Below are 226782 nucleotides of genomic sequence, written 5' to 3'. Positions count from 1 at the left end.
CGCATCCTCTGGATGGGCAGACATTGGCGACGGCCGCTGCAGCCGCTCGACCGCATGCTACGGGCCTATCGTGCCCTGCGCGGCCGGTTCACGGGCCCGCCGAGTGTGGAAATCAGGGCGCTCCGCTCTGGCTTGTCCATCGGTGTTCAAGACCGCCGGGTTCGCCCGCTCTTCTGGCCGCCCGCGGGCGCCCTGTAGCGCAACCCGGAGTGACCACGGAAGCAGGGTTGCAGCGCGCCCGCAGGCCGATCATCGGAGGCCGATTCGTCGATGAAGCAGTGAAGCGCTTCATCGACGGGCCTCCGATTCTTGGGCCGCCCTAGGCGGCCCGGCCTGTACTCATCGGGCGCGCGTCACGCGCACCGTGTTCAGGCCGTCCGACAGGCTGAACTCGAACCGCCCGCCCGCGGGCAGGCCGCCCACCGGCACCGAGACGCTGCCGCCCTGCAGGTCTTGCGCGAGCGTGGCGCGACCGGTGCCCACATGCGTGACGCTGAGGTACGGATAGCGGGCGTGGTCCCAGGTCACGCGCAGGCTGCCGTTCTGCTCCAGCGCCTCCACGCTCGGGGTGGGCAGAGCGCTGACGCCGGTCGCGCCTTGGGAGGACGGCTTGGCGAGCGCACGGCTGGTGGCGTTCGATTGCGCCGGCATGATCTCCTGCCCGTCACGCAGGATAGTGACGCTGTAGATGGCGCCCGGGTGCGGCAGGGTGAAGGCGAAGTGCGACGCATCGGACTCGTGATCGAGCTCCTGCGTCGCGAACGGGTAGTCCACCACGCCGCTCGCCGAGGTGATGCGCAGGACGTAGGGTCCGGGCTGCGGCAGTTCGGCCTCGCCCACCAGCGACTTCATCGGCGACAGCTGGGCCCGGCCGGCCTCGATTCGCCCGCTGACCAGCAGCAGCTCCTGCGGGCCGGTCGCGACCGGGCTCACCACGGCCTGGGCAGTCGTGCGGTCCGCCGGCGTGAGGTGGACCTGCATGCGCCGGTAGTTGTAGTCGGAGAAAGTGTCACCACTGCAGTAGCTCATCATGTCGTAGCGGTCCGTGGGGCGGGGATCGACGAAGCCGCCGGTCTCCAGGTTGTACCCCCAGATGAAGCGGCCCGTCGTACCCAGGCGGCCGTTGGGGTAGGGGTAGGACGGGTCGGTGCCGGCCGGCCCGCCGCAGGGCGCGTGCGGCAGGCTGAGGTTGTGCCCCAGTTCGTGCGTGAGCGTCTGCAGCACGCCGAGCGAGTTGTTCGGCAGGTCGAAGCCGAGCGCGGCGTTGCCCGGCATGTAGCCCAGGCCGGCCAGGCCATAGGTGCGCTTGGGCATGAAGCCGTAGTAGTAGGTCTGGCGCGAGGCCTGCTCCATCAGCCGGAGGCTGGCCAGCTCGGACAGCACCTTGTTGAAGGCCGTGCTCCACGCCGACTCGGTGGTCGGCAGGCTGGTGATGGCCGTCGACACGTACGGCGCGCGCACGCGCACCGCGACGCTGGCCGCCGGCACGCGGGCCTGCACATAGCGGTCGACACCGGTAGCGACCTGGCCGGTGGTGCCGCCCAGCTGCACCGGCACGGCGACGAGGGTCAGTGCCGTGCCACCACCGACGCGCGGCGTGATGGTGGTCGGCGCCTGCCCGTTGGCCAGGCTCACCGTCATGCGGATGCCCGCCTGGACGGCGCTCGCCGGCACGAGGGCGGTGTAGGCATTGGTGGCCGTCGGCACCTCGGGCATCGCGCTCGGCAAGGTGCCCGCGGGGGCCGTCAGCTCGATCTGGCGGAGCAGTTGGCCGGTGGCGCTTTCCACACGCAACACGCCCGTGGGCTTGGGCTGTTGCGGCTGCGTCGTCGTGGCATGCACGCGAACCATGACGTTCTTGTTCGACACCAGGACGAGCTCGCGGTCGTCGCTCGGGAAGACGAACGATTGGGCGAGGTCGATGCGCGCGACGCGGGCTGCCGATGCGGGGGCCGGGGCGGGTGCGGGCGTCGGTGCGGGAGCCGGTGCCGGCGTCGGCGCAGGGGCTGGCGCGGGCGCCGGCGTCGGAGCGGGCGCGGGGGTTGGCGCCGGAGCGGGGGCGGGGCCCGGCGCCGGTGCGGGTGGCGGCGGCGGCGGAGGAGGCGTCGGCGCCGGCGGGGGTGAGGTCGTCGTCAAGACGTAGCAGGCCTTCATCGACCACGGCGCGGGGTTGCGACCGAAGAAAGCCGACGTGCACTGGCCGGCGCCGTTCACAGTCCGGACCACCCATCGGCCCGAGGCACCGTAACGGACCGACTGCGGGCCGCTGGTCGTGAAGGATTGGCCCTGATAGGCGATGCGGGTCCAGGTGTCGGCCGCTTCCACCTGGATGGGGTCGTCCACGGGAGCCTGGGCCTTCGGATCGACCACGGCCTGCTCACTGTTGCCGTCACCTCCGCCGCAGGCGGTCAGCGCGACCATGGCGCTCAGGGCGCCCACCAGTCGGAGGCGCTGGATGCGGGAGGTTGGGGTGAGCGGTGGCAACGGTAGCGGAAGCTGCGCGTTCCGGGTCGGGTCGTAGGTCATGTTCGCGGTGGGCCGTGATGGTCGATCGCGAATTAGCTCACGATCCCCTGCCATGCCGCAGCGGATTACCCCTCGTTCTCGCTACCGCCTGTAAGCAGCTTGCCGGGTCCCGCTCAGCTGCATCGAGGATAAGCGAGGTGCCTGGGTTGTGGATGATGCGTCGGCACGCCTTGTTCAAGGTCAAGCGGCTCGCAGGATATCGGCTTCGACTTCAGCGGCGGGCCGATCAACATCGAGAAACGCTCGTTACAAGCGGGGCCTGTTGTGACGCTGTCGGAGCCGTTGGATACGGGCCCTGCCGGAGCGCGTCGCAGGCCGCAAGCCTGCTCGGGCATTGTTCGGACGCAACCGTGGCGAGCAACGCGGCGGCGCCGCGCGCTTTACGGCTCAGAGGCGCTGCTGCGTCTCCGCGTCGAAGAGGGAGGCTCGGCTGGCGTCAATGCGCAGTCCCACGCGCTGGCCCACCATGGGCTCCTCACCGACCGGCATCGTCACGGACACATCCCGCCCTTGCAGCGAAACCCAGACCACGACATGCGAGCCCATCGGTTCGACGAGCGTGACCTGGCCTTGCCCGCTGGCCCCGACGCCAGCGTCGAGCGTGATGTGCTCCGGCCGGATGCCAAGCACCACGTCGCGCCCATTTGCGCGAGGGACGCTGAACCCGCAGCCCTCCATGGGGACCAGCAGCGGAAGTCGTTCAAAGAACGCCGCACCAGAAGCGTCCACCCGCAGCTCCCCTTCGATGAAGTTCATGCTCGGCGAGCCCAGGAACCCGGCCACGAACATGTTGGCCGGACGCGAGTAGACCGCTGATGGCGTGTCGATTTGCTGGATCTTGCCGCCCCGCATCACTGCGACTCGATGAGCCAGTGTCATGGCCTCGACCTGGTCATGGGTGACGTAGATCATCGTCGAGCCGATCTCCTGGTGCAGCTGCTTCAGTTCCCGCCGCAGCTCCGCCCTCAACTTGGCATCGAGGTTCGACAGCGGCTCGTCGAACAGGAACACCTTGGCTTCGCGGACGAGTGCTCGCCCGATCGCCACCCGTTGACGCTGTCCCCCGGAGAGCTGCGACGGCTTGCGGTCCAGAAGCTCGCTGAGGTGCAGCATGGCGGCAGCTCGCCCCACGCGTTGCGCGATCTCTCGCTTGGGCACGCCGTTGATGCGCAAGCCGAACGACATGTTGCGCTCAACGTTCATGGTGGGATAGAGCGCGTAGCTCTGGAACACCATGCCGATGGAGCGGTCCTTCGGGTCTGCCCACGTGACGTCCTGCCCCCCGATGTCGATGCGGCCGCTGTCCGCTTCCAGGAGACCGGCAATGGAGTGCAGCAGCGTGGACTTGCCGCAGCCCGATGGCCCGAGCAGCACGAGGAACTCGCCCTCGCGGACGTCCAGGTCGAGATTCTCAAGGATGGGCACCGAGCCCATCTTGACTTGCAGTGCTTGTACGGAAACTCGGGACATCGGGTTCAACCTTTCACGGCACCGGCCGCAATGCCTCGCACGAACCATCGGCCCGAAACGAGGTAGATGAGCAGCGGCACGAGCGAGGTGAGCACCGTGGCTGCCATGTTGACGTTGTAGAGGCGCTCGCCCGTGGTCGTGTTGATGACGTTGTTGAGTTGCACCGTCATGGGCAGGTTCTCGCTGCCGGCGAAGACCAGACCGAGGATGAAGTCGTTCCAGATGCCGGTCACCTGCATGATGACGGCCACGACGAGGATGGGCAGGGACATCGGCAGCATCAGCTGCAGGAAGATCCGCCAGAACCCCCCGCCATCGATGCGGGCCGCCTTGAAGAGTTCGTTGGGGATCGAGGCGTAGTAGTTGCGAAAGAGCAGCGTCATCACCGGCATGCCGAAGATGGTGTGGATCAGCACGATGCCTGGCAGCGTGCCGAAGAGCGACATGCTGGCAAACGCGCGCACGAGCGGAAACATGATGACCTGGTACGGCACGAACGCACCGATCAGCAGCACGGCGAACAACACGGTCCCGCCACGAGGCTTCCAGAATGACAGCGCATACCCGTTGAGTGCCCCCACGAAGATCGAGAGCACCGTGCTTGGCACGACGATGGCGAGTGAATTGAGGAAGCCGCCGCGGATGCCGTTGCATTGCAACCCGGTGCAGGCGGATGACCAGGCCACCGCCCAGGGCTCCAGAGTGATGCGGATCGGCAGCGAGAAGAGGTTGCCCAGACGGATTTCCTCCATGGGCTTGACCGAAGTGATGAGCATCACGTACAGCGGAAACAGGAAAAAGGCTGCGGCCGAGAGGAGGAATGCATAGATGCCAAGGCGGGCAGGCGTCCACACGGTGCGTCGGGGGCGCGCGGCCGGGCGCGTGACGGCGGATGGGTTCATCGTGCGTTCGTGCAGGCCGGAAGGTGTTGTGGCGCTCATCGGTGGCCTCCTTGGCGGGCGGCGCGCGAGCGGGCGTACATCCACGGCGCCAGCAGGGCGAGGACGGTCAGGAGCAGCACGGTGGAGGCGGCCGAGGCGAGGCCGATGTTCGAACGACCGAACAGGTGGTCCATGATGAATTTGCCGGGCACTTCGCTCGCAAGACCTGGGCCGCCCTGGGTCATGGCGATCACGACGTCGTAGACCTTGATGACGCTCACCGACAGCAACACCACGGCGGTGCCGATCGACGGGCCCAGTTGGGGCAGCACGATGCTCAGGTACACGCGCCACGTGGGGATGCCGTCGATGCGGGCGGCCTTCCACAGGCTGTCGTCGATGCCGCGCAGGCCGGCCAGCAACAGCGCCATGACCAGACCGGAGGCCTGCCACACGGCGGCGAGCGCGATCGCGTAGATCACCTTGTCCTGCGTGGCAATCCAGTCGAAGGTGAAACTCTCGAAGCCCAGGCTGCGCACGGTGGACTGGATGCCCAGCTCGGGGTTGAGCAGCCATTGCCAGATGAGACCGGTGGCGACGAACGACATCGCGTACGGGTAGAGGAAGATGGTGCGCAGCACGCCCTCACCCGCCACCTTCTGATCAATGAAAACCGCCAGCAGGAATCCGAGGACGAGGCAGGCAACGATGAACGCCAGGCCGAAGAGGGCCACGTTCTCCAGGGACAACAGCCATCGGTCCGAGGCGAAAAGCCGCAGGTACTGGCTCATGCCGACGAAGTCGTTCGACGGCAGCGTGCGCGAGCTGCTCACCGACACCCGTACCGACCAAAGCACGGTGCCGACGTAGGCGAAGAGCACGGTGACGACCATCGGCAGCATCGCGGCGTAGACCATGCCGTGACGCCGCCACAGGCCGCCGAGGCAGGCGGCGGAGTTCACCCCTTGACCGCCGCACTGAAAGCCTTAATTGCCTCGTCCGCCGACTGGCTCGTGTTCCAGTACGTCGTGACAACGTCCTGGAGTGCGCCGCCGACGTCGGGCGACACAAGCATCTCGGGGTTGGGCAGCTGGCGTGCCTTGTCCTTCATGATCTGCAAGCCGGCCTGCGCGCAGATGTCCATCGACTTGGCGTCGACATCCGTGCGGATCGGGATGGATCCCTTCCTGCTGTTGAAGGCCACTTGGGTGGTCGGGGAGGTGATCGTCGTGGCCAACAGCTGCTGCGCCTTGATCTGCGCCGCGTCGCTCGTCTTGGGAAAGACGAACACATCGCCGGCGACGATGTACGGTGACTTCGGACCGAACCCGGGGAAGCAGCCGAACTCCTTGCCGGCAGTCTGCTTGGCCGCCTGGAACTCGCCCTTGGCCCAGTCGCCCATGATCTGCAGGCCGGCCTTGCCGTTGATGACCAGGGAGGTGGCATCGTTCCAGTTGCGGTTCGGCGAGCCTGGGTCAACGTAGTTCTTCAGCCGCTTGAATGACGACACCACGTTCTTGAATGCCGGCGACGAGAGTGCCTTGGCGTCCCCCTGGTACACCTTGAGGAAAAGGTCCGCACCGCCGACGTGGGCGAGTAGCGCATCGAAGACGAGCTTTTCCTGCCAGGGCTGGCCGCCGAACGCGACGGGCGTGATCCCGGCGGCCTTGAGCTTGTCGAGGGCAGCGAAGAACTCGTCGATGTTCTGCGGCTCGCCCTTGATGCCCGCCTTGGCAAACGCCGCCTTGGAATAGAAGAACCAGCCCGACATGTGGATGTTCACGGGAACGGCATAAAAGTGGCCGTCAACCTTGATCGAGTTGAGGATCGGCGTGGGCAGGATCCGGTCCCAGTCGTTCTTCTTCGCCACCTCATCGACGTTGTTCAGCAGGCCGCCCTTGACGACGTCGATGAACTGCTGTGACGTGTTGAACTGGGCCGCGGTGGACGGGTTGCCGCCCACCATTCGATTGATTGCGGTGGCCCGCGCCGGTTCGCCGCCGGCGATGGCGTTGTCGACCCAGGTTCCGCCGGCGGCCTTGTACGCCGAGGCCAGCTCCTGCAGTGCGGCCGACTCACCGCCCGAGGTCCACCAGTGGATGACCTCTGCCCGATTGGGCTGGGCCTGCGCCGCGCCGATCGAGAGGGCAACGAGGCAGACGCCGGCCGCGAGCGAAGTGAAACGGTTCATGTCGGAAACTCCTGCAATGTGAGGCCTGGCCCCGGGGTGTGTATTTGCAATGACGCAGTCTCAGGCGCCGCGTCTGCGCCTTTCGAGGAACGCCTTCATCGCGAGTGCGCTGTCCTTTGGCGTGCGCCGCTGGGTCGCGTAGTCGACGTGCACGACGCCGAAGCGTTTTTCGTAGCCGTACGACCATTCGAAGTTGTCGAGCAGAGACCAGGCGAAATAGCCCTTGACCTGCACGCCGGACCGCATGGCTTGGTCCACCGCGGCGATGTGGCTGTTGAGGTAGCGAAGCCGCTGCTCGTCCCCCACCCGACCATCGACCACCTTGTCATCGCTGGCCATGCCGTTCTCTGTGATGTAGATGGGTGGCAGACCTGGATAGCGGTGCTTGAATTCAGTCAGGAGGTCGCGCAGTCCGGCCGGGTAGACGACCCAGCCCATTTGGGTGTGTTCCACGCCGTCCATCGGGACTTCGACATACCCGGCCGCCGCGTCCGCCTGAACCTGTGCGCGAAAGTAGTAGTTGATGCCGAGATAGTCCATGCGCGTAGCGATGGCCGCCATGTCGCCTGCCCGAACGGGGGCGGCGACGCCAGGCCAGAGCTCCTTGAGCTCGGCCGGATACGTGCCGAGCAGCAAGGGGTCCAGCACCCAGGTGTTCGCATGCGCATAGGCCAGCGTGGCGGCGTGGGCGTCCGCGGCCGAGTTGCTTTTCGGTACCACCGCATTGACATTGCTGACGAGGCCGATCGGGGCCTTGTCGTTGGCACGGATCGCGGCGGAGGCCACGCCATGGCCGAGCAGCAGGTGGTGCATCGCGTCGACGGCGTACTGCACGCACTTCATGCCCGGCGCGTGTCGGCCCGTCGCATGTCCCAGGTAGGCGGAACAGTAGGGCTCGTTCAGCGTGGTCCAGGCGTTCACACCGCCGGTCAGCTCGCGGCTCAGCAAGTCGGCGTACTCGGCGAAGCGAAAGGACGTGTCGCGGCTGAGCCATCCGCCACGGTCCTGCAGATGCTGTGGCAGGTCCCAGTGGTAGAGCGTGAGGAAGCGTTGGAGACCGCGGCGCTCCAACTGCTCGATGAGACGCTTGTAAAAGTCGAGGCCCCGGTGGTTCGGCGTGCCGTCGACATTCATCACGCGGGTCCACGACACCGAAAACCGATAGGCGTCGAAACCGAGGTCGACGAGCAGCTGCAGATCGGTTTCCCAGCGGTTGTAGTGATCGCACGCCACTTCGCCGCTGTCGCCGTTGTGCACAGTGCCGGGCACCAGGCAGAAGGCATCCCAGATGGAAGGGTGGCGGCCGTCTGCATGGACGGCGCCCTCGATCTGGTACGCCGCCGTCGCGGCGCCGAAGAGAAAGTCGCGGGACCACATTGCCGAAGCGGAGGGTGGGGCGATCGTGAGGAGGTCGGGGTTGAACAACAGGTCACCTTGAAAAGAAGCGAAACCGGTTGTTGATATGTATGAAACCGGTTCCAAAAGCATATTGAACCAGTGCTGCGGATGTCGTGTGTTCAGGGAAATCCCTTGGCTGTGAGTGTTTGCACGGGGCGGCGTTGAGCCCTGTCCAACGCCGGGGCCGCTGCGGACGTAGGATGGACAGGGCCTCGATCGATGTCTATGGCGCCTCGTGTCGTGGTCTCGGTCATGCGTTGCCGATGAGGCCTTCCTCGCGCGCCAGCCAAGGCCCCCGAGGTGACGCATGGCTTGCCGACGCTCCTGTCGCCTACCGAGATGACGGCGTATGCGGTCGCTCGAGAAGCAGGGCGCGAGCGCCGAGGCGGGACCCGAGCCTCTTCCGAGGCTGCGCACGTTAGCGCGCTGAGCGGCGCGGGTGCTCGCCGGCCGAACGCTGCCGATCAACGGGCAAGCCCCGCAGCTTCACGAACGCCAAACCCGCCATCACTGCGTCGTTCAACGCGTTGTGCGCATCTCGCGGCGGGATGTCCAGATCGGCCATGATGGTGGCGAAGCGCAGGTCGATCGTCTGGCCCCGGGCACTCGCCTGCAGTCGGCGAAACTTGTGGTCGTAGTACATGCCGGAGACCTCGATCTTGCGCTGCGGCAGTCGCACGCCGAGCAGCGGCCAGATCTCCCGGTTCAGCATCGCGACGTCGAACTCGAGGTAGTAGCCGACCAGCGGCCGGCTGCCGATGAAGTGGAGGAGCCGGTGCATCGCCTCGCGTGGCTCGATGCCCTGCGCCACGTCGCGTTCGCGCAGCAGGTGCACCCGCATGCTGTCGACCTTGAGTGCCCGTTCGGGCCGCACCAGCAGTTCAAGTCGCTCGCTCGTCAACAGGCGGTTGCCGACGATGCGCACGGCGCCGATGGAGATGATCTTGTCGTGCCGCACATCGAGGCCGGTGGTCTCGCAGTCGATCGCCACCCACTCGTCCGCGGGTGGGTCGTCGAACAGGAAGGCGAAGCGCTCGTCGGCCAGGTGGTACAGCATCCAGCGGCGGCGCAGGGCGCCGAGCCAGCGCTTCATCGCCTGCCCAGGCGTGACGCGCGATCCGCTCACGCCGCGTCCAGGTGAAACTGGTGGCGGACGATCGCCTTGAAGCGCTTGACCACGGCCAGCGCGTCCTTGAGAAGGTCGCGCTCCAGGCTGCTGAGCCGGTCGCCCCGCACGACGCCGGAGACCGTGCCGGTGCTGTCGAGTTCGGCAAGCCCGGCCTTCAGCTTCAGACCCATCAGGAAATGCAGGCTGTCGGACAAATCCCGGGCGAACTCGGCCGACAGGCGCCCCGCCACCACCAGCGCATCGATGCGCGCCTGCGTGCCCGTGGCCCGCACATGCTCACGCAAGGCCAGGCTGCGCACGCCATGCACGATCGGAAAGATGCCGGCCTTCTTGAGGTCGAGCGTGTGCTTGTCCTGCTCGCCGATCGACAGCAGGCGATTCCACCAGCCGCCGGACTCTTCCGGAAAGGAATCGATGGCGGTCGCGAAGCGGGCCAGCAGCGCATCGTCGGCCGCCACCAGCGCATCGGCCGTCGCGCGCACCTGGGCGAGCAGCGAGGCGTCACCCGCCACCGCATGCGCATCGATGAAGATGGCCAGCGCCATTAGGCCTTCCGGCGCCGGCCTCAGCAGCCAATGGCGCACGACGGTGCTGAAGTCGCTGGCGCGGCGTCGCCACGCCGGGTTGCTGACCATGATGCCGCCCGGGCAGTCGGGGTAGCCGAAGTCGCGCAGTGCCGCGGAGAAGCGTGCGCAGGCCTCGGCCACGTCCGCGTCGCCGGTTTGTGCGTCGTCCCGCAGGATCAGGCCGTTGTCCTGGTCCGTCTTGAGCAACTGCTCGCCGCGGCCCTCGCTGCCCATGACGAACAGGCAGCTCTCCGCCTGCAGCGCCGGTGGCGCGACCAGTTGCCAGGCTCGCTCGAACAGCTTGGCGTTGAGCGCCTGTACGAGCTGGCCGATCTGGCCGACCCGGGTGCCGCCGCGGTACAGCAGCGCAACGAAGCGATGAATGCGGGCGGCCTGGGCGGCCAGGGCGACGAGATCCTGCGCCTGCACGATCTGAACCGTGATGAGGTACGAGTGATTCGACAGAAAGCTCAGCAGGTCCAGCTGTTCAAGCAGCCCGACGACGCGCTCGCCCTCTGCCACCACCAGGCGGTGCACCTGATGCTGGATCATCAGCGCGAGCGCGTCGAACAGGGGCGCGTCGGGCGCGATGGAGACGAGCCGGAAGGTGGCCAGCTCACGCACCTGCAACCCGTCGAGGGACCGGCCGTCCAGCACGGCACGCTGCAGCCCGGTGTTGGTGAAGATCCCCAGGCGCGCGCCGTCGCGAACCAGCACGCCGCTCGTCCGCTCGGCGTGCATCACGCCGGCCACGGCCACGATGCTGGTGCCGCCGTCCACGATGTGCGCCGGGCGCAGGAAGGCATCGGCGACCTTCGAGCCGGTCAGCGCATGGATCTCCCGCTCCGCATGGCGCTGCGCCAGGGCACCGAGCTTGCGCGAGAGGTCGGAGAAGAGTAGAGCGCCGAAGGTCGCGTTGCGGGAGATGAGGGCGTTGACCGTGTCCTTGGCCAGCTCGTACGCGAGCACCTCCTCCTCGGCCACGAAGCGGCTGCTGGCCCGACCGGCCACGATGGAGCGGCCGTCGAAGCAATCACGCGGACCGTAGCTCGCCACCATCTCGCCCGCATCGAACTGCGACACCCGGCCCTTGATGATGACGAACAGGTGCGTGGCGGGGTCGCCCGCGTCGAGGATGGTCTGGCCCTCGCGAAAGTACGCGATGTCGACGCCATCCCGCACGAGCTGCTGCTCCTCGGCATCGAGGCCGTCGAACGGGGACGACGAGAAATCGAATGCCGTGGGCATGGCCACATCTTGCTGCACGGCGCCGATCGCGGCAACGCACCGCCGGCCCGCCGATCACCGGAAAAGTTGATCCAGATCAATCCAGGCTGCGTCGTCGCGCCGACGCTGTAAGGAATTTGCACGGTTCCGTGTTCGACGATCGCGGCGAGGCGTCGGCCAGCGCGGCTTTCGCTCAAGCGCAAGCCGCCCCGGCCACCGCCGATGCCATTCAGGAACCCTTGCCAAAGGAACCGACCATGCAACCCGATCTGACAACCCGCATCGCCAACGATCCGAGATACCGGGAACTCAAGACCCGACGCACCCGCTTCGGGTGGTGGCTGACGCTGTCGATGATGGTCGTGTACTACGGCTTCGTCCTGCTCGTGGCCTACAACAAGCCGTTCCTCTCGACGCGCCTCGGCGAGGGTGTCATGACGATCGGCATGCCGATCGGCCTGGCCATCATCGTCTTCACCATCGTCATCACCGGCGTGTACGTGCGCCGCGCGAACGGCGAGTACGACGCCCTCACCGAACAGATCGCCAAGGAGGCCCTGAAATGAGCGCCCGCATGATCATCCGATCGCTCTGCGCCATCGCGCTGCTGGGCGGTGCCGTTGCCGCCTGGGCGGCGGGTGCCGACCTCGGCCAGGCCGAGAAGCAACCCACGAACTGGACCGCGATCGCGATGTTCGCCGTGTTCGTCGTGGGCACGCTCTTCATCACCAAGTGGGCAGCGGCCAAGACCAAGTCCGCAGCCGACTTCTACACGGCCGGCGGCGGCATCACCGGCTTCCAGAACGGCCTGGCCATTGCGGGCGACTACATGTCGGCCGCGTCCTTCCTCGGAATCTCTGCGGCCGTGATGGTCGGTGGGTTCGACGGCCTCATCTACTCCATCGGCTTCCTGGTCGGCTGGCCGGTCGTGACCTTCCTGTTGGCCGAGCGGCTGCGCAACCTGGGCAAGTTCACCTTCGCCGACGTGGCCGCCTTCCGGTTCTCGCAGACGCCGGTGCGGGTGTTCGCGGCGTCGGGCACGCTGGTCGTGGTCGCGTTCTACCTCATCGCGCAGATGGTGGGCGCGGGGCAGCTCATCAAGCTGCTGTTCGGCCTGGAGTACTGGATTGCCGTCATCATCGTGGGCGCGTTGATGATGGTCTATGTGCTGTTCGGCGGCATGACCGCCACGACCTGGGTGCAGATCATCAAGGCCTGCCTGCTGCTGGCCGGCGCGAGCTTCATGGCCTTCATGGTGCTGTGGAACTTCGGCTTCAGCCCGGAGGCCATGTTCGCCAAGGCGGTCGAGGTGAAGACCGGCATCGCGACGGCGGCGGGCAAGCCGCCCACCGAGGCGGCGGCGCAGGGCTTTTCCATCATGGGGCCGGGCGGCTTCATCAAGGACCCCATCTCGGCCATCAGCTTCGGCATGGCGCTCATGTTCGGCACCGCCGGCCTGCCGCACATCCTGATGCGCTTCTTCACCGTGCCGAACGCCAAGGAGGCCCGCAAGTCGGTGCTGTGGGCAACCACCTGGATCGGCTACTTCTACGTGCTGACCTTCATCATCGGCTTCGGCGCGATCACCTTTGTGCTCACCAACCCCGAGTTCCTGGACGCCAAGGGCGGCTTGCTCGGCGGCGGGAACATGGCGGCCATCCACCTCGCCAAGGCGGTGGGCGGCAACGTGTTCCTGGGCTTCATCTCCGCTGTGGCCTTCGCGACCATCCTGGCCGTGGTAGCGGGCCTGACACTGTCCGGCGCGTCCGCCGTGTCGCACGACCTGTACTCCACCGTCATCAAGAAGGGCAAGGCCGACAGTGCGGAAGAGCTCAAGGTGTCGCGCCTCACCACCGTCGGCCTCGGCATCGTCGCCGTGGTGCTCGGCATCGCGTTCGAGAAGCAGAACATCGCCTTCATGGTCAGCCTGGCCTTCGCCATTGCGGCGTCCGCCAACTTCCCCGTGCTGCTGATGTCGGTGTTGTGGAAGGACTGCACCACCCGCGGTGCGGTGATCGGCGGCTTCCTCGGGCTGTTCTCGTCGGTGATCCTGACCCTGCTCTCGCCCGCGGTGTGGGAAGTGACGCTCGGCAACCCGGCCGGGTCTGCGCTGTTCCCTTACGCGTCACCGGCCCTCTTCTCGATGACCATCGGCTTCGTGGGCATCTGGCTGTTCTCGGTCCTCGACCGCAGCCCTCGGGCCGCGCAGGACCGTGCCGGCTTCCTCGCGCAGCAGGTGCGGTCGGAGACGGGCATCGGGGCCTCCGGCGCCTCGGGGCACTGAGCGGTCGATGATGGACGCTCGAGCCGACAGAACCGCCGGGCAGCCACAGGTGCTGCCCGTGGATGGCCTGTGCCGACCGCTCAGCTGTCCGATCTTGCGGCTTGCTTCGCAGCCGTCCTCAAGAGGAGACGGCCGCCCCGGCCGTGGCCGAGGGCTGCTGCTGTTCCCTCGGTGTCCCCGGGAAATACGGCACGAACCGCTTCAAGCTGTTGATCGGCTTCTCGATCAACGCCCATGACAGGACCGTGAGGATCAGGGTCACGGTGGTCATCATGAGGAGGTTGAGCGGCAGGTTGTGGCTCAGCGCCTGGCGACCCACGAGCCCGAGGAGCGCATTGACGAGGGTGCCGGCGAAGTTGTGATACAGGTAGAGACCGTAGCTGGTGACGCCCAGGAATCGGACAAAGCGATTCATGAGCAGCCGACCGATCGCGCCGGAGATCCCGGCCTTGGCGCGGGTAACGCACCAGACGCCGAAGAAGACGATGGCCAGGTGGCCGGTGAAGTCGAGCAGGGCGTGCTCGATGCCGAGGGCCATCATCGGGTAGGTCACGGCAGGCAGCCAGGCCAGCCGGGCCGAGAGCTTTTCCACGAAGCGGGCCGGCGCGCCGTCGAGGGCGAGCAGGCCCCCGATCGCGATCGCCTCCATGCTGATGATGGGCAGTTGGCCGACCTTCGTGATGTCGGGAAAGAACACCGCCAGCACGAGCCGGGTGCTGATGCTGCACAACACGAAGGCCACTGCAAAGCGTTCGAAGCTGCGGGTGAACAGCAGCGCCGCGATCGGCCAGAAGAGGTAGAACTGCTCCTCGACGGCCAGCGTCCACAGGTGCGACGCCGGACCGATCCATGCCTGCTCCAGGAACACGAGGATGTTGGCGGCGTAGAGCGCGAGCCACACGAAGTGCTCCCTGAAGGGCTCGACATCGAAGGCGGCCATCACGCCGATCGTCAGGTAGTAGATCGGAAAGATGCGCAGTGATCGACGAATGTAGAACGCTTTCAGGAAGTGTCGGCGCTCCGGGCCTGCACAACCGTTGCCCTTCATGAGGATCTCGGTGATGAGCAATCCTGAGAGCACGAAGAAGATGGCCACGCCGAGCCCGCCGATCGGCATCTTGAACGGCACGTGATACCACTTGTCGAACTTGGGCTGGATCGCGGAGTTGTAGAGCCAATGCTGGTAGATGACGAACAGCACGGCGAATGCGCGCAAGCCGTCGAACTGCAGGTACTTCCGGTCGTTGGCGTCAGGTCCGAGGAATGACACGAGGGCCTCCATTTCGAATGTGGTTTGCCGCGATGCCGACCCGCCATCGCGCATGGACGGTCGGCATTCATCGCACTCTGCAGGCGCGTTGTGGCGTGATGAGGGGTTGAGCGCACCGCCCGAGTGCAGGCGCGCGAAGCGCCGAAGACCGGCGCCGCCGCTCTTGGCCAATGGTGTGCCCGTGAGGGCGTTGTCGCGCGGTTCCCTCCCACCAAATCGTTTCGACTTGTGTCGTGTCGCTCCCTGCCTTCGGTTGCGTTCGATGACATGCCGACGCTGCGGGGTCCGCCTGCCCGCGCATCGGTCGCTGCTGAAGAGCCCGCCGCGCCATGCGGAGCGGACTCGCACCTGAAGCCACAATGCGCCTCGCCCGCGTCGGGCTTCAGGAGGGAGTGACATGGTGTCTTGCCGAGCAGCGCTCGCGTTATGGATTGCGCTGTGCTGCGCTTCTTTTCCAGCCGCCGCGCAATCCGCCGGCCTCCGCCAGGCCGTGGTGCTGCAGGCCGCTCCGGCGACGCGGATCTCCGCGTCGGCCTTGGCTGCGCTGTGCCCCAAGCTGCGCGTGCCCTGTTCGCCTGAGGACACGCAAGCCCATGTCGCCCGCGGGCAAGGCGATGGGCCGCTCTGGCTCATCGACGCGTCGAGGCCAATGCTGGTGGCACTGGACCGTGGCGCGCCGCTCGATGCGCAACGCGCGACGATATGGGACTTCGCCGAGCACGTGCACACCACGCCACCCACGGCAGACGGCGGCAGTGCACCGCCCCTGCAGATCCATCCGGCGCTGTACCCGGTGGGCCGCGCGGCCCATGCGATTGCGCTGGTGAGTGAAACGCGGGAGATGTACTCCGGCGGCGGCGCATCGTTCGGAACGGCGGACTTCGTCGTGCTCGATGCCGACCGCACGCTCGCGTACGCCGCGGTGCCCTTCTCGTGCAGCAAGATGGTCCGCGCCTGCTTCAGCGAACGCGACTACGCCCGTGGACACTGCCACGACGAATCCTCCGGCAGTCTGACGATCCGCTACCCCGAGGGCGAGGGCCGTTGGCGGTTCCATTGGCGGGAAACCGAATGGCCGGCGTTCGCGCCGAGATCGCGCGCCGCCACCGAACAGGTGGCCTTCCAGATCGCACCCGGCAACACCCGACGTCCGGCGTCGGTAAGCTTCTGCGGCGGGCCGTTCGAGTAATGTGCTTGCGCGGCATCCGGGCGCCGCGAGGGTCACTTCGGTATGCCGCACGTGCCAGCAACGTGCGGCGACGGCTGCTTCGGACCCCAATCGTGTGACGTATTGCTTCAGTTGGTGCTCGGCGGGCCGATAGCTCAGGGTATCCCCTTGGCTTCAGAAGACGCTCCATGAACAATCTCACGATCGGCAGGCGCTTGGCACTCGCGTTCGGACTGGTTCTGCTGTTGACCGCCGCCATCACGGCGCTCAGCGTGTGGCGCTTGCAAAGCACGGCCATGGCCACGGCCGCCATGATGAGCGAGCCGCTCGCCAAGGAACGCCTCATCGGCGACTGGTACCGGAACATCCAGACCGGCGTGCGCCGCACCACCGCGATCGTGAAGAGCACCGACCCGACGCTGGCCACCTTCTTCGCCGAGGAGTCGGCCGCGTCGTCCAAGGCGTCGGGCGAGTACCAGAAGTCGATCGAGGCACTCCTGCGGACCGAGGACGAACGGGCGATCTTCAAGAGCATCTCGGGCTACCGCAAGGTCTACCTGAGTTCGCGCGACGAGATCTCGAAGCTGAAGAAGGGCGGCGAGCTGGAGCCGGCTGACAAGGTCTTTGCCGACGTGTTCACGCCCGCGACCAGCGCCTACCTGGCCGATGTGCAGCGGCTGCTGGAGCACCAGCGAAAGAGCCTCGACCAAGCGGCGGCCGAGATCGCCGCCGCGACCGCGACCAGCCGTCAACTGCTGTTGGCGCTCGGGCTGATGGCCCTCGCGCTGGGCGGCCTGTTTGCGGTGGCCATCACGCGCAGCGTCACCCGGCCGCTCCACGTTGCGGTGACGGCAGCGCAACGCGTTGCCTCGGGCGACCTGAGCGAGCCCATCGACTCCAGCGCACGCGACGAGACCGGCGTGCTGTTGCGAGCCCTCAAGGACATGCAGTCCCGCCTGCAACTGGTGCTGCGCGACGTGCGGGACAACGCCGAAGGCGTCGCCACCGGCTCTGCCGAGGTGGCGTCCGGCAACGCCGACCTGAGCGCACGCACGGAGCAGCAGGCCAGCGCCTTGCAGCAGACCGCCGCCACCATGGAAGAGCTGGGCATCACCGTCTCCAACAACGCCGACAACGCGAGCCACGCGAACCAGCTGGCCCGCGAAGCCAGCGCACTGGCCGCGCAGGGCGGTGCCGTGGTCGGCCGCGTGGTCTCGACGATGAAGGACATCAATGCAGGCTCCCGCAAGATCGGCGACATCATCGGCACCATCGACGGGATCGCCTTCCAGACCAACATTCTTGCGCTGAACGCCGCCGTGGAAGCGGCGCGGGCGGGCGAGCAGGGACGCGGATTCGCCGTCGTCGCAAGCGAAGTTCGCTCGCTGGCCCAGCGCAGCGCGCAAGCCGCCAAGGAGATCAAGTCGCTGGTCGGCAGCAGCGTCGAGCAAGTGGAACTGGGCTCCGACCTCGTGGACCAGGCCGGCGCGCAAATGGAAGGCATCGTCACCGCCATCCAGCGGGTGAGCGACATCGTGGCCGAGATCAGCTCGGCGAGCACGGAGCAGCGAACCGGTGTGGCCCAGATCGGGCAGGCGGTCGAGCAGATGGATCAGGCGACGCAGCAGAATGCCGCGCTCGTGGAAGAAGGTGCGGCCGCTGCGGAAAGCCTCAGGCACCAGGCCGAGCGCTTGCTCCAGGCGGTCGCGGTGTTCAGGTTGCGCAGCGCCTGACCACGGACGCGGCTTGCCTCCCTCGAAAGGGCGCCTTGCCGCTCGGGAGTCGCGTCCCTAGACTGCCGCGTCGACAGAACTCCGGAGTGGCGATGCGGCAAGTGGCAGGCACGATGGTGATGTGGAGTGCGCTCGTCATGGCCGGCTGTGCATCTCACCGCACGGAGGCCATCGTTCACCCCGACGGGCTGTGGCTGACGGCGGCGCCGCATGTCGTGAGCGTACAGCCGCATCCGGACGTGAGGCCCGCCCGGGCCGTCCGCATCGATGCCCAACGGTCCTGGGCGCTCTACCGGGGCCAGCGCCTCGGCTTGCGAGTCGAGCGCCGCGCGGGCAGGAGCGACCTGTACCTGATCGACCCCGACCCGGAGGGACGACGTCCCGAGGCGGGCCTGTGGCGGGCCGGCGACTGGACCGTGCACCTGGCGTTCGAGGGCCAGCCTGCCGCACGCGACGTGGAGGCGACGTTCACCATGCGCATCGGACTGTCCCTCGGGCTGTGGCCTGTCGTGTTCGGCGCCCCGTTCGCACCTTGAAGCGCCCGCTGCGTTGACCACGCCACGGGGCGGCGCAGCAGTGCCGGCAGGCACTCGGCTTGCTGGGCGGCGTGACCGCCATCCAAGGAGGTTTCCGATGTCACCGTCCACTCCCATCCGACACGGCGGCTGCACCTGCGGCGCCGTTCGATTCGAGGCGCGGGGTCAGCCCATGCGTGTCGGCGTATGCCACTGCACCACTTGCCGCAAGGAGACGGGCAGCGTGCTGATGGCCTACGCGGTCTGGGACACGGACGACTTCGCGTCCTCCGGCGAGACACGCACCTGGGAAGGTCGGGACTTCTGCCCGCGCTGCGGCACCCGCCTGTTCGCCCTGCGCCTTGACGAACGCGAGGTGGAAATCAAGTTGGGTGCCTTCGATGAGGCACCGCTCGGCCTCGAGCCCACCGAGGAGCTGTGGGTCAAGCGGCGCGAGCCCTGGCTCGCCCCCATTGCCGGGGCGACGCAATACCGGGAGGACCCGCCCGCTTGAGCGCGTGCCGGGCCGGGCGAAGGCCCCTGCGCCGTTCGGCACCAGGGCGCACGCAGCGGGTAATACCTGACCTCGCGCGGCACGCGGCTTGCCGGCCACTGTCGTCTGCCACATGTCAGTCTTGCCATGCGTCTCATCCGCCTCTTCTATGTCAGCCGGCCGCGTCCCGGCATCACCGCGCCGGAAGTCCACCGCATCGTCGGCACGTCACAGGTGAACAATCGTCGCCGCGGGGTCACGGGGCTGCTGGTCTATGACGGCCAGGCGTTCGCGCAAATCCTGGAGGGCCAGGCGGACGCGCTGGAAGAGTTGATGGCCCGCATCGCAGCCGATGACCGCCACGGTGAGGTCCACATGCTGCAGCGCGAGTCGGACGTGCCGGAACGCCGTTTCGGCGCGTGGGCGATGCACCTGCTGGAGAGCCCGAGCACCGCGGACGATCTGCAGACGTTGCTGGCCGAACCCGATCCGGACCCGGCGCTGGTGCGATCGACCCTGGATCGCATTCATGCGGAGGTGGACTGGCACGCAGGATGAGGACAGGCCCCGGTGCCCGATCGGCAGGGCGCTCGGCCACGGGGCCGGCAGCCTGCGCGACGGGATCACCGTCGCGTCTTGCCGCGTCCGGACGAATGCCCGTCGAGCTGGGCCTGCAAGTAGGGTGCAGTGCGGCTGTCCACCGCCTGCGCGACCGCGCCCGGCACGCCCGCCGCCACGATGCGGCCGCCTTCCTGTCCTGCACCCGGGCCCACGTCGATCACCCAATCGCTGGCGGCCACGACGCTCATCTCGTGCTCCACGACCACCACCGTGTTCCCGGCATCCACGAGGCCTTGCAACTGGGCCATGAGCCGCGCCACGTCGGAGGAGTGCAAGCCCGTGGTGGGCTCGTCCAGCACGTACAACGTGTCGCCGCGCTGCGGGCGCTGCAGTTCGGTGGCGAGCTTGATGCGCTGCGCCTCGCCACCCGACAGCTCGGTGGCCGGCTGGCCCAGCCGGAGGTAGCCGAGGCCGATGTCGGCCAGCAGGGTGAGGGGCCGGTGCAGCGAGGGCTCGTCGGCGAAGAAGGCGCGGGCCTCGTCCACGGTCATGTGCAGCACGTCCGCCACGGTCTTGTCGCGCAGCGTGACCTTGAGCGTCTGTTCGTTGTAGCGCGCGCCGTGGCAGGCCGGGCAGGGCGCATACACGCTCGGCATGAACAGCAACTCCACGCTGACGAACCCCTCGCCCTCGCAGGTGGCGCACCGGCCCTTGGCCACGTTGAAGCTGAAGCGCCCGGCGTCGAAGCGCTTGGCCCGCGCCGCCGGCGTGGCGGCGAACAGGCGGCGCACGTGGTCGAAGAGGCCGGTGTAGGTGGCGAGGTTGGAGCGCGGCGTGCGGCCGATCGGCTTCTGGTCCACCGTCACGAGCCGCTTCAGCCGATCGGCCCCGCCGTGCAGCCGGCCGCCGGTCGGGACGGCCACCTCTGCCTCCGCGTCCTCATCGTCAGTGCCGACCGCAGCCGGCTGACCGAGGTGTTCGCCGACCAGCTCGACCAGCGCCTGGCTGACCAGGCTTGACTTGCCGGAACCCGAGACGCCAGTCACCGACGTGAAGGCGCCGAGCGGGAACGCCACGTCCAAGCCGCGCAGGTTGTTGCGCTCGATGCCCCGCAATTCGAGCCAGGCCCTGGGCGTTCGCGGCGGGCGCGGCGCACCGGCCGACTCCGCGAAGAGCGCACGCGCCGTCTGCGACGTGCTGACCTGCCGCAGCCCCTCGGGCGGCCCGCTGTAGAGGACCTCGCCGCCCAGCTCGCCGGCGGCCGGCCCGACGTCGACGATCCAGTCCGCCGCGCGCATCACGGCCAGGTCGTGTTCGACGACGAAGATGGAATTGCCCGAGCGCTTGAGTTGGGCCAGCGCCTGGAGCAAAGCCTCGTTGTCCGCGGGATGCAGCCCGGCCGAGGGTTCGTCCAGCACGTAGACCACCCCGAAGAGATTGGAGCGGATCTGCGTGGCCAGGCGCAGGCGCTGCAACTCGCCGGGCGAAAGGGTCGGCGTGCTTCGATCGAGCGACAGGTAGCCGAGGCCCAGTCCCTGCAAGGTGGCGATGCGAGAACACACGTCGGCCGCGATCCGCTGGGCCGCGATGCGTTTTTCCTCCGACAGGTGGGGCGTGCGGCGCACGTCGCTCGACGCCGCGTGCGCCGCACCGCCGGCTGCCACGCGGCGCGCCGTGTCAGCCTGCGCGGCGCGGCGGCTGAGCGTGCGCGTGTCGACAAGCGATTCGAACTCGCCGCGGGACGCGGGCGCCAGGCGCGCCGCCACCTCGTCCAGCGGCATCTGCGACAGGGCACCGATGTCGAGGCCGGCGAAGGTCACCGACAGCGCTTCCGGCTTCAGCCGCTTGCCCTTGCAGGCCGGGCAGGCGCTGCCGGCCATGTAGCGCGACACCCGTTTCTTCATCAGCGCGCTCTGCGTGGTGGCGAAGGTGTGCAGCACGTAGTTGCGCGCGCTGGTGAAGGTGCCCATGTAGCTCGGCTCGGCCTTGCGGCGCAGGGCGGCGCGGGTCTCGGCGGGCGTGAAGCCGGCGTACACCGGCACCGTGGGGGTCTCGTCGGTGAAGAGAATCCAGTCGCGGTCGCGGCGGGAGAGCTTGCGCCACGGCGTGTCAACGTCGTATCCGAGGGTCACGAGGATGTCGCGCAGGTTCTGGCCATGCCAAGCCGGCGGCCAGGCGGCGATCGCGCGCTCGCGAATGCTGAGCGAGTCGTCCGGCACCATGGTGGCCTCGGTCACCTCGAACACACGGCCCAAGCCATGGCAGTGCGGACAGGCGCCCTGCGGCGTGTTGGGCGAGAAGTCCTCGGCGTACAGCATGGGCTGGCGCGCCGGGTAGTGCCCCGCCCGGGAGTACATCAAGCGAAGCAGGCTCGACAAGGTGGTGACGCTGCCCACCGACGAGCGGGTGCTGGGCGTTCCGCGTTGCTGCTGCAAGGCCACCGCCGGCGGCAGGCCTTCGATGCTGTCCACCGCCGGAACCCCCACCTGGTCGATCAGGCGTCGGGCATACGGTGCCACCGATTCGAAGTACCGTCGTTGTGCTTCCGCGTAGAGCGTGCCGAACGCGAGGGACGACTTGCCCGACCCGGAAACGCCGGAGAACACCACCAGCGCATCGCGAGGGATGTCGACATCGACGTTGCGCAGGTTGTGCTCACGGGCGCCTCGCACGCGGATGAAGCGGTCGGTGGGAAAGGCTTCCGGCGGCGAACGTTCGGGCATGGTGAGGTGTCGGGCTCGGCTGAGGAGGTTTGCTTGGCGATAGAAGGATCAGCCATTCTCGTGCGACGCGGGCTGGGGAGTTGGCCGGTCCCGGCTTGGCCCTGCAATTCGAGCGGTCGGTGATGGACGGTGTGGCGCGGTCTCGGGAACGAGCGTTGCCCGCCAAGGAGCGGAGGTTGCAGGCGCGGATGTTCGAACACGGGCGTCGCGCAACCATCCGAAGCCGTCCGATCGGGAAGCCGGGAGCAAGGTCATGCCCAATGCAGCGAACCACCGGGCCGTGCAGGCCATCCGGGACAACGCCGTCCCATTCTCCGACGACGGTGGCGCGGACGCCTTGCTGCAAATGGTCGGCGATGCGCGCTTCGTGCTGCTGGGCGAGGCCTCGCACGGCACGCACGAGTTCTATGACGCACGCGCCCGCATCACCCGGCGGCTGATCACCGAGAAGGGATTCCAGGCGGTGGCCGTCGAAGGCGATTGGCCGGATGCGTACCGCGTGAACCGGCATGTCCGTGGCCTGGGAGGGGATCGTGATGCGGCGGCGGCGCTCTCGGGCTTCATGCGCTTCCCTCGCTGGATGTGGCGCAACCGGGTGGTGGCGGCGTTCATCGACGGCCTGCGCGAACTCAACGCCACGCGCGACCCTGCGCGGCAGGTCGGCTTCTACGGGCTCGACCTCTACAGCATGAACAGTTCCATGTCGGCCGTGCTGGACCACCTGCAGACGGAGGACCCGGAGACCGCCGGCTTCGTGCGCGAGCGCTACGCCTGCTTCGAACAGTTCGGCCCGGACCGGGAGGTGTACGGCGTGATGACCGGCATGCGGGGCCTGCAAAGCTGCGAGGCGGCGGTTCGCCAGGCCCTGCGCCAGGTGCTCGACCGCGCCGCGGCCGCACGGCGCGATGGCGGCACCGAACCCGCGGACGCCGAGTCGGAATTCAATGCGGCGCAGAACGCCTTGCTGGTCAAGAACGCGGAGGCCTACTACCGATCCATGTACCTCAGCGAGGAGTCGTCGTGGAACGTGCGGGACCGTCACATGGCCGAGTCGCTGGCGCTGCTCGACGAGCACCTGGCGCGCCAGCCCGGTGCAGGCGGCCAGCCGCCGAAGATCGTGGTGTGGGCCCACAACTCGCACCTCGGCGATGCGCGTGCGACCGAGATGGGAGAAGCTCGAGGCGAGCTGAACCTGGGCCAGCTGGTTCGGGAGCAGCATGGCGACGAGGCCTTCCTCGTCGGCTTCAGCACCCACGCCGGCACCGTGACCGCGGCCGACGACTGGGGTGCGGCGGCCCGGCGCATGGGCGTGCTCCCGTCACGACCCGAAAGCCACGAGGCGTTGATGCATGCCAGCGGCATCGAACGCTTCGTGCTCCCACTGCGAGGCCGGCCCGCCTGCCGGGATGCGCTGGCGGGCCCGCGGCTCGAACGGGCAATCGGTGTCATCTACCGCCCGGAGACCGAGCGCTGGAGTCACTACTTCTCGGCGCGGCTGTGCGACCAGTTCGATGCGCTGGTGCACTTCGACGAGACGCGCGCCGTCGAGGCGCTGGAAGCAGGCGGTGGGTCCATCGGCCCGGAGGCGCCCGAGACCTACCCGGAAGGCACGTGAGCGCGGCATGCCGGTGCTGTCGTCGCCGATCCTGGGGGAACCCGGCGCCCGCTGCCAGCTGCCAGCGGCATCCCGTTTGCCGTAGCACGGCATCAGGATGAACAGGAGAAGTCCACATGGCCAAGTACAGCCCTGAAGCTTCCGAGAAGGTCGAGGAAGTGATGCACGAGATGAAGGCCGGCAAGCTGAAAACAGGGTCCGGCAAGAAGGTCACGAGCCGCAAGCAAGCCGTAGCGATCGGCCTCGCCGAGGCCCGTGAAGCAGGTGCCAAGGCGCCGGCGCCGTCAAAAGGCAAGCGCTGATCGCAGCGCCCGCCACATCAGGAAAGCCAGACATGCCAGAGCCATCGTCGAACCCCTTGTCCCCGGACCCCGATGTGGTGCCCGAGCCCCTGGAACCGCAGGTGGAGCCGCCCATCGAACCGGACGCGACGCCGTCGCCGGCAGGCCCGGAGATCGATCAACCCGGCTCGCCGGAAGTCGGGCCGCTGGGCTCGCCGGGGCCGGAGGTGTCGCCCGGGACCACCGGCCTTCCCGAGGTGTGAAGCTGCGGCGGCGCGTCACCAGGATCGGCATCGCGCGACCCGGCGGTGCGCCGTGCGGGGCATTCGAGCCGGTTCACCGCCGGGCTGTCTTGAATCAGGGCCGGGTCACGGGCCCGAGGGTTCTGCGCTCGCGCCGGTCCGCGATGCGCGATGGTCGGCGGCGACCGAGCGGCCGCGCCGCTTGCGCGCCCAGATCACGACACCTGTCACGGCCAGCATGGGCACCAGGAGCCCCACCACCGTCATGAACAGGCGATAGGGCAGCCCGCCGACGGCGGCCATGTGCAGGCTCGTCAGCCACATGCGGATCGTGTCGCCGCTGGCGGCGCCGGTGGGCAGCCAGAGTTGCAGGAATTCACCGGTGTCGGCATCGAAGACGACCTGGGTGCTTCCCCAGCGGTCGCGGATGTCCCGGCTGCTCTGCACCTGGTAGCGGTAGTGGCCGCGAGGCCCGCAGCACGGATCGTGGACGAGCAGCGTCTCGTGCTGCACCCGGAAATCATGCTGCCTCGCCTGCTCGTCCATCAGGCGCCGTCCGATTCGCCGCGCATCGTGCCAGGTCAGCGCGGGTGGCACGCTGGTCTGCGACGCCGGTGCCAGTGCTTCGCGTCCCGGTTGGTTGGGAAATGCACCTCGCATGAGCGGGTCGTACACCTCGGCCCACAGGTTGAACGCCACACTGCTCCAGGCGATGACGACGAGGACGACCCACAGCCAGAGCCCGGCCGCGCGGTGAAGGTCGAAGTTCCAGCGGTAGGAGCCGCCGCTCCACCTGACCTGCCAGGCGTGACGCCACCGTGCAAGCCAGGTGCCGCGCCCGGCCGTCCGGGGCGGAAACGTCAACCAGGCACCGACGAAGCAGTCGATCGTCCACAGCAAGGCGACGATGCCGAACAGCTTTTCGCCGATCACACCCAAGGCGAGCGAGTAGTGCAGCCGATAGAGGAACGGCACCAGGTTGCGAACGCCCTGGCTCAGGTCTCCCCAACGGCGCTCGCCGAGGATGCGACCGGTGTAGGGGTCGACGAACACCTGGTCGTTGGGCAGCGGGCCCGCACCGGGCAGCGGGGCCAGGCGCAGGACCAGCGCGCGGCCGGGTCGCGCATCGAGCGGCACCATGGCCACCCGCGCCTCGGGATAGAGCGACTGCACCCGCTCCCCAATTTCCAGGGGGTCCAGCCGCTCGGCCGCAGGGCCGGGGGCCGCCGCCTCGAACAGTCCCGGGCTGGCCAGCGCGTCCAGCTCCTCCACCCACACCATCAGCGACCCGGTCAGTCCCGCCAGCACGAGAAAGGCGGCCAGGACGAGTCCGACCCATCGGTGCGCAGCCAACAAGGTCGACCGCATCAGGCCGGGGCGCATCAGCGGTCGCTCAGAAGCGATAGGCAAGCGTTGCCGTGGCTCGCCTGCTGTCACCGTACACACACCAGCCGCTGGAGCAGGCGATCGTTTCCTTGTCGGTCAGGTTGGTGACGTTCAGCCGCATCGTCCACGCACCGGTCACATAGCCCAGGAGGACGTCGTACGTCGTGAAGGCCGGCACCCCGGCCCGCGTGCCGTCCCAGTCGGTCGTGCTCCCGGTGTAGCGTGCGCCCAGTCCGATGTGCAGCCCCTGCACGCCGACGTTGTCCACCCGCGACCAGATCGCGGCCTGGTGGCGTGGCTGGTGGCTGACGGGTTGTCCCAGTTCGTCCGCGTTCTCGCTCCGGGTCACCCCGGCATCGGTGTAGGCGTATGACGCGATGACGTGAACGTCGCGGGCCACGCGACCTTTGCCTTCCAGCTCGAGCCCGCGGGAGCCGACCTCGCCCGTCTGAACCGACTTGGCAAGACCGACCCGGTTCTTCAGGACATTGCGCTGCACCAGGTCGAACAGGGCCGCCGAAGCCATGAAGCCGCCGCGCTCCCATCGCACGCCGAGTTCGAACTGCTCGCCTTCGGTGGGCTTGTAGCGAGCGTTCTCGATGTCGGTGCCGCTGACGGGTTCGAAGCTCTGGCTCCAGCTTGCGAAGGGGGCGAAGCCGGGCGCCAGTTCCCACACGACGCCAAGGCGCCCCGTGGTCGCGCCCGTCTTTTCCACCGCGCCGTTCAGTTCACTGCGCACCTCGTCCCGGCGCACGCCGGCCAGCGCCGTCAGGCCGCCGACCTTGACCTGGTCCTGCACGTACACGCCGATGCGGCGCTGACGGTCCTGGTCGTCCCACAGCGGAGCGAACGCGCCGGGCGCCGCCCCGTAGACGGGCTCGAACAGGTTCAACGGCCCCATTGAGGCAAGTTGCCAGACGCTGCCGATGTGGTGAAGCGAATAGTCGATGCCTGCCACCGCCTTGTGGCGGACCGAGGCGGTGTGGAAGTCGGCCTGGAGCCGCGTGTCGGTGCTGACGCCGCGGGTGGTTTCCAACTCGTCGAAGGCCCGCCGTTCGTAGACCCGGGGATCAGCCGTGCTCGGGCCGCGAAGGTTGCTGAAGCGCACGCGGTTCTCGCTGTCGATCCAACGAAGGCCGTGATGCACGCTGAGGTTCTCGGTGAACCGATGCTGGGCCAGCCAGCCGAGCGACGTCTGGCGCCCGTCCTGGCGATCGAAGTCGGGCTCGCCGACGAAACGGTTGCTCGGCAATTGCCCGGAAGGGCTCGGCTGCAGAGAACCCTCGACCGGGACACCCCAGATGTAGGCGGTGCGTCGTTCGGCATAGTGCGCCATCAGGGTGACGGACGTGGCCGCATCCGGGGCCCAGCGCAAGGAAGGCGCGACGTAGCGCGAGTCGTTCGGGATGTGATCGACCGAGGTATCCCCATCCCGAGCGCGCAGCACCAGTCGGCCCGACACGCCGTCCGAGGCCGCGCCACCCAGGTCGGCCGCCACGGCGCGGTGGGCGTGGTTGCCCCCTTCCACGAGCACTTCGTTGACATGATCCGCATGGGGCTGTTTCGTGACCACGTTCAGCACGCCCCCCGGCGCCGCGGCCCCGAAGAGGACGGACGCCGCACCCTTCAGCAACTCCACCCGCTCCAGTCCGTACGGCTCCTGCTTCCCGGTGGCCCACCCGGAGCCGCCCAGTTTGAGCCCGTCGCGGTACACGCCTCCGTTGCCGTCTTGAATGCGAAAGCCGCGGCTGTAGAGGACATCGAACGAGTTGGCATATCCCGGGTCCACCACGACGCCCGGCGTGTAGGCGAGGGCCTCCGTCACGCTCGTGGCCTTCTGGTCGGTCATCTGTTCGGCGCTGACGACGGCGATGGACTGCGGAGTTTCGAGCAAGGGCGTGTCCGTCTTGGTGCCGGAGCCGCTGCGCGTGGCCACGTAGCCGCGGACGGGGCCCCTCGCGGATTCGAGCGGTGCCTCGGCTTTGACGGTCACCGGGGGCAGCGTTGCCGTCACGTCGGCCCGGTCCGCTGCCTCCACCATGAAGGTTCGGTCGTCCACGGCTTTGAGCACGAGGCCGCTGCCCTGCAGCAGCCGTTCCATCGCGTCACGGGCACCGAAGCTGCCCTTGAGTGCGGGCGCAAGCTTGTCCCTCGCCACCGGCGCCGCGAAGACCACCTGAACGCCGGCCAGGCGAGCGAGCTGGTTGAGCGATTGGTCCAGTGCCTGGGCGGGCAGATCGACCGCAAGGGGCGCCTGGGCGTTCGCAGTCAACGCGAAGACCAGCGCGCCGGCCGCCAAGGCGAGCCGATGGCGACGCGCGCGACGCGGGCGGGCGGGGGTAGACGTGGTGCACGGCATGGGACGGGGCTCCGGGAGTGAGGGTTCCAGGGATGACGAATGGCCCATGCCGTCCCCCTACCTCCGCGTCGAAATAAATCGCGCTCGCTTCAGCGCGACCTGACGTCGACACTGCCGTCCGGCCGATGATCCACCGCAACGGGCAGGATGCGCGGCAGCAGATCCAGCAGGCGATCCGCCTCCGCCGTGTCGAACACGCCACTCACATGAAGCTGGCTTGCGGGCCCCGACTCGAGGCGGATCGGGCCCGTCCGGTAGCGCTGCAACTGGGTCAGCGCCTCCCGCAGCGGCGTGTCGCGGAAGACGAGTTGCCCCTGGGCCCAACCGCCGGCCGTGTCGTCCTGCGCGTCGAAGACGGCAGCGACGGGCGGCCCCATGGACCGGCGACCCACTTCCAACCGCTCACCGCGTTGCAGCACGGTCGGCGCACCCTCGGACTGGCCGCCGTGCCACACATGGACGATGCCGCGCCAGACGGTGACGTGCGTGGCGTCGCCAGCGTCGCCCGCATGCCGGTCGACATCGAACCGGGTCCCGACCACCTGCACACGTGTCGTGCCGGCCGCCACCGAAAACCGTTGCGCGGAATGGGCCACGTCGAACCTCGCGCGTCCCTGCGCCAGTTCCGCGTTCCGGCTCCGCACGTGCCACGACATCTTCAAGCGCGTGGCCGAGTCGAGCGTGAGCCGGCTGCCGTCCCGCAGGAGGACCTCTCGGCGCTCACCCACCGCGGTCGCGTGCGTCTCCTCATGCCAGGCCGGGTCGAGCCACAGGGCGCTGGCGATGACCATCAGCACCGCGCCGGCCACCGCAACCCCGGCACGTCTGGCGGTGCGTCGGGGAGGCTTTGCGGGGGGCATCGGGAACATGCGTTTCAGGCGCTCTCGCTCATCGTCGAGCATGTCGTCCAGCGACGCGGGCGCTGGTCCCCGCTCGTGGACAGCGGCGTCGAGAGGCGGCGTCGAAGGCTTGCGCTTCATGGTCGCGCGAGTGCCTCGCGGCACGAGGTGGTGCCGAGCCGCAGGTGCTTCTCCACGGTCTTGAGGGAGATGCCGAGGTGCGCGGCGACCTCGGTCTGCGTCATCTGGTGGACCTTGTGCAGCACGAACACATCCCTGCAACGGGGCGGCAAGGCCTCGATGGCGTGCGCGAGCCGGTGCAGTTGCTGGCGCGCCTGGAGCAGGCGGGCGGGGTCCGCGGTGTCATCGCGCCCGTCCGACATCGCCTCCGGGTCGTCAGCAGACTGAACCCAGCGGGCCCGGCTGGCCTCGACGCGATGCCGATCGATCGCCCGGCGAAGCGTGATGCTGCGCAGGAACGCGAGCGGTGTGTGAACCGGCTGGGGCGGCGGGCTCTCGATCAGTTGCACGCAGACATCGTGCACGACGTCTGCGGCGGCGGAGCCATCAGCGCCCCAGCGACGGGCGTGGCGGCGCACTTGCGCGACGAGCACGTCGTAGTGGCGCACGAGTGCGCCGAGCAGTGGCGAGGGCGGGGCATCCGAGAGCGCGCGCATGTTGCAGAGTGGGTCCGCCGGGAACTGCGAAAGACCCGGCCCGAACGTCTCGACCAATTGAGAATCGTTCGCATTCTACAAGGATGCGCGGCTCCGGGGTATCAACGTCCGACTCGGGCAGACCTGCCACTGGATGCGACGCTTGGAAAACACGCCGCAATGGCGATCCGCGCCTTCGGCGCCGCAACGAAAGGACGTGCGCTGCTGCGCCGCCGCCGGCCGATCACCGTTGCGCACGGCGGCGAAGGGCCGCCTGGCCGCCGATCACGAGGCCGAGCGCCAGGGCGCCGTAGGCAAGGGTCAACGACTTCCGGGAGAGGCGCTTCTCGAATCCCGGCGTCAGGCGGTCGGGCACCAGCTTGAAGTCGACCACAGCGGCCACCGCCGTGGTGACGGCCGCATCGGTCAGCACGCCGACCGCCGTGGGCCGCGCACGCCGAGCCTGCAGGAGCTCGAACAGCGCGCCCCAGAAGAACGCCGACGCATGGTGCAGCGCCTGCCCCACCGCCGTGTGCTTCCAATCGGCCTTGTCGACCTGCGCGGCCGATTCGCCCCAGACGATGTGGCTGGTGGCATTGAGCGGCGCGTAGGGCGAGCCGTTCTCGCGGCGCCCGAGCAGCATCAGGGCGGCCGTCGAGAGCAGGCCCGAGGCCACGCTTTCCATCGCCCACGCGCTGCCCGAAGCGCGCCCGACCACGAGGCGCTTCGCATCCGCCGCCGCGTGGCGCGCACGCGCTGCCAGTTCCTTGCGGGCGTGCGGACCGTCGAGCCCGGTCAGGCTTCCCGACGTGCTGTGACGTGCAGCGGGACGGGTCTCAGGGGCGAGGGTTTCCATGGCCATCTCCAGGTGTGATTCGGTGTGCATCCAGGGCAAGGGCCGTTCCGCCTCGATGCTGCGCTGCACGCGCCATCGCGCCGACGGATGCCGCCCTGGAGTGCTCGCGTCGAACGGTCTCAAGGCCGCTCGGCCGGGATCGCCGGTCCGTCCCGATGAGCAAACCGGCACGGACCGTTTCGGCAGCCGTTGCAAGACTCGGGCACGGCCGTTGCCACCCACTATGGCTCCGCCAACTTTTCATGCTGCCATGGACGCTTCACTTGGTACTCCAACTTCGTCGCATGCACCGGCCCTGGCGCCTCAGGCTGCTGAACTGGACGCCCGTCTGGGCAGCGCCTCCCTGCACGTGAGAGTCCACATGACTCCCGCGGGCCTGCTGGCGGTCGGCGGCATGGTGAGTGGCATCCTCCTGTCGGTGGCCGCGCTGGTCTGGACGGCCACGTCAGTGAGGCGACGCCATCCGATCGCCAGTGCATGGAGGCGACGTTGAGTCGTCTGCCGTGACGCGCGCCATCCTGCTGCTGCTCTTGACGGCGCTCGCCGTTGCGGTGGCACTTCGACTGACGGGATGGCGGTTGCCCGACCGTCACAACCCGTGGGCGCCGCTGGTGTTGTCGGAGCCGCCCAACTGGCTCACCCGGCACAAGCTGGCCCGCCTCGACGAACGGCCATTCACCTGCCGCGAGGTGCTCGCCGCGGCGGCGCTGCGCACGACGCCCTTGCCCGACCGGGACACCGGCGCGGGGGGCTCGACCGCCTGCGGTTTCCGCAATGCCGTCACCGTCAGCCGAACAGCGTTCGCGGTGAATGCGTCCTTTGCGTTGAGTTGCCGAAGCGCGGTGGCGCTCGCCTTGTGGGAACGGCATGTGGTGGCGCCCGAGGCGCTTCGCCTGCTGGGAAGCCCGGTGCACCGGCTCGACCATTTCGGCAGCTATGCCTGCCGCAACGTCTACGGGCGGAGCAGCGGGCGCCCGAGCCAGCACGCCACCGCCGACGCGCTCGACGTGTCCGGCTTCTTGCTGAAGGACGGCCGGCGCATCACGGTGGCGCGCGACTGGGAGGACCAGGGGCCGGAGGGCGCCTTCCTGCGCGCCGTGCACCGAGGCGCCTGCCGCTTCTTCGACGGCGTGCTGGGCCCCGAGTACAACGCCGCGCATGCCGATCACCTGCACCTGGACCGCGGGCCGTACCGCGTGTGCCGTTGACGAGGCGCTCATGATGACGTCCCGTTGTGCTTCGCGACACACCGCATCTCCCCCGCGGGACATGTTCCTCCCGACGACGGTGCCAGATGCCGTCGAGGGCCATTGCCGGACAATCGCCAGGTGCCACTGGCCTCACCACGCCCTGTGCCGACAGCGGCGCGAACGGGGCCTCGGGGAACGGTCCGCACTGCAACGACTCCACTCGACTCAAGGAGCACTCCGATGACGCTGACTTCGCTTGCACAGGGACATGGCTTTCGTTCGGTGACGCGCATGGCGGCGCTCGTGGCCGTGGCGATCGGCAGCAGCGCGGCGTCTGCCGCCCCGGCGCCGCTGGTGGGCGCGGGCAGTGGCAAGTGCCTGGATGTGCACCAGGGCTACAACTTCGCCGTGCAGCTCTACACCTGCAACGGAGGCGCCAACCAGCGATGGGAGTTCAATGCCGCCGGTGAGCTGCGCACACTGAACGGCACTCGCTGCCTGGACGCTCGCGGCCAGGGAGCGGCGGCCGGCACCGCGCTCGTGGCGAACGTGTGCAATGGCGCCGCGAGCCAGAAGTGGCGGCGCGGCAGCAACGGCGCCATCGTCGGGTTGCCGTCGAACCTCTGCGTGGATGTGAAATCGGCCTCTACCGCGAACCTGGCCGCGGTCCAGCTCTGGACCTGCCACGGCGGCGCCAATCAGGTCTGGACGGGGGGCGGGTCCACTACCGACCTGCAGCCCCCGAGCGTGCCGGCCAACCTGCGTGTTACCAACCTGGCCTGCCGCTCGGCCACGCTGTCCTGGTCGGCGTCGACGGACAACGTCGGCGTGGCGTTCTACGACCTCTACCACGACGGCCAGCTGATGACGACCGTGAGCGGCGGCACGCTGTCCACCTCGCTCACCATGGCTCCGGGCGTGCGCTGGGGGCTGTACGTGAATGCACGCGACGCGGCGGGGAACGTGTCGCAGGCCAGTGCCAGCCTGTATGTCGACGTGCCGCAATGCAGCGTCGACACGCAGGCCCCCACCCCGCCCACGGGCCTCTCCGGCACCGTCAGCGGCACGGCGGCCACGCTGCGGTGGACGGCGTCCACCGACAACGTCGCCGTCACCGCCTACGACATCTTCCGCAATGACGCGCGAGTGGGCAGCACCAGCGGCACCGCCTACACCGACAGCGGGCTGGTGCCGAACACCACCTATCGCTACCAAGTGGCCGCGCGCGATGCACAAGGCAATGTCTCCACCCGCAGCACGTCGCTCAGCCTGACGACCGCCGGGACGTGCAGCAGCGCCGTGTGCGCGGTACAGCAAGCGGCCACGGAGACGGACCTCCCCTGGGGGCTCGTCACCCTGCCGGACGGCAACGTCATCTACAGCCGCCGGGACGCGTTCGACCTCGTGCGGCTCAACCCGACGACCGGTCAGAAAACAGTGATCGGTCGCGTGCCCAACGTGCAGGGGACGGACGGCGAGGGCGGGGTCATGGGGCTCGAGGTGACGCCGGGCTTCCCCGGCAGCGATCCGTGGATCTACATCCTGCACACCTCGCCCACCGACAACCGCGTGGTTCGCATCCAGTACCGCAACGGCGCGCTCGACCTCGCCACCCATCAGGTATTGCTGACCGGCATCGGCCGCAACAAGTACCACAACGGAGGACGCCTGCGCTTCGGCCCGGACGGCAAGCTGTATGTCGCAACCGGCGATGCGCAGAACACCGCCTATGCCCAAGACATCAACAAACTCGCCGGCAAGATCCTGCGCATGAACCCGGACGGCTCACGGCCGTCCGACAACCCGTTCAGCAACCACGTGTGGAGCTACGGCCACCGCAATCCGCAGGGACTCGCGTTCGATTCGCAGGGCCGGCTGTGGGAGCAGGAATTCGGCAACGCCTCCCAGGACGAGACCAACCTGATCGAGAAGGGCGGCAACTACGGCTGGCCCAACTGCGAAGGCACGCAATCGCGGGGCGGCAGCGGGTGCGCCACGCCGGGCTACATCGCACCGAAGCGGACCTACGCCACGTATGACGCGTCATGCAGCGGCATCGCGATCGTGCGCGACGTGCTGTACGTCGCCTGCTTGCGCGGCGAGCGGGTGTACCGGCACGTGATCAGCGGCACCACCCTCACCAACTCGCAGGAGCTGTTCCGGGGCACGTATGGACGCTTGCGCACCGTGGAACCCTCACGCGACGGGGGCCTGTGGCTGACGACCACCAATCTGGGCGACAAGGACAGCACGGCGAACAACAGCAACGAGAAGATCCTGAAGATCGTGCTGGGGAACTGACCCGGGCCGCCGCCGCGGGCATTGCGCAGCGGTGGCGGCGCCGGACATCCATGTGTCGGCGCTGGTTTCGGCGGGATGCGCGCGCTCCCACGTCGACGCGCCGGCGCATCGCATCGGAAGGTCGGCGCGCACGGGAGGCCCGGTGGGCCACCGGGTGCGCGCGTCGGCCGGGGCCGGTCTCGGCTTGTCGAAGCGAATCGACGGCGAGCGCGCTGCAGTACGCTTGGCGCCCATGCAACCCCTCCTGGACGCCATCTCCTCCGCAGCTTTGCCCACTGACGCGCAGCGCATCTTCCATGGCCGCGGGGGGCTGCACCCCGGTTGCGAGCACTGGGTGCTCGATGCCTACCCACCCGTCTGGGTGCTGACGAGCTTCCAGCCCGCGACGGAGGACGAACTCGCCGCCATTGGCGCGGCGCTGGCGCAGCGCTGGGCGCAACTGGCACCGGGGCAAGCCCTGAACTGGGTCTACCAGTGCCGCCACGAAGGCCGGAGCCTCACCCGCGTGATGGCGGGCAGCGTGCCGGACCCGCACTGGGTCAGCGAGGACGGCGCTTCCTTCAAGGTGAACGTCGGCAGTGGCCAGAACCACGGCCTGTTCCTCGACATGGCCCGCGGCCGGCGCTGGGTCCGCGAGCACGTCGCCGCCCATCCCGGCGTTCGGGTGCTCAACCTCTTTGCCTACACCTGCGCCTTCTCGGTGGTGGCCCTGCAGGCTGGTGCCCGGCAGGTCATCAACCTGGACATGAGCCAGGGTGCGCTCGGCATCGGGCAGCACAACCACCGCTACAACGGCCTGACCGGCGCCAGCTTCATGGCCCACGACCTGTTCAAGTCGTGGGGCAAGGTCACGCGCAGCGGCCCGTACGGGCTCGTCATCGTCGACCCGCCGAGCTACCAGAAGGGCAGCTTCGTCGCGACCAAGGACTACGCCCGGCTGCTGCGCCGGCTCTTCGACCTGATGCTGCCGGGCGGACATGCGCTGCTGTGCCTCAACGCCCCGGAGCTCGGCACTGACTTCCTGAAAGACCAGGTGCGTGAGCTCGCGCCCGAGCTCGAGTTCGTCGAGCGGGTGGACAACCCGCCCGTGTTCGCCGACGTGTCGGACGAGCGGTCGCTGAAGGTGCTGGTGTATCGCGCGCCGCCGCTTGCCTGACGCCGGACCGGCAAAGCCGGGCACATGCCGCGAGGGCCGGCCCGACTTGCAGGGGCGTCAGCGGCGCGCCTTCGGGCTCGTGGCCATGCCCTGAGTGGCCGCCCAGGCCCCCACGTCATCGCGCCGGATCGCGGCGGCCATCAGGCCGGGAAACGCATCCGGCGTGCAGGCGAACGAGGGCACGCCGAGTGCAGCCAGCTTCGCTGCCAGGGCGTGGTCGTAGGCGGGAGCCCCCTCGTCGCTCAGGGCGAGCAGGGTGATGAACTGCACGCCGCTGTCGACGAGGGCGGCCGCCCGCCGCAGCAGGTTGTCCTCGACGCCGCCTTCGTACAGGTCGGAGATCAGCACGAAGATCGTGTTGCGCGGTTCGCGGATGAGCGACTGGCAGTAGCCGACGGCGCCGTTGATGTCGGTGCCGCCGCCCAGTTGCACGCCGAAGAGCAGCTCCACCGGGTCATCGAGCTCTTCCGTCATGTCGACGACCGCGGTGTCGAACAGCACGAGGCGGGTCGCCACGGCGGGCAGCGACGCCATGACCGCACCAAAGATGCTGGCATACACGACGGAGTTGGCCATCGAGCCGCTCTGGTCGATGCAAAGTACCACTTCGCGCTGGGGTCGCCTGGACTTGCGGCCGTAGCCATGCAGTGTCTCCGGCACGATGGTGCGGTACTCCGGCTGCCAGTGCCGCAGGTTGGCCCGGATGGTCCGGTGCCAATCGATCTCCGCATGACGTGGCCGTCGGTTGCGCTGACTGCGGTCGAGTGCTCCGCTCACCGCCGATCGCAGCGGCTCCTCCAGACGTTTCATCAGATCGTCCACCACCTGGCGCACCACGCGGCGCGCCGTGTCCTTGGTCCCGGCGGGAATCACCTGCGACAAGGCCATCAGGTTCGCGACCAGGTGGACGTCGGGCTGCACGGTCTGCAGCATCTCGGGCTGCAGCAGCATCTCCCGCATGTCCAGGCGCTGCAGCGCGTCCCGCTGCATCACCTGCACCACCGAACTGGGGAAGTAGCGGCGGATGTCGCCCAGCCAGCGCGCCACGCCGGGGGCGGACCCGCCACGACCGCCCCGCCGGTCCCGCCCGGCCAGGCTGCCCGGTCCGGAGAGGTCGTAGAGGGCCGCGAGGGCCTGGTCCATCTCGGCCGCCGGCCCGGACAGGCCGCCGCAGGCGGCTTCAGCCTCGCTGCCGAGGGCCAGGCGCCATCGCCGCAGCCGTTCGATGTCGTCGTTCATCCTGGCACTCCGAGAAGTTGGCGCAGCAGCGCAAGGGGCAGCACGGCGAGCGTGTCGTCCCAATCGGATTCGGCTGCCGAAGCCGTCGTCCCGGCGGACGCGCCACGTGCGGCGCGTTGGCCGAGGTCGCGTCGCTCGCCGGGCCCGAATGCCGAGAAGGTGCGGCGGACCAGGGGCAGCACGCGCACGAAGTGATCGTCGCTCAAGCCGGCAAGCCAGCCGTCGACCAACTGCCACACCGCCGGGTCGTGCAGCAACACGACGGCATTGCGGTTCACGAAGCCGTCGAGCCAGGCGGCGGCCTTCCCCGGATCGTTGCCCGCCGAGAGGTGAAGCGAAAGTGCGGCGGCGGTCTGGTCGGGTTGCCATTGGCCGCTGTCGCACAGCAAGCGGGCGGCTACTCCCTGCAGCAGTTCATGGGCGCCGGCGGTCTGCGCGAGCTGTCCGAGCGCACGGCGCCAGGTGGCGGTCTGGGCCTCGCCGTCGCGCAGACCGATCGCCGCGTGCGCCGCCAGCAGCCGGCTGCGCAGCGCCTCGGCCGCGTCATCGTCCACTGCCGAACACGCGAGGGGCAGGCCGATGGCGGCACGAACGATCAGGCCGTCCAGCACATGGCCCACCAGCGCGGCGTCCGTCTGCCGCACGTTGCCGTAGCGGAAGACGTTGGCCAGCGGGGGCAGGGCGCCCAGCAGCTGCGGCGTGTCGCCGGTGAGGGCGGCGCGGTCCTCGAGCGCGCGTGTCGCGGTTTCGACGGCGTCGCCAAGGTCTGCCAGCAGCGCACGGTCCACGAGGGCGGACAACTCCGAAAGCGATTCACTGTGCGCGCAGCGGTCGGCCACGCGTGCCGTCGCGGCCAGTGCGAGGGTTTGGCCCCACTGGCTGCACTCGATCAGGCGCAGGGTGAATTCCGGTTGCCATTGCAGGGTCCACACCTCGTGGAAGGTGCCCCGGGCGGATTGGCCCACCTTCGCCACGGTCCCCCAGGGCACGTCCAGCAGACCGAGCCGGTGAAGCAGGTGACTGCGGGCCAGGTCGTTGGTGTTGCGCAGGTCGAGGTCGAGAGTCTTTTGCAGCGCCTCGGGCTTGAGGCGCAGTGACTTCTGCGCGCGTTCGACATCGCGTTGCAGCGGCACGGTGGGCACGTCGGGCGGCACGCTGCCCAGGCGGTCACCGATGACGAGGGCCTCGTCGATGAAGCGCAGTGCGGACTCGTCACCCATCGTGAGCACGGTGCGGGATGCCTCGTGCAGTTCCTGGAGGCCGGGTGCCGTTCGGTCGCGCAGCGCCGCAAGGGCCTCGGCCAGCCGGGTCGCCTCGATCAGGTGGGCGGAGGAGCAGTCGAGGTCGCGCTCCCGCATCAGCCGGGCCACACGGGCGAGCCAGCCGACGGCGCGTTCTCCGGGGCGCCCGTGGGTGGACCACAGGTGCTCGTACCAGCCGGGTGACTGGATGCCCGCCCCGTAGCCGCTGGCCCGGGCCAGGTGACGGTAGGTCCAGGGCACCCAGGTGGTCAGGACCTTCACCTTGGGCAACCCTTTCAGCAGCGCCGCATCCGTCCGGGCCGGCACGGTCGCCCGGAGGCCGCCCAGGTGCCATGCGCCGCACACGACCGCGATGCGTTCGAACCCGTCCTTGACGGTGGCTCGCACGCACTGGCGCATGTGCGCCTCACGCAGCGCCTCTTCGCGTGCCTTCGGATCGTCCTCTCCACGCTCTCCCAAATCGGAGCGCAGGCTGGTCATGGCTTCGGCAATGGCGGCGAACAGCTCTTCGCCGTCGCCCCGCTCCTCGACCATGTAGTTCCACCAGGCCTCGCCGTCTGCATGGCCGGCGGCCCGCGCGAGCCAGGTCAGCGGATCGTCCGGTGGCGGTGTGCCGGCCTCGGACGCATCCTCGGCCGGCGCGTCGGCATCCGCCTGCGCATCCGCCTGCGCATCCGCCTGCGCATCCGCCGCCGCCGCGCGCGCCGCCTGCGTCAGCGCCAGGCCGTGGGTCACCGGCAGGTCGATGAAGCGCACCGGCACGCCCGCGGACGCCGCCCAGCGCAGTGCCTGCCATTCCGGCGAGAACTCGGCGTACGGGTGATAGACGGCCAGGCCCGGTTCGTCGGGGCAGTGGCTCAGCAGTGCCACCGGCGGCTGCATGCCTTCTGACAGCACGAACTGCAAGAGGCCGTCCGCCTCCGGCGGTCCTTCGATCAGCACACAGTCCGGCCGCAAGGCCTCGAAGGCGTGCAGCAGGCTGCGGGCGCTGCCCGGCCCGTGGTGCCGGATGCCGAACCAGTGGATCGGGTTCGCGGTCATGTGCGCGCGTCAGTCCAGGTCACGGAAGGCGCGGTACAGGTCCTTCCAGTCCGTGCGTTCCTTCACCACTGTCTCGAGGTACTCGTTCCAGACCAGCTGGTCCTGCACCGGGTCCTTCACCACCGCACCGATGAGGCCGGACGCCATGTCATGCGGGCGCAGCACGCCGTCGCCGAAGTGACCGGCGAGCGCCATGCCGCTGTTGATCACCGAGATCGCCTCGGCGGTCGACAAGGTGGAAGAAGGCGACTTCACCTGCGTCTTGCCGTCCTCCGTCTTGCCGTTGCGCAGCTCGCGGAAGATCTGCACGATGCGGCGCACTTCCTTCAGCGCCGGCGGCTCGGCCGGCAGCTGCAGCGAGCGGCCCATCTCGGCGACCCGCTTCACCACGATGGCGACCTCGTCCGCTTCGCTGGCGGGCACGGGCAGCACCACCGTGTTGAAGCGGCGCTTGAGGGCGGCCGACAGCTCGTTCACCCCCTTGTCGCGGTTGTTGGCCGTGGCAATGACGCTGAAGCCGCGCACGGCCTGCACCTCGCTCCCCAGCTCCGGAATGGGAAGGGTCTTCTCCGACAGCACCGTGATCAGGCTGTCCTGCACGTCGGCGGGAATGCGGGTCAGCTCCTCCACGCGGGCGATGCGGCCCGTTCGCATGGCCTGCATCAGCGGGCTGGGCACCAGCGCTTTCTCCGAGGGTCCGTTGGCCAGCAGCTGCGCGTAGTTCCAGCCGTACCGAAGCTGCTCCTCGCTGGTGCCGGCCGTGCCCTGGATCAGCAGGGTGGAGTTGCCGCTGATGGCCGCGGCCAGGTGCTCGGACACCCACGACTTGGCCGTGCCCGGCACGCCGTAGAGCAGCAGCGCCCGATCGGTGGCGAGGGTGGCCACGGCGATCTCCATCAGCCGAGGGTTGCCAATGTACTTGGGACTCACCTCGAAGCCGCTGTCGAGCTTGCCACCCATCAGGTAGCGCACCACGGCCCAGGGTGAGAGGGCCCAGTTTTCCGGACGGCTGCGAGAGTCGTCGCGGCGCAGGGCCTCGAGTTCCTCGGCGAACTGCTGCTCGGCGTGCTGGCGCATCACGGGGGTGGGGGAGGTGGTCATGGAATCCTCGTTGATCAGTGCATCAAAGCGTTTGGAGGGCACGGCGCAGGAAGATCACCTGGGCGACGACGTTGAGCGTTTCAGCTTCGCCGGGCGTCTCGTCGGACGTTCGTGGCAAGTCGGCCAGGGCAGCCAGTGTCTCGGGGTGAAGGGCGCAACAGAGGTCGATCAGCAGGCTCCGGGCGCGGTAGTCGTTGGCCAGCAGGCCGGCCTGGAGTCGCGGGCGCAGGGCAGTCGCCAGCACGCTGGAGAGGGTGGGCGACAGGGCATCGCCAACCGGCCACGCGGCGAGCACCTCCGCCAGCACGTCGACCAGGGCGACGTTCGATGCCTTCAGCTGGCGAAGCCAGTGCGCCTCCCGCGCCGGGGCCGGCAGGAGTGCGAGGACCGCCCCCGGTCCGTCGCGCCACAACCGGGCGGGCCAGTTCGCAAGGAAGGCCTCGCACCACTCCGGCGGCGCCGTGGCATTCAGCACATCGCGCCACCCGCGCAACAGGGCCTCGCTCCAATCGGTGTCGTCCGCCCAGTTGCGCAGTTCGGCGGCCGTGAGGCCGGTGTGCCGGTTCCACCACGACAGGGGCACCTGGCGCACCAGCTGATACAGCCACCAGGCCCGTTCGCCGAGCGACTCGTGCGTCGGACGGTTGGCATCCACCTGATCGTCCTTCCAATCAGAGGCAGCACCCTGCGGAGCGTCCACGGTCCAGCGGCTGCCGAGCAGACCCCGCTTGCGGCCGATCAAGGCCTCGAGGCGCGCCGCCGCCCGCCGGGGATGGGCCGCATCGGGAAGGCGCAGGAGCATGCCGAGTGCCACCTGCCGCACCTCTCGGCTGCGGTCGGCCCGGAGCTGGTCGAGCAACGGTTCGTCTTCCAGGGTCAGGGACGAAGCGAGCACGCCCGTGAGCTCGGCCCGTTCCCTGGCCGCGAGCTCCGGCAGGGCAGCAGCCAGGCGTGCGCGCGCGGCCGCGGGGTCGGCACGCCGTTCGGCCAGCAGGAAGGCGCGGCGCTGGTCGAGTGAACCGTCGGTCCAGGCAGCGTCCTCGCTGGGGTCTCCGGCCACGCCCGCAGCGAAACGCCAGCCGTCGTGCTGGCTGGCGAGCCAGGCGCCTCGTTCGCCCAGCACGGGCGCGAGTCGCGGACGAAGCGCCACCGATCGGCGCGCGGCATCCAGCGCCTGCGGGAGCAGCGAAGGCGGGAGGCGCAGGCCGGCGCGCGCCAGCGCCAGGCAGAACTCGTGCTGCAAGCGCGCCGGGCCGTCCTCGAACAACCAGCCGGCCGGGCCGAGCCATGCGCCGGCGATCAGGGGTGGGAGCGTGTCGATGGGTGCTGGCGCGGGCAAGGGCGATGCCCACGGGAAACCACGACTTCCCGCAAGGCCGCAGACCGCGAGCACCGCGGCCGACCGCAGCACCGAGGCGGCGGCGTCCGGCGTCGCGGCTTCCGTGATGAGCCGGCCGACCTCACCGGTCCAGCGGGGCAGTGGCGCGGTCTGGCGATCGGTCCCGATCATGGCGACCGGCAGCAGGGTCGACCACGGCGTGGTGCGGCTCATGCCGGCCTCCTCGACCAGAGCGGTGGGTCGTCACCGGCCCAGGCCGTCAGGGGCGTGAGGGTCTGACCATCCCATTCACCCATCACGCTCACCGGGTGCCCACCACTGACGGCGAGCAGCGACCAGGCGTCGGCATCCATGAGCCGCAGGCTGAGGGCTCGGCCGTCGGTCACGGCGTACAGGTGATCGCCATCGCGCAAGATGACGGCGGCGTGGAGGACGAGGGGATGCAAGGCGTTCCAGGGGCAGGCGGCGACGCGGGTTGCGATGCCGCGCCATTCGCCCGCGTTGTCCGTGGCGGGCCACCGGGCCGCGCCCGCGGGGCCGACGGTGTCGGGCGTGGCGACGCGCAGGGCCGCGGCTCCGGGGTAGAAGGTCAACACCGCGTCCACCGCGGTACCTGGCGTCCACGCGGTCTCGAAGCCCTGGCCGGCGAATGCATGTTCGAGGACCCATGCGCGTCGGCCGAGGCGCTCGCCGTGCAGCCACACGCGCCGCTCGGTGAGCTTCGCGTCGCGCAGTTCGGTGGTAACGCCAAGCACCGTCCAGCGATCGTCCACGGCTTCGCCGACCGCCAGCACGTCGGCCTTCTCGAACGGCCAGCCGGCCATGGTGCGCAGGTCGGCCTGCACGTGGGCCGGCAGTGTCTCGCGGCGCTGAAGCGCTTCGCAGGCGAGTTGCAGCAGGCCTAGCCGGTGCAGCGTCCGCTCGGGCCAGTCGGGCGAGGCGCCCAGGCCGTCGGCTGAGTCGCGCAGGCGCTGGCCGAGGCCGGGCGCCTGGGCATCGACCATGCGCGCTGCCATCGTTCGCCATGCGCTGGTGTCGGTGGCATCGCCCGCGCCCAGGCCCTGGGCCATGCGGTCCGCGAGCCAGCGCTGCAGTTCGGCGGCCGCCGTGGTGAGGCGCGCCCAGCGCTGCGTCTCGCGTGCCAGTGCCGCGGCGGGATCGACCGGGGCGGCGGCCTTCTCGGCCACCTTCTGGTCCTTCTTCTGAGCCTTGTCGGCGCGCGATGCAAGCCATTCGGACACCCACGCGGGTGGCGTGGTGGACGTCAGGGCCGATCGATCCTGCGCCCGGATGAGCATCAGGGCCAGGCCATGCTTGCAGGGAAACTTGCGGCTGGGGCAGGAGCATTTGAACGCGGGACCGGACAGGTCGACCTGCGTCTGATACGGCCGAGCGCCACTGCCCTGGCATTCGCCCCAGACCGACGATGCGTCGCTCCCCAGCAACGGCCATTGGCCGGTGCTCGTCAGGCCGCGTGCGGACTTGGCCGAGGCGGCGTCCGGCGCGAGCGCCAACACTTCATCGATGGTCAGCACCATGCTGGCCCTCCCCGTCATTTTCTGTTCTGGCGGGAGTCTAAGGGAGGATGGTGTCGGTCTCGCGGGTGGCGCGCGCCGGGCGGATCCGGTCTCGAAGGGGCGGCATGTCGCCGCCCCTCCACGGCGTGTGGCGCCGCGCTACCGAGCGGCAGCGCGGCACAGCCGGTCGATCACTTCACCCCGCAGCTCGCATACTTGCCGCCGGCGTAGCAGACCTGCTTCACGTTGACGAGTTCGGCGTTGGACAGCGCGAAGGTGCTCTTGTTGCAGTCCGAGCGGAACACCGCCTCCTTGAAGTTCGTCAGCTTGGCGCGGTTCACCGTGACGTGGACCGGGTAGCACTTGCCGCCGTTCTCGCGGAAGAGCTTGCTGGCGCCGTTGACGACGATGTTTTCCACGTTGAACGTGGTCGGTGCGTTCAGCTGGAAGAACTTGTCCTCGGCGCTGGCGCCGGTGAGGTTGCGCAGGGTCACCCGGGCGGCCGCCTTGACGGTGAGGGCGTCTTCGCCGACGTCGGTCCAGGTGACGTTGTCGACCGTCGCGTCGCCGTGGATGTGGACGCCATCGGCGCCGTTGTTGCCGATGATCACGTTCTTCAGCACGCCACCCTTCTCGACCCGGAAGACGGGCGGCTGGCCTTCGCCCTGGCCGCCATCGCCGAAGGAGGGGTTGAAGGTCTTGCAGCCGCCGTCGAAGGTCTCGCCCGGCTGCACCACGCGCGTCTCGCTCAAGCTCACCGAGCCGGTGGACCGGCAGCTGGCGCCAGTGGCGCTGCCCGTGGTCGGGGGCGGTTCCTCGCCACCCGGCTCTTCGCCGCCGGGGCCTTCGCCGCCGCCATCGGGCGGCGTCGTGCCGGCCGCATAGACCTCGAATTCGGCGATGCGCGGGACGGCGCTGGCTTCGTCGATGAACAGGTCCAGCTTGCTCGAGCTCACCGCGTCGAAGCTGATCACCTTCTGGGGCCCGAGCGTCGTGCCGGACGCGAGGAGTCGGCCGCTGCCGTTGTCGACCAGGCGCCAGCGCCGCACGGTCGAACTGATCTCGTCGACGAGCACGGTCCCCACGCTGGCGGAAAAGCCCTTCACCGAAATTCGCTGGCCGCTCGCCGAGGCGGGCTGCCAGTACGTGTCGCCATTGGCGTCCACCACGCGTCCGTAGCTCGTGCCGCCGCCCTTGCTCGACCCGTCGGCGGCCGTGGCGAGGTTGACCCCGGACGTGACAACCGCCAGGGCCGCCGCGCTCACGCCCGCGCCGTCGACGTTGGTCACCTTCTGCGCGTCGCTTGCGCTTTCCACCGTTCCGTCGCTGCCGCCGCCGCCACATGCGGCCAGCGTGGCCACACAGACGACCGTCATGGCCAGATGGCGAATTCCGTTCATTGCTTGCTTCATCGGTTTCCTCCTTGGATGCGGAATGCCCGTCGCCGGGCGCGTTCCGGTGGGAGGTCGTCAGGTCTTTTCGAGGTCGTACAACCTTGAGCCCTCGAACGACCTCATCACCGTGGGTGCCGACCGGAATGGCCGGGAGCCGCATTGAAGCTGCCGGGCTACAGGCGGTCAAACGTCGTCATCTGTACTTCGATCAGCAAATCGTCAATGCGTCGCTGTAGCGTCTGGATTGGTTGTACGACGACGGACATGCGCAAAACCGAAGCAGATGACACAGGGTTTGCGATGAGGCCAACTCCCTAATTTGAAGTCGTTTGCAGCCCAATCCCTGCAGGGCTCAGGGTCTCGGCGGGCCCCACCCCGCGGTGGTGCGGACCGTCCGCGTTCAGGCGCCGGCGCTGGCGCCCGAGGGCAGCTTGCGCCGGTACTCCGTGGGAGTCTCGCCCGTCCATTGGCCGAAGGCACGGGTGAAGCTCTTCTCGTTGCGAAAGCCGACCGCCAGCGTGATCTGCTTGATCGACCGACGGGTGCGTGTGAGCAGGTCGATCGCGGTGTCGCGCCGCACCTGGTCCTTCAGTGACTGCAGCGAGACGCCCTCGTCCTTGAGTTGCCGGTGCAGCGTGCGCACCGACATGTTGAGGGCGCAGGCGAGCGTGTCGGCGGTCTGGTGCATCGGCAGCAGTTCCCGCACCCGCTGCACGAGCAGCCGGTCACGGCGGTACTGCAACACCGTCAGCGGCAGCGCCCGGCGCAGCATCGCGCGCAGCGCCGCTTCGTCGCGCCGGATGGGCAGCCGCAGGTAGCGGGGCTCGAAGCTGATGCTCGTCACCGCTGCGTCGAATCGCACGGGGCCGGGAAACATGAGGGCGTAGGCCGCGTGGTGCGGCGGAGGGACATGCGCGAACGAGGCATCGAGCAAGGGGATGGCCGAATCGGTGGCCCAGCAGGCGTAGCCCAGCACGTAGCGGAGGAGGGTGAGCAGGCAGAACTCGCGCATGCGCGGGTCGATGCCGCGGCACTCCTCGATGGTCAGCTCGGCGCGCTGCGCCGAGACCTGCAGGCGGAGCTGCACGTCGTCGACGAGCAGCCGGTGATGCCGGCACCAGCGCTTGAGCGCAACCCCGAGGTCGGGCGCACCGAGCGACGCGCGGCACAACATGCCGTAGCTGCCCCAGGGCAGTCGCCGGCTGAACCAGCCAAGGGCCTCGTCGTCCAGCTGCCGCATGGCCGCTTCCGAAAAGACCTCCATCTGGGCGGCGGTGATGCGGGCGTCGGAGCGCTGCAGCTGGCGCGGCGTGATCCGTGCCCGGGAGAGCGCGTCGCGCGGGTCCTCGCCATGCTTGTCGAAGGCCAGCACCATCGCGCGGATGAAGGCCATCGGGGTGGCGGCGATCGAGGTTTGGGCCATGCGCCGAAGTCTGCCTGCGCGTGGCACGATCTGCAACCAATCTGGCACACCCCGCGCCGCGGACGCTCTACCCTTGCGGCTCCGGCGACGCGGCGCTGCACGGCATCAGGGTGAACCCTCGAGCCCCCTTGTCACCGCTGCAGACGACGCGATGATCGTGCGGTTGTCGATGACCTTGGCGAACCCACAGGAGGCGAGATGAGCGAACCCATCAACGCGAGGCAGGACCGTTCCATCGCGCCGCGCGACGGCATGTCCCACGTGGCCGGTGCGGCGGAACCCGCGCTGTCCGGCGTCACGATCTTCGGTCTGCTCGAGGCGGCCGTGGCGCAGTGGCCCGAGCGACCGGCCGTCGTCTTTCGTGAGCAGGGCGTGCGATGGACGTGGTCGGCGTTCCAGCGGGAGTGCGATCGCTTCGCGGCCGGTTTGCTGGCGCTCGGCCTGAAACGCGAGGACCGGCTCGGCATCTGGTCGCCCAACCGGGCCGAATGGCTCATCGCGCAGTTCGCGACGGCGCGCATCGGCGTGATCCTGGTCAACATCAATCCGGCCTACCGCCTGGGCGAACTCGAATACGCACTCAACGCCTCCGGTTGCCGCGCGATCATCGCGGCCGAGCGTCTGCGCACCTCCAACTACCTGGAGATGCTGCAGACGCTGGCGCCGGAACTCGAGCGCTGCGAGCCGGGCCAGCTGCAGGCCCGGCGCCTTCCGCAGTTGCAGTTCGTCATCCGGCTCGGGCAGGAGCGCACGCCTGGCATGTTGAACTACGACGATGTCCTGCGCGCGGGCGATGGCGGATTTGACGTGCAGGGGCTCGCCGCCATCAGCGGCGCGCTCGATTGCCGCGACGCCATCAACATCCAGTTCACCAGCGGCACCACCGGGAACCCGAAGGGCGCCACGCTCACGCACCACAACGTCGTCAACAATGGCCGTTTCGTCGCCAGGGCCATGGAGCTGACCGAGCGCGATTCGCTGTGCATCCCGGTGCCGCTGTACCACTGCTTCGGCATGGTGCTCGCGGTGCTGGCCTGCGTGTCGACCGGCTCCCAGATGGTCTTCCCGGGCGAGGTCTTCGACCCCGGTGCGACGCTCGCCGCGGTGCAGGCGGAACGTTGCACCGCATTGCACGGCGTGCCCACCATGTTCATCGCCGAACTGGACCACCCCGACTTCGCGAGCTTCGACCTCACGACCCTGCGCACGGGCATCATGGCGGGCGCCCCTTGCCCCATTGAAACGATGAAGCGGGTGATCTCGCAGATGCACATGCGCGAGGTCACCATCGCCTACGGCATGACCGAGACCAGCCCGGTCTCGTTCCAGAGCTCGACGCAGGATCCGCTGGAGCGGCGGGTGTCGACGGTCGGGCGCGTCCAGCCCCACATCGAGGCCAAGGTGGTCGACATCGGCGGCGCCGTGCTGCCGGTCGGCCAACCCGGTGAACTCTGGGTGCGCGGCTATTCGGTGATGCGCGGCTACTGGGGCGACGAGCAGCGCACCCGCGAAGCGGTCGTCGACGGCTGGATGCGCACCGGCGACCTCGCCACGATCGACGCCGAGGGCTACTGCAACATCGTCGGCCGCCTGAAGGACATGCTGATCCGCGGGGGCGAGAACATCTACCCGCGCGAGATCGAGGAGTACCTGTTCCGGCATCCGAAGGTGCAGTCCGCCCAGGTGTTCGGCGTGCCCGATGCCAAGTATGGCGAGGAGGTCTGCGCCTGGATCGTGGTCAAGCCGGGCGAGCAGGTCACCGAAGACGAGATCCGCAGCTTCTGCAAGGAGCAGATCGCTCACTACAAGGTGCCGCGCTACATCCGCTTCGTGCCCGAGATGCCGATGACGATCACCGGCAAGGTCCAGAAGTTCGTCATGCGCGACCAGATGATCAAGGAGCTACAGGTCGAGCCCTCGCGCACCGCCTGAGTTCAAGCGCCACCTGCCGCGGCGTCCGCGCCGCGGGAATGCCCTGCCTTGTTCCGCCATCCCATCCCTTGCGCCCGCTGCCGCGGCCCTTCTTCCGGTTTTCCACTGAGGTATTGCCGATGAACACCAGACGCTCCGCCACCGCCGCTTTCGTGGCCCTCGCCCTTGCCAGCGCGCTGCCCGCCCAGGCGCAGGTCAGCGCCGACGTCGTGAAGGTGGGCCTGCTCATCGACATGAGCGGCTCCTACTCCGACCTGGCGGGACCGGGCTCGGTCATCGCCGGTCGGATGGCAATCGAGGACTTCGGCGGCAAGGTGCTCGGCAAGCCGATCGAACTCGTCGTCGCCGACAGCCAGAACAAGGCCGACATCGCCTCCACCAAGGCGCGCGAATGGTTCGACACCGGCAATGTGGATGCGGTGCTCGACCTCGTGCCCACCAACGTCGCGCTGGCCGTGATGGAGGTGGCCGCGCAGAAGAACAAGATCGCCGTGGTCGTCGGCTCGGCCTCCACGCCCATCACCAACGAGAAGTGCACGGCTACCAGCATGCACTGGATGTACGACACCTATTCCAGTTCCATCGGCGTGGGCCGGGCGCTTGCCAAGAAAGGCAACGACACCTGGTTCTTCGTCACCGCCGACTACGCCTTCGGCAAGGCCCTCGAGAAGGACGTCAGCGACGTGGTGGCCGCGGCCGGGGGCAAGGTGGTGGGCGCCGTCCGGCACCCGCTTAACGCGCAGGACTTCTCCTCCGTCCTGCTGCAGGCGCAGGGCTCGAAGGCGAAGGTGGTGGGGCTTGCCAACGCCGGCGGTGATGCCGTCAACGCCATCAAGCAGGCGAGCGAGTTCGGCCTGACGCGCAACCAGATCGTGGCGCCGCTCCTGCTCTTCATCTCGGACGTGCACAGCCTCGGCTTGCCCGCGGCACAGGGCCTGTTCCTCACCGAAGGCTTCTACTGGGACCGCAACGAGCAGACGCGAGCCTGGTCCAGACGCTTCTTCGAGAAGCACAAGCGCATGCCCACCATGGCCCAGGCGGGTGTCTATTCGGCCGTGACGCACTACCTGAAGTCGGTCAAGGCGGCCGGCACCGATGGCACCGACGCCGTCCTGAGGAAGATGCGCGACACGCCCGTGCAGGACGTCGTGATTCCCGACGGGAAGATCCGCGAGGACGGTCGCCTGGTGCACGACATGCTCCTGCTGCAGGTGAAGAAGCCCGCCGAGTCGAAAGCGCCCTGGGACTACTACCACGTGCGCGACGTGATTCCCGCCGACCAGGCCTTCCGGCCGCTGGCGCAGTCCGCCTGTCCGCTCGTCAAGAAGTGAGGCGCCCGCGCCGGCCGTCCATCCATCGCAAAGGACTTTCCATGACTCAGCTTCCCGGACTCAACTTCAACCTCGGAGAGACCATCGAGATGCTGCGCGACACCGTGCGCAGCTTTGCCGCGGAGGAGATCGCGCCACGCGCCGCCAGCATCGACCAGGACAACCTCTTCCCCGCCGACCTGTGGAAGAAGCTGGGCGACCTTGGGCTGCACGGCATGACGGTCAGCGAGGCGTACGGCGGCACGCAGCTCGGCTACCTCGCCCACATGATCGCCCTTGAAGAGGTGTCGCGCGCCTCGGCGGCCGTGGGCCTGTCGTACGGCGCGCATTCCAACCTCTGCATCAACCAGATCCACCGCAACGGCAGCGAGGCGCAGAAACAACGCTACCTGCCGCGCCTGGTGAGTGGCGACCATGTGGGCGCGCTGGCGATGAGCGAGCCGAATGCGGGCTCGGACGTCGTCAGCATGAAGCTGCGGGCCGACCAGCGCGGCGACCGCTATGTTCTCAACGGCTCCAAGATGTGGATCACCAATGGGGGCGATGCCGACACGCTGGTGGTGTATGCCAAGACCGATCCGACGCAGGGTGGCAAGGGCATCACCTCCTTCATCATCGAGAAGGGCTTCAAGGGCCTGTCGTTCGGCACCAAGCTCGACAAGCTCGGCATGCGCGGCTCCAACACCTACCCCGTCTTCTTCGAGGACTGCGAGGTCCCCGAGGAGAACGCGCTGGGCGGCGTGGGGCAGGGCGTGAAAGTGTTGATGAGCGGCCTCGACTACGAACGCGCCGTGCTGTCCGGCGGCCCGCTCGGGATCATGGCGGCCTGCATGGACGTGGTGCTGCCCTACGTGCACGAGCGAAAGCAGTTCGGCCAGAGCATCGGCGAGTTCCAGCTGATGCAGGGCAAGCTGGCCGACCTGTACACCACCTGGCAGGCCTGCCGTGCCTACGTCTACGCCGTGGGCCAGGCCTGCGACCGGGGCGACCACGCGCGCACGCTGCGCAAGGACGCCGCCGGTGCCATTCTCTATGCCGCCGAGAAGGCGACGTGGATGGCCGGCGAGGCCATCCAGGTGCTGGGCGGCAACGGCTACATCAACGACTACCCGACCGGGCGGCTCTGGCGCGACGCCAAGCTCTACGAGATCGGCGCCGGCACGAGCGAGATCCGCCGCATGCTGATCGGCCGCGAACTCTATGGCGAGACGGCGTGAGCCGGTTCGCCCGGCCGGCGCCTTTCCCCTGGCCCACGGCCGTTCATCGCCGCACGGACCCCGACCCGATCGCCACACGACGTAATCTCGAGGCACTGGCCTCATGCCCTCGGCCCCGGAGCCCCCCATGCAGATCCTGAAGACGTCCGTCAACCCGCGCTCGGAGGAATTCCGGGCCAATGCCGCCGCCATGCGCACGCTCGTCGACGACCTCCGCGCGAAGGCGGCGCAGGTGGAAGAGGGCGGTGGCGCCGCGGCCCGCGACAAGCATGTCTCGCGCGGCAAGCTGCTGCCGCGCGACCGCGTCACCCAGCTGCTGGACCCGGGCTCGCCCTTCCTCGAGATCGGCCAGCTCGCCGCCCATGGCCTGTACGACGGCGAGGCGCCCGGCGCCGGCATGATCGCCGGGGTCGGCCGCATCCAGGGGGTCGACTGCATGGTGGTTGCCAACGACGCCACGGTGAAGGGAGGCACCTACTTCCCGATGACGGTGAAGAAACACCTGCGGGCGCAGGAGATCGCCGAGCAGAACCACTTGCCCTGCATCTACCTGGTCGACTCCGGCGGCGCGTTCCTGCCCAGGCAGGACGAGGTGTTCGCCGACCGCGACCACTTCGGCCGCATCTTCTACAACCAGGCCAACCTCAGCGCCAAGGGCATTCCGCAGGTGGCCGTGGTGATGGGCTCATGCACCGCGGGCGGCGCCTACGTGCCGGCGATGAGCGACGAGACGGTGATCGTGCGCAACCAGGGCACCATCTTCCTCGGCGGGCCGCCGCTCGTGAAGGCGGCGACCGGTGAAGTGGTGACCAGCGAGGACCTGGGCGGCGGCGACGTGCACACCCGCATCTCGGGCGTTGCCGACCACCTCGCCGAGAACGACGCGCATGCGCTGCTCATCGCGCGGCGCATCGTGGCGAACTTCAACCGCCGCCGGCCTGACACCGTCACGCTCGACGCGAGCGAGGAGCCGCTGTACGACCCGCAGGAGATCCACGGCATCATCCCGCACGACACGCGCAAGCCCTATGACGTGCGGGAAGTCATCGCGCGCATCGTCGACGGCTCGCGCTTCGACGAGTTCAAGGCCCGCTATGGCGCGACGCTGGTCACGGGTTTCGCGCGCGTGTTCGGCATGCCGGTCGGCATCGTCGCCAACAACGGCATCCTGTTCGGCGAGTCCGCCATGAAGGGCGCGCACTTCATCGAGCTGTGCTCGCAACGCGGCATCCCCCTCGTGTTCCTCCAGAACATCACCGGTTTCATGGTGGGCCGCAAGTACGAGAACGATGGCATTGCCAAGCACGGTGCCAAGATGGTGACCGCGGTCGCCACCACCCAGGTGCCCAAGGTCACGATGCTGATCGGCGGCAGCTTCGGTGCCGGCAACTACGGCATGTGCGGTCGGGCGTACTCGCCGCGCTTCCTGTGGATGTGGCCGAACGCGCGCATCAGCGTCATGGGCGGGGAGCAGGCCGCGGGCGTGCTGGCGACGGTGCGCCGCGAGGGAGTCGAAGCCCGGGGCCAGGCCTGGAGCGCCGAGGAGGAGGAAGCGTTCAAGGCACCCATCCGCGCGCAGTACGAAACGCAGGGCCACCCCTACTACGCCACGGCGCGCCTGTGGGATGACGGCGTCGTCGACCCGGCGCAGGCGCGGCGCGTGCTCGGCCTCTCGCTCGCCGCGGCACTCAATGCGCCCATCCCGCCGACGAAGTTCGGCATCTTCCGCATGTGAGCCGCCCATGAACGACGCGACCCTGAGAATCGAGCACCGTGCGCAAGCCGCCTGGGTGTGGATGGCCCGGCCGCAGGTGCACAACGCCTTCGACGAGGCGCTGATCGCCGCGCTCACCGAGGCGTTCACCACGCTCGACCGCGACCCGGCCGTGCGGGTGATCGTGCTGGCCGGGGACGGCCGCAGCTTCTCCGCAGGCGCCGACCTCAACTGGATGCGGCGCCAAGGCGAGGCGCCAGCGGAAGCCAACCTGGCCGATGCGCGCAAGCTGGCCACCTTGTTCCGCACGGTCGCCACCTGCGCCACGCCGACGCTGGCCCGCGTGCATGGCGCGGCCCTGGGCGGCGGCATGGGGCTCGCGGCCGCCTGCGACATCTGCATCGCCTCGACGCAGGCGGTGTTCGCCACCACCGAGGTGCGCCTGGGCATCATTCCGTCCGCGATCGGTCCCTATGTCGTGCGGGCGATCGGCGAGCGCCAGGCGCATCGCTACTTCCAGACCGCCGAGCGCATCAGTGGTGCGCGTGCCCTCACGCTCGGCCTCGCCCACGAAGTGGTCGAGCCCGAGGCGCTCGACGCCAAGGTCCAGGAGGTGGTCGATGCGCTGCTCGCCGGTGGCCCGGCGGCGCAGGCCGCCGCCACCGACCTCATCCGCGCCGTGGCGCATCGGCCGGTCGACGATGCCGTGCTCGAGGACACGGCCCGTCGCATCGCCCTGCTTCGCGCCACCCCCGAAGCGAAGGAGGGCCTGGGCGCCTTCCTCGACAAGCGCCCGCCCACCTGGACGCCGGCCAAGGCCTGAAGGAGACACTGCATGTTCAAGAAGATCCTGATCGCCAACCGCGGTGAGATCGCCTGTCGCGTCATCAAGACCGCGCGCAGCCTGGGCATCGCCACGGTGGCCGTCCATTCCGAGGCCGATGCCAACGCCCGCCACGTGCGCATGGCCGACGAGGCCGTGCTCATCGGGCCCGCCGCGGCGCGGCAGTCGTACCTGGTCGGCGAGCGCATCATCGAGGCCGCGCGCGCCACCGGGGCGCAGGCCATCCACCCGGGCTACGGCTTCCTTTCGGAGAACGAGGCCTTCGCCGAAGCCTGCGCCCGGGCCGGCCTCGTGTTCATCGGCCCGCCCGCCTCGGCCATCCGCGCAATGGGCCTCAAGTCGGCCGCCAAGGCGCTGATGGAGGAGGCCGGCGTGCCGCTCACCCCGGGTTATCACGGTGCCAACCAGGACGCCGATTTCCTCGCCGGGCAGGCCGACGTCATCGGCTATCCGGTGCTGATCAAGGCGAGTGCCGGTGGTGGGGGCAAGGGCATGCGGCGGGTGGACGCGCCGGCCGACTTCCGGGCCGCGCTCGAGTCCTGCAAGCGGGAGGCGCGCAACGCCTTCGGTGACGACGACGTGCTGCTCGAGAAGTACATCCTCGAGCCGCGCCACATCGAGATCCAGGTCTTCGGCGACACGCACGGGAACTGCGTGTACCTGTTCGAGCGCGACTGCTCGGTGCAGCGGCGGCACCAGAAGGTGATCGAGGAGGCGCCGGCCCCTGGCATGACGCCCGAGCGCCGCGCCTCCATGGGCCGCGCCGCGGTCGAGGCCGCCCGGGCGGTCGGCTACGTGGGGGCCGGGACGGTCGAGTTCATCGCCACCCAGGAGGGCGGCTTCTACTTCATGGAGATGAACACGCGGCTGCAGGTGGAGCACCCGGTCACGGAGATGATCACCGGCCTGGACCTCGTCGAATGGCAGCTGCGCGTGGCCAGCGGTGAGCCGCTGCCCCTGCGGCAGGAGCAGCTCGACATCAACGGCCATGCGATGGAGGCGCGCATCTACGCCGAAGACCCGGACCGGGGTTTCCTGCCGTCGACGGGTCGCCTGGTGCACCTGTCGCCGCCCACCGAATCGGACCACGTTCGGGTGGACACCGGCGTGGAGCAGGGCGACGAGATCACGCCCTACTACGACCCGATGATCGCCAAGCTGATCGTCTGGGGCACGGACCGCCACCAGGCGCTCGCGCGCATGCGCCAGGCGCTCGCGCAGTACCGGGTGGTCGGCGTGTCGAGCAACGTCGACTTCCTGGCGCGGCTGGTGGCCGTGCCCTCGTTCGCCAACGCCCGGCTCGATACCGGCCTCATCGAGCGAGAACACGATCGCCTGTTTCCCCCGCCGGGCGAGGTGCCGACCGACGTCTGGCTGCTGGCCACCCTGGGCGAGTTGCTGCGCGAGGCGCGTCGGGCCGAACAGCAGGCGGCGCAGTCTCCGGATCCTGACTCACCCTGGCGGGCAGTCGATGGCTGGCGGCTGAACGGCCGCTCCGGACGACAGCTGGTCCTGCGCCTCGGAGAGCAGGCGCAAACGGTGGACATCCAGTTCGAGGCCGGAGCCCATCGGCTGTCGGTCGGGCCGGTGCAGGTGCTGGCACGCGGCACCTTGGGGCTGGACAGCGAACTGCTGGCCCAACTCGGCGAACGCCGCTTGCGCGCCGCGGTGGTGGCGAGCGGGGAGCGGCGGCACGTTTTCTTCGCAGGGCGCTCCTGGCCGCTGGTGCTGGTGGACACGCTGCATGTGGGCGGCGCCGGCGACGACCACGACGGCGGCATGCGCGCACCGATGCCGGGCAAGGTGATCGCCCTGTCGGTGGCGCCGGGCGCTACGGTGGAAAAGGGCGACCCGCTGCTCGTGCTCGAAGCGATGAAGATGGAGCACACCATCAGCGCGCCGCGCAAAGGCGTGGTGAAGGGCTTCCACTTCGCGCCGGGCGACCAGGTGTCGGACGGCGCCGAGCTGGTGGACTTCGAAGGGGGCGCGTGATGGCTGCGGTTCGTCTCGTCGAAGTAGGCCCGCGCGACGGCCTGCAGAACGAGCCGCGCAACGTGCCGACGGCGGTCAAGCTGGAGCTGATCGACCGCCTCGGCGCGGCGGGTCTGCGCGACATCGAGGTCACCTCGTTCGTGTCGCCCCGGTGGGTGCCGCAGATGGCCGACCAGCTGGAGGTGATGCGGGGCCTTCAGCGTCGTGCGGGGGTGAACTACCCGGTGCTGACGCCCAACCTCAAGGGCTTCGAGGCCGCCGTGGCTGCGGGCGCGACGGAGGTGGCGGTGTTCGCCTCGGCCTCGGAAGGCTTCTCTCGGAAGAACATCAACTGCTCGATCGACGAATCGATCGACCGCTTCATGCCGGTGGTCGAAGCGGCGGCGCGCTCGGGCGTGCGGGTGCGCGGCTACGTCTCCTGCACCACCGAGTGCCCGTACGACGGGCCGACCCCGCCGGCCCGGGCCGCCCGCGTGGCCGGGCGCCTCCATGCCCTGGGCTGCTACGAGATCTCGGTCGCCGACACCCTCGGAACCGCGACACCGGCGGCCGTGCTGCGCATGCTCGAGGCCGTGTCCGCCGTCGTGCCGGTCGAGCGGCTGGCAGGGCATTTCCATGACACCTACGGCATGGCCATCGCCAACGTCCATGCGTCCTGCGAGGCCGGACTGCGCGTCTTCGACAGCGCGGTGGCAGGCCTCGGCGGCTGCCCGTACGCCAAGGGCGCCACGGGCAACGTCGCCACCGAAGACGTGGTCTACCTGTTGCACGGCATGGGGGTGGACACCGGCGTCGACCTGGACCGGCTGGTGGACTGCGGCCAGTGGATCTCGACGACCCTGGGGCGCACGAACGGTTCGCGGGTCGGCCGGGCCTTGATCGCCAAACGAGGCTGAAACCGCCGTCGTCGCCGCTGCCCCGTTGGCAGCGGTCTGCGGGTCAACCGCGCCGGCGCTCCGGCGCTCGCCCAGGCGTCCCTCAGCCGCCGGGCGCGGTTCGGCGCACCGGTGGGCCCGCTCGCACGTCGGCGAGCAAGCGCTCGATGACCTCCAGTTCTGCGGGCTTGACCAGGTGGTGGTCGAAACCGGCGGCCGCCGTGCGGGCCTGATCCGACGGTTGACCCCAGCCCGTCATGGCGACGAGGAGCACGGGGCGCCCGACCGCTTGCGCGCGCAGACGGGTGGCGGTCTCGACACCGTCCATGCCCGGCATGCCGAGGTCCATGAACACGGTCTCCGGCCAGTCCTGCGCCGCCATGGAAAGCGCCTGCGGTCCGTCGTGGGCCACCCTCACGCGGTGGCCCGTCATCTCCAGCAGCGCCGCCAGCGATTCCGCCGCATCGACGTTGTCGTCGACCACCAGCACGTTGCCCGGTCGGTCGGCCTGTCGGGTCGCAGCTCCTTCGGGCGAGCCCACGTCGTGTGGCGTGCTCTCGGCCGGCGCCAGAGGAAGCCTGACGGTGAAGGTGCTGCCGAATCCGGCGCCCGGGCTCGCCACCGAGACGCTGCCGCCATGCTGGGCCACCAGGCTCTTCACCAGGGACAGGCCGATGCCGAGGCCGCCCCCCGCGCGCGTCTGGTGGGCTCTCACCTGGGAGAAGAGGTCGAAGACGCGGCCGAGTTCGGCCGCCGGAATGCCGATGCCGGCGTCCTGCACCTGGATGAGTGCCGTGTCGCCGTCTCGGCGCAGGCTCACCCGCACCTGGCCGGGACCATCGGAGTACTTGGCGGCGTTGGACAGCAGGTTGCTCAGGACCTGCACGAGTCGGTCGGCATCGCCGATGACGTAGAGGCCAGCGGCCGCAATGTCCAGCACCACCGTCTGCTGCTGGCCTTCGAGCAGCACACGCGTCAGCTCCAGGCTGGCGGCGAGCACCGACTGCAGCATCACCGGTTCGGCGCGAAGGTCGATCTTGCCGGCGTTGATGCGGGCGACATCCAGCAGGTCGTCCACCAGGCGAACGAGGTGGCTCAGCTGCCGGTCCATCATGTCCATGGTGCGGAGCTGCAGCGGCTCACCGCGGGATGCCAGGCGCGCGATCTGCAAGCCGTTGCGCAAGGGGGCGAGTGGATTGCGCAGCTCGTGGGCGAGGGTGGCGAGGAACTCGTCCTTGCGCCGATCGGCTTCGCGCAGCGCGGTCTCGGCACGGGCCCGCTCGAGTGCCGCCCAGGTCCGATCGGCTGTCTCCTGCAACAGGGCGACCTCGTGCGGCGCCCACTCGCGCGTGTCGTGGTCGGCCACTGCGAGGGCCGCGACGAGGCGCTGGCTCTTCACCAGCGGCATGCACACGAGCGACCGGATCTGAAGCGCCGCGAAGCGAGCCGAATCGTCGGGCTGGAGTCGGTGGTCGGTGGTCACGTCGGCCGTCACGATGGGTTGCCCGAGGCGCAGGTGCGCGTTGAGCGGCCAGTCGCCGATGCGGTAGGACCCGGCGATGCTGGCGGTGGGCGCGGCGGCGAAGTCGCTCAGGATCCGTGCGGCGTCGTTCGCCTCGTCGAAGTGGACGTAGAAGCAGCGCGGGACGCCCAGATGGGCCGCCAGCAATGCGGCGGTCTGGCGCTCGATCGATTCGGTGTCCGCCAGCGGGCGCAGGGCGTCACTGAGGGCGACGATGAAGGCGTGCCGCCAGTCGCTGGCGCGCAGGGCATCTTCTCGGGCCTTGTCGCCCGTGATGTCCTGGAACAGGACCGCGACGCGGTCGGGCCGCTGCCCGGCCGGGAAGACATAGAAGCTGAACCATTTGCCGAGCGGTGCGGCGTGCTGGCGATGTCGCTCCCCTTGGCCCGTGCTGGCCACGCGGCCCCAGATGTCGAGCCAATGGGGTTCGAACGAGGGGTCGATCTCCAGCAGCCGGCGGCCGGTGTAGTCCGAGCCCGTCATGCGGATGGCTGCCGCGTTCGCACCCAGGTACCGCAGGTCCACCGCGCGACCGGTGTCGTCCCGGATGACGTCGGCCAGGAGAAAGCCCTCGTCGAGCGATTCGAACAGGGTCCGATACTGCGCCTCGCTTTCCAGCAGTCGGTGGGTGGCGCGGGCGCGTTCCAGGGCCTCCCAGCAGCGTGCGACCACCAGGCGAACCAGGTCGACTTCCTCGGTGGTCCACTCCCGTGGCGTGGCGCTGTGCACCGCCATGGCCGCCGTGAGCCGCCCCTCCTTGTGCAGCGGCACGCAGATGACGGCAGCGATGGAGGTGGCCGCATAGGCGGGCTGATCCTGCACCGACAGCCGTGGATCGGTGCTCGCATCGGTGACCACGTAGGCCTGGTTGGCAAGCATGTGCCGCTCGCATGCAACGCCGAAGCCGCGCACCGGCCAGCGCCCCACGATGCTCGGCACGCGGACCGCATGGTCCCCGATGATGTTGAAGACCGATTCGTTGTCCACTTCGGCGTAGGCCGATCGGTCGACGCCGAGGTACTGCACGAGCAGACGTGCGGTGGCGCCCACCAGTTCGGCCGCGTCGGACAGGCCTTGCGTCTGGTCGAACAGGCTCCAGAGGAAGCGCTGATCCTCGTCTGCCCGCTTCTGATCGGTGACGTCGCTGACCTGGACGACCACACCGATCACCTGGCCGCTGCGAGCGCGGTGGGGGATGTAGGCCGCGAGGGCGTAGCGCGTGCGACCGTCATGCAGCCGAACGACGTTTTCATGGCTGACGGACTCGCCTCCGAGGGCGCGGACGAAGTACGGCCGGGCCGTCTGCCACGTGGCCTCACCCACGACCTCGGCCACGGTGCGACCGACGAATGGCGTGGCTTCGCCAAACCAGGCGCGGTAGGCCCGGTTGACGAGCAGGTAGCGTCCGTCGCGGTCCAGATAGGACATCAGGCCCGGTACCGAGTCGACGATGAGCTGCAGCCGCGAGATGCTCTCGTCCGACGGCTCGGGCTCCTCCGGCCTATCCCGTGGCGCCTCCGGCTCGAGGTTCGGTGCGTCGGTCGGCGCGTCAGGCGGGGGTGGGGCCAAGAGGGATCTCCGGAGGGGCGGGTACGACGAGCACCGTGGGATGAGCCCATGGGTGAGCGCGGACGGGATTGTCGCTTGACGGCCGGAGCCGCGCCGTGGCCGGGCCTTCGGCTCGCACCTCGCCCGTGTTGTCCTACAGGGCTGCGGGCTGCGGGAGGACGGCTTGCGGCGGCCCGGGGGTGTAAAAAAGGATTCGCCCTGCCGATCGTGTCGATCCCGGCGGCGCTGCCAGGAGATTGCCATGAACGACCACCGCTCCAGCCCGGACCCCGCCGTGCACGACGAGGACCTCGCCGAACAAGCCCTCGCCGGCCACGGCGTGCCGTCCCAGGACCCCGATCCCGCGGCGCAACAGGCAATCTCGCCGGAGGAGGCCGAGCGCGAGGGCAAGTCCGTTCTTGCGGGCGGCGGCTTTGTGGGGGGCGCAGCTGTCGGCGCATCCATCGGTGCTGCTGTGGGCGGCCCCATCGGTGTGCTGGTCGGTGGCACGCTGGGTGCCGTGGCCGGAACCATGGGAGCGGCCGCCGCCGGGGCGGAACTCAACCCCTCGGCGGTGCAAGCCGCTGATGCCGAGGCCTACGCCGCTTCGGTGCAGCGTCGGGTTGACGCGGCCGAGCGGGACTGATCGGTCGTGCAGACAATCCTGTGCGGTCGGGCATGCACCTGAGGCGCCGCCAAGGCAGGGACACTCAGGTTCGCTCCTCGTCCCGGTTCCGGATGAAGTCGCGCATCAGGCGGACGCAGACCGGCGCGTGCGTCTCGAGCAGGAAATGCGGGCCGTCCAGCACATGGGCCTCCATGCGGGGCAGGTCGGCGAGCCACGACAGCGTCTCTTCGAGCGCGAAGAAGGGATCGTGGCGACCCCACAGCATCAGGGCCGGTGGCTGTGACCGCTGGAGGCATTCGGCGATCTGCGTGAATCGGGCGACATGGTTTAGGTAGTCCAGCACCAGCGCGCGCTGCGTCGCGAGGCGCCCGGGCATCGACATCACGCGCCAGTCGTCCTCCCACCGGCGCGGGCTGATGCGACCGGTGATGTCCTCCGGCACGCCATCCACGTACTGCGCCCGCGTGCCCTCGGCCGTGAGGTGCGCTGTGGCCGCAGCCTCCCGCTCAGGTGACGGATCTGCCCAATACGCGCGCGTGGCCGCCCAGGCCGGCCCCAGGCCGCTCTCGTGAGCATTGGCGTTCTGGATGATGAGCCCGCGAATTCGTGCCGGTGCTCGGGTGAGCAGGTGGCACCCGACCGCCGCGCCGAAGTCATGCAGGTACAGGAAGAAGGCATGGACGCCGAGCGCGGCGAGCAGGCGTTCGATGCCGTCGGCATAGCGGGCGAACGAGGGTACCGTCAGCGGCTCGGACGAACCGAATCCGGGCAGGTCCAGTGCAATGACGAAGCAATCTCGCGCCAGCGGCGCAATGACCCGGTGGAAGGTGGCCGACGAACTCGGAAAGCCGTGCAGCAGCAAGAGTGCAGGCTTCGTCCGATCGCCCGCAAGCGCCACCGCCATGCGTGCGTCGTCGAACCCGAAGCTGAGCGTTTGATGTCGAGGCATGGCGCATCCTCCTGTCGGCCCTGACCAACGGCCCCTTGCTGATGCAGCGGCGCCTCGTCAATCTACGGCCTGCTGTGCCTGGCGCCAAGCCCGCGGCGACATGCCCATCTGCGCCGTGAAGGCACGCGACAGCGCAGCCTCGCTGCCGTAGCCGACCTCCACGGCCGCCAGCTTGAGGGCGCGACCGTTGCGCAGCAGTTTCTGGGCGAGGCCGATGCGCCAGCGTTGCAGGTAGGTGCCCGGCGTGCAGCCCACCGTCTCGCGGAAAGTGGTGGCAAACACCGTCCGGGACATGCCGGCCCGGGCAGCGAGGCTTTCCAAGGACCAGGGCTGATCCGGCTCGTCGTGGATGGCGACGATGGCGCGGCGCAGCCGCTCGTCCGAGAGGCCCGCCATCATTCCGGACTTGACGTGGCCCTGGGCCATCAGTTCGCGCAGCACCTGGATCAGCACGAGCTCGAACAGGCGGTCGAGCGCCGCCTGCCGCCCGCAGTGCTGCGCCTCCGCCTCCGCAAAAAGCAGCGACAACAGGGTGGCGCAGCTGGGCAACTCGTCGAGGGCCAGGCACACCACCTCCGGCAAGGCGCTCGCGATGGGGTGCGCTTCGCCACCTTCGAAGGCAACCTGGGCACAGAGGAAGTCGGCGCCGCGCTGCGCGTCGGTCACGAAGCGGTGCGTGAGCGGACGCGGGTACATCAGCAGGCTCGGCCGGTCGATGTGCAGCGTGGTCAGTTGATGGTGCACCGTCACTTCACCCGCGCGGATGAGGTGGAGTTGCCCGAGGCCCGGCGAGGCGTCGAGGGTGTTGACGCCGCAGAGGGGACCCGTCTGGAAGGTGCGGGCGGCCACGTTGAAGTGCTTCAGGAGCGCGGCGAGTCGGTCGGGCATGCTGAACGATTGGTTAAGTTGTCAGTACGAATGGGTGCGTATCGTACGGCAGTCCGGCGGAAACTTCGTTTTGTCGGCGCTGTAGACCTTTCTCTGGAAGCGAAAGCGCCGGTCAAGCCAACCCTCCAATCCACCTCTTTTGAATCGGGAGCTCGTCATGAACCGCAACACCCTCCGCCGCCTCGCCCTGCCGCTCGCCACCCTCGCTTCCGCTGCCGTCGTGGCCACCTCGCCGGCCGGTGCCGCCGCGCCGAAGCCCACCGTGATCCTGGTGCACGGCGCCTTTGCCGACGCGGCCAGCTGGAACGGCGTGATCGCTCAGTTGCAGGGCAAGGGCTACCCGGTCGTGGCGGCTGCGAACCCGCTTCGCACCGTGGCCAGCGACGCCGCCTACGTGGGCTCGGTCATCGACCGTGTGAAAGGTCCGGTGGTGCTCGTGGGCCATTCCTACGGCGGGGTGGTGATCACGAACGCCGCGGTCGGCCGCGCGCAGGTGAAGGCGCTGGTCTACGTGGCCGCGTTCGCGCCGGAGGCCGGGGAGTCGGCGCTCGACCTGGCGGGCAAGTTCCCGGGCGGCACGCTCGGCGAAGCGCTCGACGCCCCGGCCGCATTGCCCGAAGGAGGCGTGGAACTCTCCATCCAGCAGGACAAGTTCTGGCAGCAGTTCGCGGCGGATGTCAGTGAGTCGCAAGCTCGGCTGATGGCCGCGGGTCAGCGCCCGATCGCCGAGGCCGCACTGAAGGACCCCACGAAGGTCGTCGCCTGGAAGCAGCTTCCTTCGTACTTCGTCTACGGCACGGCCGACAAGAACATTCCGGCCCGCGCGCTCGGGTACATGGCCGAGCGCGCCGCATCGCGCAAGACGGTGGTGGTCGACGGCGCCTCGCACGTCGTCATGACGTCCCGGCCGGAAACCGTTGTCGCCTTGATCGAGGAGGCGGCCGCCGGCCGGTGACGGTGTCGTGCGCGTGGCGTCGGGCTTCGACGCCACGGCTCGCTCACTGCATCACGACTTCCAGCACGATGAACTGGGTGGACTGCGTCTCGGCGGTGAAGTTGTTGTCGGCCACGAGCACGAGGGTGCGGTTGCCGTTGGGCAGGGTCTTGCCCCAGGCGAGGCCTTCGATGTTGTCCAGCTTGACGCCCTGGTAGGTGATGGGCATCTCCAGCAGCAGCCGGCGGGTCATCGGCGTGAAGGTTGCGCCGACGAGCCGGTCGACCTTCGAGACGTCCGTCGTGCCGGCCTCGATGCTCGTCAGCACCAGGCGGATGGTGTTGCCCACGCCGGAAGCGAAGGCCCGTTCCACGGCAATGAACTGGCGCTCGCCGACGGCCATCATCTCGGACAAGCCGTTGTCCGGGCCGAAGGGCGCACCCGGCGCGGCGTCGACCGGAATCGGAGGCAAGGCGTAGGCGTACTGGCCCTTGGGCTGGCCGGAGGCCGGGTCGAAGGCGGTCACCCGCACGACGCTGCCGGCCTGCAGGGAGGTGAGCGGTCCGTCCTGGATGAGGGCATCTTCGTTGGCCGCGAAGACGGTGCCGCCCGGCGCCACGGCCAGGGCCTCGAACAGCTTGTTGCTGCGTGCGCCGGCGCTGGCGTTGTCCACGTACTGGTACATGGCAGGCATGGCGAACTGGCGCACGAAGCTGCCGTCCGCCTTCATCTCGCGCACGAAGGGCTGGTAGCGGTTCGCCTCGGCGGCGGCCCAGTTGCCCTCGGACGACCAGTACAGGTTGCCGTTCGGCGCGACCCGGATCGACTCCGGATCGACGGTGCGGGCGGTGGCGGGGAAGGGCGTGCCGTCCTCGCGCAGCATGTTGCGCTGCTGCTGCACCTTGACCGTGACCGTGCCGGCCGTGTCGTGATCGATGGCCAGGTTGTAGAAGCGGGGCGTGCCACGCTCGCCGCCGCGATCATCGGCAATGGCCCAGAAGCTGCCGTCGGCCGCACGGTCCAGCCCCGAAATGCCCCCGAACTCGACGCCCTCGAACAGGGTGCCGGTGGGAATCGACGTGCTGCCGACGAGCTTGAGCGAGGCGATCTGCGCAGGCGCCGCGGCAACGTCGTCGTCGCTGCCGCCGCAGGCGACCAGCAGGGCGGCAACGACAAGCGGCGCGAAGCGCAGGGAAGGGGCGAGGATCATGGGAACTTCGTCTGCAGGAAATGGGAAGGTGTGCAGGCTAGTCAGTCGACATGTCGCGCGCGTGACGACGCGGGCTGTCTCGCTTGCGACGCGCGGCAGCGGAGAGGTGTCCCCCTAGGTTCGCTTCGCCACGCCGAAAGGCATTGAATGCAGCAGCGACAGCGCCTATGGTTCGTCACCCCTCCATCCGGCATCCTGCTGGCGCGGTGGGCACTGCGCGCCCGGTCCGGGCATGGCGAGGCAGCTCCCACGACCCGGAACGGAGGAAGACATGGCCATCCCCTTGCTGGCGCCGGTGGCGCCCATTCCCGATTCGCGGGCGCGTGCGGCGATCAAGCGCATGCTGCGGCGCTCGGGCCTCGGCGATGCTGCGCGTGCCTGGCGCCGCTCGTTGCGCCAAGCCGGGCGGCATGCAGGTCGGGTGGACGAAACGCTGGTGCAGGCCTACCTGGCTGAGCATCCCGTGCGCCGCCTGCACATCGGCTGCGGCCCGCACCTGCTCGACGGTTGGCTGAACGCGGACTACGAGCCGAGAGCGCGCAGCGTGCTGTGCCTGGATGCGACGTGCCGGTTCCCGCTGCCGTCGAACAGTTTCGACACGGTGTTCAGCGAGCACATGATCGAACACGTTCCGCATGCCGGCGGGGCCGTGATGCTGAGCGAGGTCTTCCGTGTACTGCGGCCCGGCGGCCGCGTGCGCATCACGACGCCGGACTTCGCGTTCCTGGTGCGCCTGTATGCCACTTCGGCCGAGCCTTCGCCGCTGCAGCGCGCGTACATCGAATGGGCGTGTGCGACCTTCGTGCCGAACGCCCCGCAGGCCGATGCGCTCTTCGTCATCAACAACTACGTGAGGGACTGGGGGCACCAGTTCATCTACGACGAGCGCTGCCTGCGGGCCGCCCTGCTCGACGCCGGTTTCGCGGAGGTGCAGGCGCTGCCTCTCAATGAGAGCACCGACCCGGCCTTGCGTGGCGTCGAGAACCTCGACCGCATGCCGGAGGGCTTTCTGGCGCTGGAATCGCTCACGCTGGAGGCCCGCAAGCCGGAAGACTGAAGACGGACCCACGCCCTGACGCACCGACGCACCGACGCGTCGAAGCGTCGATGAGTCGGTGCGTCGGCTGTGTCAGTACGCGAGCCGCAGCACCGAGGCTGCACCCTGCGGCCGCGGCGTGACGATGAAGACACTGCCGTGGTCGCCCGCGGCGAACTTCAGGTCGGCGGGGCCACCCAGTGCCGCCATGACGGCGGGCAGCGTGTCGGAATGGCCGATGACGACGACGGTTCCGTCCGGCGTCGTCCGCAGGGCCTGTACCAGTGCGGCCGTGTCCGGCTTGGCGATGAGGGTGACCGGCGCCGCGCTGCGGTCCGCCAGTGGCTGCGCGGTTTGCTGCGTTCGCAACACGTCCGTCACGTAGATGCGGCTCACGCCCGCCTGCGACAGCAACTGGGCCAGGCGCTCGGCCCGCTGTCGCCCGGCCTCGGACAGGGGCGTGCTGGGAGGCAGCTGCATCTGCTGGCCCTCCAGTTCCGCGTGCCGGACGAGGACGACGGTGGGCTGGGCGGCGGCCGCGCTGCAGAGGGCGACGGCGGTGATGGCGACGAGGCGCCCGAGGGATGCTGATGCCATGGCGGTCTCCCTGTTCGGTGGTGCAGCGGACATCGTGCGCCTCTTTGCAAGGCGTGCGTCTCCCTCGATCGAGGGAGACCCGACCGGTGCCACGCTGTCCGCGCAGCCGTTGCGGCGAAGGCGGTTCGGGCAGGCAGTTGCACCTGATCTCGCCCGGCGCAGGCGTGCGAAACCGCACGCTTCGGTCTTTTTCTTCGCCTCGTGTTTGCCCGTAGCGGTTGTGAAACGCAGGACAGCGACAATGCCGCACCACGACGCCTGCCATGACGACCCTGCCCGCAGCCACCGCCGACTTCTCCTCCGACGCGCAGGGCGCCCGCCCGTCATGGCGCAGCCGGTTCGCCGCATTGGCACACCGCGCGCTCGGGCGTCCTGCTGAGCCGGTCAACCAGGTCGCACCAAGAGCGGTACCGCATCCGGCGCCCGCGACCGTCAAGGTGCCGCGCGCCCCGGCCGTGGCGCCCGCCATGCGGTCGGTTCCGGTTCCACTTGCCGCGCTCACCCAGGCGCTCGACCGCCACCCCATGGCGCGCAGTCGCATGCGGCACCTGGCCTTGGTGGAGTCGTCCTGCATCCTGAATCCCGCCGACCCGTTCGCCAAGCTGCCGCCTCGCGCCATGGAGGTGGCGCTGCGCCAGCTCGACGTGATGCTCGGCCGCCATCCTGAGCTGCACGTGCTTCGGCTCCAACTCGAACGCCAGTTGCAGGCGCACCGCACGCGCATCAAGGCCGCATTGGCCGCCGAGGACCGGCGTTGGCGGCCCGAAGCCGGAGACAGCCTGTTCTTCGAGTCGGCCTTCGCGTCGGATTCGCAGCTTGGCGGCCCATGGGGCTCCACCGGTTTCATGGAGACGCTTCCCCTCGAGCGTGCGGCCGACCGGGCCCGGGGCGGCTGAACCGGGCCACTGGCCAGGCCTCGAACCCTTCGCGCCTGCCGCGTCGCGCACCCCGGGACCGGTTGGGGTGTGACTTTAACGATTCGTCTGCAGTCACCGCAGGCGCTAAGTTAACGGCGGGTACTGCAAGCGCCACGTCAATGAGAAGCGGCCCCGAGGGGCCGTCTTCTGTGACTTGCTGCCAACGCGAATGCTGCGTATCCAGACGGCTGCGTTCGCCTGAAAGCGATCCATTAGTTCGGCGGCTAGGAGCGGGAAGGAAACGTTGGCAATACGGACTCGGCGAGTTCTTCGAGCACCTCCCTTACAGGCCGCCGTGACGACTTCATGTTCAGTGCAACGTGATTGACACCGCTCGCCCGCAGGCGTTGGAGGTACTCTACCAACGCCTTGCGACCTGCGGCCATGCCGGAGTGAATCGGCTGCACCGGAGCGTTCGCATCGTCGAGCAGGTCGAAGAAGAGCCCCTGGGCAAACGGCTTGAACGTGCCCGGCGATTGGACTTCCACAGCCGCGCGCCAGGCTTCTGCGATAAGCTGGGTCTTGCGCTGATCCACAAAGTAGTACATCCAGCCGTCCGCGTGTTTGGCAAGCCATGGCAGCTCCTGCCGGCTTCTACCGACGACGATCGTGGGGAGCGAGCCGACGACGGGCTTGGGCAAGATGTCCAGATCGCCTGAGAACGTGCCGAACCGCTTGAAACCTCCCACCGGAAACCGCTGCTCCGAGGCGAGCCGAACCATGGCCAAGGCCTCCTGGAAGCGATCACCTCGGACCTCGTAGTCCGCCCCCACGCCGAAGAGCGGGTACTCGGACGGTCGGTCCCCTGACGCGACACCCAGCAGCATGCGTCCGCCGGACAGGGCGTCGATGGAGGCGGCCTGCTTTGCCACGTTCACCGGGTGCCGAAGCGCAATCACAGAGGCCGCCGTGCCGATCGCGATGTTCTTCGTGTTCGCTGCCAGGAAGCCCAGGTACACGTGCGGGTCGAACACCTGCGCCGTGTCGCCGAAGCTCGGATCGTACGTCGGCACATCCCGCGCCCAGAGCGCGGCGAAGCCGAGATCGTCCGCCAGCCGGGTGACTTCCGCGTGGTCGCGCATCGTGGGCGCCGGCGTGTTGGGATACGCCTCCAAGGGCAGGATGAAGCCGACCGTCAGCGCATTGGGCGCGAAGGTTCTTCTGAATCCTGGATGCCGCGTGAACGGCTGAGACGAATCTTGAACTGTCATGTTGGCCTCGTTGCTGAAGCGGCAGCCGCTGAGCGATGTCACCTATCGTGGGGGCAAGGAGGAGGAAAGCCGCTCCTGCGGCCTCCTCGCCCGACGAGATGATCAATTCGCCTTCTTCACTTCCTGGCGACGAACATCCGCGTACTCTGTGGGCACCCAGCTGTAGCCGACGGCCTCACGTCGCACATGGCCGATGCCGGGGAACGGGTGGTGGGCCGCAGCGACCAGCCAAGCGTTGTCCGCAGCCTGGGCCAGGATGTCCTTGCGCGACTGAACCGCCGCCTTCGGATCCACGTCCACTTCGATGGTCACTTCGGGATGGGGAAGCTGAACGGCATGGAAGTGCACGATGTCGCCCCAGATCAGCAGGGTGTCCTTTTGCGATTGCAGCAGGAACGACGTGTGGCCCGGCGTGTGACCGTGCGAACCCACGGCGCGCACTCCGGGGAACACCTGCTGGTCTGCGGTGAACTCCTTGAAGCGACCCGCGGCGGCGTAGGGCTTGATCGCCTTCTGCGCCATGTTCACGAACACGGCCTGGTCCTTCGGCAGCTTCGCGGCGCTGGCATCACTCAGCCAGAAGGCCGCGTCCTTCTTCTCGGCCCACACCGTGGCATTCGGGAACGCTGCGGTGCCGTCGGGGTTGGTCACACCGCAGGCATGGTCGGGGTGCATGTGCGTCAGCAGCACCGCCTGCACGTCCGCCGGCTTGTAGCCAGCGGCCTCGATGTTCTTGACCATCTGGCCCATCGTCGGGCCGAAGCAGTCCGACGATCCCGAGTCGACAAGGATCAACTTGTCGCCCATCTGAACCAGGAAAGCGTTCACGGCCGTCTGGATGGGCTGCACCTTGGCTTGGAACTCCCGGGCGATCAGGGCTTGGATCTCGCCCTGTGTGCGGCCCGTCAAACCCTTGGGGTCGAGGCCGACGTAGCCGTCGTACACGGCGGTGACCAGGTAGTCGCCCACGGAATGACGGTAGAAGCCGGGAACCTGCTGCGGCTCAGCGGCCCAAGCCTGAGGGGTCGCGGACAGAAGGGACAACAGCAGCGCCGGAACGATCCTGCGGGTGGCCTTGAAAGCACCAGACGAAAACATGAGAAGCATCCTGTGTGGAGAGGCGAAATTGCCAGACTTAAATCTAGATGTCGCCTTGCTTGCTGGCGATGCGCCCACAGGGAATGCACTGGACCGGAATTTCGAAACAGTGCGGCCAACAAAAAAGGCGGTGGGGGTCCATCGCCTTGTCGACACCGCGCCGCGAAGCGGGTTCAGTTGATCTTGATCACCACCTTGCCGAACGGACCGCGGGCCAGGTGCTCGTAGGCCAGCTTTGCATCCTTGAAGTCGTACGCGCGGTCCACAACCGGTCGGATCTTGTGTTCGTTGAGGAACACGTTCATTCGATCGAAGGACGTGCGCGGGGCCACGGCAATGCCGCGGATGCTCGTCTGCCGGAAGATCAGAGGCATGAGGTCGAGCTTCGATGTCTGCCCGGTCATGAATCCGATCTGGGCCACGATGCCGCCCACCTTGGTGGCCAGCACCGACTGGTTGATGCCGTCGCCGCCTGCCACGTCGAGCGTCACGTCGGCGCCCTTGCCGTCGGTCAGCTTCAGCACCTCCTGCTCCCACGTGGGCGTCGTGCGGTAGTTGATGCCGGCCCAGGCGCCGAGATTCTTCACCGCGTCGAGGTTCTCGTCTCGGCTGGACGTGACGATCACCTTGGCCCCCATGGCGGTGGCCAGCTGGATCGCGAAGATCGAGACACCGCCCGTGCCCTGGACCAGCACGAACTGACCCGGCTGAACGTTGGCCACGTCCACCAGCGAATACCAGGCGGTGAGCGCAGCAATCGGGAGCGTCGAGGCCTCTACATCCGACATGTTGTCCGGCGCACCTACGGCGCTGTCCTGGTGGATCAGCATGTACTCGGCCAGCCCGCCCGGAAGGGGCGAACCGAAACAGTAGGCGGGCTCGTCAGGCTTCGGCGTGCCTTCGATCCAGCGCGAGTACAGATGCGAGTTGACCCGGTCCCCCACCTTGAAGCGTGTGACACCATCACCCACCTCGACCACGGAGCCGGCAGCGTCGCTCACGGGAATGAGCGGTTTGGGCACGAGGTGCGGTTCATAGATGCCGTCGACGATGGCCTTGTCGCGGAAGTTCAGCGACACGGCGCCCACCTTGACCAGCAGTTCACCCGGGCCGGGCTTCGGCGTGGGGGTCTCCCCGAGTTCGAGGTTGTCGAGACCGAAGTCTTTGAGTAGCCAAGCTTTCATGAATGTCTCCAGCAGTGAGCGAGCCAGCACCCGGGAGCCGGATGCACAACTGGAATTTTGCGAGTCGCACGCCGGCGGACAAATGCCCGGGCGGAGACAACACTGTTATGTCGGCTCGAAACAATGACGTGTGCGGACCGAGTGCCCGCCGCCTACACTTTCCCAGCGGCAAGGGCCGAGCTCACCTAGGTACCGATGGAACTCCTGCAATCGATGGAAGTGTTCGTGAAGCTGGCCGAGGTCGGGAGCTACACCAAGGCGGCAGACGCCATGCAGATGAGCCGACCGCAGGCCACGCTGGTCATCCAGGAACTGGAGCGACAGATTGGGGCGAGGCTGTTGCACCGCACGACCCGGAAGGTGACGCTCACCTCCGAAGGAGAAGCCTTCTACGACCGTGCGAAGGACATCCTGGGCAGCGTCGCCACCGCCACCGCCATGTTCGGCAGCGCCGGCGGGCCCGTGCGCGGCCGGCTCCGGATCGACCTGCCATCGGTGTTCGGGCAACTGCCGTTCTTCGAGTCGCTGAACGATTTTGCCGCGCTGTACCCCGAGATCGAGCTGGGTCTTGGCGTGACGGACCGGCTCGTCGACCTGGTGGCCGAAGGCATCGACTGCGCCATCCGCATCGGTGATCTGACCAACTCGACGCTGGTGGCTCGCCGCATCGGTGCCGTCAAGATGGTCACCTGCGCCGCGCCCGCGTACCTGGAGCGGATGGGTACGCCCGAATCGCTCGCCGACCTCAACGCGCACCGGGGTGTGAAGTTCATGTCCGGGGAGAGCCGGCGGCCACTGCCGTGGCTGTTCAAAGACGCGGGCCAAGAGACCAGTGTGAATGCCATCGGACGGGTCAGCATCAACGAATCGCACGCGTATGTGCAGTGCGGCGTCGCGGGGTTCGGGATCGTTCAGCTGCCGGGGTTCATGGTCGATCGCGAGCTTGCTTCCGGTGCGCTCGTGGAGGTTTTACAGGAGTTCCGACCGAGCGCTCGACCTGTTTCACTGCTCTACCCGAGTCGAACCCACGTCGCGCCGCAAGTCAACGTGTTCGCCGCTTGGATTCGGACCAGCTTTCCCAAATTGCGGCCGGAGTGGATCGAGAACTGAGACGGGCCGGATGGCCGGTTTCGCTGTGCATAGCGGACGTGCCGCCGAAGGTTCCGTTCGGTTGTCCACCGAGTGTCTCGTCGCGAGCCCTCCGATAATCTCGGGCCATACGAACCGTTGCCGAGCAACATGAACCGAATCCCTTGTTTTGATTCAGCGCTCCTCGAGGCGGTTTGCAGGGTTCTCGCTGATACGTCGGAAGGTCTGACCGGACCGGAAATCGGCGCAATCCTCGCCGATATGGCCGTGGCAGACACGCACCCTGCCGCGACGAAGTGGAAGAGGCTCTTCAATGCTTTAGCTTGCGTGCAACACCAGCATCAACTGGGAAACCATGTGATCATGTTCATCAACCGGGCAATGGCTCCGGCGAAGTATGTTCGCGCTCCCGAGATGTTTCAGTGGCGCCAAGACAACTTGAATGTCGCCCTGTCTTTGGCTGGGTTCGGCGTGAATGAACGAGGCCAAGTCATCACGACGACTCGTGAAATGACAGTCGCAGGGGCGGTCGCACGGGCGAAGCGTCTCCAATCCAAGCTTGAGGGGCGTGGAACTCACGCTCAGGTCTTCGTCTACTGTCGGGCCGAGCTGCTGACCGACAACTACTTTCACGCCGTCCTGGAGGCGGTCAAGGGGGTGGCGGAACGCATTCGGCAGATGTCTGGACTCGCGTCGGACGGAGCGGAGCTCGTCAACCAAAGTTTTTCGACAAAGACGCCCATCCTTGCCATCAGCAGCCTCAAGACAGAGACCGAGCTCAGTGAGCAAAAGGGCTTCAGCAACCTGTTGATCGGCTTATTCGGCGCGATTCGCAACCCCATTGCGCACGCCCCCAAGGTCTCTTGGCCAATGCCCGAGCAAGACGCGCTCGACATCTTCGCGCTCGTGTCGTTTGTGCATCGCAAGCTCGACGTCGCCGTCAAGCTCTGACGTTGGCGACGCGATGCGCTGGGCCCAGCGGCATCATCGAAAGACCGTCTTCAAAATCGCGACAAAGTGCAGCTCGTAGCGAAACAGTCGGACGAAGTGCAAAGCGATGGGAAACCAGGCCGCAGACCGAGCAACTGACTCTCCGGTTGAAGTGCAAAGCCATCACTAACGGGAACTGCGAGGAAATGGTCAAAGTCACAGGGGAGTCGCGCACGCGACCTCCCACCCGCCCGAGCTTCTGCTAAGGTCGATCGGCCTGGACCTGCGGGCCTCGGCCAGGCCGGCATCCGTGCCGCCGCGCGCCTTCTCTTTGAACAGGAGTTTCCCCGATGGCAGCCATCTGGCAACAGGACATCAGCGTCGAACGTGTCCGCAAGTCCAACGAAGCCACCGCCGCTTCGCACCTCGGCATCGAGTTCCTCGAAGTCGGCGACGACTACCTCAAGGGCCGGGTGCCGGTGGACGAGCGCACGCGCCAGCCGGCTGGCATCCTGCACGGTGGCGTGTCGGTCGTGCTGGCCGAAACGCTGGGTTCCGTCGGTGCGGCGTACGCGGCACCGGCCGGCAGCCGGGTGGTCGGGCTCGACATCAATGCGAACCACATCCGTGCTGTCGCCAACGGCTGGGTCACCGGCACGGCCCGCCCCATCCACGTGGGTCGCACGACCCAGGTGTGGCAGATCGAGATGACCAACGACCAGGGGCAGGTCACCTGCGTGTCGCGCCTCACCATGGCCGTGCTCACGCCGCAGGCGCGCTGAGCCCTGCCTGCACGCGGCCGCCTCACCGTGCCGACCGACTGACGCATCCGCCATGGCGCCCGCACCCGGTTCACCGGCACCCGCCGATGCGTGGCAGGTCGGCAGTGCCTACGAGGCGTTCGTCGGCCGCTGGAGCCGTCGCGTGGCGCCTGACTTCATCGAGTGGCTGGCCCTGCCGGGCGGGCTGCGGTGGCTGGACATCGGCTGCGGTACCGGCGCCTTGTCCCGGGCGATCCTTGACGGCGCCGAACCGCGCGCGCTCGTCGGCGTGGATCCCTCGGCCGGCTTCCTTGCCGCTGCAGCACACGGCCTGCCGCCCGAGGTGATGCTGTGCCGGGCCGGTGCCGAGGCCTTGCCCTTGTCCGACGCCTCGGTCGATGTGGTGGTGTCGGGGCTGGTGCTGAACTTCCTGCCCGATCTGCCTCGGGCCCTCGCCGAGATGCACCGGGTGCTGGTGCCGGGCGGCCAGCTCGCTGCCTACGTGTGGGACTACGCGCAAGGCATGGCCCTGCTTCGCCATTTCTGGGCCGCCGCGACATCGCTCGACCCGCGCGCCAAGGCGCTCGACGAGGGCGTGCGGTTTCCCCTGTGCCGCCCGCCCGCCCTGCTCGCCGCGCTGACGACGGCAGGATGGCGTGATGTCGAGGTGATGCCGCTCGACGTGGCCACGCCGTTCGAGACCTTCGAAGCCTGTTGGACACCGTTTCTCGGCGGGCAGGGCCCCGCGCCGACGTACGTCGCATCGCTCACGGCAGACGCCCGCGTGGAACTGGCCGCGGCCTTGCGCGCCCGCCTGCCGATTGCCGCGGACGGCAGCGTGCCACTCACGGCGCGCGCCTGGGCGGTGCGCGCGCGACGCCCCGACTGACGGGTGTCGACACCGTGCCGCGACACGCGGCGCGGGATGAGCACTTCCTCACGGGAGTGCGGCTTTTTGCGCCGGTGTCGATGAGGCACCACAGCGACGGCATCGACCCCATCGCGACGTTGCCGGCGTGAGCACGAATGGCTAGCCTTCCGCGCTCAACAACAACGGGGAGGAATCACCATGAAACGCACCTTCGCTGCCGCGGCAGCACTCCTGGCCTTGTCCGGCTGCGCCAGCATTTTCAATGGCAGCACCCAGTCGATCGTCATCCGCAGCGTGCCGGAAGGCGCGACCGCCTCGGTGACGAACCGGGCCGGCATCAAGGTCCATACCGGCACGACGCCGGTCACCTTGACGCTCGCCCGCGGTGCCGGCTACTTCAAGCCGGAGATCTACAAGATCGAACTGGCGATGGAAGGCTACGCGCCGCAGGAGCTGACCGTCACCGGAACGCTCAGCGGTTGGTACATCGGCAACGTGCTCTTCGGCGGCCTGATCGGCATGCTGGCGGTGGACCCGGTCACCGGCGCCATGTACGTCTTCCCGGACAGCGTCAGCGCGTCGCTGCAGCCGCAAGGCGGGGCCACCACCGGTGCCGCGCCTTCGCTCACCATCGTCTCCACGGAGAGCCTGACGCCCGAGCAGCTGAAGCAGGCGCGGGCCATCGAGCCCACGGCCACGCCGCGCTGAGGCGCGCCGGCGCTACGACACCTCGCCGGGGTCGAAGAAGCGGGCGGTTCCTCGGCCCCTTGTCTTGGCGAGGTACATGGCGGCGTCGGCATGCTGGATGAGCGTGTCGGCGTCGCGACCATCGTCAGGTGAGAACGCGATCCCGATGCTGGTGCCGCTGTTCACCACGTGCTCGCCGAGCTGGAAGGGCGACGCGAAGGCCTGTAGCACCTTCGCCGCAATCAGTCCGGCGGCTTCGCGCGAGCAGGCGGGACCGAGCGCCATGGCGAACTCGTCGCCTCCCTGGCGCGCGACGAGGTCGGTCTGCCGCACGCAGCCCTGCAGCCGCCGACCCACCTCCTGCAGCAGCAGGTCTCCCGTCGCATGGCCGAGGGTGTCGTTCACGGCCTTGAAGTGATCCAGGTCCAGGAACATGACGGCGATGTGGCTGTCCTCCGCCTGGGCGTCGACCAGCATGGCCTGCAACTGGGCATGGAAGTGCGCCCGGTTGGGCAACCCGGTCAGGCTGTCGTAGGTGGCGAGGTAGCGCATGCGCTCATCGGCCTGCTTGCGCTCGGTGACATCGCGAAAGCTCCAGATGCGCCCGATGGTGTGGCCGTCCATGCGCTGCGGGGCGGAGCGCAGTTCGAGCGTGCGGCCGTCGATGCAGTCGATCTCGAAGGCCGCCTCGCGGTCGAAGGCGTCGTCACGGTGCAGGCCCTGGATGCGGCGGATGAATCCGGAGCGGTCGACCACCTGCCGGGCCAGCAGCCCGAGGAGCTGCCCGCCGCTGGCCGTGCGCACCAGCGAGGCATCCAGCCGCCACAGCTCGCTGAAGCGCTGGTTGCTGTCCACGACGTTCTCTTCGAGGTCGATGGCGATGATGCCGTCCAGGCTGGAGTCGAGCGTGGCCCGCACCAGCGACAGCGTGCGCTGGAGTGCATCCTGCGTGCGTTGCAGGCGGGCCGTTCGCTCGCCCACCAGCTGCTCCAGCGTGCCGTTCGCCTTGAACAGGTCGTAGGCATTCTCTTCGGCCTCGGCGCGTCCCTCGGCGGACTGCATGAGCACGCTGTTCGTCTTCTCCAGACGGCGGATCCGCTCGCGCAGCTCGCGCACGGTGCGGTGGAGATCGACTTCGTCGTCCATGTCAGTGCCCGATGGCCACGCCCGTGAGCGACAGGTTCACGTGCATGGCGTTGAACTGCTCGCCGTAGGTGCTGAAGCCCACCGCATGGTGGTCGCGCATCAGGACGCCGACCTGGTCGATGAGCCCTTCGCGGCGCATCTCGTGGTACCGGAACACGCAGTCGCAGGCGATGAGCAGTGCGGGTGCGCCGATCTCCGCACGGACGGCGGCCAACTGCGCGGCCAGGGTCTCGACGTAGTCGGTGGCCCTGGCCAGCGACAGCACCACGCCGACGTCGACGGCGCAGGCGAAGGTCAGGCTGTGGTCCGGGTTGGCCCAGCCGATCGAGCGCGGGTAGTACTGCCCGCGCCGCACCACGCCCACCGGATAGCGGGCGAAGGTATTGAAGTCGAGCTGGTCGAGCGGGATGCCGGTCAGGCGTGCGTATTCGCGCGCCGCGAGGTCGCCGTTGATCTCCTGCACGGTGCGGGTGCGGGGATCCGCCCCGGTGATCACCATCTTGATGTCGGTCGGCTCGTAGTTCTGCGTCTTGAAGACCTTGAACCGGCGGGTGGTGCGCACGAGCATCAGCACCGCATGGTCGACATGGAACGCCCCGTCGTGGAAGACGCGCGTCTCCCGGCCGACATCGAGGCCGTCGCCCGCCGAGCCGCCGAACATCGGAATGTCGCCCAGGCCGGAATGCAGCCCGTGGGCCACCCGCTCCTCGCGCAGCGCGGTGCCATCGATCATCAGGAAGCCGAAGGTGTTCTCGCCGGTGGGGAGCGGTCCGCTGCGGGCCAGTTCGCCGACGAGCCGGGAGGTGGTCGTGGCGCCGGTTGCGGGGCTGAATTCCTCGAGTGCCGCGAACGTGCCCACGGCCACCTGGAAGTCCGGCCCGGCCAGTGAGAACCCGCAGAGCGAGGCCGAGGCGTAGCCCTGCGGCCCGATCTCGGCGGCGGTGGTGGTGCCGATCACCGTGATGCCGGGGAACGCCTCGCGCATCGCGGCGGCGATGCGATCGAGGGCGTAGGCCGTGGCGCAGAAGAAGACGACGACGGCTGCATCCGGACGGCCGACCTGGGCGCGGAACTCCGCGACGGCCCGCTCCGGGTCAGGGTGGCTTGACGCGCCGCGCAGCAGGGCAGGGGTGGAGGATGGCGGATTCATGGCGATGGACACCGGACTTGCTAACGCCAAGCATCGGCGGACGGCGCGCAAACTGGAGCGCGCCAAGCCCGCGCGGGCTGAATCTGTCAGATCGTGCGCGACGTTCCGCCCTGCGGTGACGCGCCGACCGGCGGCAGACCCTGGATGTGACTGTGCCTGGAATCGGGCGTCATGGGTATCGGCCGGTCGGGGGATGCCGTGGCCGGGGTGCCGAAGCGCCCAGTGAGGGCGGGGCGGTGTGGGGGAGCCGCGCGGGCGCCGGGCGGCCGCCGGGGCCGGCCGTGCCCGGTGGTCACCTGGCGGAGTCCGGGCTCATCGAGCGCAGCGGGCGCTGCGGATGGCGGGTCAGGCGCACGTGCCGGCCTGATGGATTCTCCGAACAGGCCCGCCGACGAGGCGGCGGGCATTGGGCGTTCGGACCCGCCGGGACGTCAGTGCGTCGCTGGCGCCGGCAAGCCCGCCAGGTCCTGCGCGGCGTGCCCGGTCCGGGCGACCTGCAGTTCCTGCGCGTGCCACTCATGCCATTGCACCGTGCGGCCCGCCGCCGTGGCACGTGCCTTGTAGCGCGCCAGGGCGTCGGCGGCGTCCCGGGCCGGGGCGTCCGGCGCAGGTTCTGCAGGGGCCCGCTCGTTCCACAGGGGCGTGCGCCCTGCGAGGCGCTGGCGGGTCTCCCACGCCCGCTGCCGGGCCTCGGCATCGGCCGGCAGGCGAGCCGCCGACGGTGACGCCGGCAGTTCGTCGTAGCGCGGTGTGCGACCGATCCGCTGCATCCGTTCCACATGGGCCGCATGCAATGCGCGTGTGTCGTCCGGGGCCGCGGCGGAAGCGGCGAGCGGCAGGAAGACTGCACTGAGGGAGGCGACGGCGAGCGTGGCCGAGAAGAGGGCGGTGCGGGAGAGGCGGGTCATGGTGGGTTCCAGGTGAGGTGCGAAAGGCATGGGCTCAATTTAGGACGGACCCGCAGGTGGATAAAGATGCCTCGGGGGAACGCTTTGTTGTTGCGGCGGCAACAGCGGCGGCCGGTCGTCGCAAGGCAGAGGGTTCTGCCCAATCCTTCGCGGAGTCGCCGCGCGCGAGTTGCCCGGCAGTGGCCGGGAAGCATTGGCCGCATGCTGTAATCCTGCGAATCCTCAACCCGCCCAGATCGTCATGCCGGCTTTGTCCGCCCCGCCTCGCGGCGTGTCCTTCGTCCTGGCGGCGGCCTCGGTGCTCGCGGGTTGCGCGCAGCCACCGGCGGCGCCGATCCGTGACCATGCGCCCGAGTCCGGGCCCTACGCCGCCCGGCTGCTGGTGCGCGGCGGCCTGCAGCCCAAGGACACCTACGGGCTCTACCTGTTCGACGGGGCGCAGCAATGTGTCGCAGCCCGGCGCCTGTCCGTCGGCAACTCCGAATCGACCGCGCCCTCCACCCTGCTGCGGGCCGAGCGCCTGGCCACGGTGCAGTCCTTCATCCTCACGGCCGAACGCAAGACCTGCGGAACCGTGCTCTCGTTCCTGCCGCGCACCGGCCGCACCTACGTGCTCACCGTGCGCAACGACGGCAAGAGTTGCTGGACCGAGCTCTACGACGCCACCGACCCCGACAACATGAACCTCGAGCTGACGGTGCGTCGACGCGACGGCGGTGGCCAGTTCTGCCGGCCGCTCGCGGCTTCGGTCGGAATCCCGGCGGCAGACGCCGCCACCGCACCGCCCGCTGCCGGGAGTGCCACGCCATGAAGATGCCTGCATTCGCTCCCGACGCCCTGGCGCGGCAAGTCGCGACACTGGCCCTGGCGTTCGGGAGCCTCTCGTCGGCCCAGGCGCTGACACCTGCCGAGGTCTTCGCCAAGGTCTCGCCCAGCGTGTGGCACGTGCGCACCTACGACCGCGATGGCCTGCGCCACCGGCAAGGCAGTGCGGTGGTGGTGGATGAACGCACCGCGGTGACGAACTGCCACGTGCTCTTCTGGGCGTCGCGCATCGTGCTGTCGCATGGCAAGACCTCCGTCGAGGCGACGCTGCGGCTGTCCGACCCGGAGCGCGACATCTGCGAGCTGCATGCGCCGCAACTGAAGGCCCCGTCGGTGAGCCTGGCGAGCATGCAGGCCCTGGCCGTCGGGCAGCCGGCCTACGCCGTCGGCTCGCCGCTCGGCCTGGAGCTGACCCTGAGTTCCGGCCTGGTGTCGAGCCTGCGCAATGACGACGCCGGTCGCCTGCGCACGATCCAGACCACCGCGCCGATCTCGTCCGGGTCCAGCGGTGGCGGCTTGTTCGACGAGCAGGGCCGCCTCATCGGCATCACGTCGGCCACCGCCCGCGAGGAGTCGGCGCAGAACCTCAACTTCGCCATCCCGGCCTCGTACTGGCTGGAGCTGCCCGAGCGACACACGGCTGCGGCAAAGGCCGTGGCCGACGGCAAGCCCAGTCCGCTGGCCAAGGCGCTGGTGCCGCGCGGCCCGTCGATCACCTTCAAGCCGGCGATGACGGTGCCGGCCAATCCCGCCCGCTCGGCGTTCGGCTTCTCGGACCGCGTGCCGTTCCTGAATGAAGCGGGCCAGGCGCGCTTCCGGCAGGAGTTCCTCAAGGCACCGTATCCACGAGCCTTCGCGCTCTCGGACAACGGCGCAAGCGCCGTGGCTTCGGGCGTGTCGAAGGCTGAACCCGACGTGCCGGCCGACCCGCAGGAGCGGGCGCTTGTCGCTTGCGAGCGTGCGGCCGGCAAGCCGTGCGTCATCTATGCGCTGGACGGCGAAGTGGTGTTCCAGCCGCCGCCGGCGCGGCCGGCCGGCTCCTGAGTCCGGGGCCGGTCAGACCCGGGCCGCGAACTTCTCGACCGCGCGCGTCGGGCCGGCCACGATGAGCAGGTCCCCGGCGCGCACCACCGTGTCCTCGCGGGCATAGATGAAGTCCTCGTGCCGGCGCTTGATGCCGACCACCGTCACGCCGTGCTTGGTGCGCACGGCCGAGTCCTTCAGGGCCCGCCCGTGCGTTTCCGAAGGCGATCGCGTCTTGGCAATCGCGAAGCCGTCCTCGAACTCGATGAAGTCGATCATCTTGCCGGTGACGAGGTGGGCCACCCGTTCGCCCATGTCGGACTCGGGGTAGACCACGTGGTGTGCGCCGACGCGCTCGGCGATGCGCCCGTGCTGCGGGTTGTTGGCCTTGGCCCAGATGTCCTTCACGCCCAGCTGGCTCAGGTTGAGGATGGTGAGCACGCTGGCCTCGAGGTTCTGGCCGATGGCGACGACCGCTCGCTTGAAGTCGCCGACGCCGAGCTGGCGCAGGGTTTCGATGTCGGTGGTGTCGGCCTGCACCACGTGGCCGAGCAGGCTCGCGTGCGCCTGGACGAACTCGGGCCGCACGTCGATGGCCAGCACGTCGTGACCGAGCTGGGCGAGTGCGGTCGCCACGCCCGAACCGAATCGCCCGAGGCCGATGACGACCACGCCGTCTGAATTCGTTTTACCCAACAATTGGCTTCTCCTCGGGGAATCGGTAAGGCCGGCGAGCGTGGTTGGTGGCGATGGCGGCGGCCAGCGTCACGACGCCCACCCGGCCGAGGAACATCAACACGATGAGCACCCACTGCCCCGCCTGCGGCATCTGCACCGTGGTGCCGGGCGACAACCCGACGGTCGAGAAGGCCGCGATGACCTCGAACAGCACCAGCTCATAGGGCAGGGCGACCATGGGGACGAGGGCGAGCGTGGCCAGCACCACGGTGCCGGCGCCCAGCACGAGGATGGTGAGGGCTTGTCGCTGCGCCGACGTGGAGATGCGGCGCCCGCGGAACTCCACGTCCTGGTGGCCGCGGATCTCGCTCCACACGATCAGCAGCAGCACGAAGAAGGTGGTCACCTTGACGCCCCCGGCGGTGCCGGCGCTGCCGCCGCCGATGAACATCAGCAGGTAGTGCAGGTTGAGCGACTCGACGGTGAAGGCGCCGACATCGACGATGTTGAAGCCGGCGGTCCGGGCGGATACCGAGACGAAGAGTGCAGCAAGGACCTGTCGCGGCGCGTCGAGCGCGCCGAAAGTGGCGGCGTTGCCGGCTTCTGCCCAGAGGAAGGCCAGGGTGCCACCGACGATCAGGGCGCCCGAACCCCAGAGCGTGAGCGTCGTGTGGATGGAGGCGACGCCGCTGCGCCGGCGCATGGCCAGCACCTCGTGCAGGACGGGGAAGCCGAGGCCGCCGATGATGATGCACAACATCAATGGCACGAGTACCCAGGCGTCGGCCGAGAAGCGGGTCATGCTGTCGGGCCAGGTGGAGAAACCGGCGTTGTTGAAGGCCGAGACCGAGTGGAAGAGGCCTTGCCAGAGGGCCTCCCGCCACGGCATGTCGTAGCCCGCCTTGAAGCGCCCGGCCAGCAGCAGGGCCCCGATGAGCTCGACCGTCACCGTGACCACCAGCACCAGGCGGGCCACGCTGCGCACGTCGCCGAGCGCCAGCGAGTGCGTCTCGGCTTGCAGCATGAGGCGCGATCGAAGCCGCAGCTGCCGGTTGACCAACAGGCCCAGCATGGTGGCCGAGGTCATCATGCCGAAGCCGCCCAACTGGAAGAGGCCCATGATCACCGCCTGTCCGAGGCCGGACCAGTACGTGCCCGTGTCCACCAGCACCAGCCCTGTCACGCAGACGGCCGAGGTGGCGGTGAACAGCGCCGTGAAGAATGGCGTGGCAAGGCCTTCGGCCTGTGAGGCAGGCAGCATCAGCAGGCCCGTCCCGAGCAGGATGACCGTCAGGAAGGCGATGACGAGCGCGACGGCGGGGTGCGAGAGGCGAGCGCTCAAGTGGGGCGGCGGGCGATTGCGGGGCCGGCCACTTTACTCCGCCCCCGACGCCCCCGCGGGGTCGGATCGGGGTGCCCCCCGGAGGTGAGGGCCCTCGTCGGGACGGCGGGCCAACCCGTCCGTTGTTGCAAGAACTGTTTCAGAGTATGTGCGAAGCCTCGGATTCCGCGGGTTACCGTTAACCTGCGCGCCTCACTCCGCAAAGGATCGCTTTTCGATGAAAGCTACCTTGCGCTCGGCGGTTTTTTGGCGCAGGCGGAGCGAGTCTTGCCGAGTTCGTCTCGCTCGCCTCGACGACCCAGGCGCCTCGTGCGCCGCGGCGTCGGGGGCGAACGGGGCCCCTTTGTCCATGCCGCCTCTACCCACAGAATGAACACACTGCTTTCTCCCCTGCGCCTCTCCCTGCTGGCCGTCGCCTGCGGCGCCGCCACACCCGCTCTGGCCAAGGACTGGCCGTCGGGCTTTTCCAAGTGCGCTGACGAAGGCGAAGTCTGCGAGGTCGGCGCCCAGCCGCGTCAAGTGTCGTTCGGCGTCAAGGACAAATGGGTCGTGAAGACGTTGACGGGCAACGTCCGGTGCACCGCCTCCAACTTCGGCGGCACGGATCCGAACCCCGGCCGCGCCGAGAAATGTGCGGTGAGCAAGACGGCCGCTCCGGCTCCTGCTCCTGCGCCGGCTCCCGCCCCTGCCCCTGCCCCTGCGCCAGCTCCCGCGCCCGCCCCGGCTCCGGCTCCCGCGCCTGCGCCTGCGCCGGCTCCCGCCCCGGCCCCCGCACCCGCACCCGCACCCGCACCCGCACCCGCCGCCCATTCCGGCGGTTTTGCCGGCAAGGTGACCGGTGGCGGCAGTGCCACGGCGGTGACCGTGTCGACCGCAGCCCAGATGCAGGCCGCCATCAACGCCTACTCGGGCACGGGCGGCCTGGTGCTGCGCTACACCGGCAAGTTCGACTACGCCGCGATCACCGATACCTGCGCCCAATGGCAGAAGCCGGCCGGCACCGTCGTCGAGATCAAGAACAAGGGCAACATCACCATCGAAGGCGTGAACGGTTCGGCCGCCAACTTCGGCCTGGCCATCAAGGGTGGCTCCACCAACGTCATCATCCGCAACATGACGATCGGCCTGCTCCCCGGCTCCATCGATGCCATCGGCATCGAAGGCCAGAGCGGCAAGTACCCCGGTTATGTCTGGGTCGACCACAACACGCTCTTCAGCAGCACCAAGGAGTGCTCGGGTGCGGGCGACCTGGAGTTCGACGGCCTCATCGACAGCAAGGCCGGCGCGCACCACATCACCTACTCGTACAACCACATCCATGACCACCAGAAGGTCGGCCTGATCGGCTCCAGCGACAGCGACGCCAGCGACCGCTTCATCACCTTCCACCACAACGTCTACCAGAACGTGAAGTCGCGCCTGCCCCTGCAGCGCGGCGGCTACACCCACCTGTACAACAACCTGTACAGCGGCGTGGACACCTCGGGCGCCAACATCCGCATGGGCGGCTTCTCGCTCATCGAAGGCAACTACTTCGAGAACGCGCAGAACCCGGTCACCTCGCGTGACAGCGACGCCATCGGCTACTGGGAACTGCGCAACAACAACATCCAGAGCCCGGCCGACTTCGCGCGCTTCGGCATCACCTGGGTGAAGAGCGGCTCCTCGCCCTCGCGTGATGCCACCGATTGGGTCACGACCGGCAACTTCCCCATCGGCATCCCCTACACCTACTCGGTGCAGGACCCGAGCTGCGTGAAGCAGAAGCTGCCGGCAGTGGCCGGCGCGGGCAAGGGCCTGGCGCAACTCAGCTGCAACTGATGGGTTGACCTCCCGTTCCGGGTGGCGCGGGTGAGGTTCGAAGGCCCCTGCCTTCGGCTGAACCGTCGCCATCGGAACGTGGAAACGGGGCGCGAGGCGAATGCCATCGCGCCCTTTTTATTGGCGACGCGCGCCCCGCGGCGGACCGTCCCATGCCGCTCACGACGGCACAATCACACCCCCGCCGCTCGACCTGCAGCCCTGCAGCTTCGCCCCGATGTCCCGACGCTTCATGGCGGATGTGCTCGCCAATTCGCACAACCGCGTCATCCTCGACCGCTGGCCCGCGCTCGACCTGCCCGATGGATGGCTCGTTGCCGGCTGCCTGTTCCAGACCGTGTGGAACCTGCGATGCGCTCGCCCGCCCGGGGCGGGCATCAAGGACTACGACATCTTCTATTTCGACCCGGCCGACCTGACCGGGGCGGGGGAGCGAGCCGTCCAGGCGCGTGCGGATGCGGTGCTGGGCGACCTGGGCATCACGGTCGAAGTGGCGAATCAGGCCCGCGTGCACCTCTGGTACCCCGACTTCTTCGGCGAGCCCTATCCCGCGCTCGAGTGCTCGCGCGACGGCATCGACCGCTTCCTTGTGGCCTGCACTTGCGTGGGCGTCCGGCCCGATGGCGAGGTGTATGCGCCGTGGGGGCTGGACGACCTTTATGCGGGACGGCTGCGGGCGAACCCGCTCACGCCCTACAGCGGGCTGTATGAGCGGAAGGTGCTGTCGTACCGGGAGCGGTGGCCGTGGTTGTCGGATGAGAACACCGTCGACGAGTGAGTCGCCTGCGGCGGAAGCCCTCCGGCCTTCGTAGCCTCGTCGTGAGATCGCAGGCGCGTCGTCACGCGTGGCGTGGTGAACTTGAATCGAACGGTGTCTTGGTGGCACCGCCGCGCCGGGACTCGGCCCGGCAGCCGAGTAACTTTCTGGCGCGCCAGAAAGTCACGAAAGAACGCTTGAACACCAGCTTCAGCTTATTCGTATCGTTGGTAATGTGAAGGTCTTACGCTCGGTGAACGCCGAGGACTTGAGCAGGCCAGGACGTCTCTCCAAGTCTGCTTGATCAGAAGCTCTTGTGTTCGGGCGCTCAATCGCCAACACCGCCCCGCGCCGCACCAGCCGGGCCCTCGTGCCAAGGCCGTGCCGCCGAGCCCAGCAAGCGCAGCGAAGCGCCCCTCAAGCCACCCGCGAGCCCGGGTCTCCCGGGCGACCCGGGGCGCCCCTTGGGGGCAGGAGCGAAGCGACAGGGGGGCCAACATCCTTCGCGGTGAACGCCGAGGACTTGAAGAGGCCAGGACGTCTCTCCACGTCTGCTTGATCACAAGCGCTTGTGTTCAGGCGCTCAGGCGCCACCACCGCTCCGCGGCGCGTAAGCCGGCCCTCGTGCCAAGGCCGTGCCCCGATGCTAGCAAGCGAAGCGACGCGCCCCTCCAGCCACACGCGAGTCCGGGTTTCCCGGACGACCCGTGGCGCCCCGTGGGGGCAGGAGCGCCAGCGACTGGGGGGCTAGAACAGTCCTCCGAGGAACCGGCTGGGTGCGAGCGCGAAGAGGCCGGCGATCAGGCCGCCGGCGCAGGTCATCTGCATGGCGAGGCGGTGGCCGGCGATGTTGCGTTGGCTGACGAGCCAGAGGCCGCGGCCGATGCCGGCGAAGGTGGCGAGGGTGAGCAGGTGGATGGCGGTGTAGCCGGCGATGTTGGGCAGGCTGAAGTCGCGGATGAAGAGGCTGGAGAGGGCGGTGCCGAGCATCAAGGTGACCCAGGCGTGGCCCGCGCTGCGGTGCAGGCGCGAGCCCTTGCGGGCGGCGAGCGCGAAGGGGGCCAGGGCCAAGGCGCTCAGGGCGAACACGAGGTGCACGAGGACGGCCGGGGCCAGGGCAGAGAGGGAAGCGGTTGTCATGGTGGCGATCTCCTGAAGGCGATGCGCCATCCTCGGCAACCTGCGCCCGGTACGCCACGTCGCTGCGACGAACGGCACGCGTGCGACGTGAACGGACGATGGGGCCGGCGAAATGCAGCGGCGTGCGTTGGCGCTCGCCATGCGACGGCGTCGCTGACCGCAAGTCCGCGCCCCTCAGGGATCGCGATCCGGCCGCCCCAAAGGAAAAAGCCCCCGGGCCTTTCGGTCCGGGGGCCTGAGGGCAAGAGAACGCTCAGAGGTTGGAGGCCACCTGCCGGCCGGTGCCCGGCACGACGCAGGTGTACGTCACCGCGTTGCCACTCGTGAGCGCCGTGGCGCGCAGCTGGGCGTCGGTGGCCGTGGCGCCAGCCGGCGTCTTGAAGACGCCGCTTGCGGCCTCGTAGACGTAGCCGACATGGCGGCCGCCCGACAGCGTGTGGGCCACCAGGTCGCACTCCTTGGCGGTGCCGCCGAGGATCTTCGAGGTGAACGACGCCGCTGCGCGTGCCTTCAGCAGGTCGACACGCGGGCCCGCCGTCAGTGACGTCGCCTGGCCGTAGGTGACCTGCTGGCCGACCACGGGGGCGAGGTCGGTGTCGTAGGCGAGCAGGAACTGCTCGACGTCACGCTGCATCGGCACCGCCTCGGCATCGTTGTACGGGAAGCCCATCTTGCCGAAGCTGCTGCCCATCAGCGCCAGCGCGGGCAGGTCGGTCAGCGTGCCCTTGTGCATGCGCTCGTACTGGATCTTCGGGTCGTTGAACTGGAAGAGGTTGACGAAGCGGAACAAGGTGTCGAACGCGCCGGTGTGGGTGTAGCCGTAGCCGCGGATCTGTTTGCCCTGGAACGGCGCGCCGGGGATGCGGACGGTGGTCAGCTCCTTGGTGCCGAACATGCCGACCTTGGTGTACAGGTCGCGCAACTGCGGGATCTTCAGGATCTGCGTCTCGCCCTCGAAACTCGATTCACCCCCGGTGCCGAAGCGGCCGTTCGCGGCGTCGAGGCGGTGGCAGCCTTCGCAGGTGAAGGAGGACTTGCCGAGGCCGAGCAGGTCCGCCTGGGACTGGGCGCCCGGCAGGCCGTCGAAGGGACGCACGGTGCCGTCCGGGTTCTTCGGGCCGAAATAGATGTCGCGGCCACGCTGCTGCGAGGGCGTCAGGCTGTTGTCGATGGCCCGGATCGGGTTCGGCGGCAGTTGCACCTGCAGCTGGAACTTGGCGAACTTGTCCATGATGTCGATGTCGGCCTGTGTCGGGCCGGTCGGCGGAGTCTGCTTGCCCAGCAGGCCGCCGAGCGCGACGATGAAGTTCTTGAAGTTCAGCACTTCGTTGTCCCCGTAGGCGGCACGCTTCTGCGTGTTGTCCTGCGAGCCGATGTAGCCGTCCACGCCGAAGAAGCCGTTGGAGCGGTCGCCACGCCAGTGCATCGCACCGGAGTTGGTGAGGCCGATCAGGGTCTGGGTCGTCATCGGGCCCTTCATCGGGTGGAAGTCGTCCGGGACGTTGGTGCCGTTGAGCTGGTTGATCTTGAACACGATCTGGCCGATGAAGGCCGGCAGGTTGATCGGGATCGGGCTCTTCTCGACCTTGGCGTTCGGGTCGCCCAGGTCCCACGCCAGTTCGTCCTTGTCGCCGAACGTGTGGCAGGCCGAGCAGGCCGACTCACCATTCGCCGAGGTCAGGTTGGCGTCGTAGAGCATCGGGCGGCCGACCACGATGTCGGCGGGCTCGGGGTTCGGCATCGCGAGCTTGGCGACTTCCTTGCGCTGGGCCAGGTCGATCACCTTCACCGCGTTGTCGAAGCGGGTCGTGACGTACATGCGGTTGTGCACTTCGTCGAGGACCACGCCGCTCGGGCCACCGCCGCTGACGGTGATGTACCGGGCGCTCTGGGTGCGCGGGTTGAAGGTGTCGGCCTCGAGCGAGGCGGTGTCGAAGACGCCGATCTTGCTGGAGCCGAAGGCCGTCACGTACAGCGTCTTGCCGTCACGGGTCACCGCCATGTCGAGCGGGGTCGACAGGCTGTGGTCCTTGGTCGTGGGATCGAAGCCGGCGTGGCTGGCGAGCTTGGTGTAATCGATGTGCTTGTTCAGGTGCCGCGGCGTCGCCGTGGTGCCCTGCACGACGGTGATGCGCGTCTTGGCGATCTGGCCCTGCACCGTGCTGCCACCGAACTCACCCGAGCCTTCGAACCGGATGTGGTTCATGGACTCGTTGTTGGACACGTACAGCTTGCCGCTCACCGGGTTGGTCACCATGTTGAACAAGGTGGTGCCCACGTGCGGGATGGCGGCGCGTTCCGTCAACTGGTTGGCATCGACCGCGAACACGTCCAGGTCGGGCATCTCGAAGTTGACGGCCTTGCTCCAGTCGCGGCCGAGGGTGTCGAGCCACTTCTTGCGGTCGTTGTCGTACTTGACGATCAGGCCGACCTCCGGGGCCGGCTTGCCCTCGTAGTTGATGGCCGGTCCGGGCAGGCCGCCCGGCATCCACTGGCCCTTGCGCAGGCAGGGCAGGCGCGAGAAGTTCGGGCAGATGTAGTCGGAGTGCACGACCGTCGTCTGGTTGCCCGACTTGAACGCCGCCACGTACACGGTGTTCTTGTCCGGGCTCACCGCAAGGGCGCGCGGCGTGTCGGCAAAGAAGCTCATGATCTTGGCCGGGGTGCCGCCCACGGCGGTGCCGAGTGCCGCCGGGTCGAACACCCAAACGTCGGCGCGGCCGACACCGGGGGTGGTGAGCTTCGGGTCGCCGGCACCTGGCACACCCGCCACCGACGGGTCGGTGCGGTGCTGGCCGCGGTGGGCGGTGGTGACGAACGCCCGTTGCTGCGTTCCGGCGAAGACGATGTCGCGCGGCTGGTCACCCACCAGCAGGGTGCGGGTGACGCGGGGCACGCCATCCAGCGCGACGATGCTCACGCTGTCGGAGACGTGGTTCACCACCCAGACCTCGCCGCTGTTGCGCACCGCCACCGAGACGGGCTCGACGCCGACGGGCACACGGTGCGAGAAGGTCAGGCCGGTGGCGCCGACGTTGAAGATCTCGAGGGTGTTGTTGGGTGTGTTCACGGCGAAGAGTTGCTTGCCGTCGGCCGACATGGCGACGGGCCGCACCGGGCCGCTGTCGAAGGTGATGGCAGCACCGGCCTGGCTGGACGCCAGGAGCAGTGCCGGGACGGCGAGCCGGGCGGGGAGCCCTCTCAACCAGTTGCTGATCTTGCCGTTTAAGGCCATGGGTCGCTCCTTTGAGTAATGCGGGCGTTCCGTACGTGCCGGTCAGGCAGCCACCCCGCTTTGACATTGGGAGTGGCACGGTACTGCCCGGCTCGGGTGGAAAGCAACGTCCAAAAGGATGGGCGGGTGAACACCAAGAGGGGCCTGAAAAACGAGCCCGCTACGAGGTGAGCCGCACGCTTCTGACGCGAGGCGCGGGCCTGCGTTGCGCCATGCATCTCCGGGTTGATGCGGATGCCGGCCCGCCGCGCGAGCCGGGTTCGGCGCGTCGAAGCTGTGCGGCTTTCCGCACAGGGCGACGCTGCCGTCACCGATCGATTGCGCCGTGCGGCGGGCGGGGGGCGCGCCGTGTGATGATGCGGCCCGCGCCTGGGCGCCTCCCATCCCGACATGCTTGCCTTCTTCCGACTGACCCTCCGCCGTGCGCGTCAGGAGCGCATGGCCCAAGTGGCCGGCAGCCTGACCTTCACCACCGTGCTCTCGCTGGTGCCGCTGCTCACCGTGTGCCTCGCGGTGTTCACGCGATTCCCGGTGTTCTCGCGGTTCGAGCGGGCCCTGGAGGAGCACCTTCTGCGCAGCCTGCTGCCGGCGGACTTGTCACGCACGGTATTGCAGCACCTGCGCCAGTTCGCCGACAACGCGAACGGGTTGACCCTCGTCGGCACGCTGCTCCTGCTGGGCGCGGCGCTCGCCTTGCTGCTCACCATCGAGAACGCGCTCAACCAGATCTGGGGTGTGCGCCGCGGGCGGCCGCTGCTGAAACGGGTGGGCCTGTATGCGGTGATGCTGGCCGTCGGGCCGCTGCTGCTCGGAGCCGCCCTGTGGGGCATGTCGTACCTTTTCGGAGCCTCGCTCGGACTGGTCGACGCACTGCCGCCCGAGGCGCGCTTTGCCCTGACGCTCGGGCCGCTGGCGCTGGCCGCCGTCGGGCTGTCGGCCTTGTTCCGCTTCGTGCCGAACGCGCCGGTGCGCTGGCACGAGGCCATCGCCGGCGGGGTGCTCGCCAGCCTGGCGCTCGAGGGGGGCAAGCGGTTGTTCACTGCCTATGTGCTCAAGTTCCCCACCTACAAGGCGGTCTACGGTGCCTTCGCCAGTCTGCCGGTGTTCCTGCTGTGGCTCTACTTCTCGTGGCTTGTCACGCTGGTCGGCGCCCTGATCGCAGCGAGCCTGGGCGGCGCTGGCGCCAAGACCGAGGGCGCTCGTCCGCGGCGGGCGCGACGCTGACTGTCAGCCCGGAAGATTGCTTCGTGCGGGAAGGTCCAGCCGGGCCTCCAGCCCGCCCCCCGGGCGGTTGGCCAACTCGAAACGCCCGCCCAGTGCCCGAGCCAGCTCGTCGACGATCGCCAGCCCGAGGCCCGTACCGCCGGTGTCCCGGTGCCGTGAGGATTCCAGCCGGGTGAAAGGGGCGCGCATCCTCGCCAGTTCGTGATCGGGGATGCCCGGCCCGTGGTCGCTCACCGTGATCCGCACGCCGTCGTCCCGACGGGACAGGGCGACTGCTGCCGAGCCGCCGAAGCGCACCGCGTTGTCCACCAGATTGCCGAGCAGCCGGCGCAACGCGAGCGGGCGGGTCAGCACCGGTTCGATCGGCTGGGCATGCAGGCTGACGGCATGGCCCATGTCGATGTGGTCGCACACCAGTGCATCGAGCAAGGCGGGCAGGTCCACCCGACACGTGGGCTCCGCACCGGCCTGCGCGCTGCGTGCGTGGGCCAGGCCTTCCTCGACGAGTGCCTGCATGTGGGCCAGGTCGGCCTGGAGCTTGTCGCGCAGGTCGCTGTCGTCGAGCAGTTCGGCGCGCAGTCGCATGCGGGTGAGCGGAGTCTTGAGGTCGTGCGACACCGCCGCGAGGATCAGGGCGCGCTCGGCGTCGTGCGCGCGGATGCGCTGCTGCATGGCATTGAAGGAGGCGGCCGCCCGGGCCACCTCCGACGGCCCGTCTTCCGGCAGCACCGGTGCCGCGTCGCCCGGACGCAAGGCATCGGCCGCGCTGGCCAGGCGAGTGAGGGGCCGCGTGGCACTGCGCACCGCGACCCAACCCACCGCGCCGAAGACGGCGAACTGCAGCGCCACGATGCCGGCCATCAGGGGCGTGACGCCGGCCTCCAGCGGCCACAGCGCCACGCTGAGCGGTGTGCCGTCGGCCAACTGCAGTTCCAGCCAGCGGACCTCGGCGCCTTCATCCCGGCGCACGCGCAGGGCACGGTTGCCGTCCAGCGAGGTCTGCACGGCCGCGACCAGGCGCGCTGCGGCCGTTGAGCGGTCGTCCGTGCTCGCCGGCGCGGGCGCGAGGGCATAGCGGTAGTTGGGCCGGGACAGCACGGGCAGCCAGGCCGCGCGCTCCGACGGCGGCAGGCCGTCCAGCACCTTCACCGCCGAAGCGAGGTCCGGCCCGAGGTAGTCGATCATGGCCGTGCGCGCCAGCATGGCGCGACCTCCGGCCAGCCATCCAAGCGTCAGCAGGTGGGCCACGGCGAGCGTGAGCATCAGCAGCAGACTGACCCGGGCAGCCAGGCTGGGCGGCCACAAGCGCAGGGACGCAGCGCGCATCACGCCGGTTCGTCCGTGGGTGCTGTCGACCGCAGGGTCACCTGCGGCGCCACGGCGGTCGACAGCACGTAACCCTCGTTGCGGACCGTCTTGATGTAGCGCGGCTCCCGAACGTCGTCACGCAGGCGCCTGCGCAGCCTGCTGACCAGCAGGTCGATGGAACGGTCGAAGGGGTCGGCATCACGGCCCTGGGTCAGGTGCAGCAGGTGATCGCGGCTGAGGATCCGCTGGGGGTGCTCGAGCAGCACGCGCAGCAGGCGGTACTCGGCCCCGGTCAGCGCCACCACCGTTCCGGCGGCGTCGAGCAGGTGCCGGCCGACCGTGTCGAGGCGCCACGCGCCGAAGGCCAGGGTGGCGGCGGCGCTGGCGGGCTCGCGGCCCGGCGGCAGCGCCCGGGTGCGCCGCAGCACGGCCTTGATGCGGGCCAGCAGTTCGCGGGGCGAGAACGGCTTGGACAGGTAGTCGTCGGCGCCCATCTCGAGGCCGAGGATGCGGTCGGTCTCCTCGCCGCGCGCGGTGAGCATCAGCACGGGAAGGTGGGCGGCGCCCCGGGCGCGCAGGTCGCGGCACAGGGCCAGTCCGTCCTCGCCCGGCAGCATCACGTCGAGCACGACCAGGTCCACCGCCGTCCGCGACAGGACGGCTCGCATCTGCCGTCCGTCGGCGGCCGCGCTCACACGCAGGCCGGAGCGTTCGAGGTAGTCGCGCAGCAGCGTTCGGATCTCGGCGTCGTCGTCGACGACGAGGATGTGATCGGGCGATTCCATGGTGCGACCTTAACCCGCAGTGAAGCCCGCAGGGGGGCGCCGGGCCGACGGGTTTGTATTCGAACTTGTCTGGCCCGGCTGCCGACACAGCCGCACGCGAGACGCCCCGTGTCGAACACATGCGGGATACCTGCGCCTGCTCGAATGACCGCCTGCACTCCACCGTTTGAAGGAAGCCCCGCCATGACTCGCATCCTCTCCCGCCCCGAGCCCTTGAACGGGCGCTTGATCCTGGGCCTCGCCCTGGCCGTGATCGCGGTGGCCGCCGCCGCGGCGGCAACCCAGGACGGACTCACCGACGCCTGGCGCGTGGCCATCCGCAGCACGGCCCGCACCTCGCTCCTGCTGTTCCTGCTGGCATTCGTCGCCGCCGCCTGGCATGCGCGATGGCCGGGCGGCCTGAGCCGCCAGCTGGCCGCACACCGGCGCGAGTTGGGCCTCGCGTTCGCCGCCTCCCACGCGGTGCACGCCTGCGCGCTGGCCGGGCTGGCCGCCAGCGACCCCGTGACCTTCGCCTCGCTGGTGAACCGGGGCATGTGGATCGCCGGCGGCATCGGCTACGCCTTCATCGTCGCGATGTCGGTCAGCACGGTGGCGGCGGTCCGCGATCACATGGGCGAGCGCGCGTGGCGGGTGCTTCACCTCGCCGGCACGTACTACCTCTGGATCGGCTTCGTCAACGCGCTCGCACGGCGGGCCGGGGATGACCCGGGGTACTGGCTGGGCGTCGCCGTGCTGGTGCTGGCGATGGTGCTGCGCTGGCTGCCACCTGCCCCGGGCGCGATGCGTCGCGCCGGCCGGTGAGCCAGGGCATGCGCCGGCCGACGGCCATCGGTGACGATGGTCGGCGCCTCGCCGCGGCGCGAGGTCAGGGCGCGAACGAGCGGCGCAGGCGCGTCGCGCAAGCGGAAGAGACGGCGCCGAAAGCGTGAGCGGCCGACCGCCACAGCTGGGCCCCCGTCCAGCGCAGCGGGTGGGACCGGGCGTGCTGCAGTTCCGCGGCGAGGGCGTCGTTGCTGCGCACGCTGCGTTCGAGATTGCGGCGACCCTGCTCGATGTCGTGCAGCATGTCGGCGAAGCAGGTGCGCGCGTCGTGGGCGACGATGTTGCGCTGCCAGGCGTCCACCGTGAGGAGCGACTCCACCCGGGTCGGGCGCAACTGGCCGGTCTTGCGTTCGGCGTCGTTGAAGTCGAACACCAGGCCGAACTGCTCGCAGAAGCGGTTGCGTCGAACGTGGTTCTCACCGATGGCCAGACCCTCTTCCAGGTCGGCGCAACGGACCTCGGCCTGCGGCCAGCGCCGGGCCCAGGACACGATCTCGTTCATCAGGTAGGTGCCGATCCGGTGGCCTTCGAGGCCGGGCAGGTCGAGGAAGATGGGCTCGGTGGCCAGCGCCGTGCTGCCGAGGGTGACGACGGCCCGGCCGTCGGCCGTCTGGACGCAGTGGGCGGCGAAGCAGCCGTTGCCGCTGCCGAACGTGTGGCCGGGGAGGATCCGCTCGTAGTGAAGCTGGATGGAGAACTCGCGCAGCGTGCCGTCCAGGCCGCCGCGGTGGGCGGCCTCCTGCCGTTCTACCAGGACCCAGGCAATGGCCGGCGCGTCCGGGTCGGTTCGGTCCCGGACGTCCAGCACGCAAAGTCGCGGCGTGAGGCCGTGGAGAGGAAGCCGGTCACTCGGCGGCGAGGCGATGGGCATGGTGCGCAAGGGGTTCGGAGACCCAAGCGTGAAGCAATACGCGAACCAGCGGCCCGCCCGCGCGCGCTTGCCCGGTGCAGCCCATCCGGCCGGGGACCGGAGTGACAGATTGCGGCAGGAACTGCCCAGGGCGGTCGTTCGGCGGGGGCCCAGGGCCGTCGCTCGCGACCCGGGTCGGCCCGGCCCCTCCCGCGAACGGGGAGGGGCCGACACGCCGTGCCATGGCATCGGTTCCAGGCCGATCGCCCCCAGCGGGCACGGCGCCTCATTCGTGGCTGAGGCGAGCGTCCTTCGGGTGGCTGATGACGTAGCGGGCCGTCACGCGCGTCGATGCAGCGGGCGCGAGCTCCAGCGACCAGGCGGCCACGCCCGGCTGCGAACGCCATGCGAGTTCGGCCGGTTGCGGCGCGAAGGTCGTCGTCACGCGAACCTGCTCGTCCACTGCCACCGGAGCCGCTTCAAGCACCTGCACGCGCACCGGCGTGGCGTGCCGGTTCTCCAGCCGGTATGCGCGCGCCACCGTGCGCTCGGTGCGCGACCCGGTGAGGCCGGCGCTGCTCGTGGTGTCGGTCTCGGGTTCGACCTCCACCCGCACGCGTTCGTCCCGCCCGAAGGCCAGCTCCAGTCGGGCGAGGTCCGGGGTGGTCCAGCGCGAGCTGCCGACGAAGGCGCCGTCCCGGTAGAGCTGCAGCGCGCCATCCGGCCACACGCCGGGTGGCACCGGCACGCTGGCCACGAGGTAGGCGCTCGCGTCCTGGCGCGGACTCGTGCGCACGAACTGCTCGGCCCGGGTCTGATGTTCGCCGATCGCGAGCGCCACACGTTGGCCGCTCGATGGCACGTCGATGGCTTGTGGCACCGTGAACTCGGTGGCGAAGGCGTTGTCCTGGACCGTGACATCGAAGCTGGGTGGCGCCTCCTGCAGCTCGCTGCCCGCACGGTCGAGTGCGGCGACGGGCGCTGCGGCCCGAGGCGCGGCCGCTGCGAAGACGCGCGATTCTTCCGGCAACCGGATCCCCACCCGCCATGGCGAGGGCAGCGGGCCCGCCGTGGCGGCCCTCGGTTGCCCGGTCGACAGCAGCAGCTTCACGCCGCGCCAGTCTTCCCCGGTGGATTGAGCGACGAGGGCCTGGCGCTCGATGCGAACCTGGCCGCTTCGGCTGTCGAGCATCGCGCGGTAGGCCGGTTGCCAGCTCGGGCCATTGACCTGGTAGATCAGGTTCACGGTGGCCTCGGCCGCAGCGGCGAGCGTCACGCTGACGTGGAGCACCTCCTTGCCGGCCTGGGCACGCCCGCGCTGCGCTTGCAGCGCGCTGAGGCGGGCGTTCAGGTCCGCTTGCTCGCGTTCGAGCTGGCGCCGCTTCAGCAGGGCTTGCTGACCCGTGCGTTGCAGCGCCTCCGCGACCGCGGCGATCTGCTTCGGGTCGAGCGTGGGCCGGCGGCCCGCCGCATCCGTGGTGGATGCGTCCTTGAGGTAGCCCGTGACGAGGTCCAGCGCGTCCGCTTCGGCCCCGAGGGCATCCCGCTGGGCTTCCAGCCGGCGAATGCTGGCGTCGAGTTCGCCGGACGCGCACTCCGGTGCAAGCGCGCGTGCCACCGTGGTCACCGACAGCTCACCGATGCGGACGGACGCGGGCGCGGCGACCTGAAGGCTGCGCGCATCGAGGCCTGCCGGCAGGCAATGGAACGTCACCGAGCGGGCGCCCTGGGAGACCCGGGCCTCGCGCTCGATCGTGGCGGCCCCGGGGTAGACCTTCACCCCGGTGATGCGCGACGTGGCGGCCGAGGCCGTCGGTGTCTGGGCGTGAGCCGGCGCCATGAGCGCGGCCAGGCAGAGCCATGTGGCCGCGCAGAGCGACGGGCGGTGAGTCAGCGGCATGAAGGCGGCCGGAAGTTCTGGAGCCGCCTTTATACCGAACCCTCATTCGCCGGCTCGGCACCTCAGCCAGCGGTAGCCGTAGGGGCCGAGCGCCACCTCGAACCGGCCGTCGTCTCCCAGCTCGACACGGTGGCCCTCCAGCAGGTCCTGAACGCCCCGGATGCCGGACTCGGGCTCCACCAGCTGCAGCGTCACGCGCTTGGGCGAGGGCCCGAAGTTGTGCACGGCGTAGACGGCGACCCCTTCGTGGTGGCAGCCGTGCGCCAGCACCGCCGGGTCCCCGGTGTCCAGGAAGCTGCAGTCGCCGAGGCCGAAGGTGGCGTACTCCTTGCGGCGCCGGATGAGCCGCTCGAGCCAGTTGAGCAGCGAGTCGGCATCGTGGCGCTGCTGCTCCACGTTCACGTGCTGGTACGCGTATTCGCCTTCGCTGATCACGGGCAGGGCCAGCGCCTCGGCCGGGCCGGTCGAGAAGCCGGCATTGGCCAGCGCGTTCCACTGCATCGGGGTGCGCACGGCCTCCCGGTCAGGCAGGCTCAGGTCGTCGCCCATGCCGATCTCGTCGCCGTAGCGCATCACCGGCGTGCCGGGCAAGGTCAGCATGAGGCTGTGCGCCATCTCCAGGCGGCGGCGGTCATTGCCCAGCATCGGCGCCAGGCGCCGGCGCAACCCGCGGTCGTAGAGCTGCATGTCGGGGTCGGGGCCGAAGGCCTTGAAGACCTCCTGGCGCTCGCCCTCCTTCAGGCGACCGAGGTCCAGCTCGTCGTGGCTGCGCAGGAAGTTGTTCCACTGGCAGCCCGCCGGCAGCGGCGGCAGCTGCTCCCAGGCCTGGCGCACGGGCGTGCCGTCCTGCCGTGCCAGCGCCAGGAACAGGTGCTGGTTGACCCAGAAGTTGAAGGACATGTGGATCTTGTCGCCGTCACCGAAGTACGGTGGCACTTCCTCCGGCGGCAGGTTCGCCTCGGCCATCAGGCAGATGTCGCCGCACAAGGTCTGCACGTGATGGCGCAGCTCGCGCAGGTAGTCGTGCGGATCGGCCTGGCCCTCGATCGGCAGGTTCTTGTGCTCGATGAGGAAAGGGAGGGCGTCGATGCGGAACCCGGTCACGCCGAGCTCCATCCAGAAGCCCGTGATCTTCTCGATCTCGCGCCGAACCGCCGGGTTGCCGATGTTGAGCTCGGCCTGATGATCGTAGAAGCGGTGGAAGTAATAGGCCTTGGCCTCCCGGTCCCAGGTCCACGTGGTGTTCTGCTCCCCCGGGAATACCGTGCCCTCGGCCGCATCGGCCGGCTTGGTGTCGGACCAGACGTAGAAGTCCCGGAACGGCGAGGAGGGATCGCTGCGCGCGGCCTGGAACCAGGGGTGGTCGATCGAGGTGTGGTTGACGACCAGGTCGATCATCACCCGGATGCCCTTGTCGCGCGCACAGCGCGAGAACACCACGAAGTCGCCGAGCGTGCCCAAACGCGGGTCGACGTTGTAGTAGTCGGTGATGTCGTAGCCGTTGTCCCGCCAGGGCGAAGGGTGGAAGGGCTGCAGCCACACGCAATCGACATTGAGGCCGGCCAGGTACTGGAGCTTGTCGGTGAGACCGATGAAGTCGCCGATGCCGTCGCCGTTACCGTCCGCGAAGGTCTTGACGTCGAGGCAGTACAGCAGCGCATTCTTGTACCAGTGTTCAGCCATGGGGACTCCTGTAGGGCACGCCGTGCCGGGTTGCGGCCAGCCTGTTGGCACGTGGCATGCCCACGCCTGGAACCATGCTCCGCCGCCGTGTCGCCGCCTCGGGTCGGCCCTAGCTGGGGCCGGCGACAGCTCGCCGAAGTTGCCATGTCTTTCTAGACTGCCGCGAGCCAGAGAACCGACCGGAGTCACCATGAGCCTAGCCCTCGATACCTCGCACCGCATGCGCGCCCAGACGCCGCCTCCCACCCCCAAGCCGACGTCGACGCCCACGCCCACGCCCACGCCAACCCAGGCGGCGAATCCTGCCAAGCCGCCGGTCGATCCGGTGGAGCCGGCCCGCCAGGCGGTCGTCAAGCGCCTGGACCAGAACGGCTGGTTCAACGACACCACCCATGACGAGCTGCGCGAGATCAACAGCGAGGTGCACAAGCTTGCACCCTCCGACCGCAATGCCCTGGTCTCCAAGCTGAGCGACGACGAGCTCAAGACGTGGGCCGGTGAAGTCGGCAGCCATGGCGTGCTCGGCACGGGCGGACTCGAGCGCGACGAACGCAAGGCGCTCTTCGACGACCTCGCCAAGGGGCTCGACGGCCAGCAGCTGGCGCGCGTGTCCAAGGCGTTCAACGGCGAAGTGGAGGCCAAGGAGCTGGGTGATGCGATCGCCGCTCAGTCGACGCCGCAAGCGCGCCGCGAATTCGTCCAGGCCATGGCGGGACGCGTGGAGAACGACCCGCAGGCCGCGGTACAGGTCGCCAAGGCGATCGGCGGCCTGAAGGGCCATGGCGCCGAGGTCGACGCGGCGCTGGGCGCGCTGTCGGACAGCCAGCTGAGCGCCGTCATCAAGGCCGCCAAGCAGGAGTGGAGCCACACCAGCGTCACCCCCATGGGAGGCGGCAGCCTGACGGTCACCTACGACGTCGCACCGCTCACCTCCATGCTCGACGCGGTGGCCACGGGCCGCAACGCCGACGCCAAGGCGAAGGTCTTCGAGTACGCCGCCAAGGAACTCAAGGCCATCTCCGAGACGAACAGCGGCCTCGGCATTGCGGTGATCAAGAAGGGCGCCGAGGAAGCCATCACCCAGTCGCTGTCCGGCCTCGTCACCAGCGACACCAACGGCGTGATGCGTTCACTGGAGTCGAACTTCCGCGAGGGCCGGGGCATCACGACCTTCAGCGAGCAGATGATCCGCCAGGGACGCAACGGCGAACTCAAGGTGATCATCGAGCAGCTGCGCCTCGGCAACGATGGCAAGGGCGATCCGGTGAAGCGCTTCGAGGCCACCGAAGGCGCGGGCAACGAGCGCAACGCCCAGACCCTGGGCTACTTCGTCGGGTCGATCTACTCCGGCGTGAGCGCCATCAACCGCAACATCGACAAGCAGGCCGGCATGGTGAAGGCCATCTTCGGCGCCTCGCTGTCGGGCGGCAAGGACGTGGCCGGCATGTGGCTGAGCAGCGGGGCGAAGGGCGCCGTGGGCGTGCTGGTGGCCACTGCCGGCGCGGTGGGCATCGTGGCCACCGATCAGATCGCGCGCGACATGAAGGCCGGCAACAAGGATCTGCGCGAGGGCTTGTCCGAACTGGCCTTCCCCCGCGACGCGCAGGGCCGGAAGTACGAGGGCGAGGAAGCCGAGACGGCGTACGATGCGGCAGTGTCCCGCGTCATCACCGCCAACAGCCCCTGACCTTGCGACCGGTTGCCCGCCTTCTTGCCTCGCCTGCACGCGCCTTCACGCTGGCCATGAGTGTTGCTGCCTCCATGCTCTCCGGCTGCGACAGCCCGCGTCCCGCCGAGCCGCCGCCCGTGATGCCCGAGGCGGTTCCGGCGCGGGTGCCCGGCGACATCAGCTCCGAACGGCTGTCGCTGGTGGTCGACGAGGTGCAGGAGGCGCTGAAACCCCGCTTCGGCGTGCTCGATCCCGCCACGTTCCGCGTGCCGGCCGGCCTCGGCTGGCCGGCGATCGAGCGCTTCTATGGCGCCGCGCTCGCCGGCCGCATGGAGCCGGTGAAGGACGTGTACCGCGAAGGGCGGCGGCACCGCCTCGGCGTCTGGTCGGCCAACGGCCGGCCCGGCCAGGACATGCTGGCCGTGGCTTACGTCGAGACGCCCGTCTCCGGGCAGGTGCCCGGCCATGGCGTGCTGGTGCTGCTCACGCCACGCCGGCCCTGAAGCCCGGCGTCGACGGTCAAGCCGCCATCCGGGCGCATTCGTCCGCGCAGGCGCGGCAGGCCGTGGCACAGGCCTGGCAATGGTCCGCCTCGTGCTTGCCGCATTCGTCGCCGCAGGCCCGGCAAACGTCAGCGCAGACCTTGCACAGGGCGCCCGCGAAGGTGCTGCCTCGGGCCATGAAGCCCGCCGCCATGCGGCACAGGGCGGCGCAGTCGATGTCGAGGGCGATGCAGCGCGCCATCATCTTGACGTCCTGTTCCTGAAGGCAGGCCGCGGCGCAACGGTCGCAGGCATCGGCGCAGGCGTTGCAAGCGTCGATGCAGGCTTGGTGGGTGGAGGTCGTGGCCATGGATGTCCTTTCGGTGAAGACGGGATGGAATGGCAGGGCGTTCGGCCTGAAGCGCGTCCGCGCGGCTCGGGCCACGCGGGTCGGGATCAGCTTTGGCGCGACAGATCCGGCATGCCGGGGCGCACTTCGTCGTCTCCGTCGGCGAGGGTGACCGTCCGGGCCCCGGCGGGGTCGGCGCTGCCGTTGCGGAGGTCCGGGGCGGTCCGGGTGCCCAGTTCCGAGGCGTCCCCTTCGAACAGGGGGCCATCCGGCTCGACGCTGTGCGCCGCGGTGCGGGCAACCTTGGAGAGCCAGCGGGCGGTGAGGCCGACCGCGGCAAGCGTGAGAGTGAGGCGCATGAGGGACATGGTGGCTCCGTAGGTGAATGACAGGGGCGGCAGGATGCCGGCCGTGGCGTTTGGGCGCCCCCGCAGTGAGGCAAGCGACAGACCCGGGGCCGCCGGCCGGGCGATTCGTTCCATTCGGCGCAACGGCTTGTTGCGACAGGGGGCCTTTTTCCGAGCGCCCGGGTTTCCTACAGTGACGTTCAACCTCCGTCACCTTGTCTGCGCCCCGCCATGAAGGACCTGTTCCAACCCCAGAACCGCCTGTTCGCGCTGACCGTGCTGGTCGCGGCGCTCAGCGCCCTGGTCACGACCTTGCCGGACGCACTCCGGAACTGAACGGGCCGGCCGGCCCGGCTTGATCCTCCGCAACACTTGCCCCGATCGGTCGAACCGTTCGGGACCGGCACGCTCCACCGATGTCCATGGGAGCGAACGGTCGCTCCCGCCACCGGAGGAATGCAGAAGGCGGGATTCAAGCCCATTCCCCTGGGCCACTGACTGCCGGGTCGGACCAGCACCCGGGCGCCCGCATTGCGAGCGGGGCCATGCACGCTGCGGCGTGCGCGCCTACCATCGGCCCATGGGGAGCCTCTGGCACCCCGCCGCTGGAGTTGCCATGGCCGTGAGCGTCTTCGACCTGTTCAAGATCGGCATCGGTCCGTCGAGTTCGCACACCGTCGGGCCGATGCGGGCCGCCCGCATGTTCATGCATGCGCTCGCCGACTGCGGGCGGCTGTCCGACACGGCTCGCATGCAGGTCGCCCTGTACGGCTCGCTCGGCGCCACCGGCCGGGGCCACGGCACGGACAAGGCCGTCCTCCTCGGCCTGTGCGGCCACGAGCCGGACCGTGTGGACGTCGACCGCATCCCCGTGCTGCTCGACGCCATCCGGGCACGAGGCTCCGTGGGCGCCGACGGCGGCCCCACCATCCCCTTCCACGAGCGCGACGACCTGATCTTCCATCGCCGGGAAGTCCTGCCCTTCCACACCAACGGCATGCGCTTCACCGCCACGGACGCCGCGGGCCAGCCGGTCTGCGAGCGCACCTACTACTCGGTCGGCGGCGGGTTCGTCGTCAGCGAGCAGGTGGCGGCAGACGGGAGCCGGCAGAAGGCCATCGCGCCGGACACCACCGTGCTGCCGCTGCCCTTCCACAGTGGCGACGAACTGCTGGCGCTGACCGCCGCGCAGGGCTGCAGCATCGCGGAGGTGATGCGCCGCAACGAACGCCATTGGCGGCCGGACGACGCCACCCGCAGCGGGCTGCTGAAGATCTGGGCCACCATGCAGGCCTGCGTCGACCGGGGCTGCCGGACCGAGGGCGTCCTGCCCGGCGGCTTTCGTGTGCGCCGACGCGCGGCAGGCCTGGCCGCCGCCCTGCGCCAGGCCGCGCCCCCGGCGGTGGACCCGCTGATCGTCATGGAATGGGTGAACCTCTATGCGCTGGCGGTGAACGAGGAGAACGCCGCCGGCGGCCGGGTCGTCACCGCGCCCACCAACGGCGCGGCCGGGATCGTCCCGGCCGTACTGCACTACTACCGCGACTTCGTCCCCGGCGCGTGCGACGACGGCGTGGTGGACTTCCTGCTCACCGCCGCGGCCATCGGCATCCTCTACAAGGAGAACGCCTCCATCTCCGGCGCCGAGGTGGGCTGCCAGGGCGAAGTGGGTGTGGCCTGCTCGATGGCCGCCGCCGGCTTGTGCGCGTTGCTCGGCGGCTCGCCAGCCCAGGTCGAGAACGCGGCCGAGATCGGCATGGAACACCACCTCGGCCTGACCTGCGACCCGGTCGGCGGACTGGTGCAGATCCCGTGCATCGAACGCAATGCCGTGGCGGCCGTCAAGGCCATCAACGCCGCACGCATGGCCCTGCGCGGCGACGGCACCCACCACGTCAGCCTCGACAAGGTCATCAAGACCATGCGGGAAACCGGTGCCGACATGATGAGCAAGTACAAGGAGACTGCCCGCGGCGGGCTGGCGGTGAACATCGTGGAGTGCTGAGGGAGCAGGGTGAGGGCCATGGGCTGGCCTGAGGCCTTGGCCGATGGACTGCATCCCGCAGCCACCGACGCCGATGAACGAGTGGCCTCCGCGCGAAGCCCCGGGTGCGCCGGGATTCCGGATGGCCTGGCTCAGAGCCGGATCAGGCGCGCCACGTGGCCGGCCTCTCGGGCGGCGCTGTCGGCGTAGAGGTTCCACGCGCCTGGTCCCTGTGCGCGCAGGTGCGGGCTGGTCCAGGTCTCGTGCGCATCGGGCGACTCGATGCGGGTGCTCAAGGTGCGGGCGTCGATGAGCAGGAGACTGAACTGTGTCGGGGCGCGCGCGGCGCGGTGTTGAGCCTCCGTCTGCACACGCAACGCGTAGAGGTCGTCGCCGAGCCACGTGCCTGCTTCTGCCGTGAGAGGGGCGCCAGCGGCATCGCGGGGCACGGCCACCTGCTGGCCCTCGATCCAGGGCGCTGCGCCGCCGTGGTTCCAGCGCATCCACAGGATGGCCCGTCGGCGGTCGTGCTCGCTGCGGTCGATGGCCAGCAGGCCGGACCGCAGGCTCACCTGGATGAAGTCCTGATCCGCGTGGCGGATGTCGCAGCCGGCCTCCCGCCACGACTCGAACCCTGCCGCGGCAAGCCAGGGGACCAGGCGCTCGAGCAGGGCGCCTTCCCCGGATGCGTCGGCGGCGTCGAGCGCCTCGAGGAGGGCATGGGCTTCGAGTGCGGTCTCACAGGGCGCGTTCATGGGGCCACATCATGGACCCGGGCAGGCGCCGATGGTGTCAGAACCACCCTTTGACCCCGTCGACCCAGCCGGACACGGTGTTCGCGACCGCGTCCCGGGCCCCGGAAATCTGGGCCCCGTAGGCCACTCCGACGCCGACCACCAGGCCGGCGGCGGCGCCGACGACCGTGCCCACCCCGGGCACCACCGAACCGACCAGTGCGCCGGTGCCCATGGCCGCGGCCACCGAGGTCACCGCCACGCCGGTGTCGGCGACCACGTTGCCGATGGCCTGGGAGTCGCCCTTGGCAAGCCCGTCGCGGTTCTCGTAGGCAGAGACGCCAGCACCGATGGCCGCACCCACCACCGAGGCGCCGCCCACCCGCGTGGCGAGTGATCGGGCGCTTGCGCCGAAGGCGATGCTCGTCTCTGCGGCGGCCTGCGGTGCGACCCGGGCCGCCGTGGTCGTGGCGATCCGCTGCACGCCCGCGCCGGCCGCACGGTCGATCATGGGGGTGACGACCCGTTCGCCGGCGGCAGCGAGCGCGCCAGTGCCCGCGCCGAACACCGTGTGCCCCGCCAGGTCGCGCAGGTCCCTTCCGGTCAGTTGGCCGTCGCTTCCCACCCGCACCGTGGTGATCGCCGCTGCGCCCAGCGCCCCGTAGAGCCCGCCCTGGCGCGCCGTCGGCAGTTCGATGGTGGGCAGCGGCTGAAGCGAGCCGCGCGGGACGCCATATTCCTTGCCGAGGGTCCGCATCGTGCGTTCCGGAGTGCCCGCGTGCTCGGCGTTGTACGCGCCGCCCGCGGCTCTCGCGTCGAAGGCATCGGCGTCACCGCCCGCCTGCACATGCTGCTGGCGGAGCGACTCGACGTGTGCATCCCGAAGCGCATCGCGGTCGGTCATGATCTGGCGGAAATCCTGGATGGAGTAAGCCCGGTCACCGATGATGAAGCGACGGCCCGTCTCGTCGCCGCCAATCTGCTGCGAAAGCACGTCGAGCTTTTCGGGCGTGACCAGCTTGTCGAAGTGCGGTCCCGTGGCCACCATGTGGAAGCTGAGGGCGCGGGGATCGGCCTCGGTGCCACGTGCCAGCCAATCGGCCTGGCGGGCCAGCTGCGTCGACTTGCCCGATTCCTCTGCCGCCCGGGTCTTGTCGACCTCCTGGGACAGGGTGCCCGGATTGGACTTCGCGCTGCGAAGGTTGAGCACCTGGTCTTCAGTGCGGTAGTACACATCGGCGTCGACCTTCGGGACGTCGGGTGCCGGCAGTCCGGTTCGACCGGTGCCGCCGTTCTGCCGCGGGTCGTAGGCCACGCGCGTGCCGTCGGCCAGTGGCGCGCGGTCCAGCACATCGGCCGTGGCATGGAGCTGGGCCAGCGCCCCGGAAAAGACACCATCGTTCTTCTGGGTGGCGAGCGTGTAGACCGCCTGGCGGAAGTCCTCGTTGAGGTGAGGGTCCAGCCGTCCGTCGAGCACCGCGTTGCCCAGCCGCTCGAGCACCATCCTGACCTGATGCGATTGTTCGGGCGACAGGTCGGTCCGCTCGGTGGCGGTTCGCACATTGGTTGCGGCGGCCGCGATGGCCTGGGCCTTCACGCCGGCGTTCGCCGGTGCGGTCTTCTCCGCCAGCGCCCAGCCCAGTTCAGCACGACGCACCGGGTCTCGAACGCCTTGCGCAGCGTCGCGCGCCGCCTGCGCGGCGGTCGCCGCAGCGGCGGTGCTGCTTGCGTCGCTGTCGTCGGGGCGGGGTGGGCGCGCGGTACGCGCAGCCAGGCGGTCGATCGTTTCCATCGTCAGTGCACCTTGCGAGCTTCGGGTCGTGCAAGGTTAGGCACTGCGCCAGGGCCTGACACCTGTCGCCGACCCCAGCTGGGGTCGACCCCAGGCCCTGCTGCGGATGTCGCCGTTCACCACTGCAGGGCAAGCCGCCGGCGGCGATCCGGCCTGCCCGAGAACGGCCCGTCGGCGGCGGCCCTCGGGCTCAGTGCCGGGTGACGACGATCGGTTCACCCCGGGTGATGATCATCGTGTGCTCGTACTGCGCGGACAGGTTGCCCTTGACCCCGGCCAGCGTCCACCCATCCGACGTTTCGTTCACCACCCGGCTGCGCGTGGACAGGAAGGGCTCGATCGTGATGACCATGCCTTCGGCCAGCAGGCGCTTGTCGGTCGGGTCGAAGTAGCCGGCGATGTGCTCGGGCGCTTCGTGCAGCGCGCGTCCGACGCCATGGCTTCCCAGGTTCTCGATGACCTTGAAGCCGTAGGTCTTCGCCGTGCGCTCGATGGCCGCGCCGATGCCGCTGATGGGCCGGCCGGCACGCGCCTGCTTCATCGCCTGGTCGAGGGCGGTGCGGGTTGCATGGCAGAGGCGGGTCTTCTGCGGGGTGGTGGGCGGCACGACGATGGTGCCGCCGGTGTCGGCGAAGTAGCCGCCGAGTTCAGCCGAAACGTCGACGTTGAGGACGTCGCCCGCACGGATGACGCGATCGCCCGGAATGCCGTGGGCCGCCTCCTCGTTGATGCTGATGCAGGTGGCGCCGGGGAAGTCGTAGGTCAGCTGCGGGGCGGAGCGTGCGCCTTGCCGTTCAAGCAGCCGTGCGCCGAGCGCGTCGAGTTCGCGGGTCGTCATGCCGGGCTCGGCCGCGTCCAGCATCTCCTGCAGCACGGCCGACACGATGCGCCCGATGCGTTTGAGGGCGGCGACGTCGTCTTCGGTCTCGATGGTCATGGAAGGTCCTGTATGAAGCCAGCAGCCTACCCGAATGGTGCAGGCCCTGTGGCCGGCGTGGCGGTCAGGCGCAGACGTCCGTTCTCGAGCCGGCTCAGGCAGGGCGCCGTGCGATGTGGTCGAGGGCGGGGGCGACGCCTGTGGCGCGCGTCCGGTTCTCCGATCGGGCCGCGCCCATCGCGGCCTTGCGGCCGCCTGCGACCGCGTCCCGTCCGGGGGACGCGCCGAACATGCGGTGGTAGTCCCGGGTGAAGTGCGGAACGCTGGCGTAGCCCACGTCGAATGCCGCATGGCGCGCGGGCCGACCTTCCTGTCGCATCAGGCGGCGCGCTTCGACCAGGCGCAGCTGCTTTTGAAACTGGCCGGGTGTGAGCGACGTCATCGCCTTGAAGTGCCGATGGAACGCAGTCAGGCTCATGTGCGCGGCCTCGGCCAGCGCCTGCACGGGCAGCGGTTCGCGGTAGCGCTCGCGCAGCAGGCGGATGGCCGCGCCCACGCGGGCCGCGCAGGCGTCCGGTGCCGCCAGTCCCCGCAGCGCGGGGCCGTGCGGACCGACCATCAACCAGTAGTGAAGCTCGCGCGAGATGCCGGCGTGCAGGAGCGGGATGGCTTCGGGGCGGTCGAGCAATCGAACCAGTCGGGCGACGCAGTCGAGCACCGCGGCCTGTGCGTCCTCGACGAACAGCCGTCCGTCCACCGAGGAGGCAGGCGTCTGCGGATGGAGGCCGGTGACCACCTCGCGCAGCAGGCCGGCATCGAGTTCGATGGCCACGGCGACGTACGGCTCCGCCGGGCTTGCGCGCGCGATCCGACCCGTCACCGCGATGTCGGCCGTGACCAGCACCGAGTCCCCCGCTTGCACGGTGCGCGCCTGATGGCCGACGGTCATGTGCTTCTCGCCCTGGAGCACCAGGCACACGAGCGGCTGGTAGACGGAATGCATGGCGCCGCTCGGACGCCAGGCGCGCATCATCCGCAGCCCGGGAACCGGCGTGCGCACCAATCCGTCCGCATCCGCGTGAGCGGCGGCAAAGGCGATGACGGCGTCGACGAGGGCTTGCATGGTGAAGGAAAAGGTTAGCAGAGGCCACGGTGCGCGACGTGCCATCGGCAGGATCCGGCAAGTCCCAGGCAGTCCGCGGCAACTGCATGAGCGCAAGGCTTCCTAAGCTCGGATCCATGCCTCACTCTCCAAGGAGATCACGATGAACCCCTTTCGCAACCCTTCCCTGTCGCGCCGCAGGATGCTCGCCGCTTCAGCGATGGCGCCCGCCCTGGTGGCCGGCAATTCCCGCGCCGCGCCAGCGGCCTCCTCGGCGACCGCGCCCGGCGGGGCGGATGGGCGAGTCGCCATCGTGACCGGCTCCTCGCGCGGCATCGGCGCGGCAACGGCCCGACGCCTGGCCCGCGACGGACACGCGGTCGCAGTCAACTACCTCGTCAATGCCGAGCTCGCCGCCGGCGTGGTGCGCGACATCGAACGTGCCGGAGGTCGGGCGATCGCCGTCCAGGCCGACGTCAGCGACCGGCAAGCGGTGCAGCGGCTGTTCGATGCCACCGAGCGCGCATTTGGTGGCGTCGACGTGGTGGTGAGCAATGCCGGCATCATGCGCCTGGCGCCGCTGCGGGACATGACGGACAGCGACTTCGAGCGCATGCTGGACGTCAACCAGAAGGGCAGCTTCTTCGTGCTGCGCGAAGGGGCGCGACGGGTGCGCGATGGCGGCCGCATCATCGCGCTGTCGTCGAGCATCACCCAGCTGCGCTCGGCCACCTATGGCCCCTACGCTGCGACCAAGGGTGCCCAGGACCTCTATGCCAGTGTGCTCGCCAAGGAGCTCGAAGGGCGCCGGATCTCCGTGAACGCCGTTGCGCCGGGGCTGGTCAACACCACGCTCTTCACGGACGGGAAGACGCCTCAGCAGATTGCGGGCTTCGTGCAGCGCACGCCGCACAAGCGGCTCGGCGAGCCCGCCGACATTGCCGACGTGATCGGCACCCTGTGCAGTGCGGACGGTGGCTGGATCAATGGACAGACCGTCTATGCGAACGGGGGCGTGGTCTGAGGGCCACGTTGCCTGCTTGGCCCGCATGAGGAGGCGAGCCTGTCGCGCATGAGCTCGCCAACGCGCCGACGTGCGCGCCGGGCCGAGCGTCATGCAGGCGCCCGGCCCGGGTCAGGCCTCAGCGGGCCGTGACCGTGCAGGTGCGTCCGGCCCAGCGGAGGTTGGACACCGTCGGCAGGCTGCCGTTGAAGTTGCCGTTGAAGCCGACGCTCACCGAGCCTTTCGCCGGCACGGTGGCGTTGTAGGACGCGGGCGAGGCGCTGGCGCTGGTGCCGCTCGCCGTCACCGTGCCGTTCCACGCGTTGCTGATGGTGACCGGGCTGCTGTAGTTCCAGCTGAGCTGCCAGCCGTTGATGGGCGCCGTGCCGTTGTTGGTCAGCACCACGTTGGCGGTGAAGCCGTTGTTCCAGCTGTTGGCGGTCTGGTAGCTCACGCTGCAGGCCGCGGCCGAGGTGGCGCCGGCCTGGGTGACCGTCACGGCGGCCGGCGTCAGGCCGGTGCCGGCGATGCGGAACTGGGCCGAGAGGTCGGTGGACGGCGCCGCGGCCGGCCCGGCGAAGACGACGTTCTGCGCGACGTTCCAGTTGGCCGGCGTGAACGTGAGGGTGGCGCCCGAACGAACGACCAGTGCGGTCGAGCCGGAGGCGCGGGCCACGCTCACCGAGACGTTGGCGGTCGGTGCACGAGTGAGCTTCACGGCCACCGACGCGGTGCCGCCGGCGGGGATGGCCACGCTCGTGCGGTCAGGCTGAACGGCAGGCTGTGTCGGGGCGCCGCCACCACAGTCGGTGGTGCAAAGCGGCGACTGGATCTTCGCGAGCTCCGTCTGCTTGGCCTGGACCACGGTGGTCCAGTCGTCCGCCAGCAGTCCACCCGTGTCACCGGAGTTCGGGTTCCAGCTCCAGAACGTCCACTGGATGTTGGGATTGCGCTGCAGGTAGCCGACGAGGGTGCTGAACCACGTGCGGTCGGAGGCGGTTCCGAGCTTGGAGCCGAATTCGCCGAGGAGGACGGGGGCGATGTTCTCCCGTGCCAGGTAGCCCCAGTGCGTGTCCCACACCGATTCCAGGTTGGCCGGGTAGTTGGGCGCCTGGAACCAGGTCTGACCGTAGACGGAGGAAGGGTAGTCGTGCGCCGAGTACACGAGCCTGTTCGGCACGTTGAGGGTTACGGGCGCCGTGCGGGCGCCCGCCAGATGGCCGCCCCACCAGTACGTGTCGCCGTTGTAGGCGTCCACGCCCTCGACGACGATGAGCCAGTTCGGGTTTTCGGCCAGGATGGCGTTGCCGGCCCGTTGGGCGGCGAGGCGCCAGTCACGGGCCGTGTCACCGCAACCCCAGCATGCCGCCCCGTGCGGCTCGTTGTGCAGGTCGGCGCCGATGACGTTCGGGTTCGCCTTGTAGCGCCGGGCGAGCGCCACCCAGTCGCTGATCCACTTCGACTCGGGCACCTCGTTGGTGTACCAGAGTTCGGACTGGGCGGCGGCCGTCGGGCGGTGGCGGTCGAGCAGGATGCGCAGGCCGATCTGGGTTGCGTACGCGATGACCTTGTCCATGACCTGGATGGAGCTCAAGCCTTGCAGGTCCGGGTTCTGCGCATAGTCGATGCCGTTGGGCATCGCCGTGAACACGTCGTTGCTGTAGGGCAGGCGGATGGTGTTGTAGCCGAGGGCCTTGATCTGGTCGAGCATGCCCTTGTACGAGCGCTGCCACAGGCCGTGCACCGTGTGATTGCCGGTCTCGAAGCCGAACCAGTTGACGCCGGCCATGCGCACCGGCTGGTTGTCCGCATCGAGGATGCGGGCGCCGCTGGTGTGCCAGGGGCCGCGCCCCGCCGCATCGGCCGGCGAAACGGACGCGACCGCGGCCAGGCACAGCGTGGCGATGGCGACGGGCTTGGTGAGGAACGACAGCTGCATGGTGAGTCTCCGTGTGGGTTGGGCTGTTGGGTCGCCCGATCGGAATGACTCTAGGCCGGGCGCGACCGCTCGGCAATCCCGAGCACCGCAGAAGCCCTGCCGCCGGCGCGGTAGCGTATCGGCGCGAAAGCGGATGAAAGCGCGTGTGTCGCATGCCGTGGCCGCAACACGCCGTCGTCCTACAGGTTGGACGCCGCCCTTGTTCTACGCTCGGCTCGACACATCGCTGAGGAGCCCCGCATGGAAACCATGAACCACGAATTCCACGAACTGTTCGAGCAACTCGGCCTGCCTTCGTCCGAGTCGGACATCCGTGCCTTCATCGAAAGCCACCGTCCGCTGCCTGGCGACGTCAAGGTGACCGAGGCGCCGTTCTGGACGGACTCCCAAGCCGGCTTGCTGAAGGAACTGCTGCTCGACGATGCCGATTGGGCGGTGGTCGTGGACCAGCTCAACGTTGCCCTGCATTGAGCGGCTGGACCCGAGGTGCCCGGATGCGGCGGCCTCAGCGCTGCAGCGCCCGCACCATGGCACGAACGGCCCGGATCTGCGGCGCCTCGTGCGTGACCTGGGTCCCGGCCCAGGGCGTGCGGCTGGTGTAGCCCCAGAAGTCCCAGCAGGCCCGTGGGTTCAGCCGGTACGGCAGGGGCAGCCCCGTGTCGTGCGGCATCACCTGCGGGTAGAGCACGATCAGGCGACTGGACGCCGCCCATGCGTTGAAGCCCGCGCGCTCGACGAAGCTCCGCCCGACCGTACCGCCCGATCCGTCGTCGGAAAGGCTGGCCTGCCGGCAGCCGTGGAAGACGACATGGACACGGCAACCCGCCGACCGACCGGCGCGGCATGAGGCAGGGACGTACACGAAGCCTTCATTCGCGAGCCCCGTCCACGCCAGGCCCCTCAGGTAGGGACGCTGGTCGAAGGCAAGGAGCTCGCCGGCCGCGGGCGTCTTGTGCACGGTCCCGGGAAGCAGCCAGCCGAGCAACTGACCGGCCGCATCGAAGTCGCAGTCGTTGATGAAGGGCGGGGCGGACACCCCGCACGCACCGGCGCCGGGCGCGTCGTCGACGGGCAAGCCGTGGCCCGCTTCCGGCCGGTGCTCGAGGTGTACATGCGCCGCCGGCGTGCCCATCCCCTCCACATAGAAGTCGCGAAGTGCCTTCACGTTCGCGGCGGGCACCGTGTCGTCGACGCCACCCGAGAACAGCCACACACGCTGCCGCTTGAGCGCGTCCAGCGGATCGATGCGTCCGAGCGAAGCCTTGCCCCGGGCGCGCAACGCCGAGCGCGTGGCCAGCACCGACGGTGTGGTGGCGGCGCACCGATCGCCGGTGCAGGCGCAGCGTGTCATCGCCTCGGCGAGATCACCCATCGCGCAGTCGTAGGGGCCGCCCGCGATCACGCCGACGCCTCGCACGTCCTTGCCATGCACGACGGCGAACTGCGCCGCGGCATAGCCGCCGGAGGAGAGGCCGGAGAGGGTAATCTCCCGCGCGGCGCCCAGCGCCGGCAGCGCGGGCGGTGCGGCTGCCGCGGAGAAGGCAGCGACAAGCCCGAGGACGACAAGGGCCCGGTGCGCCCAGCCCGCCGCCCCGGGAACGCTTGGCGGCGCCCTGCGCTGGCGTCCGCGCGGTCGCGGTGCGTGATCGATGCCGCGAAGTGCTTGCATGGCGGTTCCCCTTGAGGCCGGGGACGATCCTGCCATCAGGCTCTGCCGCGCGCCATCCCCCTCGGAGGGAGGGGCGCCGGACGGCATCAGGCAAAATCCCGCCGATGAACGAGATTGCCATGTCGGCGGAACCCGCCGAATCGGCCCGCTTCGAGGACCTGTTCAGAGACCCCGAATTCCCCCAGGACCACCCCCTCGCCTTCGCCCTGGCCCGCAAGCAGGACGCGATCGAGGCCTTGCGCGGCCTTTTTTCCGGCCCTGCGGCGCTGGTTCGCCTGCGGGTGTGGTGCTTCCTCAGCCTGGCCGCCGTGCCGCAGGGGCGCCTGACGCGGGACGACGTCAACCAGTTGTTCCATGCCGTGCTGCCCGATGCGCTGGAGACCGCGCTCAAGCGCCTGCGCGACCTGGGCCTGCTGGTGTGGGACGGATCTGCCCTGGACTATCACCTCTCGACGCTGGCCCACCAGACCCATGCCCTGCTCGCGCCGCTGACCACGGCGCCGCAGGATGACGACGAATTGTCCGGCCTGCTCGCGCAGGTGGCCGGGGCCCAGCAGCTCGGCGTGGTCGACGCCAACCAGTTGCAGCACCTGCACGCCCAGCTGGCCCGGCTCCATGACGAGTTCGCCGACGCGATCGCCAGCGGCTCGGAAGCGCGCCTGCGCCAGGCGCAGCCTCGCTTCGACCGCGCGCTGGCGCTGGTCGACAAGGCCGGCCAAGCCCTGTCGGCCATCATCCGGGACCAGCACGACAACGCCCGCCTCGAGCGGGCCGCCCGCGCACTGGGCCAGGATCAGGCGCGGCTGCTCTCGATGGCGAGCCAGTTCACACGCGCCCTTCAGCAGGCCGACCGACAACGCGTGACGCTCGGCAGCACCGGCCTCACCACCTCCGACGTGCGGCACTGGCTGCGCCACCATCCTGCGCTGCACGAGCTGTTGGGCGATGCGCTGTCGACGGGCGTGCGGCCGGTGTTCGTGAGCCCGCACGACCTTGTCGACGTGGCCGAGTCCGAACTCGAACGAGACCGGCCCGACCCCGATCGCCCGACCGGCCTGCCGCCGGCCAGTGCGGCGGCCGAGGGGTCGCTCGACATCCTGAGCCTGCCGCCGGAGCTCGGCCACCTCATCAACCTCTTCGGCCGCTGGAGCGAACGCCCGGCCGATGCCGAACAGGCGCCGACCCTGTCCGAGGCCGTGCTGGGCCGCCGTTTCGCCCATGCCGCGTACCGCATGCAGCTCATGCCGCTGCTCGGCGACGCGCAGGCCGCGACCTTGAAGAGCCAGACCGGCGACCTGGCGCGTGCGGCCTGGCAGCTGTCGCTCACGCCGGCACTCATCAAGACGCAGGACCATGAGGTGGCCCTCATCAGCGAAGGCCACTTCCGCCCGCGCATTCCCACTGAATCCGAGCCCCGTTCCGAATGAGCACTCCTCTTGACGACGCCGCCTTGCTGGCGGCCGAACTGCTGGCGCGCCGCTGGCTTCCTCGGCAGCATCCCAAGGTGCGGCGTGCCCTCATCGACGCCGACCTGTGGTCCGCCGTGCAGGAGCGCCTGGGCCAGGTGGGCCTGCGCCTCATCGACAACGTGCATGCCGACCATGTGGCCGTCGCCCTGCTGCGTCCCGCGGAGGCGGCCGTGTTCGGCGAGGCGGGACTCGACAGCCACAACAACATCGACTTGCCGCGTGACGCCGTGTCGCTGCTGGTCGTGCTGTGGTCGCTCATCATCCTGCCCAAGCGAGAGCGCCAGGCCGCGCGCGCACCCAGCGCCGAGGGCGACGGGCAGAACGAGATGTTCCGCACCGACCGTCCCATGCCGAGGGCGGCGAGCGTGAGCGGCACCGTGTCGTACCGCTCGCTGCTGGCCGACTTCGGCGCCCAGCTTGGGCGCAAGACCCGCATGGACACCAACCTGCGGCGCCTGGCGAACCACGGCTTCATCGTCATGCGGGGCGACGACATCAGCGAAGGCCCGCTGCTCGACCTGCTGCTCGACTACGACACCCTCGCACCTCGGATCCTCGATGGCGCGCTCGGCGACCTGCTGGCCTCGGCGCGCGCGCGCGTGCCCTCGGACGAGAGCGTGCCCGACGATGCGGTTGCGCAGACGCCCGACGCACCCGACCTGGAGGTCGACGCCGACCTCCCGCCCCACGACAGCCCTGCCGACTGAACCATGTTCCACCTGCAAAGCCTCGAACTCCTGCACTGGGACTATTGCCAGCGCCTGACCCTGCCGCTCGACGGTGCCATCGTCACCGTGGCCGGCCCCAACGGGTCCGGCAAGACCACCTTGCTCGATGCCATGCGCACCTTGCTCGGGCTGGACTGCTCGGGCGGGCGCAACTACAAGACCTACGCACGGCATGCCAACGCCGACAGCGCCTGGCTGCGCGCCACCGTGGACAACCGTCCGCGCACGCGCCAGTCCGGCAGCCGCCCGTTCGCCCGCTGCCTGCTCTACAGCGACACGGTGACCCTGGCCTGCCGCATCGACCGCAATGGCGGCGACTGGCAGCGGCGCTACCTGATGGTGGAGGGCGATGTCGGGATCGAGGCCCTGGTGGCCCGCGGCGACAAGGACTGGCTCGGCATCGAGCACTGGCGCAAACGCCTCGAGGGTGCCGGCCTCAGCCGCGCCATCGCCCGCGTGCTGGCGCTGGAGCAGGGCCAGACCGACCGCCTCTGCGAGTACTCGCCGAAGGAACTGCTGCGCCTGGTGTTCGACGTCTTCGGCGACCAGGACGTGCTGGACCGCTACGAAGAAGCCCGCAGCCACCAGCGGCAGCTGTCCCAGGAAGTGGAGGCCGCCGAACGCGAACTCGTGCACGGCAAGGCGCAGCGCGCCGAACTGGAGGCACGCGTCAACCTGTACCAGCAGTACCAGCTCAAGTTGAAGGAACGGGAGTCGCTGGCGACCGAGGTGTTCCCCGTCCTCACGTGGGCCGAGGAACGCCAGCAGCTCACCGGCCGGTTGCGTGACCTGCACCGGCAGCGCCGTGAGGCCGCAGGCGAGGCGCGGCAGCGCGCCGAGCTGAGGACCCAGCTGCACGCCCTGCACGAAGCCCAGCAAGCGGCGGCCGTGAGGGTCGACACCCTCAACGACGAACGCGCCGCAGCCAAGCGTTCGCTCGATGCCGCACGCGATGCGGAGCGGCCCCTGGAAGAGCTCGTCAAGCGGGTGCAGGAGCTGGAGGCGCTGGCCGCCATCGAGACCGATGTCGCGCAACTCGGCGCCCGGCTGGAAGCGTTGGAGTCGCGCCGCCAGGCCCTGGCCGCCGACTGGCAACGCCTGAGCGACCAGCGGGTGGAGGCCGAGCGTGCACTGGCCGGCCTGCAGGGCCAGCGGCAGGCGCCGCCGCCGGCGGACGTGATGCGCTTCAAGCGCACCCTGGCGGAGGCCGGCATCCCTCACCACGTGATGGCCGACGTGGTCGAGATCACCGATGAGCGCTGGCGCGGCGCCGCCGAAGGCGTATTGCGCGGCGCCCGCTGGGTGGTCGTGCTGCAACGGGCGGCCGACGAGTCACGCGCACTCGCGATTGCAGAGCGCGAGCGGTACCGTCATTACGTCGTGGCCGAGGCCGAAACGGCGGCAGCCAATCCCCCGGCCCAAAGCCTGCTCGCCGTGATGCGCTTCAGCGCCCCGGTGCCGGGCTGGCTGTTGCGCCAGCTGACCCACATCCAGCGCGTCGACAGCACCGAGCACGGCGTTCGCCAGGGCGGTGAGTGGATCACGCCCCAGGCCTACCACCGCGATGGCCGCGGCGGTCGCAGCGTGTTCGTGGACCCGGGCGACTACCAGTTCGGCGCGGCCGCCGTGAGCGCCCGCAAGACCTCCATCGAGCAGCGCTTGAGCCAGCTCGACGACCGCCTCACGGCCGTCGCCCAGGAGCAGCAGGGCGTGCAGCGGCAGTTGAAGGACGCGCAGCAGGCGGCCAAGGGCCACAAGGCCGCTCAGGAGCTGGCCGATCGCAGTGGCGAGTTCGCCGAAGCGCGGCAGACCCTGCCGGCCCTGAGCCGGACGCGGGCCGATGCGGGCGCCCGCTGGCAGCGGCTCGACGCCGACTACAACGACGCCGTGCGCGAGCAGGTGCACACCCGCACGGCGTACGAGCAGGCGCAGCACCGGCTGCAGGTGGGGGACCAGCGCGCCGAGCAGCAGCACCGCGACTGGTCGGCGCGTCTGTCGGAACTGCGCACGCGCACGGCAGCCTCGCGCCAGCAACGGGCTCGCTTTCCTGCGCGCTGGATCCGTCCCGAGCAGGTGGCGGCGTTGCGCGGCCGTTTCGGCTCGGCCACCCAGGCGCGGCTGCGCAGCGAGGCGGTGGAGGCGGAGCTCGCCCAGGGGCATTGGGAAACCGACGCGAGCGTCGAAGAGAAGCTCACCCTGATGAACGCCGCGGTGCTCACGCAGGACGAGCAGCTGGCCCAGCGCAAGGCCAGCAACGAGGCCGCCCGCATCGCGGTCGACAACGCCCGCGCCCGCTACATCGACGTGCTCAAGGCGACCGTGCGGCGCTACCGCAAGAACATCATCGAGCTCGGCCAGCTGGCGGGCGTGGTGGTGAGCGCCGACCTGCCGCACCTCGACGCCGACGACGCCGTGCTGCGCCAGGCCGAGCTCAAGGTGAACTTCAACTTCGACGGCAAGGGCGAGATCGGCCTCAACGACGGTGAGGCCTCCGGCGGCCAGCAGGTCATCAAGTCACTCATCCTGCTCGTGGGCCTGATGAAGGACGACGAGACCCCGGGCGGCTTCGTCTTCATCGACGAGCCTTTTGCCCACCTGGACGTGCGCAACATCCAGCTCGTCGGCCACTTCCTCAAGTCGACCCGCGCCCAGTACGTGCTGACCACGCCCATCACGCACAACGTGGAGGTGTTCGAGCCGGCGGACATCACGCTGGTCACCGCCAAGAAGGTCAAGGGCGAGCGCTGGGCACCGCCCATCGGGGTGCTGCAGCGGCGCGCCGAGCCGGAAGTGCGACGCTGAAGCCCGCGCGTCGCCGCAGTCCATCGTGGCGACTGCAAGCGGCGCGTTGCGGGTTCACCAGCTGAGCTGCGCGGGGCAGGTGCAGCATGTCGCAGCGCCCGGCGCGCTGGCGCCCGGCCTGCGACGAGGTCGGCCTTTGCATGCCGGTGCGCTGACTCGCGACGTCCCGGAATCGCGCCGCTCATAATCCCGCAATGAAACTCTTCGTCGCTGTTCATTGGGAAGGCACGCAAGCGAGCGCTGCCGCCGTGGCGTTCGATGCCTGGGATGCCGCGGAGGCGACGAAGACCTTCCGCACTCGCATCGCCCATGTCGACACGGTGGAGCGCGGACAACCGGACCTGCGCGCGCTCCACTGCGTGATGCAGTTGCTCGTGGAGCACCGCCTGGCGCCTGAACTGCTGCTCATCGAAGGCTTCGTCCATCTCGATGCCGAGGACAGCCCCGGCGTGGGCCAGCACCTGTTCCAGACATTGGGCGGCAGGGTGCCCGTCGTCGGCATTTCGAAGAAGGGCCTCGTCGGTCTCCCGGCGCAGTGCGAGGTCGTGCGCGAGGACGAGGCCCCGCCCTTGTTCGTCACGTGTGCGGGTCTCGACATCGGTGCAGCCAAGGCGCGGGTGCGCTCCATGCACGGCAGGAAGCGGGTTCCCACGCTGATGAAGCTGGCGGCGCGCCTGGCGAAGAACCCCGACTGACCGCGGTCGGCGTCATCGCGCCGTGCAAGCTCGGCCCTTTTCCGGCACCTGGCACCCGATCGGGGCGACGAGCGGGCCCGACATGCCGGCACGGCGCCGGGGCGCGCCCGCAAACGTGAACTGCCGCTTGCCGAAGTCGCGGTGATCCCGATAATGGTCGGGCACTAACCGCTGCGCAGGCGGGAGAACTCCTGCGCACGACGAGGGAGGACGGCATGGCTGAAGACGCAAAGTCCCAGGGATGGTGGCACACGCTGCCCGGCGTCCTGACGGCCCTGGCCGCCGGGGTGACGGCAACTTCGGGGCTCATCGCCGCGCTGTATCAGGCCGGCATGGTGGGCAAGAAGGATCAGGCCACGGCCATCGTCGCTGCCGTGCCTGTGGAGCACAAGGCCGGCGCCGCCCCACCTCCCGCGGTGGCCCCCAGCGCGCCCGCTCCTGCGCCCGCAGTCGAGCGCCCCATCGAGATGCCGGATGGAACCTCGGTGACGATGCACAGCGGCACCGGGCAGAAGTTTCGGTACACGATCGTCAGTGCGCAGCGGGCGCCCGAGTCGCCGCAGAAGCAGCTCCTCCGCTTCCGGGTCCGCGTGTGGACGAACGCCCCCGGCGGCGTGGTGTTCTGGGGCGACTCGTTCCGGCTGAAGATCGGCGAGCTGTCGTTGAAGCCCGTCAATCAGCTCAACGAACTGGCGGCGCAGGACGAAACGAAGGAAGAGAACGTCGAGTTCGAGATCGACGCCTCGGTCCAGGAGGCCGTGCTCGCCATCAATGTCGGTGGCGTGACCTTCGACGGCAACACCAAGGAACTGCGGCTCAAGTTCGTTTAGGAGTGTGGGCGGCAGAGAGAACGACGCACCATGGGCGAGGCGCTGCCGGCGGCTGACTGGAAACTGCCCGCTGCTCTCTACAATCCCGAGATGGTCGAACCCGCCATCCGCCTGCTGCTGAGCGACGACCACCCGCTGGTGCGTGATGGCCTGCGGGCGCGCCTTTCGACGGTGCCGGGCGTCGAGGTGGTGGGGGAGGCCGGCTCGGCCGCCGAGGCGCAGCAGCAGGTGCTGCTGGCGTCGCCCACGCTCGTGCTGATGGATGTCGGCATGCGGGACATGAACGGCATCGACCTGGCAGCGCTGCTGTTGTCGGAGCACCCGGGCCTGCTGGTGCTGATGCTCAGCATGTACGACAACCCCGAGTACGTGCAGCGTGCCTTGCAGGCCGGTGCCCGCGGGTACGTGCTGAAGGACGCGCCGGCCAGCGAGATCGTTGCGGCGATCCAGGCCGTGGCGGCCGGCGGGACGTTCCTCAGTCCGGCGGTGTCGCGTCGCCTCTTTCGCAACCAGGCGCCGCGACCCGTGCTCTCGCTGCGCGAGAGCCAGATCCTCTCAGGCCTGGCCAAGGGCCTGTCGAGCAAGCAGCTCGCGCGGGATCTCGACTTGAGCGTGCGGACCGTCGAGGCGCACCGGCAGAACATCAAGCGAAAGCTTGGGCTCGAAGGGCAGGCCGAACTGATCAAGTACGCGGTCGAGCACGCATCGGGGCCGGGCGGGCTCGACTGAACCTCGAGCACCGGGCGGCGAGCGGGCCGGGGAAGCGGCTCGCGCGGCCGCCTGAACTCAAGCAGCGGTCGGCGCGGTCAACGGCTGGCCCTGCAACGCCATGGCGAGATCTTCCCCTTGCCAGACCGCGATGCCCTGCGCGGCGGCGTAAGGGCGGGCGTTGTCGCTCAAGGCCCCCAGGCCGATCAGGAATGCGCCCGAGGCGTCGTGCTTGTCGCGTGCCGTTTGCAAGGCCTTCAGTGCCTCCAGCCCGATGCGGGCGGACTTCCAGCGGCGGGCGCTCACCAGCACATGGCGCCCCGCCCGCTCCAGCTCGAAGTCGAAGGCTTCCGCGTTGACGCGGGTGACGGCGTAGCCGTCCCGGCGAAAGGCCTGCTCGAGCAGCGACGCAAACGCCGGCCAGGGCATCGCCGAGACGGCCTGCACCGTGGCGGCCACGCGCGCGGCGCTCGGCCGTTTCCATTGGCGCACGGCCGCCATGACGCCGATGACCAGAAAGGGCAGTCCGGAGGCTGCGCCGACGAGCTTGAACTCCGCCGGCAGCAGGGCGAGGCACACGAGTCCGAGCGCCAGGCCGATGGCGGTGCTGATCCACCACGACGAACGCAGCAGGATGGCGAAGAGCGAGTTCTTCGCCATGGTGTACTTGAACGGAATCTTCATGGGGCACGCGGCTGTGGCGGAACGGGGAATTGTCGTTCAGCCGGACGGGCCGCGTACGCCGCGCCGGACGCGGAGCGCGCCAAGGGCGCGCCCCGGTGAATGCGCGCTGCCCGGGCCCGGGCCAGCCCGCCGCGGGCGCGCCTGCGTCAGCCGTTCAGGCCGGCATCAAGGGCCCGGCGTTGCGCCCGCTGCGCCCGCGCCGACTGGCCGTGGCCACGCCTCCCACACCGAGCAGCATGAGCGCCCAGGTGCCCGGCTCGGGGATGGCGGCCACGACGTTCGCCTGCGTGCCGGCGAATAGCGTTCCGTAGAGGCGGCCGGCGCCCGGGTTGGTGATGGTGAGGGACAACCGGCCGTCCTCGCCGATGTCGTAGTCGAAGATGCCGCCCTGAAGCGGGCCGCCGGCGCCGCCGATCACGGCGTTGAGATAGCCGCCCACGCGGCCCCACGTGTCGCGGTAGCTCAGCGAGGCGAAGGAGTGGTCGGCCATCACCTCGGCCGCCCCGACCGTCGACAGCGGTACCGCCGTGTCCTCGATGGCGAGATCGAAGGTGCCCGCAATGGTGAACGAGCTGTACGGGTCCAGGGAGAAACCGCGGCTCCAGCTGGCCCGCGACTGGCCATCCAGGCGACCATCCACGCCGGTGAGCTCGGTGGACATGTAGCTCATGTACAGGTGCGAATGCCCGAACGCGTCCGGAGACATGCCTGACCACAGCGTGGCGATGCTCTCGCCGAGGCTGAGCGGGTGGCCCTGGTAGACGTGCACGCTGGGTGCCGACATGTAGGGACTGTAGGTGTGGGTCACGGCGCCGGTGACGGGGTCCACCGCGGTGCCGTCCAGGGTGCGCGTGCGCACGGTGGTGGCGAAGCCGGTTCCTCCGGAGCCGGGTGAGCTCCACTCGCCCGGCAAGGAGTGGGGGCCGTCCGCGGCGGTGTTCGTGCGCAGCGGCGGCAGCCAGCCGTCGAGGTGGAAGCCGGCGGCGTAGTGGCTGGCCTGTGCGGTGGCCGAAAGGCCGGCGAGAAGGCCGGCGACGAGGATGGATGCGCTGCGCATGGGGTGTGCTCCCTGGGGTGGTGGATCGCGTGGCGGTGCACGCCACCGGTTCAATCTAGGCGGTGGTGGCCCGCTTCGCGCCCCCCGGATCGGGGGCCGCTTCGGAGGGGGCTCATCGGGAGGAACCCTTAGGTGTTGCCGCGCGGTCCGCTGCGTGGTGCGACCAATGCGCCACGCCTTCCTGCCGCGCAGACTGCCGGGTCTCATCCTGCGGGGACGTCCCGCGCTCCAGGAGTCATCCCATGCCCTTCGTCCGTCGCCACTTGCCGTGGCTGCTGGTCTCCGTCCTCGGCGCCTTCGCCCTGGCCGTCGTCGCGCTGGGTCGCGGCGAGGCCGTGAGCGCGCTCTGGGTCGTGGTGGCCGCGGTCTGCGTCTACCTCATCGCCTACCGCTACTACAGCCTGTTCCTGGCCCAACGGGTGCTGGGCCTTGACCCGACCCGCCGCACGCCGGCGTGGACGCACAACGACGGGCTGGACTACGTGCCGACCAACAAGTACGTGCTGTACGGCCACCACTTCGCGGCCATCGCCGGCGCCGGTCCGCTGGTCGGTCCCGTGCTCGCCGCCCAGATGGGCTACCTGCCCGGGCTGCTGTGGCTGCTGGCCGGCGTGGTGTTCGCCGGGGCGGTGCAGGACTTCATCGTCCTCTTCATCTCGACGCGTCGCGACGGCCGCTCGCTGGGCGACCTCGTCAAGCAGGAGATGGGCACGGTGCCGGGACTGATCGCGCTGTTCGGTGCGTTCATGATCATGATCATCATCCTCGCAGTGCTGGCGCTCATCGTCGTCAAGGCGCTGGCCGACTCGCCCTGGGGCACCTTCACGGTGGGCGCGACCATTCCGGTCGCGCTGTTCATGGGCGTGTACCTGCGGTTCATCCGGCCGGGCCGCATCGGAGAGGTTTCGCTGATCGGCTTCGTGCTGCTGATGCTGTCGATCTTCGGCGGCCAGTGGGTGCACGAGAACCCCGCGCTCGCACCGCTCTTCACCTTCGACGGCAAGGCGCTCACCTGGATGCTGATCGGCTACGGCTTCGTGGCCTCGGTGCTGCCGGTGTGGTTGCTGCTCGCGCCGCGCGACTACCTGTCGACCTTCCTGAAGATCGGCACCATCGTCGCACTCGCGATCGGCATCCTGATCGTCGCGCCGGACCTGCAGATGCCGGCCTTCACCCAATTCGCGCAGGGCAACGGCCCGGTGTGGTCGGGTGACCTGTTCCCCTTCCTCTTCATCACCATCGCCTGCGGCGCGGTGTCCGGCTTCCATGCCCTCATCTCCTCGGGCACCACGCCCAAGATGCTGGAGAACGAGACCCACGCGCGCTTCATCGGCTACGGCGGCATGCTGGCCGAGTCGTTCGTCGCGGTGATGGCCCTGGTGGCGGCCTCGTGCATCGAGCCGGGCATCTACTTCGCGATGAACAGCCCCGCTGCGCTGGTGGGCAGTACGCCGGAGTCGGTGGCGCAGACGCTGTCGACCTGGGGCTTCGTGATCACGCCGGACGTGCTGGTGCAGACCGCCAAGGACGTGGGCGAGAACACCATCCTCGCGCGCGCCGGTGGCGCGCCGACCCTGGCGGTCGGCATGGCGCACATCCTCCACCAGGCGATCGGTGGCAAGGCGATGATGGCCTTCTGGTACCACTTCGCGATCCTGTTCGAGGCGCTGTTCATCCTCACGGCCGTGGATGCCGGCACCCGCGCGGGCCGCTTCATGCTGCAGGACCTGCTGGGCAGCTTCGTGCCGGCCTTCAAGCGCACCGACTCGCTGGTGGCCAACCTCACCGCAACCGGCCTGTGCGTGGCGGCCTGGGGCTACTTCCTCTACCAGGGCGTGGTCGACCCGCTGGGCGGCATCAACACCCTGTGGCCGCTGTTCGGCATCTCCAACCAGATGCTGGCGGCCGTGGCCCTGATGCTCGGCACCGTGGTGCTCTTCCGCATGAAGCGCGGCCACTTCGCCTGGGTCACGATGCTGCCCGCCGCCTGGCTGCTGGCTTGCACCTTGACCGCCGGCTGGCAGAAGATCTTCTCGGCCGATCCGCGGGTGGGCTTCCTGGCGCACGCCGACAAGTACGCCGATGCGCTCGCGCAAGGGACGCTGCTCGCCCCGGCGAAGACGCCGCTGGCCATGTCGCGCATCGTCTTCAACGACCGGCTGGACGCGGCCCTGTGCGTGCTCTTCATCGCGGTCGTGCTGAGCGTGCTCTTCTACAGCGTCAAGGCCGTCATGGCCGCACGCCGCCTGGAGCGCCCGAGCACCGCGGAGACGCCGTACCACGCCATGCCGGAGGGCGCGCAGTGAAGGGACCGGCCCGCGCGGCGGGCTGGACGGGGGAGGTGCAGCAAGCGGGCCGCTACCTCGCCCAGTCGTTCCGGCTGATGGTGGGCGTGCCCGACTATGGCGCCTACGTGCGCCACATGGCGGCCACCCACCCGGACCAGGCACCCATGGACTACGAAGCCTTCTTCCGCGAGCGCCAGCAGGCGCGCTACGGGTCGCGCACCGGCCGCTGCTGCTGAGGCAGCGGCGCGACAATGGGCCATGCGCCTCCAGTCCAAGCTGCTCCTGCTCGCGGCCTTGCCGCTGCTGCTGTCGCTCGCCCTGATCGCCACGGGCGTGCGGCACCAGGAACGCTCGCTCGCCGAACGCGAGCGGGCGCTGGTGGAGCAGGCTTACATGGCGGCGCGCGAAGCCGAGCTGCGCCACTACGTCGATCTGGCGCGCAGCATCCTCACCCCGCTCTACGACGAGGGGGAGGACACGCCGGCCCGGCGCGATCAGGCGCTGCGGCTGCTGGCCTCGCTCGACTATGGCGACGACGGCTATTTCTTCGTCTACGACCTGAACGGCCGCTCGCTGATGCACCCCCGCCAGCCCGAACTGGTCGGCACCGACCTCTGGGACCTGCGCGATGACCAGGGCGTGCCCACCATCCAGCACCTGGTGGCCAAGGCCCGTGCGGGCGGCGGTTTCATCAAGTACCAGTGGCGCAAGCCCTCCACGGGACAGCGGGTGCAGAAGATGGGCTATGTGATCGCCCTGCCCAAATGGGGCTGGATGATCGGCACGGGGCTCTACCTGGACGACATCGAGCAGACCTTGCGCACGCTCGACCAGCAGGTGAGCCGGCACATCGAGACGACCCTCCTCTGGATCGCGGGCATCGCGGCGGTGGGCGTCGCCCTCATCAGCGCGAGCGGCCTGTGGCTCAACATCAGCGAGCACAAGGTGGCCGATGCCAAGCTGCGACTCATGGCGCGCCAGGTCGTGCGCTCGCAGGAGGACGAGCGGGCCCACCTGGCGCGCGAACTGCACGACGGCACGAGCCAGACGCTCGTGTCCACCAAGCTGCTGATCGAGTCGGTCGTGGACGCGATGGAACGCAGCCGCAGCGCCGTCCCCGGCGCGCTTGGCACTGCGTTGGCACGCATCAACGATTCACTCGTCGAGGTCCGGCGCCTGTCGCACCGCTTGCGTCCGGCGATGCTCGACACCCTCGGCCTGCCCGCGGCGCTGGAGCAGCTGGGCCGTGAGGTCAGCGAAGCGGGCGGCGCACAGGTCATCGTGCAGGCGCTGGCACTGGACGACGGCGAGCGCCTGCCGGCCGAGGTGGCCACCGTGCTGTTCCGGGTGACCCAGGAGGCGCTGACCAACATCGGCAAGCACGCGGGCGCACGCCAGGTGCGCATTGCGCTGCAGGAGGACGCCGAAGGCCTTCGCCTCAGCGTCGCCGATGACGGCCGCGGCTTCGATCTGCAGGCCGTGCAACTCGACCCGCGCCGGGGCATCGGCCTGCGCAACATGCGCGAGCGGCTTGAGGCGATCGGCGGCAGCCTGCAGCTGCATTCCTCGCCCGGAGCAGGCACGATCGTCGAGGCGGTCTTGCCGGCAGAAGCGCTGCAGCGCCTGCGGGAGCCCTGAGCCAGGCCCTCGCCTCGGTCAGCGCTCTATCAAGCGCGCTGGCCGCGATGTTGGCCAGGGACAGTGGGCCGGGCAGGGCCGCGTCAACCGCCGCGGGCGTGCCGCAGCACCGCGCGCACCAGCTCATCGCTGTCGATGGGCTTGGTGAGCCGGTCCACCATGCCGGCGGCGAGGCACTGCTCCCGGTCCTCCTCCAGGGCGTGCGCCGTCTGGCCGACGATGGGCAGGGCCGGGTCGAGCAGCCGCATGCGGCGGGCGGTTTCGTAGCCGTCGATGCCGGGCATCATCACATCGAGCAGCACCAGGTCGTACGGCGCGTCGCCTTGCGCCCGCACCCGGTCCAGTGCGGCAAGGCCGTCGTCCACCACGTCGGCCGTCGCCCCCTCCATCGACAGCAGGCCCTCGATCACGATCTGGTTCACCGGGTTGTCCTCGGCCACCAGCACGCGCACGCCGCGCAATCGCGCGCGGGCCGGGTCCGACGCCGAAGCGGGAGGCGCGGGCGGGGTGGCTCCGGCGGCGAGCATCGGCGTGTTCGCGGCGGTGTGCGAAGCGGCTGGTGGATCGCGATGCGGCAGCGGGCGCGCGACGGGTTCGGTTGAAGGCGATGGTACGGCGCCGCCCGGTGCGCCGTCGCCGGGCAAGTTCCCGGACGCCGGCGTGGGGGTGCCACACGCGACGAGCGGCATCCGAACGGTGAACGTGGCTCCCGCTCCCAGGCGACTCTCGACACGAATGAACCCGTTCATCAGCTCGACCAGCCGCTTCGTGATGGTGAGCCCGAGGCCGGTTCCGCCGTAGCGCCGGGTGGTGGACCGGTCGGCCTGTTCGAACGGGGTGAAGAGCCGGGCGAGCTGCTCGGGTGACATGCCCACACCGGTGTCGGCCACCCGGACGCGAAGGTCGCGTCCGGCGCGGTCGACCGTGACCGTCACCTCGCCCTGCGCGGTGAACTTCACCGCATTGGACAGCAGGTTGAGCACCACCTGGCCGAGGCGCAGCGGGTCGAGGACCGCCCGCTCCGGCAGTTCGTCGTCGATGTGCAACTTCAGGGACAGTCCCTTGTCGCGGGCCGCGTCCCGCACCAGGTCGAGCGCATGCTCGAACACCGGCCGCAGTGCCGTCGGCGTGGCATCGAGGACGAGCTTGCCCGCCTCGATCTTGGACATGTCGAGCACGTCGTTCAGAATGCCCTGCAGCAGCTTTCCTGCCTGCAGAATGCTGGAGAACATGCTGCGCGTCTCGGTCGTGGCCGTCGGATCCCGGTGGCCGATCTGGGCGAAGCCCAGGACACCGTTGAGCGGTGTGCGGATCTCGTGACTCATGTTCGCAAGGAACAGCGACTTGGACCGGTTGGCCGCTTCTGCCTGCTGCTTGGCCGCCTCCAACTCGCGCAATGCATGCTCGCGCGTCACCCCTGCGCGGTACTGCTGTCCGAGAAGCAGCCCGCCACTCGCCGCAAGCACCAGCCAGAACAGCGACGCAATCGTCACCTCCCGGTACCAGGGCGCCAGCACGTCGGCCCTGGACAGGCCGACGAGGATGTAGGCCGGGTAGTCGCCGACGCGCCGGTACATCAGCCGTCGGGGATGACCGTCGATCGAGCTGTGGGCATCGAAGACGCCGTTGTCCGCGTTGGCAGCCAGGGCCTTCAACGTCTCCGGTGCCGTGAGGCGCTTGGGCCGTTCGTCCTGCAGCAAGGGGGCATCGGGAATGCGCAGCAGCACCTCGCGTTGGGGATTGAAGAGCGTGATCACCCCGTGCTCGCCGATCTTCAGCGACCGCAGCATGCCGGTCAGGGATTCCATCTCCATGGTGACGTAGACCACACCCGCTGGCGTGCCGGCGGCATCCTGGAACTGGCGCGCGATCGGCAACACCCAGCGCTCGCTCAGGCGCGAGCGCAAGGGCAGCCCGACGACCAGGCCGGGCCGGGCGCTGGCCTCGATGAAGAACTGGCGCTGCGTGATGTCGAGCGGGCGAAGGGGGTCCACGCGAACACCGTAGCGCACGCGCCCGGCTCGGTCGGACGCGCGAATGTCCGGCGCCTCCGGCAGCCGCTGCTGGAGCGCCCTCAGCGATTCGCTGAACACGGCCGGCTCCGGCTTGGCCTGACGACTCAGGCGCGCGTAGTTTTCGCCCGCCGATTGCAGCACCAGGTCGGCGGCTTGCAAGCGGGTGAACAGGTAGCGCTCGAGGTTGAAGGTGAGGTTCTGCAGCGCGTCGTCAGTGGCCGACTCGTAGCGGGCATGGCTTTGAGACAGCGAGTAGGCCAGGAACCCGCCCACGGCCATGAGCACCAGCGCCGCTGCCACCGTCAGGCTGCGAAAGGAACGCCGCCAGTCCACCACGCCATCGCCCACCGGATCTCCGCACCACGGGCAGTCGGCCCGAGGGACAGTTATACGTGCTGCGTATCGGGCTGCACAGTGAAAAATCGTGCGAATCCCGCGCTGAACGGATTTCGGCCGCCCGGTCGGATGCAGCCGTCGGGTTGCGCACAGCGCTCGCGCCACGCGACGCGGAAGGCCTTGTCCTCAGTCAGTCACCCACCGATTCGCCGGGCTGGTAGACATCGACAAGCACGTTCAATGCGCCGAAGGCGCCGTTGCTGCCCGCGAAGTGCGTGGCGCCTCGCGAATCCACCGCGACCACTGGCTGTCGCCCGAGCACCGCGGCGCGGTGTCCCTCGAGAACCAGCGCGGTCAATTCGCTGATGCCCAGTGCCGGGGTGTGCCGATGCTGCAAGCCCAGGCCGTAGAGGCGGCCCCAGCGTCGGTCGACCTGGAGACGCGGTTCGACCGCGGCGCCCTGTACGAGGCCGAGTCCGCGCTGCACCCGTGTGCCGGCGACGGTAAAGGCGGCGATGGCGTCGTCTGCGCTGTCGCCCTCGCCCACGGCGTGGTAGTGCGGTCCGGCCGCCGCGGCCATCGCGCGCTCCAACATCACCACCTCGGCGTGGCGTGCGGCGAGCCTGAGCCAGGCCGTGAAAGCGGGATCGGCCACCACGGACCCCATCCGCGACTGGTCCCGACCGATGACCAGCACGGCCGTCGCGTCGCGTGCGCGAGCCGGGTCCAGGGCGGTCTGCCCGTGCAGGTGCACGCTGGTGGAGCCGGCCCAGCCGGCCCGCACGATCGCCTGCTGGTACTGCGTTGCCAGCGCCTGGGTTTCCGCCAGGTCGGACCATGCGGCGGCGACGATGACGAGCTTGCCCAGGCGCTGGCGCGACGCCCGGCGCACGAACTCGCGGATCACGGGACCGTCCAGGTCGTCGGCAACGTCGCCCGAGAGCATGAGGGTTGCGCCCGGGGCAGCTCGCAGCCGCAGCGGCGCTCGCGGCAGGCCGTCAAAGCGCACCGGGCGCCCGCCGAGCCACGGCGTGCGGGAAGACAGGTCGAATGCCAGGCCGCGCGCGGGCGGCAGCACGTGGGTCACGACGCGGCGCGCGCTCAAGGCCGCCCGGGGTCCGACCCAGGCATGGCGCGCACGTGCGGTGACGAGGTCCACGACCAGGCCCGAGGACACGCCGCCCACGCCCGTCAACCATCGATCGCCCACGATGGAGACGCCGGTGTCGTAGTCCAGGCCGAGCCCCAGCAGGCCGCCCTGCCCGAGCACGTCGGCCGTCTGCGCCGAGGCGTTGATCATGCGGCCCAGCCGCCCTCGCGAATGGGTGTGCTCGTCGATGACCACCTGCCGCGAGCCGAAACGCAAGCCGCGGTGGCCGGAAGGACGCCCGTACCAGAGATCGATGGACCCTTTCTCGAGCGCATTGGTGCTGTCGCCCGCGTCCGTGTAGCCCGCGTTCATCACACGCGACTGGATAGCGGCGCCCGCGCTCGTCCCGCCGAACACCACGCCGCGATCGGCCGCTTCCGACAGGGCCGCCTCGGCGGGCGACCCGGCGAGGATCCGCATCGCGTAACCCTGGTCCCCGCCGGTGAAGAAGATGCCGTCGACCGCCGGGGCGCGCAAGGCCGACACGATGGCCGGCGCGTGAGCGTCGGCGGCGACGAAGAGGGGCACCGAGCTGACATGGCAGCCGCCGGGGTGGGCCGCGCGGTCGAGTACCTTGTCGCACGCCGCCTGCAGGGCGGCAACGTCCTCGGCAAGGATGATCGGGTCCTCCGGCAGCACCGGATCGTCGGCGAAGGCCGCCGGCACCATCACCATGTGCACCGCCGGCCCTCGGGTCTGCCGCGCCACGTCGAGGGCGTAGGTCTCCAGGGCCTTGTCGTAGCCGCCGCCGATGGCGTGCAGGGCGCGCGCCGGTCGAGCCCGTTCCCGATCGCCATCGTGCGATGCGGCAGGCAGCGCGATGCCCAGCAGGCCGGCCAGCAGCAGCGAGCGGCGGAGAAGAAGCATGTGCATGGCCGGCCTCAGGAAAAGGGGTGGCCGACTGTGCGGTTCACGCCGCGCCCGGTCCATCCCTAGGAGCGTGGGCGGCAGAGAGAAGGGCTCGCGCCGGAGCGAGTCGCGGTGGCAGACGAGGCGCCGGCGAGGCCGTGTGGCGAGCCACACAACGAGTCGGCAACGAAGGATGCCCCCGCGAATCGCCCCGGCCCGAAGGGCCAACGCGAGCCCTTCTCTCTGCCGCCCACGCTCCTAGCTCGTGACGCCGCGGCCGCGGTCCGGATGGAGGCACACTCACGGCCTGGTTGTCACGATCTGCCCATGCCCGATATCACTTTCCATTTGTCCGACGGTTCAGAGGTCGGCTTCGAGGCGCCCGAGGGCGTCACCCTGATGCAGGCCGCCACCGGCTACGGTGTCGACGGCATCCTCGCCGAATGCGGCGGTGGCGCGTCGTGCGGCACGTGCCATGTCTACGTGGACCCGGAGTGGGCGGCACGCTTGCCCGCACCCTCCGCGCGCGAGGACGAGACGCTCGGTTTCACCGCGGCCGAGCGACTCCCGACCAGCCGGCTCGCCTGCCAGGTGATGCTGTCGCCCGACCATCAAGGCCTGAGCGTGACGGTGCCTGCCGAACAGCGCTGAGCGGCGGTCCGCCAGGGGAACGCCAGGCGGGGGATCGGCCCTGCCACGTCGGGGTGGCAGGTGCCAATTCGATCACGCGGACCGGTTCAAGCACCGATCCGGTGCGTCGATAACAACGGACCCGCGCCGCTCCAGCGGCGTCCGTTCGTCCCGGTCCCGGCCCGCTGCCGGACCTTCCTTCCGAGGTGCTCCCCTGTGCTGAAGTCCCACACCCGCTCCCTTGGCGCCCGGCTCGGCCTCGCCTTTGCCGCCGTGCTCGTCCTGTGCATCGGCAGCGCGCTCGTCGCCGTGTCGCAGATGAAGACCATCTACGCGGGCACGGTCACCGTGACCGATCGCTGGCTCGCCGGCCTGCAGCAGACCAACGACATCCGTCACTACCTGCACAGCACGCGCCGTGCGCAGCTTCGCCTCACCGCGACCAGCCCGTTGGCGGACGTGGGCGTGCGTGAACGCGACATCGCCGGCCACGCAGTTCACATCGCCGAGCTGCTCAAGGGCTACACCGACCACGTCGCTTCGCCTGAAGAAGGTGCGCTGCTCGACGCCGTGAAGGCGCGGGTCGGCGTGATCGGCGAGGCCAACGTGGCGCTGCTCGGCTTCATGAAGGCCAGCGAAAGCCGCGACCCGCAGGCGCTCTTCGACCTCAACGAGAAAGTGGCCAAGGACATGATCGCGGGCGAAAAGGCCCTGGCCGACCTGATCAAGTTCAACGAGGAAGGCGCCAAGCAGGCCAAGGCCGATGCACTGGGTGCCTATGAACGCGCGTTGGCCGTCACGCTCGCGGCCGTGGCCTTGGCGCTGTTGTCGGGTGTCCTGCTCGCCGTTCTGATCACCCGCAGCATCACGCGGCCGGTCCTGACGGTGGTGCGCGCGGTGGAATCCGTCGGCAATGGCGACCTGTCGGTGCGCATCACGGTCGACCGCGATGATGAACTCGGCCAGCTGCAAGCCGGGCTGTCGAAGATGGTGGGCTCGCTCGCCACGCTGGTTGGCCAGATCCGCCAGTCGGTGGACGGCATCGGCACCTCCAGCAGCGAAATCGCCACCGGCAACCGCGACCTGTCCGAGCGCACCGAGCAGGCTGCCGCGAACCTTCAGCAGACCGCATCGTCCATGAGCCAGTTGACCGGCACGGTGCGCCAGTCGGCCGAATCGGCACGCACCGCCTGCGAACTGGCCGGCTCTGCGGCCAGCGCGGCCACCAAGGGTGGCGAGGTCGTTGCAAGCGTGGTGACGAACATGGAAGCCATCACCGCCAGCTCCCGCCAGATCGGCGAGATCATCGGGGTGATCGACGGCATCGCGTTCCAGACCAACATCCTCGCGCTGAACGCCGCGGTGGAAGCGGCGCGCGCCGGCGAGCAGGGCCGCGGCTTCGCCGTGGTGGCGGCCGAGGTGCGCACCCTGGCCCAGCGCTCGGCCCAGGCGGCCAAGGAGATCAAGCAGCTGATCAGCCGCTCGGTGGAACAGGTCGAGTCGGGCTCGGTGCTGGTGCGCGAGGCCGGCGTGACGATGGACGACATCGTGAACTCGGTGCAGCGCGTGTCGCAGGTGATCGGCGAGATCACGGCGGCCACCAGCGAGCAGAGCGAGGGCCTTGGCCAGATCAACCAGGCCGTCGTCCAGCTCGACCGCATGACGCAGCAGAATGCCGCCCTGGTGGAGCAGTCCAGCGCCGCGGCCGAAAGCATGAAGGCGCAGGCCGACGGCTTGCGCGAGGGCGTGCAGGTGTTCCGCCTCGGCTGAGCGCAGGCCAGTCCGTCGCCATGAAAAAAGGCCCGCGCCGAGAGGTGCGGGCCTTCGTCCGTTCAGGCGATCAACGGCGCAGTTCGGGGGCGGCTTCCAGCGCCTTGACGAGCTTGTTCATCGCATCCAGGCTGGACGGTCGCGTTCTTCGCAAAGCGTCGGGCTTGGATGTTCAGAGGCAACTGTGCCGTTGCGGGCGATCGCCTTGGCGGCCACTGAACTGACTGGCCGTCCACCGCCCGGGCGGCGTCGCCTCAAAGCGAAGTCTCGGGCGCCACGATCCAGAGCAGGTCGGACAGCAGGCGCCGCCAGGCGGTCGTGTCCGGTTCGTCCTCCAGCACGACGATGCGGTCGCCCTCGCGCCGCTCCCAGGTGAGCCGGCTGCCGTTCCAGCGAACCCGATGGCTGCGCTCGTCGGCGGCGCGATCGATCAATCCCTCGAGGCTGCGGGCGAGGCTCTCGCTTTCGACGACGAACACCAGTTCGGTGTTCAGCCAGGCCGAGCGCAGGTCTGCATTCGGCGAGCCCACGACAACGGTGCGGCCGTCGATGATGAACGCCTTGGCATGCAGGCTGGTGCGCGAACTGAAGGGTCCGGAGCCGCCCGTTCCCGGCGGGCCGCTGCGGCCGGACAGCGGACGAAGTTCGTGAAGCACGACGCCGGCCCGCGCAAGTTCGGTGCGGTAGTGGGCGTAGCCGGCGTGCGCGGCCACCACGTCGGTGGCGGCCAGCGAGTTGGTCAGCACGCTGAGCGTCACCCCGCGGCGCACCAGGCCGGCCAGCTGCTCCACACCATCGCGCCCCGGCACGAAGTACGCCGAGACGATGGTCACCCGTTCGCGTGCCGACATCACGAGGGCGCGCAGCGACGGGGCCATGCGCACGCCATCACGGGCGGCGGCGTCGCGGCCGCCTGCCTTCTCCGGCAGGTCCCAGAGCGCGCGGGCCGGGCCCCATTCGAACGCCAGCGTGCCGTCGAACAAGGCCCGTGCCATGGCCTCGCCCTCGTCGCTCGCGCGAGGCTCTGGGAGCGGCGCGACCGGGTGCGAATCCGTCACGGCGGCGAAGGTCTCGACGGGCACCGCCCAGGCGCTGTTCCAGTAGGCGTCGAAGCTGGCCGACGCCTCCTTGACGACCGGCCCGATGGCCAGCACGTCCAGGTCGAGGAAGGCGGTTTCCGAGGTCTGCCCGAAGTAGGCATTGCCGATGTTGCGGCCGCCGACGATCGCTGCCGCGTTGTCGGCCACCATGATCTTGTTGTGCATGCGGCGGTTCAGCCGGTCGGAGCGCAACAGCAGTTCGGTGCCGCGACGCAGGCCCATGCGTGCGCGGATGCGGAAGGGGTTGAACACCCGCACCTCGATGCCGGGATGGGCGGCGAACTCAGCGAGTGCCGCATCTCGCGTTCCGGTGTGCACGTCGTCCACCAGCAGGCGAACCCGGACGCCGCGGTCGGCTGCCTGCGCCACCAGCGCGAGCAGGCCGCGGCTGGAACTGTCGTCGGCCAGGATGTAGTACTGCAGGTCGAGGGTGGCGCTGGCCGAGAGCGCCAGTGCCTCGCGGGCGGCCAGCGCCTCCGCACCGCGCACGAGCAGGCGCAGGCCGGAACCGCCTTGGCGGGGGGCGGCCTGGCCGGCGACGGCGGCGCCGAGCGGCGTGCCCTCGGGCCGCTGCAGTGCATGGGTGAAGGGCTGGGGCGTCTCCGGCAACCCGGCGCAGGCGGACAGCAGCGCCGCGGTCAGCGCCAGCAGCAGGATGCGCAGGGTGCGCGGGGTGGCAAGGAGGCGAAGGGACGGGAACATGGGGTGCAGGTGGCGTCGCCCCGATCCTAGGACCTTTGCAGGCCGCCAAGCCCAGGGCGAGCCCCCGGACCTCAGCCCTGCGATGCAGCCGCCCGCAGCAGCGCGTCGTTGAAGCGCTTGGGGTCGATGTTGGTGCCGCACACCACGAGGCCGACGCGCTGGCCGTCCAGGCGCTCGCGCAGCGGGCCGAGCAGCGCCGCAGTGGCCGCGGCCGCGGCGGGTTCGGCGACGAGCTTCATGTCCCGGAAAAGGTGGGCCATCGATCGGCAGAGGGCGTCGTCGTCGACCCGGACGATCTCGTCGACGAAGCGCTGGCAGACGCCAAGGCTGTAGGGCAGGGCGTAGGGGGCGCCCAGGCTGTCGGCGATGGTGTCCACCCGGTCGAGCCGCACCGGTTCGCCGGCTTGGAAGCTGCGGTACATGGCGTCGGCGCCCACCGGTTCGACGCCGTAGACCCGGCACGCGGGGTTGAGCTGCTTGACGGCGGCCGAGATGCCGGCGCACAGGCCGCCGCCACCCACCGGCACCACGACCGCATCGAGTCCGGGCACCTGTTGCATGAACTCCAGGCCGACGGTGGCGGTGCCCTCGGCGATGCGCGGGCCGTCGAAGGGATGCACCATCGTCCGTTGCTCGGTCTCCACCAGGCGTTGGGCGAGCGCGAACGCGTCGTGCACGGTGTCCGTCAGTCGCACCACGCCGCCTTCGGCCTCGCAGGCGGCCACCCGCGCCGGGTTGGCGGTGCGGGGCATGCAGACGGTGGCCGTGGTGCCGGCCACGCGGGCGGCGTGTGCGGTCGCGATGGCGTGGTTGCCGGCACTGGCCGCCACGACGCCACGCGACAGCGTGGCGGCATCCAGTGCGGCAAGGCTGTTGAGGGCGCCGCGCAACTTGAAGCTGCCGGTGCGCTGGAACAGCTCCAGCTTCAGCCACACCTCGGTCGATGGCGAGAGCGCGCGTTCGACCTCGCCGGTCTGCCAGCGCCACACGGGCGTCTCCAGGACGCGGCCATTGAGCCGGTCAGCGGTGCGGCGGATCTGGTCGAGGGTGGGATAGGGCGTTTCCGCCGACGTGGCGGCTGCGTTGGTGTTCATCAGGAATGTTCCATTCGGGCTTCGCGAAAACGGCTCGAGCGTCCGGACGCGGGGCGTCTGCGGGCGGGACGAGGGCGATGAGGCGGTGCGGGACCGTCGAGCACCGGCCGAAGCCGCAGCTCAACGATCCAGGCGAATTCGAATGGACGTGCCGATGGCGCGCACGCCGCGGCCGACCGGCGTGCGGGGCGCGGCGGTGACGTCGACGTGGGAGCGGCTGAGGGTCATCACGCAACGATGATAGCGCGGTCGGACCAGCGGTGCGCCCTCCCCGGGCGAGACGCCGCCTGGCGGTCAGCGCCTCACTTCTTCTTGCAGCACAGCGGCCAGACGCTCTGCGGGTCGGTGGAGGTGCAGCGGCAGAGGTTCGGCGGCTCGCCGAGCAGATTGCCTCCGCCGGTGTGGGCCGGCCCTTCGCCCTCGGGCACGTTGTCCGGCCCCCAGGCGTCGGTGGGCGTGCCGGTGCGCGGTGAATTGCTGGCGAGGTTGTCCTCGGCATGCAGGAAGGCGCAGGCGCATGACGTCCGGATGTTGGCGATCGTCGAGCGCTCACTGCGCATGTTCTGCTGCGCGATCTGAACGCTCTCCTCGTTGTACACCTTGGTGACCACCGCCACGTGGCCGTGGATCGGGCTCGAGCCGCAGCTGCCCGCGCCGAAAACGAACAGGTCGCCCGGCACGGGGGTTCCCTGTCCGGGCCTGAAGCGCTTGACGCCACGCGGCAGCGGCCAGTCGCAGAGGTTCTTGGCCGACGGCATGATGAGCCACTTGTTGAACTTGAAGCCGAAGTAGCGTTGCGCGAGTTCGAAGCACTGGTAGCCGAACCCGCTGTTGGTCATGATGCGGTTGCCGTACGGGTTGGTGGTGTACGTGTCCTTGCCATCCGTGCTGAAGATCGGGTTGCCGTAGCAGTGTTCCTTGTTGAAGATCGGAAACCCGCTGCTGTCCTCGAAGTCGTCGAAGCGGCCCTTGTTGCCGTCGATGTAGGCGGAGGGCGGGGCGCCACAGGCGAAGGCATGGGCGTCGATCGGCAACCACATCATCATGAGCGCAAGCAAGGCGCACAGGGCGGCGACGGCGGGTGAGGCATGCAGGGCGCGGGGTCCTGCGGAATGGCTTGGCATGTCTTCCTCCAGCTCGATGGGATCGCGCCAGTGGTGCGAATGCCGTGCCAGCGGCTGCACCGGGTGACGGCCTGCGCCGGCTGGGCGAGGAACGTGAATCAGGGATCCCCGGTGTGCGGCCGGCCGCACGTCTCAACGGCCGAAGGCGCGAGCCGTCCCGCGCGCCATGTCCTGCATCACGCCGGTCACGCCGGACACGCCGGCCGTCAGCGCGGTGGCGAAGCGCCCGGTGGCAGTGAGGATCACCGCGCCGACGACGATGAAGAGAAAGAGCGCGATCAGGTCGAACGGCCGGTGCACGTCGATCGTGGCGCCGGTCGAGCCGGGCGCGGCCTCCTGGATGACCTTGAAGCACAACAGGACGATGGCCAGCGTGATCTTGGCCACCAGGTCGAACATGATGACGCCCATGAAGAACTTGAGCCAGCCGTCGAACAGGAAGGACAGCTGCCGGTACAGCAGGAACGGGATGGTGAACCAGCCGAAGGCATAGGCGACCATGAAGCACCACTGCATCCAGGTCTCCACGATGGTGGCGATGATGCCCAGCGTGATGATGGCCACGAAGCCGAGCATGGCCGTACCGATGGCCAGCAGGCCGGCGCCGTTGGCGCAGCCGAGCAGGCCCTCGCAGTTCGGACGCAAGGTCAGCTGCAGCAGCATGCTGAAGATGGACTCCGCGAGCGTCGCCTTTCCGGTTGCGCCGCCGATCGTGCCGGCCAACGCGTCCCCGATGAAGCGCCCCGCCTCGGCGATGCCGGGAATCAGGGTTCGGTAGGCGGTGAGAAAGAGGTACACGTAGAAGATCGTGAACATCAGCTCCAGGATCTCCATCAGGTCGAAACCGCGCATGGCGAAGCCCGAGAACTTCCAGACGAACAGGATGGTGGCCAGCGAGGCGAACAGCACGTTGACGATGCGCGAGATCTGCGCGCTGCCGAGCGCCGTGCCGATGCTGGCGTTCATGGTGTCGCTCACGTTGCGCAGCGACACGAAGATGTCGTGAAGGAAGGGAATGTCCGGCACCTCCTGGGCGTGGGCCGGCCCCGCCAGGAGGCACAGCCCGGCCGCCGTGAGGAGCAGCTGGAGCCGGCGGTCAGTCATTGCTGGAACGCAGGCGGCTCACCGCGTTGTAGCCGGTGCGGAACCCCTTGTTGCGCTTGAGCGAACGCAATGCGGCGTCGCGGTAGGCCCGCGCCATGCCGGCGCCCGCGCCGCCAAGGGCCTGGCCGAAGCTCAGTCCGCCGGAGGTCTGCGGCGTGGAGCCGCCCTGATTGCCGCCGCGGTTTCCCCCGCGGTTGCCTCCGCGGTTGCCACCGCTGTTGCGGCCACGGTTGCCCGTCCGGCCGCCGCGGTTGGCGCTGGTCGACGAATTGCCCGACTTGGCCCGGATGCCTTGTGCCGCACCGGCCACGCCTGTCGTCACGATGGACACCGGCACCGCGACGATCTTCACCGCGGCGGCGGCGGCCTTGCCGAAGTTCAGCCCGCCCGCTGCGGCGCCGGCCACCACCGCGTTGGAGAAGCGACCGGTTGCCAGCAAGGTGAAGATGCCGACGCCCGCGAACAGCATGAGACCCAGCACGTCCGCCAGGTCCTTGATGGGGGACTGGGGGGCGACCGTGAACGCGCCGGACGCCACTGCCGACACCGTCGTGCCCTGGTACGTGAGGATCGCCACCGCCACCAGCGCCAGGTTCACCCGCGCCAGGATGATGTACACCACGACGCCGAAGAAGAAGCGCAGCCAGCCCTCGAACAGGAAGGCCAGGCGCTTGTAGAGGAGGAAGGGCAGCATCACCGGTCCGACCGCCAGCGCGATGGCGTAGATCCAGAAGCCCCAGATGTCCACGAGCATGATGGCCACGCACAGCACGGCGATCACGATCGACATCGCCAGCGCCGCCACCATCTTGATGATCGACCCCTTGATGCAGTCGAAAGGGTTGAACATGCTGGCGTCGCAGTCGGGCATCAGCGACAGGCCGTACTTGCTGAACATCGACACGAGCGCGGTCGGCAGCGACACCGCCTCGGGCGAGTCGAACGAGATGCCGGCAATGCCTGCGAGGATGGCCTGTCCCACGTAGAGCGTGGCGTCGAAAATGGCGGGCACCACGCTCGTGAATCCGGCGATCATCACCCACACCAGCATGATGTGGACGGCGGTGTGGACCATGTCGTCCAGCTGGAATCCCCGCAGCGCCCAGCCCGTGCACTTGATGACGAAGAGCGCGAGCGCCATCGCGGTGAAGAGGGTTCCGGCCACCGTCATCAGCGCGTCGCCCTTGACCACGTCTGTCACCCGGTCGACGATCGCCTTTTCGTACTCCGTGACTTGTTGGAACGCGTCGCCCAGGCCCGCGTGGGCGGCGCCCGCAGCCGCCACCAGACCCAGTCCGACGGCCAGGGGAATCACCAGCGCGCGCTTGCTTGACATGCGTCGTCCTCAGAGGGCGGCCACGGCGGCGCCGGCCACGGTCGCAGCGGCTTGAGCCGCCTTCTGCACCACTTCGCCGACGCCCCCGCCGGCCGCAGAATTCACGATCGCGGAGGCGAACTTGCCGGTCGAGTAGAGCGTCGCGATGCCGACGATCATGAACACGAACATGCCCATGAGGTCGAAGAATCCGTTGACGGTGACGCTGACCTCCGGCACCGTGGTGGACCCGTGAGCGACGCCGAACATGATCTCCAGGCCCAGGAGGACGAGCGCCAGGTTGACCTTCGCCACGATCACATAGACGATGATCCCGAAGAAGAACTTCAGCCATCCGTCGAACAGGAAGGACAGTCGCTCGAAGAGCAGGAAGGGAATCGTGACCCAGCCGATCGCGAAGGCGATCTGGAAGCCCCAGAGCGTCCACAGCTCGACCAGCGTGGCGATGATGCCGAGGATGATCACGACGACGTAGGCCGCCAGCGTGGCCGGGATCGACAGGAACTCCCGGCCCAGGCAGCCGAGGTTGTCGCAGCCGGCGTTGAAGTCGCCCTGGATGGCCATCGTGAAGATCGCCTCGGCCATGCTCACCGAACCGTCGCGTCCGCTGATGCCGGTGCCAAGGACCTCGGCCACGTAGCGACCGCCCTCGAACATCGGCGGGAAGATGGCCTTGTAGCTGGTCAGCAGCACGTAGACGAAGAAGATCGTCATCATCAGCGTGAGCAGCTCCATCATGTCGAAGCCGCGCAGCGCGAAGCCGGCGAAGCGCCACACGAAGAGCCCGAGCGCCAGCCCGCTGAAGAGCACGTTGACGACCAGCTCGACCTGGGCCGTTCCGAGGGCGTTGCCCACGGCCGTGGTGATCTGGTCGGACACCCGTTCGAAGGCGAGGAAGATCTCGTGCAGCGCCGGAATGGGCGCCGCCTGGGCCGGGCCGGCCCAGGCGCACAGCAGCGCGGCCGATGCCGCACCGATCAGCAGGCGACGTGACGTCATGGGGCGATCGACCTTTCGAGCGAACTCGTCATCTGCCGGACCGCGGCACCGGTCTGCTGCAGCTGCACCTGCGCCCGTGCGCCATGCCGCAGCGCGGCGGCACGGACCTGTTCCTCGCGGGCCAGCGCCTCGAGCGCCGCGAGGTACAACTCGCACCGGCTGATCTCCACGGCGCGCCGGGCGGGGTCGCCCGGCTGGTCGCGCAGTGCAAGCAGCCGGAGCTGGATCTCCCTGACGAGGGCATCGCGGTCGGCAGAGGCGGCGGTCTGTGCACTCGCCCCGCTGCATGCGAGCGCCGCCCCGGCCAGGGCCAGCGGCAGCGCGATCCACCGAAGCCGGCGCGGGCTCACCGCAGCAGCCCCGGCGCCTGGGTGTCGCGCACCAGGCCCGCGCCGCCAAAGCGTTCGGGCCCGGCCAGGCGGGCCAGCGACGCCTGCTGGGATGATTGCAGCGCGGCCAGTTCGCTTCGCAGTCCCGCGAGTTGCGAGGCGGCCGAACGCGCATCGGCCACGTCGATCGCCGCGCCGCGCGCGACGACAGACGTCAGCCCGGCCAGCCGCTGCGCCATCGCGGCGCCGGCTTCGCGAACCTGGAGCAGGTCGTGACTCTGCCGTTCGGCACGGGCGCGCAGTTGGTCGAATGCCTCGCGGATGCCCTGATGCGATGTTGTCGCGTGGGGCGATGACGTGAGGGCCTCGACGCGCCGCAACAGCAAGCCGGCTTCGGCCGGGCGCGCCAGTGCCAGCAGCGGATCGATGGCCAATGCGCTGGCCTGGGGGCCCAGGGTGTTGGCCAGGTCCGCCAAGGGCCCGGCGGCAGGTGCTCCCGCCGCTGCGGGCCTGCCGCCCCCGGCGCCACCCCGAAGGCCCCGGCCGAGCAGGGCGGCGGCCGGGTCAACGTCGGGCACCTGCCGTTGTGCGGCCACCAGCGCGGCGAAATGGCGGGCGATGCGGGCGTCGGCGGTGGCGTCCAGCGTGGCGGTCGTGGGCATTCCGGCGGCGGACGGCTCCAGGCGCGACAAGCCGTTGGCGGGCGCTCCCGTGACCTCGGCGATGTACGCCTCCAGCAGGGCCAGGACCTCGGCCCACCCCTGCGGGTTGGCGGCGATCGCCGACTGCGGCACGGCGTCGATCTCGGCCAGCACCTCGTCCAGTTCGTCGCCAGCGGCCGGCATGGCAAGCGCGGCCAGGGCAAGGGTCGCGGCGGCGATCGCCCGAGGGATGCGCAACGGGCTCACTTCAGAATTCCTTCCTCGCGGAAGCGCTGCAGCGTCAGCCGCATGCCGCGTTCGTAACCGTGTTCCTCGATGAGCGCCGTGCGGATGGCGGCCTCGCGCGGATGCGAGGTGTTCATCACGTACTGCTCCGGCTCGACAGTCAGGTTGACCACCTTGGCGATGCCGATCTCGGGCTGGACGATGAAGGCCTGCCGCTTGGGCACGAGGCCGCGGATGGCCTCGCACTCGCCCTGCTGCAAAAAAGGGAAGGTCTCGAGGTAGAGGTCGTCGTCCATCTTCGGGTCCGCCATGAACACGAAGGTGCTGGCGGCGCTGCGCACCGCGGCCCAGTTGTCGGTGCGCAGCAGTTCTTCGGGGGACTGCGTCCAGAGCTGGACGCCTGCGCCCCATTTGCCCCAGGTGCGAACCTTGGACACGAGATACTCGGCGAACACCTTCAGGCGCAGTGCATGGTGGCATTCGTCGACGTGGAGTTCCTTCGGGATGCCGCGCCGCCGCGGGTCCTCGAAGGCCCGGGTGATGCGGTAGAACAGTTCCAGCAGCAGGGGCCCCATGGCATCGGCGTCGTCCCGCACCGCCTGCAGGTTGTAGACGGCCACCCGTTTGTCCAGGCCACCGGCACCGTCCTCGACCGCCGCAAAGAGCGGGGCATAGCGGCCGGACATCTGCGGGTCGTTGCCGCGGGTCCAGCGGGTGAACTTCTGGGCCAGCTGCATGGGCATGTGCGCCACCAGCGAATCGAGGGTGCGCATCTCGGGCGGCAGCAGCAAGGTCTTGCGAATGGCGCTGTCGAGGTACTCCTGCTCGTTGTGCGCGAGCTGCTGCAGGCCGGGGTCGTCGTTGGCTCGCATCATCTCGACCAGCAGTTCGGTCATGTGCACGATGAACCCGATGTCGCCGTCGCCCTGGTAGTTGACGAAGGGGTTGAGGCCGTGGCGGCCGTCGGCGGTGACGCGGAAGATGCCGCCGTCCGCCCCGAAGGCCTGGGCGAGGGTTTCGGTGCCCGGGTCGATGTCGATGGCCCGGATGACGCCGCCGTACTTCAGGAAGTGCGTGGCCAGGGTGTTCTTGAAGAAGGTCTTGCCGCTGCGGATCGGCCCGATGCCGACGAGCATCGCGCGCCCGCCGATGAAGTTGCTGAAGAAGAAGGGGCGGCCATCGCGGCTCTCCATCACGTACTGGGCCTCCTCGCCGCCGAGGTCCTCGACGTGCGGTTGGCCGAGGGCGCTCTGGTAGACGAGCGCGGCCGCGGCGCTCTGGGTGCCGTTCAGGATCATGTCCCGCATGCTCTTGTGCTGCCCGCCAGGTTGCAGCGTCTGGTACGCGTAGGGCAGGTCCACGCCTTCCCACACGATCGACAGACCGACGTTGGAGCACGCACGGTCGAGCGACAGCACGGTCTCGCGCAGGCGGGCCGGATCCTGGTGGAAGGCGGCGACGAAGCTGTGCCCGTGGCCCCAGACCTCGTCGAGGGCCTCGGCCTCGCCCAGCTCCTCGATCTTCTGCGCGATGGCCGGCTTCATGGTCAGGCGCTTCTCGTGCAGCGAGCGCTCGCGGCCCTGCAGCACGTCCCAGGGGCTGAGTGCGCTGCGCTCGAGTTCCGTCTGCTTGCCGCGAAAGAGCATCGAGCGTCGGAACTCATTGAACGGCGTGAAGCGGTGCATCAGCACGTAGTTGCCGCGCAGCCGGGCAGGGGAGTCCTCGCCGTTGCCCCACAGGCCTTCGCGCACCGGGCTGCCGAGCCGGCTGACCGCACCGATCTTCACGTACTGGTACTCCGCGTCCTCGATCTTCAGCACGTCGAGGTTCGCCACGCGCAGGTGGCGCACGTCGCCGCTCGTGAGGAAGTGATCCCAGTTGGTGGCAGGCGGCGTCTCGAGCTGCGCGGTGTCGAGCCGGCGCGGCTGGAAGGTCGCGAGGAAGCGGGCGTGTGCCCAGATCTCCTCGATCTCCAGCGGCTCGGCCGACATCATCCCGGACCACTTCGCGGCCACCACCGAGAGCGCGTCGCGCAATGCCCATGACTGCCGTTCCAGCTGGTCGGCGATGAACATCAGCGCGTTGTCGCGCGACAGCGCCTGCTTGACGACACGCCGACTGGCGCCGCTGACCGCCGACATCGCGATGTGCTTGAGCATGCCGGCGATGTCGAGGCGGTTGGTGTTCTCGGGCGGGTGGATCTCGAAGTAGTGGATCAGGCGCGAGTTGCAGAGGTTGCGCTGGTTGAGGAACTCCGCCCGACGTTGCGACATCAGGTCACTGATCGGGTGGTCGCGCCGGGCGAGTGTCACCTGCGCGCCTTCGAAGTGCGTGTAGTACTGGGTGACCGAGATGTCCTTCGAGAGCTTGCCGTAGATGACGCGCGCGACCTGCATCAGCCCCTGGTGGTCGATCGGCGCCATGCCGTCGGGGTCGCGGCCCGACAGCTCGATGGCGCCGAGCAGGGACCCCGTCTTCGTCAGCACGAAGCCGTTGTAGACCCCGTAGCAGCTGTGCAGGTCGAGGACCGAGCCGATCTTCTCGCGCGCGCCCATGTGCAAGCTCCGGTGGGGCGTCAGACCGTGACGGTGCCGCCGAACTGGGTGACCCAGAAGGCGGCGTTCATGATGGCGAGCCCGGCCACCACCACCCGCAGCAGCGGGCCGAAGATGCCGTCCTTCGGCGCGAACACCCAGGTGCAGAACGCCGCGATGATGGAGATCACCACCACTGACTTGCCGAAGGGGCCGGTCATGAACGCGGTGAAGGAGTTGAGGAAGGCGGTGACCTTGCCGAAGTCCTGGGCCTGCGCGGAGGCGCTGGCAAAGGCGAGCATCAGCGCGGCGAAGGCTGGGGCGCGGCGGGTACGGGTCAGGGTTCGCATGGACGGGCTCCTTGGGATGAGGGGGTGGGTCGAGGGGCTCACTGCCGGGAGGGCAGCACCGTGACGGAACGGGGCGCGCGGGGCGCGGTGGTCCAGCGCACCGGCCGCCCGAGCGAGCGCTGCCACGCGATCAGGGCGCGCGGGTCGTCGTTGTAAATCGCGAAGAGCACGCCGAACAGCAGCGTGCCGATGGCCAGGCCGAAGAGCACCGGAATCTGCGTGACCATCGCGAAGCTGAAGACCGCGGCGCCGACGAACTGCTTGCTGGGGATGCCCCAGATCGTGTTCTCGCGGGCGAAGATCTTGACTTCCTGGAGGCTCTGCTCGGTGTTCTGGGCCATGGTGGGCAATGCGGGCGTTGAGTCGGACGGCGTGGCATTCGCCAGAGCTGTGCCAGGCCGCTGTCTCCCCGACCGACGGCCGACAAGACCTTGATTTGCTTGGCGAAACCGGCGGACGCGCGGCGCCCGGTCGGTGCGGCGGTGGGCGGACCCCCGTGCAGGAATCCGCACAAGGGCGACCCGCGCGTGCGGGTCGCCGGACGGGGTTCACCGCGTGTTCAGCCGCGCGGCCGCCTGCATCAGTTGCAGCCGGTTGCGCACACCGAAGCGCTTGCGAAGCTGCCGCATGTGGTAGTCCACGTTGTGCAGGCTGAGGCCCAGGAAGGCGGCGATGCCCTTGTCGCCCAGGCCGGTGGCCAGGCAGCGAAGGATGGATGTCTGCACCGGCGTGAGCTGATCGGTCACGGGCGCCGGCTCGTCGTCGACCGCGCAGTGCAACTGGTATTCGTGCACCGCGAGGGCGATCGTCCAGGCTTGTTCCAGCACCCCGTCGTCGAGCCAGCGGCTGCCCTTGCGACGCGACAGCAGGCCGACCATGTGGCGCTCGTAGAGGCGAAACCCCGGGAGGCCGAACAACACGCCGCTGTGCATGCCGGTGCGACGCAGTTCGGCCACGAAGTGGGCGACGCGGGCGCGAGGTGCGTCGAGTGGCGCGCGGCGCTCCAGTTCGTCGACGTGCCAGACGCAGGGCAGGCTCGAGCGGGTGGCCTCGTGAAGCCGGGCGTCGACTTCGAAGAAGCCCTCTTCCACATACCGGCGCGCCCACGAGGGGTCCGTCCAGGTCGTGCAGTACGACAGCGGCTCGGGCTGGCTGCGCTGCAGGGACACCTGGCAGTAGCCCAGCCATTGGAAGCCGATCTCGGCGAGCAGGCTGCGCACCAGCCGTTCACGCGCACCCGGGCCGTCGGCATGCATCAGCTGGCGCAGCAGCGTGGGCAGGGGCATGACTCGATCATCCGGGGGTGAAGGGACCTGCGGGACCGGCTTCGGCGGGGCGTCGTACAGACGGACGTCCGTGCGCAAGGGTCGCCGCGGCATCGGCGGCGGAAGCAGCCGGCATTCCGGCCGGGTCGGGGTGTCGATGGTCATGGTGGCCTCCCTGTGTTGAATCGAACACGGCTCCTCCCCACCGCGTTGCACCCGTCGTGGGGGCGCGTGCGGGTGATCGCGGCGCGGGGCCGCGATCGGTCAAACCATTCCGGCCATGCAACGCAGGCGGACGTAGCGGGCAATCTCCTCCAGCACGCTGGCCAGGCTCTCGCGCAGGTCGTCGAAGTGACCGTTCGGCTCGCGCGTCGCCTCGTTCATGTAGAGCGCGCGGTTCACCTCGACCTGCAGGCTGTGCCGGCCGGCGGACGGATCGCCTGCCATGCGCACCAGCTCCTGGCCGCTGTACGGATCGTTCACGGCGACCCGATACCCGTGGGCGCCGATGGCCCTGCGGACCACCTCCACGAACTCCGGGTCGCAGCTGGTGCCGTGACGGTCGCCCAGCACGAAGTCGGCGAGCGGGGTGGCGGACTCCACGCCCAGGCGTGCGTACGCGTCGTGCGGCATCGAATGCAGGTTGAGGTGCCAGCACGCACCGTGCCGCTGGACCGCGCGCGACAGCGCGCCGGAGAGCGCAGCGTGGTAACGCGCCCAGTAGTGCTGGATGCGGTGCTGTACTTCCTCGACGCTCAGGCGCCGGTCGTAGATGGCGGCCTCGGCGCGGACGTTGCGCCAGATGAGGCCGAAGCCCAGCTGCGACTTGCGGCTCGGGTTCAGCGGCCGAGGCCACGGCGTGTGCAGCAGTGTCGGGTCCAGGTCGTCCAGCGGTCGGTTCGCATCGATGTACGTGCGCGGAAAGTGCGCGAGCACGAGTGTCGCGCCCACCTCCGGTGCGTGGCCCCACAGGCGGTCGACGTGGGTGTCTTCGGCCATGCGAAGTTCGGCTCGCGGGATCGCGTGGCGGAAGTCGTCCGGGTAGTGCACGCCGCTGTGGGGCGAGTCGCACACCAGCGGCAGCTCCAGCCCCTCGCGTCCCTCGAGGACGGAGATGCAGTCCATGGTCATGTCGGTCGCGATGCAGGTGCGCTCACAAGGTGATGTTGGCGACCTGCACGGTCTTGCGGAACTGCGCCAGCCAGTCGGCGATCAGGCGCTGGAATTCCTCGGGCGAGCTGGGCGAGGGGGTGCCGGCCACGGCCTCCACCTTCTGCAGGAAGGCCGGGGTGCGCATCGCCTGGAGCGACGCCTCGTTGAGGCGGGCAACGACCTCGCGCGGCGTGCCGGCCGGCGCCACGAGGCCGAACCAGAGCGGCTGGCTGACGGCCTCGAAGCCGAGCTCCTTGAAGGTGGGCACGTCGGGCAGGCCGGGCACCCGGCGGACGTCGCGCACGGCCAGCGCACGCAGGCGCCCGCTCTTGATGTGCGGCAGCAGCGAGGGGATGTTGTCGCTCGCCACCTGCACCTGTCCGCCGAACAGGTCGTTCAGGATGCCGCCGCTGCCGCGGTACGGCACGTGCAGGAACTTCACGCCGGCCAGGTGGGCGAACTGCTCGAGCAGCACGTGGCCGGCCGAGCCGGCGCCGGGGCTCGCGAAGGACACGGTGTCCGGCGCGCCCTTGGCCTGCTGGATCAGGTCCTTCAGGCTCTTGATCGGGGAGTTGGCCAACACGACCGTCGCACTGGGCAGCGTCACGATGGTCGTGACGGGGGCGAAGTCCTTCAGCGGGTCATAGCGCAACGCCTTGTTGACGGCCGGGTTCGACACCAGGGTGCTGACCGACGCGAGACCGAGCACATGGCCATCCGGCTTGGCCCGGGCGACCGCTTCGGCGCCGATGGCGCCGCCGCTGCCCGAGCGGTTCTCCACGATCACCGGCTGACCCAGCAGCTTGGCCAGTTCGTCGCCGAGCGCGCGCGAGAAGTAGTCGGTGTTGCTGCCGGCGGCGAACGGGTCGACGATGGTGATCGCCCGTTCGGGGAAGGCGGCGGGCGTGGCCGCGCGTGTGGCGCCACTGACGCCGAGCATTCCGAATGCGGAGGTGGAAAGAACGACCTGGCGGCGGCTGATGGACATCACGGACTCGCTTTCTGGTAAGGGTTCCAAAACGACAGCGCGGACTGTGCGCGCGCCCTGCACAGGCGTCCATCGACGAACTGTCACAAAGCCATGTCGTGATGTAATACCTACGTGCGCATCCTTTCGCCGTCGCTGATCGAGCTCCATGCCTTCGTCGCGGTTGCCGAGACCGGGACGTTCTCGCGCGCGGCCGAGCGGCTGTCCGTGACGCAAGGCGCCATCAGTCGCGCCGTGCTGCGGCTGGAGGCCCGCCTCGGCATCGTGCTGCTGGAGCGAGGCCCCAACGGGGCGCAGCCGACGCCCGAGGGGCGCGTGTACTACGAGCAGGTCCACCCCGCGCTGGCCGTGCTCGAAGCCGCGGTGCCGGCCCGACGCCATGACCGTTCCCTGCGCTCGCTGCGGCTGGCGGCGATCTCCTCGCTCAACATGCGCTGGCTCGTGCCCCGCATGGCGTCGCTGCACGCGGCTCACCCCGACCTGGACATCGTCTTCAAGCCGTACTGGAAGGACGACGACTTCCGCCGGGAAGACGTCGACTGCTGGATCCAGACGCGGCTCACCTCCACCAGCCGCTGGCCTTCCCATGTGCAGGCGACGTACATCATCGGGCGGGAGATCGTTCCGGTGTGCCACCCGAGCGTGGCCGAGCGCGTGCGCGAGCCCGCGGACGTGCTGCGTTTTCCGCTGCTGCACCACACCAACTACCCGGACAACTGGGCGCTGTGGTGCGACACCCATCGGGTCAACCTGACGGGCACCCGCATGGGCCCCGGCTTCGACCTGGCCGCAGGCCTCATCGAGGCGGCCGCGGCCAACCTCGGCATCGCGGTGGTCCAGCGCTGCCTGATCGAGCACGACCTGGCCCAGGGGCGCATCGCGGTGCCCCTGGACCTGCCCATCTCCACCAACCGCGGCTACTACCTGTGCGTGCCGAAGGCCCGGACCGAAACGCCGCAGCTCGCGGCCTTTCGCGACTGGCTGCTCATGCAGGCCCGGAGCTGAGGGGCAGCGGCTCCTCTTCGATTCCGGAGGGCGCCTCAGCCGCGGCCGTCGCCCCGTCGAGTGCCCGGGCATAGGCGTCCAGGCCGTGGCGGGCCACGGCGTCGGCCAGGGTTGGCGACTCGGCGGCATGCTGCAGCATCGCGGCGATCACCATGGACAGGTCCGGCCGCATCTTCGTGCGCTTCTGCACCTCGGCGCGGACCCGCGTCACCGTGGCAAGGGTCAGGTCGTCGATCGGGATCCAGCGCTCGGCCTGCCGGGGCGCACGCGCCTTGGGCGGCTGGGCCGTCTTCTTGCGCGCGCGGCGGCGCGGTTCCTGAGAGGGCGTCGTGCCGTTCACGCCATTCGCTGCTTCAGTCATCTCGAGGGCTCCTGTTCGGTCGTCATGCGTGGAAGATGCCCGCCCAAAAGAAGCAAGGCGCTGACTGGATGTCAGCGCCTTGCGATCGGCACACCGGCCTCCGAACGGACTACTGTCCGCGGAGATTGCCGCCGGGTGTCGATGTCAGGCAGGCACACCGTCAATTGCTAAAAAGCATGACGATGGCTTGCCCCCTATGCTTACTTCGTGCCAGGGTCGCGCTGCTCCTTCTGTGCGATGGTGGCAGGCCAGCCCAGCCCCGCTCCGATGAAGAGGACGAACAGGCCGACTCCGCCCAAAAGGGATGGGACGACGCGGTCAAACGCGAGGTCGAAGCCCGCCGCGAAGATCGGCTGGCAAGCCGACATCGGGGTGGTCTTGCTGACCGGAGCGCGAAGTGCGAGAAAGTACCAGAGCTGCGGCAGGAAGCCGAGGACTGCAACGAGCGCGAGCCACGGCAGGTGGCCGGGGGCTACCTGATCGAAGTCGAACTCCACTTTCTCGAACGGGCCGATGGGCACGATCCACAGCGCTGCGGTAACGGGCGTTCCCAGCAGTGACTGATAGAACATTGTCACGTACGAGTTCTCCTTGCGGAGTTGGGCCCGGCGACCGAAGTGCTGGTTGAGCGCGGTGCAGATGGAGGCACCGCACACGATGACGGTACCTGTCAGGAACAGCGGAAGGTCGTCCACGTCCGTGTCCAGCAGCAGCAGGCCAAGCCCGCAGAGCGTGGCAGCGGTGGAGAGGAGGACCCACATCAGCTTGCTGATGTGTTCGCTGAACAGCGGCGCCAGCATCAGTGCGAACATCGGCCAAGTGGCTTGGCCGATGGCAGCGAGCTGGGCTCCGGTCAGGTACTCGGTGCTCACGAACACACCGATGGTGGTTCCGAGCATCAACACACCGCGAAGCAGTTGTTCCCCGGGCTTGATCGGCTTGAAGCGGGACAAGATGCCCCACTTCGCGCCGGCCGGCTTGGGCACGTACCAGAGCACGAGCCCGACGCTGATCAACAGCGCACCGGTGTACCTCAGAGACAGCAGGAGTTCAGTTGAGTAACCGACCTCCCGCAACTGCTTGATCGAGCATTGCAGAAGCGCCGTTCCGATGGCTGCTGCAATGGCGTAGCCCGCGGGTCCGGAGAACCACGGCTCGGACTTAGGCTGGACCGACATGCGTCGATCACCACCTTTCTTCTCGTTGTGTGGGACGGTGTGTGCAGCCGGACGCCGCGCGCAGAGGCGCGGCGTCCGGACGGTTCGTCAGATGAACGGGTTGGACGGCAGAAGCTGAAGCTTCTGCTGTGTCTCCCGATGCCAGACGAAGGGCAGGACCTGGTTGTGCCGGGTCTGCCAGGCGAGCTTTCGGGCCGCTTGCCGGAACCGCTCGCGCGGCAACCAGTTGACGACCTGTTCGCCCTCGAAGATGACCCGGTCCAGGTTGTCTTCGGACAGCGGCACGATCTGGTAACCCAGCGCGCGCAGCATGTCGGGGATTCCGTTGACCGTGGCATTCAGGCCGGCCTGAGCCTGGAAGCCGAGCTTCCAAGCCAGCTCCAGCATGGCCGGGCGCATGGCGGGGTAGACCCCGCGCACGCCCTTGCCGACTGCGGCGCGAGCCGCCACGGCGACCGGGTAGACCAGGTCGAGCGGCGGGCTGGCGACGAGCTTGAGCGGGTCGACCTCGAGACGCTTGTCGAGCATCTTGAGGTTGTCGGCCCGCTTGAGCGCGACGGTGACAACGGGCTTGAACTCGTCCGGCAGGTACGGGTTGACGAATGCTCCTGCGAGCACGTACGTGTCGAACGGGTAGTACTCCAGGTTCGCCGGGTTGATGCGAGCGCGCCGGTAGGCGTGCTGCGTGACCTTCAGAACCTGGTTGCGGAGGGCCTCGTCCGCGATGCGGAGTTCGCCCTTGAACGCCTCCGTCTCGAGCAGTCGGACCTGGAGGGTCCGCTGCGGCAGGACAGTGCTACGCACTGGCCTCACTTCCCTTCGTTGGAGGATCCCCATCCCGGCATGGGCCGGAACGGATGCGTCGGTCGACGCCCATCGGGCATAGGGCGGATGCCGATCTTGTCAAGGTGGCCCGCCCTGTGCGGATTCGCGCACAGCGGTCGGGGCCGCGCGCGATCCTTCGCACGGCGGCTCGGCGAGAGCGCCGGCAGCTGCCGGGAACGGGACGCGCCTCACAACCCGGAAGATGGGCCGCCTCTCCCCCTCGGGCAGCCCGAATGCAGTGGAGGTCGCCGCACGGTGCAGAGCGCCACGGTAACCATGTGCCGCACGCGATGGCACGGTGGTTGCGCTGCATCGCGCACCCCGTCATGGAGAGATGCGCGATGAACGTGATGAGCCTGCTCGCCCGTGCCCTGCAGTCCTTTGCCCACCCGCCGCCGCAGGCGCGGGCCGCCGTGCGCTGGCTCGTACTGGCCGCCCTGTCCGCCCTGGTCCTCCTCACGCTGCTGCCGGAGCGTTCTGTCGCTCAGCCGGCCGGGACGCAGCCCGTGCCGGTCAACCCGCTCAAGGTGGGCACCCTCGTCGAGTTCGATACCCGGGCGCAGACCGTCGGCGATGCCTTCAGCTCGATGCTGGAGCCCGTGCGGTACCGGGTCACTGACCGCACGGTGGATCCGATGGTCAGTGCGGAAGTGCTGCGGCGACGTGTGCCGCCGATCGCCGCACGCGCGGGCGTCATGCCGATCGAGCAGGCGCTCCTGCTGCTGATCGGCGATGACCACCGCCTGGTTGTCGACCATGCGCATCGCCTCGTGGCGATCGAGCGCCATGCCCCCGAACCCGTCAAGGAGCCGTGATGTACCGCTTTGCCTCATTGCACCGGGAGACCCGTTGCCGTCCGTCGTCGCGCGCCGTGTCCGTCGGCCTCGGCTTGCTGCTGGCCTTCTCGCTGTCGGCCTGCGCGGCCTGGCCCTGGGCCGAGCCTCCGCCGGCGAGGCCGAAGTCGTCCCGGGTCGTCGAGCGTGACCTCAGCGCTGGCGCGACGGACGCGGCAGGCTCGTCCATCCGCTGACGGCCGGAGGGCGTGTCACGGTGGATGGCCTTCCCGATCTTGCGTTGACCGAACGGCTGCTGGAGCCCGACGGGCCCCGGGCCGACCCGCGCCTGCCGAACCTGATGACCCTCTACCTGCGCGAGGTTCGTCGCTTCGGCCGGTTGCCGGCGGAACGCGAGTTCGAGCTGCTCGAGCGCATGGCGCAAGGCCACCAGGGTGCGCGGGAGGCGTTCATCTGCCACCACCTGGGCCTCGTCATCGCCATGGCCCGGCACTTCGGCAACCGGGGTCTCGAACTGCTCGATCTCATCGAAGAGGGCAACCTCGGCATGCTGGTGGCGCTCGGCAAGTTCGAGGCGGAGCGTGGCCTTCGGTTCTCCACCTATGCGGCCTGGTGGATCCGGTACTACCTGCAGACGGCCATCGCCACCCAGGTGCCGATCGTCCGGCCTCCGCTGCGGGTGCAGCAGCGCGCCGGGCGCGAGGCCTGGCAGCACTGGGTGGACAGCCACGAGGGACCGGACAGTGCGCCGCCGGAGTCGGCGGCGCCGCTGGTGACACCGGTGCCGCTCGACGACGCGCATGCCGACGGGCACACCACCGAGGCGGGCCTGCAGCAGCCGGACGTCTTCGACGAGGTCTCGGAGCGCCACGACGGGCCGCGCCTCGCCGCGTTGCTCCGCCAGCTCGTCGAGCAACTGCCACCGCGCCAGCGCGACGTCATCGTCGCGAGGTTCGGGTTGGACGGTCAGGACGAGTGCACGCTGCAGCAGCTGAGCGCCCGGGGCGGGGTCACCCGCGAACGGATTCGCCAGGTTCAGGTGGCAGCGCTCGACGCCTTGCGCGCCGCGCTGGAGGATGCCGGCGTGACGCGCGACGCCGCGCTGGCCTGACGGGCCGGGCCGGCCCGCAGGCTCACTGCATCATCGAGCAGGCGGTGTCGGCCGGCACGGCAAAGCTCACCGGCACCTCGCCGCGGAAGGTGGCGGGGTCGACGCTGAAGCGTGTCAGCTTGTCGTACAGGGTCTTGCGCGGAACGCTCAGCACCTCGGAGGCGCGGGTGACCGAGCCGCCGCACATGCGCAGGCATTGCTCGATGACCATGCGTTCGAAGGTCGCCACCAGCTGCGGCAGCGATTGCTGGGGCGCGGCCTCGGTGAGCCCGGTGTGCTCGGGCATGCCGAGCACATGGCGTTCGACGGCATTGCGAAGCTCCCGCACGTTGCCGGGCCAGTCGCGCGCCATGAGCCGGCACACGAAGTCGGGCGCCAGCTCGCCGTGGGCGAATCCATGATGGCGCGCTGCCTCCCGGGCGAAGGCCTCGGCCAGCAGCGGGATGTCGCCTCGGCGTTCGCGCAGCGGCGGCATCTCGAGCTCGATAACGTTGATGCGGTAGTACAGGTCCATGCGGAAGCGACCGGCGCGAGCCAGGGCGAGCAGGTCGTCCTTGGTGGCCGCGACGATGCGGCAGCTGAGCCGGATCGGTTCGTTGCCCCCGACCCGTTCGATGGTGCGTTGCTGCAGGGCGCGCAGCAACTTGACCTGCATCGACATCGGCATGCTTTCGATCTCGTCGAGGAACACGGTGCCGCCGGCCGCGTACTCCAGCTTGCCGATGCGCCGCTTGTTGGCGCCGGTGAACGCGCCGGCCTCGTGGCCGAAGAGTTCGCTCTCGAAGATGTTCTCCGGAATGGCGCCGCAGTTGATGGCGACGAAGCGCTTGTTCATGCGCGGCCCGAAGTCGTGGAGGCAGCGGGCCACCACCTCCTTGCCGCAGCCGGTCTCGGCCTTGACGAGCACGTCGGTGTCGATGCGCGCGAGGCGCAGCAGGGTCTGGCGCAGGCGGGCCACGGCCGGGTGGTTGCCGCGCAGCACCGACTGGATGGACGGCACGTCCTCGCCGGCGCGATGATCGTCCGCGTCCTCGATGTCACCGCGTGCCGCCAGGGTCGACTCGCGCGTGCGCAGCGCCTGCCTGCAGGCGAGCAGCAGGCGAGGCAGGCGTTCGCGTGTGAGCACGTCGCTCGCGCCACGGTGCACGGCCTCGACCGCCAGGGCCGCGTCGTTGCGTGCGCACAGGGCGATGAGCCCGAGCTGCGGGTCGGTCGCACGGCATTGGCTCAGCAGTTCCATGCCTTCGTGCACACCGGGCACGTCGAGGTCGGTGACCACGGCGCCTGCCATGCCGCAGGCCACGGCGGCCAGCACGTCCTCGGCGCTGTGGACCACATGAACATCGAGACCCCCCTCGCGCAGATGAGCCGCGAGTTCGGTGCGTTGCTGGCTGTCGAGGTGGAGAAGGATGACTTTCATGTGAAAGAGCGTACTGCCGATGCCTGCGCGGCACATCTACGAAAGCTCGTAGCGGGTTTGCCGGAATGCAGGTCGGGCAAAGCCTTGATCCACCGGGCGTGGCGCTCGCCCCCTTGGCGAATCGCGATCGCAACCTATACGCAAGGCAGCTGTATCCATCTGAAAGCGGCGGCCCTCCCCCTGGCCGATCAACGACACGAGGAGAACGAAGATGAGCGCGCAAGAACTGAGGGCGTGTCTGCAGGCGCTTCGGGCCCTGCGGGCCGACGAGGCGTCGGCGTCGCAAGCGCGGGCTGACATCGTCGAGCATGTGGTGCTGTGGGGCTTCGCCAGCCTGGTGGCCGACGGCAATGGTGGCCATGCCGACCTTGCCCGGGAAATCCTGGACGGCCTGGCGGCAGACCCGGTCGCCCGCTTCGGGGCCGACGATTGCATCACGCTGATGCGGAACCAGCGCGTGTGAAGCAGGCCTTGCCTCAGGGCCCGGGTGCACTACACCTTCGCCGCCGGCGTGATGGCGGCTCGCTCCCCTGGGGCACCGGTCATCGTGCCGGAGTCACCACGGCACGCTGCGGTGCGGGCGTGAGCCGGCTCGCAGCGCAAGGACGGTCGGCATGTCGCACCGCATCGGGTCCGCCGCCAGTGGGAAGGGCGGGTCCGGAAAGCCGCAGGGGATGATTCCCCTGCGGCTCTTTTCTTGGTCGTCCGAGCGGCGCTCGCGCCGGAAAAAGAAGAAAGGGACACAGCGACGAATCGCTGTGCCCCTTTCCCGGAGTACCCCGTCAGCATCGCCGACGGAGCCGTCATCCCCTCGTGTCACGACCTGTCGAGCGCGCGCCTACGCGGGGTAGGTCACACGTCCGAGCAGGGTGTTGCAGTTGAACGCAACGTCGAAGAACTCCGCGTTGCCGACGTGGCCCTTGCGGCGCCACGCCTTATCATTCACCTCGCCGTTCTCGAACATGCCGAGGACGCCGAGGATCGTGATCTCGTGCGTCACGACGACCAACGTCTTCGTGACCGAACGGGCCACAGCCGACAGGAAGCCGCCCGCGCGGTAGCCGCAGTCCACGAGGCTTTCGCCGCCGCGGTAGCGGTAGGTGGCGTCGGTAAAGGCCTGGGCGATGGACGGATCCTCGCGCAGGGCCTCCTCTCGAAGCGTCCCTTCCAGTTCACCCGCGTCACGCTCGCGCAGCTCCTCGTGCAGCTTGGCTGTCCCGAGGTCCAGGCCGAAGCCCGGCATGGCCGCCACGAACTTGGCCAGCGTCTGCTGCGTGCGCGGCAGGTCGCTGGTCAGCAGCATCAGTTGCTCCGACGAGGTGATGCCGGTGTCGCGCAGGTGCCGAGCGAGCCGCTCGCCCCCTGCGGTGCACTGGCGCACGCCTTCGTCGGTGAGACCCACCCGGTTGTGTCCGCTGATGACGGGTCCCTTGGAGAACTCCGTGCGGCCACCGACCTTGTACGGCAAGTGCTTCTCGACGTTGTCCGGCGTCTGCCCGTGCCGGATCAGGATGATCCGGCGCTCGCCGGCTCTGCGATTTTCTTCTTCGTTGACCGTCTTCACGAGCGATCAACTCCTCTCTTTCGATGGAATCGAGCTTCTCTTGCTGGACAGTCGGGGATGACGATGTCTGCGGGAAGCACCCGCAGGCGCAGCGGGTCTAGGCCGCGTCGGACGAATGTCAAGTGGCGATGGCCGCCAAAGAAAGAAGCCCCGGACTGCGCTTGCGCACAATCCGGGGCTCCCGGTTCCGAGCCGACCCGGCGGTGTCACCACCGTCGGGTCAGGTCAGTCGGTCACCGTGGTGCGTCAGCTCTGGAAGAGCTGGCGCGCCGCGTCCGGCCGATCGGTGCCCGCGTCGTACAGGTGCAGCGGCACCGCGTCGTCCGCCCACTGGCGGATGATGCGGTCCACGAAGCCCCATTCCAGCGTCACTTCGCTGGCCGGTGTCCAGAGCGCCGATCGCCCCGCGTACGCCTCCTGAAGGATGCGAGCGTGAGGGTGCGGGTCCTGTCCTCCGGCCGCGTGCAGCTGGATCTCGAGGGGCCGTCGGTCGGCGGCCTTCGGCGTCATCGTGGCGAGGCCGATGCGGTCGCTGCACCGCTTCCCCGCCTCGATGAACCACGGCACGCCTTGCCAGCGCGGCGTATCCACCCACAGCCGGATGCCGAAATAGGTTTCGGCCTGGCTATGGGGAGGAACGCCCAACTCGCCGAGGTACCCGACCTTGCCGTTTGCGGCGCGGTACTGGCCCCGGACGGTGTTGCCGATGCGAACGTGCCGAAGCACCTCCAGGCGAGCCTCCGCCCACGGCTGCCCCGGCTCCATCGCCAACGTGCACACCACCTTCATGAGGTGGCAGAACACGTCCTTGAGAAGTCCGGTGCGGTCGAAGTAAGGTGCCCGCTTGTCGATGCCACGGCCCTCGAGCGTGCTGACGCTCACACCGCTCACACTGAGCCGGTTCCAGAGCGCTGAACTCGGCGGGGTGGGGTGCTCGCCACGTGCGAGCGACCACAGCGACTGCTTGGCGAGGTAGTGGTCGTTGAACACGACCCGGTCCTCGCCCAGGAGCCGCCGAAGCCGATGCTGCAACGCAAGGCTGCTGACCTCGTCGTCACCGACCGGCTTCTCGACCACGACGATCGAGTTGCCGTGCGCGAGTCCCTCGTACATGAGGCCCTTCGCGATGTCGGCGATCACTGTCTGGCCCGCCGCCAGGTAGAAGATCACCCGTCGGCTTGCCGTCCAGCCGAGCCGGTCCCGAAGGACCGCGTAGTCGCTCAGCTTCTTCAGGTCCATGACGACGTGTTCCTCGTCGCCCCGGAGCTGGTCCGGGGTGACGGGGTTGCGGTCCACGGTGAAGATGCGGGTGTCGGTCGGCAGCAGGCGACGGTCGACCGCCTGCCTGGCGCCCTCCAGCACCTGCCCTTCGATGTAGTCTCCGCGCCCCATGAACACGACGTCGCATCCCTTCGGTTGCAACGCGGACGCGTCCACCGTGATGCACTGCTGTTCTGACAAGGCAATCGCCTCTTTCCTGGTCGGGCGATGCGGTCGGTCCGCATCGCTGTCTTCCATGAACTGGCTGCCCACAGACATCTCGGAACGCTGCAGGGCAGCGCACCCAGGTGGATGTCTGCCGAGCAGCGGGCGGGGTATAGGCCTGTCGCGCGCACTGTCAACCGCGGCTTGACGGCAGTGCCGTGTGCCCTATAGCCAGCGGGTCTGCCACGCAGGCCCACTGGGCCCGCGCCGGCGGATGAGGGAATCCGCTCGAATCGACAGGAAAGAAGGTGATGGACCGATGACAGGAGAACGTCCTGCATCGAGCCGGTCGCGCCTCACGGCACGGCTGGTGGCACTTGGCTCGCTCATGCTCGTGGTCGGCGGCGCTGCGGCGCAGGCCGGCAACACGGTGCTGGTGGCGGACATGGGGACGGCGCTCGGCGAGGTCAACGCCTTGCAGGGTCTCGTCCTGCGGCTGAACTTCGTGTTCTGGCCGACGGCAATCTTCGGAACGCTGGGCCTTCGTATCGCAGCAGCCCGGGGACGGAGCCACGGCATCCGGCTTCGGCCGGAGCCCGGTGCCGGCCCGTGGCACGGCCTGCGTTTCGCCATCGGATACGGGGCCACCGGTCTCGTGTTCGCCGGCACGACCTTGCTCAAGGAAGGTGGCAAGGCGCTGGGCACGGCCACGCTCTTCAGCAATGGGGGCGGGTTCGTGACCACGCTGCTGTCGCTTCGCTTCGGGCAAGGCACGCGCCGCGAACGTCTGCAGGATCTTGTACCGGCGGTCATCGGCATCACGGGCATGTACGTGGCAGTGGCCACGGGCGTGCCGATCGGCGAGTTCATGAACCTGCCGGTCGGACTGCTCGTCGGCGGCTGCGTGCTGCTCGGTGTGCTGGTGCTCGTGCAGCGCAAGACGTCGGATCGGGAGAGTGCCGCCAAGGGCAAGCTCTCGGCGTCGGCGAAGGTGCTGCTCTCGCTCAAGATCTCGACGGTGTTCGCACTGGCGGGGGGCGTGGTGAGCGCACTGCTGTACCTGGCGATGGTGCCTTCGCACGGCTGGATCATGCCGGACGCGGGCGCCTGGCGCGTCGGTGCAATGCTCGCGGTCTGCTACGCCGCGTCCCAGCTGCTTCTGCAGGCGGGACACGGATTCGGCAATCCGGGCATCACCGGTCCGATGATGTTCTGGGCGGTACCCATCGGCTACCTGCTCGATGAACTGCGGGGCGTCGACGGGTTCACACCGGAGCACCTCACGGGCACGGCGCTCATCGGCGTCGCGGCCGTGGTGTCGGTGGTCCTGACAATCCGGCGCAACAAGGCCAGGGACAAGGCGGCTGCTGGCCGCTGATCCCCGGCCGGTCCCTCCAGAGCGCGGCAGCATCCAGCTGCCGCGCTCTTCCTTTTCCGGCCCTGACAAGGCCGATGTCGGCCGCGTGCGGCCCGCCGCACGCGCCACGGCGACAGTGCGGAAAGCCGCACAGCCGGGTCTCGCCTCGGGGCGCGCTCGCTCTTCGCTAAGGTCCTGTGCGCATTCATTTTTTCTCGGGCGGCCGGCGGAACACAGGTCATGGCACCCACGTTGCGTTCGAGCGTGTCGAACCGCAACCTGCGAAAGCCGACGATGTCCTTGTTCGACAAACCCGGAGCCGCCATGGCCGCCAAGCTGGCAAGCAAGCTGGGCGCGGCGTCCGCGCGGCCGCGCAAGGCGGCTCCGCCGCGAGCGCCCGGCCCCGTCGAGGACGGCCTCGTGCCGGAGTCCGTGATCCAGAAAGTCAGGGCCCATTCGCGGCTCGACCTCCTGGCCGAGACCACGGCCGACCGCGCGCGGTGGTTCATCGCCTTCCTGCTGCTCGGCGGCATCACCTTCTTCGCCTGCCTCGGTTGGTATGTCGCCGACAGCCGCTTCGCCGACAACGTGCGCGTCGCCTGGGTCAAGCTCGATCCTTCGGGTGCCTACACCGTCGAGTTCGCCGACCAGGTGCGGCCCGTGGAGTTCTTCCAGACCACGCTCGAGTCGAAGCTCAGCGAGTTCGTCGAGAAGCGCTTCCGCAAGAGCGTGGCCACCATCACCAACGACTACCGGTTCGTCGGCTTCTTCCTGTCGCCCAAGCTGACCGCGCAGTTCCTGGGCGCCGACGACTTCAATGCCGCGCGCGTTGCGGCCGAACTCACCGAGTGCAAGACCCGTTGCCTCGAACGCGACGTGCGGGTGCGCGTGGTGCAGCACCGCACGCAGACGCCGCTGCGCATTCCCGATCGCGGCAACTCGACTCTCTACGAGACGCTCGTCTTCACCACCTTCACCGAGCGCAAGCCCGATGGGCAGGTGGTCGACCGGCGCAACGCCATCGTGCAGATCGGCTGGCGGATCAAGGGCAAGGACGAGATCGCCGCGAACAAGAACGCGCTCGTGGCGAACCCGCTCGGCCTCGAGATCCTCTCGCTTGACCTCAAGGAAGACCCGACCCCGGTGCCGCGGGACGAACGGTCCGGCACGTCCGCCGGCTGACGCTGGCCCCCCATGGAGCCCCTGACCCCGATGAAAACCCACCTGACCTCGACCGCCTTCATGCCCTCCGCGCGGGGCGCGCTGCCGCGACAGCTCGCCTTGACCTGGTTCGCCAGCTTCGCGTTGACGGCCGCGGCCCAGCAGACTCCCTTCGACCTCCCCCCGCGCGCTCCCGCGCCGGTCGTGGAAGCCGCACCCGTGGCGACGGAGACCGCGCCCGCACCGGTGCCACGCACCCTGCCGGCACGCGAGGCCGGGGTGGATGACGGGCCGTCGCCGGCTGCACGGCGGGCCGCAGTAGCCCGGATCCAGGCTCGGGCGGCCAACCGCCCCAGCACCAGCGAGCCGGCGCTCAGCTGCCGCACCGTGCACTGGCGGCCGGGCGACATCATCCGGCTGCATGCCCAGCCCTACAAACAGATCCACGTGGCGTTGCCCGAGAGCGGCATCGACGTGATCATGGGTGACAAGGAGCTGTGGGCCCTCGACTGGATCAACAACCGCATCTTCATCAAGCCGACCAGTCGGTCGAGCGAAGGGCGGGCCACGACCATCTCGGCCATCGGCCAGAGCGGCAACGCCTATGAGTTCCTCGTGAGCCGCGTGCCGGAAGGCGCGGAGCTCGCCCACTGCGTCTACATCGTGGCCGATGCAGGCCTCATCTCGCGTGCCAACTGGAGCAAGGCGGAGTCGCTGGGAACGGACGGCTCCGGCGCGATGGTCCGCGAACTCTCCACCCTGCGCGAGCGCAATGCGGAGCTCGAACGGCAGAACCGCGAAGGCCTGAAGGCCTACCGCAAGAAGCTCAACAGCAACTACGCCTGGGAGTCGGGCGCGTTCACCCGCTGGAACGGCGGCGAAGTCGAATCGGTCTATGACGACGGGCGCTTCACCTATGTGCGCGTGAAGGACGGTGCGCAGGGCCTGCTGTCCATCATGGCCGAGATCGACGGTCGGGCCACCTTGCTGGAGTACAGCTACGACGCGCCCACCCGCACGTACCAGATCAGCGGCATCTTCCCCAAGTTCACCATGCGTTCGGGTGAACAGACGATGAGCGTGCTGCGCAAAGCCGAGGGGGTCACGTCATGAATGCACCCGATCAGCCCTCCAGCCGGACGGACACCGAGCCGGCGTCGTTCAGTGATACGGTGACGCCGGCCACCGGCCCGGCCCCGGGGGACGAGCAGTCCTCACAGCACGGCAAGCGCGCGCTGGTGGTGGCGGTGCTGCTGGGTGGTCTGGTCGTGGGCGGCCTGCTGGTCGATGCATTTCGCACGCCGGCCCAACCGGCGAAGGCGGTGGACACGCAGGCCAAGCCGGCACCGGCCCAGGACGCCTTCGTCGATTTCGAGGCCAAGCAGCGCATGGAGGCGGCGCGCCTCGAAGCCGAGCGTCAGCGACGCGCCGCGCTCGACGCGCAACGCGGGGTCAAGCCGCGGGAAGAGCCGGTCGACGGCACGCCTCGCCCGAAGTCGCCCGAGCAGGAGCTTCGCGACGCGGCTCGCCTGGACGACCTGAAGCGTGCGCTGGCGGCCATCAAGTCGCAGGACATGGTGATCGACCGTGCCCGAGGCGAGGCGGCCGCTGCACCGAACGCAGCGGCCTCTGCCAGCGCAGGGCGTGGCGAGGCCACGCTCTCCCGCCTGCGCCATGCCATCGACCGCGTGAAGGGCGGAGGCGGAGGCGCCTCGACGGCCCCCGATCCGGTCGGGACCGGCGGCGGCGTCGGGGGTGGGTCCGTGTCGGCGGAGGGCGCGGGTGGCGGTGGTCGCTGGCTCGGTGCCTCGGCCACGGGCTTCGCCCGTGACATCCCGGGGGCCCAGGCGGCCAGCACGGTCGTCGGGCAATCGGCCACGCGCCGCCGTGAACGGGGCGAGCCGCCACGCGAGGGCGAGTACCTCGTGCCGGTCGGAACGGTGATGGCCGCGGTGCTCGACATGGAGGTCAACTCCGACTGGGAGGGGCGCTGGCGCGCGATGATCGCGCGCGACATCTATGACATCAACCAGGATGTCATCCTGATCCCCAAGGGCACGCGGGTGCTCGGCACGTCGGTGCGGCCCAAGCCGGTCAACGAGGCGATCAACGAACGCATGGCCCTGGCGGCGCAGTGGCTGGTCCTGCCCAACGGCGCCCGCATCGACCTGACGCGGAGCTCGATGCTGGATGCGGGCGGTGTGGCTGCCATCGACGGCGACGTCAACCGCCACTTCCTCGCCACCCTGGGCGGCGTAGTGGCGTACGGCGTGATCGGCGGCTGGGGCGCGGCAGAGGCCGTCAAGCGCACGGACAGCAACACCGCGGTGGCCGCTGCGAGCGTCATCGGCGGTGGGCGGACCGCGGGCGCGGAGATCGCACTCGGGCTTGCCGACATCGGCAAGCGGGTGGCCTCGCGCTACCTCAATCTCGTGCCGACGATCACGATCCAGCCGGGCACGCCGATGAACGTCTTCCTGGACGACGAGATGGTGCTGCAGGCCTGGGCGCCCATCGACGAGTTCGCCCCGGCCGTGACCCGGCCTTGAGGACGGCGACATGGACGAGCCCATGCCCGCCCCCTGGCTGCAACGCCTGCGGCAGTGGTGCCAGCGCATCGCGGACGGCGACTATGAGCACGCCCAGCTGCGCCTGACCTTGCTGCCCTACGTGACGGCCTGCTCGCCGCTCATCGGCATGAGCGTGTTCGCGCCGCCCTGGTTGGCCTGGGCCATGGCACTGCCGGCCATGCTGGCGCTGTATCACGTGGCCGCGGCCCTGGAGGACGACCTGTTCCAGGTCAATGCAGCCCGAGGTTTCGGCGCCTATGTGCTGCCGCTCAACCTGCTCCTGCTGCTGTGGTGCGCTGCGCTCAGCCTCGCCGGGCGGGCGGGCGAGATCGCGACAACCGCCTTTCCCTACACCGCGGTGCTGTGCGTCATGGTGGCGCCGACGGTGCGTCGGGATCGCGGCCGCCTGTCACGCCGCTGGCCCTTGCGCTGGACCTTCGTCGCGGTGGCGGCGGCCGCGATCACCGTTCATGGGCTGAGGGCACTGGCTGGAGGTGCGGCATGAGGTCCGGTCGGCTGCTGCTCGCGCTGGCGTGCTCGGGGTTCGTGGACCATGCCGCGGCGGCGATGTACCGCTGTCCCTCGGGACAAATCGGTCGCCCGCCCGTCGTGACCAACCTGCTGGCGGAGGCGGATGCGCGTGCGCGCGCCTGCGAACCGGTCGCCGTGCGCGCGTCCCCGCTCGACGTGGTGACCGCACCGCCGTCACGGCAGGCCACGCCCGCCGCCGTGCGGCCTGACGCGCCCCGCTTGACGCCCGTGGCGCACCGCGTCGACCCGGCCGACCAGCGCGTGCGGGACACGCAGCGTCGGGCGATTCTGGAGGCCGAGTTGCGCACAGAGGAAGAAGCACTCGGCCGGGCACGGCAGTCGGGCGGGGGCGAAGAGGTCGAACGCCGCGCTGCCCGACACCAAGAGAACGTCGAGGCGCTGCGGCGCGAACTCGGCCGCCTGCGCTGACATGGCAAGCGTCGACCCGCAAAGCGTGCAGGCGCAGAACGCGGTGCGGCTGCAGTGGGAGCTGGTGCGCCACTATCTGCTGCCCATCTCGCCCTTCTTCGCGCTCGAGGGCGTGACCGGCATCTTCGTGAACCGCTTCGACAGCGTCTACATCATGCGGCACGGGGAGTTCCAGCGGGTGGACGCTCGCTGGCAGAACGAGTTCCACTTCGTCACGGCCATCGAGCAGATCGCCAACGCGCTGGGCCAGGAAGTTCATCCGATCGAGCGCCCGCTGCTCGATGCGCGGCTCGACGATGGTTCACGGATCAACGCCGTGCTCGCGCCGACCGGCGTGGCGGGCAGCAACATGACCGTGCGGCTGTTTCCCAAGCTGCGCTACACCGCCGAGGCGCTGATGAAAGCCGGGTCGTTCGACGCGTCGATGTTCGAATACCTGCGGCTGGCGATGCTCAACCGTTTCAACATCCTGGTGTCGGGCGGCACGGGCAGCGGCAAGACGACGCTGCTCAACGCCGTGTCGAACTTCATTCCGCGCGACGACCGGATCATCAGCATCGAGGACACCGCCGAGCTGCAGATCGACAGCGACCACTGGGTGGCGCTGGAAGCGCCGCACCGCTTCGTCAAGGACGTGGAGCCGCTCACGATGAGCCGCCTCGTGAAGAACGCGCTGCGCATGGAACCGCAGCGCCTGATCGTCGGCGAAGTGCGCGACGGCGCCGCGGCCGAAGCGCTGCTCACCGCGGCCAACACCGGCCACTCCGGCATCCTGTCCACCATCCATGCGAACAGTGCCCTGGACACCATCGACCGCTTGACCAATCTCGCGGCGGCCGGCTTCGCGGCGATTCCCTACGAGCATGTGCAGCGACAGGTGCGCAACAACCTCGACGTCATCGTGCACGCCCAGAAGACGCCGCACCATGGGCGCCGCGTCGTGGAGATCGCCGAACTGGACGACGGCGAGTTCAGGGTGCTGTGGCAGTGGGACTACGCGACGGGACGCCACGAGGCGGTCCGGGCACCCTCGATGCGCCGCATGCACTACACGCGCCCGGCGTGAGCCCGGCAAAGGAGACCGCATGGACGAGATGACCCAGGCCGCCGGCCGTTTCGTGATCGCCGCGATGCGCTGGTCCACCCCCTGGTGGTGGGTGTGTGCCGCGGCGGCGGCCACGACGCTTGCGCTGCTCAACGTGCTGCCGTTGCGCGTCCCCCCGGCGCGCGAGGAGGAGTACGGACTGATGGACGTGCTCAAGATCGGTCTGCGCAACGTCGCGGTGATCGGCCTCGTGGTGCTGTGCCTCGTCTACTGGCCCGCGATGTACTTCGGCACGCTGGCGACCCTGGGCAACTCGTCCGATCAGGGGCATCAGTGGTTCGTCGACTATGTGTCGCGGCAGGCGTGGCGCTGGGGCTGGCTGATCCCGCTCGGCATCATCGCCGGGCTAGCCTGGCGGGTGGCGTCCGCACGCTACATCACCCCCTGGCTGTCGCGGCAGTGGCAGCGGCTGCTGGTTCGTCAGGAGGACCACAAGCAGAGCGACATGCGGGTCGAGGTGGGCAAGCTCAAGGCGAGGGACTTCCCGCCGCGCCAGCACTACCGCGACGGGCAGGTCTTCATCGGCCTTGATGCGGAGGGGCAGCCGACCTACCTCGACGCCAAGACCTTTCGCGCGACGCACATGCAGGTGGTCGGCCCCACCCGCTTCGGCAAGGGCGTCGTGCTCGGCGTGATGATCGAGCAGGCCATCCGGCAGGGCCACGGGGTGGTGTACATCGACCCGAAGGCGGATGCCTTCCTGCCCTACATCATGGCCGAGGCCTGCGAGCGGGCGGGACGCCGTTTCATCTACATCGACCTCGCCAGCGAGGACACGCGCTGGGCGCCGTTCGAGGGCGGGACGGAACGTGACCGGCGGGCCCGCATCGTCAATTGCTTCGGGCTGAACAACACGGGGGACGGTTCGGACTTCTACAAGTCGAAGGAGCGCGCCATCCTCGACACCATCATGCCGAAGTCGGGCACGAGCATCGCAGGGTTGAAGGCCGCACTGGAGCAACGGGGCGAGGACGGCAAGCCGCTCAAGGAGAGCGCCAACCGGCTGTACGACGGCCTGGTGGAGTTCGGCGTGATGCCCTCGCTGAACCCCAAGAAGGGCGGCGGCAACAAGGTGGCCGAGGCGCTGAAGTCGGGAGCGAGCATCTATGTGCGCGGCTCGCTGGACGACGCCACCTTGAAGCGGGCGACCCAGGTGTTCATCACCGAGGTGATCCAGGAGGCGCGGCGGCTGGGCCCCGAGCGGCCGCACCACCTCACGCTGGCGGTCGACGAACTGAAGTTCATGATCTCCCAGGAGATCAGCGACGCGCTCGCCACCATCGCAGGCTTCAACGTCAACATGGTGCTGCTGCACCAGTCGATCCGCGATCTTCGGGGCCCGGAGGATCGGACCTTGAACGTGGACGCGCTGGAGTCGGGCGTCATCGTCAACTGCCAGATCAAGTTGCTGTACCGCGCCTCCGACCCCGAGACGGCGGAATGGGCGAGTCTGCTGTCGGGCACGAAGATCGTGCGCACGACCAAGTCGCAGACGGTGGAACACAACCGGTTCGGCGGCGAGGCGTACACCGCCTCGCGCATGCTGTACGACCTGGAGGTGCCCATCATCACGCAGAACGAGATGCTCAGCCTGTCGCCGCGGGTGGGCGTGCTGTTCGCTCCCGACCGGCTGGCCTCCGTGGTCTTCACCTGCTTCGTGCCGGCCGATACCAAGCGCGTGCTGTACCAACGGCCACAGGACAAGCTGGCGGCACCCTCTGCGGTCGCAGCCGGCGCGGCCTCCGGTGCTGGGGCTCGCACGCCCTCTGTCGCGCTTGATGCAGCAGCGGTTGCGCCCACGGCAACACCTGGCGCTCTCATTCCGTCGCCGTCGGTTCGTGATGAGGACGCCGCCCCCGGGCGCGTCGCCTCGACCGGTGCGGTGCCCGCGCAAGAGGGCGTGGCACAAGTCGTCGCCCCCGCGGCCTTCAGGGAGCGGGCCGACGCCGAGATCGTGGGAATCTTGCCGGATGCGATGCCTTCAACGGCCAACCGGGCGGCACCGCCGGCGTCGGGAGGGCCGCGGTCCCACCCCGGTGAACCGCCCGCGTCCATGAAGCCCGTCGAGATGCGATCGACGGGCGCATTGACTCAAACCGTTGCGCCGCCGGCGCGGCCGGAACCGTCACTGCCACCGCAAGCGTCGTCGACGCCGACCTTTGAGCCAGCGGCACCGCCACCGACGGGGCGGACGGCCTCGGCCGAAACGGCGGACCGGCCGCAAGGACGGCCGTCGCCTGCCCAGCCGGCTCCGCCGCAGCGGTCCCCTCGACCGCCTTCGGGGCCGACGCCCCAGGCGGCAAAGGCTGCGGGGTCGTCGCCAGGGGCGGCTCGGCCGACGCAGTCGAGCGAGCCGCTCCGTTCCACGACGCCCCCACCGGCCGGACCTGAACAGCGCGTCGCGCAGCAGACAGTACCCTCGCGGGCCGGCGCAGCGCAAGCAAAGCAAGGTGCCGCCAAGCCGCCCCAGCCGCCAAAGGGCACGCCCCAGCGAGCCGGCCCGGAGCCTGCCAAGGCACCGGACCGTGGTCGTTCGACGCACGATGGGGCCGGCCGGCAAGGGGCGTCGCATCCGACTGCACAGGCGAAGGCGCCGCCGATCGGCGTCACCCCACGTGCCAAGGCCGAATCCGCGCCGGCGGCTGCCGCCTCGGTTGCGAGTCCGATCGCCTCGGCGAAGGAACCGCGCGTCGCGTCGAATGGCGAGGGTCCTGGAGCGACTGCAGGGCCGGGCAAGAACCCGGGACGGGAGATCGCCGCAGCCGGAGCTGCCGAGGGACGAGACGCCCGCCCGGACGCTCACCCCGCGCCCTGATGCCGGCCGCAGGCCCGGTCAGCCCCGCCGCTTCGCGGTGGACCTGGCGGGTTTGCCCAGCCGCTTGAGAGCCGGACCCAGGGCTTGCCGGGTCTTGAAGTACTCGGCCCAGGGATCGGCCGTCAGGAAGGAAAGGTGCTCGCGTGCCGTGGCAACGGTCCAGTGGGCACCGCTCTTCAGGGACGGCAGGTCCTCCCAGGTCACGGGCATGGACACGCCCAGGCCGGGCCGCGCCCGCGCACTGAACGCGACCGCCGTGGTGGCGCCGTGGCCGTTGCGCAAATAGTCGACGAAGATCTTGCCCACCCGGTTGGCCGGACCGCTCTTGGCGACGAAGCGGTCGGGGATCTGGTCGGCCAGGTGCTGCACGACGGCTTGCGAGAAGTCCTTGACCGTGTCCCAGTCCTGGCGCGGGGCGATGGGCACCACGACGTGCAGGCCCTTGCCGCCGCTCGTCTTGAGCCAGGCGCGCAGGCCGAGTTCCTCGAGCAGCGCGCGCGTGAGCACCGCGGCGTCCTGGATCATCGACCAGCCGACCCCTTCGCCGGGGTCGATGTCGAACACGATGCGGTCGGGCTTGTCGATGTGGCGCGCCATCGTGTTCCAGGTGTGGAACTCGATGACGTTCATCTGCGCCGCGCTGGCCAGGCCCTCGGCCGTACCCACTTCCATCAGCGCCTCGTGGCCGGGCCACAGGGCGGGGTCGAGTTGCTGCACGGCGGTCAGCTTGAGCTTGCCGGTGTGCTTCTGGAAAAAGAGCTCGCCTGCGATGCCGGATGGTCCGCGGACGAAGGAGCAGGGCCGGCCCTTCAGGTGGGGCAGCATCCAGTCCGCCACGCTTTCGTAGTAGCGAACGAGGTCGAGCTTGGTGGTGCCCGTGCTCGGGTCGATCACGCGGTCCGGGTTGGACACCCGGATGCCGTCCGACGATCGGGCGCGTTTGACGGGCGCGGCCGCGCTGCGCGCCGCAGGAGGCTCGGCCTTGGCGGCCCGCGCACTGCGAGGCGCGGGATCCACCGCCCGTTCGCGGGTGATCTGGCGGGCCGGCTTGTCGGTGCGCAGCGAGACGAACACGGCATGCCGGATCTGGCCGTCGGGGGTCCACTCGCCAAAGCTCACCTCCGCGATGCGGGTCGGCTTGACCCAGCGCTCGCTGCCGGCCGTGCGGCGGCTCCAACGGCCCTGCTTGGGCGACTTGCCGCCATCGAAGGGGCACGCTTCCGTGGTGAGGGGATGGAGCGTCTTCCAGAGCTCGCGGGTGGTGGCGGTGTCCCAGCCGGTGCCGACGCTACCGACGGGCAGCAGGCGTCCGGTTTCATCGTGCACACCCAGCAGCAGGCTGCCCACTTCGCCGTCGACACCCCGCCGGGCCGTGTAGCCGGCGATCACGAACTCCTGGCGCAGTTGGCACTTGAGTTTGAGCCAGCTGTTGCTGCGTCGGGACTCATAGGGCGCGTCGGCCCGCTTGGCGATCACGCCTTCGAGCTTCATCTGGCAGGCGGACTGCAGGATGCTGGCCGGGTCGGCGTCGAAGTTGGCGCTGAAACGGACCCGTTCGTCGCCGCGGGCATCAACCAGTTGCGCCAGGGTTTCACGGCGCTGGCGCAGGGGCACCTCGCGCAGGTCGCGCCCCTCGAGGAAGGGCAGGTCGAACAGGAAGTAGACGATGCGATCGGTGCGCGACCGGTCGAAGGAGTTCTGCAGGGCGTTGAAGTCGGGCACGCCTTCGTCGTTCAGCACGACCAGCTCGCCGTCCAGCCAGCCGGAGCGCAGGCCCAGCCCGCGCAGCGACTTGGCCAGCTGCGGCAGCTTGGCGGTCCAGTCGTGGCCGCCGCGCGTGATGAGGCGCGGTTCGCCGTCCTCGATCCGGGTCATGACGCGGTAGCCGTCGTACTTGACTTCGAACAGCCATTCGCCGGTGGGCGGCACGCCGGTGGCCAGCGTGGCGAGCTGCGGCGACAGGGTGTCGGGCAGCGCGGCGGCCGGCGGCAGTTCCGCCGTCTTGCTGCGCGCTGTCGCGGTTCTCTGGGTGGCCTTGCCAGCCTTGGGCTCAGCCTTCGCCTTCGCGGTCTTCGTCGATTTGGAAGCGCGGGCAGTCCGCGGGCTCGGCTCCGGCGCGTCGATCCGTGAGGCACTGATCACGCTGTCCGGCCAGGCTGTCACCACGTCGAATTCGTCGTGCGGCCGGGCATGATCGTCCCGCTTCTTGAAGAGGAGCCACGTCTCCTGCCGTTCGCCCGGCTTCTGGATGCGGATCAGCTCCCAGGCGCCCGAGAGCTTCTCGCCCTCGAGTTCGAACACCAACTTGCCGGCGGCCAGGCCTTCCTGGGGATCGCCGATGGCGCGCCAGGTGCCCCGGTCCCAGACGATGACCTGGCCGGCGCCGTACTGCCCCGGCGGAATGGTCCCCTCGAAGTCGGCATAGGACAACGGGTGGTCTTCGGTGCGCACCGCCATGCGCTTGTCCTTGGGGTCGAAGGACGGGCCCTTCGGAACCGCCCAGGAGAGCAGCACGCCGTCCAGCTCGAGGCGGAAGTCGTAGTGCAGTCGGGTGGCGGCATGTTTCTGGATGACGAAGGACAGGGCCTTGCCCGCGCGAGCCCGAACACCCCGGGGTTCGGGCGTCTTGTCGAAGTCGCGCTTGGACCAGTACTTCGCGAGGCGATCGGTTTGGGTGCCAGGCATGAGATGTCAGGCCCGCTTGCGCGCCGCGGGCGTCTTCTTCGCGGCGGGCTTGCGCGCCGCTGTTGACGACTTGGCCTTGGGCGCGGCGGCCTCGGCTTTCGGCTCGTTGGCGGCGCGGTGCCGGCCGCCGAGGCTTTGCTTGAGCAGGGCGGTGAGGTCGACCACGTTCGTGGTGCTGGTCGATACGCCTTCTTCCAGCGGCGTCACCTTCTCGATCTTGCCAGCGTTCACCCGCTGCTCCACCAATGTCTGCACCGCGGCGGTGAAGCGGTCTTCGTAGCGCTCCGCCTGCCAGGTGTCGGTCATGTCGGCCACCAGCTGCTCGGCCATCTTCAGCTCGCCCTCCTTGAGGTTGGCGGCCGACTTGCCGGCGGCCGGCAGCTTGAGGTCGGTGATGTCGCGGATCTCGCTCGCCCAACGCAGCGTGTTCAGCATGAGCGCGGGGCCGGAGGGGATCAACGCGGCCAGGTGTTCCTTCGTGTGCATCACCACGCGGGCAATGCCGATCACCCCTTGGGCGAGCATGGCCTCACGCAGCAGCGCGTACACCTTCTCGCCCTTCGCGATGGGCTCCAGGTAGTACGGGCGCTCCAGGTGCACGAAGGGGATCTCGACCGCCTGAACGAAGGTTTCGATCTCGATCGTCTGCATGGTCTTGGGGTAGGCCGCCTTGATCTCGTCGTCGCTCAGGATGACGTAGTCGCCATCGGGCTGCTTCACGCCCTTGACGATCTGCGCCTTGTCGATTTCCTTGCCGGTGCGCTTGTTCACGCGCTTGTAGCCCACCGGGTCCATGGAGCGTTTGTCGAGCCAGTCGAAATCGATGCCGGTCTCCGACGTTGCGGGGTACAGCGCTACGGGCACGTGGACCAGCCCGAAGCTGATGGCGCCCTTCCAGATGACTCTCGGCATCACGGTTCTCCTTCGACCAGGAGACCATCGTGCCCACCGGCGCGGGCACTGTCCGTAGGACGGTTCAGCGAACCGGCGTCGGACGGTGCAGCGGGCTGGATTCCAGGCTGAAGCGGCCGTCGGGTCCCAGGGCGCTCGGCTGGCCGAGCCGCTCGCTCAGGTGCACCGCGTCGAACGGGGCGTGCACCTTGATGTCGTTGTCGAAGTAGCAGTAGACGTCGCGGGGAACGTGGTGGGGCGGCTCGCCGGGGACCGTCAACCGCGCGTCGGACACCTGTCCACCCGATTCCCAGGCGCGGATGCGCTCGGCCCACCGATCGAGCCCGGCGTCGGTGTAGCCGCTCGCGTACAACTCCTCGGCCCCGTGCAGGCGCACGTAGACGAAGTCGGCGGTGAGGTCTTCCCGGTCAGGCCAGCGGCCGGCGGTGTCGGCCACCACGAGGCCGATGCGATGGCGACGCAGCAGGGCGATGAAGTCCGGGTCGACGAAGCTGTCGTGACGCACCTCGATGGCGTGGCGCAAGGGGCGTTGCCGACCGTCGCCAAGCGCCGTGCGGCCGGCGACGCGGGCATCGTGCTGCGCCGCGAGGTGGCCCGCCGCCCGCGTGTCGGCCGGCAGCAGGCGGAAGAACGCCTCGAAGCGGGCGGGGTCGAACCGCATGGTGGGCGGGAACTGCCACAGCAGCGGGCCGAGCTTGTCGCGCAGGTCGAGCAGGCCGGACGCGAAGAAGTTCGCGAGCGCGTCGTCGATGCCCTTCAGCCGCAGGATGTGGGTGATGTAGCGGGGTCCCTTCACGCTGAAGACGAAGCCGGGCGGAGTGGCATCCCGCCAGGCGGCCCAGCTCTCCGGGGGCAGCAGCGAATAGAACGAGCCGTTGATCTCCACCGAGGGGAACATCCGCGAGGCAAAGGCCAGCTCCTGGTGCTGGGGCAGCCCCTTCGGATAGAACACTCCGCGCCACGGGTCGTAGCGCCAGCCCGAGATGCCGATGCGGACGGTCACGCCGGTGTGCGCTCCTCGAGCCAGCGCGCCAGCTCTTCGGAGCCGCCGATGTGGGTGCCGTTGACGTATACCTGCGGCACCGTGGCCTTGCCGGCGATCGCGCTGAGGGCCTTGGACCGGATGGACGCCTCCAGCGGCACATCGACGAAGGGCATCTTCGCGTCGTTCAGCAACTGCTTGGCCTTGGCACAGAAGGGGCAGCCTTCACGCGACAGCATCGCGACGGCATCGGGCGCGCGGGCGGCCGGATCGAGGTGGCGCAACATCGTGTCGGCGTCCGACACCTCGAACGGGTCGCCTTCCTTGTCGGGTTCGACGAACATCTTCTCGATCGTGCCGTTGCGCACGAGCATCGAGTAGCGCCACGAGCGCTGGCCGAAGTTCAGGTCGCTCTTGTCAACCAGCATTCCCATGGCGCCGGTGAATGCGCCGTTGCCGTCCGGCAGCATGAGGATGCTGTCGCAGTGCTGGTTGCGGCCCCACTCTTCCATGACGAACGGGTCGTTCACCGAGACACAGGCGATGGTGTCGATGCCGTGGGCACGGAAGACCGGGGCCAGCTCGTCGTAGCGGGGCAGGTGGGTGGACGAGCAGGTGGGCGTGAACGCGCCGGGCAGCGAGAACACGACGACGTTCTTGCCGTCAAAGACCTCGCGGCTCTCGACGACGGCCCAGTCGCCGCCGCGGCGAACGCGAAACGAGACTTCGGGGACGCGATCGCCTTCGCGGCGGTGCGTGGTCGGGACGGGCATGGCGGCTCCTTCGGTCAACACGTGGATTGCCGAAGCATCGCGCCAGCGATGCGCCACGTGTGTAGGACCGCGCCGCGTCTGCGGCCCGGGCGCCTGCCGCTACTTCTCCGCAACCGCCTTGAGGTTGGCAAGGCCTCGCTCGAAATCTTTGCCGACCACTGCGTCCACGCTGGTGAACAGGCTCATCAGCTTGCCGACGAAGAGGTTGGGGCCGTGCATGGCCCAGGTGACCGTGGTGCCGTCACCCTGGCCTTCGAGCTGGAATTCGGTGGTGTTGTGCGCCTCGAAGGGCTCCAGGAAATCGAGTTGCATCACGACGCGGGACGGCAGCGTGGCCGAGGTGATCTCCATGCGCCCCTTGCCCACCTTCTCGTTGCCGTCCCATGCGTAGGCCGCACCCGGTCCTGCCGGCGGGCCGCTGTGCTGCCGGTGCATGGCCGGATCCAGGCGTTCCCAAGGGGACCACTGCGCCCACTGGTGGAAGTCGTTCACCAGCGCGAAGACCTTCTCGGGCGGCGCCTTGATCGTGATGGCGCGCTCGACCCGGAAGGTGTCTGGCTGGAAGGCCGCCAGCCCGAGGACGACCGCGACGCCGAGGACGAGCCCGGCGCCGATGAACTTGTACATGTGATGCTCCCCGTGTCCCCTCTCGTGGGAGGGGCGTGAATGCTACCTGCATCACGAGGAGGGCCGCAAGCCGTCAGGCGCTGGCGGAGGTGACACCGTCGGATGCCGCTGCACTGGCGGCCATCGGACGCACGCCCACGGCGGCGGCCAACGCGCCCAGGCCGCCGGCTGCCGCGCCGATGAGCATGGCCAGGCGGTAGCCTTCGTTGAGCGCGAAGTCGGCCTCGGCACCACCGGTCTCGAGACCGGCCGTGCGCGCGGCAGCGATGCTCGCCAGCGCCGCCAGCCCGAGCGCCCCGCCCATCATGAAGGCGGTGTTCACGACACCGGACGCGAGGCCCGAGTCACCGGGGGCGACCTCGCTCATGGCGGCCAGCAAAATCGGGTTGAGCGCCATGCCGGTGCCCAGGCCCAGCAACAACATGCCCGGCAATACGTGCACCCAGAAATCGCCGGCCACCGGGGCGCGGGAAAAGAGGGCCAGCCCGATCGCGGCCAGCAGCAAGCCGAGGGCGAGCGGGCCGCGGATGCCGAAGCGCATGACCATGCGGGCGGACAGACCCAGCGAGAAGGCCGCCATGATGAGGTTCGCCGGCAGGAACGCGAGACCGACCTCGAGGGGCGTGTACTTCAGTACCCGCTGCAGGTAGAGCGCCGAGATGAAGAACCAGGCGAACATGGACGCTGCCCACAGCACCCCTGCGATGTTGGCCGTGGCGACATTGCGCAGACGGAACAGGCTGAGCGGGACCAGCGGCGCCACCACGCGTCGCTCGATGACGAGGAAGGCTGCGAACAGCGCGGCGGCCACGCCGAGCAGGCCGAGCGTGCGGGCGGACGTCCAGCCCGCCTGATTGCCCTCGACGATCGCATACACCGCGATGAGCAGCGACGTGGTGATGGTGATGGCGCCGCCCACGTCGAGGCGGGCCGGGGCGCCAGCCACCGGTTCGCCCGCAGGGAGCAGCCGCGCGCAGGCGATATAGACCGCCAGGCCGATCGGCAGGTTGACGAGGAACACCCAATGCCAGTCGAGGGCGTGGGTGAGAAAGCCGCCCAGCAGCACGCCGAGGCTGCCTCCACCCGCACAGACAAAGCCATAGACGCCCATGGCGCGGGCCCGCTCACCCTCCTCGGTGAACAGGTTCATGATGAGCGACAGTGCCACGGCCGACACCACCGCGCCGCCCAGCCCCTGGATGGCTCGCGCCACGATCAGCACGGACTGCGTGCCGGCGACGCCGCATGCCAGCGAGGCCACGGTGAAGAGCGCAAGGCCCACGAGGAACATGCGCCGCTGCCCGTACAGGTCGCCCAGGCGGCCGCCGAGGAGCAGAAAGCCTCCGTACGTCAACATGTAGGCATTGACCACCCACACGAGCGAGGTCTCCGAGAACGCAAGGTCGTCGCGAATGGAGGGCAGGGCGACGTTGACGACCGTGCTGTCGAGCACGATCATCAGTTCGCCCAGGCACAGCAGGACGAGCGCGACCCAGCGCTGCCGGTTGGCGGACGCGGCGTTCACGGCTCAGGCGGGGGTGGCGCAGCCGGTCTCGGTGCCGGTCGGCACGCCGTCGGCGATGGGTGCACCGTTGATGAGCCACGAGGTGCCGAAGCGGTCTTCAACCATGCCGAAGGCCTCCGCCCAGAAGGTCTTGTCCATCGGCATCACCACTTTGCCTCCGGCGCCCAGCGTGTCGAAGCTGCGGCGGGCCTCATCGACCGTCGGGTAGGTGAGCGCGAGCGAGATGCCGCGTCGGCCGGCGAACGGTTGACCGGCACTGTCCGAGCCCATCAGCATGCGGCCGTCGAGCTCGATGCAGATGTGCATGGTCTGCCCAGCGAACTCAGGGCCGATGCCCATGTCCTCGCACCCGGGCGTGTCCCCGAACTTCATCTCGGAGAGCACCTTGCCGCCCAGCGCGTCTGCATAGAAGCGCATGGCTTCCGAACAGTTGCCGTCGAAGGTGAGGTAAGGATCGAGTTGGGGCATGGCGGACTCCTTGAAGTGGAGCGCACAGCTTAGCACTCGTTGATCCTAAATAACAACTAGAAAGAATGTCATCAGGACGTCATGGGTTTGGCGCGCCCGAACGGTGCATGCGCAAAGGCCCCGGGGCGCTGGTGCGCCGCCGGGGCCTCTGAGGCCGCGAAAGAGGTCGGTTCAGGCGATGCGCGAGAAGCGGGCCGTCGATCCCGGCGCCCTGACGTACTTGTCGAAGACCATGGCGACGGCACGAACGAAGTTCCAGCCGTCGGGACTGACCTGGATGGCTCGCGGCTCGAGCGTCACGAGGCCCATGTCGACGAAGGCTTGCATCTGGGTGAGTTCGGCGGCGAAGCGTTCGGCAAACACCACGCCATGCGCCCGTTCGATCTCTGCGTGCTCCAGCCGGCCACGGCACATGAGCGCCATGATGGCGTCGCGCCGCATCAGGTCGTCGGCATCCAGCCACAGCCCCTTGATGACCGGCAGTTCGGCGCGGTCCACCGCCTCGTGGTACTCGGCCAGGGTCTTGGCATTCTGGGAATAGGTGGGGCCGATGCGGCCGATGGCGGAGACGCCGAGGCCCACCAGGTCGCAGTCCGGGCGGGTGCTGTAGCCCTGGAAGTTGCGGTGCAGCCGGCCTTCGCGCTTGGCGACGGCCAGGCTGTCGGTGCTCAGGGCGAAGTGGTCCATGCCGATGGCGTCGTAGCCTTGCTCGCCGAACGACTCGATGGCCGAGCGCAGCATCTGCAGGCGGGACGCGGCATCGGGCAGTTCGTCGGCATTGATGCGCCGCTGCGGCTTGAAGCGCTCGGGCAGGTGCGCGTAGGCGTAGAGGGCGATCCGGTCGGGGCGCAGCGCGGACACCTGGGCGATGGTGCGGGCAAACGACTCCGCCGTCTGCTTGGGCAGGCCATAGATCAGGTCGACGTTGGTCGAAACGAAACCGAGTTCGCGGGCGCTGACGATGAGGGCCTCGACCGATTCGTACGACTGCACGCGGTGCACGGCCTGCTGCACGTCCGGGTCGAAGTCCTGCACACCGAAGCTCAGCCGGTTGAAGCCGAGCCGGCGCAGGTGGGCCAGCCGGCCCGGGTCGGCCGTGCGCGGATCCACCTCGATCGAGACTTCGGCGTCGTCGGTGTAGTCGAAGGCTTCCGCGAGCATGCCCATCAGGCGGGTCAGCTCTTCATCGGACAGGAAGGTCGGGGTGCCGCCGCCGAAGTGCATCTGCGTGACCGGCTGGCGTCCGCCGAGGGCCTTGTGGTACAGGCCGATCTCGGTGCCGAGCGCGTCGAGGTAGGGCGTGGCCCGCTCGTGGTGCTTCGTGATCACCTTGTTGCAGGCGCAGTAGTAGCACACCGATTCGCAGAACGGGATGTGCACGTACACCGACAGGGGCGCCGGCTTGCGCTCGTGCAAGGCGCGCAGCAGGTCGGTTTGCCCGAAGCCGTCGCCGAAGCGGTCCGCGGTGGGGTAGGAGGTGTAACGGGGCCCTTGTGTATCGAGCCGGGCGGGCAGGGGCAGTGCAGCAGACATGTGTGCACTGTGGACTGACGGCGCTGTCGCCGTTTTGATCTGGCGCAAGGTCCCGGCCGGGGCGGGCCCGAACAATCACGTTACCCCTTTCGCGTCAAAGCTGTCCATGATCCCGATCATCTCCCCCGAACCCAGCACCAGCGCCGCGGTGTGCTCGACCTGCAGCCTGCGTGACCTCTGCTTGCCACTGGGCCTGACCGTGGACGAGCTGGAGCACGCCGACCTGATGGTGGCCAACCGCCAGTCGGTGCCGCGGGGGCAGGCCCTGTTCCACCACGGCGACACGTTTCAGTCGGTGTTCGCGGTGCGCACGGGCTTCTTCAAGACACGCACCCTGGGCCCCGACGGCCACGAGCTGGTGACCGGCTTTCGCATGGCCGGCGACCTGATCGGCCTGGAAGGGCTGGGCGATGACCGGCATGTCGGTGATGCACTGGCGCTCGAAGACTCCCAGGTGTGCGTCATCCCGTACAGCCAGCTGATGGAACTGCTGCGCACGCTGCCTTCGCTGCAGCGCCAGTTCCACCGTCTGCTCGGGCGCGAGATCGCCCGCGACCTGGCCGTCCGCCTGCCGGGGCGCATGCGCGCCGAGACGCGCGTCGCGGCCTTTCTGATGGACCTGGCCGAGCGTCTGCAGGCGCGCGGCTTCTCCGGCTCCTCGCTCGTGCTGCGCATGACGCGCGCCGAGATCGGCAGCTTCCTCGGCCTCACGCTCGAAACGGTGAGCCGGGCCTTCTCGGCCTTGCAGGGGCGCAACTGGATCGAGGTTCACCAACGCGATGTGCGCCTGGCCGATCCGGGGGCGCTGCGCCAACTGGTCCAGGCGGAACTGGCGTGTTGAGCGACGCCGTCCTGCTGCCCGGGTTGCAGCCCGGCGAACGCGCCGCGCTCGACGACGAGGTGGCGCTGGCGGGGCACACCCGCTGGATCGAGTTGCCCGATGGCCGCCGCGAGGCGGATTCGGTGTTCGCCGTCCATGGCATGCACTGCGCTGCCTGCGCCTCCATCATCGAGTCGACCCTGCGCCGCCTGCCGGGGGTGGCGCAGGCGGATGTGCACGCGGCCAGCCGGCGAGCCCGCGTGCGCTGGGATCCGGCCCGCGTCGGGGCGGCGGACCTGGTCGAGGCCCTGCGCCGCGCCGGCTACGACGCACGGCCCGCCCAGCACGAGGACGCCCGGCTCGCGCGCCGGCGCGAGGGGCGCCAGTCCCTGTGGCGGCTCTTCGTGGCCGGCTTCTGCATGATGCAGGTGATGATGCTGACGACGCCGATGTACCTGGCGGCGCCGGGCGAGATTCCGCCCGATCAGCTCACGCTGCTGCGCTGGAGCGCCTGGGTGCTCAGCCTGCCGGTGATGCTGTTCTCGGCGGGCCCCTTCTTCAGCGGTGCGTGGCGCTCGCTGCGCGCCGGGCGCATCGGCATGGACGTGCCGGTGGCGCTCGGCATGGCGATCACGTTCGTGGCCGGTACGGCAGCGACGCTGGATCCGGCCGGTCCGTTCGGCTCGGAGCTCTACCTCGACTCCTTCACCATGTTCGTGGCGTTCCTGCTGGGAGGCCGCTGGCTGGAGCAGCGCGCCCGCGACCGCACCATCGACGCCATCGAATCCCTGTTGCATCGCCTGCCTGACAGTGTCGAGCGCCTGGACGAAGCGGGTGGGTCGACGCTGGTGCCGGTGGCCCGTCTGCAGGTCGGTGACCGCGTGCGGGTGGCCGCTGGCCAGGCGTTCCCCGGCGACGGCGTGGTGCTCGAAGGTCACACCCTGGTCGACGAGGCGCTGCTGACCGGCGAATCCCGTCCGGTCGACCGCCTGCAGGGCGATGCGGTGATGGGCGGCAGCGCCAACGTGGCGTCGCCCGTGGTCGTGCGCCTGGACCGGCTCGGCGAGGACACCCGCCACGGCCAGATCGTGCGCTTGCTGGAACGCGCCCTGACCGAGCGCCCGGCCACGCTGCGGCTCGCCGATCGGGTCGCCGGCCCCTTCCTGCTGGCGGTGCTGCTCCTGGCGGCCGCTGCGGCGGCGGCCTGGAGCGCGGTGGATCCGGCGCGTGCCGTCTCCGTGGCGGTGGCGGTGCTGATCGTCACCTGCCCGTGCGCGCTGTCCCTGGCGGCGCCCGCCGCCTGGCTGGCCGCGGCCGGTGCGCTGGCTCGCCGTGGTGTGCTCGTGCAGCGGCTGGAGGCGCTCGAGGTGCTCGCCTCCACGGATACCGCCTGCCTGGACAAGACCGGCACGCTCACCCGAGACAAGCTGACGTTGGCCGAGGTCGTGCCGTCCCCCGGGGCGGAGGCCGGCGCATTGCTGGACCGGGCGGCCTCGCTGGCGGCGCTGTCGCGGCACCCGCTGTCACGGTCATTGGCGGGCGCCCTGTCGCCCGCCACGCTTGCGTGGTCGGACGTCCACGAGGTGGCCGGCCGAGGGCTGGAAGCGGTCGACGCCGACGGGCGCCGGTGGCGCCTTGGCGCACCGGACTGGGTGGGCGTGGCAGCCCTGGACAACCGCCCGCAGGTGGCCTGCGCCCCGGTCGACGGGCCCATGCACGAGCATGTGCGCTTCGCGTTCGACGAGGTGCTGCGGGACGACGCGGCGTCGGCCATGGCCGCCTTGCGCGGTCAGGGACTCGCGGTGCGCATGCTGTCGGGTGACGCGCAAGCGAGCGCCCTGCGCGTGGCCGAACGCATCGGCATCGACGATGTGCGCGGTGGCGCGACCCCCGACGACAAGCTGGCCGAGATTTCCCGGCTTCAAGCCGCGGGGCACCGCGTGCTGATGGTGGGCGACGGTCTCAACGACGGGCCGGTGCTGGCGCGCGCCGATGTCTCCTTCGCGCTCGCCCATGGCAGCGCCATCGCGCAGCAGCGGGCCGATTTCATCGTGCTCGGCAGCCGGGTGGGCGAGGTGCCGGCGGCGCGGGCCCTGTCCCGCCGCATGGTGCGGGTGATGCGCCAGAACCTGGCCTGGGCCGCTCTCTACAACGCGGCCTGCGTGCCGCTGGCGCTGGCCGGCATGTTGCCGCCCTGGGCCGCGGGCGCCGGCATGGCGCTCAGTTCGCTGGCGGTCGTGCTGAACGCCTTGCGCCTGGCTCGCTGAAAGGAACCGAGCGATGGAAAGCCTCTACCTCCTCCTGCCGGTGTCGGTGTTGCTCGTCCTCGCGCTCATCGGCTTGTTCGCCTGGGCGCTGGAAGGCGGTCAGTTCGAAGACCTCGAACGCGAGGGAAGGCGTGCGCTGGATCTCGAACAGTCCGAGCGGGAAAGCACGGGGTTTGATCTCGGTCAACCTGGTTCTCCCCCGGGTTTTCGACAATAAGACATTACGCGAAATAAGGACATTCGTTCATGAAACAAGCGATTGCGGCCGGCCCCATGCCGACCTACAACGACCGGGTCGTGCGCAACTTCGCCCTCGCAGCCGTGCTGTGGGGTGTGGTGGGCATGCTCGTCGGGGTCCTGATCGCCGCGCAGCTCACCTGGCCGGCCCTCAACCTCGACACCTCGTGGCTGAGCTACGGGCGGCTGCGCCCGCTGCACACCAATGCGGTGATCTTCGCCTTCGGCGGCTGCGCCCTGTTCTCGACCAGCTACTACGTCGTGCAGCGCACGTGCCAGGCGCCACTGTGGGGCGGCTGGCTCGCTGACTTCACCTTCTGGGGCTGGCAGCTCGTCATCGTGGCCGCGGCCATCTCGCTGCCCATGGGCTACACCCAGGGCAAGGAGTACGCCGAACTCGAGTGGCCGATCGACCTGCTGATCGCAGCCGTGTGGGTGTCCTACGCCATCGTCTTCTTCGGCACCATCGGCATGCGCAAGGTGCGCCACATCTATGTGGCGAACTGGTTCTTCGGCGGCTTCATCCTCGCCGTCGCGCTGCTGCACATCGTGAACTCGGCCGCCATCCCCGTCAGCTTCACCAAGAGCTACTCCGCCTACGCCGGCGTGCAGGACGCCATGGTGCAGTGGTGGTACGGCCACAATGCCGTCGGCTTCTTCCTCACGGCCGGCTTCCTCGGGATGATGTACTACTTCATCCCCAAGCAGGCCGAGCGGCCGGTGTATTCCTACCGCCTCTCGATCGTGCACTTCTGGGCGCTGATCTTCACCTACATGTGGGCGGGTCCGCACCACCTTCACTACACCGCGCTGCCCGACTGGGCGCAGAGCGTGGGCATGGTGTTCTCGCTGATCCTGCTGGCCCCGAGCTGGGGCGGGATGATCAACGGCATGATGACGTTGAGCGGTGCATGGCACAAGCTGCGTGACGACCCGATCCTGAAGTTCCTGATCGTGGCGCTGTCGTTCTACGGCATGGCGACGTTCGAGGGCCCGATGATGTCCATCAAGACGGTCAACGCGCTCAGCCACTACACCGACTGGACGGTGGGCCACGTGCACGCCGGCGCCCTGGGATGGGTGGGCCTCATCTCCATGGGTTCGCTGTACCACCTGATCCCGCGCATGTACGGCAAGACCCGCATGCACAGCGTGCCGGCCATCGAGCTGCACTTCTGGGTGTCGACCATCGGCATCGTGCTGTACATCGCGGCGATGTGGATTGCCGGCGTGATGCAGGGCCTGATGTGGCGCGCGGTGAACCCGGACGGCACGTTGGTCTACACCTTCGTCGAGAGCGTCAAGGCGACCTTCCCGTTCTATGTGATCCGCCTCTGCGGCGGCCTGCTGTACCTCGGCGGCATGCTGATCATGGCCTGGAACGTGTGGATGACGGCCCGCCGCCCTGTGGTGGCCCGAGTGCCCGTCGGCGCCGCCGCGGCCGCTGCCTGACGCCAAGCCCCTTTCCGGAATCGAATCATGGCTTCAACCCACAAAGACTCTGGCTTCTCCCACGAGAAGATCGAGACCAACAACCTGCTGATGATCATCCTCATCGTGTTGGTGGTCTCGGTCGGCGGCATCGTTGAAATCGTGCCGCTCTTCTTCCAGCGCTCGACCACCGAGGCGGCTCCGGGCGTCAAGCCCTACACGCCGCTTCAGCTGGCCGGTCGCGACGTCTACCTGCGCGAAGGCTGCTACAACTGCCACTCGCAGATGATCCGGCCCTTCCGTGCGGAGACGCTGCGCTACGGCCACTTCTCCACCGCGGGGGAGTTCGTCTACGACCATCCGTTCCAGTGGGGCAGCAAGCGCACGGGTCCCGACCTGCATCGCGTCGGTGGCAAGTACAGCGATGACTGGCATCGCCTGCACCTGATCAACCCGCGTGACCTGGTGCCCGAGTCCAACATGCCGGCCTATCCGTGGCTCGAGAGCGCGAAGCTCGACCCGGCCGACCTCGCGCCCAAGATGACGGCCCTGCGCCGCGTGGGTGTGCCGTACACCGATGCCGAGATCGCCACCGCTGGCGATGCCGTGCGCGACAAGACGGAGCTCGATGCCGTCGTCGCCTACCTGCAGGTGCTGGGCACCGCTCTCAAATAGGACTGGACATGATTGACGTCAACGACCTGAGGAGCGCGGTGACCGTGCTGTCGTTCCTGTGTTTTGCCGGCATCGTCGCCTGGGTTTGGACTCGCAGCCGCCGCGACGAACTTGAAGAATGCGGTCAGATCCCGTTTCTCGCGGGTGAAATGGAAGAGCGGTCATGAGCGACTTCGTCAACAGTGGATGGTCCTGGTTCGTCGGCGGCGTCACGGCGCTGTCGATGGTCTGGTGCCTGTGGCTCCTCCTCGTCGCCAGCCGCCGCAAGGTGATGGGCGATGACAACAGCACCGGTCACGTCTGGGACGACGACATCATCGAACTCAACAACCCGCTGCCGCGTTGGTGGATGGTGCTGTTCGTGGTCACGGTGTTCGGTGGTGCGGCCTACCTGGCGCTTTACCCGGGCCTCGGCAGCCACGGCGGCCAGCTGGGCTGGACGAGCGAGCGCGAGTACCAGGAAGAACAGGCCAAGGCCCGCCGCGACATGGCGGCCCAGTACGCGCCCTTCGCCGGCCAGCCGGCGAACGTGGTGGCCAGCAACGCCGCCGCCATGGGCATCGGCCAGCGCCTGTTCCTGAACAACTGCGCCGCCTGCCATGGCTCGGACGCCCGCGGCTCCAAGGGCTTCCCCAACCTGACCGATGCGGACTGGCTCTACGGCGGTTCGCCGGAAACGATCGAGGAAACCATCCGCAAGGGTCGCCAGGGTGCCATGCCGGCCATCGGTGCCGCGGTGGGCTCGGGCACGGACGTGGCCAACCTGGCCAACTACGTGCTGAGCCTGTCGGGCAGCCCGCATGACTGGACCAAGGCGATGAATGGCAAGGACAAGTTCGGTGTCTGCGCAGGCTGCCACGGTGCCGGCGGCAAGGGCAACCCCGCGCTCGGCGCCCCGAACCTCACCGACAAGGTCTGGCTGCACGGCTGGGGCGAGCAGGCCATCGTCACCATGATCAACCAAGGCAAGACGAACGTCATGCCGGCGCACGAGAGCCGCCTCACCGACGAGCAGATCAAGGTGCTGAGCGCCTACGTGTGGAGCTTGTCGAACAGCTCGGCGGCGAGCGGGAAGTGACATGAAACCGACCGGCTCGCGCGTCATTCCGATTGTTCCTGAGAAGGACAGCGAACCGCGGACGGTCTGGCTGTACGAGAAGCAGGAGAAGATTCACCCCCGCTCGGTGAGCGGGCGCTTCGCCCGCTGGCGCTGGGTGATGGTGTGGTTGACGCAGCTCGTGTTCTACGGGCTGCCCTGGCTCACCTGGAACGATCGCCCGGCGGTGCTCTTCGACCTGGCCTCGCGTCGCTTCTACATCTTCGGCCTCGTCCTGCACCCGCAGGACTTCATCTACCTGACCGGCCTGTTGGTGCTCAGCGCCTACGGGCTCTTCCTCTTCACGGCGGTGGCCGGCCGCCTGTGGTGCGGCTTCACCTGCCCGCAGACGGTCTACACCGAGATCTTCATGTGGGTCGAACGGCGCTTCGAAGGCGACCGGGTCGCCCGCATGCGGCTCGACGCAGCGCCCTGGTCGTTCAACAAGCTGTGGCGCAAGACGGGCAAGCAGGCGGCGTGGATCGCCATCGGCCTGTGGACCGGCATCACCTTCGTCGGCTACTTCACCCCGGTGCGGGTGCTGATGGCCGAGGTGATGACGCTCGGGCTCGGCCCGTGGGAGTGGTTCTGGGTGCTCTTCTACGGCTTCGCGACCTACGGCAACGCCGGCTACCTGCGCGAGCAGGTGTGCATGTACATGTGCCCGTATGCGCGGTTCCAGAGCGCCATGTTCGACCGCGACACGATGATCGTCTCCTACGATCCGCAGCGCGGCGAGGCCCGCGGGTCCCGTCCCCGCAAGGCGGACCCGAAGGCCCTGGGCCTCGGCGATTGCGTGGACTGCGGGCTGTGCGTGCAGGTCTGCCCCGTGGGCATCGACATCCGGGAGGGACTGCAGTACGAGTGCATCAGCTGTGCCGCCTGTGTGGACGTGTGCGACGGCGTGATGGACAAGATGAACTACCCGCGCGGGCTCATCCGCTTCGCCACCCAGAACGGCCTGGCCAACCGGTGGAGTCGCAACGCGATCCTGCGCCGTGTCTTCAGGCCGCGCGTGCTGATCTACGGTGGGGTGCTGCTGTTGATCGCGATCGCATTCGTGGCGAGCATGGTCATGCGCAGCCCGTTCAAGGTGGACGTGGTCCGTGACCGCGGATCACTCGCACGGCTGGTGGGCGACGGCAACATCGAGAACGTGTACCGCCTGCAGGTGATGAACACGACCGAGCGTGCGCAGCGCTACCGGGTGAGCGTGGAAGGCATGGATGGCGCCATGATCAGCTCGCAGCCCGAGTTCCAGCTTGACTCCGCCCAGGCGCAGTGGCTCCCGGTGAGCGTGCAGGTGCCCTATGCCGCCGCCATGCAGGCCGGCCCGGGCGCCCATCCGGTACGCTTCCGCATCGAGCGCGTCCGGGATGCAGGGGACGACAAGGCGGCCGTCGTTCTCGAGAAGTCCACCTTCGTGGTGCCGCGCTGAACCGTTGAGGAACCTGCCATGACCCCGAAGACCGAACCGCATCCGAGCCAACCGTGGTGGCGTTACCCCATCGTCTGGTTGATGGTGGGCCTGCCGCTGGTGTCCGTCGTCGCCGGATTCGCCATGCTCAAGCTGGCGGTGAGCGGCGCCGACCTGCTGGTGATGGAAGCCCCCCGGGCGTCCACCAGCACCGGTGGGGCGGCTCCCGCCTTGAAGGCGAGGAACCACGCCGCCACGGGGGTTCAATGATCCGCCTCGCCGTGCAGATCCTGTGGCCGGCGTTCCTGATGGCCGGGGTGTTCGAGATGCTGCTGTTCGCGGTGGTCGACCCCTCCGACCTGCACTGGTTCGGCGGCCCGCCGATGGACTGGCCCCGCGAGGCGGTGTACACGGTCACCTTCGTCCTGTGCTGGCTCTGCACGTCGACGGCCAGTGCGCTGACAGTCCTGCTCACGGGCGGCCTGCGCCACCTGGAGCGGCAGGGCGACCGCTTCTGACACCATGGCCGCCGTCGACCTGGTCCTCGTGACCGGCGCGGCCCTGATGGGCCTGGCCGGAGTGGCTCACTGCGCCGCGATGTGCGGCGGGCTGAGCGCCTCGGTGATCGGCCGTTGCGGCGGGGCCCGCGCCGCGCGCGCCGCATGGTCCTTCCATGGCGGGCGCGTGCTGGCCTACGCCGCGGGGGGTGCCGTGGCGGCGTCGAGCGTCGGCCTGCTGCGCGAATGGAGTGCCCTGAGTCCGGCCTTGCGGCCGCTGTGGACGCTCGCACAGGCAGCTGCCCTGGCGCTCGGGCTGTGGCTGCTTGTCACCGGGCGTCAGCCGCGGTGGATGAGCGCCGGACGCGGGCCCGCGCTGCCCGCACCGCTGGCCGCCGAGGGCTGGCGCCCGATGGCCGGTCCGGTGCGCGCCGGTGCCGCGGGCGCGGCCTGGGTCGCCTGGCCCTGCGGCCTGTTGCAATCGGCCCTGGTCACCTCCACCCAGGCATCCTCCGCCGCCATGGGCGCGCTCACGATGGCGGTGTTCGCCCTTGTGTCATCGGCCGGTTTGTGGGGCGCACACCGCGTCCTGGGCCGCATCGACACCACGTGGGCGGTGCGCCTGGCCGGCGTGGTGCTGGTCGGGGCAGCCGGTTGGGCGCTGGGCCACGGCCTGTGGCAGCGGGTCGCGGCGTTCTGCTGATCGGCCTCCGCCGGTCTGACCGGTGCCGCAAGGCCGGCGTGGTGACCTCGCCCTGTTGCCTCGCGTGCGCGAGTGAGATCCCGCCCCCTCCACCCCGGTAGAAGCATCGGGAAAGGGTTCGCCCGCCGCGTGAAGCCGACCCGGGGGGCGCACATCCGCCGGCGAACGTCACGTCCGGGGAACGGACGCGGCAAGACGGCAAGGCCGGGTGTGCGTCGCCGGCGGTCGGACCGCCGCCAGGCGGGCAGGGGATGGGATGAGCAAGGGGGTTCCGGGACTCCCGGACGTCACCGCACCTCGCGAGCCGCGAGCCGCGGACCGCGGCGCGGGTCGCGCTCAGGCCATGGCGTTCACGAGGGCGGCCTGGAGCAACCAGCCGTGGTGCTCCACGGGGCTCATGGGCATGGGCGCGCCTTCCAGGTGCCCGATGGCGCCGGCCAGCGCATGAAGCGGCCGGGCGCTGTCGGCCACGTGGTCCAGTACGGGGCGGTCGGCGGCCACCTCGACCCGGCGCGCAAGCCCGGGGGGAAGGCCCTCGGCCATGACGGCGTCGTACAGGCGGCCGAGCAGCCCGACCGTTTCATTGAACGCGGCAGCGTCGCCGACAGGCAGGCTCTCCGGGTGCACATGCACGACCGTCGCCCCCAGGGCGCGGGCGGCGTCTGCCATGGCGATGGCCGCGGGTTGCGACTCGGACGGTGCCAGCAGGGCGATGTTCTTGCCACGCAGTGGACGCTGGGGGCTGCCTGCCAGGGCGGCGCGTCGCAGCTCCATGGCCGTGCCCAGCAACGCCACGACGTCGCCCATCGACACGGCGTCGGCGGCGTTCTTGGCGTGGTGCAGCAGGGTGGTGTTCATGTCGAATGCGAATGCAAATGCGCGTGGGGAGTCAGCGTAGGGCGTTGGCGCCACGACGCCTTGACCGGAATCAAACGGCGCATTCGCAAAGCCCCTTGTCACAGACGGTTCACTTGACGTTACCGAACGCGACGTGCTGTTCGTCGGCGATTGACGGGTGTTGCCTAACCTTCACTCATTCGCTTGATCCACGACAGAACTTCGGAGTCCACCATGAGCCACCTCGCCACCGCCGCCGTTTCGACCCCGCGCATGCCCTTCGCCACGATGCCGGTTGCGGAGCGCGCGGTTGCAGCGTGCCCGGCCGATCGCATCGCCGCCGGCCTGCGTCTGGTGCGTGACTCCCTGCCGCTGACCCGCCGCGTGCTCCAGGCCGGCGAGAGCGTCTACGAAGCGGGCGACCGCTTCCAGTGCCTGCACATCGTGCACGCCGGCGTCTTCAAGCTGGTCAACGGCTCGTCCGACGGCCGTGAACAGGTGGTCGGCCTGCAGTTCAAGGGCGACTGGCTCGGCTTCGACGGCATCGCCTCCGGCCGTCACGCCGGTGGCGCCATCGCCATGGACACGAGCGAAGTCTGGTCGGTCCGTTACGACGACCTGCTGCGCGTGTCGATGCAGCAGCCGGAACTGATGCGCCTGATGCACTCGGCCATGAGCCGCGAGATTGCACGCGATCGCAGCGCACTGCTGTCGATCTGCACCCTGCCGGCCGACGCCCGCGTCGCCGAATTCCTGCAGCAGTGGACGAGCTCGCTGGCCGACCGCGGCCTGCGCACCGACCAGATCACCCTGCGCATGACCCGTGCCGAGATCGGCAACTACCTGGGCATGAAGCTCGAGACCGTGAGCCGTGCCCTGTCCCGCCTGGCACGCGAGGGCTACATCGAGTTCTGCGGCACCGGCCGCCGCGACATCCGCATTCCCGACGTCGAGGCCCTCGGCCACGCCGCCGGCCTGCGCGCCGCAACGCTTCAGTGAGCGGGATCGGGGCTCAGCGCGCGGGCGATCGCCTGGCGCAGTTCCTCGCGTGAATACGGTTTGGCCAGCAGCTCCCACGAAGGCGGAGCGCTGTCACTGGTGTCGAGCAGCTCTTCGGAGAAGCCGGACACCAGCAGCACCTTGAGCTCGGGCTGGCGCACCTGCGCCTCGCGGGCGAGCTCGGTGCCCCGGATGCCGGGGCCGAGGGCAATGTCGGAGAGCAGCAGCTCGAAGCCCGCCTCCGGCGTGAGCCGCAGCAAGGCCTGCTCCCCGGTGGCGCAAGGGGTCACCTTGCAGCCGAAGCCGTTCAGGAAGCGCACCGCGACCGCGCGCACCTCCGGCTCATCTTCCACCAGCAGCACGCTCAAGCCCTGCGGGATGGTGTCGGCCACCATCGGCGCCTCCTGCTCGGCGACGGCCTCGGTGTCGAACGGGAGGAAGAGGGTGACGGTGGTGCCCAGGCCCGCCTCGCTGTCCAGCGTGACGGCACCGCGGGACTGGCGTACGAAGCCGTACACCGTGCTCAGTCCGAGACCGGTGCCGCGCCCGGCTTCCTTGGTGGTGAAGAAGGGTTCGAACGCCCGGTCCTTGACCGAGTCCGGCATGCCGGCCCCGGTGTCACCGATGGCGATCGAGATGTAGCCCTGGGGCGCGTCGTCGTCGATCTCGAACGGCCCGGTGACGACCGTGGGCAGGGCATCGACGACACGGGCACGGAAGCTCAGCCTGCCGCCGGCCGGCATGGCGTCCCGGGCGTTGATGGCGATGTTGAGCAGGGCCGACTCGAGTTGGCTGGCGTCGGCCTGGCATGGCGGCAGGTCCGGCGGGCAGTCGACGTCGATGCGGATGCGCTGGTCCAGGGTCCGCCGGAGCATATCGGCAAGGGACCGCAGCATGGCCTGCACATCGACCTGGCTCGGGCTCAGGACCTGGCGGCGCGAGAACGCGAGCAACTTGCCGGTGAGGTCTGCGCCGCGGCGGCTGGCCCGGGTGGCGGCGGCGACCAAGTGGCGGGCGTGGTCGTCCTCGGCCACGGCGGGCATTTCCTCCAGCACCTGCAGGTTGCCCTGGATGACCGTGAGCAGGTTGTTGAAGTCGTGAGCGATCCCGCCGGTGAGCTGGCCCACGCTTTCGAGCCGCTGCGAATGCCGCAGCGATTCTTCGGTCAGCACCCGTTGCAGTGTGGCGGCGAGCAGGTTGGAGATCGACTCCAGAAAGCGGACCTCGTCATCGCCGAAGCGCTGGATCTGGCGGGAGCGCACTTGCAGCAGGCCGACATCGCGACCCCGGTCTGACAAGGGCACCGCCAGCGTGCTGCTGAGCCCGGCGGCGAAGTGCGACGCCGGAACGGGAAAGCCGGGTGCGTTGCGATAGTCGTGGACGACCAGGGGCTCGCTGCCCCGTGCGAAGGCGTAGCCGGGCATGGTGTCCGGGCGGTTCGGGACCCGGGTCCCTACAGCCTCGTCCGGCAGCAAGCCGACGCCGGCCGCGACCGTGAACTCCGCGCCGTCGTGGGCCAGGACGAAGAGGATCGCGGTGTCCACCTGCAGCGCCTCGGCGGCTTCCGCGGGAATGCGCTGCAGCAGCACCTGCGGATCACGGGTGTCGACCGCCAAGCGGCCGATGCGCGCCACGGACTCGCTGTAGCGAGCGCGCAGCAGTGCCTGCTTGACCCGTGGGTAGTCGCCGATGCCGCGGATGGCCGCGACCGTGTACGGGAGGCCCAGGCCCTGCAGCGGGCTGAGCGCGATCTCGACCATCACCTCCGAGCCGTCTCGTCGCTTGGCCGACAGGTCCATCTGCGTGCCCATGGGGCGCGGTCGAGGCGTCTTCGCATACCCATGGCGATAGCCCGCGTGCCGCGGCCGGATGCTGTCGGGCACCAGGTCCTCGACGGACATGCCGACAAGCTCGCCGGCGTCATAGCCCAGGAGCACGTCCGCCGCCGGGTTGCTAAGGCGGATCAGGCCGTCGCCGTCCACCAGCAGCAGGGCGTCCGGATAGGCCGCGAACAACGAACGGTAGAGGTTGGGCTCGTCGGCTGGGGGAACGTGTCGGTTCATGCGGCCTCCACCGCCGGGACCAGCACGTAGCCGGCACCCCGCACGGACTTGATGAGCTGCGGTTGATCGGGGTCCGCCTCGATCTTGCGGCGCAGCCGGCCGACCTGGACGTCGATGGTGCGGTCGAACGGGCCGGAGGAGCGGCCCCGGGTGTGCTCCAGCAGGAAGTCGCGCGACAACACCCGGCCCGCATGGTGGACCAGCACGCAGAGCAGGTCGAACTCGCCCGTCGTGAGGGGCACCGAGTGGCCGTCGGCTGCGCGCAGGTCGCGGGCGCCTTCGTCCAGCACCCAGCCGGCGAAGCGCCAGCGGTCTGCGGCCGGGGCGGCGCCGGGTGGCGTCACGGGAGCCGGCGCCGGAGCCGGCACCGGGATGGCGACCGGGGGCGCGGCCGCGGGCTCGATGCGGCGAAGCACCGCCTTGATCCGGGCGACCAGCTCGCGCAGGTCGAACGGCTTGGTCATGTAGTCGTCCGCACCCACTTCAAGTCCCACCACCTTGTCGATGGCGTCGCCGCGGCCCGTGACGATCACCAGGCCACAGCGCCAGTGCTCGCGAAGCTGGCGGGCGATGGCGAAACCGTCCTCGCCGGGCAGGCCCAGGTCCAGCAGCACCAGCGCCGGCGGGTCGGTGAGCATCAGCTGGAGGAGGTCGCGCCCCGTATGCACTTGCGTCACCCGGAAGCCGTGCCCTTGCAGGTAGCCGGCCAGCAACTGGGTGATGTCTTTTTCGTCGTCGAGGACGGCCAGGTGTTGGGGAGTCAAGGGCTTGCGGTGCGAACGTGGAACACGAAGCCCCAAGCGTACATCGTTTGCCGAATCGCCCCGCGTCCGGGGCGTGACAGCGTGATCACTTGCGGGTGACACAGCGGCTGAAGATTCAGATACAGTCTTATCTGGATCGGTTCAGAAGATGTTCCGATCGCCCGCCCTGACGGGGCGCGAGGGCCGCCTGCCGCCATGCGGGCCGCGCGGCTCGACGCGTCCCCGGGTCGGCCCTTGCCGCGCCCGCAGCCCCTGACTTTCCGCCGCAGCCATGACGCACTACCACCGCCAGATCGTCTACCAGATCTTCCCCGAGCGATTCGCCATCGGCCAACCGCACGACAGCCGATCCAAGCTCGCCCAGGCGCCCTACCAGCGGCAGCGTGCCGTGCGCCGGGCGTGGGATGAACCGGTGCTGGGCTCGGGCGCGCCCGACCCGGGCGACGTGTTCTACGGCGGCGACCTGCAAGGGGTGATCGACCGCCTGTCCTACCTCTCGGAACTGGGCGCCACGACGCTCTACTTCACACCCCTCTTCGAGGCGCCCTCCAACCACAAGTACGACGCGCTGAGCTTCGATCGCATCGACCCGATGTTCGGCGACGAAGCGGTGTTCCGCCAGCTGCTCGAGGGCGCGCGGGGCCAGGGCATCGGCGTGGTGCTCGATGCGGCGCTCAACCACGTGAGCGACCGCCACCCCTGGTTCCTCGCCGCGCGCCGCGGCGAGCACCCGTACCGCGACTGGTTCACCTTCGTCGACCGCGACACCGGCGTCGAGCTGACCACGGACGATCCCGCCGAGCTGGAGGCGGCCAGCTACCTGTGTTGGTGGGGCTACCGCCACATGGCGGAACTCAAGCTGGACGCGCCGGAACTGCAGGACATCCTCTACCGGCGCGACGGCAGTGTGCTGCAGCGTTTCCTCGACATGGGGATCCAGGGCTGGCGCTTCGACACCGCCCAGGACATCGGCCTGCCGTTCGTGCGGCGCATGCGCGCCACCTTGCATCCGCTGCACCCGCGGGCGGAGCTGCTCGGCGAGCTGATGAACCATCCGGGCGACTGGATCGGCGAGGACCGCTTCACCGGGGTGATGAACTACTACCAGCGGGCTGCCGTGCTCGGCTGGTTGTCCGGTGACGTGGGCGCGCGGCAGTCCAACGCCGCGTTGTGGGACGGCTATGTCGGCTGCGGCCACGCCGGTTCGCTGTCGTCCTGGAACATGCTGGCAAGCCACGACACCCCGCGGCTCAAGCACATGCTGCCGGACTGGACGGATCGTCAGTTGGCGCTCACCGCGCAGTTCACGCTGCCGGGGATTCCGGTCATCTACTACGGGGAAGAGAACGGCATGGAGGGGGCCGCGGATCCGGATTGCCGGCGACCCATGGAATGGCGCGAAGACCGTTGGGACATGGCCACGCGCGACTTCTACCGCCGCTTGATCGACCTTCGCCAAGCACATCCGGCGCTGTGGCAGGGGAAGCTGACCGTGCTGGGTGACCGCCTGGACGGCACGGATGCCCTGGTGTTCCTGCGCCACACCGGGCAGCCCGGCGAGTCGGCCCTCGTCGTGTTGAACCGCTCGGGCCAGCCGTTCAAGGCGTCGCTGCTGCTGCCCGACCCGCACCTCTACAGCGGCCTGTGCCTGCGGGACGCCGTGGGCGAGGGCAAGGCCGAACCCCTGATGGGCGGCCAGACGCGGGTGGAGGTGCCGGCGCGGGCGGCCGCGGTGTTCCTGCCGGACGACCGCCGCCCCGACTTCAAGTACTTCAAGGCGCGCAACCGCTGGGATTGACGCGCCTGCCGCAGGTCAGAGCTTGATCTGCGAGCCCACCGCCGGTGCAGTGGACTGGGTGACGGTGCGCACGCTGCCGTCGTCCATCCGCACCGTCACCTTGTAGACGGTCGTGGCTCGGGCCTGCTTCTCGATCTCGTGGCCTGCCACGCCGCCACCGACGGCGCCGATCACGGTCATGGCCTTCTTGCCATTGCCGCCGCCGACCTGGTGGCCCAGCAGGCCGCCAACCACGCCGCCGGCAACGGCCCCCACCCCCGTGCCTTCACCCTTTTGCTTCAATGCCACGACCTTCTCCACCGTGCCGCAGTTGCTGCAGACGGCGACTGCGCGGGCGGGCGCCGGGCGCGCCGGCTTGGCGACGGGTGCCTGGGGCTTGGTGGCGGGCGTGTCGGCAATCTCGGCGACCTCCGGTTGCGGCGCCTGGTTCTTCACCAGCGCCGTCGAGAGCGCGCCGCCGCCGACGGCGGCCAGCACGCCCACCACGCCGGCGATCGCCCACACCGGCAGCTTGCGGCCGGAGGTGGCGGGTGCGTTGTCAGTGTGGGTCGCTGCTGCAAGTTGGCTCATGTCATTCCCTCTTTCATCGTTCGTCGTTCGGACGGTGGCGCGGAGCCGACCGGGATGATCTGCCAACGCGTCCGCCACGATGAGGGTTTACCTGCATTCGGAATCCCTCATGTAACGAAGGGTAGAGCCCGGCCCGGGACATCGAGGAATGCTGTTGCGCCGCGTCACGGGTGCTGTGCCTGTCAGGCAGCATTCATGGAACTCCAGTATGCTTTTGGATGCGGTTCCAGGCCGCGCAGGATCTTCCCTTGACCGACACCACTCCCAAGCCGCCTCCGGGCCTGATCGCCCTGGCCTGGCCGATCTTCATCGAACAGGCGCTCCACATCCTCACCGGCGTCGTTGACACCTTCATGGTCAGCCACGTGTCCGACGACGCCGTCGCCGCGCTCGGCTCGGCGAACCAGGTGGTGGTGCTGTTCCTCATCGTCTTCAGTTTCTTCTCGATCGGCGCCTCGGTGGTGATCACCCACCACCTGGGGGCAAAGGACCGCGAGGGCGCTGATCGCATCGCAGCCACCGCCGTGGGGACCAACACCTGGCTGGGCCTGATCGTCAGCGTGGCCGTCTGGTTCTTCGCCGAGCCGATGCTCAGGCTGCTGCAACTGTCCGACGGGCTGCTGGTGCATGCCGTGCCCTTCCTGCACCTGATGGGCGGCACGCTGTTCCTGGAGGCGATGAATTTCGCGCTGTCCGCCGTGCTGCGTTCGCATGGCCACACGCGGGAAGTGATGGTGGTGGTGCTCGGCCAGAACGTGCTGAACTTCATCGGCAACGCCGTGCTGCTGTTCGGCCTGTTCGGCGCACCCGAGATGGGCGTCGTGGGGGTCGCCCTCTCGACGGTGTTCAGCCGCTTCGTGGCCTGCGTGGCGCTGTGGATCCTCGTCGAGCACCACACCCACCTGAAGCTGCGCGTGGCCGACTTCCTCACCTTTCATCGTGAGCGGCTGGGCCGCATCCTCCACATCGGCCTGCCCGCCGCCGGCGAGAACATCAGCTGGTGGGCGGCCTTCATGGTGATCACCGCCTTCACCGCCCGCATGGGGGACACCACCCTCGCGGCGCAGACGTACACCATGCAGATCGCGATGGTGATGCTGCTGTGCAGCCTGTCCATCGGGCTGGCCACCGAGATTGTCATCGGTCGGCTGGTGGGCGCCGGCAGTTTCGACGACGCGTATGCCGAGTGCATGCGAAGCCTGCGCATCGGCCTCGTCGTCACGATGTGCATCGCCACCGTGTTCGCGCTCCTCGCGCCATGGCTGCTCGGCTTCTTCACCAAGGATCCGGCCATCATCGCCACGGGCACCATCCTGCTGCGCATGGGATTGCTGCTGGAGCCGGCCCGGGCGTTCAACCTCATCGTCATCAACAGCCTACGCGCCGCGGGCGACGCGCGCTATCCGCTGTATGCCGGCCTCATCTCGCAGTGGACCATCATGGCCTTCGGGGGCTGGCTCCTGGGAAGCTACTTCGGCTTCGGGCTGGTGGGTGTGTGGTGCGCTTTCCTGATCGACGAATGGCTGCGCGGCCTGGCCGTGCTGCACCGTTGGCGCAAGCGCCGGTGGTTGAAGTACGCGCTGCGCATGCGGGCATCGGCTGTGGCGGGCTAGTCCTGCGTCTGCACTAGCCACCGGTCGAGGTCGCGTCCGGATGCGCAGGGGTCCTGCCGACGCTGCCGGCTGGGACAGTTGGGCCGTTCGGCCGTGGGGCCAGGCGCGACCCAACGTGCTCGGCTTCTCGAATTGACGATGCTGCGCGATGTACCCTGGGCGGCCGGGACCGCACCGTGCGAACCGCGCGGGAGCCGGCCGCCACGGGCCCTCGTGCAGCTCAGGGCGTCGTTGTCGGACTTCCTGCCAGCACGACTCGGTCGCGTCCCTCTGCTTTCGCCCGGTACAAGGCGCTGTCGGCCCGCCCCACCAGATGCTCCAGCGACTCGCCGGACTGGTGCTGGGCGACGCCGGCGGAAACGGTGATGGAGAATCCCGGCGGCAGGCCTTCGTAGGCCAAGCTCGCCACCGCCATGCGCACTCCCTCGGCCTTGGCCTGCGCTCCGGACAGCGTGGTTTGTGGCATCACAAGAAGAAACTCTTCGCCGCCGTAGCGCCCGAAGCAGTCAACGTCCCGGACGCGGCCTGCCACATGCGAGGCCAGCTTGCGAAGAACCTCGTCGCCCGCAAGGTGACCGTGGACATCGTTGATGCGCTTGAAGAAGTCGATGTCGATCAGGCACACGCTGAACTCAGCACCGCCGCGCGCGCAACGACTGATCTCGTTGTTGATGAATTGGACAAGCTGGCGCCGGTTTGCAATGCCGGTCAACTCATCACGATTGGCCATGTCCGAGATTCGGAGAAGCGCTTGGTTGAGGTCGGCGCTGCGTTCGCTGAGTGTGTGGCGCAGCTTGGAGATGTACCCGCCAATCAGCGCGATCTGAGCCGACGTGCCTAGCAAGGTGATCAGCTCGATGATGTTGGCCTTGCGCTCGGCAAACCCGGGACGAAAATTCTCGAGTGCAAAGAGAAGGCTCAGATAGCCCAACACGTACATGACCGCGACAAACGCCAGTCGCCGCGCCTCCAGGCCGAGCGTTCCATAAATCAGCGGCACTGAAATCAGCAGCAGGAACGTGCTTCGCGCCTGCGGGCTTGCCAGCCAGTACATCACATACAACGTTGGCGGAACGCACACGAGCATTTGCGCCATGGTGAGGTTGGGGTCCGCCAAGCGAAGGTTCAAGCGCGTTCGGAAGGCGATGTAGAACATCCCGTTCAGGGCCGCGATCCATAGCAGGTACTTCACCAGTACCGAGCCCGGGAGCAGACCGAGTGCGTAGCAGGTGAACACGACCGTGGCCGTCACTGCATAGGAGGCGACGACCATCCCGAGGCGCCGAATGCGCACAGTCTGGCGGCGAACGATTTCCTCTTCTGAAGGCGGTGTTGTCATTGCGCTTCCGTTCGAGGGTTTCATTCTGACCGTGGCTGTGGGCTCCGTCGTCCGCTCAACTCGCCGCCAGCGCAGCGCGCGTTGCATCTGCCTGCGACTCCACCCATTCGCAAAAGCGCAGCGCTTCCTCGGACATGCGAGCCGCCGGCGGCTTGATCAGCCAGTAGGTGTACGGCGAGGTGAGACGGGTGCCAGGGAAGAGTTCCACCAGATCGCCGCGTTGTGTGGCTTCGAGCGACATCGCGAGCCGGCCCATGGTGACCCCCTGACCGGCCAGGGCGGCTTGCACCTGCTGGTAGGTGTAGTTGAAGTACACCCAGCGGGCGGGCTGCAGGTCAGCCAGGCCTTGCTCGCGCAGCCATCGGCTCCAGCTGACGTACTCCGCGCTGTCGCGCGGGTTGTCCTCTTCCATCAGCGTGTGGGCCGCAAGGTCGGCGGGCACTGCCAGCGGCGGGCCGCTGATGCGGGATCGCTTGATGTAGGCCGGGCTGGCCAGCGGCGTCACGATTTCGTCGAAGAGCCTCACGGAATCCGGGGTCGCGCCCTCGGGCCGACAGTAGCGCAGCGCGATGTCGACCGCGCCCGTGTCGTTGCCGTCCGGGTCCACCAGGGCGTCGCTGGCGTTGACCCGCAGGTCGATCTGCGGGTATTCGCGCTGAAAGGCCTCGAGGCGCGGAATGAGCCACAGCGACGCGAACGAGGCGAAGGTCGACACGCTCACCACCCGCCGGCCGCCGGCCTGGCGGATCTGACGGACGGCGGTGTCGAGCCGGTCGAGCATCGGTTCGGCCGCTCGGAGCAGCGTCGCGCCGGCGGGGGTGAGTTCGACACGCCGGGTCCCGCGCAGGAACAGCACGGCGCCGACTTCCTCTTCCAGCGCCTGGATCTGCCGGCTGATCGCCGACTGGGTGAGGTGAAGTTCATCGGCTGCAGCGCGGAAACTGAGGTGGCGCGCAACCGCTTCGAAGGCCCGGATGGGCCCCACCCCGAGCGGACGGTGGCGAACGTTACTCATGCGTCAAACGCGATAATCCGGTGCCGGTAACTCATTGGACGCATGCGGTCTCCCTCCCTAAAGTTGCCTCATCCGAGTTTAAGGGAGCAATGAGATGAGCCAACTGATGAGTGGTGCGCAACTGGCGGCAGGACGGGCAACGGCACTGTGGGCGCTGGGCCAAGGGCAGGCTGAACCGCTGCACGTGGGGGCCCAGGGGCAGATCCTGCGGGTGGTCGAGGGTTGGCTCTGGCTGACCGGAGACGGCGCCCTCGGGGCTCCGGCGGAGGACATCTGGCTCGCGCCCGGTGAAGAGTACCTGCTGCCGGCCGGCAGCCATTGGGTGGTGGAGGCTCGCCATGCAGGGCGCTTCCAGCTGCTCCTGCCGCGGCAGGCGCGGCAAGCTTCCGCCTGGCGCACGGCGCGGGCGGCGTGGCGCCGGCTCTGGCGAGGCAGCGAACCGGCGTGCGCGCGTGCGTGATCCCGGGTGCGCCGTCAGCCGGCGAAGCGCTGCCACGCGCCTTGGGGCTGCGCCAGGCGGTTCGCCACCACGCTGATGACCTTGGGGTTGAACGGCAGGCCGATGTGGCTGCCGTCCACCTCGATGTTCTCGGCGCGCCGCGACGGCCGCAGCAGGCAGGCCTCCCAGGCCACCACGCCGTCGCTGCGGCTGTAGACCGACGTGGTCGGTACGTCCGGAGTCATGCGCAGCCGGGCCGACAGCGTCGCGTCGATGAGCGGCGCATGCCCGTTCAAGGCGTTGTACAGCCAGCCCACGTTCGTGTCCTTGCCGGAGCCGGCGAAGGGCGTGCCGAGGGTGATGACCTGGCGCACTGCGTGAGGTGCGATCTTGGCGATCTCGCGGGCGTAGATGCCCCCCAGGCTCCAGCCGACGAGGCTCGCGGGGCGGCCCTCCTCGGCGGCGACCGCTTCCACGTGGCGAACAAGGCCGCTCAGCCACTGGTCGATGTGGCCCTGCGGGCCCGTGTTGAAGCCGAGTTCCCAGTCATGGGCGCGGTAGCCGAGGCGCTCGCAGCAGTTGCGCAGCGGCGCGATGGCGCGGCGGTCCGTCGCGAGGCCCGGAAAGAAGACCACCGGGTGGCCGTCGCCAACGGGGAGGCGGCTGCGGTCCATCAGGTGCATGCCGGCGTACTCGAAGCAGGCGCGCAACGGCTCCATGCCCAGCAGGCCCAGCGAGGGCGGGATCGGCAATGCGGCGGTCGTCATGGGTGGTTCTCTCTCGTCGTTCGGCAGTGAACGCATGATCCGCCCGAGCGCCTCGTCGCGCAGCCGTCGCGCCGATGAATCGGCAGTCAGCGTTTGCCTACGTTGTGCAACGTAGGACCTTCCAGCAGGAAGCGCGCCTTGAGCCCGCCGGTCGCCGACGGCGCGACCCACACATCGAAGGCGCCCGGTTCCACGGTGTCCGTGCCGTCTGCACCGATGAAGCCAAGATCGGCGCGCTGCAGCCGAAAGGTCACCTGGACCGTTGCGCCGGGCAGGACGTGGACGCGCTCGAATCCCTTCAATTGCCGGACGGGCCGGGTGACGCTGGCCACGGGATCGCGTACGTACAGTTGCACCACCTCGTCCATGGCCCGCGGGCCGGTGTTGGTCAGCGTCGCCGTCACCTCCAGCACGCCGTTCCACGGCAATCGCTGATGGCTGAGCGCGACTGCGTCATAGCGGATGCGGCCGTAGCCCAGGCCGTGCCCGAAGGCGTAGAGCGGTTCGTGGCTGACATCGAGGTAGCGCGCCTTGTAGAAGGCGTCGGGCGCGGACTCGGGCACCGGCCGCCCGGTCGGCTTGTGATCGTAGTGGAAGGGCACCTGGCCGGAAGCCTGCGGAAAACTGACGGGGAGCCGACCGCTCGGCGCGGCATCTCCGAAGAGCACGTCGGCCACCGCGTGACCGGTTTCGCTGCCCAGGAACCAGGTGACTGCGATGGCGCGTGCCTCACGCACCGCGCCGGTGAGCGCCATCGCGCGGCCGTTGCGCAACAGCACGATGACCGGCTTGCCGGTGGAGGCGACGGCTTCGGCGAGCGCCTGCTGGGCCGCAGGCAGGGAGATGTCCGTGCGGGAACGCGCCTCGCCCGACATGGCCTCGCCCTCGCCGATCGCCAACAGCACGACGTCGGCATTCCGTGCGGCCGCCATCGCGTCACGCAGTCCGTTGCGCACGGGCCGGTCGACACCGCTCCCGGCGGTCACGGTCAGGCTCGATGAGTCGGCCAGCGCGGCGCGCAGCCCTTCGGCCAGGCTCACCGGTGGCCGGGGCCCGGGAAACAGCGTCCACGGGCCGTGCAAATCGTGCGGCCCCTCGGCGAAGGGTCCGATCAACGCGATGCGGCGCCCCTGCCGGGGCAGCGGCAGCAGATCGCCCTCGTTCCTGAGCAGCACGATGGCGCGGCGAGCCGCCTCCCGGGCCAGCGCGCGGTGCTCCGGCCAGTCGGCCGGGGCGGTGCCGTCGAGTCCCCGCATCGGGTCGTCGAAGAGGCCGAGCTTTTCCTTCACCGCGAGGACGCGCCGCACGGCATCGTCCAGGCGCGCCATCGGCACCTCGCCGTCGGCCACGAGGTCGGGCAGGTGCTCGTTGTACAGACCGCTCTGCATGCTGATGTCGGAGCCCGCCAGGAACGACAGCCGCGTGGCCTCGCGGGCGTCGGCCGCGACACCATGGGCGATCAGTTCCTCGTCCGCGGTGTAGTCGGACACCACGAAGCCGCCGAAGCCCCATTCGCCCCGCAGCACGGAGCCGAGCAGCCACGGGTTCGCATTGGCCGGCACGCCCGAGATCTCGTTGAAGGCGCTCATGACGGAGAGGGCGCCGGCATCGAGTGCTGCACGAAAGGGCGGCAGGTAGACCTCGCGCAGCGTGCGCTCGGAGATGTCCACGGTGTTGTAGTCCAGGCCCCCGCTGGCCGCGCCGTAGGCGGCGAAGTGTTTCGGTGTGGCCAGCATGGCGTCCGCGCGGGCCAGGTCGGGCCCCTGGAAGCCGCGCACCCTGGCCGCGGCGAACCGGGCGCCGAGGAAGACGTCCTCCCCGGCACCTTCGACCGTGCGGCCCCAGCGCGCGTCCCGTGCGATGTCCACCATGGGCGCGAAGGTCCATCGAAAGCCGTCGGCCGTCGCCTCGATGGCCGCGGCCCGCGCCGTGCGTTCGGCAAGCGAGGGGTCCCAGCTCGCGGCCTCCGCCAGAGGAACGGGAAACACGGTGCGGAAGCCGTGGATCACGTCGGCCCCGAAGAGCAGCGGAATGCCCAACCGGGACTGCTTCACCGCGATGGTTTGCGCCTCGCGCTTGCCTTCCCGGCCCACGCCGTTGAAGAGGCCGGTCACCCGGCCCGCGCGGATGGCGTCGCGCTGACCCTCGGCGCTCGGCTGCCGGGTGACCGGGTTGGCGAGCGCCCCGGCCGCCACCGGAGCGAACAGGCTCAACTGGCCCACCTTTTCCTCGACCGTCATGCGGGCCAGCAGGTCGTCGATGCGGGAGGGGGCGGCGTGTGCGGGCAGGCCCGCCAGGGCCTGAAGCACGAGGGCTTGCAGAACGAGGGTCGGAAGGCGCATGGGACGCGATTCTGGCTGCGCGTCGCTTCTCCCCACGTGGCGCCCGGAATCAGCCGGCTGGCCGTGCGGCGCGGGCGTCCCGGATGGCCTCGGCCAACAGTCGGGCCACATCGGCCACCGCGTAGGGCTTGGCGATGGTGCGGACCGGCAAGGTGGTGTCGAGCACCGCGGCGTAGCCGCTCACCAGGAGGGCGGGCAGCGCCGGACGCAGCTCGGCCAGCGCATGCACCAGGTCCACGCCGCTCATGCCGCCCGGCATCACCACGTCGGACAGGACGGCGTCGATGTCGTCGCGCGCCCGGGCGATGGCCAGCGCGTCGGCGGCCGTGGACGCGACCAGCACGGAGAATCCGCAGTCTTCCAGCGCCTGCGCCGTGAGGCCGCGCACCAGTGCGTCGTCTTCCACCATCAGCACCGTGCCGCTGTGCTGCGGCGGGGGCGCCGCCTGCACGCCGGGCGTTTCGCCGAGGGGTTGTTCGCTCGTGGCGGGCAGGAACAGCGTGACCGTGGTGCCATGGCCGGGGGAGCTCCGGACCGTCGCCAAGCCGCCGGACTGCTTGGCGAAGGCATACACCTGGGCGAGCCCGAGGCCCGTGCCTTCGCCCACCGGCTTCGTGGTGAAGAAGGGCTCGAACACCCGGCCGAGCAGCTCGGGCGCGATGCCGTGCCCGGTGTCGAGCACGGCCACCGCGACGTAGTTTCCGGCCTCCAGGCCGGCCACCTCACCTGACTCGATGCGCCGGTTCACGGCCCGCACGGTGACCTGGCCGCCGCCCTTCATCGCGTCGCGTGCGTTGAGCACCAGGTTCAGGATGGCGAGCTCGAACTGCACCGGGTCGATCCGGACGGGCGCCAGTCCCGGTTCGATGTCGAACTCCACCGTGATGCTCTCTCGCACCGCCCCACGGAGCAATTCCGCCAGGCCATCGACCTGGCGGGGAAGGTCGACCACCTCGCGGTGCCCCGGTTGTGCCCGGCCGAAGCTCATCAGCTGTCGCGTCAGCTTGACCGCCTTGGTGATGGCCCGTTCACACGCGCCGAGGGCCTTGGTGGCCCGCGGGTCGGTGGCGAGCTTGCCCGCCAACTGCACGCCTGACGACATGGTCTGCAGCAGGTTGTTGAAGTCGTGCGCGATGCCGCCGGTCAGGCGGCCCAGCGCTTCGAGCTTCTGCGTGCCGAGGGCCGCGCTTTGCGCGCGTTCGGCCTCTTCGACGGCGGCCCGCACCCGCTGCTGCAGGTTGGCCTCGGCGTCGCGCAGGTCGAGGCTCGCCCGGGCGAGCAGGCCTTGCACCACATCGGTTTCGGCCAGGCCGGTGGACTTCGGGCCGACCACCTTGCCGGCCCCGAGCGCCTCGGCATCCGCTTGCAACAGCGCCACCGGACCTTCGATCGATCGGCCGAGCCACACCGCAGCCAGGGCGGCGACGCCCCACATGGCCAGGGAGATCATCAGCATGGTCTTGAGGGCATCCAGGGCAGGGCGCCTCATTTCCGCCCGGGGCAGACCGATGAGCACGATCCAGCCCGACTCCGGCGCGCGGTTGAACACCGTGTAGACCGGTGTGCCCTCGAGCGTCACGGTCTCGTGCACGCCGCGATCGTCTCCCGTCAGGCGGGCCATCATGTCGGGTGTGGCGCGCCGGCCCACCATGTGCTCCGCGTCCACGCTGCGGGCGAGCACCTGCCCTTGTGAATCGACCAGGGTGCCGACCCATCCACTCGGCAGCTGCTGCTGGTCGAAGATGCGTTGCAGTTGCCGCGCCACGCTGCCCATCGACACGTTGAAGCGGACTTCACCGTCGCGGATCATCGGCACCCAGACCGAGAAGCTGTACTGCTGCGCCAGCTTGGACATGTAGAGGTCGGACGCCATGGGCCGGGCGTCGAGCCGCCCGAGCTCGGGCGGGGCGCCGATGGCCGACGGCGGCACGTTGTCCCATGCGAACGGCGCACGGGTGTTGATCAGGGTGCGGCCCTGGGGGTCCGTCACCATGATGGCGTTCTCGATTTCAGGTGAGACGGCCTTGGCTTGTTCGTAGAACGCCTTCAGGTCACCCCGATCGAGCGCCGGCGAGGCGGCCAGAGTCTTGAGGATGCCCGCCCGGTAGGCGACTTCCCGGTCGGCCACCAGGCTCAGTGCGCGGGCGGTCTCCGAGGCCGCCGACGTGATGGATTGCCGCGCTTCGGTGTAGATGGTGTAGGCGGCGATCATCGAGATGCCGCTGGTCGGCAGCAGCACGCCGAGCGTGAGCAGCAGGAGCCGGCGCCGGACCGAGGGCGATCGCCGCTTCGCGTGCGGAGGTGGAGACGGAGGGGCGGAAGCGGCGGTGCCGGCGGGCTGCATTGCCCCATTCTAGGAGGCGACGGACCTGCACGGCGAAGCCGGCTCATGGACAATGGCGGCGTGAAGAAGATTCGACCTTGGATGGGAGCGGCGGTGCTGGCGGCCGTGGCAGTGACGGCCTTCGTGGTGTTCCGGCTGGCCGTCGGGCAGATGCGTTCCGGCATCGAGCAGGCGCTCGGACCCCGGGCCTCGGTGGGCTCGGTGTCGGTGGGCTGGTCCGGCATCGTGCTGACCGAGCTGCGCGTGCGGGCCGAGCGTCCGCGATGGCCCGCCGAGGACGAGCTTCGTGCAAGCAGGGTGCAGGTGGTGCCCGAACTCGCCAGCCTCTTCAGCGGCGCCTGGCGTGTTCGCCAGATCAAGGTGGAGGGAGCCTACTTGTCGGTGCTCCGCCGACGCAACGGCAGCCTGCAGGTCGTGCCCGGCCTCGTGCGACAGCCTCGCACGGCCGCGTCGACCCCCGAGTCGCGCAGCGAGGTGCACATCGGCTCCATCGTGCTCGAGGACGCGTCGGTGGACTTCTTCGATGCGAGCGTGCGCCAGCCGGCGCATCGCATGCGCTTCGAACAGCTTGACGTCGACATTCAGGACCTCGCCCTGCCGCGTCTCGACGAGCCGCTCAAGATCAACCTGCAGGGCGTCTTCAAGGGCCAACGCCGCGATGGCGACCTGCGCATCTTCGGCGAGGTCACACCCGCGACGCGCGACGGCGAGATTTCCGCCCGGCTCGCCAACGTCGACCTGGTGGCCTTGGAGCCCTATCTGCTGAAGGTCAACGAGTCGGGCGTGCGCCGCGGCACGCTGGACCTCACGCTGGATGCCCACGTCGCCCGGCAGCAACTTCGCGCACCTGGCGTGCTGGTGCTGAAGGACCTGGAACTCGGCACCGGTGGCGGCATGCTGGGCACCTTCGCCGGAGTGCCGCGACAGGCCGTGCTGGCCAGCCTGAGCCGCGATGGCCGCATCGAACTGCAGTTCACGCTCGAGGGCCGGCTCGACGATCCCCGCTTCTCGCTCAACGAGGCCCTGGCCCTGCGGGTGGCTGCGGGACTGGCCGAGTCGCTCGGGGTCAGCCTGGGCGGGGTGGTCGAAGGCGTGGGCGGGGTCATCAAGGGCCTGCTCGGCCAGTGACCCCGCGACCGCGTCACTTGCGCGCGGGACGCAGCGCCGCACGTGGGCCCGCCGGCAGCTCGGCACGAATGGCCGCGGCGGCCACATCCAGGGCTTCCTTGGGCGTGCGCTCCGCGGTGTTGATGTCGTGCAGCGCCGCGCTCAGGTGCTTCCAGAACAGGGTCATCTCGGGGTTGTTCGGCATGGGCCGGCCGTTGTAGATCGTGTCCATCGAGGTGCGGATGCGTTCATCGCTGTAGAGACTCCAGAACATGGCCTTGGAGGCGGGCACCCCGATCGGCTTGTCGGCGTTCATGGCCGACAGCCCCTCGCGGGTCAGCAGGTGGTTGCGGAGAAAGTCGTTGGCCGTCTCCTTGTTCGGCGAGCTGCTGGTGATCATGGCGCCCAGCACGCCCACGAAGGGTCGAGGTGCCTTGCCGGCCACGAGAGGAAGCATCGCCACGCCATAGTTGACCTTCGCCTTGTTGAGCGCCTCCCACGCCCAGGGTCCGGTGATCCACATCGCCTGCTTGCCGGCCTTCATCGCGTCCTCGGCGTCCTGGTAGCTCATGCCGCCGTCCGGGAGGGTGCCCGACTTGATGAGTTGCTGCAGCAGGCTCGCGCCGACCACGGCGCCAGGGTGGCTGATGCCGGTGTCCGTGGCGTCGTAGCTGCCGTCGAGCTTGCGCTGGAAGACATAGGCGCCGCCGGCCGACAGCAGGGGCCACGAGAAGTACGGGCTCGCCGATTCCCAGCCGATGGCGCGCACGCCGCGTGGCTTGAGCTTCTCGTGCAGCGAGCCGATCTCCTCGAAGCTGCGCGGCGGGGTGGGCAGCAGGTCCTTGTTGTAGATGAGTGCCACCGACTCCACGGCCATGGGGTACGCCCAGACCGAGCCGCCCTGTGTCACCGCATCCCAGCCCACTTGAACGATGTCGCGACGCAACTCGGTATCGGGCTGCAGCGGCGCCAGCCAGCCGGCCTTCACCCAACCGCCCAGCCGGTCGTGGGGCCAGATCCAGATGTCCGGACCCTGCCCGGCCTTCATGGCGGCCTCGAAACCACCGGGCGCATCGGTCGAGTGGGTGCCGTTCGCCGCACCGTTCTGTTTCGGCGCGTTGACGTCCTCGAAACGGCCGGTGCTGCCATTGAACGGCATCACGCGCACCCGGATGCCCGTCTTGCGCGTGTAGTCGGCGGCCACCTTCTGCACGCCGTGATAGCCCTTGTCGTTGTTCATCCAGAGCGTCAGGACGCCGGGCTCGGCAGCGCGTGCGGTTCCTGCCATCGGGATGCCGAGCACGAGTGAAAGCGCGGCCGCGCAGGTCGCGGCCAGGCGGCGGGGGGTGGAACGGTACTGCATGGTTCTTTCTCCGGGACAGCAAAAAGGCCCTGCCGACGTGGCAGGGCCCTGGGGCGCGGCCATCGGCCGCGAATCGCTCAGTTGTTGACGACGTACACCAGCGCGGTGCGGGCCGGGACGGTGAAGCTGCCCGTCGACGCCACGTACCCGGCCTCGTTCGCCGGCCGGCGGTCCGTGCCGGACAGGTGCACCGGATGAAGCACCCAGGCCTTGTCCTTGTCCTGCGGCAGCGTCAGCGTGCGGGCCGTCTTGTCGACGTTGATGAAGTAGAGGACCTCGCGGAAGTTGGCGCCGGGCAAGCCCTGGCCGTCGAGGTGCCCGGCCAGCACGGTCGGCACCTGGGCCGGGCCGGTGTTGCGCATGCTCAGTCGGGCCTTCACTTCGTCGGCCGAGCGCAGCCGGAAGAGCGGGGTGCTGCTGCGGATCTTCAGCAAGTCGCGGAACATGCCGCTGGCCGCCTCGATCTCCGGCCGGCCCGGTTTCATGTTTGGCAGGTTCGCGGGCGCCAGCACCTCACGGGCCAGGTCCTCGTTGCCGCTCACCGGCAGGCCCACGCCGAAGTGGTTGGTCGCGTAGCTCCAGTCCAGGCGGTTGAACCAGTCGCCCGAGTTGTAGCTGTTGTTGTCCATCGACTTCGACCGCAGCACGTCGGCGCCGGCATGGAAGTAGGCGATGCCCTGGCTGAAGTTGTTGATGGCCGCGGCCAGCGTCTGGGCACGCAGCCGGTCGTCCAGCGAGGCGGCCTTCGGCATCTTGGCCGCCAGGCCGTCCCAGAAGGTGCGGTTGTCGTGGTTCTCGTAGTAGTTCACGACCTCGCGCGGCTGGCTCGCGTAGCCGGCCGGATCGCCGCCGTAGCGCAGCTCCTCCCCGGTCTTCACCGTGCCATCGGCCGTCTCGAAACTGTAGGAGCGCAGCGAACCGGCCAGGCCCAGGCGGATGATGTCCGCATGCTCGAGGAGCTGGTCGAGCGTGTGCCCGTTCGCCGTCTCGTTCGGGTCGTGGAAGAGGCCGGTCACGTAGCCCTGGCGCTTGAAGTCGGCGCCGTCGTCGCAGCATCCGCCGCCCCGGATGCGGTCACGTGCCCGGTCACTGAAGGTGCCGATGCCCGAGCCGTTGAGGGACAGCTGCGACGCCTGTACGAAGCGGGCACCGTTGGCCACTTCGCCGAAGTTCCAACCCTCGCCGATGAGGAAGATGCTGCGGCCGGCGGCGGCATCCACCTCGGCCTTGAGCGCTTCCATCACGCTGCGCGGCTGGTGGCCCATCAGGTCGAAGCGGAAGGAGTCGATGCGGTACTGCGTGGCCCAGGTCTTGACCGAGTCGATCATCAGGCGCGCCATCATGGCGTTCTCGGTGGCGGTGTTGCTGCAGCAGGTCGACATCTCCACCTTGCCCTCGGCCGACAGCCGGTGGTAGTAGCCCGGGACGATGCGGTCGAGCACCGACTTCTCGCTCTGGCCGTGCTGGAAGGTGTGGTTGTAGACCACGTCCATGCCGACGCGCAGGCCGGCGCGATGAAGAGCAGCCACCATCTCGCGGAACTCGATGACGCGCCGAGCGCCATCAGCCGGGTCGCTGGCGAAGCTGCCTTCGGGCGCGGTGTAGTGGTACGGGTCGTAGCCCCAGTTGAAGCAATCGCTGTCGGCCACGGGCTTGATCGCATCGCGGGCCGTCGGGCTGTCGCTCGCACCGTCAACGATGGAAGGGGTGGCGCAACCGGCCTCGGGCACGCTGCCGAAGTCGTACACCGGAAGCAGGTGCACGTCGGTCAGGCCGGCGGCAGCCAGCGCCTTGAGGTGCTTCATGCCGTTCGATGCGGTCTCGGCGAACGCCAGGTACTTGCCGCGGCGCGCCTCCGGCACCGTCGGGTCGTCCCGCGAGAAGTCGCGCACGTGCAGCTCGTAGATGGACATGTCCTCGGGGGAGGCGACTGTGGGCGCCGTGTCGGCGTCCCAGCCCGCGGGCTTGAGGGCCGCGCTCGACAGGTCGGCGATGTAGCTGCGACGCGAATCCGTGGTGAGGCTCACGGAGTACGGATCCGTCACGCGGTTGCGGACCACGCCGGTACCGCGCGCATACACGTCCACGAGGTAGGTGAAGTACTTGCCCGAGAGGTCGGCGGCCTGGGTGGCGGCCCAGACGCCGGTGGCGCCGTCGCGGGCGAGGTCCAGCACCTGGGTGGCCTGGCCGGTGCCGCTGTCGTACAGGCAGGCCCGAACCTTCGTCGCGGTGGGCGCCCACAGCTTGAAGGAGGTGGCGCCGCCGGCGGGCGTCGCGCCGAAGTCGCGCACGGCGGCCGCCGATGCGTAGCGTTCGTCGAGTGCGCCGGCAAGTTGCGTCTCGGTGGCATCGATGGCCAGGCCGTCAGCGGTCTCCGCCACCAGGACCAGCTGGCCGGTGAGATGGCTGTCGAGGGCGGCCGCGTCAGCTTCCGCCACCTGGAGTACCGCGCCCGGGGCGACGTACTTGAAGCGTTCAGCCAGGCCCGGTGGCACGGCACCGGCCGCCGAGAGCGTCAGGGCGCCCTCTGCGCCGGACACGGGCTGCCCCTTGGCCACCTGGATGGCGGCCTTGCTGGAGTGGTACAGCTTGTACACCGGCGCGCCGGTGGCACCAGGCCATTGCAGCAGCCGCTGGCCCAGCCACACGGCACGGGCTTCGGTGAGGTTGAGCTGGGTGATCGAGGCTTCGCTCGGGTAGACCTTGGCGTCGCCCTGCAGCAGCCACACGTCGCCGACCTGCGACGTCACCTGGAGGCTCGCGTAGGGAACGACGATGTCATTGCTGCGGCCGTCCTTGTCGTCGACCGAGGGCTGGCCGGTACCGCCCAAGCCGTGGATGACGAACTTGAATTCCTTGCGCGAGGCATCGGCGGCGGGGTTCAGCACCGGCACCTCGAAACTCACTTCGGTGGCCGTCTCGGTGTAGCCCGGCATGCTGGACAGGGGCACGGGAGCGCCCCACTGGGCGAGGGTGCTGGCCGGGAAGGGCAGGCGACTGGTGTCGATGCCGTTGGTGTCCCACAGGTGCAGCCCCCAGCCGGCGTAGACGCCATCCGTGCGGCGGTAGTGAACGCGCAAGGTGCGGAGGTCCTGCACCACGGCCTCGCCCCCGTCGCCGACGGCGGCGCCCGCAACCGGATGGAGGACCTGCTGGTAGTCGGTGCCGTTGCAGAAGGCGGCGTCCGCATCCGACAGCGGCGGCGTCGCACCGCCCACCGCGTCATCGCTGCCGCCACAGGCGGCTGTCAGGGCTGCCAGGGAGAGCAGGGTCAGGGACACGGGCCGCATCCAGCCGCGCTTGTAGCTTGTTGTCATTCGTCTTCCTCGATCGGTGGTCGGGGCGCAATGCCCAGGCGTGGCCGGATCGACGAAGCACGATGAGGGGTGGCTTGCAGGGGCCCTGCGTGAGGCGCTCCGGACGAGGGAGACGCATCACGCGGTCGCCCGCAAAGCCTTTATCGATCCAGCGTGCGGATTCTGAATCGGTAAAGAATTGGGTCAAGCCCCCGCGCGCGAGGACTTTCCCTGATGTGACGCGCGGAAAACCCGCGCGTCCCGCTTACTGAACGATCTTGCCGTCGGCGCCGAACATCGCGAAGTCGACGTATTGCGAGCCGGTGCGGTTGCGCTGCGAGAAGTCGAGCACGTAGCCGCCGACGTCGATCGAGCGGGCAGCAGCCAGCGCGGCCGTCACGGTGGGCGCGGTCGGATTGGCGACGCCCTCGAGGGCCTTCACCAGGGCCTTGGCGGCGATGTAGCCCTCGATCGAACGGGCCGACAGGTTGGCATCGTTCGACGCCTGGCGAAGCTGGAGGTACTCGCGAACCACCGGGCGGGTCGTTTCCTTGGACAGGGGCAGGACCACCGAGAAGGCATAGCCGCGCGCGCCCTTGGGGCCGAGGGCCTTGAGCAGGGCGTCGGTGTCGATGATGGACATGCCGTAGAGGGTGGCCGTGCCGCCGGCCGCGCCGTACTGCTTGATGAACTCGACGGCGGCGGCCGTGGTCGCCCCCAGCAGCACCACCTGCGGTGCTGCCGTCCGCATGTCTGCCACGCTCGCGGCGACATCGGTGGTGTTGCGTGCATAGGACGTCTTGGCCACGAGGGCGACGCCCGTCTTCTTGGCGGCGATTTCGGCGCCAGCCAGCACGTCCTTGCCCAGGCCGTCGTTCTGGTACACGAGGCCGACGCTCTTGATGCCCAGCTGGCTCAGCTGGGTGAAGAGGCGGGCGACTTCATCGTGGTAGCTGGCCTTCACGACATGCATGCCTTCGGCCTGGGCCACGGATGCAGCGCCGGACACGGCGCCGATCATCGAGACCTTGCGCTGGGCGAGCACGCCGTCCTTGGCGAGCGCTTCCAGGTTGGTGGTGCCCACCGTGCCGATCATGGCCACGGGCGATGCGGTGGCGATGAGTTCCTTGGTGAGGCGCACGGTCTCGACGGGATTCTGCGCATCGTCCTTGACGATGAAACTGATGGGGCGGCCCTTGACGCCACCCTTGGCATTGACCGAGTCGAAGTAGAGCTTGGCACCGGCGCTCATCGCCCGGCCCGTCACGCCCTGCGGGCCGCTCAGCGGGGCCACCTGTCCCACGACGATCGGCTCGCCCGCAGCCCAGGCGGGCAGCGCGGCGGCCAGGGCCGCAGCCAGCACGGCGCGGCGGGTCAACGAAGGAAGACGCAGGGAGGTGTGCAGGGTACGCATGGGAAGACCTGGAGGAGGGCGCGGGGGTACCGCAATCGGCGCGACTTTAGCGTTAAACAAGGGTTTTCCCTAGATCTGTTGCACCGGGTCACGCAATGCTGCGAACTGGTTCACACGTCAATCCCGAACTCCATGCACGCAGGGTTGTTGAGTGGCCACAGGACCTCGCCTACATTGCGCAGCAGTGGAAGGGGCAGCTGGCCACCGATGAGTGGCCGCGCGTTGGGGCCACGGAGACGACCCTCAACTCGAACGGAGCTCTCATGAACCTTCGCCACGCCCTTGTCATTCCGTGCCTGCTGGCCTTGAGCCCGCAGGTTCACGCCATCGACCTCATCCGACCCCTGGGCTACATCGACAGTCCGGAGTCCATCGACATCCGTGCCGTCCATCGCGTGAACCGGCCCTTCGAGGACTGGTTCGTCTTCTTCGTCGCCCCGGGCAGCGAGTTGACCTTCTCCGGCCAATTGCAGGCCGGCGCCGGCCGGGAATTCGCGCGTGAGTTCGATGCCAGCCTCTACCGCTACGGCACGGAAGTGGCCGATGGCTGGGATCATGCTGGCAGCGGCGGCCCCAGCTCCCCGTCGCGCCTGGTGGACTTCGCGCCGGTCACCTTGCGCTCGGGCCTCTACACGCTGGTGGTCGAGGGCCTGCTCGGGTCGCCGTTCAACCTGACGCGGGCCTCCTATTCAGGCAACCTGAACTTCGCCCTGGCCGCGCCGGTACCGGAACCCGGGGCCGGGCTGCTGCTCGCCGCGGGGCTCATCGCCGTTGCGCTCGGACGCCGCCGGAGCGCGTCGCCGTCCCAGTCGGATGTCGCAACTCCCTGAAGTCGACTTTGGCACGCCCGTTGCAGTATGGTCCTCGGACACTTCCGTCCGAGGTCCTTCCATGAAACCAGAGAACTCCACACCGCTGTCCTTCGTGAGCACCGAGCCGTCGAGCCCGTGGGCCACCTACCTGTCCCAGGTCGACCGTGTCGTCCCGTACCTCGGCACGTATGCCCGGTGGGTCGAGACGCTGAAGCGCCCGAAGCGCGCCCTCATCGTCGACGTGCCGATCGAGATGGACGACGGCAGCGTGCGGCACTTCGAGGGCTACCGGGTGCAGCACAACCTGTCTCGCGGGCCGGGCAAGGGCGGCGTGCGCTATCACCCTGACGTGACGCTGGAAGAAGTGATGGCCCTCTCGGCGTGGATGACGGTGAAGACCGCGGCCGTCGGCTTGCCGTTCGGCGGCGCCAAAGGCGGCATCCGCCTGGACCCGAAGGAGCTGTCCCGCAAGGAACTCGAGCGGGTCACCCGCCGCTACACCAGCGAAATCGGTTTCATCATCGGCCCGCAGCGCGACATCCCCGCCCCCGACGTCAACACCAACGCCCAGGTGATGGCCTGGATGATGGATACCTACTCCATGAACACCGGGGCCACGGCCACCGGCGTGGTCACGGGCAAGCCCATCCACCTGGGGGGCTCGCTCGGCCGGGTGAAGGCGACGGGCCGCGGCGTGTTCATCACCGGCCGCGAGGCGGCGCGTCGCATCGGCCTGCCGCTGGAAGGGGCCCGCATCGCCGTGCAGGGCATGGGCAACGTGGGCGGCACGGCGGCCGACCTCTTCGTGCAGGCGGGTGGTCGCCTGGTCGCCATGCAGGACCACACCGGCACGGTGTACAACCCCGACGGCTTCGAGATGAAGTCCACCCTCGACCTGATCCGCCGCGAAGGCGGCGTGGCCGCCCATCCCAAGGGCGAGAAGATCGACAACGAGTCCTTCTGGGATGTCGACTGCGACATCCTCATCCCGGCGGCCCTCGAGGGCCAGATCACTCCTGAACGCGCGAACCGCATCAAGGCCAAGCTCGTGCTCGAAGGTGCCAACGGGCCGACCCTCCCGTCTGCCGACGACGTGCTCCGCGAGCGCAACATCCTCGTGGTGCCGGACGTCATCTGCAACGCCGGCGGCGTGACCGTCAGCTACTTCGAATGGGTGCAGGACTTCAGCAGTTTCTTCTGGACCGAGGACGAGATCAACCAGCGGCTCGACAAGATCATGGTCGATGCGCTGAACCACATCTGGGAAACCGCCGACCGGCACCAGATCACCTTGCGCACCGGGACGTTTGCCGTGGCCTGCGAGCGGATCCTGATCGCGCGCGAGGAACGTGGACTATATCCATAGGCCCCCACGTCGCTTCGCTCCTGCCCCCCGAGGGGGCGCCACGGGTCGCCCGGCTGGAACGTTGGCCCCCCAGTCGCGTTCGCTCCTGCCCCCGGGGGGCGCCACGGGTCGCCCGGGAGACCCGTGCTCGCGTGTGACTTGATGGCGCGTCGCTTCGCCGGCTCTCCCTCTCGGTTGGGGTCGGGTCTGCCAATTTGCAGGAGGTGGGTGGTCACGGGTCGCCCGGGGGGCCATTCTGCAAGTTTCTTGATGGGGCACTCGCATTGCTCGGTCCAGGCGACGCCCGCTTCAATGCGGCCGAAAGACGCTTCGCTCGGTCCGGGCGGAATCGATGCGATGCACCGCGGTTGGTCTCCCGGGGCATCTGTGCCCTTGCCTTCGGGCGCGGCCCGGTAGGATTGTTGGTCGAGAACGGAGGGTGCATGGCAGCGGTGGTGGTGGATCCGGGCAAGGTGCGGGAGTTCGTGGATGGGCCGGCGTTTGCGGAGTGGCTGGCGGGGCACCACGACGTGGCGGACGAGGTGTGGATCAAGATCCACAAGGTGGGCTCCGGGCGGGCGTCGATCACACCCAAGGAAGCGATCGACGTGGCGCTGTGCTGGGGGTGGATCGATGCGATCCGCAAGCGCTTCGACGACGAGAGCTACCTCCAGCGCTACACGCCCCGCCGCAAGGGCAGCGTGTGGAGCCAGATCAACGTGGCCAACGTGACGCGGCTGATCGAGGCCGGGCGCATGACCCCGCATGGCATGCGCGAGGTGGAGGCGGCCCAGGCGGACGGCCGCTGGGCGAACGCCTATGGCAGCGCCGCCAACATGCCGATCCCGGACGATCTGCAGGCAGCCATCGATGCCGACCCCGTCGCCCGTCGCATGCTGGAGCAGCTCAGCGCCCAGAACCGCTTCGCGCTGGCCTTCCGCATGCACAGCCTCAAGACCGCGGCCGGACGAGAGAAGCGCATCGCCGCATTCGTCGACATGCTTCGTCGCGGCGAGACGCCGCACCCGCAGAAGGCGGTGCGGACCGCTCGCGGCCCGGCCTCGGGCGCCGATCCGGCGTGAGCCATGGATCAAAGGCACACCGGTCTGTGGACGTCCGAGGGTCCGCACAGCGCGGCGCGCGGTGTCTCACTTGCCGGACACGGCCGGCAGCGCACCGCGCGAGAGCCCTCATGAATTCTTAATCGACGTTTGCGAGAGTTCGGCTCGCGGCGACGCGACATGCCGCAACCGTCCCCTGCCTCCCATCGCTTTCAACCGACATGTCAAACCACCTTGAATCACCGGCGCATTCCACGGCCGACACGCTGCGCACGATCGAGCGCAGCCGCGTGCGTGCGCTCGTGCAACGCAACGTCGACCTCGCCGCCCCGTTGCATGCCGCGGACTTCCAGCTCGTCACGCCGGTCGGCATGACCCTGACCCGCGCGCAATACCTCGGTGCCATCCAGAGCGGCCAGCTGGTCTACACCTCGTGGGACCCGCACGACATCGACGTGCGCCTCCACGACCACATCGCCGCACTCAGGTACCGCTCAAGCATGCAGGTGAGCTTCGGCACCCACCAGGTCCCCCAGGCCGACTACTGGCACACCGACCTCTACGAGCAACGGGACGGCACCTGGCAAGTCGTCTGGTCCCAAGCCACCACCATCCAGCCCATGCGGTAACCAGCGACCTCGGCGCCCACCCGCGCGAAGCAACGCACAACAGCACACGCCGAGCGAGCCAAGCGCCCGCCGCACTCGCTGAGCGCAACCCACCCAGCGAGCGAAGCAAAGCACCCCGAGCGCGAAACGACGCGCATGACGCCCCAGCGAGCGAAGCGCCCCGCGCAACACGCCCAGCGAGCGAAGCAAAGCGCCCCGCGCACCCCGCCCAGCGAGCGAAGCAAAGCACCCCGCGCACCCCGCCCAGCGAGCGAAGCAAAGCGCCCCGCGCAACACGCCTAGCGAGCGAAGCAAAGCGCCCCGCGCACCCCGCCCAGCGAGCGAAGCAAAGCGCCCCGCGCAACACGCCCAGCGAGCGAAGCAAAGCGCCCCGCGCACCCCGCCCAGCGAGCGAAGCAAAGCGCCCCGCGCAACACGCCTAGCGAGCGAAGCGAAGCGCCCCCAAGCCACACGCGAGCCCGGGTCTCCCGGGCGACCCGTGGCGCCCCCTCGGGGGGCAGGAGCGAAGCGACGTGGGGGCTCAATACTCCATGAACATCCGCTGCAGCTCAGCCGAGCTCACGCCCTTCGTGAGTGCGAGGGCGGTAAGGATCTTGGCCTTCTGCGGGTTCAGGTCGTGGGCGACCACCCAGTCGTACTTGTCATCGGGCTGCTCGGAGTTGCGCAGCACGAAGCCGTCGGCAACGCGCGAAGAGCGCACGATCTGCAGGCCGGCGGTGCGGGCCTGGCGCAGGGCGTCGACACCGTAGTTGGGCACCGAGCCGTTGCCGGTGCCGGCGTGCACGATGGCCTTGGCGCCGGAGGACACGGCGGCCGGGACCAGCGAGGTGTTCATGCTGCCCGAGCCGTACACGATGGCCACTTCGGGCAGGGCGGTGATGCGGTCGATGTCGAACTCGGACGTCATGCCCTGGCGCTTGACCGGCGCGCGGAACCAATAGGCCTTGCGCTCGACCATCATGCCGAGCGGGCCCCACTGGCTGCCGAAGGCGCTGGTCTTGATGTTGACGCGCTTGGCCACGTCGCGGCCCGACAGGATGTCGTCGTTCATCATCACCAGCACGCCCTTGCCGCGCGCGCTCGGCGTCCCCGCCAGCACGACGGCGTTGTACAGGTTCAGGGCGCCGTCAGCCGAGAGCGCCGTGCCGGGGCGCATGGAGCCGACCAGCACGATGGGCTTCTCGGTGCGCACGACCAGGTTGAGGAAGAACGAGGTCTCTTCCAGCGTGTCCGTGCCGTGCGTGACGACCACGCCGTCGACAGCCGGGTCCTTGAGCAGGGTGGAGATGGACTTGCCGAGCTCGACGAGCTTCTCGTTGGTAAAGCTCTCGCTGGCAATCTGGAACGCCTGCTGGCCGCGCACTTCGGCCACGTCGGCCAGTTCGGGGAGGCCCGCGATCAGCTTGTCGACCGGCACCTTGGCCGCTTGGTAGGTGGCGCTGTTCGCGGAGGAGGCGCCGGCGCCCGCGATGGTGCCTCCCGTGGCGACGACCACAACCACCGGCTTCTTGGCAGGGGTGGCTGGTGCCGTCTGGGCACAGGCTGCGAAAGGGGCGAGGAGCGCTGCGCTGAGCAAGGCGGTAACCGAGCGGCGCAGGGCGGGCATCATGGGTTTCATGAGAGGAAGCTCCGGAACAGGGAAAAGTGAAGGGAAGACCTGATGCAACCGCCGTGCCACCACGGCCGCATCAACCCCGTGCACGCCGGCGCTGCTGCCAGGCGAGCAATTCGCCCACGATGCCCCGGCGGAAGGCGATCACGCACACCACGAAGATGGCGCCGATGATGACGGTGATCCACGAGCCCACCCGGTCTGCCAGGAAATTCTGCAGGCCGATGATGGTGAAGGCACCGATGACCGGTCCGGCAAAGGTGCCCATGCCGCCGAGCAAGGTCATGAGCACCACCTCGCCCGAGAGCGACCAGTGCACATCCGACAGCGTTGCGAAGCCGAGCACCAGGGTCTTGAGCGAGCCGGCCAGGCCCGCGATCGCGGTGGACAGCACGAAGGCCAGCAGCTTGTAGCGGTCCACGTCGTAGCCGAGCGAGACGGCGCGCGGCTCGTTCTCGCGGATGGCCTTGAGCACCTGGCCGTACGGCGAGTGCACGATGCGCACGATGGCGAGGAAGACGGCGGCGAAGATGGCCAGCACGACGAAGTACATGGTCAGGTCATTGGCCAGCGGGACGAGGCCGAAGAGCTTGCCCCGCGGCACGCCCTGCAGCCCGTCCTCACCGCCGGTGAACGGCGCCTGCAGGCACACGAAGTACACCATCTGCGCCATCGCGAGCGTGATCATCGCGAAGTAGATGCCCTGGCGGCGGATGGCGATCAGGCCCACCATGAGGCCCAGCACCGCCCCGACCACGATGCCGGCCAGCAGCCCGAGCTCGGGGCTCCAGCCCCCGGAGCGAACAAGCCAGCCGGTGGCGTACGCCGCGGCGCCCATGAAGGCGGCGTGGCCGAACGACAGCAGGCCGGTGTAGCCCAGCAGCAGGTTGAAGGCACAGGCGAAGATCGCGAAGCACAGGGCCTTCATCATGAAGACCGGGTACAGGCCGATGAAGGGCGCCGCAAGCAGCACGGCGAAGACGACGGCCCACATCACGGTGCCTGCACGGAACGCGCTGCGCCGAGAGGCGGCTGCGGTGCCCGGCGCGGCGGTGGATGCCGGGGTGCTCGTCGGCACGGAAGAGGGGGAAGCGGCCGTTGCCATGTCAGATCTCCTTGCCGAACAGGCCGGCGGGGCGGATCACGAGCACGATGGCCATGATCACGAACACCACGATGTTGGACGCCTCGGGATAGAACACCTTCGTCAGCCCTTCGACCACGCCCAGGGCCACGCCGGTGAGGATCGAGCCGAGGATGGAGCCCATGCCGCCGATCACGACCACCGCGAACACGACGATGATGAGGTTGGAGCCCATCAGCGGAGTGATCTGGATGACCGGTGCGGCCAGCACGCCCGCAAGTGCCGCGAGGGCGGCACCGGCGGCATAGGTCAGCGTCACCATCACCGGAACGTTGATGCCGAAGGCCTGCACGAGTGCGGGGTTCTCGGTTCCGGCACGCAGCGTGGCGCCCAGCCGCGTCTTCTCGACGATGAACCAGGTGCCCAGGCAGACGGTCAGCGAGGCCACGACGACCCACGCGCGGTAGTTCGGCAACACCATGAAGCCGAGGTCGGTGGCGCCGGCCAGCAGGTCGGGCACCGAATACTGCTGCCCCGACACGCCGAACTGCTCGCGGAACACGCCTTCGGCAATGAGCGCCAGGCCGAAGGTCAGCAGCAGGCCGTAGAGCGGGTCGAGCTTGTAGAGGTGGCGCAGCAGCGTGCGTTCGATCAGCACGCCGAGCGCGCCCACGACGAGGGGTGACAGCACCAGGGCCACCCAGTAGTTCAGCCCGAACTTCTCGAAGCTGAGCCAGGCCACGTAGGCTCCGATCATGTACAGCGCGCCGTGCGCGAAGTTCACGATGCCGAGCAGGCCGAAGATCACGGCCAGGCCGAGGCTCAGCATCGCGTAGAACGAGCCGTTCACCAGCCCGAGCAGCAGCTGGCCGAGGAAGGCCTGGATGGGAATGCCGAAGATTTCGTCCATGGGAGTCCGGGTTGGGAGGCAGGGTGCGGCACCGCGGGCCGTCGTGGGGCCCGGGTGCTCAGGAGGTCAGCAGGTCACTTCCACAGTTCGCACTTCGACTCGGCCTTGGTCGTCCAGGCCGCTTCGCCCTTGATGGTTTCCACCACGTTGTAGTAGTCCCAGGGTTCCTTCGACTGCGCCGGCGTCTTCACCTGCATCAGGTACATGTCGTGCACCATGCGACCGTCCGCGCGAATGCTGCCGTTCTTGGCGAACATGTCGTTGATGGGCGTCTTGCGCAGGTGGGCGAGCACCTTGTCGCCGTCGTCCGACCCGGTGGCCTTCACGGCCATCAGGTAGTTGAGGGCCACCGAGTAGTCCGCCGCCTGCAGCGACGACGGCATGCGCTTGAACTTCTCGAAGAACTTGCGGCTCCAGGCGCGCGTTTCGGCGTTCTGGTTCCAGTACCAGCTGTCGGTCAGGTACATGCCCTGCGTGGCCTTGAGGCCGAGCGAGTGCACGTCGTTGATGAACATCAGCAGGCCGGCCAGCTTCATCTTCTTCGTGATGCCGAACTCGTTGGCCGCCTTGATGGCGTTGATCGTGTCGCCGCCGGCGTTGGCGAGGCCGAGGATGTCCGCCTTGCTCGCCTGAGCCTGCAGCAGGAAGGAGGAGAAGTCGGCAGCCGACAGCGGGTGGCGCACCGAGCCCGCCACGGTGCCGCCTGCGGCCTTCACGACGTTGGCCGTGTCGTTCTGCAGCGCCTGCCCGAAGGCGTAGTCCGCCGTCAGGAAGTACCAGCTCTTGCCGCCCGCCTTCACCACGGCGCCGCCGGTGCCCTTGGCCAGGGCCACGGTGTCGTAGGCCCAGTGCACGGTGTAGGGCGAGCAGCGCTCGTTGGTGAGTGCCGAGCCGCCGGCGCCGACGGCGATGAAGGGCTTCTTCTTCTCGGCCGCCACGCCGGCCATCGCGAGGCTGGCCCCGGTGTTGGTGCCGCCGATCAGCAGGTCCAGGCCCTGCTGGTCGAACCATTCGCGGGCCTTGGAGGCGGCCACGTCAGGCTTGTTCTGGTGGTCGGCGAAGAGCACTTCGATCTTCTTGCCGTTCACGTTGCCGCCGGCATCGGCCACTGCCATGCGCACTGCCTCCACACCGGCCGGGCCGTCGATGTCGGAGTACAGGCCCGACATGTCGGTGATGAGGCCGATGCGGATCACGTCACCGGAGATCTGGGCGTGGGCGGCCCCCCCGGTCACGGTGGCGGCCAGGGCGATCGAGCAGGCCGAGGCAATGCGGGTCAGTCGGGTGAGCGTCATCAGGAGTTCTCCTTGGGGATGCAGAGCAGGGGACAGGTCAATGGGGCGGCGTGGATCACACGCCAAGGTGTTCGTGCAGGCGATCCAACCGCGAGGGCAGTTCGGCCTGGGTGAAAGACTGTTCGATGCGGCCGTGTTCCATCACGAGGAAGCGGTCGGCCAGCGGCGCGGCGAAGCGGAAGTTCTGCTCCACCATCAGGATGGTGTAGCCCTTCTTGCGCAGGGTGACGATCATCTGGGCCAGCTTCTGCACGATGACGGGTGCCAGGCCTTCGGAGATCTCGTCGAGCAGGAGCAGGCGAGCCCCGGTGCGCAGGATGCGGGCGACGGCCAGCATCTGCTGCTCCCCGCCCGACAGCCGGGTGCCCTGGCTGCTGGCGCGCTCGCGCAGGTTGGGGAACATCTCGTAGATCTCGGCGACCGGCATGCCGCCCTTGGCCAGCACCGGCGGCAGCAGCAGGTTCTCCTCGGCCGACAGGCTGGAGAAGATGCCGCGCTCTTCGGGGCAGTAGCCCACGCCCAGTCGGGCGATGCGGTGGGAGGCGAGGCCGATGGTCTCGGTGCCGCGCACCCGCACGGACCCCTTGCGGGCGCCCACCAGGCCCATGATGGCGCGCATGGTGCTCGTGCGGCCGGCACCGTTGCGGCCGAGCAGGGTCACCACCTCGCCTTCGTTCACGTCGAGGTTCACGCCGTGCAGCACATGCGACTCGCCATACCAGGCGTGAAGGTCGCGGATTTCGAGAAAGGCCTGCGCCATGTCAGTGGGCTCCCTGGAGTTGGGCGTCGGCGCTGCCCATGTAGGCTTCCATCACTGCCGGGTTCTTCGACACCTCGGCATACGGACCCTCGGCCAGCGTGGCGCCGCGCTGCAGCACGGTGATGGTGTCGGCGATGCTCGAGACCACGCTCATGTTGTGCTCCACCATGAGCACCGTGCGGTTGGCGGACACCTTCTTGATCAGCTGGCGGATGCGGTCGACGTCTTCCAGGCCCATGCCCTGCGTGGGTTCGTCGAGCAGCATCAGCTCCGGGTCCATTGCGAGCGTGGTGGCGATCTCCAGGGCCCGCTTGCGGCCGTAGCTCAACTCCACCGTGGGCAGTGCCGCATAACCTTCAAGGTCGACCGCGCGAAGCAGCTCCATCGCCCGCGCGTCGAGCGGCTCCAGGCTGCGCTCGGAGCGCCAGAAGTGAAACGACGTACCGAGCTTGCGCTGGAGTGCGACGCGCACGTTCTCCAACACGGTGAGGTGGGGAAACACCGCCGAGATCTGGAACGAACGGATCACGCCGCGCCGTGCGATGCGGGCCGAGGACTCGTTCGTGATGTCGTCGCCGTTGAACAGGATCTGGCCCCGCGACGGGATCAGGAACTTCGTCAGCAGGTTGAAGCAGGTCGTCTTGCCTGCGCCGTTGGGGCCGATCAACGCGTGGATGTGGCCCCGCTGGACCTTCAGGTCGACCTGGTTGACCGCCACGAAGCCCTTGAACTCCTTCGTCAGGCCCCGCGTTTCGAGAATGGTGTCCATCGGATCTTTCTCTGCAACTGATGTCGACCCGCCGGCACGGGGGCCGGCGGAGGAACGAACGGCGGACAGGGCGCGCGGGGAGCCGCTGTCCGGACGCTGCGAAGAATACGAACCCATCGTGTCCGCAGCAATGCGCAGAATTACCTTAGGGTGTTCCCTCGACAGTGGCACCCCGGGGCAACCCGAGGTGCCACGCCGATCAGTCCGGAACGGTGAGGCCGCCGCTGGCCACGGTGATGAGGTCGGCCCCGGCTGGCGTCGCCGCGATGCGCGGCACGTTCGCCGGCGTGATCGCGGGCGCCGCGCCGGGGGCGCCCCCGCGCGGCACGGTACGCACCACCTGGCTGGGCGGCAGGGGCGCCTTCTGGTGCACGTGGGCCCACACCAGGTCGAGCGCCTGGTTCATGTAGTGGTGCATCGGCACGAAGAGGGTGTCGTAGCCGGCCACGCCGCCTGCGGCCGGGTTGAAGGCGTCGAAGTGCTGGCCGTTCATCACCTCGTAGTACCGGACCGCACTGCGCGCCCCTTCAACGCGGCTGTTGAATGCCACGTAGGGCCGGGCCGTGTGGTTCACCGGCAGCAAGGTGTCGCTGCGGCCTGCGACGATCACGACCGGCAGGCCGCGCAGGTTGCCCGACATCAGCACCTCCGCGATGCCGGCGCGCACCCGTTGGCTCTGCGCCGCCGCCGTCCCCGCCAGGGTCGCGCCCGTGACCGTGTTCACGCCCTTGACGAGGTCGTGCAGGCACAGCAGGCCGTCGAGCGAGCCGTCGATGCGTCCGGTGGAGGGCGACACCCCGACGTGGTACTGCCGGGCTCCGCCGACCGAGTCGTTGTAGATGACGTCGCCGCCGGTGTTCAGGCCGTTGCCGGTGGCGAACAGACCGGCCTGCACAGCCGGCAGCTGGGCTGCGACGGCTCCGGTGGCATCCACGTTCGCCAGGCTGAAGCCGCAGACGTTGTCGGCCACGGAGAACCGGCCGTAGGCGTTCACGTAGCTCATGGCCACGTAGAAGTCGGCCAGCCGGTAGTGCGAGGCATGCAGCGCGTCGTGGTTCGGGTCCGTCCAGCCATAGGCTCGCATCTTCGCCAGGGCATCGTCGGCCTGGGCCGCGGTGGTGGCCCCCGACACCAGACCCTTGTCGGCGAGCGATTGGCAGCGGTTGGCGGCCATGGTTTCCAGCGGCACGCCGGCCACCGTATTCACCGCGTGCGGGCCGGTGCCGAGGCCGAGCCATCCGGGGCGCACCCCGGTGGGCGCCTGTGCACCGGCCGCGATGGCCGCGCACGGCTCGTAGATCATGCGGTAGGTGAAGTAGTCCGCCAGGGGACGACCGGCCTGTGCGACGGGGCGGGTGCCCTCGGTGACCGTCACGCCTTCCATCGAGCGCGGCTGCACGTTCGGCTCGGACACCGCGACCGCGTCGATCAGGCCCTCGGTGTCCTGCTCGGCGGCCTGGAGCGATTCACCGCCGCCATTGGAAACGGACGAGGCGATGACGGTGGTGTTGTTCGCATGGTACGTGCGCAGGTGGCGACCGGTGGCCGTGTCGACGGGTGCGTGCACCTCGTTGATGGCCCAGAAGGCGAACCGGATGCTGTCGAGCACGTTGCGGCCCCAGTCCTTTTCCGGGTTCTGCTGCGAGTGGGCGTGCTTGTAGGCAAAACGGTTCGGGAAGGCGGCGTTGAAGGTCGCCAGCGCCGTCGCATCGAGGTCGGCCGCGAAGTGGGCGGCGTTGCCCGCGGTGGCGCGCGGCACCAACCGGCCGTCGATCAGGTTGACGCGGTCGCCTTGCAGGTCGTGGTAGCCGATGCCCTTGCCGGTGTCGGTGTAGGCGACGGCACAGCCGCGCTTGAGGCCCCATTCGCCGGCGGTGCCGATCGCACCATAGACGCCCCGCGAGCCGGAGGACGGTGCCGTGACGATGCAGGCCCGGGCCGGGTCGAAGTGGTCGGGGAGCTGCACCATCATGGTCACGTTCTTGCGGCCCGTGCCGTCGTCCGCGTAGGCGATGAACTCGCGCCCGGCGATGCGTCCCTCGCTCGCGCTGACGCTGCCGTCCACCGCCACGTTGGGGCCATACAGGGTGCCGTAGCCGCCGGCGGCGGAGGTGTCGACCAGCGCCCGATAGTTGGTGTGAATGGCGCGACGGCGCAGTTCCGGAGGCGTCGGGTTCAGGGCGTCGGCGAAGGCCGGCGCCGTGGAGGAGCCGATGCCGGTCCGGCCGAGCCCGGCGGTGAGCAGGTCGTCGCTCGTGCCGTCGTAGCGCTGGGTGGAGACGGTGCCGAAGCCGGCGGGAAGCTGGTTGAGCGGTGCGTCGTCATCGCCGCCGCAGGCGGTGACGAGCACGGGAACGGAGAGGATCAGGCAGGCCGCCCAAAGAGGGTGGCGGCGGTACGGAGCGTGGGTCATCATCGGGTTCTCCCTGAGGGGTGGATGAACATCCGGCCGTGCGCGAGACACGCACTTCAAGGCGACGGCACCGGTATCTACCGGTTTCCCACAGTTGCAATCGATTCACTCGACGTCAGACTGGCCATCGCGGGCTGCGAGCGTAAGAGCGCGCAGCCCACCTCACAACCCGAAAAACTTCCCTAGGGCTTCCCCCAGGTCATGCTGCTCGACTTCCCGGAGACCGACGTGCATGCCACGCTGGCGTTCGACATGGCGCCGGTGGGGCTGTGCGTCTCCGAACACCGCATCATCCGGCGCTGCAATCGCAAGTTCGCCAGCATCTTCGGCTACAGCGTGGAGGAAATCGAAGGCCAGTCCTTCGCGATGCTGTATCCCTCGCAGAGCGAGTTCGTGCGCATCGGTGAACTCAGCCAGGCGCGCATGCGCATCTCGGGCCAGTACGCCGACGACCGCATCATGCGCCGCAAGAGCGGTCAGCTGTCGTGGTTCCACTCGGCCGGCCAGTCCATGGATCCGGCCTCGCCCTTCGAGCGGGTGGTGTGGATGTTCGAGGACCTGGAGACGACCCGCCAGGTCACGGTCTCGCTCACCGCGCGGGAGCGCGACGTGGCGAGCCTGCTGGTGACCGGTGCGAGCGCCAAGACCATCGCCCGCACGCTCGGCCTCTCACCGCGCACGGTGGAGCACTACCGCACGCGCCTCATCAACAAGCACGACGTGCGCACCACGAGCGAGCTGATCTCGCGGCTGGTCGGGCCGGTGCGCTGACGCGCCCGATTTGGCGGGCCGTGCGCTGAAGCGCCGGGCTTCGCGGGCCGTGCGCTGAAGCGCCCGACTTCGCGGGCCGTGCGCTGAAGCGCCGGGCTTCGCGGGCCGTGCGCTGAAGCGCCGTTCCCGCCAGGCCCGTCAGGCCACGGCGAGGTGCAGCGGCTGCGGGACGATGCGCTGCTCGCTGGCCGCATCGAAGAGGTGCACGTCCGTCGGCTGCCAGGCCAGGGCCACCGTGTCGCCAACCGCGGCCGGCACCTTGCCTGGCACGCGGACGACCAGGGGGCCGGCGGCGGTATCGACGAAGGCATAGCTCTCCGGTCCGGTCGGCTCGGTCATGGTCAGCACGCCGGCGAGGCCACTGCCGGCCGGCACGAAGCGCAGCGCCTCGGGGCGCAGGCCGTAGATCATCTCCTGGCCGGTGTGGTTCTGCAGCGTGGCGGCGAGCTGCGGCGCCATGGCGAGTTCCACGCCCTTGGCATACAGGCCGTTGCGTTCACGGCGTGCACTGATCATGTTCATGGCGGGCGAGCCGATGAACTCGGCCACGAAGCGGGTCGCCGGGTGGCTGTAGATCTCGTCGGGCGTGCCGAACTGCTGCAGGATGCCGTCGCGCATGACCGCGATGCGGTCGCCGAGCGTCATGGCCTCCACCTGGTCGTGGGTCACGTACACCGTGGTGGTGCGGGTGCGCTGGTGCAGCAGCTTGATCTCGGCCCGCATCTCGACCCGCAGCTTGGCGTCGAGGTTGGACAGCGGTTCGTCGAAGAGGAACAGCGAAGGCTGGCGGGCCAGCGCCCGCCCCATCGCCACGCGCTGGCGCTGGCCGCCCGACAACTGGCCCGGCTTGCGGTCGAGCAGGTGATCGAGCTGCAGCATCTTGGCCACGCGGTCGACGGCGGCCTGCCGCTCGGCCTTGGGCACCCGGCGCATCTCGAGCGCGAACGAGATGTTCTGCGCCACGGTCATGTTGGGGTACAGCGCGTAGCTCTGGAACACCATCGCGATGTCACGGTCCTTCGGTGCGACGTAGGTGATGTCGCGGTCGCCGAGGATGATGTTGCCCGAGGTGGGCGAGTCGAGGCCCGCGATCATCGAGAGCAAGGTGGACTTGCCGCAGCCCGAGGGGCCGACGAGGATGACGAACTCGCCCTCGGCGATCTCGAGGTCGATGGACTTGAGGATGTTGAACGAGCCGTAGCTCTTCTTCACCTGGCGAATGGACAGGGCACCCATGATGTTCTCCTTAACCCTTGACTGCGCCGGCCGTCAGGCCTCGCACGAAATATTGGCCTGCCACGATGTAGACGATCAGGGTCGGCAGGCCGGCGATCAGTGCGGCGGCCATGTCGACGTTGTATTCCTTGACGCTGCTGGTGGTGTTGGCGAGGTTGTTCAGGCCGACGGTGACCGGCTTCGAATCGGCACCGGAGAACACCACGCCGAACAGGAAGTCGTTCCAGATCTGCGTGAACTGCCAGATGAGGCAGACCACGATGATGGGCGTCGACAGCGGCAGCACGATGCGCACGAAGATGCGCCAGAAGCCCGCGCCGTCGAGCATCGCGGCCTTGATGAGCTCATCGGGCAGCGCGGCGTAGTAGTTGCGGAAGAACAGCGTCGTGCCGGGCAGGCCGCACAGCAGGTGCACGAGGATCAGCCCCCACACCGAACTGGCGATGCCCAGCCAGCCGAGCACCTGCGACATCGGCAGCAGGATGACCTGCAGCGGCATGAACACCCCGAACAGCAGCATCGCGAACATCGTTTCGCTGCCACGGAACTTCCACTTGCTGAGCACGTAGCCATTGATGCCGCCCAGGATGGTGGACACCAGCACCGCCGGGATCACGATCATCACCGAGTTCCAGAAGTAGGGCTGCAGGCCCTGGCAGTCGGCGCCCGTGCAGGCGGTCGACCAGGCCTTGCCCCAGGAGCTGAAGTCGAGCGCGGTCGGCAGCGCGAGCAGGCCGCCTTCCCGGATCTCGTCCATCGACTTCACCGAGGTGACGACCATCACGTAGAGGGGCGCCAGGAAGAAGCCGGCGAAGGCGATCAGCACGGCCCACAGCAGCCAGCGCTGCCAGGTAAGCGAGCGGCTCGGTGCCGCGGCCGATGCGACCGGAGGGGACGGAAGGGTGGTCGCGCTGCTCATCGCCGAGTGCTCCGGAGTTCGCTGTAGAGGTAGGGCACCACGATGGCGGCCACGGTGGCGAGCATCACGGTGGCCGAGGCGGCGCCGAGGTTGATCTGGCCGCGGGTGAAGGCCATGGAATACATGTAGGTGGCCGGCATGTCGGTCGCGAAGCCCGGACCGCCGGCGGTGAGCGCCATGACGAGGTCGAAGCTCTTGATGGCGATGTGCGACAGCACCATGATGGTCGAGAAGAACACCGGGCGCAGGCTCGGGATCAGGATGCGCCAGTAGATGCGTGGCAGCGAGGCGCCGTCCACCTGGGCGGCCTTGATGATCGATTCATCGATGCCGCGCAGGCCGGCGAGGAAGAGGGCCATGACGAATCCGGCGCTCTGCCAGATGCCGGCGATCGCCACGCAGTAGATGGCCCGGTCCGGGTCGACCAGCCAGTCGAAGGCGAAGTCGGGGAAGCCCCACTCCCGCACGGTGTGTTCGATGCCCAGGCCCGGGTTGAGGATCCACTTCCACGCCGTGCCGGTGACGATGAAGCTCAGCGCCATGGGGTACAGGTAGATGGTGCGCAGCACGCCTTCGTTGCGGATCTTCTGGTCGAGCAGCACGGCCAGCAACAGGCCGAGCGCCAGCGAGCCGCCGATGAACAGCGTCGCGAACACGGCCAGGTTCCACGATGCCACCTGGAAACGGTCGCTCGCGAACAGGTCGACGTAGGGTTCGATGCCGGCGAACGTGTAGTTGGGCAGCAGGCGGGAGGCCGACACCGAGAAGTACGCGTTCCACAGGATGAGCCCGTAGATGAACAGGAAGCCGAGGACGAACGACGGCGCGACGACGAGCTTCGGGAGCCAGTCGATGCGGGGCCGGGTCGGCGCGGTGGCAGTGGGATGACTCATGGGGCGTAGGAGCCCGGGGGCGGACGTCATGTCCACCCCCGGGCCGATCTCCAGGCTTGCGGCCGGACGGCCGGGTTACTTCGTGCGCGCGGCGGCGACGAGCTTGTCCATCGTCGCGTCGGCGGTGTCGCGCTCGCTGTTCCAGAACTGCGAGACGACGTCCTTGATGGCGCCTTCGGCCGCGCTCGACACGGCCATGCCGTGGGCGATGGACGGCACCAGCCCGCCGGTCTTGGCGGTGTCGACGAAGTCCTTGGCCGACTGCTTGGCGCAGCTGTCGAACTTGTCCAGGTTCATGTTCAGGCGAACCGGGATCGAGCCCTTGTTCAGGTTGAAGAGCTCCTGGAAGGCCGGCGACATCAGCGCGGTGGCCAGGTTCTTCTGGGCCTTCACGTTGGCGTCGTTCTTCAGCTGGAACATCGCGAAGCTGTCCACGTTGTACGTGTAGGCCTTGGCGGTGCCGGGAGCGGCGACGCACTCGAAGTCCTTGCCCGGCGTCTTGTTCGCGGCGATGAACTCGCCCTTGGCCCAGTCGCCCATGAGCTGCATGCCGGCTTCACCGCGGATCACCATGGCCGTGGCCAGGTTCCAGTCACGGCCGGGCGCGTTCTTGTCGGTGTAGTCCTTGACCTTCTTGAACGTCGTCAGCACTTCCTTCATCTTCGGGCTCTTGAGGGTGGCCGGGTCGAGCTGCACCAGGGCCTTCTTGTAGAAGTCGGTGCCGCCGAGCCCGAGGGCCACGCTTTCGAAGATGGTGAAGTCCTGCCAGCTCTGGCCACCGTGGGCCAGCGGGATGATGCCGGCCTTCTTGAGGGCCTCGGCCGTGGTGAAGAACTCGGGCCAGGTGGTGGGCGCCTTGGCATTGGCCTTCTTCAGGGCCTCGGGGTTGATCCACAGCCAGTTGACGCGGTGCACGTTGACCGGCGCGGCGATGTAGTGGCCCTTGTACTTCAGGCCGTCGGCAATGGCCTTCGGGAGGTTGGCATCCCAGTTGTCGGCCTTGGCCACGTCGTCCAGGTTGGCGAGCACGCCTTCCTTGGCCCAGTCCTGCAGGGACGGGCCCTTGATCTGGGCGGCGGAGGGCGGGTTGCCCGACACGACGCGCGACTTGAGCACCGTCATCGCGGAGTCGCCGCCACCGCCGGCCACGGCGAAGTCCTTCCAGGTGTCGCCCTTGGCTTGCAGCGTGGAGGCCAGGGCCTTGGCGGCCTTCGCCTCGCCGCCGGCCGTCCACCAGTGCAGCACCTCGACCTCGCCCGCGTGGGCCACGGAGAGGGTCGAACCCAGGGCCAGGACGGCGGCGACGTGCAGCGGTTTCAGGAAGAACTTGCGCATGTTTTTCTCGCTTTCAGAAAGGCGGGGCAAGCCGGCCCCGGGTCGTGGAACGGAGGGTGCCGGTGCCGGGTGCCGAAGTGCCCCGGGTACCGACGCGCCGGCACACAGGCCGGGCGTCGAATATTAATGAGACATTAATGCACATTAACATGGGATAAACATCGCTTGCGTAACGTGATGTTTTGCACTAAGGCGATCCCAAGCCCGTGCCGGCCAAGCGGCCGCGGAGGACCGGTCAGGCAGCGAGGCGAAGCGCGATGTGCACCCGCAGGCCGTGAGGCAGGCGGCTGTGAAGCTCGACCCGCCCGTCATGGCGCTCGACGATTTCCTTGACGATGGCGAGGCCGAGCCCGCAACCGTTGCCTTCGTGGGTGGCGCGGAAGAAGCGCTCGAAGGCCGCCTGGTGGTGCTCCGGCGGGATGCCGGGCCCCGAGTCCTCGACGTCGATCACGGCACGGCCTTCGGCCACGCCGATCCGCACCGTCACTTCCGCCCCGCGGCCGGCGTAGCGGATGGCGTTGTCGATGACGTTGGCGACGGCTTCCCGAATGAGCAGCGGGTTGGCGTCGACCATCACGGCGACCTCGTCGTCCGGCGCTTCCGCCATGCCGAGGTCGATGCCCGCGGCGAGTGCGCGCGGAACCATCTCTGCCGTCACTTCACCCGCCGCACGGCGAAGATCGAAGCGGACACGGCCCAGGCTGTTGGTCGACTCGGGCTCCGCCCGGGCCAGGGTGAGCAACTGGCCGACGAGGTGGGCGCTGCGGGTGGCGCTGTCGTGCACCCGCTGCAGCCGTTGTCGAAGCGCCGGATCGTCCGTTTCCTTGAGGGCGAGCTCGGTCTGGCTCTTGAGTCCGGCCAGAGGCGTGCGAAGCTGGTGTGCCGCATCGCTGATGAAGCGCCGCTGCCCCGCGACGCTGTGCTGCACGGCATGCAGCAGTTCGTTCAGCGCGTTCACCAGCGCCCGCACTTCCTCGGGCGCGCTGGCGAGCTGGATCGGGCTCAGGTTGTCCGGCGCCCGGTCGATCACGGCGTCGCGCAGTCGGGCGAGCGGCGCCAGGCCCGCCCGGATCCCGGCCCACACGATGACCGACATCAGCAGCACGAGGCCGCTCAAGGGCAGCGCCATGTCGACGAGGATCTGTCCTGCCAGCGCGTCCCGGCTGGCGCGGCTCTTGGCGATCTGGACCAGCATGGTCTGCGGCGTGTCGTCCTCGCCCCAGCCGACGTACAGCGCCGCGATGCGGACGGCCACCGGCGTGCCGTCCTGGTCGAGCATTGCGTTGTAGAAGACGGGATCGTTGTAGGGCGGCGGCGATGTCGCACCCGCCTCGGCGGGAGGCAGCGGGAGCTGGCGATTGCCGAGGATGAACTTGCCGGGGGGCGAGCTCACCATGTAGTAGACCTTGTCGTCCGGATCGGACTCGATGATGTCCCGCGCTGCGCGCGGAAAGTCGATCAGCAGGCCATTGCCCAGTGGCTTGACCTGCCGACCCAGGGCCTGCGAGGCCTGGTACAGGCTGCGGTCGATGGCCAGGTTGGCGTAGCGTGCGGCCACGTTGTAGGTGATCACGGCGGCCGCGGCCCAGAGCACCAGTTGGGGCAGCAGCAGCCAGATGAGCAGGTGCGTGCGCAGGGGCCGCGAACCCGGCGTAAGCCAGGGCACGGTGCCGAGCGATTCACGCAGGCGCCGCCGCGGTGTCATGTCACTCCGCGCTGCGCCGCCCGGACGGGCGCTCTCGGCGTTGCGACCTCACGCCAGGGTCTCCAGCAGGTAGCCGAGGCCCCGCACCGTGCGGATGCCAAGCCCCGAGCCCTCGAGCTTGCGGCGCAGGCGATGGATGTAGACCTCGAGCGCGCCGCCCACGGCGCCGGGTTCGTTGCCTTCGCCGGCCCAGGCCTGGCCGATCTGCTCCTTCGTGACCACCTTGCCGTGCTGGGTCAGCATCAGGTCGAGCAACAGCCACTCCCGTGGTGACAGCTCCAGCGGCGCGCCGTGCAGCGTGGCCCGGCGGCCCTCCCGGTCGAAGCTGAGCTGGCCCTCGGTCTGCACACCGGCGCGGCCGCTCGGGCCACTGCGGCGTGCACGCCGGAGCAGGGCGCCGATGCGCG

Annotated in this window: 193 protein-coding genes (1 of these 193 running past the window's edge); 86 read left to right on the top strand and 107 right to left on the bottom strand. The window is 69.1% G+C overall.

Features of this window, described 5'->3' with window-relative positions; all coding sequences use genetic code 11:
- Positions 1-339 precede the first annotated feature (339 nt).
- The 8 genes from ACSQ2F_RS17860 to ACSQ2F_RS17825 form a co-directional block, all read right to left on the bottom strand.
- Entirely contained in the window at positions 340-2526 is a 2187-nt protein-coding gene (locus ACSQ2F_RS17860; protein WP_436025263.1) for a M66 family metalloprotease, read from the bottom strand.
- Positions 2527-2913: 387 nt separating this feature from the next.
- Positions 2914-3996 carry an ABC transporter ATP-binding protein gene (locus ACSQ2F_RS17855; RefSeq protein ID WP_436025261.1) on the bottom strand — a complete coding sequence of 361 codons (1083 nt, stop codon included), beginning with the start codon at positions 3994-3996 and terminating at the stop codon, positions 2914-2916.
- Positions 3997-4001: 5 nt separating this feature from the next.
- Positions 4002-4898 (bottom strand): carbohydrate ABC transporter permease, encoded by an 897-nt coding sequence (locus ACSQ2F_RS17850; RefSeq protein ID WP_436026867.1) that lies wholly within the window; start codon positions 4896-4898, stop codon positions 4002-4004.
- 35 nt (positions 4899-4933) lie between these two features.
- Positions 4934-5794 carry a carbohydrate ABC transporter permease gene (locus ACSQ2F_RS17845; RefSeq protein WP_436026865.1) on the bottom strand — a complete coding sequence of 287 codons (861 nt, stop codon included), beginning with the start codon at positions 5792-5794 and terminating at the stop codon, positions 4934-4936.
- 41 nt (positions 5795-5835) lie between these two features.
- The gene (locus ACSQ2F_RS17840; RefSeq protein WP_436025259.1) at positions 5836-7068 is read right to left on the bottom strand and encodes an ABC transporter substrate-binding protein; all 1233 of its coding nucleotides are present in this window, start codon (positions 7066-7068) and stop codon (positions 5836-5838) included.
- 60 nt (positions 7069-7128) lie between these two features.
- Positions 7129-8445: a GH1 family beta-glucosidase gene (locus tag ACSQ2F_RS17835; protein ID WP_436026863.1), complete on the bottom strand. Its 1317-nt coding sequence runs from the start codon at positions 8443-8445 to the stop codon at positions 7129-7131.
- A gap of 439 nt (positions 8446-8884) precedes the next feature.
- The gene (locus ACSQ2F_RS17830; RefSeq protein ID WP_436026861.1) at positions 8885-9559 is read right to left on the bottom strand and encodes a 3'-5' exonuclease; all 675 of its coding nucleotides are present in this window, start codon (positions 9557-9559) and stop codon (positions 8885-8887) included.
- Positions 9560-9588: 29 nt separating this feature from the next.
- Positions 9589-11409 carry a DUF294 nucleotidyltransferase-like domain-containing protein gene (locus ACSQ2F_RS17825; protein WP_436025257.1) on the bottom strand — a complete coding sequence of 607 codons (1821 nt, stop codon included), beginning with the start codon at positions 11407-11409 and terminating at the stop codon, positions 9589-9591.
- Positions 11410-11645: 236 nt separating this feature from the next.
- On the opposite strand from ACSQ2F_RS17825, the gene ACSQ2F_RS17820 reads away from it, so the two are divergent.
- Positions 11646-11954 carry a DUF485 domain-containing protein gene (locus tag ACSQ2F_RS17820; RefSeq protein ID WP_436025255.1) on the top strand — a complete coding sequence of 103 codons (309 nt, stop codon included), beginning with the start codon at positions 11646-11648 and terminating at the stop codon, positions 11952-11954.
- The gene (locus tag ACSQ2F_RS17815; protein ID WP_436025253.1) at positions 11951-13672 is read left to right on the top strand and encodes a cation acetate symporter; all 1722 of its coding nucleotides are present in this window, start codon (positions 11951-11953) and stop codon (positions 13670-13672) included. Before ACSQ2F_RS17820 ends, ACSQ2F_RS17815 begins: the two co-directional genes overlap by 4 nt.
- Before the next feature lie 118 nt (positions 13673-13790).
- Here ACSQ2F_RS17815 and ACSQ2F_RS17810 read toward each other — a convergent pair whose 3' ends face one another.
- A complete protein-coding gene (locus tag ACSQ2F_RS17810; protein WP_436025251.1) occupies positions 13791-14942 on the bottom strand; it encodes an acyltransferase family protein in 1152 nt (383 codons plus the stop codon).
- A gap of 397 nt (positions 14943-15339) precedes the next feature.
- Between ACSQ2F_RS17810 and ACSQ2F_RS17805 the strand changes: the two genes are divergently transcribed.
- The 5 genes from ACSQ2F_RS17805 to ACSQ2F_RS17785 all read left to right on the top strand — a co-directional run bounded on the left by ACSQ2F_RS17805 (position 15340) and on the right by ACSQ2F_RS17785 (position 19409).
- On the top strand, positions 15340-16131 hold the full coding sequence (locus ACSQ2F_RS17805) for a hypothetical protein (protein ID WP_436025249.1): 792 nt from the start codon (positions 15340-15342) through the stop codon (positions 16129-16131).
- 167 nt (positions 16132-16298) lie between these two features.
- Positions 16299-17843, top strand: a complete 1545-nt coding sequence (locus tag ACSQ2F_RS17800) for a methyl-accepting chemotaxis protein (protein ID WP_436025247.1) — start codon at positions 16299-16301, stop codon at positions 17841-17843.
- A 92-nt stretch (positions 17844-17935) separates the two neighbouring features.
- On the top strand, positions 17936-18379 hold the full coding sequence (locus ACSQ2F_RS17795) for a hypothetical protein (RefSeq protein ID WP_436025245.1): 444 nt from the start codon (positions 17936-17938) through the stop codon (positions 18377-18379).
- Between the two features lie 97 nt (positions 18380-18476).
- Positions 18477-18872: a GFA family protein gene (locus ACSQ2F_RS17790; protein ID WP_436025243.1), complete on the top strand. Its 396-nt coding sequence runs from the start codon at positions 18477-18479 to the stop codon at positions 18870-18872.
- 126 nt (positions 18873-18998) lie between these two features.
- Positions 18999-19409 (top strand): BLUF domain-containing protein, encoded by a 411-nt coding sequence (locus tag ACSQ2F_RS17785; RefSeq protein WP_436025241.1) that lies wholly within the window; start codon positions 18999-19001, stop codon positions 19407-19409.
- A 65-nt stretch (positions 19410-19474) separates the two neighbouring features.
- Here the strand turns inward: ACSQ2F_RS17785 and ACSQ2F_RS17780 are convergent, their stop codons facing one another.
- Positions 19475-22135 (bottom strand): excinuclease ABC subunit A, encoded by a 2661-nt coding sequence (locus tag ACSQ2F_RS17780; protein WP_436025239.1) that lies wholly within the window; start codon positions 22133-22135, stop codon positions 19475-19477.
- Positions 22136-22388: 253 nt separating this feature from the next.
- Between ACSQ2F_RS17780 and ACSQ2F_RS17775 the strand changes: the two genes are divergently transcribed.
- From ACSQ2F_RS17775 to ACSQ2F_RS17765, 3 genes are all read left to right on the top strand, one after another.
- Complete coding sequence (locus ACSQ2F_RS17775) at positions 22389-23750, top strand: erythromycin esterase family protein (RefSeq protein ID WP_436025237.1); 1362 nt, start codon at positions 22389-22391, stop codon at positions 23748-23750.
- 116 nt (positions 23751-23866) lie between these two features.
- Entirely contained in the window at positions 23867-24052 is a 186-nt protein-coding gene (locus ACSQ2F_RS17770) for a DUF6496 domain-containing protein (RefSeq protein WP_436025235.1), read from the top strand.
- Positions 24053-24084: 32 nt separating this feature from the next.
- Positions 24085-24294: a hypothetical protein gene (locus ACSQ2F_RS17765; protein ID WP_436025233.1), complete on the top strand. Its 210-nt coding sequence runs from the start codon at positions 24085-24087 to the stop codon at positions 24292-24294.
- Positions 24295-24399: 105 nt separating this feature from the next.
- Here the strand turns inward: ACSQ2F_RS17765 and ACSQ2F_RS17760 are convergent, their stop codons facing one another.
- The 5 genes from ACSQ2F_RS17760 to ACSQ2F_RS17740 form a co-directional block, all read right to left on the bottom strand.
- Positions 24400-25656 (bottom strand): PepSY-associated TM helix domain-containing protein, encoded by a 1257-nt coding sequence (locus ACSQ2F_RS17760; protein ID WP_436025231.1) that lies wholly within the window; start codon positions 25654-25656, stop codon positions 24400-24402.
- 10 nt (positions 25657-25666) lie between these two features.
- Entirely contained in the window at positions 25667-28018 is a 2352-nt protein-coding gene (locus tag ACSQ2F_RS17755) for a TonB-dependent siderophore receptor (protein ID WP_436025229.1), read from the bottom strand.
- Between the two features lie 89 nt (positions 28019-28107).
- Positions 28108-28998 carry a FecR family protein gene (locus ACSQ2F_RS17750; RefSeq protein WP_436025227.1) on the bottom strand — a complete coding sequence of 297 codons (891 nt, stop codon included), beginning with the start codon at positions 28996-28998 and terminating at the stop codon, positions 28108-28110.
- Positions 28995-29534 (bottom strand): RNA polymerase sigma factor, encoded by a 540-nt coding sequence (locus ACSQ2F_RS17745; protein WP_436025225.1) that lies wholly within the window; start codon positions 29532-29534, stop codon positions 28995-28997. The genes ACSQ2F_RS17750 and ACSQ2F_RS17745 overlap by 4 nt, the downstream gene beginning before the upstream one ends.
- 223 nt (positions 29535-29757) lie before the next feature.
- Positions 29758-30369, bottom strand: coding sequence for a hypothetical protein (locus ACSQ2F_RS17740; protein ID WP_436025223.1), 612 nt, complete (start codon positions 30367-30369; stop codon positions 29758-29760).
- 250 nt (positions 30370-30619) lie between these two features.
- Here ACSQ2F_RS17740 and ACSQ2F_RS17735 point away from each other — a divergent pair, with 250 nt between their 5' ends.
- The 4 genes from ACSQ2F_RS17735 (at position 30620) to ACSQ2F_RS17720 (ending at position 35016) form a co-directional block, all read left to right on the top strand.
- Positions 30620-30862 (top strand): hypothetical protein, encoded by a 243-nt coding sequence (locus ACSQ2F_RS17735; protein WP_436025221.1) that lies wholly within the window; start codon positions 30620-30622, stop codon positions 30860-30862.
- A gap of 10 nt (positions 30863-30872) precedes the next feature.
- Positions 30873-31577 (top strand): extensin-like domain-containing protein, encoded by a 705-nt coding sequence (locus ACSQ2F_RS17730; RefSeq protein ID WP_436025219.1) that lies wholly within the window; start codon positions 30873-30875, stop codon positions 31575-31577.
- A 222-nt stretch (positions 31578-31799) separates the two neighbouring features.
- Positions 31800-33860: a PQQ-dependent sugar dehydrogenase gene (locus ACSQ2F_RS17725; RefSeq protein WP_436025217.1), complete on the top strand. Its 2061-nt coding sequence runs from the start codon at positions 31800-31802 to the stop codon at positions 33858-33860.
- A 232-nt stretch (positions 33861-34092) separates the two neighbouring features.
- On the top strand, positions 34093-35016 hold the full coding sequence (locus ACSQ2F_RS17720; RefSeq protein ID WP_436025215.1) for a class I SAM-dependent methyltransferase: 924 nt from the start codon (positions 34093-34095) through the stop codon (positions 35014-35016).
- Positions 35017-35073: 57 nt separating this feature from the next.
- Here the strand turns inward: ACSQ2F_RS17720 and ACSQ2F_RS17715 are convergent, their stop codons facing one another.
- The 7 genes from ACSQ2F_RS17715 to ACSQ2F_RS17685 form a co-directional block, all read right to left on the bottom strand.
- Positions 35074-36255 (bottom strand): VWA domain-containing protein, encoded by a 1182-nt coding sequence (locus tag ACSQ2F_RS17715; protein WP_436025213.1) that lies wholly within the window; start codon positions 36253-36255, stop codon positions 35074-35076.
- Complete coding sequence (locus ACSQ2F_RS17710) at positions 36252-38558, bottom strand: DUF5682 family protein (protein WP_436025211.1); 2307 nt, start codon at positions 38556-38558, stop codon at positions 36252-36254. The genes ACSQ2F_RS17715 and ACSQ2F_RS17710 overlap by 4 nt, the downstream gene beginning before the upstream one ends.
- A gap of 9 nt (positions 38559-38567) precedes the next feature.
- Positions 38568-39659, bottom strand: coding sequence for an ATP-binding protein (locus tag ACSQ2F_RS17705; RefSeq protein ID WP_436025209.1), 1092 nt, complete (start codon positions 39657-39659; stop codon positions 38568-38570).
- 22 nt (positions 39660-39681) lie between these two features.
- On the bottom strand, positions 39682-41211 hold the full coding sequence (locus ACSQ2F_RS17700) for a DUF5691 domain-containing protein (protein WP_436025207.1): 1530 nt from the start codon (positions 41209-41211) through the stop codon (positions 39682-39684).
- Positions 41208-42536, bottom strand: a complete 1329-nt coding sequence (locus ACSQ2F_RS17695) for an SWIM zinc finger family protein (protein ID WP_436025205.1) — start codon at positions 42534-42536, stop codon at positions 41208-41210. The genes ACSQ2F_RS17700 and ACSQ2F_RS17695 overlap by 4 nt, the downstream gene beginning before the upstream one ends.
- 170 nt (positions 42537-42706) lie before the next feature.
- The gene (locus tag ACSQ2F_RS17690; RefSeq protein WP_436025203.1) at positions 42707-43927 is read right to left on the bottom strand and encodes a pectate lyase; all 1221 of its coding nucleotides are present in this window, start codon (positions 43925-43927) and stop codon (positions 42707-42709) included.
- 382 nt (positions 43928-44309) lie between these two features.
- The gene (locus ACSQ2F_RS17685; protein ID WP_436025201.1) at positions 44310-45332 is read right to left on the bottom strand and encodes an AraC family transcriptional regulator; all 1023 of its coding nucleotides are present in this window, start codon (positions 45330-45332) and stop codon (positions 44310-44312) included.
- A 198-nt stretch (positions 45333-45530) separates the two neighbouring features.
- On the opposite strand from ACSQ2F_RS17685, the gene ACSQ2F_RS17680 reads away from it, so the two are divergent.
- From ACSQ2F_RS17680 to ACSQ2F_RS17650, 7 genes are all read left to right on the top strand, one after another.
- The gene (locus ACSQ2F_RS17680; RefSeq protein WP_436025199.1) at positions 45531-47264 is read left to right on the top strand and encodes an AMP-binding protein; all 1734 of its coding nucleotides are present in this window, start codon (positions 45531-45533) and stop codon (positions 47262-47264) included.
- Positions 47265-47383: 119 nt separating this feature from the next.
- Positions 47384-48595: an ABC transporter substrate-binding protein gene (locus tag ACSQ2F_RS17675; protein WP_436025197.1), complete on the top strand. Its 1212-nt coding sequence runs from the start codon at positions 47384-47386 to the stop codon at positions 48593-48595.
- 41 nt (positions 48596-48636) lie between these two features.
- A complete protein-coding gene (locus ACSQ2F_RS17670; protein WP_436025195.1) occupies positions 48637-49812 on the top strand; it encodes an isovaleryl-CoA dehydrogenase in 1176 nt (391 codons plus the stop codon).
- 127 nt (positions 49813-49939) lie between these two features.
- Positions 49940-51547, top strand: a complete 1608-nt coding sequence (locus ACSQ2F_RS17665; RefSeq protein ID WP_436025193.1) for a carboxyl transferase domain-containing protein — start codon at positions 49940-49942, stop codon at positions 51545-51547.
- Positions 51548-51554: 7 nt separating this feature from the next.
- A complete protein-coding gene (locus ACSQ2F_RS17660; RefSeq protein WP_436025191.1) occupies positions 51555-52349 on the top strand; it encodes an enoyl-CoA hydratase/isomerase family protein in 795 nt (264 codons plus the stop codon).
- A 12-nt stretch (positions 52350-52361) separates the two neighbouring features.
- Entirely contained in the window at positions 52362-54362 is a 2001-nt protein-coding gene (locus ACSQ2F_RS17655; protein ID WP_436025189.1) for an acetyl/propionyl/methylcrotonyl-CoA carboxylase subunit alpha, read from the top strand.
- Positions 54362-55258, top strand: a complete 897-nt coding sequence (locus tag ACSQ2F_RS17650; RefSeq protein WP_436025187.1) for a hydroxymethylglutaryl-CoA lyase — start codon at positions 54362-54364, stop codon at positions 55256-55258. The genes ACSQ2F_RS17655 and ACSQ2F_RS17650 overlap by 1 nt, the downstream gene beginning before the upstream one ends.
- A gap of 82 nt (positions 55259-55340) precedes the next feature.
- Here ACSQ2F_RS17650 and ACSQ2F_RS17645 read toward each other — a convergent pair whose 3' ends face one another.
- Complete coding sequence (locus ACSQ2F_RS17645) at positions 55341-58328, bottom strand: ATP-binding protein (protein ID WP_436025185.1); 2988 nt, start codon at positions 58326-58328, stop codon at positions 55341-55343.
- Between the two features lie 241 nt (positions 58329-58569).
- On the opposite strand from ACSQ2F_RS17645, the gene ACSQ2F_RS17640 reads away from it, so the two are divergent.
- Positions 58570-58953, top strand: a complete 384-nt coding sequence (locus tag ACSQ2F_RS17640) for a hypothetical protein (protein ID WP_436025183.1) — start codon at positions 58570-58572, stop codon at positions 58951-58953.
- A 64-nt stretch (positions 58954-59017) separates the two neighbouring features.
- Here the strand turns inward: ACSQ2F_RS17640 and ACSQ2F_RS17635 are convergent, their stop codons facing one another.
- Together ACSQ2F_RS17635 and ACSQ2F_RS17630 are read right to left on the bottom strand one after the other, a co-directional pair.
- Entirely contained in the window at positions 59018-59884 is an 867-nt protein-coding gene (locus tag ACSQ2F_RS17635) for an alpha/beta fold hydrolase (RefSeq protein ID WP_436025181.1), read from the bottom strand.
- Between the two features lie 57 nt (positions 59885-59941).
- Positions 59942-60772 (bottom strand): cupin domain-containing protein, encoded by an 831-nt coding sequence (locus ACSQ2F_RS17630; RefSeq protein ID WP_436025179.1) that lies wholly within the window; start codon positions 60770-60772, stop codon positions 59942-59944.
- A gap of 157 nt (positions 60773-60929) precedes the next feature.
- Here ACSQ2F_RS17630 and ACSQ2F_RS17625 point away from each other — a divergent pair, with 157 nt between their 5' ends.
- Positions 60930-61727: an alpha/beta fold hydrolase gene (locus ACSQ2F_RS17625; RefSeq protein ID WP_436025177.1), complete on the top strand. Its 798-nt coding sequence runs from the start codon at positions 60930-60932 to the stop codon at positions 61725-61727.
- Positions 61728-61770: 43 nt separating this feature from the next.
- On the opposite strand, the gene ACSQ2F_RS17620 is transcribed toward ACSQ2F_RS17625, so the two are convergent.
- Positions 61771-62916 (bottom strand): esterase-like activity of phytase family protein, encoded by a 1146-nt coding sequence (locus tag ACSQ2F_RS17620; protein ID WP_436025176.1) that lies wholly within the window; start codon positions 62914-62916, stop codon positions 61771-61773.
- 271 nt (positions 62917-63187) lie between these two features.
- Here ACSQ2F_RS17620 and ACSQ2F_RS17615 point away from each other — a divergent pair, with 271 nt between their 5' ends.
- Complete coding sequence (locus tag ACSQ2F_RS17615; RefSeq protein ID WP_436025174.1) at positions 63188-63973, top strand: class I SAM-dependent methyltransferase; 786 nt, start codon at positions 63188-63190, stop codon at positions 63971-63973.
- A gap of 72 nt (positions 63974-64045) precedes the next feature.
- Here ACSQ2F_RS17615 and ACSQ2F_RS17610 read toward each other — a convergent pair whose 3' ends face one another.
- Positions 64046-64549 carry a phosphoglycerate mutase family protein gene (locus ACSQ2F_RS17610; RefSeq protein WP_436025172.1) on the bottom strand — a complete coding sequence of 168 codons (504 nt, stop codon included), beginning with the start codon at positions 64547-64549 and terminating at the stop codon, positions 64046-64048.
- Between the two features lie 263 nt (positions 64550-64812).
- On the opposite strand from ACSQ2F_RS17610, the gene ACSQ2F_RS17605 reads away from it, so the two are divergent.
- A complete protein-coding gene (locus ACSQ2F_RS17605; protein ID WP_436025170.1) occupies positions 64813-65445 on the top strand; it encodes a hypothetical protein in 633 nt (210 codons plus the stop codon).
- Positions 65446-65690: 245 nt separating this feature from the next.
- Here the strand turns inward: ACSQ2F_RS17605 and ACSQ2F_RS17600 are convergent, their stop codons facing one another.
- From ACSQ2F_RS17600 to ACSQ2F_RS17590, 3 genes are all read right to left on the bottom strand, one after another.
- Positions 65691-66719, bottom strand: a complete 1029-nt coding sequence (locus ACSQ2F_RS17600) for an LLM class oxidoreductase (protein ID WP_436025168.1) — start codon at positions 66717-66719, stop codon at positions 65691-65693.
- A gap of 60 nt (positions 66720-66779) precedes the next feature.
- Entirely contained in the window at positions 66780-67775 is a 996-nt protein-coding gene (locus ACSQ2F_RS17595; RefSeq protein WP_436025166.1) for an MBL fold metallo-hydrolase, read from the bottom strand.
- Positions 67776-67948: 173 nt separating this feature from the next.
- Positions 67949-68959: a zinc-dependent alcohol dehydrogenase family protein gene (locus ACSQ2F_RS17590; protein WP_436025164.1), complete on the bottom strand. Its 1011-nt coding sequence runs from the start codon at positions 68957-68959 to the stop codon at positions 67949-67951.
- Positions 68960-69154: 195 nt separating this feature from the next.
- Here ACSQ2F_RS17590 and ACSQ2F_RS17585 point away from each other — a divergent pair, with 195 nt between their 5' ends.
- The 5 genes from ACSQ2F_RS17585 to ACSQ2F_RS17565 all read left to right on the top strand — a co-directional run bounded on the left by ACSQ2F_RS17585 (position 69155) and on the right by ACSQ2F_RS17565 (position 73318).
- Entirely contained in the window at positions 69155-70069 is a 915-nt protein-coding gene (locus ACSQ2F_RS17585; RefSeq protein ID WP_436025162.1) for a LysR family transcriptional regulator, read from the top strand.
- 129 nt (positions 70070-70198) lie between these two features.
- Positions 70199-70999: a TIGR02391 family protein gene (locus ACSQ2F_RS17580; protein ID WP_436025160.1), complete on the top strand. Its 801-nt coding sequence runs from the start codon at positions 70199-70201 to the stop codon at positions 70997-70999.
- Positions 71000-71328: 329 nt separating this feature from the next.
- On the top strand, positions 71329-71760 hold the full coding sequence (locus ACSQ2F_RS17575; RefSeq protein WP_436025158.1) for a hotdog fold thioesterase: 432 nt from the start codon (positions 71329-71331) through the stop codon (positions 71758-71760).
- Positions 71761-71812: 52 nt separating this feature from the next.
- Positions 71813-72628, top strand: coding sequence for a class I SAM-dependent methyltransferase (locus ACSQ2F_RS17570; protein ID WP_436025156.1), 816 nt, complete (start codon positions 71813-71815; stop codon positions 72626-72628).
- 180 nt (positions 72629-72808) lie between these two features.
- Entirely contained in the window at positions 72809-73318 is a 510-nt protein-coding gene (locus ACSQ2F_RS17565; protein WP_436025155.1) for a PEGA domain-containing protein, read from the top strand.
- Between the two features lie 12 nt (positions 73319-73330).
- Here ACSQ2F_RS17565 and ACSQ2F_RS17560 read toward each other — a convergent pair whose 3' ends face one another.
- The 3 genes from ACSQ2F_RS17560 to ACSQ2F_RS17550 all read right to left on the bottom strand — a co-directional run bounded on the left by ACSQ2F_RS17560 (position 73331) and on the right by ACSQ2F_RS17550 (position 76501).
- Entirely contained in the window at positions 73331-74443 is a 1113-nt protein-coding gene (locus ACSQ2F_RS17560) for a diguanylate cyclase domain-containing protein (RefSeq protein ID WP_436025153.1), read from the bottom strand.
- Between the two features lies 1 nt (position 74444).
- Positions 74445-75593, bottom strand: a complete 1149-nt coding sequence (locus ACSQ2F_RS17555; RefSeq protein ID WP_436025151.1) for an FIST N-terminal domain-containing protein — start codon at positions 75591-75593, stop codon at positions 74445-74447.
- A 431-nt stretch (positions 75594-76024) separates the two neighbouring features.
- Positions 76025-76501, bottom strand: a complete 477-nt coding sequence (locus ACSQ2F_RS17550) for a hypothetical protein (protein ID WP_436025150.1) — start codon at positions 76499-76501, stop codon at positions 76025-76027.
- A 271-nt stretch (positions 76502-76772) separates the two neighbouring features.
- On the opposite strand from ACSQ2F_RS17550, the gene ACSQ2F_RS17545 reads away from it, so the two are divergent.
- Positions 76773-77312 (top strand): hypothetical protein, encoded by a 540-nt coding sequence (locus ACSQ2F_RS17545; protein WP_436025148.1) that lies wholly within the window; start codon positions 76773-76775, stop codon positions 77310-77312.
- Positions 77309-78370 carry a S1C family serine protease gene (locus ACSQ2F_RS17540; protein WP_436025146.1) on the top strand — a complete coding sequence of 354 codons (1062 nt, stop codon included), beginning with the start codon at positions 77309-77311 and terminating at the stop codon, positions 78368-78370. Before ACSQ2F_RS17545 ends, ACSQ2F_RS17540 begins: the two co-directional genes overlap by 4 nt.
- A gap of 12 nt (positions 78371-78382) precedes the next feature.
- On the opposite strand, the gene ACSQ2F_RS17535 is transcribed toward ACSQ2F_RS17540, so the two are convergent.
- Together ACSQ2F_RS17535 and ACSQ2F_RS17530 are read right to left on the bottom strand one after the other, a co-directional pair.
- On the bottom strand, positions 78383-79045 hold the full coding sequence (locus tag ACSQ2F_RS17535; RefSeq protein WP_436025144.1) for a potassium channel family protein: 663 nt from the start codon (positions 79043-79045) through the stop codon (positions 78383-78385).
- Positions 79038-80369 carry a TrkH family potassium uptake protein gene (locus tag ACSQ2F_RS17530; RefSeq protein WP_436025141.1) on the bottom strand — a complete coding sequence of 444 codons (1332 nt, stop codon included), beginning with the start codon at positions 80367-80369 and terminating at the stop codon, positions 79038-79040. Before ACSQ2F_RS17530 ends, ACSQ2F_RS17535 begins: the two co-directional genes overlap by 8 nt.
- 369 nt (positions 80370-80738) lie before the next feature.
- Between ACSQ2F_RS17530 and ACSQ2F_RS17525 the strand changes: the two genes are divergently transcribed.
- Entirely contained in the window at positions 80739-82190 is a 1452-nt protein-coding gene (locus tag ACSQ2F_RS17525) for a pectate lyase family protein (RefSeq protein WP_436025139.1), read from the top strand.
- Between the two features lie 217 nt (positions 82191-82407).
- Positions 82408-82968, top strand: coding sequence for a nucleotidyltransferase family protein (locus tag ACSQ2F_RS17520; RefSeq protein ID WP_436025137.1), 561 nt, complete (start codon positions 82408-82410; stop codon positions 82966-82968).
- 726 nt (positions 82969-83694) lie between these two features.
- Here ACSQ2F_RS17520 and ACSQ2F_RS17515 read toward each other — a convergent pair.
- Positions 83695-84087, bottom strand: coding sequence for a DUF2306 domain-containing protein (locus ACSQ2F_RS17515; protein ID WP_436025135.1), 393 nt, complete (start codon positions 84085-84087; stop codon positions 83695-83697).
- A gap of 253 nt (positions 84088-84340) precedes the next feature.
- Positions 84341-87322 carry a YncE family protein gene (locus tag ACSQ2F_RS17510; RefSeq protein ID WP_436025133.1) on the bottom strand — a complete coding sequence of 994 codons (2982 nt, stop codon included), beginning with the start codon at positions 87320-87322 and terminating at the stop codon, positions 84341-84343.
- A gap of 390 nt (positions 87323-87712) precedes the next feature.
- On the opposite strand from ACSQ2F_RS17510, the gene ACSQ2F_RS17505 reads away from it, so the two are divergent.
- Positions 87713-88546, top strand: a complete 834-nt coding sequence (locus tag ACSQ2F_RS17505; RefSeq protein ID WP_436025131.1) for a YihY family inner membrane protein — start codon at positions 87713-87715, stop codon at positions 88544-88546.
- A 3-nt stretch (positions 88547-88549) separates the two neighbouring features.
- Here the strand turns inward: ACSQ2F_RS17505 and ACSQ2F_RS17500 are convergent, their stop codons facing one another.
- A complete protein-coding gene (locus ACSQ2F_RS17500) occupies positions 88550-89872 on the bottom strand; it encodes an ATP-binding protein (RefSeq protein WP_436025129.1) in 1323 nt (440 codons plus the stop codon).
- Positions 89872-90639 carry a response regulator gene (locus ACSQ2F_RS17495; RefSeq protein WP_436025127.1) on the bottom strand — a complete coding sequence of 256 codons (768 nt, stop codon included), beginning with the start codon at positions 90637-90639 and terminating at the stop codon, positions 89872-89874. Before ACSQ2F_RS17495 ends, ACSQ2F_RS17500 begins: the two co-directional genes overlap by 1 nt.
- Positions 90640-90822: 183 nt before the next feature.
- On the opposite strand from ACSQ2F_RS17495, the gene ACSQ2F_RS17490 reads away from it, so the two are divergent.
- Positions 90823-91443 (top strand): hypothetical protein, encoded by a 621-nt coding sequence (locus ACSQ2F_RS17490; protein WP_436025125.1) that lies wholly within the window; start codon positions 90823-90825, stop codon positions 91441-91443.
- Between the two features lie 64 nt (positions 91444-91507).
- On the opposite strand, the gene ACSQ2F_RS17485 is transcribed toward ACSQ2F_RS17490, so the two are convergent.
- The 3 genes from ACSQ2F_RS17485 to ACSQ2F_RS17475 form a co-directional block, all read right to left on the bottom strand.
- Complete coding sequence (locus ACSQ2F_RS17485) at positions 91508-92335, bottom strand: hypothetical protein (protein WP_436025123.1); 828 nt, start codon at positions 92333-92335, stop codon at positions 91508-91510.
- Positions 92336-92600: 265 nt separating this feature from the next.
- On the bottom strand, positions 92601-94214 hold the full coding sequence (locus ACSQ2F_RS17480; protein ID WP_436025121.1) for a mucoidy inhibitor MuiA family protein: 1614 nt from the start codon (positions 94212-94214) through the stop codon (positions 92601-92603).
- A gap of 42 nt (positions 94215-94256) precedes the next feature.
- On the bottom strand, positions 94257-95897 hold the full coding sequence (locus ACSQ2F_RS17475; RefSeq protein ID WP_436025119.1) for an alpha-amylase family protein: 1641 nt from the start codon (positions 95895-95897) through the stop codon (positions 94257-94259).
- Positions 95898-96087: 190 nt separating this feature from the next.
- Between ACSQ2F_RS17475 and ACSQ2F_RS17470 the strand changes: the two genes are divergently transcribed.
- Positions 96088-97584: a hypothetical protein gene (locus ACSQ2F_RS17470; protein WP_436025117.1), complete on the top strand. Its 1497-nt coding sequence runs from the start codon at positions 96088-96090 to the stop codon at positions 97582-97584.
- Positions 97585-97640: 56 nt separating this feature from the next.
- Positions 97641-98069 carry a hypothetical protein gene (locus tag ACSQ2F_RS17465; protein ID WP_436025115.1) on the top strand — a complete coding sequence of 143 codons (429 nt, stop codon included), beginning with the start codon at positions 97641-97643 and terminating at the stop codon, positions 98067-98069.
- Between the two features lie 16 nt (positions 98070-98085).
- On the opposite strand, the gene ACSQ2F_RS17460 is transcribed toward ACSQ2F_RS17465, so the two are convergent.
- Together ACSQ2F_RS17460 and ACSQ2F_RS17455 are read right to left on the bottom strand one after the other, a co-directional pair.
- The gene (locus tag ACSQ2F_RS17460; RefSeq protein WP_436025113.1) at positions 98086-98418 is read right to left on the bottom strand and encodes a four-helix bundle copper-binding protein; all 333 of its coding nucleotides are present in this window, start codon (positions 98416-98418) and stop codon (positions 98086-98088) included.
- 86 nt (positions 98419-98504) lie between these two features.
- Positions 98505-98765 (bottom strand): hypothetical protein, encoded by a 261-nt coding sequence (locus ACSQ2F_RS17455; protein ID WP_436025111.1) that lies wholly within the window; start codon positions 98763-98765, stop codon positions 98505-98507.
- Positions 98766-99360: 595 nt separating this feature from the next.
- Here ACSQ2F_RS17455 and ACSQ2F_RS17450 point away from each other — a divergent pair.
- Positions 99361-100749, top strand: a complete 1389-nt coding sequence (locus ACSQ2F_RS17450; protein WP_436025109.1) for an L-serine ammonia-lyase — start codon at positions 99361-99363, stop codon at positions 100747-100749.
- 131 nt (positions 100750-100880) lie between these two features.
- On the opposite strand, the gene ACSQ2F_RS17445 is transcribed toward ACSQ2F_RS17450, so the two are convergent.
- From ACSQ2F_RS17445 to ACSQ2F_RS17430, 4 genes are all read right to left on the bottom strand, one after another.
- Entirely contained in the window at positions 100881-101483 is a 603-nt protein-coding gene (locus ACSQ2F_RS17445) for a hypothetical protein (RefSeq protein WP_436025107.1), read from the bottom strand.
- Positions 101484-101520: 37 nt separating this feature from the next.
- Positions 101521-103254, bottom strand: coding sequence for a hypothetical protein (locus tag ACSQ2F_RS17440; protein WP_436025105.1), 1734 nt, complete (start codon positions 103252-103254; stop codon positions 101521-101523).
- A 190-nt stretch (positions 103255-103444) separates the two neighbouring features.
- Positions 103445-104191 (bottom strand): type I methionyl aminopeptidase, encoded by a 747-nt coding sequence (map, locus tag ACSQ2F_RS17435; protein WP_436025103.1) that lies wholly within the window; start codon positions 104189-104191, stop codon positions 103445-103447.
- A 94-nt stretch (positions 104192-104285) separates the two neighbouring features.
- Positions 104286-105254: an AraC family transcriptional regulator N-terminal domain-containing protein gene (locus ACSQ2F_RS17430; RefSeq protein WP_436025101.1), complete on the bottom strand. Its 969-nt coding sequence runs from the start codon at positions 105252-105254 to the stop codon at positions 104286-104288.
- Between the two features lie 142 nt (positions 105255-105396).
- Here ACSQ2F_RS17430 and ACSQ2F_RS17425 point away from each other — a divergent pair, with 142 nt between their 5' ends.
- Complete coding sequence (locus tag ACSQ2F_RS17425) at positions 105397-106257, top strand: SDR family oxidoreductase (protein ID WP_436025099.1); 861 nt, start codon at positions 105397-105399, stop codon at positions 106255-106257.
- 118 nt (positions 106258-106375) lie between these two features.
- Here ACSQ2F_RS17425 and ACSQ2F_RS17420 read toward each other — a convergent pair whose 3' ends face one another.
- Positions 106376-108175, bottom strand: a complete 1800-nt coding sequence (locus ACSQ2F_RS17420; RefSeq protein WP_436025097.1) for a cellulase family glycosylhydrolase — start codon at positions 108173-108175, stop codon at positions 106376-106378.
- Between the two features lie 240 nt (positions 108176-108415).
- On the opposite strand from ACSQ2F_RS17420, the gene ACSQ2F_RS17415 reads away from it, so the two are divergent.
- The gene (locus tag ACSQ2F_RS17415; RefSeq protein WP_436025095.1) at positions 108416-108646 is read left to right on the top strand and encodes a DUF2789 domain-containing protein; all 231 of its coding nucleotides are present in this window, start codon (positions 108416-108418) and stop codon (positions 108644-108646) included.
- A 34-nt stretch (positions 108647-108680) separates the two neighbouring features.
- Here ACSQ2F_RS17415 and ACSQ2F_RS17410 read toward each other — a convergent pair whose 3' ends face one another.
- Entirely contained in the window at positions 108681-109844 is a 1164-nt protein-coding gene (locus ACSQ2F_RS17410; protein WP_436025093.1) for an extracellular catalytic domain type 2 short-chain-length polyhydroxyalkanoate depolymerase, read from the bottom strand.
- 104 nt (positions 109845-109948) lie between these two features.
- On the opposite strand from ACSQ2F_RS17410, the gene ACSQ2F_RS17405 reads away from it, so the two are divergent.
- From ACSQ2F_RS17405 to ACSQ2F_RS17380, 6 genes are all read left to right on the top strand, one after another.
- A complete protein-coding gene (locus tag ACSQ2F_RS17405) occupies positions 109949-111271 on the top strand; it encodes a hypothetical protein (RefSeq protein ID WP_436025091.1) in 1323 nt (440 codons plus the stop codon).
- Positions 111268-112020 carry a hypothetical protein gene (locus ACSQ2F_RS17400; RefSeq protein WP_436025089.1) on the top strand — a complete coding sequence of 251 codons (753 nt, stop codon included), beginning with the start codon at positions 111268-111270 and terminating at the stop codon, positions 112018-112020. The genes ACSQ2F_RS17405 and ACSQ2F_RS17400 overlap by 4 nt, the downstream gene beginning before the upstream one ends.
- Positions 112021-112023: 3 nt before the next feature.
- A complete protein-coding gene (locus ACSQ2F_RS17395) occupies positions 112024-114843 on the top strand; it encodes an ATP-binding protein (protein ID WP_436025087.1) in 2820 nt (939 codons plus the stop codon).
- A gap of 194 nt (positions 114844-115037) precedes the next feature.
- A complete protein-coding gene (locus tag ACSQ2F_RS17390) occupies positions 115038-115538 on the top strand; it encodes an endonuclease V (RefSeq protein ID WP_436025085.1) in 501 nt (166 codons plus the stop codon).
- A gap of 215 nt (positions 115539-115753) precedes the next feature.
- Positions 115754-116368, top strand: a complete 615-nt coding sequence (locus ACSQ2F_RS17385) for a hypothetical protein (RefSeq protein WP_436025083.1) — start codon at positions 115754-115756, stop codon at positions 116366-116368.
- Between the two features lie 90 nt (positions 116369-116458).
- A complete protein-coding gene (locus tag ACSQ2F_RS17380) occupies positions 116459-117097 on the top strand; it encodes a response regulator transcription factor (protein ID WP_436025081.1) in 639 nt (212 codons plus the stop codon).
- A gap of 57 nt (positions 117098-117154) precedes the next feature.
- Here the strand turns inward: ACSQ2F_RS17380 and ACSQ2F_RS17375 are convergent, their stop codons facing one another.
- Positions 117155-117760 (bottom strand): restriction endonuclease, encoded by a 606-nt coding sequence (locus ACSQ2F_RS17375; protein WP_436025079.1) that lies wholly within the window; start codon positions 117758-117760, stop codon positions 117155-117157.
- A gap of 154 nt (positions 117761-117914) precedes the next feature.
- Entirely contained in the window at positions 117915-118817 is a 903-nt protein-coding gene (locus tag ACSQ2F_RS17370; RefSeq protein WP_436025077.1) for a PEP-CTERM sorting domain-containing protein, read from the bottom strand.
- 242 nt (positions 118818-119059) lie between these two features.
- Here ACSQ2F_RS17370 and ACSQ2F_RS17365 point away from each other — a divergent pair, with 242 nt between their 5' ends.
- Genes ACSQ2F_RS17365 through ACSQ2F_RS17355 form a run of 3 tightly spaced genes read left to right on the top strand, consistent with a single transcriptional unit; the run spans position 119060 to position 122743 of the window.
- Positions 119060-121123: a carbon starvation CstA family protein gene (locus ACSQ2F_RS17365; protein WP_436025075.1), complete on the top strand. Its 2064-nt coding sequence runs from the start codon at positions 119060-119062 to the stop codon at positions 121121-121123.
- A complete protein-coding gene (locus ACSQ2F_RS17360; protein WP_436025073.1) occupies positions 121120-121341 on the top strand; it encodes a YbdD/YjiX family protein in 222 nt (73 codons plus the stop codon). The genes ACSQ2F_RS17365 and ACSQ2F_RS17360 overlap by 4 nt, the downstream gene beginning before the upstream one ends.
- Positions 121342-121363: 22 nt before the next feature.
- Positions 121364-122743: a cache domain-containing protein gene (locus ACSQ2F_RS17355; RefSeq protein ID WP_436025071.1), complete on the top strand. Its 1380-nt coding sequence runs from the start codon at positions 121364-121366 to the stop codon at positions 122741-122743.
- Between the two features lie 83 nt (positions 122744-122826).
- Here ACSQ2F_RS17355 and ACSQ2F_RS17350 read toward each other — a convergent pair whose 3' ends face one another.
- Positions 122827-125106: an ATP-binding protein gene (locus ACSQ2F_RS17350; protein WP_436025069.1), complete on the bottom strand. Its 2280-nt coding sequence runs from the start codon at positions 125104-125106 to the stop codon at positions 122827-122829.
- A gap of 178 nt (positions 125107-125284) precedes the next feature.
- Entirely contained in the window at positions 125285-127117 is a 1833-nt protein-coding gene (locus ACSQ2F_RS17345) for a Type 1 glutamine amidotransferase-like domain-containing protein (RefSeq protein WP_436025067.1), read from the bottom strand.
- 303 nt (positions 127118-127420) lie between these two features.
- Here ACSQ2F_RS17345 and ACSQ2F_RS17340 point away from each other — a divergent pair, with 303 nt between their 5' ends.
- A complete protein-coding gene (locus tag ACSQ2F_RS17340) occupies positions 127421-127744 on the top strand; it encodes a 2Fe-2S iron-sulfur cluster-binding protein (RefSeq protein ID WP_436025065.1) in 324 nt (107 codons plus the stop codon).
- 195 nt (positions 127745-127939) lie between these two features.
- Complete coding sequence (locus tag ACSQ2F_RS17335) at positions 127940-129493, top strand: methyl-accepting chemotaxis protein (protein WP_436025063.1); 1554 nt, start codon at positions 127940-127942, stop codon at positions 129491-129493.
- A 254-nt stretch (positions 129494-129747) separates the two neighbouring features.
- On the opposite strand, the gene ACSQ2F_RS17330 is transcribed toward ACSQ2F_RS17335, so the two are convergent.
- The 14 genes from ACSQ2F_RS17330 to ACSQ2F_RS17265 form a co-directional block, all read right to left on the bottom strand.
- Complete coding sequence (locus ACSQ2F_RS17330) at positions 129748-131295, bottom strand: phospholipase D family protein (RefSeq protein ID WP_436025061.1); 1548 nt, start codon at positions 131293-131295, stop codon at positions 129748-129750.
- A gap of 71 nt (positions 131296-131366) precedes the next feature.
- Positions 131367-132389: a threonine ammonia-lyase gene (locus ACSQ2F_RS17325; protein ID WP_436025059.1), complete on the bottom strand. Its 1023-nt coding sequence runs from the start codon at positions 132387-132389 to the stop codon at positions 131367-131369.
- Between the two features lie 302 nt (positions 132390-132691).
- Positions 132692-133513: a CHAP domain-containing protein gene (locus ACSQ2F_RS17320; RefSeq protein WP_436025057.1), complete on the bottom strand. Its 822-nt coding sequence runs from the start codon at positions 133511-133513 to the stop codon at positions 132692-132694.
- A gap of 132 nt (positions 133514-133645) precedes the next feature.
- Complete coding sequence (locus tag ACSQ2F_RS17315) at positions 133646-134617, bottom strand: type IV secretion system protein (protein WP_436025055.1); 972 nt, start codon at positions 134615-134617, stop codon at positions 133646-133648.
- Positions 134610-135953 carry a type IV secretion system protein gene (locus tag ACSQ2F_RS17310; protein WP_436025053.1) on the bottom strand — a complete coding sequence of 448 codons (1344 nt, stop codon included), beginning with the start codon at positions 135951-135953 and terminating at the stop codon, positions 134610-134612. The genes ACSQ2F_RS17315 and ACSQ2F_RS17310 overlap by 8 nt, the downstream gene beginning before the upstream one ends.
- 9 nt (positions 135954-135962) lie before the next feature.
- Complete coding sequence (locus ACSQ2F_RS17305; RefSeq protein WP_436025051.1) at positions 135963-136952, bottom strand: type IV secretion system protein; 990 nt, start codon at positions 136950-136952, stop codon at positions 135963-135965.
- Entirely contained in the window at positions 136949-137302 is a 354-nt protein-coding gene (locus tag ACSQ2F_RS17300) for a hypothetical protein (RefSeq protein WP_436025049.1), read from the bottom strand. Before ACSQ2F_RS17300 ends, ACSQ2F_RS17305 begins: the two co-directional genes overlap by 4 nt.
- Positions 137299-138189: a hypothetical protein gene (locus ACSQ2F_RS17295; protein ID WP_436025047.1), complete on the bottom strand. Its 891-nt coding sequence runs from the start codon at positions 138187-138189 to the stop codon at positions 137299-137301. The genes ACSQ2F_RS17300 and ACSQ2F_RS17295 overlap by 4 nt, the downstream gene beginning before the upstream one ends.
- Positions 138186-140723: a VirB4 family type IV secretion system protein gene (locus tag ACSQ2F_RS17290; RefSeq protein WP_436025045.1), complete on the bottom strand. Its 2538-nt coding sequence runs from the start codon at positions 140721-140723 to the stop codon at positions 138186-138188. Before ACSQ2F_RS17290 ends, ACSQ2F_RS17295 begins: the two co-directional genes overlap by 4 nt.
- Positions 140724-140743: 20 nt before the next feature.
- A complete protein-coding gene (locus ACSQ2F_RS17285; protein WP_436025043.1) occupies positions 140744-141052 on the bottom strand; it encodes a TrbC/VirB2 family protein in 309 nt (102 codons plus the stop codon).
- A 38-nt stretch (positions 141053-141090) separates the two neighbouring features.
- A complete protein-coding gene (locus ACSQ2F_RS17280) occupies positions 141091-141393 on the bottom strand; it encodes a hypothetical protein (RefSeq protein WP_436025041.1) in 303 nt (100 codons plus the stop codon).
- A gap of 207 nt (positions 141394-141600) precedes the next feature.
- Positions 141601-142338, bottom strand: coding sequence for an autoinducer binding domain-containing protein (locus ACSQ2F_RS17275; protein ID WP_436025039.1), 738 nt, complete (start codon positions 142336-142338; stop codon positions 141601-141603).
- A gap of 243 nt (positions 142339-142581) precedes the next feature.
- Positions 142582-143448: an N-formylglutamate amidohydrolase gene (locus ACSQ2F_RS17270; RefSeq protein ID WP_436025037.1), complete on the bottom strand. Its 867-nt coding sequence runs from the start codon at positions 143446-143448 to the stop codon at positions 142582-142584.
- Between the two features lie 22 nt (positions 143449-143470).
- Positions 143471-144457, bottom strand: a complete 987-nt coding sequence (locus ACSQ2F_RS17265; RefSeq protein ID WP_436025035.1) for a Bug family tripartite tricarboxylate transporter substrate binding protein — start codon at positions 144455-144457, stop codon at positions 143471-143473.
- Positions 144458-144571: 114 nt separating this feature from the next.
- Between ACSQ2F_RS17265 and ACSQ2F_RS17260 the strand changes: the two genes are divergently transcribed.
- Positions 144572-145462 carry a LysR substrate-binding domain-containing protein gene (locus ACSQ2F_RS17260; RefSeq protein ID WP_436025033.1) on the top strand — a complete coding sequence of 297 codons (891 nt, stop codon included), beginning with the start codon at positions 144572-144574 and terminating at the stop codon, positions 145460-145462.
- On the opposite strand, the gene ACSQ2F_RS17255 is transcribed toward ACSQ2F_RS17260, so the two are convergent.
- The 3 genes from ACSQ2F_RS17255 to ACSQ2F_RS17245 all read right to left on the bottom strand — a co-directional run bounded on the left by ACSQ2F_RS17255 (position 145443) and on the right by ACSQ2F_RS17245 (position 147805).
- Entirely contained in the window at positions 145443-145823 is a 381-nt protein-coding gene (locus ACSQ2F_RS17255) for a hypothetical protein (protein WP_436025031.1), read from the bottom strand. The two genes, ACSQ2F_RS17260 and ACSQ2F_RS17255, sit on opposite strands and share 20 nt — an antisense overlap.
- Before the next feature lie 200 nt (positions 145824-146023).
- The gene (locus ACSQ2F_RS17250) at positions 146024-147001 is read right to left on the bottom strand and encodes a DMT family transporter (RefSeq protein ID WP_436025029.1); all 978 of its coding nucleotides are present in this window, start codon (positions 146999-147001) and stop codon (positions 146024-146026) included.
- A gap of 87 nt (positions 147002-147088) precedes the next feature.
- Positions 147089-147805 (bottom strand): hypothetical protein, encoded by a 717-nt coding sequence (locus ACSQ2F_RS17245; RefSeq protein ID WP_436025027.1) that lies wholly within the window; start codon positions 147803-147805, stop codon positions 147089-147091.
- Positions 147806-148167: 362 nt separating this feature from the next.
- On the opposite strand from ACSQ2F_RS17245, the gene ACSQ2F_RS17240 reads away from it, so the two are divergent.
- The 3 genes from ACSQ2F_RS17240 to ACSQ2F_RS17230 are packed head-to-tail and all read left to right on the top strand — an operon-like array spanning position 148168 to position 149731.
- A complete protein-coding gene (locus ACSQ2F_RS17240; protein ID WP_436025025.1) occupies positions 148168-148641 on the top strand; it encodes a hypothetical protein in 474 nt (157 codons plus the stop codon).
- Complete coding sequence (locus ACSQ2F_RS17235) at positions 148641-148856, top strand: hypothetical protein (protein ID WP_436025023.1); 216 nt, start codon at positions 148641-148643, stop codon at positions 148854-148856. The genes ACSQ2F_RS17240 and ACSQ2F_RS17235 overlap by 1 nt, the downstream gene beginning before the upstream one ends.
- A 44-nt stretch (positions 148857-148900) precedes the next feature.
- Entirely contained in the window at positions 148901-149731 is an 831-nt protein-coding gene (locus ACSQ2F_RS17230; protein WP_436025021.1) for a sigma-70 family RNA polymerase sigma factor, read from the top strand.
- Positions 149732-149753: 22 nt separating this feature from the next.
- Here ACSQ2F_RS17230 and ACSQ2F_RS17225 read toward each other — a convergent pair whose 3' ends face one another.
- On the bottom strand, positions 149754-151151 hold the full coding sequence (locus tag ACSQ2F_RS17225; protein WP_436025019.1) for a sigma-54-dependent transcriptional regulator: 1398 nt from the start codon (positions 151149-151151) through the stop codon (positions 149754-149756).
- 211 nt (positions 151152-151362) lie between these two features.
- Between ACSQ2F_RS17225 and ACSQ2F_RS17220 the strand changes: the two genes are divergently transcribed.
- A complete protein-coding gene (locus ACSQ2F_RS17220) occupies positions 151363-151614 on the top strand; it encodes a hypothetical protein (RefSeq protein ID WP_436025017.1) in 252 nt (83 codons plus the stop codon).
- A gap of 375 nt (positions 151615-151989) precedes the next feature.
- Here ACSQ2F_RS17220 and ACSQ2F_RS17215 read toward each other — a convergent pair whose 3' ends face one another.
- Both ACSQ2F_RS17215 and ACSQ2F_RS17210 read right to left on the bottom strand, forming a co-directional pair.
- Entirely contained in the window at positions 151990-152715 is a 726-nt protein-coding gene (locus ACSQ2F_RS17215; RefSeq protein WP_436025015.1) for a histidine phosphatase family protein, read from the bottom strand.
- A 246-nt stretch (positions 152716-152961) separates the two neighbouring features.
- Positions 152962-154254 carry a hypothetical protein gene (locus tag ACSQ2F_RS17210; RefSeq protein ID WP_436025013.1) on the bottom strand — a complete coding sequence of 431 codons (1293 nt, stop codon included), beginning with the start codon at positions 154252-154254 and terminating at the stop codon, positions 152962-152964.
- Positions 154255-154459: 205 nt separating this feature from the next.
- On the opposite strand from ACSQ2F_RS17210, the gene ACSQ2F_RS17205 reads away from it, so the two are divergent.
- The 8 genes from ACSQ2F_RS17205 (at position 154460) to ACSQ2F_RS17170 (ending at position 164108) form a co-directional block, all read left to right on the top strand.
- Entirely contained in the window at positions 154460-155518 is a 1059-nt protein-coding gene (locus ACSQ2F_RS17205; RefSeq protein ID WP_436025011.1) for a hypothetical protein, read from the top strand.
- Positions 155519-155737: 219 nt separating this feature from the next.
- Positions 155738-156679 carry a VirB8/TrbF family protein gene (locus ACSQ2F_RS17200; RefSeq protein ID WP_436025009.1) on the top strand — a complete coding sequence of 314 codons (942 nt, stop codon included), beginning with the start codon at positions 155738-155740 and terminating at the stop codon, positions 156677-156679.
- Between the two features lie 30 nt (positions 156680-156709).
- Positions 156710-157771, top strand: coding sequence for a TrbG/VirB9 family P-type conjugative transfer protein (locus tag ACSQ2F_RS17195; protein WP_436025007.1), 1062 nt, complete (start codon positions 156710-156712; stop codon positions 157769-157771).
- The gene (locus ACSQ2F_RS17190; protein ID WP_436025005.1) at positions 157768-159207 is read left to right on the top strand and encodes a TrbI/VirB10 family protein; all 1440 of its coding nucleotides are present in this window, start codon (positions 157768-157770) and stop codon (positions 159205-159207) included. The genes ACSQ2F_RS17195 and ACSQ2F_RS17190 overlap by 4 nt, the downstream gene beginning before the upstream one ends.
- Positions 159208-159217: 10 nt before the next feature.
- Positions 159218-159733 (top strand): hypothetical protein, encoded by a 516-nt coding sequence (locus ACSQ2F_RS17185; protein ID WP_436025003.1) that lies wholly within the window; start codon positions 159218-159220, stop codon positions 159731-159733.
- On the top strand, positions 159730-160188 hold the full coding sequence (locus ACSQ2F_RS17180; protein ID WP_436025001.1) for a hypothetical protein: 459 nt from the start codon (positions 159730-159732) through the stop codon (positions 160186-160188). Before ACSQ2F_RS17185 ends, ACSQ2F_RS17180 begins: the two co-directional genes overlap by 4 nt.
- Before the next feature lies 1 nt (position 160189).
- Complete coding sequence (locus tag ACSQ2F_RS17175) at positions 160190-161254, top strand: CpaF family protein (RefSeq protein ID WP_436024999.1); 1065 nt, start codon at positions 160190-160192, stop codon at positions 161252-161254.
- A gap of 19 nt (positions 161255-161273) precedes the next feature.
- Entirely contained in the window at positions 161274-164108 is a 2835-nt protein-coding gene (locus tag ACSQ2F_RS17170; RefSeq protein ID WP_436024997.1) for a type IV secretory system conjugative DNA transfer family protein, read from the top strand.
- Positions 164109-164126: 18 nt separating this feature from the next.
- On the opposite strand, the gene ligD is transcribed toward ACSQ2F_RS17170, so the two are convergent.
- The 8 genes from ligD to hemN form a co-directional block, all read right to left on the bottom strand.
- Complete coding sequence (gene ligD, locus ACSQ2F_RS17165; protein ID WP_436024995.1) at positions 164127-166793, bottom strand: DNA ligase D; 2667 nt, start codon at positions 166791-166793, stop codon at positions 164127-164129.
- Positions 166794-166799: 6 nt separating this feature from the next.
- Positions 166800-167705: a Ku protein gene (locus ACSQ2F_RS17160; protein WP_436024993.1), complete on the bottom strand. Its 906-nt coding sequence runs from the start codon at positions 167703-167705 to the stop codon at positions 166800-166802.
- Between the two features lie 64 nt (positions 167706-167769).
- Positions 167770-168708 (bottom strand): DUF72 domain-containing protein, encoded by a 939-nt coding sequence (locus ACSQ2F_RS17155; protein WP_436024991.1) that lies wholly within the window; start codon positions 168706-168708, stop codon positions 167770-167772.
- On the bottom strand, positions 168705-169460 hold the full coding sequence (locus tag ACSQ2F_RS17150; RefSeq protein WP_436024989.1) for a glutathione peroxidase: 756 nt from the start codon (positions 169458-169460) through the stop codon (positions 168705-168707). The genes ACSQ2F_RS17155 and ACSQ2F_RS17150 overlap by 4 nt, the downstream gene beginning before the upstream one ends.
- A 99-nt stretch (positions 169461-169559) precedes the next feature.
- A complete protein-coding gene (locus tag ACSQ2F_RS17145) occupies positions 169560-170087 on the bottom strand; it encodes an SRPBCC family protein (RefSeq protein ID WP_436024987.1) in 528 nt (175 codons plus the stop codon).
- Between the two features lie 73 nt (positions 170088-170160).
- Positions 170161-171612, bottom strand: a complete 1452-nt coding sequence (locus ACSQ2F_RS17140) for a DHA2 family efflux MFS transporter permease subunit (RefSeq protein WP_436024985.1) — start codon at positions 171610-171612, stop codon at positions 170161-170163.
- A 3-nt stretch (positions 171613-171615) separates the two neighbouring features.
- Positions 171616-172080, bottom strand: a complete 465-nt coding sequence (locus ACSQ2F_RS17135; RefSeq protein WP_436024983.1) for a VOC family protein — start codon at positions 172078-172080, stop codon at positions 171616-171618.
- 171 nt (positions 172081-172251) lie between these two features.
- A complete protein-coding gene (gene hemN, locus ACSQ2F_RS17130; protein ID WP_436024981.1) occupies positions 172252-173613 on the bottom strand; it encodes an oxygen-independent coproporphyrinogen III oxidase in 1362 nt (453 codons plus the stop codon).
- Between the two features lie 106 nt (positions 173614-173719).
- Here hemN and ACSQ2F_RS17125 point away from each other — a divergent pair, with 106 nt between their 5' ends.
- Genes ACSQ2F_RS17125 through ACSQ2F_RS17075 form a run of 11 tightly spaced genes read left to right on the top strand, consistent with a single transcriptional unit; the run spans position 173720 to position 182756 of the window.
- Positions 173720-174454 carry a helix-turn-helix domain-containing protein gene (locus ACSQ2F_RS17125; RefSeq protein ID WP_436024979.1) on the top strand — a complete coding sequence of 245 codons (735 nt, stop codon included), beginning with the start codon at positions 173720-173722 and terminating at the stop codon, positions 174452-174454.
- Complete coding sequence (locus tag ACSQ2F_RS17120; RefSeq protein WP_436024977.1) at positions 174448-176700, top strand: heavy metal translocating P-type ATPase; 2253 nt, start codon at positions 174448-174450, stop codon at positions 176698-176700. Before ACSQ2F_RS17125 ends, ACSQ2F_RS17120 begins: the two co-directional genes overlap by 7 nt.
- Positions 176701-176713: 13 nt before the next feature.
- Positions 176714-176917, top strand: coding sequence for a cbb3-type cytochrome oxidase assembly protein CcoS (gene ccoS / locus ACSQ2F_RS17115; RefSeq protein ID WP_436024975.1), 204 nt, complete (start codon positions 176714-176716; stop codon positions 176915-176917).
- A 29-nt stretch (positions 176918-176946) separates the two neighbouring features.
- Complete coding sequence (ccoN, locus tag ACSQ2F_RS17110) at positions 176947-178389, top strand: cytochrome-c oxidase, cbb3-type subunit I (RefSeq protein WP_436024973.1); 1443 nt, start codon at positions 176947-176949, stop codon at positions 178387-178389.
- 27 nt (positions 178390-178416) lie between these two features.
- Complete coding sequence (gene ccoO, locus ACSQ2F_RS17105; protein WP_436024971.1) at positions 178417-179043, top strand: cytochrome-c oxidase, cbb3-type subunit II; 627 nt, start codon at positions 178417-178419, stop codon at positions 179041-179043.
- 8 nt (positions 179044-179051) lie between these two features.
- Positions 179052-179210 (top strand): cbb3-type cytochrome oxidase subunit 3, encoded by a 159-nt coding sequence (locus ACSQ2F_RS17100; RefSeq protein ID WP_436024969.1) that lies wholly within the window; start codon positions 179052-179054, stop codon positions 179208-179210.
- The gene (gene ccoP, locus ACSQ2F_RS17095; RefSeq protein WP_436024967.1) at positions 179207-180121 is read left to right on the top strand and encodes a cytochrome-c oxidase, cbb3-type subunit III; all 915 of its coding nucleotides are present in this window, start codon (positions 179207-179209) and stop codon (positions 180119-180121) included. Before ACSQ2F_RS17100 ends, ccoP begins: the two co-directional genes overlap by 4 nt.
- Before the next feature lies 1 nt (position 180122).
- A complete protein-coding gene (gene ccoG / locus ACSQ2F_RS17090) occupies positions 180123-181577 on the top strand; it encodes a cytochrome c oxidase accessory protein CcoG (RefSeq protein ID WP_436024965.1) in 1455 nt (484 codons plus the stop codon).
- A gap of 18 nt (positions 181578-181595) precedes the next feature.
- A complete protein-coding gene (locus ACSQ2F_RS17085; RefSeq protein WP_436024963.1) occupies positions 181596-181826 on the top strand; it encodes a hypothetical protein in 231 nt (76 codons plus the stop codon).
- Positions 181823-182074 (top strand): hypothetical protein, encoded by a 252-nt coding sequence (locus ACSQ2F_RS17080; RefSeq protein WP_436024961.1) that lies wholly within the window; start codon positions 181823-181825, stop codon positions 182072-182074. Before ACSQ2F_RS17085 ends, ACSQ2F_RS17080 begins: the two co-directional genes overlap by 4 nt.
- A 4-nt stretch (positions 182075-182078) precedes the next feature.
- Positions 182079-182756 carry an urease accessory protein UreH domain-containing protein gene (locus tag ACSQ2F_RS17075; RefSeq protein ID WP_436024959.1) on the top strand — a complete coding sequence of 226 codons (678 nt, stop codon included), beginning with the start codon at positions 182079-182081 and terminating at the stop codon, positions 182754-182756.
- 336 nt (positions 182757-183092) lie between these two features.
- On the opposite strand, the gene ACSQ2F_RS17070 is transcribed toward ACSQ2F_RS17075, so the two are convergent.
- A complete protein-coding gene (locus tag ACSQ2F_RS17070) occupies positions 183093-183614 on the bottom strand; it encodes a hypothetical protein (protein ID WP_436024957.1) in 522 nt (173 codons plus the stop codon).
- 213 nt (positions 183615-183827) lie between these two features.
- Here ACSQ2F_RS17070 and ACSQ2F_RS17065 point away from each other — a divergent pair, with 213 nt between their 5' ends.
- The gene (locus ACSQ2F_RS17065; RefSeq protein ID WP_436024955.1) at positions 183828-184592 is read left to right on the top strand and encodes a Crp/Fnr family transcriptional regulator; all 765 of its coding nucleotides are present in this window, start codon (positions 183828-183830) and stop codon (positions 184590-184592) included.
- Here ACSQ2F_RS17065 and ACSQ2F_RS17060 read toward each other — a convergent pair.
- Together ACSQ2F_RS17060 and ACSQ2F_RS17055 are read right to left on the bottom strand one after the other, a co-directional pair.
- Positions 184586-186655, bottom strand: a complete 2070-nt coding sequence (locus tag ACSQ2F_RS17060) for a PAS domain S-box protein (protein ID WP_436024953.1) — start codon at positions 186653-186655, stop codon at positions 184586-184588. The two genes, ACSQ2F_RS17065 and ACSQ2F_RS17060, sit on opposite strands and share 7 nt — an antisense overlap.
- Positions 186652-187419, bottom strand: coding sequence for a winged helix-turn-helix domain-containing protein (locus ACSQ2F_RS17055; protein WP_436024951.1), 768 nt, complete (start codon positions 187417-187419; stop codon positions 186652-186654). The genes ACSQ2F_RS17060 and ACSQ2F_RS17055 overlap by 4 nt, the downstream gene beginning before the upstream one ends.
- Before the next feature lie 271 nt (positions 187420-187690).
- Between ACSQ2F_RS17055 and ACSQ2F_RS17050 the strand changes: the two genes are divergently transcribed.
- The gene (locus ACSQ2F_RS17050) at positions 187691-189217 is read left to right on the top strand and encodes an alpha-amylase family glycosyl hydrolase (protein ID WP_436024949.1); all 1527 of its coding nucleotides are present in this window, start codon (positions 187691-187693) and stop codon (positions 189215-189217) included.
- Between the two features lie 15 nt (positions 189218-189232).
- Here ACSQ2F_RS17050 and ACSQ2F_RS17045 read toward each other — a convergent pair whose 3' ends face one another.
- Complete coding sequence (locus ACSQ2F_RS17045; RefSeq protein ID WP_436024947.1) at positions 189233-189787, bottom strand: glycine zipper 2TM domain-containing protein; 555 nt, start codon at positions 189785-189787, stop codon at positions 189233-189235.
- 248 nt (positions 189788-190035) lie between these two features.
- Here ACSQ2F_RS17045 and ACSQ2F_RS17040 point away from each other — a divergent pair, with 248 nt between their 5' ends.
- Positions 190036-191400, top strand: coding sequence for an MATE family efflux transporter (locus tag ACSQ2F_RS17040; protein ID WP_436024945.1), 1365 nt, complete (start codon positions 190036-190038; stop codon positions 191398-191400).
- Between the two features lie 220 nt (positions 191401-191620).
- Here the strand turns inward: ACSQ2F_RS17040 and ACSQ2F_RS17035 are convergent, their stop codons facing one another.
- Positions 191621-192739: a GGDEF domain-containing protein gene (locus ACSQ2F_RS17035; RefSeq protein ID WP_436024943.1), complete on the bottom strand. Its 1119-nt coding sequence runs from the start codon at positions 192737-192739 to the stop codon at positions 191621-191623.
- A 55-nt stretch (positions 192740-192794) separates the two neighbouring features.
- Positions 192795-193754 carry a LysR family transcriptional regulator gene (locus ACSQ2F_RS17030; protein ID WP_436024941.1) on the bottom strand — a complete coding sequence of 320 codons (960 nt, stop codon included), beginning with the start codon at positions 193752-193754 and terminating at the stop codon, positions 192795-192797.
- 94 nt (positions 193755-193848) lie between these two features.
- Here ACSQ2F_RS17030 and ACSQ2F_RS17025 point away from each other — a divergent pair, with 94 nt between their 5' ends.
- Positions 193849-194214: a DUF2917 domain-containing protein gene (locus ACSQ2F_RS17025; RefSeq protein ID WP_436024939.1), complete on the top strand. Its 366-nt coding sequence runs from the start codon at positions 193849-193851 to the stop codon at positions 194212-194214.
- 14 nt (positions 194215-194228) lie between these two features.
- Here the strand turns inward: ACSQ2F_RS17025 and ACSQ2F_RS17020 are convergent, their stop codons facing one another.
- From ACSQ2F_RS17020 to ACSQ2F_RS17010, 3 genes are all read right to left on the bottom strand, one after another.
- Positions 194229-194960, bottom strand: coding sequence for an esterase/lipase family protein (locus ACSQ2F_RS17020; protein ID WP_436024937.1), 732 nt, complete (start codon positions 194958-194960; stop codon positions 194229-194231).
- Positions 194961-195046: 86 nt separating this feature from the next.
- On the bottom strand, positions 195047-197302 hold the full coding sequence (locus ACSQ2F_RS17015) for a glycoside hydrolase family 3 N-terminal domain-containing protein (protein ID WP_436024935.1): 2256 nt from the start codon (positions 197300-197302) through the stop codon (positions 195047-195049).
- 49 nt (positions 197303-197351) lie between these two features.
- Complete coding sequence (locus ACSQ2F_RS17010; RefSeq protein ID WP_436024933.1) at positions 197352-199646, bottom strand: ATP-binding protein; 2295 nt, start codon at positions 199644-199646, stop codon at positions 197352-197354.
- A gap of 60 nt (positions 199647-199706) precedes the next feature.
- Here ACSQ2F_RS17010 and ACSQ2F_RS17005 point away from each other — a divergent pair, with 60 nt between their 5' ends.
- Complete coding sequence (locus tag ACSQ2F_RS17005) at positions 199707-200774, top strand: DUF748 domain-containing protein (protein ID WP_436024931.1); 1068 nt, start codon at positions 199707-199709, stop codon at positions 200772-200774.
- Positions 200775-200787: 13 nt separating this feature from the next.
- On the opposite strand, the gene malE is transcribed toward ACSQ2F_RS17005, so the two are convergent.
- From malE to ACSQ2F_RS16990, 3 genes are all read right to left on the bottom strand, one after another.
- Entirely contained in the window at positions 200788-202116 is a 1329-nt protein-coding gene (malE, locus tag ACSQ2F_RS17000; protein WP_436024929.1) for a maltose/maltodextrin ABC transporter substrate-binding protein MalE, read from the bottom strand.
- 77 nt (positions 202117-202193) lie between these two features.
- Positions 202194-205433: an alpha-1,6-glucosidase domain-containing protein gene (locus tag ACSQ2F_RS16995; RefSeq protein WP_436024927.1), complete on the bottom strand. Its 3240-nt coding sequence runs from the start codon at positions 205431-205433 to the stop codon at positions 202194-202196.
- 244 nt (positions 205434-205677) lie between these two features.
- On the bottom strand, positions 205678-206826 hold the full coding sequence (locus tag ACSQ2F_RS16990) for an ABC transporter substrate-binding protein (RefSeq protein ID WP_436024925.1): 1149 nt from the start codon (positions 206824-206826) through the stop codon (positions 205678-205680).
- Between the two features lie 263 nt (positions 206827-207089).
- On the opposite strand from ACSQ2F_RS16990, the gene ACSQ2F_RS16985 reads away from it, so the two are divergent.
- From ACSQ2F_RS16985 to ACSQ2F_RS16970, 4 genes are all read left to right on the top strand, one after another.
- The gene (locus tag ACSQ2F_RS16985; RefSeq protein WP_436024923.1) at positions 207090-207656 is read left to right on the top strand and encodes a PEP-CTERM sorting domain-containing protein; all 567 of its coding nucleotides are present in this window, start codon (positions 207090-207092) and stop codon (positions 207654-207656) included.
- Between the two features lie 61 nt (positions 207657-207717).
- Complete coding sequence (locus ACSQ2F_RS16980) at positions 207718-209004, top strand: Glu/Leu/Phe/Val family dehydrogenase (RefSeq protein WP_436024921.1); 1287 nt, start codon at positions 207718-207720, stop codon at positions 209002-209004.
- Between the two features lie 422 nt (positions 209005-209426).
- Positions 209427-210065 carry a YdeI/OmpD-associated family protein gene (locus tag ACSQ2F_RS16975; RefSeq protein ID WP_436024919.1) on the top strand — a complete coding sequence of 213 codons (639 nt, stop codon included), beginning with the start codon at positions 209427-209429 and terminating at the stop codon, positions 210063-210065.
- Between the two features lie 200 nt (positions 210066-210265).
- The gene (locus tag ACSQ2F_RS16970) at positions 210266-210673 is read left to right on the top strand and encodes a nuclear transport factor 2 family protein (protein WP_436024917.1); all 408 of its coding nucleotides are present in this window, start codon (positions 210266-210268) and stop codon (positions 210671-210673) included.
- Positions 210674-211193: 520 nt separating this feature from the next.
- Here ACSQ2F_RS16970 and ACSQ2F_RS16965 read toward each other — a convergent pair.
- From ACSQ2F_RS16965 to ACSQ2F_RS16935, 7 genes are all read right to left on the bottom strand, one after another.
- Positions 211194-212291, bottom strand: a complete 1098-nt coding sequence (locus tag ACSQ2F_RS16965; protein ID WP_436024915.1) for an asparaginase — start codon at positions 212289-212291, stop codon at positions 211194-211196.
- Positions 212292-212361: 70 nt separating this feature from the next.
- The gene (locus tag ACSQ2F_RS16960) at positions 212362-213279 is read right to left on the bottom strand and encodes a branched-chain amino acid ABC transporter permease (protein ID WP_436026859.1); all 918 of its coding nucleotides are present in this window, start codon (positions 213277-213279) and stop codon (positions 212362-212364) included.
- A 112-nt stretch (positions 213280-213391) separates the two neighbouring features.
- Complete coding sequence (locus ACSQ2F_RS16955; protein WP_436024913.1) at positions 213392-214279, bottom strand: branched-chain amino acid ABC transporter permease; 888 nt, start codon at positions 214277-214279, stop codon at positions 213392-213394.
- A gap of 74 nt (positions 214280-214353) precedes the next feature.
- Positions 214354-215574, bottom strand: coding sequence for an ABC transporter substrate-binding protein (locus tag ACSQ2F_RS16950; RefSeq protein WP_436024911.1), 1221 nt, complete (start codon positions 215572-215574; stop codon positions 214354-214356).
- A 55-nt stretch (positions 215575-215629) separates the two neighbouring features.
- Positions 215630-216334, bottom strand: coding sequence for an ABC transporter ATP-binding protein (locus tag ACSQ2F_RS16945; protein ID WP_436024909.1), 705 nt, complete (start codon positions 216332-216334; stop codon positions 215630-215632).
- 1 nt (position 216335) lies between these two features.
- Positions 216336-217103, bottom strand: coding sequence for an ABC transporter ATP-binding protein (locus ACSQ2F_RS16940; protein ID WP_436024907.1), 768 nt, complete (start codon positions 217101-217103; stop codon positions 216336-216338).
- A 199-nt stretch (positions 217104-217302) separates the two neighbouring features.
- Positions 217303-219519: a 3-hydroxybutyrate oligomer hydrolase family protein gene (locus tag ACSQ2F_RS16935; RefSeq protein ID WP_436024905.1), complete on the bottom strand. Its 2217-nt coding sequence runs from the start codon at positions 219517-219519 to the stop codon at positions 217303-217305.
- 198 nt (positions 219520-219717) lie between these two features.
- Here ACSQ2F_RS16935 and ACSQ2F_RS16930 point away from each other — a divergent pair, with 198 nt between their 5' ends.
- On the top strand, positions 219718-220287 hold the full coding sequence (locus ACSQ2F_RS16930; RefSeq protein ID WP_436024903.1) for a LuxR C-terminal-related transcriptional regulator: 570 nt from the start codon (positions 219718-219720) through the stop codon (positions 220285-220287).
- A 138-nt stretch (positions 220288-220425) separates the two neighbouring features.
- On the opposite strand, the gene ACSQ2F_RS16925 is transcribed toward ACSQ2F_RS16930, so the two are convergent.
- The 6 genes from ACSQ2F_RS16925 to ACSQ2F_RS16900 all read right to left on the bottom strand — a co-directional run.
- Entirely contained in the window at positions 220426-221523 is a 1098-nt protein-coding gene (locus tag ACSQ2F_RS16925; RefSeq protein ID WP_436024901.1) for an ABC transporter ATP-binding protein, read from the bottom strand.
- A gap of 10 nt (positions 221524-221533) precedes the next feature.
- Positions 221534-222442, bottom strand: coding sequence for a carbohydrate ABC transporter permease (locus ACSQ2F_RS16920; RefSeq protein ID WP_436024899.1), 909 nt, complete (start codon positions 222440-222442; stop codon positions 221534-221536).
- Positions 222439-223335 carry a carbohydrate ABC transporter permease gene (locus ACSQ2F_RS16915; RefSeq protein ID WP_436024897.1) on the bottom strand — a complete coding sequence of 299 codons (897 nt, stop codon included), beginning with the start codon at positions 223333-223335 and terminating at the stop codon, positions 222439-222441. Before ACSQ2F_RS16915 ends, ACSQ2F_RS16920 begins: the two co-directional genes overlap by 4 nt.
- Before the next feature lie 75 nt (positions 223336-223410).
- The gene (locus ACSQ2F_RS16910) at positions 223411-224670 is read right to left on the bottom strand and encodes an ABC transporter substrate-binding protein (RefSeq protein ID WP_436024895.1); all 1260 of its coding nucleotides are present in this window, start codon (positions 224668-224670) and stop codon (positions 223411-223413) included.
- A gap of 235 nt (positions 224671-224905) precedes the next feature.
- Complete coding sequence (locus ACSQ2F_RS16905) at positions 224906-226375, bottom strand: sensor histidine kinase (RefSeq protein WP_436024893.1); 1470 nt, start codon at positions 226373-226375, stop codon at positions 224906-224908.
- Positions 226376-226423: 48 nt separating this feature from the next.
- Positions 226424-226782, bottom strand: partial view of a response regulator transcription factor gene (locus ACSQ2F_RS16900; RefSeq protein WP_436026858.1) — the 3' portion only. The gene runs 328 nt beyond the window's last position; the window shows 359 of its 687 coding nt (coding positions 329-687); its start codon lies beyond the right edge, outside the window; it ends in the stop codon at positions 226424-226426.

Origin of the sequence: Rhizobacter sp. LjRoot28 (assembly GCF_964253025.1) — a bacterium.
In the GTDB taxonomy this organism is placed as follows: Bacteria; Pseudomonadota; Gammaproteobacteria; order Burkholderiales; family Burkholderiaceae_C; genus Rhizobacter.
Note: the sequence above shows the minus strand (reverse complement) of the source record. Positions and strands in the feature narration are given on the sequence as shown.

Excerpts from the sequence above, each read along its gene's own strand:
- ACSQ2F_RS17320 (WP_436025057.1), bottom strand. The coding sequence starts at position 133,513 with ATGCCAAGCCATTCCGCAGGACCCCGCGCCCTGCATGCCTCACCCGCC.
- ACSQ2F_RS17330 (WP_436025061.1), bottom strand. The coding sequence starts at position 131,295 with ATGTTCCCGTCCCTTCGCCTCCTTGCCACCCCGCGCACCCTGCGCATC.
- ACSQ2F_RS17485 (WP_436025123.1), bottom strand. The coding sequence starts at position 92,335 with ATGCCCATCGCCTCGCCGCCGAGTGACCGGCTTCCTCTCCACGGCCTC.
- ACSQ2F_RS17255 (WP_436025031.1), bottom strand. The coding sequence starts at position 145,823 with ATGACTGAAGCAGCGAATGGCGTGAACGGCACGACGCCCTCTCAGGAA.
- ACSQ2F_RS17045 (WP_436024947.1), bottom strand. The coding sequence starts at position 189,787 with ATGAGCCAACTTGCAGCAGCGACCCACACTGACAACGCACCCGCCACC.
- ACSQ2F_RS17635 (WP_436025181.1), bottom strand. The coding sequence starts at position 59,884 with ATGCCTCGACATCAAACGCTCAGCTTCGGGTTCGACGACGCACGCATG.
- ACSQ2F_RS17520 (WP_436025137.1), top strand. The coding sequence starts at position 82,408 with ATGTCCCGACGCTTCATGGCGGATGTGCTCGCCAATTCGCACAACCGC.
- ACSQ2F_RS16975 (WP_436024919.1), top strand. The coding sequence starts at position 209,427 with ATGGCAGCGGTGGTGGTGGATCCGGGCAAGGTGCGGGAGTTCGTGGAT.
- ACSQ2F_RS17460 (WP_436025113.1), bottom strand. The coding sequence starts at position 98,418 with ATGGCCACGACCTCCACCCACCAAGCCTGCATCGACGCTTGCAACGCC.
- ACSQ2F_RS17190 (WP_436025005.1), top strand. The coding sequence starts at position 157,768 with ATGAATGCACCCGATCAGCCCTCCAGCCGGACGGACACCGAGCCGGCG.
- ACSQ2F_RS17390 (WP_436025085.1), top strand. The coding sequence starts at position 115,038 with ATGAAACTCTTCGTCGCTGTTCATTGGGAAGGCACGCAAGCGAGCGCT.
- malE (WP_436024929.1), bottom strand. The coding sequence starts at position 202,116 with ATGCAGTACCGTTCCACCCCCCGCCGCCTGGCCGCGACCTGCGCGGCC.
- ccoP (WP_436024967.1), top strand. The coding sequence starts at position 179,207 with ATGAGCGACTTCGTCAACAGTGGATGGTCCTGGTTCGTCGGCGGCGTC.
- ACSQ2F_RS16970 (WP_436024917.1), top strand. The coding sequence starts at position 210,266 with ATGTCAAACCACCTTGAATCACCGGCGCATTCCACGGCCGACACGCTG.
- ACSQ2F_RS17855 (WP_436025261.1), bottom strand. The coding sequence starts at position 3,996 with ATGTCCCGAGTTTCCGTACAAGCACTGCAAGTCAAGATGGGCTCGGTG.
- ACSQ2F_RS17465 (WP_436025115.1), top strand. The coding sequence starts at position 97,641 with ATGAGTGTTGCTGCCTCCATGCTCTCCGGCTGCGACAGCCCGCGTCCC.
- ACSQ2F_RS17080 (WP_436024961.1), top strand. The coding sequence starts at position 181,823 with ATGATCCGCCTCGCCGTGCAGATCCTGTGGCCGGCGTTCCTGATGGCC.
- ACSQ2F_RS17170 (WP_436024997.1), top strand. The coding sequence starts at position 161,274 with ATGGACGAGATGACCCAGGCCGCCGGCCGTTTCGTGATCGCCGCGATG.
- ACSQ2F_RS16960 (WP_436026859.1), bottom strand. The coding sequence starts at position 213,279 with ATGTGGGCCGTCGTCTTCGCCGTGCTGCTTGCGGCGCCCTTCATCGGC.
- ACSQ2F_RS17235 (WP_436025023.1), top strand. The coding sequence starts at position 148,641 with ATGTACCGCTTTGCCTCATTGCACCGGGAGACCCGTTGCCGTCCGTCG.
- ACSQ2F_RS17725 (WP_436025217.1), top strand. The coding sequence starts at position 31,800 with ATGACGCTGACTTCGCTTGCACAGGGACATGGCTTTCGTTCGGTGACG.
- ACSQ2F_RS17100 (WP_436024969.1), top strand. The coding sequence starts at position 179,052 with ATGATTGACGTCAACGACCTGAGGAGCGCGGTGACCGTGCTGTCGTTC.
- ACSQ2F_RS17685 (WP_436025201.1), bottom strand. The coding sequence starts at position 45,332 with ATGGCCCAAACCTCGATCGCCGCCACCCCGATGGCCTTCATCCGCGCG.
- ACSQ2F_RS17620 (WP_436025176.1), bottom strand. The coding sequence starts at position 62,916 with ATGATCCTCGCCCCTTCCCTGCGCTTCGCGCCGCTTGTCGTTGCCGCC.
- ACSQ2F_RS16930 (WP_436024903.1), top strand. The coding sequence starts at position 219,718 with ATGCTGCTCGACTTCCCGGAGACCGACGTGCATGCCACGCTGGCGTTC.
- ACSQ2F_RS17060 (WP_436024953.1), bottom strand. The coding sequence starts at position 186,655 with ATGAACCGACACGTTCCCCCAGCCGACGAGCCCAACCTCTACCGTTCG.
- ACSQ2F_RS17405 (WP_436025091.1), top strand. The coding sequence starts at position 109,949 with ATGAACGAGATTGCCATGTCGGCGGAACCCGCCGAATCGGCCCGCTTC.
- ACSQ2F_RS17655 (WP_436025189.1), top strand. The coding sequence starts at position 52,362 with ATGTTCAAGAAGATCCTGATCGCCAACCGCGGTGAGATCGCCTGTCGC.
- ACSQ2F_RS17285 (WP_436025043.1), bottom strand. The coding sequence starts at position 141,052 with ATGCGAACCCTGACCCGTACCCGCCGCGCCCCAGCCTTCGCCGCGCTG.
- ACSQ2F_RS17700 (WP_436025207.1), bottom strand. The coding sequence starts at position 41,211 with ATGAGCCGCACCACGCCGTGGTCGACCCTGCTGCCGGTCGCCATGATC.
- ACSQ2F_RS17265 (WP_436025035.1), bottom strand. The coding sequence starts at position 144,457 with ATGTCCATCAGCCGCCGCCAGGTCGTTCTTTCCACCTCCGCATTCGGA.
- ACSQ2F_RS17010 (WP_436024933.1), bottom strand. The coding sequence starts at position 199,646 with ATGCAGCCCGCCGGCACCGCCGCTTCCGCCCCTCCGTCTCCACCTCCG.
- ACSQ2F_RS17185 (WP_436025003.1), top strand. The coding sequence starts at position 159,218 with ATGGACGAGCCCATGCCCGCCCCCTGGCTGCAACGCCTGCGGCAGTGG.
- ACSQ2F_RS16935 (WP_436024905.1), bottom strand. The coding sequence starts at position 219,519 with ATGATGACCCACGCTCCGTACCGCCGCCACCCTCTTTGGGCGGCCTGC.
- ACSQ2F_RS17825 (WP_436025257.1), bottom strand. The coding sequence starts at position 11,409 with ATGCCCACGGCATTCGATTTCTCGTCGTCCCCGTTCGACGGCCTCGAT.
- ligD (WP_436024995.1), bottom strand. The coding sequence starts at position 166,793 with ATGCCTGGCACCCAAACCGATCGCCTCGCGAAGTACTGGTCCAAGCGC.
- ACSQ2F_RS16965 (WP_436024915.1), bottom strand. The coding sequence starts at position 212,291 with ATGAAACCCATGATGCCCGCCCTGCGCCGCTCGGTTACCGCCTTGCTC.
- ACSQ2F_RS17015 (WP_436024935.1), bottom strand. The coding sequence starts at position 197,302 with ATGCGCCTTCCGACCCTCGTTCTGCAAGCCCTCGTGCTTCAGGCCCTG.
- ACSQ2F_RS17805 (WP_436025249.1), top strand. The coding sequence starts at position 15,340 with ATGGTGTCTTGCCGAGCAGCGCTCGCGTTATGGATTGCGCTGTGCTGC.
- ACSQ2F_RS17500 (WP_436025129.1), bottom strand. The coding sequence starts at position 89,872 with ATGCGCGCTGCGTCCCTGCGCTTGTGGCCGCCCAGCCTGGCTGCCCGG.
- ACSQ2F_RS17660 (WP_436025191.1), top strand. The coding sequence starts at position 51,555 with ATGAACGACGCGACCCTGAGAATCGAGCACCGTGCGCAAGCCGCCTGG.
- ACSQ2F_RS17180 (WP_436025001.1), top strand. The coding sequence starts at position 159,730 with ATGAGGTCCGGTCGGCTGCTGCTCGCGCTGGCGTGCTCGGGGTTCGTG.
- ACSQ2F_RS17670 (WP_436025195.1), top strand. The coding sequence starts at position 48,637 with ATGACTCAGCTTCCCGGACTCAACTTCAACCTCGGAGAGACCATCGAG.
- ACSQ2F_RS16920 (WP_436024899.1), bottom strand. The coding sequence starts at position 222,442 with ATGAGCAGCGCGACCACCCTTCCGTCCCCTCCGGTCGCATCGGCCGCG.
- ACSQ2F_RS17250 (WP_436025029.1), bottom strand. The coding sequence starts at position 147,001 with ATGTCGGTCCAGCCTAAGTCCGAGCCGTGGTTCTCCGGACCCGCGGGC.
- ACSQ2F_RS17280 (WP_436025041.1), bottom strand. The coding sequence starts at position 141,393 with ATGGCCCAGAACACCGAGCAGAGCCTCCAGGAAGTCAAGATCTTCGCC.
- ACSQ2F_RS17815 (WP_436025253.1), top strand. The coding sequence starts at position 11,951 with ATGAGCGCCCGCATGATCATCCGATCGCTCTGCGCCATCGCGCTGCTG.
- ACSQ2F_RS17630 (WP_436025179.1), bottom strand. The coding sequence starts at position 60,772 with ATGCCCGACCGACTCGCCGCGCTCCTGAAGCACTTCAACGTGGCCGCC.
- ACSQ2F_RS17035 (WP_436024943.1), bottom strand. The coding sequence starts at position 192,739 with ATGACAACACCGCCTTCAGAAGAGGAAATCGTTCGCCGCCAGACTGTG.
- ACSQ2F_RS16925 (WP_436024901.1), bottom strand. The coding sequence starts at position 221,523 with ATGGGTGCCCTGTCCATTCGCCAGGTGAAGAAGAGCTACGGCTCGTTC.
- ACSQ2F_RS17570 (WP_436025156.1), top strand. The coding sequence starts at position 71,813 with ATGGCGCCCGCACCCGGTTCACCGGCACCCGCCGATGCGTGGCAGGTC.
- ACSQ2F_RS17560 (WP_436025153.1), bottom strand. The coding sequence starts at position 74,443 with ATGGACGACGAAGTCGATCTCCACCGCACCGTGCGCGAGCTGCGCGAG.
- ACSQ2F_RS17710 (WP_436025211.1), bottom strand. The coding sequence starts at position 38,558 with ATGACCGCGAACCCGATCCACTGGTTCGGCATCCGGCACCACGGGCCG.
- ACSQ2F_RS17150 (WP_436024989.1), bottom strand. The coding sequence starts at position 169,460 with ATGCCCGTCCCGACCACGCACCGCCGCGAAGGCGATCGCGTCCCCGAA.
- ACSQ2F_RS17720 (WP_436025215.1), top strand. The coding sequence starts at position 34,093 with ATGCAACCCCTCCTGGACGCCATCTCCTCCGCAGCTTTGCCCACTGAC.
- ACSQ2F_RS17585 (WP_436025162.1), top strand. The coding sequence starts at position 69,155 with ATGGAACTCCTGCAATCGATGGAAGTGTTCGTGAAGCTGGCCGAGGTC.
- ACSQ2F_RS17525 (WP_436025139.1), top strand. The coding sequence starts at position 80,739 with ATGAACACACTGCTTTCTCCCCTGCGCCTCTCCCTGCTGGCCGTCGCC.
- ACSQ2F_RS17065 (WP_436024955.1), top strand. The coding sequence starts at position 183,828 with ATGAGCCACCTCGCCACCGCCGCCGTTTCGACCCCGCGCATGCCCTTC.
- ACSQ2F_RS17275 (WP_436025039.1), bottom strand. The coding sequence starts at position 142,338 with ATGCCCCTGCCCACGCTGCTGCGCCAGCTGATGCATGCCGACGGCCCG.
- ACSQ2F_RS17425 (WP_436025099.1), top strand. The coding sequence starts at position 105,397 with ATGAACCCCTTTCGCAACCCTTCCCTGTCGCGCCGCAGGATGCTCGCC.
- ACSQ2F_RS17315 (WP_436025055.1), bottom strand. The coding sequence starts at position 134,617 with ATGACTGACCGCCGGCTCCAGCTGCTCCTCACGGCGGCCGGGCTGTGC.
- ACSQ2F_RS17375 (WP_436025079.1), bottom strand. The coding sequence starts at position 117,760 with ATGAAGATTCCGTTCAAGTACACCATGGCGAAGAACTCGCTCTTCGCC.
- ACSQ2F_RS17075 (WP_436024959.1), top strand. The coding sequence starts at position 182,079 with ATGGCCGCCGTCGACCTGGTCCTCGTGACCGGCGCGGCCCTGATGGGC.
- ACSQ2F_RS17415 (WP_436025095.1), top strand. The coding sequence starts at position 108,416 with ATGGAAACCATGAACCACGAATTCCACGAACTGTTCGAGCAACTCGGC.
- ACSQ2F_RS17225 (WP_436025019.1), bottom strand. The coding sequence starts at position 151,151 with ATGAAAGTCATCCTTCTCCACCTCGACAGCCAGCAACGCACCGAACTC.
- ACSQ2F_RS17020 (WP_436024937.1), bottom strand. The coding sequence starts at position 194,960 with ATGACGACCGCCGCATTGCCGATCCCGCCCTCGCTGGGCCTGCTGGGC.
- ACSQ2F_RS17495 (WP_436025127.1), bottom strand. The coding sequence starts at position 90,639 with ATGGAATCGCCCGATCACATCCTCGTCGTCGACGACGACGCCGAGATC.
- ACSQ2F_RS17835 (WP_436026863.1), bottom strand. The coding sequence starts at position 8,445 with ATGTGGTCCCGCGACTTTCTCTTCGGCGCCGCGACGGCGGCGTACCAG.
- ACSQ2F_RS16955 (WP_436024913.1), bottom strand. The coding sequence starts at position 214,279 with ATGGACGAAATCTTCGGCATTCCCATCCAGGCCTTCCTCGGCCAGCTG.
- ACSQ2F_RS17830 (WP_436026861.1), bottom strand. The coding sequence starts at position 9,559 with ATGAAGCGCTGGCTCGGCGCCCTGCGCCGCCGCTGGATGCTGTACCAC.
- ACSQ2F_RS17755 (WP_436025229.1), bottom strand. The coding sequence starts at position 28,018 with ATGCCGTGCACCACGTCTACCCCCGCCCGCCCGCGTCGCGCGCGTCGC.
- ACSQ2F_RS17860 (WP_436025263.1), bottom strand. The coding sequence starts at position 2,526 with ATGACCTACGACCCGACCCGGAACGCGCAGCTTCCGCTACCGTTGCCA.
- ACSQ2F_RS17340 (WP_436025065.1), top strand. The coding sequence starts at position 127,421 with ATGCCCGATATCACTTTCCATTTGTCCGACGGTTCAGAGGTCGGCTTC.
- ACSQ2F_RS17770 (WP_436025235.1), top strand. The coding sequence starts at position 23,867 with ATGGCCAAGTACAGCCCTGAAGCTTCCGAGAAGGTCGAGGAAGTGATG.
- ACSQ2F_RS17470 (WP_436025117.1), top strand. The coding sequence starts at position 96,088 with ATGAGCCTAGCCCTCGATACCTCGCACCGCATGCGCGCCCAGACGCCG.
- ACSQ2F_RS17395 (WP_436025087.1), top strand. The coding sequence starts at position 112,024 with ATGTTCCACCTGCAAAGCCTCGAACTCCTGCACTGGGACTATTGCCAG.
- ACSQ2F_RS17475 (WP_436025119.1), bottom strand. The coding sequence starts at position 95,897 with ATGGCTGAACACTGGTACAAGAATGCGCTGCTGTACTGCCTCGACGTC.
- ACSQ2F_RS17745 (WP_436025225.1), bottom strand. The coding sequence starts at position 29,534 with ATGCGCGCGCTCTCGGATGCCCCGCCCTCGCCACTGCTCGGCGCACTC.
- ACSQ2F_RS16985 (WP_436024923.1), top strand. The coding sequence starts at position 207,090 with ATGAACCTTCGCCACGCCCTTGTCATTCCGTGCCTGCTGGCCTTGAGC.
- ACSQ2F_RS17445 (WP_436025107.1), bottom strand. The coding sequence starts at position 101,483 with ATGAACGCGCCCTGTGAGACCGCACTCGAAGCCCATGCCCTCCTCGAG.
- ACSQ2F_RS17050 (WP_436024949.1), top strand. The coding sequence starts at position 187,691 with ATGACGCACTACCACCGCCAGATCGTCTACCAGATCTTCCCCGAGCGA.
- ACSQ2F_RS17220 (WP_436025017.1), top strand. The coding sequence starts at position 151,363 with ATGAGCGCGCAAGAACTGAGGGCGTGTCTGCAGGCGCTTCGGGCCCTG.
- ACSQ2F_RS17840 (WP_436025259.1), bottom strand. The coding sequence starts at position 7,068 with ATGAACCGTTTCACTTCGCTCGCGGCCGGCGTCTGCCTCGTTGCCCTC.
- ACSQ2F_RS17765 (WP_436025233.1), top strand. The coding sequence starts at position 24,085 with ATGCCAGAGCCATCGTCGAACCCCTTGTCCCCGGACCCCGATGTGGTG.
- ACSQ2F_RS17490 (WP_436025125.1), top strand. The coding sequence starts at position 90,823 with ATGACTCGCATCCTCTCCCGCCCCGAGCCCTTGAACGGGCGCTTGATC.
- ACSQ2F_RS17800 (WP_436025247.1), top strand. The coding sequence starts at position 16,299 with ATGAACAATCTCACGATCGGCAGGCGCTTGGCACTCGCGTTCGGACTG.
- ACSQ2F_RS17200 (WP_436025009.1), top strand. The coding sequence starts at position 155,738 with ATGGCACCCACGTTGCGTTCGAGCGTGTCGAACCGCAACCTGCGAAAG.
- ACSQ2F_RS17450 (WP_436025109.1), top strand. The coding sequence starts at position 99,361 with ATGGCCGTGAGCGTCTTCGACCTGTTCAAGATCGGCATCGGTCCGTCG.
- ACSQ2F_RS17070 (WP_436024957.1), bottom strand. The coding sequence starts at position 183,614 with ATGAACACCACCCTGCTGCACCACGCCAAGAACGCCGCCGACGCCGTG.
- ACSQ2F_RS17125 (WP_436024979.1), top strand. The coding sequence starts at position 173,720 with ATGATCCCGATCATCTCCCCCGAACCCAGCACCAGCGCCGCGGTGTGC.
- ACSQ2F_RS17740 (WP_436025223.1), bottom strand. The coding sequence starts at position 30,369 with ATGGAAACCCTCGCCCCTGAGACCCGTCCCGCTGCACGTCACAGCACG.
- ACSQ2F_RS17430 (WP_436025101.1), bottom strand. The coding sequence starts at position 105,254 with ATGCAAGCCCTCGTCGACGCCGTCATCGCCTTTGCCGCCGCTCACGCG.
- ACSQ2F_RS17680 (WP_436025199.1), top strand. The coding sequence starts at position 45,531 with ATGAGCGAACCCATCAACGCGAGGCAGGACCGTTCCATCGCGCCGCGC.
- ACSQ2F_RS17205 (WP_436025011.1), top strand. The coding sequence starts at position 154,460 with ATGACAGGAGAACGTCCTGCATCGAGCCGGTCGCGCCTCACGGCACGG.
- ACSQ2F_RS17595 (WP_436025166.1), bottom strand. The coding sequence starts at position 67,775 with ATGTTTTCGTCTGGTGCTTTCAAGGCCACCCGCAGGATCGTTCCGGCG.
- ACSQ2F_RS16980 (WP_436024921.1), top strand. The coding sequence starts at position 207,718 with ATGAAACCAGAGAACTCCACACCGCTGTCCTTCGTGAGCACCGAGCCG.
- ACSQ2F_RS17160 (WP_436024993.1), bottom strand. The coding sequence starts at position 167,705 with ATGCCGAGAGTCATCTGGAAGGGCGCCATCAGCTTCGGGCTGGTCCAC.
- ACSQ2F_RS17365 (WP_436025075.1), top strand. The coding sequence starts at position 119,060 with ATGCCCTTCGTCCGTCGCCACTTGCCGTGGCTGCTGGTCTCCGTCCTC.
- ACSQ2F_RS17575 (WP_436025158.1), top strand. The coding sequence starts at position 71,329 with ATGGCAGCCATCTGGCAACAGGACATCAGCGTCGAACGTGTCCGCAAG.
- ACSQ2F_RS17135 (WP_436024983.1), bottom strand. The coding sequence starts at position 172,080 with ATGCCCCAACTCGATCCTTACCTCACCTTCGACGGCAACTGTTCGGAA.
- ACSQ2F_RS17675 (WP_436025197.1), top strand. The coding sequence starts at position 47,384 with ATGAACACCAGACGCTCCGCCACCGCCGCTTTCGTGGCCCTCGCCCTT.
- ACSQ2F_RS17325 (WP_436025059.1), bottom strand. The coding sequence starts at position 132,389 with ATGAACACCAACGCAGCCGCCACGTCGGCGGAAACGCCCTATCCCACC.
- ccoS (WP_436024975.1), top strand. The coding sequence starts at position 176,714 with ATGGAAAGCCTCTACCTCCTCCTGCCGGTGTCGGTGTTGCTCGTCCTC.
- ACSQ2F_RS17175 (WP_436024999.1), top strand. The coding sequence starts at position 160,190 with ATGGCAAGCGTCGACCCGCAAAGCGTGCAGGCGCAGAACGCGGTGCGG.
- ACSQ2F_RS17370 (WP_436025077.1), bottom strand. The coding sequence starts at position 118,817 with ATGCGCAGCGCATCCATCCTCGTCGCCGGCCTTCTCGCCGGCCTTTCG.
- ACSQ2F_RS17665 (WP_436025193.1), top strand. The coding sequence starts at position 49,940 with ATGCAGATCCTGAAGACGTCCGTCAACCCGCGCTCGGAGGAATTCCGG.
- ACSQ2F_RS17540 (WP_436025146.1), top strand. The coding sequence starts at position 77,309 with ATGAAGATGCCTGCATTCGCTCCCGACGCCCTGGCGCGGCAAGTCGCG.
- ACSQ2F_RS16990 (WP_436024925.1), bottom strand. The coding sequence starts at position 206,826 with ATGCGTACCCTGCACACCTCCCTGCGTCTTCCTTCGTTGACCCGCCGC.
- ACSQ2F_RS17790 (WP_436025243.1), top strand. The coding sequence starts at position 18,477 with ATGTCACCGTCCACTCCCATCCGACACGGCGGCTGCACCTGCGGCGCC.
- ACSQ2F_RS17480 (WP_436025121.1), bottom strand. The coding sequence starts at position 94,214 with ATGCCGCTGACTCACCGCCCGTCGCTCTGCGCGGCCACATGGCTCTGC.
- ACSQ2F_RS17555 (WP_436025151.1), bottom strand. The coding sequence starts at position 75,593 with ATGAATCCGCCATCCTCCACCCCTGCCCTGCTGCGCGGCGCGTCAAGC.
- ACSQ2F_RS17455 (WP_436025111.1), bottom strand. The coding sequence starts at position 98,765 with ATGTCCCTCATGCGCCTCACTCTCACGCTTGCCGCGGTCGGCCTCACC.
- ACSQ2F_RS17030 (WP_436024941.1), bottom strand. The coding sequence starts at position 193,754 with ATGAGTAACGTTCGCCACCGTCCGCTCGGGGTGGGGCCCATCCGGGCC.
- ACSQ2F_RS17640 (WP_436025183.1), top strand. The coding sequence starts at position 58,570 with ATGAACGACCACCGCTCCAGCCCGGACCCCGCCGTGCACGACGAGGAC.
- ACSQ2F_RS17420 (WP_436025097.1), bottom strand. The coding sequence starts at position 108,175 with ATGCAGCTGTCGTTCCTCACCAAGCCCGTCGCCATCGCCACGCTGTGC.
- ACSQ2F_RS16910 (WP_436024895.1), bottom strand. The coding sequence starts at position 224,670 with ATGCGCAAGTTCTTCCTGAAACCGCTGCACGTCGCCGCCGTCCTGGCC.
- ACSQ2F_RS17775 (WP_436025237.1), top strand. The coding sequence starts at position 22,389 with ATGCCCAATGCAGCGAACCACCGGGCCGTGCAGGCCATCCGGGACAAC.
- ACSQ2F_RS17715 (WP_436025213.1), bottom strand. The coding sequence starts at position 36,255 with ATGAACGACGACATCGAACGGCTGCGGCGATGGCGCCTGGCCCTCGGC.
- map (WP_436025103.1), bottom strand. The coding sequence starts at position 104,191 with ATGACCATCGAGACCGAAGACGACGTCGCCGCCCTCAAACGCATCGGG.
- hemN (WP_436024981.1), bottom strand. The coding sequence starts at position 173,613 with ATGTCTGCTGCACTGCCCCTGCCCGCCCGGCTCGATACACAAGGGCCC.
- ACSQ2F_RS16915 (WP_436024897.1), bottom strand. The coding sequence starts at position 223,335 with ATGAGTCATCCCACTGCCACCGCGCCGACCCGGCCCCGCATCGACTGG.
- ACSQ2F_RS17510 (WP_436025133.1), bottom strand. The coding sequence starts at position 87,322 with ATGGCCTTAAACGGCAAGATCAGCAACTGGTTGAGAGGGCTCCCCGCC.
- ACSQ2F_RS17195 (WP_436025007.1), top strand. The coding sequence starts at position 156,710 with ATGAAAACCCACCTGACCTCGACCGCCTTCATGCCCTCCGCGCGGGGC.
- ACSQ2F_RS17610 (WP_436025172.1), bottom strand. The coding sequence starts at position 64,549 with ATGGCATCAGCATCCCTCGGGCGCCTCGTCGCCATCACCGCCGTCGCC.
- ACSQ2F_RS17025 (WP_436024939.1), top strand. The coding sequence starts at position 193,849 with ATGAGCCAACTGATGAGTGGTGCGCAACTGGCGGCAGGACGGGCAACG.
- ACSQ2F_RS17550 (WP_436025150.1), bottom strand. The coding sequence starts at position 76,501 with ATGACCCGCCTCTCCCGCACCGCCCTCTTCTCGGCCACGCTCGCCGTC.
- ACSQ2F_RS17345 (WP_436025067.1), bottom strand. The coding sequence starts at position 127,117 with ATGCACATGCTTCTTCTCCGCCGCTCGCTGCTGCTGGCCGGCCTGCTG.
- ACSQ2F_RS17785 (WP_436025241.1), top strand. The coding sequence starts at position 18,999 with ATGCGTCTCATCCGCCTCTTCTATGTCAGCCGGCCGCGTCCCGGCATC.
- ACSQ2F_RS16945 (WP_436024909.1), bottom strand. The coding sequence starts at position 216,334 with ATGGCGCAGGCCTTTCTCGAAATCCGCGACCTTCACGCCTGGTATGGC.
- ACSQ2F_RS17705 (WP_436025209.1), bottom strand. The coding sequence starts at position 39,659 with ATGACCACCTCCCCCACCCCCGTGATGCGCCAGCACGCCGAGCAGCAG.
- ccoN (WP_436024973.1), top strand. The coding sequence starts at position 176,947 with ATGAAACAAGCGATTGCGGCCGGCCCCATGCCGACCTACAACGACCGG.
- ACSQ2F_RS16940 (WP_436024907.1), bottom strand. The coding sequence starts at position 217,103 with ATGGACACCATTCTCGAAACGCGGGGCCTGACGAAGGAGTTCAAGGGC.
- ccoO (WP_436024971.1), top strand. The coding sequence starts at position 178,417 with ATGGCTTCAACCCACAAAGACTCTGGCTTCTCCCACGAGAAGATCGAG.
- ccoG (WP_436024965.1), top strand. The coding sequence starts at position 180,123 with ATGAAACCGACCGGCTCGCGCGTCATTCCGATTGTTCCTGAGAAGGAC.
- ACSQ2F_RS17440 (WP_436025105.1), bottom strand. The coding sequence starts at position 103,254 with ATGGAAACGATCGACCGCCTGGCTGCGCGTACCGCGCGCCCACCCCGC.
- ACSQ2F_RS17625 (WP_436025177.1), top strand. The coding sequence starts at position 60,930 with ATGAACCGCAACACCCTCCGCCGCCTCGCCCTGCCGCTCGCCACCCTC.
- ACSQ2F_RS17380 (WP_436025081.1), top strand. The coding sequence starts at position 116,459 with ATGGTCGAACCCGCCATCCGCCTGCTGCTGAGCGACGACCACCCGCTG.
- ACSQ2F_RS17590 (WP_436025164.1), bottom strand. The coding sequence starts at position 68,959 with ATGAAAGCTTGGCTACTCAAAGACTTCGGTCTCGACAACCTCGAACTC.
- ACSQ2F_RS17690 (WP_436025203.1), bottom strand. The coding sequence starts at position 43,927 with ATGAAGCAAGCAATGAACGGAATTCGCCATCTGGCCATGACGGTCGTC.
- ACSQ2F_RS16995 (WP_436024927.1), bottom strand. The coding sequence starts at position 205,433 with ATGACAACAAGCTACAAGCGCGGCTGGATGCGGCCCGTGTCCCTGACC.
- ACSQ2F_RS17780 (WP_436025239.1), bottom strand. The coding sequence starts at position 22,135 with ATGCCCGAACGTTCGCCGCCGGAAGCCTTTCCCACCGACCGCTTCATC.
- ACSQ2F_RS17410 (WP_436025093.1), bottom strand. The coding sequence starts at position 109,844 with ATGCAAGCACTTCGCGGCATCGATCACGCACCGCGACCGCGCGGACGC.
- ACSQ2F_RS17210 (WP_436025013.1), bottom strand. The coding sequence starts at position 154,254 with ATGTCTGTGGGCAGCCAGTTCATGGAAGACAGCGATGCGGACCGACCG.
- ACSQ2F_RS17795 (WP_436025245.1), top strand. The coding sequence starts at position 17,936 with ATGCGGCAAGTGGCAGGCACGATGGTGATGTGGAGTGCGCTCGTCATG.
- ACSQ2F_RS17505 (WP_436025131.1), top strand. The coding sequence starts at position 87,713 with ATGCTTGCCTTCTTCCGACTGACCCTCCGCCGTGCGCGTCAGGAGCGC.
- ACSQ2F_RS17145 (WP_436024987.1), bottom strand. The coding sequence starts at position 170,087 with ATGTACAAGTTCATCGGCGCCGGGCTCGTCCTCGGCGTCGCGGTCGTC.
- ACSQ2F_RS17385 (WP_436025083.1), top strand. The coding sequence starts at position 115,754 with ATGGCTGAAGACGCAAAGTCCCAGGGATGGTGGCACACGCTGCCCGGC.
- ACSQ2F_RS17850 (WP_436026867.1), bottom strand. The coding sequence starts at position 4,898 with ATGAACCCATCCGCCGTCACGCGCCCGGCCGCGCGCCCCCGACGCACC.
- ACSQ2F_RS16950 (WP_436024911.1), bottom strand. The coding sequence starts at position 215,574 with ATGACGCTCACCCGACTGACCCGCATTGCCTCGGCCTGCTCGATCGCC.
- ACSQ2F_RS17580 (WP_436025160.1), top strand. The coding sequence starts at position 70,199 with ATGAACCGAATCCCTTGTTTTGATTCAGCGCTCCTCGAGGCGGTTTGC.
- ACSQ2F_RS17615 (WP_436025174.1), top strand. The coding sequence starts at position 63,188 with ATGGCCATCCCCTTGCTGGCGCCGGTGGCGCCCATTCCCGATTCGCGG.
- ACSQ2F_RS16905 (WP_436024893.1), bottom strand. The coding sequence starts at position 226,375 with ATGACACCGCGGCGGCGCCTGCGTGAATCGCTCGGCACCGTGCCCTGG.
- ACSQ2F_RS17820 (WP_436025255.1), top strand. The coding sequence starts at position 11,646 with ATGCAACCCGATCTGACAACCCGCATCGCCAACGATCCGAGATACCGG.
- ACSQ2F_RS17290 (WP_436025045.1), bottom strand. The coding sequence starts at position 140,723 with ATGGGCGCGCGCGAGAAGATCGGCTCGGTCCTCGACCTGCACAGCTGC.
- ACSQ2F_RS17760 (WP_436025231.1), bottom strand. The coding sequence starts at position 25,656 with ATGCGCCCCGGCCTGATGCGGTCGACCTTGTTGGCTGCGCACCGATGG.
- ACSQ2F_RS17845 (WP_436026865.1), bottom strand. The coding sequence starts at position 5,794 with ATGGTCTACGCCGCGATGCTGCCGATGGTCGTCACCGTGCTCTTCGCC.
- ACSQ2F_RS17735 (WP_436025221.1), top strand. The coding sequence starts at position 30,620 with ATGGACGCTTCACTTGGTACTCCAACTTCGTCGCATGCACCGGCCCTG.
- ACSQ2F_RS17515 (WP_436025135.1), bottom strand. The coding sequence starts at position 84,087 with ATGACAACCGCTTCCCTCTCTGCCCTGGCCCCGGCCGTCCTCGTGCAC.
- ACSQ2F_RS17565 (WP_436025155.1), top strand. The coding sequence starts at position 72,809 with ATGAAACGCACCTTCGCTGCCGCGGCAGCACTCCTGGCCTTGTCCGGC.
- ACSQ2F_RS17240 (WP_436025025.1), top strand. The coding sequence starts at position 148,168 with ATGAACGTGATGAGCCTGCTCGCCCGTGCCCTGCAGTCCTTTGCCCAC.
- ACSQ2F_RS17270 (WP_436025037.1), bottom strand. The coding sequence starts at position 143,448 with ATGACCATGGACTGCATCTCCGTCCTCGAGGGACGCGAGGGGCTGGAG.
- ACSQ2F_RS17085 (WP_436024963.1), top strand. The coding sequence starts at position 181,596 with ATGACCCCGAAGACCGAACCGCATCCGAGCCAACCGTGGTGGCGTTAC.
- ACSQ2F_RS17400 (WP_436025089.1), top strand. The coding sequence starts at position 111,268 with ATGAGCACTCCTCTTGACGACGCCGCCTTGCTGGCGGCCGAACTGCTG.
- ACSQ2F_RS17695 (WP_436025205.1), bottom strand. The coding sequence starts at position 42,536 with ATGGTGCTGACCATCGATGAAGTGTTGGCGCTCGCGCCGGACGCCGCC.
- ACSQ2F_RS17750 (WP_436025227.1), bottom strand. The coding sequence starts at position 28,998 with ATGAAGCGCAAGCCTTCGACGCCGCCTCTCGACGCCGCTGTCCACGAG.
- ACSQ2F_RS17355 (WP_436025071.1), top strand. The coding sequence starts at position 121,364 with ATGCGCCTCCAGTCCAAGCTGCTCCTGCTCGCGGCCTTGCCGCTGCTG.
- ACSQ2F_RS17305 (WP_436025051.1), bottom strand. The coding sequence starts at position 136,952 with ATGACGTCACGTCGCCTGCTGATCGGTGCGGCATCGGCCGCGCTGCTG.
- ACSQ2F_RS17650 (WP_436025187.1), top strand. The coding sequence starts at position 54,362 with ATGGCTGCGGTTCGTCTCGTCGAAGTAGGCCCGCGCGACGGCCTGCAG.
- ACSQ2F_RS17310 (WP_436025053.1), bottom strand. The coding sequence starts at position 135,953 with ATGTCAAGCAAGCGCGCGCTGGTGATTCCCCTGGCCGTCGGACTGGGT.
- ACSQ2F_RS17605 (WP_436025170.1), top strand. The coding sequence starts at position 64,813 with ATGACGACCCTGCCCGCAGCCACCGCCGACTTCTCCTCCGACGCGCAG.